The sequence below is a fragment of the Lentzea sp. NPDC036955 genome (assembly GCF_055608005.1).
Map to the genome: position 1 here is coordinate 226065 of NZ_JBVJRC010000001.1, position 221191 is coordinate 447255.

The 221191-nt window shown below is 71.5% G+C and carries 212 protein-coding genes, 1 pseudogene and 1 riboswitch (1 of these 214 running past the window's edge); of the genes and pseudogenes, 95 read left to right on the plus strand and 118 right to left on the minus strand.

All coding sequences use genetic code 11. The annotated features are described in order from the left end of the window. On the minus strand, window positions 1–230 hold the 5' portion of the coding sequence (locus ACZ7CF_RS01090; RefSeq protein ID WP_458433200.1) for a hypothetical protein. Its footprint begins 160 nt before the window's first position; 230 of the gene's 390 nt are visible here — the first part of the coding sequence; its start codon is at window positions 228–230; the stop codon falls past the left edge of the window. Between the two features lie 208 nt (window positions 231–438). On the opposite strand from ACZ7CF_RS01090, the gene ACZ7CF_RS01095 reads away from it, so the two are divergent. After that, the gene (locus tag ACZ7CF_RS01095) at window positions 439–1593 is read left to right on the plus strand and encodes a metallophosphoesterase (RefSeq protein ID WP_360387621.1); all 1155 of its coding nucleotides are present in this window, start codon (window positions 439–441) and stop codon (window positions 1591–1593) included. Here ACZ7CF_RS01095 and ACZ7CF_RS01100 read toward each other — a convergent pair. The 4 genes from ACZ7CF_RS01100 to ACZ7CF_RS01115 form a co-directional block, all read right to left on the minus strand. Then, complete coding sequence (locus ACZ7CF_RS01100; protein ID WP_360387618.1) at window positions 1580–2110, minus strand: histidine phosphatase family protein; 531 nt, start codon at window positions 2108–2110, stop codon at window positions 1580–1582. The two genes, ACZ7CF_RS01095 and ACZ7CF_RS01100, sit on opposite strands and share 14 nt — an antisense overlap. Continuing rightward, window positions 2107–2994, minus strand: a complete 888-nt coding sequence (locus ACZ7CF_RS01105; RefSeq protein WP_470368506.1) for a hypothetical protein — start codon at window positions 2992–2994, stop codon at window positions 2107–2109. The genes ACZ7CF_RS01100 and ACZ7CF_RS01105 overlap by 4 nt, the downstream gene beginning before the upstream one ends. Before the next feature lie 259 nt (window positions 2995–3253). Next, entirely contained in the window at window positions 3254–4423 is a 1170-nt protein-coding gene (locus tag ACZ7CF_RS01110) for a sugar efflux transporter (protein WP_470368507.1), read from the minus strand. Between the two features lie 64 nt (window positions 4424–4487). Next, window positions 4488–5840: a gamma-glutamyltransferase gene (locus tag ACZ7CF_RS01115; RefSeq protein ID WP_470368508.1), complete on the minus strand. Its 1353-nt coding sequence runs from the start codon at window positions 5838–5840 to the stop codon at window positions 4488–4490. A gap of 135 nt (window positions 5841–5975) precedes the next feature. Between ACZ7CF_RS01115 and ACZ7CF_RS01120 the strand changes: the two genes are divergently transcribed. Continuing rightward, window positions 5976–6569, plus strand: coding sequence for a DedA family protein (locus ACZ7CF_RS01120; protein WP_360387598.1), 594 nt, complete (start codon window positions 5976–5978; stop codon window positions 6567–6569). Here the strand turns inward: ACZ7CF_RS01120 and ACZ7CF_RS01125 are convergent. From ACZ7CF_RS01125 to wecB, 7 genes are all read right to left on the minus strand, one after another. After that, a complete protein-coding gene (locus ACZ7CF_RS01125; RefSeq protein ID WP_458433205.1) occupies window positions 6476–7702 on the minus strand; it encodes an MFS transporter in 1227 nt (408 codons plus the stop codon). The two genes, ACZ7CF_RS01120 and ACZ7CF_RS01125, sit on opposite strands and share 94 nt — an antisense overlap. Window positions 7703–7913: 211 nt before the next feature. Next, window positions 7914–9104, minus strand: a complete 1191-nt coding sequence (locus tag ACZ7CF_RS01130; RefSeq protein ID WP_360387592.1) for an MFS transporter — start codon at window positions 9102–9104, stop codon at window positions 7914–7916. A 144-nt stretch (window positions 9105–9248) separates the two neighbouring features. Next, the gene (locus ACZ7CF_RS01135; protein ID WP_470368509.1) at window positions 9249–9983 is read right to left on the minus strand and encodes a carbonic anhydrase family protein; all 735 of its coding nucleotides are present in this window, start codon (window positions 9981–9983) and stop codon (window positions 9249–9251) included. 583 nt (window positions 9984–10566) lie between these two features. Beyond that, entirely contained in the window at window positions 10567–10770 is a 204-nt protein-coding gene (locus ACZ7CF_RS01140) for a hypothetical protein (protein WP_470368510.1), read from the minus strand. Window positions 10771–10860: 90 nt separating this feature from the next. Further along, window positions 10861–12351 (minus strand): hypothetical protein, encoded by a 1491-nt coding sequence (locus ACZ7CF_RS01145; protein WP_470368511.1) that lies wholly within the window; start codon window positions 12349–12351, stop codon window positions 10861–10863. Window positions 12352–12451: 100 nt separating this feature from the next. Further along, on the minus strand, window positions 12452–12772 hold the full coding sequence (locus ACZ7CF_RS01150; RefSeq protein ID WP_360387580.1) for a hypothetical protein: 321 nt from the start codon (window positions 12770–12772) through the stop codon (window positions 12452–12454). Window positions 12773–12930: 158 nt separating this feature from the next. Further along, the gene (wecB, locus tag ACZ7CF_RS01155; RefSeq protein ID WP_458433210.1) at window positions 12931–14061 is read right to left on the minus strand and encodes a non-hydrolyzing UDP-N-acetylglucosamine 2-epimerase; all 1131 of its coding nucleotides are present in this window, start codon (window positions 14059–14061) and stop codon (window positions 12931–12933) included. 158 nt (window positions 14062–14219) lie between these two features. Here wecB and ACZ7CF_RS01160 point away from each other — a divergent pair, with 158 nt between their 5' ends. Genes ACZ7CF_RS01160 through ACZ7CF_RS01205 form a run of 10 tightly spaced genes read left to right on the plus strand, consistent with a single transcriptional unit; the run spans window position 14220 to window position 23999 of the window. Next, window positions 14220–15041 (plus strand): hypothetical protein, encoded by an 822-nt coding sequence (locus ACZ7CF_RS01160; protein WP_360387574.1) that lies wholly within the window; start codon window positions 14220–14222, stop codon window positions 15039–15041. Beyond that, window positions 15038–15976, plus strand: a complete 939-nt coding sequence (locus ACZ7CF_RS01165; RefSeq protein ID WP_470368512.1) for a polysaccharide deacetylase family protein — start codon at window positions 15038–15040, stop codon at window positions 15974–15976. Before ACZ7CF_RS01160 ends, ACZ7CF_RS01165 begins: the two co-directional genes overlap by 4 nt. Continuing rightward, window positions 15970–17136, plus strand: a complete 1167-nt coding sequence (locus ACZ7CF_RS01170; protein WP_470368513.1) for an O-antigen ligase family protein — start codon at window positions 15970–15972, stop codon at window positions 17134–17136. Before ACZ7CF_RS01165 ends, ACZ7CF_RS01170 begins: the two co-directional genes overlap by 7 nt. After that, window positions 17118–18164, plus strand: coding sequence for a glycosyltransferase (locus ACZ7CF_RS01175; RefSeq protein WP_458433216.1), 1047 nt, complete (start codon window positions 17118–17120; stop codon window positions 18162–18164). The genes ACZ7CF_RS01170 and ACZ7CF_RS01175 overlap by 19 nt, the downstream gene beginning before the upstream one ends. Beyond that, the gene (locus ACZ7CF_RS01180; RefSeq protein ID WP_470368514.1) at window positions 18161–19021 is read left to right on the plus strand and encodes a hypothetical protein; all 861 of its coding nucleotides are present in this window, start codon (window positions 18161–18163) and stop codon (window positions 19019–19021) included. Before ACZ7CF_RS01175 ends, ACZ7CF_RS01180 begins: the two co-directional genes overlap by 4 nt. Beyond that, window positions 19021–19191 carry a hypothetical protein gene (locus ACZ7CF_RS01185; protein ID WP_360387559.1) on the plus strand — a complete coding sequence of 57 codons (171 nt, stop codon included), beginning with the start codon at window positions 19021–19023 and terminating at the stop codon, window positions 19189–19191. Before ACZ7CF_RS01180 ends, ACZ7CF_RS01185 begins: the two co-directional genes overlap by 1 nt. Continuing rightward, complete coding sequence (locus tag ACZ7CF_RS01190; RefSeq protein ID WP_470368515.1) at window positions 19188–20435, plus strand: glycosyltransferase family 87 protein; 1248 nt, start codon at window positions 19188–19190, stop codon at window positions 20433–20435. The genes ACZ7CF_RS01185 and ACZ7CF_RS01190 overlap by 4 nt, the downstream gene beginning before the upstream one ends. Continuing rightward, entirely contained in the window at window positions 20384–21838 is a 1455-nt protein-coding gene (locus ACZ7CF_RS01195) for an oligosaccharide flippase family protein (protein ID WP_470368516.1), read from the plus strand. Before ACZ7CF_RS01190 ends, ACZ7CF_RS01195 begins: the two co-directional genes overlap by 52 nt. Beyond that, the gene (locus tag ACZ7CF_RS01200; RefSeq protein WP_360387550.1) at window positions 21835–22905 is read left to right on the plus strand and encodes a glycosyltransferase; all 1071 of its coding nucleotides are present in this window, start codon (window positions 21835–21837) and stop codon (window positions 22903–22905) included. Before ACZ7CF_RS01195 ends, ACZ7CF_RS01200 begins: the two co-directional genes overlap by 4 nt. Then, the gene (locus tag ACZ7CF_RS01205) at window positions 22902–23999 is read left to right on the plus strand and encodes a glycosyltransferase family 4 protein (protein ID WP_360387547.1); all 1098 of its coding nucleotides are present in this window, start codon (window positions 22902–22904) and stop codon (window positions 23997–23999) included. The genes ACZ7CF_RS01200 and ACZ7CF_RS01205 overlap by 4 nt, the downstream gene beginning before the upstream one ends. On the opposite strand, the gene ACZ7CF_RS01210 is transcribed toward ACZ7CF_RS01205, so the two are convergent. Both ACZ7CF_RS01210 and ACZ7CF_RS01215 read right to left on the minus strand, forming a co-directional pair. Continuing rightward, window positions 23980–25194 (minus strand): putative glycoside hydrolase family 15 protein, encoded by a 1215-nt coding sequence (locus ACZ7CF_RS01210; protein WP_360387545.1) that lies wholly within the window; start codon window positions 25192–25194, stop codon window positions 23980–23982. The genes ACZ7CF_RS01205 and ACZ7CF_RS01210 overlap by 20 nt on opposite strands. After that, a complete protein-coding gene (locus ACZ7CF_RS01215) occupies window positions 25194–26648 on the minus strand; it encodes a sugar transferase (RefSeq protein WP_470368517.1) in 1455 nt (484 codons plus the stop codon). The genes ACZ7CF_RS01210 and ACZ7CF_RS01215 overlap by 1 nt, the downstream gene beginning before the upstream one ends. A 237-nt stretch (window positions 26649–26885) precedes the next feature. Between ACZ7CF_RS01215 and ACZ7CF_RS01220 the strand changes: the two genes are divergently transcribed. The 5 genes from ACZ7CF_RS01220 to ACZ7CF_RS01240 all read left to right on the plus strand — a co-directional run bounded on the left by ACZ7CF_RS01220 (window position 26886) and on the right by ACZ7CF_RS01240 (window position 32884). Then, on the plus strand, window positions 26886–27761 hold the full coding sequence (locus ACZ7CF_RS01220) for a glycosyltransferase (RefSeq protein WP_360387539.1): 876 nt from the start codon (window positions 26886–26888) through the stop codon (window positions 27759–27761). Continuing rightward, a complete protein-coding gene (locus tag ACZ7CF_RS01225) occupies window positions 27761–29104 on the plus strand; it encodes an FAD-dependent oxidoreductase (RefSeq protein WP_470368518.1) in 1344 nt (447 codons plus the stop codon). The genes ACZ7CF_RS01220 and ACZ7CF_RS01225 overlap by 1 nt, the downstream gene beginning before the upstream one ends. Beyond that, entirely contained in the window at window positions 29080–30033 is a 954-nt protein-coding gene (locus tag ACZ7CF_RS01230; RefSeq protein WP_470368519.1) for a lysyl oxidase family protein, read from the plus strand. Before ACZ7CF_RS01225 ends, ACZ7CF_RS01230 begins: the two co-directional genes overlap by 25 nt. A gap of 484 nt (window positions 30034–30517) precedes the next feature. Next, window positions 30518–31495, plus strand: coding sequence for a tryptophan dimethylallyltransferase family protein (locus tag ACZ7CF_RS01235; protein ID WP_470368881.1), 978 nt, complete (start codon window positions 30518–30520; stop codon window positions 31493–31495). 30 nt (window positions 31496–31525) lie between these two features. Continuing rightward, window positions 31526–32884: a tryptophanase gene (locus ACZ7CF_RS01240; RefSeq protein ID WP_360387528.1), complete on the plus strand. Its 1359-nt coding sequence runs from the start codon at window positions 31526–31528 to the stop codon at window positions 32882–32884. A gap of 54 nt (window positions 32885–32938) precedes the next feature. Here ACZ7CF_RS01240 and ACZ7CF_RS01245 read toward each other — a convergent pair whose 3' ends face one another. The 5 genes from ACZ7CF_RS01245 to ACZ7CF_RS01265 all read right to left on the minus strand — a co-directional run bounded on the left by ACZ7CF_RS01245 (window position 32939) and on the right by ACZ7CF_RS01265 (window position 37844). Next, the gene (locus ACZ7CF_RS01245) at window positions 32939–33532 is read right to left on the minus strand and encodes a GTP-binding protein (RefSeq protein WP_360387526.1); all 594 of its coding nucleotides are present in this window, start codon (window positions 33530–33532) and stop codon (window positions 32939–32941) included. After that, window positions 33513–33887, minus strand: coding sequence for a DUF742 domain-containing protein (locus ACZ7CF_RS01250; protein WP_360387523.1), 375 nt, complete (start codon window positions 33885–33887; stop codon window positions 33513–33515). The genes ACZ7CF_RS01245 and ACZ7CF_RS01250 overlap by 20 nt, the downstream gene beginning before the upstream one ends. Beyond that, window positions 33884–34309 carry a roadblock/LC7 domain-containing protein gene (locus ACZ7CF_RS01255; RefSeq protein ID WP_360387520.1) on the minus strand — a complete coding sequence of 142 codons (426 nt, stop codon included), beginning with the start codon at window positions 34307–34309 and terminating at the stop codon, window positions 33884–33886. The genes ACZ7CF_RS01250 and ACZ7CF_RS01255 overlap by 4 nt, the downstream gene beginning before the upstream one ends. Window positions 34310–34347: 38 nt before the next feature. After that, a complete protein-coding gene (locus ACZ7CF_RS01260) occupies window positions 34348–36657 on the minus strand; it encodes a sensor histidine kinase (protein WP_360388365.1) in 2310 nt (769 codons plus the stop codon). A gap of 650 nt (window positions 36658–37307) precedes the next feature. Then, a complete protein-coding gene (locus ACZ7CF_RS01265; RefSeq protein WP_470368520.1) occupies window positions 37308–37844 on the minus strand; it encodes a class I SAM-dependent DNA methyltransferase in 537 nt (178 codons plus the stop codon). Window positions 37845–37910: 66 nt separating this feature from the next. Between ACZ7CF_RS01265 and ACZ7CF_RS01270 the strand changes: the two genes are divergently transcribed. Together ACZ7CF_RS01270 and ACZ7CF_RS01275 are read left to right on the plus strand one after the other, a co-directional pair. Beyond that, complete coding sequence (locus ACZ7CF_RS01270; RefSeq protein WP_360387514.1) at window positions 37911–39086, plus strand: SGNH/GDSL hydrolase family protein; 1176 nt, start codon at window positions 37911–37913, stop codon at window positions 39084–39086. A gap of 64 nt (window positions 39087–39150) precedes the next feature. Further along, window positions 39151–41220 (plus strand): hypothetical protein, encoded by a 2070-nt coding sequence (locus ACZ7CF_RS01275; RefSeq protein ID WP_470368521.1) that lies wholly within the window; start codon window positions 39151–39153, stop codon window positions 41218–41220. 50 nt (window positions 41221–41270) lie between these two features. Here ACZ7CF_RS01275 and ACZ7CF_RS01280 read toward each other — a convergent pair whose 3' ends face one another. From ACZ7CF_RS01280 to ACZ7CF_RS01300, 5 genes are all read right to left on the minus strand, one after another. Beyond that, window positions 41271–42197, minus strand: a complete 927-nt coding sequence (locus ACZ7CF_RS01280; protein WP_470368522.1) for a LamG-like jellyroll fold domain-containing protein — start codon at window positions 42195–42197, stop codon at window positions 41271–41273. Further along, on the minus strand, window positions 42197–44251 hold the full coding sequence (locus tag ACZ7CF_RS01285; RefSeq protein WP_470368523.1) for a PQQ-dependent sugar dehydrogenase: 2055 nt from the start codon (window positions 44249–44251) through the stop codon (window positions 42197–42199). The genes ACZ7CF_RS01280 and ACZ7CF_RS01285 overlap by 1 nt, the downstream gene beginning before the upstream one ends. Window positions 44252–44370: 119 nt before the next feature. Continuing rightward, complete coding sequence (locus tag ACZ7CF_RS01290; RefSeq protein ID WP_470368524.1) at window positions 44371–45162, minus strand: ABC transporter ATP-binding protein; 792 nt, start codon at window positions 45160–45162, stop codon at window positions 44371–44373. After that, window positions 45159–46160, minus strand: a complete 1002-nt coding sequence (locus ACZ7CF_RS01295) for an ABC transporter substrate-binding protein (RefSeq protein WP_458433229.1) — start codon at window positions 46158–46160, stop codon at window positions 45159–45161. Before ACZ7CF_RS01295 ends, ACZ7CF_RS01290 begins: the two co-directional genes overlap by 4 nt. A 3-nt stretch (window positions 46161–46163) precedes the next feature. Further along, entirely contained in the window at window positions 46164–46985 is an 822-nt protein-coding gene (locus tag ACZ7CF_RS01300; RefSeq protein ID WP_470368525.1) for an ABC transporter permease, read from the minus strand. A 462-nt stretch (window positions 46986–47447) separates the two neighbouring features. Here ACZ7CF_RS01300 and ACZ7CF_RS01305 point away from each other — a divergent pair, with 462 nt between their 5' ends. Genes ACZ7CF_RS01305 through ACZ7CF_RS01315 form a run of 3 tightly spaced genes read left to right on the plus strand, consistent with a single transcriptional unit; the run spans window position 47448 to window position 52811 of the window. Further along, window positions 47448–48560: an alpha/beta hydrolase family protein gene (locus tag ACZ7CF_RS01305; RefSeq protein ID WP_470368526.1), complete on the plus strand. Its 1113-nt coding sequence runs from the start codon at window positions 47448–47450 to the stop codon at window positions 48558–48560. A gap of 23 nt (window positions 48561–48583) precedes the next feature. After that, entirely contained in the window at window positions 48584–52096 is a 3513-nt protein-coding gene (locus ACZ7CF_RS01310) for a BTAD domain-containing putative transcriptional regulator (protein WP_470368527.1), read from the plus strand. Window positions 52097–52130: 34 nt separating this feature from the next. After that, window positions 52131–52811, plus strand: a complete 681-nt coding sequence (locus tag ACZ7CF_RS01315; RefSeq protein ID WP_360387491.1) for a GntR family transcriptional regulator — start codon at window positions 52131–52133, stop codon at window positions 52809–52811. A 6-nt stretch (window positions 52812–52817) separates the two neighbouring features. On the opposite strand, the gene ACZ7CF_RS01320 is transcribed toward ACZ7CF_RS01315, so the two are convergent. Then, window positions 52818–53219, minus strand: coding sequence for an ATP-binding protein (locus tag ACZ7CF_RS01320; protein WP_360387488.1), 402 nt, complete (start codon window positions 53217–53219; stop codon window positions 52818–52820). A gap of 82 nt (window positions 53220–53301) precedes the next feature. Continuing rightward, on the minus strand, window positions 53302–53712 hold the full coding sequence (locus ACZ7CF_RS01325; RefSeq protein WP_470368528.1) for an ATP-binding protein: 411 nt from the start codon (window positions 53710–53712) through the stop codon (window positions 53302–53304). A gap of 116 nt (window positions 53713–53828) precedes the next feature. Between ACZ7CF_RS01325 and ACZ7CF_RS01330 the strand changes: the two genes are divergently transcribed. After that, window positions 53829–54377: a copper resistance CopC family protein gene (locus ACZ7CF_RS01330; protein WP_360387482.1), complete on the plus strand. Its 549-nt coding sequence runs from the start codon at window positions 53829–53831 to the stop codon at window positions 54375–54377. On the opposite strand, the gene ACZ7CF_RS01335 is transcribed toward ACZ7CF_RS01330, so the two are convergent. The 3 genes from ACZ7CF_RS01335 to ACZ7CF_RS01345 all read right to left on the minus strand — a co-directional run bounded on the left by ACZ7CF_RS01335 (window position 54285) and on the right by ACZ7CF_RS01345 (window position 56408). Then, entirely contained in the window at window positions 54285–55502 is a 1218-nt protein-coding gene (locus tag ACZ7CF_RS01335; RefSeq protein WP_470368529.1) for an RNA polymerase sigma factor, read from the minus strand. The two genes, ACZ7CF_RS01330 and ACZ7CF_RS01335, sit on opposite strands and share 93 nt — an antisense overlap. Beyond that, on the minus strand, window positions 55499–55849 hold the full coding sequence (locus ACZ7CF_RS01340; protein ID WP_470368530.1) for a YciI family protein: 351 nt from the start codon (window positions 55847–55849) through the stop codon (window positions 55499–55501). Before ACZ7CF_RS01340 ends, ACZ7CF_RS01335 begins: the two co-directional genes overlap by 4 nt. Before the next feature lie 91 nt (window positions 55850–55940). Continuing rightward, window positions 55941–56408 carry a redoxin domain-containing protein gene (locus ACZ7CF_RS01345; protein WP_360387474.1) on the minus strand — a complete coding sequence of 156 codons (468 nt, stop codon included), beginning with the start codon at window positions 56406–56408 and terminating at the stop codon, window positions 55941–55943. Between the two features lie 162 nt (window positions 56409–56570). Between ACZ7CF_RS01345 and ACZ7CF_RS01350 the strand changes: the two genes are divergently transcribed. Next, window positions 56571–57206 carry a DedA family protein gene (locus tag ACZ7CF_RS01350; RefSeq protein WP_360387471.1) on the plus strand — a complete coding sequence of 212 codons (636 nt, stop codon included), beginning with the start codon at window positions 56571–56573 and terminating at the stop codon, window positions 57204–57206. Between the two features lie 18 nt (window positions 57207–57224). On the opposite strand, the gene ACZ7CF_RS01355 is transcribed toward ACZ7CF_RS01350, so the two are convergent. Beyond that, on the minus strand, window positions 57225–57974 hold the full coding sequence (locus ACZ7CF_RS01355) for a hypothetical protein (RefSeq protein ID WP_360387468.1): 750 nt from the start codon (window positions 57972–57974) through the stop codon (window positions 57225–57227). A 208-nt stretch (window positions 57975–58182) separates the two neighbouring features. Here ACZ7CF_RS01355 and ACZ7CF_RS01360 point away from each other — a divergent pair, with 208 nt between their 5' ends. Then, window positions 58183–58494 (plus strand): hypothetical protein, encoded by a 312-nt coding sequence (locus ACZ7CF_RS01360; RefSeq protein WP_360387465.1) that lies wholly within the window; start codon window positions 58183–58185, stop codon window positions 58492–58494. A gap of 16 nt (window positions 58495–58510) precedes the next feature. Here the strand turns inward: ACZ7CF_RS01360 and ACZ7CF_RS01365 are convergent, their stop codons facing one another. The 4 genes from ACZ7CF_RS01365 to ACZ7CF_RS01380 all read right to left on the minus strand — a co-directional run bounded on the left by ACZ7CF_RS01365 (window position 58511) and on the right by ACZ7CF_RS01380 (window position 62380). Next, window positions 58511–58774, minus strand: a complete 264-nt coding sequence (locus tag ACZ7CF_RS01365) for a hypothetical protein (protein WP_458433238.1) — start codon at window positions 58772–58774, stop codon at window positions 58511–58513. Window positions 58775–58926: 152 nt separating this feature from the next. Beyond that, the gene (locus ACZ7CF_RS01370; protein WP_360387461.1) at window positions 58927–61182 is read right to left on the minus strand and encodes an ATP-binding protein; all 2256 of its coding nucleotides are present in this window, start codon (window positions 61180–61182) and stop codon (window positions 58927–58929) included. A 512-nt stretch (window positions 61183–61694) separates the two neighbouring features. Beyond that, entirely contained in the window at window positions 61695–62060 is a 366-nt protein-coding gene (locus ACZ7CF_RS01375; RefSeq protein ID WP_470368531.1) for a hypothetical protein, read from the minus strand. Between the two features lie 35 nt (window positions 62061–62095). Further along, window positions 62096–62380: a hypothetical protein gene (locus ACZ7CF_RS01380; protein WP_458433244.1), complete on the minus strand. Its 285-nt coding sequence runs from the start codon at window positions 62378–62380 to the stop codon at window positions 62096–62098. Window positions 62381–62634: 254 nt separating this feature from the next. Here ACZ7CF_RS01380 and ACZ7CF_RS01385 point away from each other — a divergent pair, with 254 nt between their 5' ends. After that, on the plus strand, window positions 62635–63150 hold the full coding sequence (locus ACZ7CF_RS01385) for a lytic polysaccharide monooxygenase auxiliary activity family 9 protein (protein WP_360387458.1): 516 nt from the start codon (window positions 62635–62637) through the stop codon (window positions 63148–63150). Here the strand turns inward: ACZ7CF_RS01385 and ACZ7CF_RS01390 are convergent. The 4 genes from ACZ7CF_RS01390 to ACZ7CF_RS01405 are packed head-to-tail and all read right to left on the minus strand — an operon-like array spanning window position 63137 to window position 66666. Then, the gene (locus ACZ7CF_RS01390) at window positions 63137–63559 is read right to left on the minus strand and encodes a DnaJ family domain-containing protein (protein WP_470368532.1); all 423 of its coding nucleotides are present in this window, start codon (window positions 63557–63559) and stop codon (window positions 63137–63139) included. The genes ACZ7CF_RS01385 and ACZ7CF_RS01390 overlap by 14 nt on opposite strands. Beyond that, a complete protein-coding gene (gene pip / locus ACZ7CF_RS01395) occupies window positions 63556–64476 on the minus strand; it encodes a prolyl aminopeptidase (RefSeq protein WP_458433250.1) in 921 nt (306 codons plus the stop codon). Before pip ends, ACZ7CF_RS01390 begins: the two co-directional genes overlap by 4 nt. 2 nt (window positions 64477–64478) lie before the next feature. After that, on the minus strand, window positions 64479–65669 hold the full coding sequence (locus ACZ7CF_RS01400) for an MFS transporter (protein WP_360387452.1): 1191 nt from the start codon (window positions 65667–65669) through the stop codon (window positions 64479–64481). A 4-nt stretch (window positions 65670–65673) separates the two neighbouring features. After that, the gene (locus ACZ7CF_RS01405) at window positions 65674–66666 is read right to left on the minus strand and encodes an ABC transporter substrate-binding protein (protein ID WP_470368533.1); all 993 of its coding nucleotides are present in this window, start codon (window positions 66664–66666) and stop codon (window positions 65674–65676) included. 141 nt (window positions 66667–66807) lie between these two features. Between ACZ7CF_RS01405 and ACZ7CF_RS01410 the strand changes: the two genes are divergently transcribed. The 4 genes from ACZ7CF_RS01410 (at window position 66808) to ACZ7CF_RS01425 (ending at window position 70059) form a co-directional block, all read left to right on the plus strand. Next, window positions 66808–67074: a hypothetical protein gene (locus tag ACZ7CF_RS01410; protein WP_458433252.1), complete on the plus strand. Its 267-nt coding sequence runs from the start codon at window positions 66808–66810 to the stop codon at window positions 67072–67074. A 63-nt stretch (window positions 67075–67137) separates the two neighbouring features. Continuing rightward, on the plus strand, window positions 67138–68118 hold the full coding sequence (locus ACZ7CF_RS01415; protein WP_470368534.1) for a C40 family peptidase: 981 nt from the start codon (window positions 67138–67140) through the stop codon (window positions 68116–68118). A gap of 263 nt (window positions 68119–68381) precedes the next feature. Continuing rightward, complete coding sequence (locus ACZ7CF_RS01420) at window positions 68382–69323, plus strand: C40 family peptidase (protein WP_458433254.1); 942 nt, start codon at window positions 68382–68384, stop codon at window positions 69321–69323. A gap of 169 nt (window positions 69324–69492) precedes the next feature. Then, a complete protein-coding gene (locus tag ACZ7CF_RS01425; RefSeq protein WP_360387442.1) occupies window positions 69493–70059 on the plus strand; it encodes a LysM peptidoglycan-binding domain-containing protein in 567 nt (188 codons plus the stop codon). A gap of 67 nt (window positions 70060–70126) precedes the next feature. On the opposite strand, the gene ACZ7CF_RS01430 is transcribed toward ACZ7CF_RS01425, so the two are convergent. Further along, a complete protein-coding gene (locus ACZ7CF_RS01430) occupies window positions 70127–70441 on the minus strand; it encodes an iron-sulfur cluster biosynthesis protein (protein WP_360387439.1) in 315 nt (104 codons plus the stop codon). A 508-nt stretch (window positions 70442–70949) separates the two neighbouring features. Then, complete coding sequence (locus ACZ7CF_RS01435) at window positions 70950–71594, minus strand: hypothetical protein (protein ID WP_360387436.1); 645 nt, start codon at window positions 71592–71594, stop codon at window positions 70950–70952. A 143-nt stretch (window positions 71595–71737) separates the two neighbouring features. Between ACZ7CF_RS01435 and ACZ7CF_RS01440 the strand changes: the two genes are divergently transcribed. The 4 genes from ACZ7CF_RS01440 to ACZ7CF_RS01455 are packed head-to-tail and all read left to right on the plus strand — an operon-like array spanning window position 71738 to window position 75718. Next, window positions 71738–72439 carry a VIT1/CCC1 transporter family protein gene (locus ACZ7CF_RS01440; protein WP_360387433.1) on the plus strand — a complete coding sequence of 234 codons (702 nt, stop codon included), beginning with the start codon at window positions 71738–71740 and terminating at the stop codon, window positions 72437–72439. A 24-nt stretch (window positions 72440–72463) separates the two neighbouring features. Continuing rightward, a complete protein-coding gene (locus ACZ7CF_RS01445) occupies window positions 72464–72688 on the plus strand; it encodes a hypothetical protein (protein WP_360387430.1) in 225 nt (74 codons plus the stop codon). A 7-nt stretch (window positions 72689–72695) separates the two neighbouring features. Next, the gene (locus ACZ7CF_RS01450) at window positions 72696–73373 is read left to right on the plus strand and encodes an HAD family hydrolase (RefSeq protein ID WP_360387428.1); all 678 of its coding nucleotides are present in this window, start codon (window positions 72696–72698) and stop codon (window positions 73371–73373) included. Then, window positions 73370–75718 (plus strand): glycoside hydrolase family 65 protein, encoded by a 2349-nt coding sequence (locus tag ACZ7CF_RS01455; RefSeq protein ID WP_470368535.1) that lies wholly within the window; start codon window positions 73370–73372, stop codon window positions 75716–75718. The genes ACZ7CF_RS01450 and ACZ7CF_RS01455 overlap by 4 nt, the downstream gene beginning before the upstream one ends. On the opposite strand, the gene ACZ7CF_RS01460 is transcribed toward ACZ7CF_RS01455, so the two are convergent. The 3 genes from ACZ7CF_RS01460 to ACZ7CF_RS01470 form a co-directional block, all read right to left on the minus strand. Then, window positions 75715–76050, minus strand: a complete 336-nt coding sequence (locus ACZ7CF_RS01460) for a nuclear transport factor 2 family protein (RefSeq protein WP_470368536.1) — start codon at window positions 76048–76050, stop codon at window positions 75715–75717. The genes ACZ7CF_RS01455 and ACZ7CF_RS01460 overlap by 4 nt on opposite strands. Before the next feature lies 1 nt (window position 76051). Continuing rightward, window positions 76052–76753 carry an SDR family NAD(P)-dependent oxidoreductase gene (locus ACZ7CF_RS01465; RefSeq protein ID WP_470368537.1) on the minus strand — a complete coding sequence of 234 codons (702 nt, stop codon included), beginning with the start codon at window positions 76751–76753 and terminating at the stop codon, window positions 76052–76054. A gap of 141 nt (window positions 76754–76894) precedes the next feature. Continuing rightward, window positions 76895–77869, minus strand: coding sequence for an alcohol dehydrogenase catalytic domain-containing protein (locus tag ACZ7CF_RS01470; protein WP_470368538.1), 975 nt, complete (start codon window positions 77867–77869; stop codon window positions 76895–76897). Between the two features lie 82 nt (window positions 77870–77951). Between ACZ7CF_RS01470 and ACZ7CF_RS01475 the strand changes: the two genes are divergently transcribed. The 4 genes from ACZ7CF_RS01475 (at window position 77952) to ACZ7CF_RS01490 (ending at window position 82283) form a co-directional block, all read left to right on the plus strand. Beyond that, window positions 77952–79118, plus strand: a complete 1167-nt coding sequence (locus tag ACZ7CF_RS01475) for a beta-1,3-glucanase family protein (RefSeq protein ID WP_470368539.1) — start codon at window positions 77952–77954, stop codon at window positions 79116–79118. A gap of 82 nt (window positions 79119–79200) precedes the next feature. Continuing rightward, entirely contained in the window at window positions 79201–79872 is a 672-nt protein-coding gene (locus ACZ7CF_RS01480; protein ID WP_458433266.1) for a response regulator transcription factor, read from the plus strand. After that, window positions 79869–81197, plus strand: a complete 1329-nt coding sequence (locus ACZ7CF_RS01485; RefSeq protein ID WP_470368540.1) for a HAMP domain-containing sensor histidine kinase — start codon at window positions 79869–79871, stop codon at window positions 81195–81197. Before ACZ7CF_RS01480 ends, ACZ7CF_RS01485 begins: the two co-directional genes overlap by 4 nt. 45 nt (window positions 81198–81242) lie before the next feature. Further along, on the plus strand, window positions 81243–82283 hold the full coding sequence (locus ACZ7CF_RS01490; protein WP_470368541.1) for an NAD-dependent epimerase/dehydratase family protein: 1041 nt from the start codon (window positions 81243–81245) through the stop codon (window positions 82281–82283). Here ACZ7CF_RS01490 and ACZ7CF_RS01495 read toward each other — a convergent pair. Beyond that, window positions 82270–83436, minus strand: a complete 1167-nt coding sequence (locus ACZ7CF_RS01495; RefSeq protein ID WP_360387405.1) for a hypothetical protein — start codon at window positions 83434–83436, stop codon at window positions 82270–82272. The genes ACZ7CF_RS01490 and ACZ7CF_RS01495 overlap by 14 nt on opposite strands. Before the next feature lie 123 nt (window positions 83437–83559). Between ACZ7CF_RS01495 and ACZ7CF_RS01500 the strand changes: the two genes are divergently transcribed. Genes ACZ7CF_RS01500 through ACZ7CF_RS01515 form a run of 4 tightly spaced genes read left to right on the plus strand, consistent with a single transcriptional unit; the run spans window position 83560 to window position 86490 of the window. Then, entirely contained in the window at window positions 83560–84198 is a 639-nt protein-coding gene (locus ACZ7CF_RS01500; RefSeq protein WP_360387402.1) for a glycosyltransferase family 2 protein, read from the plus strand. Then, complete coding sequence (locus ACZ7CF_RS01505) at window positions 84195–84854, plus strand: TIGR04282 family arsenosugar biosynthesis glycosyltransferase (protein ID WP_470368542.1); 660 nt, start codon at window positions 84195–84197, stop codon at window positions 84852–84854. The genes ACZ7CF_RS01500 and ACZ7CF_RS01505 overlap by 4 nt, the downstream gene beginning before the upstream one ends. Next, window positions 84851–85450, plus strand: a complete 600-nt coding sequence (locus tag ACZ7CF_RS01510) for a methyltransferase (protein ID WP_470368543.1) — start codon at window positions 84851–84853, stop codon at window positions 85448–85450. The genes ACZ7CF_RS01505 and ACZ7CF_RS01510 overlap by 4 nt, the downstream gene beginning before the upstream one ends. Beyond that, complete coding sequence (locus ACZ7CF_RS01515; protein ID WP_470368544.1) at window positions 85447–86490, plus strand: molybdopterin-dependent oxidoreductase; 1044 nt, start codon at window positions 85447–85449, stop codon at window positions 86488–86490. The genes ACZ7CF_RS01510 and ACZ7CF_RS01515 overlap by 4 nt, the downstream gene beginning before the upstream one ends. 326 nt (window positions 86491–86816) lie before the next feature. Here ACZ7CF_RS01515 and ACZ7CF_RS01520 read toward each other — a convergent pair whose 3' ends face one another. Together ACZ7CF_RS01520 and ACZ7CF_RS01525 are read right to left on the minus strand one after the other, a co-directional pair. Continuing rightward, window positions 86817–87632 (minus strand): ABC transporter permease, encoded by an 816-nt coding sequence (locus tag ACZ7CF_RS01520; RefSeq protein WP_470368545.1) that lies wholly within the window; start codon window positions 87630–87632, stop codon window positions 86817–86819. After that, window positions 87632–88492, minus strand: coding sequence for an ABC transporter ATP-binding protein (locus ACZ7CF_RS01525; RefSeq protein ID WP_470368546.1), 861 nt, complete (start codon window positions 88490–88492; stop codon window positions 87632–87634). The genes ACZ7CF_RS01520 and ACZ7CF_RS01525 overlap by 1 nt, the downstream gene beginning before the upstream one ends. Window positions 88493–88591: 99 nt before the next feature. On the opposite strand from ACZ7CF_RS01525, the gene ACZ7CF_RS01530 reads away from it, so the two are divergent. Both ACZ7CF_RS01530 and ACZ7CF_RS01535 read left to right on the plus strand, forming a co-directional pair. Beyond that, on the plus strand, window positions 88592–89644 hold the full coding sequence (locus ACZ7CF_RS01530; RefSeq protein ID WP_360387384.1) for a sensor histidine kinase: 1053 nt from the start codon (window positions 88592–88594) through the stop codon (window positions 89642–89644). Further along, a complete protein-coding gene (locus tag ACZ7CF_RS01535) occupies window positions 89641–90285 on the plus strand; it encodes a response regulator (RefSeq protein ID WP_470368547.1) in 645 nt (214 codons plus the stop codon). Before ACZ7CF_RS01530 ends, ACZ7CF_RS01535 begins: the two co-directional genes overlap by 4 nt. Before the next feature lie 100 nt (window positions 90286–90385). Here ACZ7CF_RS01535 and ACZ7CF_RS01540 read toward each other — a convergent pair whose 3' ends face one another. Together ACZ7CF_RS01540 and ACZ7CF_RS01545 are read right to left on the minus strand one after the other, a co-directional pair. Next, window positions 90386–90832: an Lrp/AsnC family transcriptional regulator gene (locus tag ACZ7CF_RS01540; RefSeq protein WP_360387378.1), complete on the minus strand. Its 447-nt coding sequence runs from the start codon at window positions 90830–90832 to the stop codon at window positions 90386–90388. After that, window positions 90829–91950, minus strand: coding sequence for a M24 family metallopeptidase (locus ACZ7CF_RS01545; protein ID WP_360387375.1), 1122 nt, complete (start codon window positions 91948–91950; stop codon window positions 90829–90831). The genes ACZ7CF_RS01540 and ACZ7CF_RS01545 overlap by 4 nt, the downstream gene beginning before the upstream one ends. A 28-nt stretch (window positions 91951–91978) precedes the next feature. Here ACZ7CF_RS01545 and ACZ7CF_RS01550 point away from each other — a divergent pair, with 28 nt between their 5' ends. Next, window positions 91979–92923: a 5'-3' exonuclease gene (locus tag ACZ7CF_RS01550; protein ID WP_470368548.1), complete on the plus strand. Its 945-nt coding sequence runs from the start codon at window positions 91979–91981 to the stop codon at window positions 92921–92923. On the opposite strand, the gene ACZ7CF_RS01555 is transcribed toward ACZ7CF_RS01550, so the two are convergent. The 13 genes from ACZ7CF_RS01555 to pafA form a co-directional block, all read right to left on the minus strand. Next, a complete protein-coding gene (locus ACZ7CF_RS01555) occupies window positions 92920–94089 on the minus strand; it encodes a GNAT family N-acetyltransferase (RefSeq protein ID WP_470368549.1) in 1170 nt (389 codons plus the stop codon). The genes ACZ7CF_RS01550 and ACZ7CF_RS01555 overlap by 4 nt on opposite strands. A gap of 132 nt (window positions 94090–94221) precedes the next feature. Next, window positions 94222–94908: a DUF4333 domain-containing protein gene (locus ACZ7CF_RS01560; RefSeq protein ID WP_360387366.1), complete on the minus strand. Its 687-nt coding sequence runs from the start codon at window positions 94906–94908 to the stop codon at window positions 94222–94224. Between the two features lie 96 nt (window positions 94909–95004). After that, a complete protein-coding gene (locus ACZ7CF_RS01565; protein WP_360387363.1) occupies window positions 95005–97752 on the minus strand; it encodes a DEAD/DEAH box helicase in 2748 nt (915 codons plus the stop codon). Between the two features lie 195 nt (window positions 97753–97947). Beyond that, entirely contained in the window at window positions 97948–99792 is a 1845-nt protein-coding gene (gene htpG / locus ACZ7CF_RS01570; protein ID WP_360387360.1) for a molecular chaperone HtpG, read from the minus strand. 45 nt (window positions 99793–99837) lie between these two features. Then, a complete protein-coding gene (locus ACZ7CF_RS01575; RefSeq protein ID WP_470368550.1) occupies window positions 99838–100698 on the minus strand; it encodes a diacylglycerol/lipid kinase family protein in 861 nt (286 codons plus the stop codon). Continuing rightward, the gene (gene tatC, locus ACZ7CF_RS01580) at window positions 100695–101618 is read right to left on the minus strand and encodes a twin-arginine translocase subunit TatC (protein ID WP_360388362.1); all 924 of its coding nucleotides are present in this window, start codon (window positions 101616–101618) and stop codon (window positions 100695–100697) included. The genes ACZ7CF_RS01575 and tatC overlap by 4 nt, the downstream gene beginning before the upstream one ends. A 114-nt stretch (window positions 101619–101732) precedes the next feature. After that, a complete protein-coding gene (tatA, locus tag ACZ7CF_RS01585) occupies window positions 101733–102059 on the minus strand; it encodes a Sec-independent protein translocase subunit TatA (protein WP_360387355.1) in 327 nt (108 codons plus the stop codon). Then, window positions 102052–102324 carry a bacteriophage holin gene (locus ACZ7CF_RS01590; RefSeq protein WP_360387352.1) on the minus strand — a complete coding sequence of 91 codons (273 nt, stop codon included), beginning with the start codon at window positions 102322–102324 and terminating at the stop codon, window positions 102052–102054. Before ACZ7CF_RS01590 ends, tatA begins: the two co-directional genes overlap by 8 nt. 18 nt (window positions 102325–102342) lie before the next feature. Further along, the gene (locus ACZ7CF_RS01595; protein WP_360387349.1) at window positions 102343–103314 is read right to left on the minus strand and encodes a helix-turn-helix transcriptional regulator; all 972 of its coding nucleotides are present in this window, start codon (window positions 103312–103314) and stop codon (window positions 102343–102345) included. Then, window positions 103311–104276, minus strand: coding sequence for a helix-turn-helix transcriptional regulator (locus tag ACZ7CF_RS01600; protein WP_360387347.1), 966 nt, complete (start codon window positions 104274–104276; stop codon window positions 103311–103313). The genes ACZ7CF_RS01595 and ACZ7CF_RS01600 overlap by 4 nt, the downstream gene beginning before the upstream one ends. A 90-nt stretch (window positions 104277–104366) precedes the next feature. Continuing rightward, a complete protein-coding gene (locus tag ACZ7CF_RS01605) occupies window positions 104367–105212 on the minus strand; it encodes an alpha/beta fold hydrolase (protein WP_458433282.1) in 846 nt (281 codons plus the stop codon). Window positions 105213–105247: 35 nt separating this feature from the next. Then, window positions 105248–106252 carry a YCF48-related protein gene (locus tag ACZ7CF_RS01610; protein WP_470368551.1) on the minus strand — a complete coding sequence of 335 codons (1005 nt, stop codon included), beginning with the start codon at window positions 106250–106252 and terminating at the stop codon, window positions 105248–105250. Window positions 106253–106284: 32 nt separating this feature from the next. Continuing rightward, a complete protein-coding gene (gene pafA / locus ACZ7CF_RS01615) occupies window positions 106285–107643 on the minus strand; it encodes a Pup--protein ligase (protein ID WP_089955448.1) in 1359 nt (452 codons plus the stop codon). Between the two features lie 116 nt (window positions 107644–107759). On the opposite strand from pafA, the gene ACZ7CF_RS01620 reads away from it, so the two are divergent. The 4 genes from ACZ7CF_RS01620 to ACZ7CF_RS01635 are packed head-to-tail and all read left to right on the plus strand — an operon-like array spanning window position 107760 to window position 112956. Next, window positions 107760–109124, plus strand: a complete 1365-nt coding sequence (locus ACZ7CF_RS01620) for a phosphatase PAP2 family protein (RefSeq protein WP_470368882.1) — start codon at window positions 107760–107762, stop codon at window positions 109122–109124. 40 nt (window positions 109125–109164) lie between these two features. Further along, entirely contained in the window at window positions 109165–109920 is a 756-nt protein-coding gene (locus ACZ7CF_RS01625) for an IclR family transcriptional regulator (RefSeq protein WP_360387339.1), read from the plus strand. A gap of 53 nt (window positions 109921–109973) precedes the next feature. Next, a complete protein-coding gene (gene glpK, locus ACZ7CF_RS01630) occupies window positions 109974–111443 on the plus strand; it encodes a glycerol kinase GlpK (protein WP_458433284.1) in 1470 nt (489 codons plus the stop codon). Continuing rightward, on the plus strand, window positions 111436–112956 hold the full coding sequence (locus ACZ7CF_RS01635; protein WP_470368552.1) for a glycerol-3-phosphate dehydrogenase/oxidase: 1521 nt from the start codon (window positions 111436–111438) through the stop codon (window positions 112954–112956). Before glpK ends, ACZ7CF_RS01635 begins: the two co-directional genes overlap by 8 nt. A gap of 56 nt (window positions 112957–113012) precedes the next feature. Here ACZ7CF_RS01635 and ACZ7CF_RS01640 read toward each other — a convergent pair whose 3' ends face one another. Continuing rightward, complete coding sequence (locus ACZ7CF_RS01640) at window positions 113013–113555, minus strand: GNAT family N-acetyltransferase (RefSeq protein ID WP_470368553.1); 543 nt, start codon at window positions 113553–113555, stop codon at window positions 113013–113015. Window positions 113556–113692: 137 nt separating this feature from the next. Between ACZ7CF_RS01640 and ACZ7CF_RS01645 the strand changes: the two genes are divergently transcribed. Together ACZ7CF_RS01645 and ACZ7CF_RS01650 are read left to right on the plus strand one after the other, a co-directional pair. Beyond that, window positions 113693–114238: a PadR family transcriptional regulator gene (locus ACZ7CF_RS01645; RefSeq protein WP_470368554.1), complete on the plus strand. Its 546-nt coding sequence runs from the start codon at window positions 113693–113695 to the stop codon at window positions 114236–114238. Next, window positions 114235–114393 carry a hypothetical protein gene (locus tag ACZ7CF_RS01650; RefSeq protein WP_470368555.1) on the plus strand — a complete coding sequence of 53 codons (159 nt, stop codon included), beginning with the start codon at window positions 114235–114237 and terminating at the stop codon, window positions 114391–114393. Before ACZ7CF_RS01645 ends, ACZ7CF_RS01650 begins: the two co-directional genes overlap by 4 nt. Window positions 114394–114615: 222 nt before the next feature. Here ACZ7CF_RS01650 and prcA read toward each other — a convergent pair whose 3' ends face one another. The 5 genes from prcA to ACZ7CF_RS01675 form a co-directional block, all read right to left on the minus strand. Beyond that, entirely contained in the window at window positions 114616–115383 is a 768-nt protein-coding gene (gene prcA / locus ACZ7CF_RS01655; RefSeq protein WP_360387324.1) for a proteasome subunit alpha, read from the minus strand. A gap of 34 nt (window positions 115384–115417) precedes the next feature. Next, complete coding sequence (gene prcB / locus ACZ7CF_RS01660; RefSeq protein ID WP_470368556.1) at window positions 115418–116266, minus strand: proteasome subunit beta; 849 nt, start codon at window positions 116264–116266, stop codon at window positions 115418–115420. Between the two features lie 48 nt (window positions 116267–116314). Next, a complete protein-coding gene (locus tag ACZ7CF_RS01665) occupies window positions 116315–116509 on the minus strand; it encodes a ubiquitin-like protein Pup (protein WP_360387319.1) in 195 nt (64 codons plus the stop codon). Window positions 116510–116588: 79 nt separating this feature from the next. Further along, window positions 116589–118082, minus strand: coding sequence for a depupylase/deamidase Dop (gene dop / locus ACZ7CF_RS01670; protein WP_360387317.1), 1494 nt, complete (start codon window positions 118080–118082; stop codon window positions 116589–116591). A 73-nt stretch (window positions 118083–118155) separates the two neighbouring features. Next, window positions 118156–120561 (minus strand): FtsX-like permease family protein, encoded by a 2406-nt coding sequence (locus ACZ7CF_RS01675; RefSeq protein ID WP_470368557.1) that lies wholly within the window; start codon window positions 120559–120561, stop codon window positions 118156–118158. A 107-nt stretch (window positions 120562–120668) separates the two neighbouring features. Between ACZ7CF_RS01675 and ACZ7CF_RS01680 the strand changes: the two genes are divergently transcribed. Beyond that, window positions 120669–121175: an NUDIX hydrolase gene (locus tag ACZ7CF_RS01680; RefSeq protein WP_360387311.1), complete on the plus strand. Its 507-nt coding sequence runs from the start codon at window positions 120669–120671 to the stop codon at window positions 121173–121175. Here ACZ7CF_RS01680 and ACZ7CF_RS01685 read toward each other — a convergent pair. The 4 genes and pseudogenes from ACZ7CF_RS01685 to ACZ7CF_RS01700 all read right to left on the minus strand — a co-directional run. After that, window positions 121155–122033, minus strand: a complete 879-nt coding sequence (locus ACZ7CF_RS01685; RefSeq protein ID WP_360387309.1) for an aldo/keto reductase — start codon at window positions 122031–122033, stop codon at window positions 121155–121157. The two genes, ACZ7CF_RS01680 and ACZ7CF_RS01685, sit on opposite strands and share 21 nt — an antisense overlap. A 94-nt stretch (window positions 122034–122127) precedes the next feature. Then, window positions 122128–123171: a glycoside hydrolase family 5 protein gene (locus ACZ7CF_RS01690; protein WP_360387307.1), complete on the minus strand. Its 1044-nt coding sequence runs from the start codon at window positions 123169–123171 to the stop codon at window positions 122128–122130. A 93-nt stretch (window positions 123172–123264) separates the two neighbouring features. Then, the gene (locus ACZ7CF_RS01695; protein WP_470368558.1) at window positions 123265–124020 is read right to left on the minus strand and encodes an ABC transporter permease; all 756 of its coding nucleotides are present in this window, start codon (window positions 124018–124020) and stop codon (window positions 123265–123267) included. A 53-nt stretch (window positions 124021–124073) separates the two neighbouring features. Beyond that, a pseudogene (locus tag ACZ7CF_RS01700) lies at window positions 124074–124718 on the minus strand (ABC transporter ATP-binding protein); the annotation flags it as partial. 114 nt (window positions 124719–124832) lie between these two features. On the opposite strand from ACZ7CF_RS01700, the gene ACZ7CF_RS01705 reads away from it, so the two are divergent. Beyond that, on the plus strand, window positions 124833–125900 hold the full coding sequence (locus ACZ7CF_RS01705) for a sensor histidine kinase (RefSeq protein WP_470368883.1): 1068 nt from the start codon (window positions 124833–124835) through the stop codon (window positions 125898–125900). Then, window positions 125897–126526, plus strand: a complete 630-nt coding sequence (locus tag ACZ7CF_RS01710; protein ID WP_360387302.1) for a response regulator transcription factor — start codon at window positions 125897–125899, stop codon at window positions 126524–126526. The genes ACZ7CF_RS01705 and ACZ7CF_RS01710 overlap by 4 nt, the downstream gene beginning before the upstream one ends. Window positions 126527–126705: 179 nt before the next feature. On the opposite strand, the gene arc is transcribed toward ACZ7CF_RS01710, so the two are convergent. Beyond that, window positions 126706–128502 carry a proteasome ATPase gene (arc, locus tag ACZ7CF_RS01715; RefSeq protein ID WP_360387299.1) on the minus strand — a complete coding sequence of 599 codons (1797 nt, stop codon included), beginning with the start codon at window positions 128500–128502 and terminating at the stop codon, window positions 126706–126708. A 612-nt stretch (window positions 128503–129114) separates the two neighbouring features. Between arc and ACZ7CF_RS01720 the strand changes: the two genes are divergently transcribed. After that, window positions 129115–129387, plus strand: coding sequence for a hypothetical protein (locus ACZ7CF_RS01720; RefSeq protein ID WP_470368559.1), 273 nt, complete (start codon window positions 129115–129117; stop codon window positions 129385–129387). Window positions 129388–129445: 58 nt separating this feature from the next. Continuing rightward, complete coding sequence (locus tag ACZ7CF_RS01725; protein ID WP_470368560.1) at window positions 129446–130291, plus strand: Rv0361 family membrane protein; 846 nt, start codon at window positions 129446–129448, stop codon at window positions 130289–130291. A 54-nt stretch (window positions 130292–130345) separates the two neighbouring features. Here ACZ7CF_RS01725 and ACZ7CF_RS01730 read toward each other — a convergent pair whose 3' ends face one another. After that, entirely contained in the window at window positions 130346–131173 is an 828-nt protein-coding gene (locus ACZ7CF_RS01730; protein ID WP_360387292.1) for a tRNA (adenine-N1)-methyltransferase, read from the minus strand. A gap of 12 nt (window positions 131174–131185) precedes the next feature. Beyond that, window positions 131186–132304 carry a site-2 protease family protein gene (locus ACZ7CF_RS01735; RefSeq protein WP_360387289.1) on the minus strand — a complete coding sequence of 373 codons (1119 nt, stop codon included), beginning with the start codon at window positions 132302–132304 and terminating at the stop codon, window positions 131186–131188. A gap of 106 nt (window positions 132305–132410) precedes the next feature. Between ACZ7CF_RS01735 and ACZ7CF_RS01740 the strand changes: the two genes are divergently transcribed. The 3 genes from ACZ7CF_RS01740 to ACZ7CF_RS01750 all read left to right on the plus strand — a co-directional run bounded on the left by ACZ7CF_RS01740 (window position 132411) and on the right by ACZ7CF_RS01750 (window position 134907). Next, window positions 132411–133256 carry a RecB family exonuclease gene (locus ACZ7CF_RS01740; protein ID WP_360387286.1) on the plus strand — a complete coding sequence of 282 codons (846 nt, stop codon included), beginning with the start codon at window positions 132411–132413 and terminating at the stop codon, window positions 133254–133256. Further along, entirely contained in the window at window positions 133256–134017 is a 762-nt protein-coding gene (locus ACZ7CF_RS01745; RefSeq protein ID WP_470368561.1) for a thioesterase family protein, read from the plus strand. Before ACZ7CF_RS01740 ends, ACZ7CF_RS01745 begins: the two co-directional genes overlap by 1 nt. A 260-nt stretch (window positions 134018–134277) precedes the next feature. Then, window positions 134278–134907, plus strand: coding sequence for a phosphoribosyltransferase (locus tag ACZ7CF_RS01750; RefSeq protein WP_470368562.1), 630 nt, complete (start codon window positions 134278–134280; stop codon window positions 134905–134907). Here the strand turns inward: ACZ7CF_RS01750 and ACZ7CF_RS01755 are convergent. From ACZ7CF_RS01755 to ACZ7CF_RS01765, 3 genes are read right to left on the minus strand one after another with little or no spacing between them, the layout of a single operon-like run. Beyond that, window positions 134863–135156, minus strand: coding sequence for an antibiotic biosynthesis monooxygenase family protein (locus ACZ7CF_RS01755; RefSeq protein WP_360387281.1), 294 nt, complete (start codon window positions 135154–135156; stop codon window positions 134863–134865). The genes ACZ7CF_RS01750 and ACZ7CF_RS01755 overlap by 45 nt on opposite strands. Continuing rightward, window positions 135153–136013 (minus strand): ATP phosphoribosyltransferase, encoded by an 861-nt coding sequence (hisG, locus tag ACZ7CF_RS01760; protein ID WP_360387278.1) that lies wholly within the window; start codon window positions 136011–136013, stop codon window positions 135153–135155. Before hisG ends, ACZ7CF_RS01755 begins: the two co-directional genes overlap by 4 nt. Before the next feature lie 14 nt (window positions 136014–136027). Further along, window positions 136028–136291 carry a phosphoribosyl-ATP diphosphatase gene (locus tag ACZ7CF_RS01765; RefSeq protein ID WP_065920430.1) on the minus strand — a complete coding sequence of 88 codons (264 nt, stop codon included), beginning with the start codon at window positions 136289–136291 and terminating at the stop codon, window positions 136028–136030. A gap of 106 nt (window positions 136292–136397) precedes the next feature. Here ACZ7CF_RS01765 and ACZ7CF_RS01770 point away from each other — a divergent pair, with 106 nt between their 5' ends. From ACZ7CF_RS01770 to ACZ7CF_RS01780, 3 genes are all read left to right on the plus strand, one after another. Continuing rightward, complete coding sequence (locus tag ACZ7CF_RS01770) at window positions 136398–137048, plus strand: (2Fe-2S)-binding protein (RefSeq protein ID WP_360387276.1); 651 nt, start codon at window positions 136398–136400, stop codon at window positions 137046–137048. A gap of 48 nt (window positions 137049–137096) precedes the next feature. Then, window positions 137097–137271, plus strand: a riboswitch (cobalamin riboswitch). A 32-nt stretch (window positions 137272–137303) separates the two neighbouring features. Next, window positions 137304–137492, plus strand: coding sequence for a CbtB domain-containing protein (locus ACZ7CF_RS01775; protein WP_089955709.1), 189 nt, complete (start codon window positions 137304–137306; stop codon window positions 137490–137492). Window positions 137493–137508: 16 nt separating this feature from the next. Then, complete coding sequence (locus ACZ7CF_RS01780) at window positions 137509–138258, plus strand: CbtA family protein (RefSeq protein ID WP_470368563.1); 750 nt, start codon at window positions 137509–137511, stop codon at window positions 138256–138258. Window positions 138259–138294: 36 nt separating this feature from the next. Here the strand turns inward: ACZ7CF_RS01780 and ACZ7CF_RS01785 are convergent, their stop codons facing one another. Together ACZ7CF_RS01785 and ACZ7CF_RS01790 are read right to left on the minus strand one after the other, a co-directional pair. Beyond that, complete coding sequence (locus ACZ7CF_RS01785; protein ID WP_458433298.1) at window positions 138295–139008, minus strand: GntR family transcriptional regulator; 714 nt, start codon at window positions 139006–139008, stop codon at window positions 138295–138297. Between the two features lie 30 nt (window positions 139009–139038). Further along, window positions 139039–139572: a GntR family transcriptional regulator gene (locus ACZ7CF_RS01790; protein WP_470368564.1), complete on the minus strand. Its 534-nt coding sequence runs from the start codon at window positions 139570–139572 to the stop codon at window positions 139039–139041. Window positions 139573–139672: 100 nt separating this feature from the next. Here ACZ7CF_RS01790 and ACZ7CF_RS01795 point away from each other — a divergent pair, with 100 nt between their 5' ends. Beyond that, the gene (locus ACZ7CF_RS01795) at window positions 139673–140278 is read left to right on the plus strand and encodes a hypothetical protein (protein ID WP_470368565.1); all 606 of its coding nucleotides are present in this window, start codon (window positions 139673–139675) and stop codon (window positions 140276–140278) included. Here the strand turns inward: ACZ7CF_RS01795 and ACZ7CF_RS01800 are convergent. Together ACZ7CF_RS01800 and metH are read right to left on the minus strand one after the other, a co-directional pair. Then, the gene (locus ACZ7CF_RS01800) at window positions 140271–140936 is read right to left on the minus strand and encodes an HAD family hydrolase (RefSeq protein ID WP_470368566.1); all 666 of its coding nucleotides are present in this window, start codon (window positions 140934–140936) and stop codon (window positions 140271–140273) included. The two genes, ACZ7CF_RS01795 and ACZ7CF_RS01800, sit on opposite strands and share 8 nt — an antisense overlap. Further along, window positions 140929–144468 carry a methionine synthase gene (gene metH / locus ACZ7CF_RS01805; RefSeq protein WP_470368567.1) on the minus strand — a complete coding sequence of 1180 codons (3540 nt, stop codon included), beginning with the start codon at window positions 144466–144468 and terminating at the stop codon, window positions 140929–140931. Before metH ends, ACZ7CF_RS01800 begins: the two co-directional genes overlap by 8 nt. A 114-nt stretch (window positions 144469–144582) precedes the next feature. Here metH and ACZ7CF_RS01810 point away from each other — a divergent pair, with 114 nt between their 5' ends. Further along, window positions 144583–145416 carry a PAC2 family protein gene (locus ACZ7CF_RS01810; protein ID WP_458434437.1) on the plus strand — a complete coding sequence of 278 codons (834 nt, stop codon included), beginning with the start codon at window positions 144583–144585 and terminating at the stop codon, window positions 145414–145416. A 139-nt stretch (window positions 145417–145555) separates the two neighbouring features. Then, entirely contained in the window at window positions 145556–146716 is a 1161-nt protein-coding gene (locus tag ACZ7CF_RS01815; protein ID WP_470368568.1) for an MFS transporter, read from the plus strand. Here ACZ7CF_RS01815 and ACZ7CF_RS01820 read toward each other — a convergent pair. After that, window positions 146646–148229 (minus strand): ABC transporter permease, encoded by a 1584-nt coding sequence (locus tag ACZ7CF_RS01820; protein ID WP_470368569.1) that lies wholly within the window; start codon window positions 148227–148229, stop codon window positions 146646–146648. The two genes, ACZ7CF_RS01815 and ACZ7CF_RS01820, sit on opposite strands and share 71 nt — an antisense overlap. Beyond that, window positions 148226–149113, minus strand: coding sequence for an ABC transporter ATP-binding protein (locus ACZ7CF_RS01825; protein ID WP_360387258.1), 888 nt, complete (start codon window positions 149111–149113; stop codon window positions 148226–148228). The genes ACZ7CF_RS01820 and ACZ7CF_RS01825 overlap by 4 nt, the downstream gene beginning before the upstream one ends. A gap of 83 nt (window positions 149114–149196) precedes the next feature. Between ACZ7CF_RS01825 and ACZ7CF_RS01830 the strand changes: the two genes are divergently transcribed. Further along, complete coding sequence (locus ACZ7CF_RS01830) at window positions 149197–149694, plus strand: GbsR/MarR family transcriptional regulator (protein WP_470368570.1); 498 nt, start codon at window positions 149197–149199, stop codon at window positions 149692–149694. Between the two features lie 57 nt (window positions 149695–149751). Here ACZ7CF_RS01830 and ACZ7CF_RS01835 read toward each other — a convergent pair whose 3' ends face one another. Continuing rightward, on the minus strand, window positions 149752–150852 hold the full coding sequence (locus tag ACZ7CF_RS01835; RefSeq protein ID WP_470368571.1) for a S1 family peptidase: 1101 nt from the start codon (window positions 150850–150852) through the stop codon (window positions 149752–149754). Window positions 150853–151265: 413 nt separating this feature from the next. On the opposite strand from ACZ7CF_RS01835, the gene ACZ7CF_RS01840 reads away from it, so the two are divergent. The 3 genes from ACZ7CF_RS01840 to ACZ7CF_RS01850 all read left to right on the plus strand — a co-directional run bounded on the left by ACZ7CF_RS01840 (window position 151266) and on the right by ACZ7CF_RS01850 (window position 155356). Further along, the gene (locus tag ACZ7CF_RS01840) at window positions 151266–153062 is read left to right on the plus strand and encodes a S8 family peptidase (protein ID WP_458433306.1); all 1797 of its coding nucleotides are present in this window, start codon (window positions 151266–151268) and stop codon (window positions 153060–153062) included. A 602-nt stretch (window positions 153063–153664) separates the two neighbouring features. Continuing rightward, window positions 153665–153805 (plus strand): hypothetical protein, encoded by a 141-nt coding sequence (locus tag ACZ7CF_RS01845; protein WP_360387246.1) that lies wholly within the window; start codon window positions 153665–153667, stop codon window positions 153803–153805. Next, complete coding sequence (locus ACZ7CF_RS01850; RefSeq protein ID WP_470368572.1) at window positions 153806–155356, plus strand: helix-turn-helix domain-containing protein; 1551 nt, start codon at window positions 153806–153808, stop codon at window positions 155354–155356. An 87-nt stretch (window positions 155357–155443) separates the two neighbouring features. Here the strand turns inward: ACZ7CF_RS01850 and mshC are convergent, their stop codons facing one another. After that, window positions 155444–156682, minus strand: a complete 1239-nt coding sequence (gene mshC / locus ACZ7CF_RS01855; RefSeq protein WP_470368573.1) for a cysteine--1-D-myo-inosityl 2-amino-2-deoxy-alpha-D-glucopyranoside ligase — start codon at window positions 156680–156682, stop codon at window positions 155444–155446. Window positions 156683–156845: 163 nt separating this feature from the next. Between mshC and ACZ7CF_RS01860 the strand changes: the two genes are divergently transcribed. The 4 genes from ACZ7CF_RS01860 to ctaD are packed head-to-tail and all read left to right on the plus strand — an operon-like array spanning window position 156846 to window position 164723. Continuing rightward, the gene (locus ACZ7CF_RS01860; protein ID WP_360387239.1) at window positions 156846–157628 is read left to right on the plus strand and encodes a slipin family protein; all 783 of its coding nucleotides are present in this window, start codon (window positions 156846–156848) and stop codon (window positions 157626–157628) included. A gap of 58 nt (window positions 157629–157686) precedes the next feature. After that, complete coding sequence (locus tag ACZ7CF_RS01865; RefSeq protein ID WP_470368574.1) at window positions 157687–161601, plus strand: AAA family ATPase; 3915 nt, start codon at window positions 157687–157689, stop codon at window positions 161599–161601. Beyond that, window positions 161598–162923: an esterase/lipase family protein gene (locus ACZ7CF_RS01870; protein WP_470368575.1), complete on the plus strand. Its 1326-nt coding sequence runs from the start codon at window positions 161598–161600 to the stop codon at window positions 162921–162923. The genes ACZ7CF_RS01865 and ACZ7CF_RS01870 overlap by 4 nt, the downstream gene beginning before the upstream one ends. 36 nt (window positions 162924–162959) lie before the next feature. Further along, window positions 162960–164723, plus strand: a complete 1764-nt coding sequence (gene ctaD / locus ACZ7CF_RS01875; RefSeq protein ID WP_470368576.1) for an aa3-type cytochrome oxidase subunit I — start codon at window positions 162960–162962, stop codon at window positions 164721–164723. Here ctaD and ACZ7CF_RS01880 read toward each other — a convergent pair whose 3' ends face one another. After that, window positions 164724–165536 (minus strand): SCO6745 family protein, encoded by an 813-nt coding sequence (locus ACZ7CF_RS01880; RefSeq protein ID WP_458433310.1) that lies wholly within the window; start codon window positions 165534–165536, stop codon window positions 164724–164726. Between the two features lie 340 nt (window positions 165537–165876). On the opposite strand from ACZ7CF_RS01880, the gene ACZ7CF_RS01885 reads away from it, so the two are divergent. Further along, complete coding sequence (locus ACZ7CF_RS01885) at window positions 165877–166413, plus strand: DUF4240 domain-containing protein (protein WP_470368577.1); 537 nt, start codon at window positions 165877–165879, stop codon at window positions 166411–166413. Window positions 166414–166849: 436 nt separating this feature from the next. On the opposite strand, the gene ACZ7CF_RS01890 is transcribed toward ACZ7CF_RS01885, so the two are convergent. Then, window positions 166850–168775, minus strand: a complete 1926-nt coding sequence (locus tag ACZ7CF_RS01890) for a vWA domain-containing protein (protein WP_470368578.1) — start codon at window positions 168773–168775, stop codon at window positions 166850–166852. After that, window positions 168772–170163: a sigma 54-interacting transcriptional regulator gene (locus ACZ7CF_RS01895; protein ID WP_458433313.1), complete on the minus strand. Its 1392-nt coding sequence runs from the start codon at window positions 170161–170163 to the stop codon at window positions 168772–168774. Before ACZ7CF_RS01895 ends, ACZ7CF_RS01890 begins: the two co-directional genes overlap by 4 nt. A gap of 320 nt (window positions 170164–170483) precedes the next feature. Here ACZ7CF_RS01895 and ACZ7CF_RS01900 point away from each other — a divergent pair, with 320 nt between their 5' ends. The 4 genes from ACZ7CF_RS01900 to ACZ7CF_RS01915 are packed head-to-tail and all read left to right on the plus strand — an operon-like array spanning window position 170484 to window position 173284. Continuing rightward, window positions 170484–170975 carry a YcxB family protein gene (locus ACZ7CF_RS01900; protein WP_360387219.1) on the plus strand — a complete coding sequence of 164 codons (492 nt, stop codon included), beginning with the start codon at window positions 170484–170486 and terminating at the stop codon, window positions 170973–170975. A 58-nt stretch (window positions 170976–171033) separates the two neighbouring features. After that, on the plus strand, window positions 171034–171831 hold the full coding sequence (locus ACZ7CF_RS01905) for a hypothetical protein (RefSeq protein ID WP_360387216.1): 798 nt from the start codon (window positions 171034–171036) through the stop codon (window positions 171829–171831). A gap of 52 nt (window positions 171832–171883) precedes the next feature. Next, window positions 171884–172903, plus strand: a complete 1020-nt coding sequence (locus ACZ7CF_RS01910; protein ID WP_470368579.1) for a GlxA family transcriptional regulator — start codon at window positions 171884–171886, stop codon at window positions 172901–172903. Window positions 172904–172921: 18 nt separating this feature from the next. After that, a complete protein-coding gene (locus ACZ7CF_RS01915) occupies window positions 172922–173284 on the plus strand; it encodes a hypothetical protein (RefSeq protein WP_458433316.1) in 363 nt (120 codons plus the stop codon). Window positions 173285–173329: 45 nt separating this feature from the next. Here the strand turns inward: ACZ7CF_RS01915 and ACZ7CF_RS01920 are convergent, their stop codons facing one another. From ACZ7CF_RS01920 to ACZ7CF_RS01930, 3 genes are read right to left on the minus strand one after another with little or no spacing between them, the layout of a single operon-like run. Beyond that, on the minus strand, window positions 173330–174358 hold the full coding sequence (locus ACZ7CF_RS01920; protein WP_470368580.1) for a ferrochelatase: 1029 nt from the start codon (window positions 174356–174358) through the stop codon (window positions 173330–173332). A gap of 52 nt (window positions 174359–174410) precedes the next feature. Further along, entirely contained in the window at window positions 174411–175178 is a 768-nt protein-coding gene (fabI, locus tag ACZ7CF_RS01925; protein ID WP_360387204.1) for an enoyl-ACP reductase FabI, read from the minus strand. A 40-nt stretch (window positions 175179–175218) separates the two neighbouring features. Continuing rightward, entirely contained in the window at window positions 175219–175923 is a 705-nt protein-coding gene (locus ACZ7CF_RS01930; RefSeq protein ID WP_360387201.1) for a beta-ketoacyl-ACP reductase, read from the minus strand. Between the two features lie 120 nt (window positions 175924–176043). Between ACZ7CF_RS01930 and ACZ7CF_RS01935 the strand changes: the two genes are divergently transcribed. The 5 genes from ACZ7CF_RS01935 to ACZ7CF_RS01955 are packed head-to-tail and all read left to right on the plus strand — an operon-like array spanning window position 176044 to window position 182042. Then, window positions 176044–178638, plus strand: a complete 2595-nt coding sequence (locus tag ACZ7CF_RS01935; RefSeq protein WP_470368581.1) for an FAD-binding and (Fe-S)-binding domain-containing protein — start codon at window positions 176044–176046, stop codon at window positions 178636–178638. A gap of 49 nt (window positions 178639–178687) precedes the next feature. Then, window positions 178688–179347, plus strand: a complete 660-nt coding sequence (locus ACZ7CF_RS01940) for a response regulator transcription factor (protein ID WP_360387195.1) — start codon at window positions 178688–178690, stop codon at window positions 179345–179347. After that, complete coding sequence (locus ACZ7CF_RS01945) at window positions 179348–180652, plus strand: sensor histidine kinase (protein ID WP_470368582.1); 1305 nt, start codon at window positions 179348–179350, stop codon at window positions 180650–180652. Beyond that, window positions 180649–181512, plus strand: coding sequence for a TAXI family TRAP transporter solute-binding subunit (locus ACZ7CF_RS01950; protein WP_360387191.1), 864 nt, complete (start codon window positions 180649–180651; stop codon window positions 181510–181512). The genes ACZ7CF_RS01945 and ACZ7CF_RS01950 overlap by 4 nt, the downstream gene beginning before the upstream one ends. Then, entirely contained in the window at window positions 181509–182042 is a 534-nt protein-coding gene (locus ACZ7CF_RS01955; RefSeq protein ID WP_470368583.1) for a dihydrofolate reductase family protein, read from the plus strand. The genes ACZ7CF_RS01950 and ACZ7CF_RS01955 overlap by 4 nt, the downstream gene beginning before the upstream one ends. On the opposite strand, the gene ACZ7CF_RS01960 is transcribed toward ACZ7CF_RS01955, so the two are convergent. The 5 genes from ACZ7CF_RS01960 to ACZ7CF_RS01980 form a co-directional block, all read right to left on the minus strand. Further along, window positions 182039–183004 (minus strand): VWA domain-containing protein, encoded by a 966-nt coding sequence (locus ACZ7CF_RS01960; protein WP_360387186.1) that lies wholly within the window; start codon window positions 183002–183004, stop codon window positions 182039–182041. The genes ACZ7CF_RS01955 and ACZ7CF_RS01960 overlap by 4 nt on opposite strands. After that, entirely contained in the window at window positions 183001–183882 is an 882-nt protein-coding gene (locus ACZ7CF_RS01965) for a DUF58 domain-containing protein (RefSeq protein WP_470368884.1), read from the minus strand. Before ACZ7CF_RS01965 ends, ACZ7CF_RS01960 begins: the two co-directional genes overlap by 4 nt. Before the next feature lie 62 nt (window positions 183883–183944). Then, window positions 183945–185009 carry an AAA family ATPase gene (locus ACZ7CF_RS01970; RefSeq protein ID WP_458433319.1) on the minus strand — a complete coding sequence of 355 codons (1065 nt, stop codon included), beginning with the start codon at window positions 185007–185009 and terminating at the stop codon, window positions 183945–183947. Window positions 185010–185055: 46 nt separating this feature from the next. Beyond that, the gene (gene mobA / locus ACZ7CF_RS01975; RefSeq protein WP_470368584.1) at window positions 185056–185586 is read right to left on the minus strand and encodes a molybdenum cofactor guanylyltransferase; all 531 of its coding nucleotides are present in this window, start codon (window positions 185584–185586) and stop codon (window positions 185056–185058) included. After that, window positions 185583–186245, minus strand: coding sequence for a TetR/AcrR family transcriptional regulator (locus ACZ7CF_RS01980; protein WP_470368585.1), 663 nt, complete (start codon window positions 186243–186245; stop codon window positions 185583–185585). The genes mobA and ACZ7CF_RS01980 overlap by 4 nt, the downstream gene beginning before the upstream one ends. Before the next feature lie 157 nt (window positions 186246–186402). Here ACZ7CF_RS01980 and ACZ7CF_RS01985 point away from each other — a divergent pair, with 157 nt between their 5' ends. From ACZ7CF_RS01985 to ACZ7CF_RS02000, 4 genes are all read left to right on the plus strand, one after another. Next, the gene (locus ACZ7CF_RS01985; RefSeq protein ID WP_360387176.1) at window positions 186403–186744 is read left to right on the plus strand and encodes a DUF2203 domain-containing protein; all 342 of its coding nucleotides are present in this window, start codon (window positions 186403–186405) and stop codon (window positions 186742–186744) included. A gap of 109 nt (window positions 186745–186853) precedes the next feature. Further along, window positions 186854–187402, plus strand: coding sequence for a cysteine hydrolase family protein (locus tag ACZ7CF_RS01990; RefSeq protein ID WP_458433321.1), 549 nt, complete (start codon window positions 186854–186856; stop codon window positions 187400–187402). Further along, window positions 187399–188301 (plus strand): GlxA family transcriptional regulator, encoded by a 903-nt coding sequence (locus ACZ7CF_RS01995; protein WP_458433322.1) that lies wholly within the window; start codon window positions 187399–187401, stop codon window positions 188299–188301. The genes ACZ7CF_RS01990 and ACZ7CF_RS01995 overlap by 4 nt, the downstream gene beginning before the upstream one ends. Window positions 188302–188364: 63 nt before the next feature. Beyond that, window positions 188365–188922 (plus strand): isochorismatase family protein, encoded by a 558-nt coding sequence (locus ACZ7CF_RS02000; protein WP_470368586.1) that lies wholly within the window; start codon window positions 188365–188367, stop codon window positions 188920–188922. On the opposite strand, the gene ACZ7CF_RS02005 is transcribed toward ACZ7CF_RS02000, so the two are convergent. The 5 genes from ACZ7CF_RS02005 to ACZ7CF_RS02025 form a co-directional block, all read right to left on the minus strand. After that, window positions 188909–189298, minus strand: coding sequence for a hypothetical protein (locus ACZ7CF_RS02005; RefSeq protein WP_360387166.1), 390 nt, complete (start codon window positions 189296–189298; stop codon window positions 188909–188911). The genes ACZ7CF_RS02000 and ACZ7CF_RS02005 overlap by 14 nt on opposite strands. Further along, window positions 189295–189939 carry a Rossmann-fold NAD(P)-binding domain-containing protein gene (locus ACZ7CF_RS02010; protein WP_470368587.1) on the minus strand — a complete coding sequence of 215 codons (645 nt, stop codon included), beginning with the start codon at window positions 189937–189939 and terminating at the stop codon, window positions 189295–189297. The genes ACZ7CF_RS02005 and ACZ7CF_RS02010 overlap by 4 nt, the downstream gene beginning before the upstream one ends. Before the next feature lie 44 nt (window positions 189940–189983). Beyond that, entirely contained in the window at window positions 189984–191294 is a 1311-nt protein-coding gene (locus ACZ7CF_RS02015) for an NlpC/P60 family protein (protein WP_360387161.1), read from the minus strand. 135 nt (window positions 191295–191429) lie between these two features. Next, window positions 191430–192944: a class I adenylate-forming enzyme family protein gene (locus ACZ7CF_RS02020; RefSeq protein ID WP_470368588.1), complete on the minus strand. Its 1515-nt coding sequence runs from the start codon at window positions 192942–192944 to the stop codon at window positions 191430–191432. 10 nt (window positions 192945–192954) lie between these two features. Next, window positions 192955–193764: an SIR2 family NAD-dependent protein deacylase gene (locus ACZ7CF_RS02025; protein WP_470368589.1), complete on the minus strand. Its 810-nt coding sequence runs from the start codon at window positions 193762–193764 to the stop codon at window positions 192955–192957. A 17-nt stretch (window positions 193765–193781) separates the two neighbouring features. On the opposite strand from ACZ7CF_RS02025, the gene ACZ7CF_RS02030 reads away from it, so the two are divergent. The 3 genes from ACZ7CF_RS02030 to ACZ7CF_RS02040 all read left to right on the plus strand — a co-directional run bounded on the left by ACZ7CF_RS02030 (window position 193782) and on the right by ACZ7CF_RS02040 (window position 197123). Beyond that, window positions 193782–194246, plus strand: coding sequence for a hypothetical protein (locus ACZ7CF_RS02030; RefSeq protein ID WP_360387154.1), 465 nt, complete (start codon window positions 193782–193784; stop codon window positions 194244–194246). Further along, window positions 194230–195738, plus strand: a complete 1509-nt coding sequence (locus ACZ7CF_RS02035; protein WP_458433329.1) for a flagellar basal body protein FliL — start codon at window positions 194230–194232, stop codon at window positions 195736–195738. The genes ACZ7CF_RS02030 and ACZ7CF_RS02035 overlap by 17 nt, the downstream gene beginning before the upstream one ends. 83 nt (window positions 195739–195821) lie before the next feature. Then, window positions 195822–197123 (plus strand): FAD-dependent monooxygenase, encoded by a 1302-nt coding sequence (locus ACZ7CF_RS02040; protein WP_458433330.1) that lies wholly within the window; start codon window positions 195822–195824, stop codon window positions 197121–197123. On the opposite strand, the gene ACZ7CF_RS02045 is transcribed toward ACZ7CF_RS02040, so the two are convergent. The 3 genes from ACZ7CF_RS02045 to ACZ7CF_RS02055 are packed head-to-tail and all read right to left on the minus strand — an operon-like array spanning window position 197043 to window position 201096. Next, window positions 197043–199760 carry a BTAD domain-containing putative transcriptional regulator gene (locus tag ACZ7CF_RS02045; protein WP_470368590.1) on the minus strand — a complete coding sequence of 906 codons (2718 nt, stop codon included), beginning with the start codon at window positions 199758–199760 and terminating at the stop codon, window positions 197043–197045. The two genes, ACZ7CF_RS02040 and ACZ7CF_RS02045, sit on opposite strands and share 81 nt — an antisense overlap. Next, window positions 199757–200389 (minus strand): hypothetical protein, encoded by a 633-nt coding sequence (locus tag ACZ7CF_RS02050; protein WP_470368591.1) that lies wholly within the window; start codon window positions 200387–200389, stop codon window positions 199757–199759. Before ACZ7CF_RS02050 ends, ACZ7CF_RS02045 begins: the two co-directional genes overlap by 4 nt. Next, window positions 200386–201096 (minus strand): ATP-binding cassette domain-containing protein, encoded by a 711-nt coding sequence (locus ACZ7CF_RS02055; RefSeq protein WP_470368592.1) that lies wholly within the window; start codon window positions 201094–201096, stop codon window positions 200386–200388. Before ACZ7CF_RS02055 ends, ACZ7CF_RS02050 begins: the two co-directional genes overlap by 4 nt. Before the next feature lie 192 nt (window positions 201097–201288). On the opposite strand from ACZ7CF_RS02055, the gene acnA reads away from it, so the two are divergent. From acnA to ACZ7CF_RS02070, 3 genes are all read left to right on the plus strand, one after another. Further along, complete coding sequence (acnA, locus tag ACZ7CF_RS02060; RefSeq protein WP_360387138.1) at window positions 201289–204099, plus strand: aconitate hydratase AcnA; 2811 nt, start codon at window positions 201289–201291, stop codon at window positions 204097–204099. A gap of 200 nt (window positions 204100–204299) precedes the next feature. Continuing rightward, window positions 204300–206417: an AIPR family protein gene (locus ACZ7CF_RS02065; RefSeq protein WP_470368593.1), complete on the plus strand. Its 2118-nt coding sequence runs from the start codon at window positions 204300–204302 to the stop codon at window positions 206415–206417. Window positions 206418–206473: 56 nt separating this feature from the next. Next, the gene (locus ACZ7CF_RS02070) at window positions 206474–206899 is read left to right on the plus strand and encodes a DUF1761 domain-containing protein (RefSeq protein WP_360387135.1); all 426 of its coding nucleotides are present in this window, start codon (window positions 206474–206476) and stop codon (window positions 206897–206899) included. Here ACZ7CF_RS02070 and ACZ7CF_RS02075 read toward each other — a convergent pair. The 12 genes from ACZ7CF_RS02075 to ACZ7CF_RS02130 form a co-directional block, all read right to left on the minus strand. Beyond that, entirely contained in the window at window positions 206896–207540 is a 645-nt protein-coding gene (locus tag ACZ7CF_RS02075; protein ID WP_360387133.1) for a dihydrofolate reductase family protein, read from the minus strand. The genes ACZ7CF_RS02070 and ACZ7CF_RS02075 overlap by 4 nt on opposite strands. A gap of 71 nt (window positions 207541–207611) precedes the next feature. Beyond that, the gene (locus ACZ7CF_RS02080) at window positions 207612–208049 is read right to left on the minus strand and encodes a PH domain-containing protein (RefSeq protein ID WP_458433334.1); all 438 of its coding nucleotides are present in this window, start codon (window positions 208047–208049) and stop codon (window positions 207612–207614) included. Beyond that, on the minus strand, window positions 208046–208543 hold the full coding sequence (gene ribH, locus ACZ7CF_RS02085) for a 6,7-dimethyl-8-ribityllumazine synthase (protein ID WP_360387128.1): 498 nt from the start codon (window positions 208541–208543) through the stop codon (window positions 208046–208048). The genes ACZ7CF_RS02080 and ribH overlap by 4 nt, the downstream gene beginning before the upstream one ends. Continuing rightward, window positions 208540–209802, minus strand: coding sequence for a bifunctional 3,4-dihydroxy-2-butanone-4-phosphate synthase/GTP cyclohydrolase II (locus ACZ7CF_RS02090; RefSeq protein ID WP_360387125.1), 1263 nt, complete (start codon window positions 209800–209802; stop codon window positions 208540–208542). The genes ribH and ACZ7CF_RS02090 overlap by 4 nt, the downstream gene beginning before the upstream one ends. After that, window positions 209799–210419, minus strand: a complete 621-nt coding sequence (locus tag ACZ7CF_RS02095; protein WP_360387122.1) for a riboflavin synthase — start codon at window positions 210417–210419, stop codon at window positions 209799–209801. The genes ACZ7CF_RS02090 and ACZ7CF_RS02095 overlap by 4 nt, the downstream gene beginning before the upstream one ends. 8 nt (window positions 210420–210427) lie before the next feature. After that, entirely contained in the window at window positions 210428–211411 is a 984-nt protein-coding gene (gene ribD / locus ACZ7CF_RS02100) for a bifunctional diaminohydroxyphosphoribosylaminopyrimidine deaminase/5-amino-6-(5-phosphoribosylamino)uracil reductase RibD (protein ID WP_470368885.1), read from the minus strand. Window positions 211412–211425: 14 nt separating this feature from the next. Then, complete coding sequence (rpe, locus tag ACZ7CF_RS02105; RefSeq protein ID WP_360388346.1) at window positions 211426–212076, minus strand: ribulose-phosphate 3-epimerase; 651 nt, start codon at window positions 212074–212076, stop codon at window positions 211426–211428. A 26-nt stretch (window positions 212077–212102) separates the two neighbouring features. Next, entirely contained in the window at window positions 212103–212603 is a 501-nt protein-coding gene (locus tag ACZ7CF_RS02110; RefSeq protein ID WP_360387119.1) for a flavoprotein, read from the minus strand. A gap of 255 nt (window positions 212604–212858) precedes the next feature. Further along, entirely contained in the window at window positions 212859–214295 is a 1437-nt protein-coding gene (locus ACZ7CF_RS02115) for an RsmB/NOP family class I SAM-dependent RNA methyltransferase (RefSeq protein WP_360387116.1), read from the minus strand. Window positions 214296–214629: 334 nt separating this feature from the next. Continuing rightward, window positions 214630–215556, minus strand: a complete 927-nt coding sequence (gene fmt / locus ACZ7CF_RS02120; protein WP_470368594.1) for a methionyl-tRNA formyltransferase — start codon at window positions 215554–215556, stop codon at window positions 214630–214632. Window positions 215557–215558: 2 nt separating this feature from the next. After that, window positions 215559–216107, minus strand: a complete 549-nt coding sequence (gene def, locus ACZ7CF_RS02125; protein WP_360387111.1) for a peptide deformylase — start codon at window positions 216105–216107, stop codon at window positions 215559–215561. A 47-nt stretch (window positions 216108–216154) separates the two neighbouring features. Beyond that, a complete protein-coding gene (locus ACZ7CF_RS02130; RefSeq protein ID WP_360387109.1) occupies window positions 216155–216313 on the minus strand; it encodes a hypothetical protein in 159 nt (52 codons plus the stop codon). A gap of 220 nt (window positions 216314–216533) precedes the next feature. Between ACZ7CF_RS02130 and ACZ7CF_RS02135 the strand changes: the two genes are divergently transcribed. After that, window positions 216534–217052, plus strand: coding sequence for a DinB family protein (locus ACZ7CF_RS02135; RefSeq protein ID WP_470368595.1), 519 nt, complete (start codon window positions 216534–216536; stop codon window positions 217050–217052). 33 nt (window positions 217053–217085) lie between these two features. On the opposite strand, the gene ggt is transcribed toward ACZ7CF_RS02135, so the two are convergent. Then, window positions 217086–218864, minus strand: coding sequence for a gamma-glutamyltransferase (ggt, locus tag ACZ7CF_RS02140; protein WP_360387104.1), 1779 nt, complete (start codon window positions 218862–218864; stop codon window positions 217086–217088). Window positions 218865–218950: 86 nt separating this feature from the next. On the opposite strand from ggt, the gene ACZ7CF_RS02145 reads away from it, so the two are divergent. Next, window positions 218951–219397: a hypothetical protein gene (locus ACZ7CF_RS02145; protein WP_360387101.1), complete on the plus strand. Its 447-nt coding sequence runs from the start codon at window positions 218951–218953 to the stop codon at window positions 219395–219397. 34 nt (window positions 219398–219431) lie between these two features. Here the strand turns inward: ACZ7CF_RS02145 and ACZ7CF_RS02150 are convergent. Beyond that, window positions 219432–221191 (minus strand): primosomal protein N' (locus tag ACZ7CF_RS02150; RefSeq protein ID WP_470368596.1); only part of this gene is annotated, 1760 nt, incomplete at its 5' end.

Below are 221191 nucleotides of genomic sequence, written 5' to 3' on the forward strand. Positions count from 1 at the left end.
CGCAGCGCCTCGAGGACGACCGGCTCGACCTCCTCGTCGGTGCCGGCGGGCACGGACGGGCGGGCGGCGCCCATGACGAGGCGCAGGTCGGGCGACAGGTGCGACAGGGCGCGCAGGCCGGCGAACCGCTCCTCCAGGACGGGGCCGGGGTCGGCGTGGGAGACCAGCAGCATCGCGCCGTACACGGCGGTGCGCAGCGTGCGGCTCTCCTCGTCGGTGAAGAAGATCATGGCGTCCACTCCATGTCTTGTGATCAGGCGGTTTCGGCGGTACTGGTACGAAGACTCGCCACCGCGCCGGTGGTTGCTCCCCGCGGCGAAACTGCGACGTGGCTCATCGGGCAGTTCTGCTCAGCGCGAAACCTTCCGTCGCGCGGCGTACAAATGACACCTCCGGGCGTTGACATGAGTTGTCAGCCCAACCCCTGGAGGATCAGCGATGACGACCACCGTGGCCCGCCCCCGCATCACGGTACGGCGGGTGGTGTTCACGCTCGTCCTCCTCAGCGTCACGACGCTGCTGTTCTGGGTGCCGTTCGAGGGCCTGTTCGCGGCGTCGGCGCAGTGGCCGGGGCCGGTGCGGCCGATCGCGGCCGTCGTGTTCGCCGCGGCGGCGATCAGCATGATCGTGCTGTTCACCCGCAGGAACTCCGACCGCGCCGCGCGGATCTCGCACTTCCTGCTGGGGTTCGTGTGGATCGCGTTCGTCTGGACGCTGCTCACCGACGTGGTGCGGCTGGTGCTGGCGCTGGCCGGTGTGGAGAACCCGTTCCGCGCGCGGTTCATCGCCGTGCTGCTGGCGGTGCTCATCGTCGCCGTGACGGCGTACGGCGTGCACGAGGCCATGCGGGTGCCGCGGGTCAAGCGCCAGGACGTGACGATCCCCCGCCTCGACCCGGCGTTCGACGGGCTGACCGTCGCCGTCGTCACCGACACCCACTACGGCGCGATCAACCGCGCGAAGTGGTCGCGGGGCATGGTCGACGCGGTCAACGAGCTGAACGCCGACGTGGCCGTGCACGTCGGTGACATCGCCGACGGCACCGCCGAGCAGCGCCTGGAGCAGGCGACGCCGCTGGGTGACGTCACGGCGGCGCACCGGTTCTACATCACCGGCAACCACGAGTACTACTCCAACGCCCAGGGCTGGATCGACCTCATGACCCGGCTGGGCTGGAAGGCGCTGCACAACGAGCACGTGGTGCTCGAACGCGGCGGTGCCCGCCTGGTGTTCGCGGGCATCGACGACATCACCGCCGACCACTCCGGCGAGCCCGGCCACGCCGCCGACCTCGCGCTCGCGTTGCGCGGCACCGAGGCCGGCGACCCGGTGGTGCTGCTCGCCCACCAGCCCTCCGAGATCCGCAAGGCCGTCGAGGCCGGCGTGGACCTGCAGCTGTCCGGTCACACCCACGGCGGGCAGATCTGGCCCTTCCACCACCTGGTGCGGTTGCAGCAGCCGGTGGTGGCGGGCCTGAGCCGGCACAGCGACCGCACGCAGCTCTACACCAGCCGCGGTGCCGGTTTCTGGGGCCCGCCGATGCGGGTGTTCGCACCGAGCGAGATCACCCTGCTGACGCTCAGGGCCGCATGAGGTGCCCGGTGTCGTTGAACCTGACCAGCCGCGGTGACCGGCCGGCCGTGTAGCGGATGACGGTGAGGGCGGCGTTGTCGTTGTCCAGCGTCAGCCACTGCTCGGGTGCGGCGTCGAGCGCGTCGCGGACGAGCCAGCTGATCAGGAACGCGTGCGTCACCACCAGCACCGGGCCGTCACCCGGCCGGGCGAAGCGGGTCTCGGCCTCGTGCGCGAGCGCGGGCCCGCGGGTGCGCTCGGACTCGGGGAACCGGTCGAAGAACTCGTCGTGGTCGGGGACGAAGTGCGGCACGAAGTCGTCGGCGGCCGCCTCGGCCCGGCAGGGCACCCCCAGCACCTCGGCGATGATCGACGCGGTTTCGGCTGCCCGCGGCAGTGGACCGTGGTGCACGGCGGCGAACCCGGTGCCCCGCAACCGTTCCGCGAGCAGCTCGGACTGCCTGCGCCCGTGCGCGGTGAGCCGCGTCTCGTCCTTCGTCGCCTCGCCGTGCCGGACCAGGTGGAGATCTCTCGTCACGACGTGCAGTGTGCCTTGACGGCACTTGCGGCGTGATGGGCGTATGTCGGTCCGCGGCGGTTCCAGTCCTGACCTCGGTTGAGGAGCTGCACCGTCAGGGTTCCGCTGCTCCGGAACCTGCCGGCGGCGACCCACTGCCCGCGCCGGTCGACCTGCTTGATCGCGAACGACGCGACCGGCGCGCCCCCGACCCCGTTGCGGTCGTACACGAAGTACACGGTCGGGTTACCGCCGACGGCGGTCAGGTCCCCGCCGGGCACGTGCACCGACACCTCGCACGTGCCGGCGGCGGCGAACGTCCACATCGCGTAGGACGACGAGTCGTCCCGCCGCGCGTCACCCGACATCGGCACCGACACGAACGCCGACCCGCACCTGCCGTCGCCGTGTTCGACCCAGCCCCGCCGCCCGTCCCGGTAGGACCCGACGCTGCGGTAGCCCCCGCACCCCGGCCCCGACGTCACCGTCTTGGCACCGCTGGGCGCGCGCTCGACGGGAGGCGGCGGCGGAGCGGGCGGCGGCGTGGTCGTGGTCGGCACCAGCCCGAGCGCCGAGGAAGCGAACATCGGGTCCGTGCTCGCCGAGGACTCCACCGGCAGGTCCTCCGCGGGCGTGATCGCGCCGGGCAGGTAGCTGTGCGTGGGCATCGCCTCGGTCGGCGCACCGGGCTCGCTCAGCCCCACGACCGCGATGCCGGCCACGACCAGCCCGGCGGCGGCGACGGCGATCACGACGAGCCGCCGCTTCACCGGCGGCTTCTCCTCCGGCGCGGGCGCGGTCTCCTCCGCGAGGGCCCGACGTCCCTGTCCCCTTGCGCGGACAGCGGCGATCAACGCGGGATCGAGCATCACGTCGGTCGGGTCGTCGGGGTAGTCGGTCGGCACGCAGCGCAGTGTGCCAGCCGCACAACACCACCCGAACGCGTGGTTGTTTCACGAACGGGTCATTCGCGTTCAATCCACCGCACGCAGTAGCAGCCGCTCGCCGGTTCGGTCGACACGGTGTGCCGGGCTCTTGGTCCGCGGGCCGTCCCACGTGCGGTCATCGGGTCCGCGAATCGCCGGGAAACGGTGGCGGGGCGGGAGTCCGGTCACGATCTGGACACACCTGCGGATCGCGCCGATACCACCGTGTTTCGGGTGGCTACTTCCTCATCCGCCCAGCCACCAGCAGCAACACCAGCCCGAGCACGCACATCCCGAGCGTGAACGCGTACACCGACCGGAACCCGATCCCCTGCGCCACCCCGAGCAGCGGCCCCGCGATCATGGTGCCCACGATCTGCGTGTTGCTGAACATCGTCGTGGTGTGACCGGGCCGGCCGGGGTCGAGGCTCTGGAAGTACGTGATCCCCACGCCCATGATCAGCGAGATGACCGTGGCGTGCAGCAGCTGCGCGGCCATCACCTGCCAGACGGAGTCGGCGACGAGCATGACTCCGTGGTAGCCCAACGAGATCGCGGCGCCGATGACGACCATCATGTGCAGCGACTTGCGGTTGGCCAGTGCGCCGAACCAGAGCATCATCGGGATCTCCAGCGCCGCGCACAGGCCCATCACCAGGCCCGCGTCGCCCGCGGTGCCCTCCAGGTTCGTGGTGACGAACAACGGCAGGCCGCTCACCGCCAGCGCGACGGAGCCCTGCAGGAACGTGAACGCCACCGAGACCACCGAGATGCGGCCGCGCGACGGGCCGGCGGGTGCCTCGTCCTCGACCACCTCCCGCGGGGTCTCGGCGGGGACGGGCAGGAACCAGGCGATCACGGCCACGCCGAGCTGCAGCGCGGCGGTCGAGGCGAACAGGCCGAACCAGCCGACCTTCGACACGAGCAGCGCGGCCACCGGCGGACCGGCCACCCAGGCGACCGACAGCAGGGTGCGCAGGACGCTGACGACCATCGACGGGCCCTGCGAGACCGCGCGGCCATAGGCGAACAGCTGTGGCAGCAGGGAGGAGGTGATCGCGATGAACAGCACCGAGGTGCCGAGCAGGAACCAGTAGTCGCGCGACACGGCGAACAGGCCGTAGCCGACCGCGCCCGCGACACCGCCCGCCACGAGCATGAACCGGCGCTGCACGCGGCCGTCGGACAGCCTGCCCATGACCGTGCTGGCGACCACCGACGCGATCGGTGAGGCCAGCAGGAAGAAGCCGAGCTGGAAGGGCGTGACCCCGATCTCGGAGGTCAGGAACAGCGAGCCGAACGGCAGCGCGAACGCCATCGACACACCGGTGACGACGCTGATCACCGCGAGCTGGAAGAAGGAACGGGACAGGAGCGGCGAGGGGGTTTTCTCGCTGATTGCCGTCACGAACGGATACTGCCTCCTGGCCGGTGAATCAGGAAACCAAATATCCCATTGTGCGGGCAACATCTCACACGACGACGACCGCGCCGTCGCGACGGTGATCTCCACCACCCCTGAGCAGGCCGGATCCGGTGCGCTGCACGACCTGGCAGCCGCCGAAGAACATGTTCGGCGCGCGGAAGAACGTCATCGGCAGTTCACTTTCCGGTCGAATTCCCGGTTCCACGTGGAGGTGGTCGCCGCTCAGGTGCAGGCGGGGTGCGTCGACCGCTTCCTGCGCGGGCATCCCGCGGTCCAGGACGTTCACGAGCACCTGCAGGATCGCACCGCTGATGCGGCTGGACCCGGCACTGCCGAGCACCAGTTCCACACCGTCGCGGCCGGTCACGACGGTCGGCGACATCATCGACGGCAGCCGGTCGCCGGGTGCGTGGCTGAAGAAGCCGTCGGGCGAGAGCTCCTCCTCGCCCATCATGTTGTTGAGGTGCACGCCGGCGATCGCGATGCCGGAGCCGGCGCCGTTCGTGGTCGTGACCGAGCACGCGGTGCCGTCGGCGTCCAGCACCGAGATGTGCGTGGTCGAGCCGAGCCGGTTGAGGGGCACCTTCGGCGTGGCCATCGCGCGGATCAGGTCGGCCTGCGACGGGTTGTCCGGCACCGTCTCCAGCATCTGCGCGAGCAACGCACCACCCGCGGCGGGCGGTGGGTTCGTGTGGACGTCACGGCCGCGGTGCCGCGCGTGCAACGGCTCGCGCTCGATGACCTCGTACGCCGCGAGGTCCGCCCTCGTGAGGTCACCACCCGAGGAGCCGATGCGGTCGGCGATCGTGGCCGCGATGTCGCCGGTGTAGAACGGCTCGGCACCGTCCTGTCCCAGGCGCAGCAGGGACTCGGCGAGCTCGGGCTGCACGAGCAGCTCGCCTTCGGACAGCGCGGTGAGCCCCGCGCTGCGGGCCAGCGGCAACAGGATCGAGGTGACGTAGGCCTGGTAGCGGTTCACGCGGTGGCCCTCCCGCGCGTGCTTCGCCGCCGTGGCCACGAGTTCGCTCAACGGCGCCGTGCCGTACCGGGCGGCGGCGGCCGCACCGGCGGGCATCCCGAACGCGGCGACCGACGACGGGCCGACGTGGAACTCCTGCTGGGCGTCGCCGAACCGGACCACGATCGGGTCGAGCGGCGCCCGCTCCGCCGCGGCTCCGCGACCGGGTGCCTGGGCGGAGAAGTCCAGCAGCACAGGGGATTTCCCGGCCGACGCGATCATCATGTACCCGGCCGCGCCCAGGCCCGTGAGCAGCGGCTCGGTCACGCACGACGTGAGCATCGCCGCGACGGCCGCGTCGACGGCGTTCCCACCGGCGCGCAGCAGCGCCGCGCCCGCCTCTGCGGTGAGCGGGTGACCCGCCGCGATCGCTCCACGCACCGTTGTCGACCTCCACTGAAGAGACCGTCAACGGTAGCCCCGGTGACGATCGCCGAGCCACCCGGCCCGGCAGGGCGGCTCACCGGATCGGTCGACGGGGTTGAAAGGCGGAGCAAAACGGGTAAATCGACAACCATGGACTGGATCACGAAGCTGATGGAGGCACTGGGCTCTCCCGGCGCGGGCCTCGCGGTCGCGCTGGAGAACGTCTTCCCGCCCGTGCCCAGCGAGGTGATCCTGCCGCTGGCCGGGTTCACCGCGGGGCAGGGCAAGATCTCGCTGGTCGCCGCGATCCTGTGGACCACGGCCGGCTCGGTCGTCGGTGCGCTCGTCCTCTACGGCCTGGGCGCGTGGCTCGGGCTGGAGCGGCTGCGCAAGGCGGCCGACAAGATCCCGTTCGTCACCGCGTCCGATGTGGACAAGTCCGACGCGTGGTTCGACAAGCACGGCAACAAGGCCGTGTTCCTCGGGCGCATGGTGCCGGTGGTGCGGAGCCTGGTCTCCATCCCCGCCGGGGTGTCCGGGATGCCGATCGTGAAGTTCACGGTCTACACGGCGGCGGGCAGCCTGCTGTGGAACACCGCCCTGATCCTCGCCGGGTACGCGCTGGGCGAGAACTACCAGCTCGTCGACCGCTACCTGGGGTGGGTGTCCACGGTGGTCATCGCGGCGCTGGTCATCGCCATCGTGTGGTTCGTGGTCTCGCGGTCCAAGGCCCGCCGCTCGTAGAGCACCGACGCGACCGCGACCGCGAGGCCCGCCAGCGACAGCCCGACGCCGACCCACGCGGTGGACACGTAGCCCCAGCCCGCCGCGATGGCCAGGCCGCCGAGCCACGCGCCCGCGCCGTTCGCGACGTTGAGCGACGAGTGGTTGGACGACGAGGCCAGCACCGGCGCGTCCGGTGAGGCGTCCATCAGGCGGATCTGCAGGGCAGCGGCCAAGACCTGGATCACGAACCCGAGCAGGAACAGCAGCCCGAACAGGAACACCGGCATCGTCGCGGTGAAGCCGAACAGCACGAGGATCACGCAGACCGCGACCAGACCGCCGAACACCGACCCCATCGCCGAGCGGTCCACGAACCGGCCGCCGAAGGTCGCGCCCAGGGTCATGCCCAGCCCGAACACCGCGAGCATCCACGGCACCACGCCCGCGGGCAGACCCGCGACCTCGGTGGTCAGCGGCGCGACGTAGGAGTAGACGGCGAACATGCCGCCGAAGCCGATCATGCCGGTGAAGATCGCGAACCACACCGTCGGCCGGCGGAACGCCCTGACCTCGCCCTTCATCGACGCGTCCGCGTCCAGCGGCACCCGCGGCACCCACGCGGCGATCGCGAGCGCCGTCACCACGCCGATCACCGAGACCGACAGGTACGCGGTGCGCCAGCCGATCTGCTGGCCCGCCGCGGTGGCGAGCGGGACACCGACCAGGTTCGCCACGGTCAGCCCGACCATCACCCGTGCCACCGCCGTGCCGCGGCGTTCCGGTGCCACGAGCGTCGCGGCGACGACCGCCGCGATGCCGAAGAACGCGCCGTGCGGCAGTCCCGCGACGAAGCGGGAGAGCAGCAGCATGGTCTTGTCCTGCGCGACGACGGACAGGCCGTTGCCCAGCGCCACGGCGAGCATCAGGCCGATCAGCATGCCCTTGCGCGGCAGTTTGGCGCCGAGCACCGCGATCAGCGGCGCGCCGACCACGACACCGGCCGCGTACAGGCTGATGGCGTGCCCGGCCTCGTAGTCGGGGATGTCGAACGTGGCGGCGATCTGGGGCAGCAGCCCCATGGTCGCGAACTCGGTGGTGCCGATGCCGAACCCGCCGAGCGCGAGCGCGGTCATGGCGCGGGTGGTGTTCACATTCGCTCCTGATCAGGTGTCCGGTCGGCGCTGACGCAGGACGAATTAGTTAGCAGCAGGAACCATCCTACGGTTCTTCTGACGCGCTTCAGAAGCCTCGGGCCGGTGCCTCTGCTCACACGCGGCCCGCCTGCGGCGCGCAACCGAACGCGTCTGCCCGGTGTCCCTGTCCGCAGGGGAGATCACACCCGGGGGAAGACGAGATGAAGGCTCATTCGTGGCTGGACGCCGCGCCGGCGCCGACCAGCGACCGCCCGTTCACGGTGCGGCGCTCCAGCGCCATCGAGGTGACGGCGACCGCGAGACCGGCGACGGCGAGCAGCGCGCCGATCCAGTTCGGGGCGGTGTAGCCGAGCCCGCGTTCGATCGCGAGACCGCCGAGCCACGCACCACCGGCGTTGCCCAGGTTGAAGGCGGCGATGTTGGCCGCCGACGCGAGCGCGGGCGCGCCCCCGGCGGTCTGCATCACCCGCATCTGCAACGGCGGCACGGTGGCGAACCCGGCGGCACCGAACAGCACGATGGTGACCGCGGCGGCCCACTGCGAGTGCGCGGTGAACACGAACGCCGTCAGCACAGCGGCCAGCGCGACCAGGATGACCACCAGGCTCTTCAGCACCGACCGGTCCGCAGCCCGGCCGCCCAGCAGGTTGCCCGCGAACAGGCCGACGCCGAACAGCACCAGCAGCCACGTCACGGCACCGGAGGAGAACCCGGCCACCGACGTCATCATCGGCGCGATGTAGGTGAACGACGCGAACACCCCCGCGAACCCGAGCGCGGTCATCAGCAGCGCCAGCCAGACCTGCGGGTTGCGGAACACGGCCAGCTCACCGCGCAGGTCACCCGCCCGCGCCTGCTGCCGGGGCACCAGGAACGCGATCCCGAGCAGCCCGACCACGCCCAGCGCGGTGACCGCCCAGAACGTCGAGCGCCAGCCCAGCTCCTGCCCCAGCGCGGTGCCCAGCGGCACCCCCAGCACGTTCGCGACGGTCAGACCGGTGAACATCAACGCGATGGCGCTCGCCCTTCGGTGCGGTGCGACGAGGTCGGCGGCCACCACCGAGCCGACGCCGAAGAACGCGCCGTGCGCCAGCGCCGCCACCACCCGGCCGCTCATCAGCGCGCCGTAGCTCCCGGCCACCGCGGACAGCAGGTTGCCCGCGATGAACAGGACCATCAGCCCCAGCAGCATCTTCTTGCGCGGCAACCGGCCGCCCAGCACGGTCAGCAGCGGGGCACCGACCACCACGCCGAGCGCGTAGCCGGAGATCAGCAGGCCCGCGGAGGGGATGGAGACGCCCAGGTCACCCGCCACCTCGGGCAGCAGCCCCATGATGACGAACTCGGTGGTGCCGATGGCGAAGGCGCTGATCGCGAGCGCGAGCAGAGCGACAGGCATGTCACACAGTCCTTGAAGTCGTAGGTTGTCCGCGTCAGCAATAGTTGCACACGCGGGCAATTGCAGGCGACTTCTGAACCGGTGAAGCCCATCACGCGACGAGGCCGGCCCCCTGCGCGGGGACCGGCCTCGTCAGCGGTGGGTTCAGATGCGCGGCACCTCGTTGAGCGTCCGGCCGTTCAGCGGCTGCACGGGACGGGCGTCACCCGCTGGGAACAACGCCTGGAACCGGGCGATCGACGCGGCCGACACGGTCTGCTCGGCCGTGAGGTACCACTCGACGCCCTCGGTGAACGGCGCCGTGGTGAGCGAACCGGTGTAGTGCAGCGTGTGGTGGCTCGCGGGGAGCAACCGGTTGAGGTCGATCGGTGAGATGTCCACCGGCTCACCGCACTCCGGCGACAACGCCGACAGGACGGTGTCGACGGCCGAGCGTCCACCGGCCCGCAGCGGGACGCCGACGACGAGCAGCCTGCCCTCGGCGCTGCGGTGCACCAGGTGCATCTCCAGCGGGTAGCGCCGGCCGGAGAACTGGTGCTCCGACGGCGTGTGGAAGTGGAACTGCACGAGGTCGTACCTCGTACCGGCGACGGTGACGTGACCGGCACCCGGCTCGACCCCCGCCTCCTCGGTCTCCTCGTGGTCGCGGACCGCACAGCCGTCCGCCTTGTCCGCGTCCTTGCGGACGTACTTCAACTCCAGCGCGGAGTGCCCGTAGGTCACGTCGAGCTTGGGCGCGTGCGGGTCGAGCCGGATCGCGCCGGGCGTGACGTTGACGGGACTCTGCCTCGGTGTCCCCGACTCGGCCGGGCCCGCCGCGAAGAACGACGTGGCGAGCACCAGCGACAGGAGAGCCGGAAGGGACCGTTTCAGGTTCATCGCGCCACAATTCACCCGATCGAGTGAAATGAGGAAGTGGAGTGTGTTCGCGCTCTCATTGAGACGTCTTTCGTTTTGGCACAAAAATCGGACTTAACCCCCAATACGGGAGCACAACCGCAGGTGAACCGCTTCAGAAAGGCGCGCGGCAAACAATACAAAAGTCGGAATTCAAGAACTTCGGAGTTCCCGTTTACGGACGCCCGTTTCGTTCCGATCGGGAGCAATTACCCAATGGTCACTATCGCCTACGACCGAACCAACGTCGACCGACTTTCTTTCAGTCAGCACTGAATCACTGAGCACATCGCTGTGGAGCGAGGCGACCGGCTGGTCCCACCAGTACGCGCGCCGGGTCAGGGTGCGCTCTCGCGGGTGGCCGAGGCGTGCAGCGCGGGCACCACGTGCCGCAGCCGGTGCGGCGTGGCCGCACGCCATCAGTCCATCACCGGAACTCGTGCACCACTTCGATCTCGCCGACGATGTGCTCGTTGAACTCGGCCAGCTCCTCCGCGGGCACCCACAGCTCCAGGATCGTGCGCCCACCGGCCTGCTGCACCGGGTACCGCCGCAGGAAGCCGGTCTAGACGTGAAACCGGGTCACGTACCCGACCCCGCTGTGCGGCACGTTCCACTCGCGGGCGATCTTGACCGCGTACTCCTCGTTCAGCACGGGGTAGAAGATCGGCTGGTCGGGCAGGCGCGGCGGCCAGGCGCGCCAGCCGGACTCCCGGACGAGCTCCAGCTCCTCGGGTCCGGTCGGCCGCCACAGCGCAGTCGTGTTCACACCGGTGGACACCACCCACGGCGGCACCGCGCCTCATCGGGTTCTCGGCAGGCGGACAGGTGTCCGCATCGTGCTCACCCCCACCGGGCACTACCCGCCGGCGCGGCAGTCGCCTGCCGGCCCCACCCGCAACCACCACGCGGCCAAGGCGCGCGCCTGTGCGGGAACACGGGTGTCGGCGTGCATCTCGCGGAGCAGGCACCGGTGCGCGTCCGTGCCGATGCTGTACACGAGACCGCGCAGGATGTCGTCGTCGAGCGGGGACGGCCGGTTCCGGAACAGCGCCGTCTGCGTCGCGACGATCGCCCGCCACACACCCTCGTCGAGCCGACCGGGGCTGTGCGTGGAAGCCCATGCGGCGGCATGCCTGTTGCGGGCCGAGAGCGCGGGGTCGAGCAGCAGGGCGCGCACCAGGACGCGGTGGGTCGGCGCGCCCAGCTTGTTGAGCAGTCCCAAGCCCCGTTCGACCAGCAGCTCGTCGCGCAGGTCCCCTGCGGCGAGCCAGTCGGTGACCGCAGTGGCGAGCGGTTCCCGATAGGGCGTCGCGGTGATCAACGCGGTGGCGTAGAGCCGTGCGTCGGGGTTCTGGCGGAACAGGGCCTCACCGACGAGCTCGGCCAGCACCTCGTCCACGCCGGGCTCCGCGGCCGCCGACCGGGCCTGGGCGGTGAGCGCGAGGTGGGCGCTGACCCGGTTGTCCACCACGGGCTCGGGGGTGTCGCGCAGTCGCAGCACGTGGCCGAGCTCCACGGCCATCGGGGTGACCAGCGGGTGGTCGTGCCCCTCGGCCAGCAGTGCGGTGGCCAGGTGCCGGAGCTCTGCGGTCTCGGTCACCATGAAGTGCCCGCGCCGCACTTTGGCCACGGCCGCGAGCAACGCGCCGTGCAACGCCCGGACGCCGTCCGGGTCGCGCAGCTGGGCGAGCACGTACCGGCTCGCGCTCGGAAGAACGCTGTTGTCCAGCAACGAGATCGGCTCGATGCACACCGGCGTCGCCCGGTCGTCCGCCATGCCGGTGCAGATGTCGAGGGCGTGCGGTGCGCTCGCCCGGTGTTCGAGCAGTCGGCTCATGGCCTCCTGGCGGACGAGCCACTCCGTCTGCTCCTCGATCACCAGTTCTCCCAGCAGGTTCTCGGCGATCGCGGCCCACAGGCGTGGCGGGTGCAGCAGCAGGTCCGGCCGGGCGGCGACCGCGCGGGTCAGGTCCCGCCAGTCCGTTCCCGCCATCGCGCCGGGGACGCACGCCCGGTCGAGGAGCTCGTGCAGTGCCGCGTCCGGCAGGTCACCACCTTCGGTGGTCGGCTGCTCGTCGTTCAGGAACCGGCGCGCTGCCTCGTTCGCCACGGTGAGCATCCGACCGGGAACCTGCAGAAGAGCTTCGTACCGGTGCAGGACCGTGCCGTCGGCAAAGGACTCGCCCTTCTCCCACCGGGTGATCTGCGACGGCGACAGCGCGCTTTTCCCGTCGGCGCGGAAAGCCCTGGCGAAGCTCCTCGCGGATCGGAACTCGTCCCGGCGGCCGAGAATTCTATTCGTCCGCAGGAGCCACGCCTGTCTTCGTCGCGTGCGCCTACCGATCATTTCCGCAGTGTTGCACGGAAAATGCGTTCCACTCGGGGGAATCCGCCGGAAGACGCCGTGCCACCGGCCGGATCGCACCGGTGGCACGGCAGCGGCGAGATCAGCAGTGGCCCACCGACGGCTGGTGTGACACCACGCCCGAGCTCAGGTAGCCGACGTTCGCGCAGTAGGTCGCCTTGAACCACCGGTTGGACCCGAAACCGTTGGGACCACCGTCGATCCAGCAGTTGATGTCCACCCACTGGTCGTGGATCGTGACGATGAGTGCCGCGCCCAGGTTGGGGTCTTTGCGCAGGTTGCCCTCGTCGACGTACCCGCGCGCGGCGAGCGCCCCCGCGTCCGGGGTCGCCGACGCGACGCCCGCCGTGCCGCCGAGCAGTGCCGTCACCAGCAACGCCGAACCCAGCAGTTTTCCGATCATGTGTCCTCCCTCGTCCGGGCTTTGTCCGCCCGAGAACAAGTTATGAGGACCGCACGCCGGGAATGCCGACCGTTGCACGACAATTTCACCGTGCAACAGCAGCACTGGACAAAATCAAGTCACAAAAGGCAAATAGAGGACAGATTCAAGACGTCACCTCAGCCGCGCATGCCCGCCGCCACCGGCTCGCCGAGCTCGTGTCCCAGCATCTCCTGCACCGCCACCGCGATCCGCTCCGACGGCGACCCGGTCCCGTACGGTGACGGGATCTCCCGCAGCGCCGCCCGGTGGGCCGGCACGTCGTCGAGCCACCGCAGCACCGACGTGCCGATGCGCGGACCCGGCGGCACGAGCGTGCCGAACGTGCCCTCGATCTCCGGGCGCTCGGTGCTGCGCCGCACCACGACCACGGGTCGCTTGAGGACGCTGACCTCCTCCTGGATGCCGCCCGAGTCCGACACGACGACCGCGGCGCCCTGGGCGAGGGCGAGGAACGCGCGGTACGGCTGCGGTTCCACGACGCGCAGCGCGGGCAGCAGGCCGTCGAGGCCGAACGCGCCGATGCGCTGCGCGGTGCGCGGGTGCAGGGGCAGGACGACCGGCAGCGGCAGGCGGCCCAGCTCGCGCAGGACGGTCTCCAGGTTCGCGGCGTCGTCGACGTTCTCCGGGCGGTGGACCGTGGCCAGGACGTACCGGTCGCGCGTCACACCGGCGGTGGCCAGCGCGGTGCGCTCCTCCTCCGGTGACGGGAGTGCGTGGGCGAGGGCCTCGACGACGGTGTTGCCGGTGACGACGACCCGGCTGTCGGCCACGCCCTCGGCCAGCAGGTTGTGGCGGTTCAACGGGGTCGGGGCGCAGCACAGGTCGGAGAGGTGGTCGATGAGCACCCGGTTGTGCTCCTCGGGCATCGCGCGGTCGTAGCTGCGCAGGCCCGCCTCGACGTGCACCAGCGGCACGTCGCAGGCGTTGGCGGCCAACGCACCCGCCAGCGCGGAGGTCGTGTCGCCCTGCACCACCACGGCCGCGGGGCGCTGGCCGGCGAGCACCTCGTCGACGGCGGAGACCGCGCGGCCCAGCTGGTCACCGCGGCGCAGGCCGCCGAGGCACAGCTCGTGGAAGGCGCCCGGCTCCGGCACGTCCCGCCGGATCTGGGAGTACATCGAGCGGTCGTAGTGCTGACCGGTGTAGATCATGGTGCACGCGCTGCCGAGGTGGTCGACCAGTGGTGCCAGTTTGATCAGCTCTGGCCTGGTGCCGCACACGATCGTCACGGTGTTCGTTTCCCGCACGGCGGCAAAGTACTTCATCGATCTTGAAGAACTCGCCTCGTTCACCCGAAAGCGTTGCTTGGCGTATCGCTCGAAAGTGTTGCGGCACAGGGGTGTCTATTGTCGGCCCCCGTTCAGTGGCGTAACGCGTCTTCGCCGAAACCAACGGAGAGTCCTTCGTGTCCGGTCATCTGGCCCTTGCGGTGTCGACTGTGCTGTACGGGCTGGGGATAGTCGCCCAGACCGTCGCGGCGCGCAGGGCGGACCAGCGCGAGGGCACCGGCGTCGGGCTGCTCGCGCGGCTCGCCTCCGACCGCCTGTACCTGCTGGGGTTCACCGGTCAGGTGGGCGGTTTCCTGTTCGCGTTCCTGGCCCGCGCGGAGCTGCCGCTGTACCTGGTGCAGGCCGGGTCGTCGTGCGCGGTGGGGCTCGCGACGGTGATCGGCGTGCTGGCGCTGCGGTGGCGCATCAGGGCCGTGGAGGTCGCGGTGCTGGTGGTCATGGCGTGCGGCCTGCTGCTGCTCACGGGTGCGGCGGCGCCGTCGACGGCCCGCGAGCTCCCCCTGCTGCCCAGCGTCGTCGTGCTCGGGCTGCTCACGGTGGTGGTGCTGCCGCTGGCCCGCACGTGGAAGGCCGCGACGCCGGTGCTGGCCGGGCTCGCATTCGCCGTGGTGGCGGTGGCGGCGCGGACCGTGGCCGGCAAGCCGGTGCTCGACGTGGTGCTGCACCCGTTGACGTGGGTGATGGTGCTGGCGGCGTTCGTGGGGCAGGCGTGCCTGGCGACGGCGTTGCAGCGCGGCTCGGCCACGTCCGCGGTGGCCTCGATGGACGCCACGACCGTGGTGCTCGGCTCCGTCGCCGGGCTCGCGCTCATGGGCGACCGGATCGCGCCGGGCCGGGAGTGGTGGGTCGGGCTCGGCGTGCTGCTGGTCGTCAGCGGTGTGCTGGTGCTCGGGTCCGCGGCCCGCCCGGCGCCCGCGCTGGTCGGAGCCGAGCGGTGAAGCCCGTCGCCAGCGTGTCGCTGGACCTCGACAACCTCTGGGCGTACCTCAAGACCCACGGCGACCCGCGCTGGGAGCAGCGGCCCAGCTTCCTGCCCTCCGCGGTGCCCCGGCTGCTGGGCGTCTTCGGCGAGCAGCGCCTGACCACCACCGTGTTCGTGGTCGGTGCGGACGCGGAACGCGAGGACGGCGCCGCGGCGGTCGCGGCGATCACGGCGGCGGGACACGAGGTCGCGAACCACTCCTTCCGGCACGAACCCTGGCTGCACCGCTACTCCCCCACCGAGCTGGAGGCCGAGGTCGTGCGCGCGGAGGACGCGATCACGGCCGCCGGGGCACCGCGCCCGGTCGGCTTCCGCGGCCCCGGCTACAGCGTCACGCCGCAGCTGCTCGACCTGCTCGCCCGCCGCGGCTACCACTACGACGCGAGCGTGCTGCCCACGTGGATCGGGCCGCTGGCGCGGGCGTACCACAACCGCACGGCGGGCTCGACCGACGGCGGCGCCGACCTGTTCGGCGGCTTCGGCCGGGTCAGGGCGCCGAACAAGGCCTACCGGTGGCGCGACGGGCTCGTCGAGCTGCCGGTGACGACGATGCCGTTGCTGCGCGTGCCGATCCACGGCGCGTACCTGTTGCAGCTGCACCAGCTCTCGCCACGCCTGGCGCGCGGTTACTTCCGCACCGCGCTGCGGTTGTGCCGTGCCCGCGGTGTGTCCCCGTCGTTGCTGCTGCACCCGACCGACGTGCTGACCGCCGCCGAGGCGCCGGGCATGGAGTTCTTCCCCGGCATGGCGGTGCCCGGCAGCGAGAAGGTCGCCCTGCTCGACTGGGTGCTGGCGTTGCTGCGCGAGCACTTCGACGTGGTCGGCACGGGTGAGCACGTCGCGCGCGTCGCGGCGACCGGGCTGCGGGAACGTGACCCGGTCGCATGCTGACCGTGCTGCTGCGGGTCCTGGCGTGCGGGACGGTGGCGCTCGCGCCGGTGGAGGGCTACCTGCTGCGGGTGCACGACCAGTCGGCCAAGGTGGTGCCCGCCGCGCTGATCGGCGTCTGGCTGGTCTCGCTGGTGCGCGACCGGCGGCTGCCCGCACCGCACCCGCTGCACCTGCTGCTCGCGTTGCTGGCGGTGGTGCTGCTGGCGACGTCGGCGGTGCACGCGGCGGAGCCGTTCACGTTCGAGTACCTGGTGCGGTGGGCGCCTTTCCTGGTGGTCGCGGTGGTGCTCGCGGACGTCGCGGCGCGCGCGGTGCCGGTCAGGGAGCTGCTCGCCGCGGTCGTGGCCGGTGCGGTGGTGGCGGCGGCCGGCGGGCTGCTCAGCGTCGTGGGCGGCGAACTGCGGGCGACCGGGCCGCTGGAGGACCCCAACGACCTCGCTTTCTTCCTCGTGGCGGCGCTGCCGTTGCTGGTGGCGCTGCCGGCGGGGGGCCGGTTCCGGTTCGTGCCGCTCGTGCTGGGCGCGGTGCTCGCGGCCGGTGCGCTGGCGACGTTCTCCCGCGGTGGCGGCATCGCACTGGCCTGCGCGCTGGCATGGCTGGTGCTGCGGCGGGTGCTGCCGGTGCGCGCGGTCGTGGTCACCGCTGCCGTGACCGGCCTGGCGGCGCTGGTGTTCGCGCAGGTGGCGCACGCCGAGCTGGACCGGGCGTTGCAGGAGAAGAGCCACATCGCGGGCACGAACGCCGACACGCGGGTGCTGCGCTGGCAGGCGGCGGCGCGGATGCTCGCCGACGAGCCGGTGCTCGGCGTCGGACCCGGCGGGTTCCGCCAGCACTACACGGCCGCGTCGCACAACGCGGAGATCGACGAGCAGACACCGGTGGCGCACAACCTCTTCCTCGAAGTGGCGGCCGAGCTGGGCCTGCCGGGGTTCGCGTTGCTCATCGCGGTGATCGCCGCCGGGTTCGTCGCGGCGGAACGCGCGGTACGGCTCGGCGCGGACCGGCGGCAGGTCGTGGCGGTGCAGGCGGCGCTGATCGCGGTGCTGGTCGCGTCGGTCTTCCTGTCCGAGCAGTACTACCTGCCGCTGTGGTCGCTGGTGGCGATCGCGGTGGCACTGCACCAACGGGCTCGGGAGGGTCGATGCGCGTTCTCCACGTGATCAGCGAGATGGGCGCGGGCGGCGCGGAGGCGCTCGTGGCCGGGATGGCGGCGGCCGGACCGGACGTCGGCTGGGAGTCGGCGGTCGCGACCGCGGGCGGGTTCCGGGTGGCGGCGCTGCGCGACGCCGGTGTGCCGGTGTTCGACGTGCCACTGGCACGCCGGTCGGCCCTGGGCGTGGTGCGGGCGGCGTGGGCGGTCTCGGCGGCGGTGCGGCGGTTCCGGCCGGAGGTCGTGCTGGCGCACAACGTGTCCGCGAGCCTGGTGGCCCGGCTCGGTGCGCCGCGGACGCCGGTGGTGACGGTGTTCCACGGCGTGGCCGAGGCGGACGTCGCCGGTGCCGTGCGGGTGCTGCGGCGGGTGTCGGACCGGGTCGTCGCGGTGGCGGCGGCGTCGGCGGACCGGTTGCGCGCGGCCGGACTCGCCTCCGAGGTGGTCCCGAACGCGGTGTTCCCGTCGGCACCGGTCCACGACCGCGCCACCGTGCGTGCCGCGCTGGGCACCGCGCCGGACGTGCCGGTCGCCCTGTGCCCGGCCCGGCTGGAGCCGCAGAAGCGCCACGACGTGCTGCTCGACGCGTGGGCGTCGGTGGGCGGCGCGGCGGAGCTGTGGCTGGCCGGTGACGGCAGCCTGCGCGCCGAGCTGGAGGAGCACGCGGAGCGCGTCGGCGGCCGGGTGCGGTTCCTCGGCACCCGCACCGACGTGCGCGACCTGCTCGAAGCCGCCGACGTCACCGTGCTGACCAGCGACTGGGAGGGCATGCCGATCGCGCTGCTCGAGTCGCTGGCCGCGGGCCGGCCGGTGGTGGCGTCCGATGTGGACGGTGTGCGGGAGGTGCTGTCCGGCGGTGGCGGGGTCCTGGTGCCACGCCGCAGCCCGGCCGCGACCGCGAAGGCGCTGCGCGACCTGCTGCACTCCCCCCTCGCCCGCGAGGTCGCCACCGCGCGCGACGGGTCCGGTGACGCGCACGCGTTGATGAAGTCCTACGACGAGCTGCTTCGCACCGTGCTGGAGGCACGAAGAAGATGAGGGTTCCCCGAGCTGTTGTTGAAGGCGTGCTGGCCGCGGTCGTGGTCGGCGCACTCGTGTTCCTCGCCGTCGCCCTGCGCGACGGCGAGAGCGAGGGCAGGCTCGCCCTGCTCGCCACACCGTCCACTCCGGACAGCGCGCAGTTCGGCGAGGTCACCTCCCTGGCCACCCCCGCCGTCGTCCAGCTGGTCCGCAGCCCCTCCGTGCTGGACGCCGCGGCGCGCACGGCCGGTCTGCCCGCCGACCGCCTGGCCGGCGCGATCGCCGTCGAGCTGGTGCCCGCCTCCGGCGTCGTCCGCGTCTCGGTGCGCGCGGCGTCCCCGGAGCAGGCGGCGAAGGCGGTGTCGGCGGTCGCGCAGGCCGTGGTCGACGCGGACCTGCTGGCCCCCGCCGCCCGCTTCCGGCTGGTGGACCCGCGTCCGGAGACGACGGCGGTCACCCCGGACCTGCGGCTGGCCACGGGCCTGGCGCTGGTCGCCGCGGTGGTCGCGGGTGCCGCCGCGGCCGCGGTGCGGCGGTTGCGCGGAACCGGGAGCGTGGTGCGGCAGGTGCTCAGCACCGCCGGCGTGCGGCACCCGGTGGTGGTCGCGCACGACGGCGAGGCTGGTTTGACCGAACGTCTGACGGCGCTGTGCGTGGCGGCCGCACGGCCGGTGCGGGTGGTGCCGGTGGGCCCTGACCTGACCGCGCGCGCCGAGGAGCTGGCGCGGGCGTTGCCGGACAAGGCCTCCGAGCCCGCCGACGGCACGGCGGTGATCGCGGTGGCGGCGAACGACCGGATGCGCCGCGACGACCTCGCGACGGCGCTGGCGGTGCTGCCGGCGTCGGCCGTGGTGGTGGCGGTGGTGCTGGCGTGATGACGGTTCTGCGTCCGGGCCGCGCACCGGCCGTTCCGGCAGCCGGTGGTCGCGGCGCGGACCCGACGAAGCTGCCCGTGCACGCACCGGAGAACCCGGACGAGCCTCCCGGTCCCGGTGCGCGAGCGGGCCGGTTCGACACCCCTTCCACCACGGCGGTGCCCCAGTGATCACCACCACCAACCGGTCCGGCCTCGCCAGGACCGTCCTCGTCGCCCTGGTCGCACTGGCCGGCACAGCGAGCGCCGTCCGCGCACTCAGGCCCGCCTGGGAGGTCCCGCTCCCCACCGAGGCGAACCTGCCCGAAGAGCGCATGCAGGACTTCCGCGACGCGCTCTACTTCCCGATCCGGGAGTTCCTCGCCGGCGGCAACCCGTACGACCCGGCGGTGATGTTCGCGCACTGGCCGGTGCGGCAGAACTTCAACCTCTACCAGCCGTACCACCTGGTGCTGCACCTGCCGTTCGCGTTGCCGGACTACCGGGTCGGCGCGGTGGCGTTCGCGCTGGCGTGCCTGGTGCTGCTGGTCGGCCTCGCCGTCATGGCCGCCGGTCACGCCAGGCTCCCGCTGGTCGCGGGCACCGCGGTGGTCGCCACGCTGCTGGTCACGAGCCAGGTCGGCAAGGCGCAGATGTACGTCGGGCAGGTCAACCCGCTGATCGCCGTCGGCGCGGCCGGGGTGTTGCTGCTGCGCCGCTCCCACCCGTGCTGGGCCGCGGCGGCGCTCGCGCTGGCCTGGTTGAAGCCGCAGTTCGGGTTGCCGCTGGCACTGCTGGTGTTCGTGCGCGGGGACAGGAGGGTCGCGCTCACCGGTACCGCGGTCGCCGCCGCCGCCAGCCTTCCGGTCGCCACGCTCCTCGTGCTGCGGGACGGGCTCGGCGGGTTCCTCGACATCATCCAGCGCAACCTCGCGTGGGCCGGCAGCACCGGGTACGGCGCCGTCGACTCCGTGACGGCGCAACGGATCGACCTGCCGGCGGTGTTCTTCCGCACCACGGGCTGGCTGCCGCCGGCGGCGGAGCTGGTCGCGCTCTGCGGGGTCCTCGCCGTCACGGCGGTGCTGGCGCGCAGGCTCGACCGGCGCGCGGACGGGGGCGCGGCAGCGGACGTGCTGACGTGCCTGGGGACCGTCGTCGCACTGGTGCACCAGCCCGGTGACGTGCTCATCGCGGTTCCCGCGCTCGTCGCGCTCGCGGTCGTGTGCCGGCGGCGCAGGCAGGAGGCGCACTGGCGGTGGGCAGGGGCGGCGGCGCTGCTGCTCGCCGTGCCGTTCGCGCACCTGCACTTCGTCGACACCGCGGTCAAGGCCGCGCTCGGGGCACGGGCCGCCGTCACGCTCGACGGGGTCGCCGTGGTGGCCGCGTGGCTGGTGCTCGCGGTGTTCGCGGTCAGGCACACCCGGCGCGCGGCATGACCGACGTGGCGGTGCGGGGCTCGCTGTGGCTCTTCGCGGTCAACCTGGTGAGCAAGAGCAGCCAGGTCGTCGTCACGCTGGCGCTGGCGCTGTTCTTCAGCGAGGCGGAGCTGGGTGCGGTCGCGCTGGTCGTGTCGGTCGTCAACGTCGGTCAGGTGGTCCAGTCGATGGGCGTCTACGACATCATCAGCCGCACCGGACGCGACCCGCTCCTGACCGCGGGCACGGTGCTGACGATGAGCGTCGCGGCCGGGGCCGTCCTCGCCGTCACCGTCGTCGCCGCGGCCGACCCGATCGCCCGCACGCTCGGCGCTCCGGAGGCGGCCGGGATGCTGCGGCTCGCGGCGCTCACGCTGCCGTTCACGGCGGCGGGCGGTGTGCAGATGGCGTTGATGCACCGCGACCTCGACTTCCGCCGTCGCATGCTGCCGGACGCCGGGAGCATGCTGCTGGGTGCCGCGGTGACGGTCGCGCTGGCGGCACGGGGCACCGGGCCGAGCGCGTTCGTCCTCGGCCTGCTGTGCACCGCCGTCGCGCAACCCGTCCTCGCGGCCGTCGCCGGTGCCCGCATCCGGCCGGTCTGGGACGGCGCGGCGGCACGGGAGGCCGCGGCCTGGCTGGCGGTCGTGGGGCCCGGCGCGCTGATCGCCGTGCTGCTCGTCAACGTCGACTACCTCGCGATCGGGCACGTGCTCGGCCAGGAGGCGGTCGGCGGGTATTCGCTCGCGTTCCGGATCGCCTGGGTGCCCTACATCGTGGTCGCGGTCGTGCTCGGCGGGGTGCTGTTCCCGATCTGCGCCGCGAAGGTCCGGAGTGGACGGTCCGGTGAGCTGCCGGAGGAGCTGCACCGGTTCACGACGGCGACGCTGGTGGTCACCGGTGGCCTCTACGTCGTGGTCGCCCTGAGCGCCGACGCGATCACGCTGCTCGGTGCGCAGTGGACGGACGCCGCCGCGATCCTCGTCCTGCTCTGCGGCTACGGCCTCGGCCTCGGCCTGCTGCACGTCTGGTACCAGGTGGTCAGGGCCGCCGGGCACGCCCGCCAGTACCTCGCCCTCGAAGCCGCCCACCTCGTCACGCTGGTGACCGCGCTGGTCTTCACCACCCCGCACGGCCCGCAGGCCGTCGCCGTCACCCAGGTCGCCACGGTGTGGCTGCTGGTCCCCGCGACGTGGCTGGTGCTGCACCGCAACGGCCTCGCGGCCCCGCTCCCCCGGCTGGCCCGCACGGCCGCCGCGGCCGTCGCCGGCGCGCTCGTGAGCTTCGCGCTCAGCACCGTCCTGCCGGCCCCGGCGAGCGTCGCGGGCCTCGCCGCCACCGCCACCGCGCTGCTCGCCGGCTACTGCGCGGTGGTGCTGCCGTTGACCCGCACCGTCCTCATCGGACTCAAGGAGCGCACGTGAAGGTCGTCCACGTGACGCAGCCGGTCGAGGCCGGGGTCGCCGCCGTGGTGCTGGAGCTCGCCCGCGCCCAGCGCGACCGCGGCTGGGACGTCGGGATCGCCTGTCCCCCAGCCGGTTGGCTGGCCGACCAGGCCCACGCACACGGCATCCCGGTCCACTCGTGGCAGGCGACGCGACTGCCGGGTCCCGGTACCGCGCGGGAGCTGGTGTCCCTGCGCCGCACGCTCGACCGGCTCCGGCCGGACGCCGTCCACCTGCACAGCTCCAAGGCCGGGCTGGCCAGGCTGGTGCTGCGCGGCCGCGTCCCCACGCTGTTCCAGCCGCACCTGTGGTCCTTCCAGGTCGCCGGCGGGCTGCTGCGCACCGCGTGCCGCCGCTGGGAGGGGCTGGCGTCGCGCTGGACGGACCTCCTCGTCTGCGTCAGCGACGACGAGCTCGCCGCCGGTCGTGCCGCCGGGGTCACCGCACCGGCCGAGGTCGTGTGCAACGGCGTCGACACGCGGCGGCTGCACCCGCGCCACCACGACCACGACGTCCCGACCGCCGTGTGCGTCGGGCGCATCGCCCACCAGAAGGGGCAGGACCTGCTGCTGCGGGCCTGGCCGGAGGTGCTGCGGTCCGTTCCGGACGCCCGGTTGCTGCTCGTCGGCGACGGCCCGATGGCCGCCGGTCTGCGGGCCGCGCACCACCACCCGTCGGTGCACTGGCACGGCCACCGCGCCGTGGTCGCCGACTTCTACACCGAGGCCGACGTCGTCGTACTGCCCTCCCGTGCCGAGGGCATGGCCCTGGTACCGCTGGAGGCCATGGCCTGCGGGCGTTCCGTCGTCGCGTTCGACGTCGAGGGTGTGCGGCAGAGCCTCGGTGACGCCGGGGAGGTCGTGCCCGCCGGGGACGTGGACGCACTGGCGCACGCGATCGCCCTGCGCCTCACCGACCGCGAGCTCGCCGCCGCGGAGGGGAAACGCGGCCGGGTCCGCGCCGAGAACCTGTTCGACCGCGAGCGCATGACCGACCGGATCGTGACGCTCACCGAGAAGCTGCTGTCCGGGAGAGGACGAGGATGACACGGATCGCCTACCTGCTCACACAGGACAGCGGTGGCCCGGTGGACGTGACGGTCCGGCTGGCCGCCGCGCTCGCCGGGTCCGGTGACGCGGAGGTCAGGGTGTTCGGACCGCGACCGCGGCGCGGCGCCGAGCTGGTCGACCCGCACTTCGAGGAGATCCTGGTCCCCAGCAAGGGGGACGTGCGCGCCGCACGGCAGGCGCGCGCCGCGATCAAGGCGTGGCGGCCGGACGTGGTGCACGCGCAGGACCGGCGGTCCGGGCTGGTGAGCGCGGGCCTCGCGACGGCGGGCACCAAGATCGTGCACACCTACCACGGGGTGCCCGACGACGTGGACGAGTCGTGGTTCCGGTGCGTGCGGGGCTCGACGCCGCCGTCGCACTACACCCGCGCCGTGCTCGCCGGTGACGCCGCGGTCGCGCGGGTCGTGCACCGGACGGTGGTGCCGGCCAGGGAGATGGGCCGGTTCCTGCGCGAACGCCTGTACGTGCCCCCGCACCGCATGACCCACATCGACAACTGCGTCGACGTCGGTGAGGCGCACCCGCCGACGGCACCGGTGCGCAGGCTGATCTTCGTGGGGCTGCTGGTGGAGCGCAAGGGGCTGCTGACCCTGCTCGACGCGCTGGAGACCACCATGCCCGCCGACGCCACGCTCACGGTCGTCGGCGACGGTCCACAACGGACCCAGGCGGAGGGCCGGGTGACCCGGCGGGGGTTGCAGGACCGGGTGCGGTTCCTCGGTTTCCGCACGGACGTCCCCGACCTGCTGCGCGAGCACGACGCGCTGGTGCTGCCGTCCACGATGGAGCAGCAGCCGCTCGTCGTCGCCGAGGCGATGGCCGCGGGCAAGCCGGTGGTGGCCACGGACACCGGTGGTGTGGCGGACATGCTGGGCATCCCCGCCGTCGAGTGCCCGCGTCCCGGTGACGTGACCGCGTTGCAGCAGCGGCTCACCGAGCTGTTCGCCGACCCGGAGCCCGGCCGCACCGGCCAGGCCCTGGCCGCCAGGGCGCGCGAGCGGTTCACCGCCGAGGTGTGCGCCCGCCGCCACCTGGAGCTCTACCGCGGGCTCACCGCTTCTGCGCGTTGACGTAGACCGCCGCGTCCGCCGGAGGCAGGTCGATCTCCGGCGGCACCGGCTCGCCCCGCAGCGTCGCGAGGCCCTGCGGCGGGGTCATCCGCACCGCGGCCTTGGTCGGGTTCACCGCCACCCAGCCGTTGCTGAACCGGCGGGTCCACGCCCCGCTGGGCAACCGGTTCGCCGCTTCGACCGCCTCCCCCAGCCGCGCGTCCTGGTAGATCGACCAGTACGGGCTCTTGTAGCTGGGATCGGCCTGCGTCCAGCACGTGTGCGGGCTCGCGAGCAACGCGGCCGAGGCGTACCCGACGCGTTCCTCCTGGTCCGACTTCGTGTGCGTGATCAGCAGCAGCCACGACTCGCCGAGCGCGGCCTGGGCGCGCTGTTCCTTGAACTGGTTGCCCTTGAACGTGATCAGCTCGCCGGCGCCGTTGTCGCCGCGCAGGCCGAAGTTCTCCTCCATCGCACCGGCGTACCGGGAGTGCGCCGACCAGCGGCCGGGCGTCAGCTGCGACTCCGAGACGTTGGGCACCAGCATCTTCCCCGACTTCTCCAGCGCGGTGCCGGCGAGGTCGAGCAGACCGTCCAGGCCCTCGCGCAGCAACCGGTCAGTGGCCGCGGTGTCGGCCGTGCCCGCGATCACCGCGGGCGAGTAGTACCGCAGCGAGCTGAAGTCGTTGTCGGCCAGCACGCCGTCCCAGCCCTCGCGGGTCACCTCGGCGACGACCGCGTTCACCCAGGCCTGCTGGTACTCCCTGTTCCACACCGCCATCTGCCAGTGCTTGGGGTACCCGGCCCACTCGATGCGCTTGCCCGCCGTGTCGACCGCGAACCACGCGGGGTGCTGCTGCTGGGCGGCGTAGTACCCGATGCCGGTGGGCAGGTACTTGGAGTCGCGGTCGCCCTCCACCGCGCCGGGGTAGTTGCGGGTGCTGGCGAAGTCCTTGTAGACCAGCACCTTGATCTTCGGGTTGAGGTCGTGGAGGCGGCGCATGGCCGAGGTCTCCCACGCGTTGAGCACCACGACGTCGTAGTGCTTGGCCGCCTCGCGGATCTCCCAGGCGGCCGGCGAGTCGCCGATGCCGTACCACCAGGCGCACGGCGCGACCGGTTTCGGCGGCGGGCCGGTCGTGATCGGGTCGCTCGCCGCAGTCACCGAACAGGCCGTCGAGAACAGCACCAGCACAAGTGCGGTGAATCGGCGCATCAGCGATTTTTCCGGCAACACAACTCACCCGCCGTCATCAGTAGAATCCTCAGGTCGAGCCACAGCGACCAATTCGCGATGTAGTAGTTGTCGTATCGAGACCTGTCGGCGATCGAGGTGTCACCCCTCAACCCGTGAACCTGGGCAAGACCGGTGAGACCGGTCGGGACGCGGTGGCGCGCCCAATATAGCTCGTGAATGGCGGAGAACTCGCGAACGAAACCGGGACGCTCCGGGCGCGGCCCCACGACGCACATGTCGCCGCGCAGGACGTTCCACAGCTGGGGCAGCTCGTCGAGCGAGGTGCGGCGCAGGAACCGGCCGACCGGCCCGACCCGGGAGTCGCCCTCGACGGACCAGCGGACCTGGGAGTCGTCCTCACCGGACTGGCGGACGCTGCGGATCTTGTAGAGGACGAACGTCCGGTCGTCCATCCCCACCCTGACCTGCCGGAAGAACAGCGGGCGACCGCTTTCGACCAGCACGGCCAGCGCGCACAGGCCGATCACCGGGGACAGCACGACGAGCGCCACCGCGGCCAGCACGAGGTCGAGGACGCGCTTGACCCACCAGGTCGGGCGCCTGGTCGGGGACGTGCCCAGCCGCATCAGCGGGTAGCTGCGCAGCCGCTCGATGCCGGGGCCGTCGGGGTGCAGCTCGTACATCCGCGGCACCACGAGCGTGGAGCAGCCCAGCCGGTGGGCGGTGATGGCGGCCTCGACCAGGCGGGACTCGCGGGTGTGCGAGAACGCGAGCACGACCGTGCCCGCCCGCAGCCGCACGACGGCCTCCGCGAGGTCGCCGTCGATCACCTCCAGCGGCGGTCGCTGCTGGTCGGGGTCGGGACCCGCGTCGGCGAACGCGACCGGGCGCAGGCCGAACTGGGGGTGCTCCAGCATGGTCCTGGCGAGGTTCACGCCGACCGAGCCCGCGCCGACGATGATCGTGCGGTCGCAGCGGTCGAACCGCCGCCGGCACCACCGGCCGAACGCGAACACGCACCACCGCACCGGCTCGATGACCAGCGCGTACGTCATCATCGCCCACTGCGCGGCGCTGACGTCGGCCGCCGGTGCGGCCCCGAGCAGACCGGCGCAGGTGAGCAGCGCGAAGGCCAGCGCCGTGCTCGCGGCGGAGCGGGGCAGGTCCTGCAGCCACGACAGCCACAGCCGCCTGCGGTAGAGCCGCCAGCCCGCCCTGATGCCCAGCACGGTCGCCGCGATGGCGGCGGTCCAGCGCCAGTCGACGCCGCGGTGCACGCACACCGCCGCCAGTGCCGTGCTGTCGGCCAGCACGAGCAGCACGGCCACCGCGTTCACCCGGCTGAGCAGGTCCCGCGAGCGGCGGCGGGGCGTTGCGGCCCGCCCCAGGGGCGGCCTTCCGCGGTCAGCCGGCCGGACCTCGTCCGCCTGCGGTGGTGCGGCGGGAACGGCCACCGCCGAGAGTCGCCTCATGGAAGATCATCCGATCGATGGAGAGTGGACGGCACAGCGACACGAAAGAGTTAACGAGGGGCTTAAGTTCAGCTCTTCGGGTATCAAATTTCCCTCTTCGGTGTGCTGAGCGAATGCAATTGGTGAGCTTTCGGCGTACTACTGCCCTGGTCTACGCCAGGGGCGTCTCAAAAGCTTTAGCACGTCGTGTCAATAATTCATGGCACCAACCGCGAGCCACCGAAGTGGGGGCATTGAGTGAAAGTCGGCGAAAACGGCGTCCGGCAATCGGCCGGGCACGCGACGACGACCGTGCAGGTCGTGCAGCAGCCCGTCCGGCAGTCCGTGCAGACGGCCCAAGCCGCGCAGAACGACGCCCGGCCGTGCGGCGACGTGCACGTCGTGCTCCCCGCCTACAACGAGGCGGTCGCACTCCCGGCGCTGCTGCGGCGCATCGCCGGCGTCGAGCTGTCCGACCGGATCACGGTGTGGGTGGTCGACGACGGTTCCTCCGACGGCACCGGCGACTGCGTGGCGGGCGTCCGCGGCCTGGACGTCCGGCTGGTGCGCCACCCGGTGAACCTCGGCCTCGGCCAGGCCGTCCAGTCCGGGCTGCGTGCGGTGCTCGACGCGGCCGCGGCGGACGACGTCCTGGTCGTGATGGACGCCGACGACACGCACGACCCGCGACTGATCTCCCCGCTGCTCGGGGAGATCGCGGCCGGCGCGGACGTGGTGATCTGCTCGCGCTTCGTCGACGGCGGCGACGACTCGACCGCACCGCGCTTCCGCCGGTTCCTGTCCCGCGGCGCGCGCGTCGTGTTCGGCCGGGTGCTGCACTTCGACGGCATCCAGGACTTCACCAGCGGCTTCCGCGCCTACCGGGTGAGCCTGCTGCGCCGGGCCGCCGCGCACTGGGGCGAGCGGCTGGTCGAGGAACGCGGGTTCGCCTGCATGGTCGAGCTGCTGCTGAAGCTGCGCCACTGCGGGCCGGTGGTCAGCGAGATCCCGTTCCGGCTGCGCTACGACCGCAAGCCCGGCGCCAGCAAGCTCCGGCTCGGCCGGACGCTGACCCAGTACCTGTTGCTGCTCACGCGTGACCGCCTCGCGCCCGTGCCGTACCGGAAGCTCTGATGGCGACGCCAGTGCGCAACGTCGTCGTGATCGGCGGAGGCATCTGCGGCCTCGCCACCGCACACCGGCTCGTGCGGGCCGGCCTGCCGGTGACGGTGCTCGAGAGCAGCGACCAGCTCGGCGGGCTCGGCACGTTCTTCCCGTCGCGGGGCCGGTGGGTGGAACGCTTCTACCACTGCGTGATGCCGACCGACGACGCGTTGCTCGGCCTGTTGGACGACGTGGGCCTGCGCGAGAGCATCGGCTGGCGGCGCACCACCATGGGCATGGTCGTCGAGGGCGCGCACCACCCGTTCAACTCCGCGCTGGACCTGCTGCGGTTCCGGGCGCTGAGCCTGCCGGACCGGGTGCGCTTCGGCGTGGTCTCGCTGCTGCTGCGGCGGTTGGGCAAGGGCAAGGACCTCGACCGCCTGCGCACCGAGGACTGGCTGCGGGGGCTGTACGGCGACGCCGTGTGGAGCACGCTGCTCGCCCCGCTGTTCGGCGCCAAGTTCGGTTCGGCGTTCGGCGACGTGCCCGCGCTGTACCTGTGGCAGCGCCTGGGCCGGGAGAGCAACGACTCGGTGCGCGGCTACCCGGCCGGTGGCTACAAGGTCTTGGTCGACGCGCTGCGCCGGTCCATTGAGGACGGTGGCGGTGTCGTGCGCACCTCGGCTCCCGCGGCCCGCGTGGAGACCAGGGGCGAGCGGGTGGTCGTGACGCTGGCCGACGGCGAGTCGCTGGTGGCGGACCACGCGGTCTCCACGGTCCCGCTGCCCGCGTTGCGCGGTATCGCCGACGAGGAGCTGGCCCGGCGGCTGCCCGACGTGCGGTTGCGCTACCAGGGCGTCGTGAACACGTTGTTCTTCCTGCGCAAGCCGTTGTCGGGGCACTACTGGGCGCCGGTGCTGCGCTCGGGCACCGACTTCGACGGCGTGATCGAGATGTCCGCGCTGGCGGGCACCGAACCCTACGACGGCCGCCACCTCGTGTACGTCATGCGCTACACCGACCGCGACTCCGCGCTGTACCGCGAGGACGAGACCGCGATCGCGCGGCGGTGGACGGAGCAGCTGCTGGCCCTGCACCCCGGCCTGTCGCCGGCGGACGTCGACGAGGTGCGCACGTTCAAGGCGCCGTTCGTGGAACCGGTGTACCCGCTGGGCTACCTGACCGACCGGCCGGCCGTCGAGGTGCCCGGCACCCGGCTGCTGCTCGCCACGACCGCCCACGTCTACCCGAACGTCACCAGCTGGAACTCGAGCGTCGAGCTCGCGAACTCGGTGACCGACCGCCTCCTGCGCGCCGCCAGGAGGCCCACGCCCCAGGAGATCGACGCATGGTCAGCAGAATCGGCGCGGTGATCACCGCTCTCACGGTCACCGCAGCCACCCTCGTTTCCTCCCAGCAGGTCCACGCCGACTCCGCGCCGCTGCTGCCCGACCTGCGGCAGGCGCCGATCGGGTGCCCCGGCGGGTTCGCCGGCAACCCGGACACGTGCCGCGACTGGGACGTGTGCCTGGTCGAGGACGCCTCGAAGCCGCGCGGCAAGTGCGCTCGCGAGGGCGGCCGGATCGAGGCGGTGCGCCTGCGGTTCACCACGTCCATCGACAACGTCGGCGACGGTCCCCTGCTGCTGCACGCGCACCGCGACAGCACCGACGTGCCGACGATGAAGGTGCGCCAGTCGATCCAGTCCGGTGTGGATGGTTCGATCGCGCGCACGTACGCCGAGGCGCGGCGCGAGACCACCTCGAGCGCCTACTACGAACCGGCCGAGTCGCACCAGCACTGGCACCTGCTCAACTTCGAGTACTTCCAGCTGCGCAGGCCCGACGGCGGCGTGGTCGTGACCGACCGCAAGAACGGGTTCTGCATCGGCGACCGCTACGACGTCGTGGACGACCTGCCGCGGCGCCCGCTCGACCCGGCCACGCCGGAGGGCCAGCTGGCGGCCCGGCTCAACGGGCACATGTGCGAGCACCACAACCCGGCCGCGCAGGACGTCCTGTTCGGGATCTCCGTCGGCTCCGGCGACGACTACAAGCACCGGGTCGACTTCCAGTGGCTCGACCTCACGCACGTGCCGTCGGGTGTCTACGACGTGGTCAACGCCGCGAACTCCGACCGGGCGTTGCTGGAGAAGGACTACAGCAACAACACGTCGTCGATCGCGATCTCGCTGCAGTGGCCGCGCGGCGCGGTGCAGCCGCCCGCGACGATCACGTTCGCGCCGTCGGTGAAGCTGCTGCGCAGCTGTCCCGGCCGGGAGCGGTGCGCCGAGTCGAGGTAGTACCGGTTCGAATACCGAAACGGGGTGTCCGCGGTCGCGGGCACCCCGTTTCGCGTTTCTCGCGCGCTTTACCACACAACCAGTTAGCAGCACAAACTACTCACTCTGCGAAACCGCGTTCACCACTAGCACATCGGCACTCCGAACACAATTCGCCAGTTCGCGCAACCGAACACTGTTCGAGAACTGCATTCGCGCTCACGTCAATAGTCCGAGCAGTGCAATTTTGATCACAGTGGAGAGTGCCACACGCAACCCCGTTGGACCTTGACCTGGCCATGTGGTGAGTTGAGAGAATTCACTTCGCATTCCACCCCGACCGGACTGTGCCCTGACCTGATTCCCCAGCCGATCAGGAGACCCTGTCTTGAGCACGGCAGACTTCACCCTGCGCGATTTCGCCGTTGGGCAACTGCAGAGCCTGTTGCGCGCTGTCGGATTAGCGGATTCGGCGCGCAGTTCGACGGCGTTGCTGGGTGACGCATTGGGACCCGGCGCACTGCGCCCGTTGTCCGCTGTTCCGTCGTGGCCGTCATCGGTCGCCGACGACCACACACCTGTTGAATTCTCGGTCGCTTTGGCCAGGAACGAACCACCCGCGGTGCGGATGATCGTGGAGTCGCTCGCCGAACAGCCGGACAGCCGGGCCAACCTGACCGCGGCGCTGGCCGTGCTCGACCAGCTCGCCGCCCGGTACGACCTCGACCTGCGCCAGCTCGACCAGGTCCGCGACCTCTTCCTGCCGGAGGACCCGCAGGGCGCCTTCTCGTTCTGGTACTCGCTGATCGTCGGGGCCCACGCGGCACCGGCGATCAAGGTCTACCTCAACCCCGACGTGCGCGGCCCCGGACGCGGCACCGAGCTCGTCAGCGCGGCGCTGGACCGGCTCGGCCTCGGCCCTGCCTTCCCCGCCGTCGCCCGGCACGCCCTGCACCGTGAGGGCCTGGACCGGTTCTCGTTCTTCGCCCTCGACCTGATGGACGACCACCGCGCGCGGGTGAAGACCTACGTCTCGCACGACTCCGCCGAGATCGCCGACGTCACGCACGCGGCGGCCGCGGTGCCCGGGGTGGACCTGGGGCTGCTGGCGGACGTCTGCGCGATCGCCGGTGCCGGCACCGGCCCGTTCACCCGGCGCCCGCTGATGTCGGCCTACAACTTCCTCGCCGGCGACACCGAACGGCCGGGCGGCTACTCGGTCTACATCCCGGTGCGCGACTACGTGCAGGACGACCTGGAGGCGTGCGAGCGGGTCCTCGCGATCATGACCAGGTGCGGCCTCGACCCGACGCCGTTCGTGCTGGCGCTGACGAGCATCGTGCGCAGGCCGCTGGGCGACGGTGTCGGTCTCATCGCCCACGTCTCGCTGCGCCTGGGCCGGCCGCGCCCCGGCGTCACGGTCTACCTGTCCTCCGAGGCGTACGACGTGACCCCTCCCCGAACCACAGCCATGTCGTCGTAGTGCCGCAGTACGAGGAAAGAAGGCAGTGTCGTGGAGCCGTACCGCATCAAGGTCGTCGAGCCCATCCCCATCACCACCCGCGACTACCGCGAGCGCCGCTACGCCGAGGCGGGGTACAACCAGTTCAACCTCACCGCCGACGACGTCACGATCGACCTGCTGAGCGACTCCGGCACCGGTGCGCTCTCGGCCGAGCAGCAGGCCGCGGGCATGCGCGGTGACGAGACCTACGCGGGCGCCCGGTCGTTCTTCCGGTTCCGCGAGGTGGCCGAGGAGCTGACCGGCTTCCCGCACATCTACCCGGTGCACCAGGGCCGTGCCGCCGAGCGGATCCTGTTCTCCGCGCTGCTCAAGCCCGGCCAGCTCTCCGTGGGCAACACCCACTTCGACACCACCCGCGCGAACGTGGAGCTCGTCGGCGGCGTGGTGCGCGACCTGCCCTGCCCGGCGGCGGCCGACCTCGACAGCGACGCGCCGTTCAAGGGCGACATCGACCTCGTCGCGCTGGAGGCGGTGCTGTCCGGGCCGGAGGACGTCGGCCTGGTGCTGATGACGATCACCAACAACGGCGGCGGCGGGCAGCCGGTGTCGATGGCGAACCTGGAGGCCGTCAGCGCGCTGTGCCGCCGGTTCGGGGTGCCGTTCTTCCTCGACGCGGCCCGGTTCGCCGAGAACGCGTGGCTGGTGACGCAGCGGGAGGAGAAGTACCGCGACCACAGCCCGCGCGACGTCGCGAAGCTCGCGTTCCGGCTCGCCGACGGGTGCGTGGTGAGCCTGAAGAAGGACGGCATCGTCCACATCGGAGGGATGCTCGCCCTCACCGACCCCGACCTGGCCGAGCAGTGCGAGCTGCTGCTGATCGCCACCGAGGGTTTCCGCACCTACGGCGGGCTTTCCGGTCGTGACCTGGACATGTGCGCGCAGGGCCTGATGGAGGTCACGCACCCGGCGTACCTCAAGGAGCGGGCTGAGGCCACCGCGTACCTGGCCGAGTGCGCGCGCCAGGCCGGTGTGGAGAGCGTGCGTCCCGCCGGTGTGCACGCGGTGTACCTCAACGCGGGCCGGTTGCTGCCGCACATCCCATCGCACCGGTTCACCGGTCACGCGCTGGCCTCGGAGCTGTACCTGGCGGGCGGTGTGCGGTGCGCCGAGCTGGGGTCGCTGTACCTCGGTGAGATCGACGAGTCCGGTGAGCTGCTGACGCCGGCGCCGTTCGAGCTGGTGCGCCTCGCGATCCCGCGCCGCGTCTACACCCGCAGCCACCTGGAGTACGTCGCCGAGACGCTCGCCGGCATCGCCAAGGACCCCGAGTCGGTGCCCGGCTACCGCCTCACCGAGGCACCCGCCGTCCTGCGCCCGTTCCGCGCCCGCCTCGCCCAGGTCCGCTGACGCGAGAAGGCCCCTCGGGTCACCACCGAGGGGCCTTCCGGTCCTGCGCGAAGATCAGGCGGGCACGCCGATGCGGCTCATCGCGTGCTCGATCACCCGCACCAGCACCGCCTTCGACGACTCGCGGTCACGGGCGTCGCACAGCACCAACGGCACCGCGTCACCGACGTCGAGGGCGTGGCGCACCTCGGCCTCGGTGTAGGAGTAGCTGCCGTCGAAGCAGTTCACCGCGACCACGAACGGGATCTGGCGGCGTTCGAAGAAGTCGATCGCCGCGAACCCGGTCTCCAGCCTGCGGGTGTCGACCAGCACCACGGCACCGATCGCACCGGAGGCCAGCTCGTCCCACATGAACCAGAACCGGTCCTGGCCCGGTGTGCCGAACAGGTACAGCACCAGCTCGGTGTTGATCGTGATGCGGCCGAAGTCCAGCGCGACCGTCGTCGTGTTCTTGCCCTCGACGCCGACGATGTCGTCGATCTCCTCACCCGCGGCGGTGAGGAGCTCCTCGGTGCGCAGCGGGGTGATCTCGCTGACCGACCCGACCAGCGTGGTCTTGCCCGCGCCGAACCCGCCGGCGACGACGATCTTGACGGCGACGGGGACGGCGAGGTCGTCGTCGCGCTGGTCAGATTGCACGGACACCATCCAGCACCTTCTGCAGTAGGTTCATGTCCATCGCGGTCGCCATCCGCGACGGGTCGCGGGTGATGACGTCTCCGCGCTGGATCAGGTCGCTCAGCAGCACCTTCACCACGACCAGCGGTGCGTGCAGGTACGCGGCGACCTCCGCGACGGACAACGGCTTGCGGCACAGCTTCATGATCTCGGTGTGCTCCACCGAGAGCGAGGCGGGGTCGTTCGAGGTGCGGATCGACCGCACCTGGGTCGTGAGGTGCAGATCGCCCCACACCGGCCGGGTGCGGCCGCTGACCAGCGCGTAGGGCCGGACGAGCGGGCCGGCCGCCTCGTCGTACCACCAGTCTCCCGAGTGGACGGTCATGACAACCCGAGTGCGCTGGGCAACGGGGTGCGCGGCGCGGTGGACAGGTAGCCGCCCACGCGCTTCACGAGCATGTTCATCTCGTAGGCGATCATGCCCATGTCCGCGTCCTCGTCACCGACGACGGCGAGGCAGGCGCCCTGCCCGGCCGCGGTGACGAACAGGTACGCGCGCTCCATCTCCACGATGGTCTGGCGCACCTGGCCGCCGCCGAAGTGCCGGCCGGTGCCGCGGGCGAGCGACTGGAACGCCGACGCCATGGCGGAGAGGTGGTCTGAGTCGTCCTTCGACAGCTCGGGCGAACGGGCCAGCAGCAGACCGTCAGCGGAGAGCACCACCGCGTGCCGAGCACCGACCACTCTGCTCACGAGGTCGTCCAGCAGCCAGTTGAGCTTGGCCTGCCCGCCGGTCATCTCTTCCATGGGAAATCGCCTTTCGCTTTCCGGAGTCCCAGTGCGCATCACGGTTCGAGGTCGTGGGGGTCCGCGGTCCTGGCGTCACGAGCGCCGCGCTGGAACGCGGACAGGCCGTCACGGGCGCGTTCGGCCCGTTCCTCGGCGTCGAACTCGGTGAAGTCGGGATCGGGACGCAGGTCGTCGGTCGCCAGCTGGGGCACGAGGTGCTGCTGCCGCTGCCGGCGCGGCAGCTGCGGCCGTTCGTCCTGGCGCACTTCGCCACCTCCCGCGGCGGTGTCGGTGTCGGTGGGCCAGCTCTCCGGCCGGGTGTGCGCGCGGGACAGCTCGGTGCCGTCGGTGCCGGTGACCGGCACGTGGCCCTTGGTCGAGGCGCCCGCCCAGAACTGGTCCAGCTCGGACCCCGACTCCGCCGGCGGGCGTGCCTGCGACGGCACGTGGGTCTCAGGGCGCACCTGCTGCACCTGCTGGCGGTAGGAGGGCCGGGGAAGCTGCGGCACGTCCGTGGTGTCGGCCGCGCCCGCGTCGCCCGCGAGCAGCTCGGCCGGGATGAGCACCAGCGCGATCGTGCCGCCGGAGGAGCACTCGCGCAGCTCGACCCGGATGCCGCGGCGCGCGGCGAGGCGTGCGACGACGAACAGGCCCAGGCGCGACTCACCACGCAGGCGCATCGCCTCGAAGTCGGGCGGCGCGGCCAGCATCTGGTTGTGCAGCTCGCGGTCCTCGGCCTTGATGCCCAGGCCCTGGTCCTCGATCTCCACGACGATGCCCTGCGGCACCTCGCTGGTGTGCACCTCGACCTGCGAGCGCGGCGGGGAGAACGAGGTGGCGTTGTCGACGAGCTCGGCGATCAGGTGGATCGTGTCGGCGACGGCGGCACCGGTGAGCGCCACCTCGGGCACCGGGTTCACCTTGACCCGCGCGTACTGCTCGGTCTCCGCGACGGCGGCGCGCACCACGTCGAGCATGCGCACGGGCTTGCGCCACTGCCGGCCCGGCTGCTCGCCGGTGAGGATGATCAGGTTCTCCGCGTTGCGGCGCGCGCGGGTGGCGAGGTGGTCGAGCTGGAAGAACGCGTCGAGCTGCTCGGGGTTCTCCTCCTCGTGCTGCAGCCGGTCCAGGATCTTCAGCTGGCGGTGCACCAGGCCCTGGTTGCGGCGCGCGATGTCGAGGAAGACCCGGTTGACGCCCTCACGGGTCTGGCTCTCCTTGACCGCCGCGGCGACGGCGGTGTACTGCGCGGCGTTGAACGCGTCGGCCACCTGGCCGATCTCGTCGTTGCCGTAGTCGAGCGAGGGGACCTCGGCGGCGACGTCGACGTGCTTGCCCTCGCGCAGCCGCTCGACGATGTCGGGCAGGCGCTCGTGGGCGAGCTTGAGCGAGTCGCTCTTCAGGCTGGTCAGGCGCACGATCAACGCCTTGTTGACCAGCCGGTTGGAGATGCGGACGGCGACGAAGATGCCGGCGATGACCGCGAGCAGGGCGACGAGACTGCCGATGAGGACGGTGTTGAACTTGTTCTCGCCGTTCTCCAGCGCGACGTTCACGGCGCCGTTGGACTGCTCCTGCACCATCGTGGTGAGCTCGGTGGACACGGCGCGGCTGGCGGTCTCCCAGTCGGAGGCCCCGACGGAGTTGCCGATGGGCCGTTCCGCGTTCTGCAGCAGGCGGTTCTCCAGCGCGCCCAGCTGCTGCCAGGACGGGCTGGTGATCACGCGCTGGTAGTGGTCGCGCACCTCCTTCAGCGCGTTGGGCTCGATCGCGTTGAGCGACGAGCGGTACGCGCCGACGAGGTAGACGAACTCGCGGTGGTCCTCGGGCGTGAACCGGCCGGCGGTGAGCGCACCGGCGGCGACGGACCCGGCGCGCGACATCGAGTCGGCGGCCTGGAAGTACTGCACGGCGGCCAGGGCGCTCTGCACCGTGGGCGCGTCGGGGACGATGCGGGCCTGCGTGTTGTAGAGCGAGGCGCCCGCGTCGAGCACGCTGTTGTAGAAGCGGTAGACCTCGGCCTTGGACGCGGTGCCCGCCTCGATCACGGCCCGCTGCTGCGGCAGCTGGTCCAGCAGCCCGTTGAGCCTGCCGATGCTGTCCACGACCTCCTGCGGCGCCTGGGCGGCGAGATCGGTGAACGCGGTCTTCATCGTGCTGAGGTCGGAGTCGGTTTCCAGCCACTGCTTCTGCAGTGCGGAACTACCCGAACCCGGCCGGCTCAGGTTCGTCATGCTGAGCTCGCGTTCCTTCTGCAGGGACGCGAACGACTGCACCGCCGGAATCGACGCGTCCCGCACACCCGAGGCGACCAGCCGCAGGTAGAGACCGTCGAACACGGTGTACGACGAGAACAGCACCCACATCACCAGAAGCACGATGCTGGGAACAACGACAACACCGGTGAGCCGGGACCGAATTGTCTTGTAATTTGTGTCAGGCACGTTCTTCAGCTTCACAACGCTCCACGACCACCTGAATTGGCGACGGAAAGATAGCACCGCGAGAACAGCACGACCAACCGTAGATGATCATGCATTGCGGTTGCCGAGCAGGGTACTCAGTCAACCGGCCACGGCGACACCCAGGTCCACGTGCGCATCTCAGCATACGGAGCAGCGCAAGGCTGGTCCGTCAGGAGCACGCCAAACACCGTTCGAGCAGAGAGAACGACACGAATTGCCGCGCCGCTTGACAGCGGGTTGACCGATTTGGATTCGCTGACAATGTGAACCGAATCACATGAACGAGCCTTCGGTTGTTTCGGAAATTCACAGCGCACATCTCGACGGCCGCACCGGTTTGTGCTAACCGAAGAACGCACCGCGGCCCGTTCGGGCAGCCCGCTGTCCGGTTGCACCGGGAAACCCGCGCGCACCAGCACCGGGACGCGCGCACACCGAGCAGGCACCGCTCGGCCTCGTCCCCAGGCAGCCGCGCGAGCACCGCGTCGTACAGCTCGGGCAGCACCGGCTCGGCAGCCGCGACCACTTCGCGCCCGAAGTCCCTCCGGCCCTCACCCGGCCCGGCGGTGGACCGAGACCGCGTAGTCGCCGCCGCGGAACTCGGCGCGGTCCCACGTCGCGTAGCGCTCGGCCAACTCCAGGCCCGCGTCCGCGCAGTGCCGGTCGTACTCGTCGGCCGAGTACCTGCGGTCGAGGCCGAACCCCGCGACGAGGACGGTGCCGACGTGCCGCGCGACCCCCGCGACCAGGGCGCCCTGCGTGCCGGGCGGGGTGAACAGCGGCACGTTGCCCGCCATCACCACCACGTCGAAGACCCGGCCGAGGTCCAGTGCGGCCAGATCGGACTCGACCCAGTCGATCTCCGGGGCCTTGGCGCGCGCCGTGGCCAGCATGGACGCGTCCACATCGGCACCGACGACCTCGATGCCGTGCCGGGCCAGCTCTATCCCGACCCGCCCGGTGCCGCACCCGGCGTCCAGCACGGACGTGGGCCCGTACGCCCGCACGAAGGTCGCTTCGCCGTGCACGTCCACTCCCGACGCGGCGAGCTCGTCGAACCTGGCCTGGTACTCCGCTCCGTTCCACACGGACCCGAGCCTAACCCTCGGATCGGCGGATACCGCGCGTGTGGGAGCGCTGCCAAGGTCGAGTGCATGACGCGCTTTCTGCTGGCAGTGGCGTTGGTCGTGGCCGCGGCCTCTCCCGCGCAGGCTGCTCCCGCCCGGTGGTTCGGGACCTGGGCCGCCGCACCGTCCTCCGCGGTCCCCGGCACGGAGAACGGCTACGCGAACCACTCGTTCCGCAACATCGTCCACGTGAGCGCGGGCGGTCGTGAGATCCGCGTGCGGCTGTCCAACGCCTACGGCCGCACACCGGTGCTGTTCGGGCAGGTCACCGTGGCGCTGGCGGCCGGACCGGACACCCCGTCCGCGCTGCCCGGCACCATGCGCACCCTCACGTGGGGCGGTGCGGCGTCCATCACCGCCCCGCCCGGTGCCGACGTGGTGAGCGACGGCGTGGCGCTGACCGTGCCCGCCGACTCCGACCTGCTGGTCTCGGTCTTCACGCCGGCGGCGGGCGGCCCGGTCACCCACCACCAGCTCACGATGCAGAACTCGTACCTGACCCGCGAGGGCAACCACACCGCCGCCGAGTCGGGCGCCGCCTACCGCGAGCGCACGACCGCCTGGCACTACGTCTCTGGCGTCGACGTGCGCTCGTCCACGTTGCGCGGCAGCGTGGTCGCACTGGGCGACTCCATCACCGACGGCGCGAACTCCACCTGGGGCGCCAACCTGCGCTGGCCCGACCAGCTCGCCGACCGCGTCAACACCCGCTACGGCATCGTGAACGCGGGCATCAGCGGCAACCGCCTGCTCCTCGACGGCGGCTCGGCCGGACCGAACGCCCTGGCCCGGCTGAACCGCGACGTGCTGACCCAGTCCGGCGTCCGCACGGTGATCGTGTTCGAGGGCATCAACGACATCCAGCAGACCCCGCACGAGACGAACCCGGAGAAGATCATCGCGGCCCTGCGGCAGATCGCCGCCCGCGCCCACGACCGCGGCCTGCGCGTGGTGGGCGCGACGATCACGCCGTTCAAGGGCTGGTACAGCTACACCCCCGAGCTCGAACAGGTGCGGCAGGCGGTCAACGCCCACATCCGCGGCAGCGCCGAGTTCGACGCGGTGGTGGACTTCGACGCGGTGGTCCGCGACCCGGCCGACCCGCAGCGGATCAGGCCGGAGTACGACCAGGGCGACCACCTGCACCCCGGTGACAAGGGGTTCGAGGCGATGGCACGGGCGGTGCGGGTGGCGGCGCTCTGAGCCACACGGCCCAGGGCGTGCTGATCTTCGACTGCTCGCGCACGGGGGTGGCTAAGCTCGCGGTGTGATCACTCCAGGGGGCCGTGAGCTGTGGGTGGACCTGAACGAGGTCGTCGCCCGTGACCACGGCGACGAGCGCACGGCGGCGTTGGAGGAGGTCGTGCGGCGCGCGGACGCCGCGGACGCACCGCGCGTGACCTTCTTGGCGCGCAGGGAGTTGGCGGCCGCGCACCAGACGGACGGGCGCTGGGACCTCGTGTACCCGTTGCTGGAGGAGTGCCTGCAGGAGCACGAGCACCGGCCGTGGCGGTTCGAGCGCGACGACGAGGCCGAGCTGCTGGAGTGGTACGCGTGGCTGGTCGAGGCCATGGTGGACTTCCCCGAGCGGGCGCTGTCGGAGATCCACGCGAGCGCGGCGGACCTGGAGCACCGGTTCCGGCAGCGGGACCTGCCGCTGGGCGACGTCTACCGGGCGCACCACGGGATCGCGGTGCACGTCGGCGACCTGGCGTGGGCGCGGGAGGCGTTCGCGCGGCAGGTCGCGGCGACCGCACCGGAGGACCCGTGGCTCGACGCCCACCGGATCGACCACCTGCTGGCGCTGGGTGACGAGGAGCAGGCGCTGCGGCTGGCTGAGCCGTTCCTGCGCGAGCCAGGGGTGTCCGACGAGCTGACGACGCGGGTGCGGCACCTGGTGCTGTTACCGCTGGCCCGTGCGGGCCGGTGGGAGGACGCGGCGCTCACGTTCCGGCGGCTCACGCGCGGGATGTCCGGCGAGTACTCGCGGTTGGAGGACCACGGCGGGATGGCGCAGTTCTGCGCGCTCACCGGCAACCTGAGCGAGGGCACGATCTGGCTCGGACCGGTGGAGGAGCTGGGCGAGCGCAAACGCCCACTGGCCACAATGGAGTACGCCGCCTCCGCCACCCTGCTCACCCGCCAGCTCGGCTGGATGGACACCGAACGCCGCCTGCGCGCGCTCGCGCAGGACCTGGCCGCGCGGTTCGACCGCCGCAACGCCACCACGGCGTGCGGCGACCGCGTCCGGCGCAAGCTCGAAGCAGAGCAGCTCGTCGACTTCCTGCCGCTGTACCCCACCAGCCGCCCGCCGCTCCCCGCGCCACCGCCGCGGCTGAGCGACGCCGAGCTGCTGCGCCGCTCCGAGCTGCACGACCTGCGCTGCGAACCCGACGAGGCGCGCGTGTGCCTGTCCCTGGTGGGCGACGACCTGCCGGAACCGCTGCGCGCCCAGCGCGACGAGCTCACCGCGAAGTTCTTCCAGAGCCCCGAGACCGGCACGGTCCTGCGCCGGGCCGCCCGCACGTACGAGGAGCACGGCGACCACCGGCGCGCGGAGCTCACCCGCTGCTGGATCGGCCTGTGGGTCGTGCACGAGGGCGACGTCGAGGGCGGGGTCGCCGCGGTGAGGGACGCCGTCGAGCGGCTCCACGAGGTGGGCGACGGCCAGGCGTGGGGCGAGTACTGGCTCGCGTACGTGCTGGCGGGCCAGAACGAGCACGAACAGGCGCTGGCCGCCGTCGAGCGGGGCAAGCGCCACGCCCACGACCCGCTCGCCCTGGGCACGCTGCAGGCCCTCGAAGCACAGCTCACCGGCCAGCCGCCGGTGGAGGCCTACGAGACGTTCGTGCGCAACGACGTGCCGGAGAAGGCCCTGGAGGCGCTGTACCTGCTGCCGGAGGACATCACGCGCACGGCACCGGAGCACCCCCGCGTCGCCGGCCACCTGAGCTACCTGCGGGCGCTGCGCACGATCAACGCCGGCATGCCGGAGCTCGCCGTCGACGACCTCAACGAGGCCGTGGGACAGGCCCAGCGCCGCAACAACGCCACCGTCGAGCAGTGGTTCCACCTGACGCACGCGAACTACGCCGCACGCCGCTACGAGGACGCCGTCGACGCCGGGCTCAAGGCCGTGGCGTGGCTCGACCACCTCAAGACCGAGGACACGAGCTGGGAGCAGGCCGCCGACGAGACCCGGTTCCTGGTCGCACAGTGCTACCAGCTGCTCGGCGACCAGCCGGCCGCGGTCCGGGAGTACCGCGTGCTCGCGGCCGGTGACGGGCCGATGGCGGCGGCCGCGTTCGTGGCGGCCACCGCCCTGCTGGAGGCTTAAGGCCTGGGTCGAGGTCCGTGTTCGCGACAGCCGGGCGCTCGACACAGGCCCTAGCGCGCCATCCGGCGGTGCTGCAGGGCCACCTCCCCCGGTCGCGCGGCCCGGTCCAGGAACATCAGGCCGTCCATCCGGCAGGTGCAGGCGTTGCCCTCGCGGTCGTTCTGCGGGTAGCTGCCGCCGACCTTGAGGCCGCGCGGGTCGGTGGCCGACGCGACGTCCGGTTCGGGTTCGCCCTCCAGCCGCCACGGGTCGCCGGCCGTCACGTACCGACCGGCCAGCGGCTTCCCGTTGCGGTACAACGCCATCTCGCCGGTGTCGAAGTCGAACGTCGCCGCCAGGAACACCCATTCGCCCACGGGCAGCAGCTCCCGCCAGTCCGCCGACGCCGCGAACGTCTGCGAGGCACCGCCGTCGAGCCGGCGGGCCAGTGCGACCAGCTTCAGGGAGCCGTCCACGCTGATGAGCTCCAGCAACGCGCGCACCGCGTGGCCGTTCGAGTCACCGGACAGCACACCGGCGAGACCGATGGCGTCGTAGAGGTCGTCCGGGTCGGGGGTGTTCGAGTTCGGGGCCGGGTTCTGGCCCGTCATCTTCACCCAGCCCAGGATCGACGCCTCGCGGGCGCCGTTGAACGCCCGCAGCGACGGCACGCCGGACGCGCTGTAGAAGCCTGCCTTCCAGTCGTCGTTGCCGGCGGTCGCGGGGTTGACCTGCTTGAGCTGCACCGAGGTGCGCGAGCCGCGGTACGCCCCGTCGCGCACCCGCATGTCCGCGCCGCCGTTGACCAGCGACAGCGCGGTGCCCGAACGACCGCGGTCCTGTTCCAGGGCCGCGTTCCCAGGTACCGGGTGCTCGAAGTCGTAGTGCGCCACCAGGTTCGACGCGAGCGCGGGCAGCACGGACGGCGCAGCGGACGAGGCGGGTGCGGCGAGACCGGCCGCGAACACCGCCGCCACCACCAGGGTGAGCAGCCGCATCACCGCACCCCCTGCCCGCGCACCAGGAGGTCGCGCAGCCGGCCGACGTTGTCGAAGGAGCCGAACCCGACCCGGCCGGACGTGAACGTCCGGTCCACAGCGGTCATCAGCGGGTACCGCGACCCGTCCAGGTACACCGCGATCTCCCCCGAGCCGGCGCAGTGCCGGACGCGGACGCGGTGCCACGCCGTGTCGGTGACCGCCGGGGCCGCTCCGACCGAACGCACGGCGTCCCACTGGTGGTCCAGGCGCACCCGGTCGGCGTTGTTCACCACGAAGATCCCGTTGTGCGGGTAGGTCCTGTTGTCCGACGACAGGTGTGCGTAGTAGAACTCCGTGTCCGAGCGGTACCCGAACACGATGATCACGTCCCGGTTCGGCTCCGCCACCGGCGTGTCCAGCCGCACGGAGGCGTCGACCTGCACCGAGCCGAACTCCGGTCCCCTGCTCAGCACCGCGTACTCGAACGGCCGCCGCGGACCGGGTCGCGCCGTGCCGGCCTGCGCCAGCACGACCTCGCGGCCGGGGAACTGCCACAGCGACGGCGTCACCGGTGCCCACGAGTGCTCCGAGGTGGCGCCGGCGACGAGGTCGTGGCCGGTGGAGCAGGCGGCGAACGTGCGCGCGCCGGTCACCTTCCAGACCTTGCCGTTCGCCTTGGCCAGCACGTACAGCTCACCGGCCGCGTCCTGCCCGAACCGCAGGTCGACGCGGGGGTCACCGGCCAGCGCCTGCAACGTGGTCCGCTGCCCGCCGGAGTACACCGCCAGCTCGCGCGACTCGGCGAACGGCCGCCCTGCGCTCAACGCGCGTTCGTCGGCGGTGAACAGCAGGCCCTTCACGCCTTCGCCGTAGACGTACTTGCCGCGCAACGAGGGGATCTTCGCGCCGCGGTAGACGAACCCGCCCATCAACGCGTTGCCGCTGTCCGCGCACGGGCGCGTGGTGGAGGACCGGTTGTGGTCGAACCCGGTGACCGGGTAGGTGTAGCCGAACCGCGCGTCGTCAGCGGGCAGCGGGAACACGCCGCACGACGGGTCGCCGCGGCGGAACACCCACTGCGCCTCGCGTTCGCTCCAGCCGAGGTTCGCGCCCTTGCGGACCTCGTAGACGGCGTCGACGGCTTTTTCGCCGATGTGGCCCATGAACATCTTGTGCGTGCCGCCCGCGTCCCAGCTGAAGCGGTACGGGTCGCGCATGCCGTAGGCGTAGATCTCGCCCAGCGCGCCCGCCTTGCCCACGAACGGGTTCGAGCGCGGGATGCCGTAACGGCCGTTCGCGCCGTCGGTGCCGGCGGGGTCGATGCGCAGGATCTTGCCCTGCGGCAGCGAGAGGTCCTGCGGCACCGTCGTGGTGAAACCGATCCCGCCGTCACCGGAGGCCAGGTAGAGCAACCCGAAGTCCTCGTCCCGCGGGCGTGCGGTCGGGTTGAAGCCGATCTCCTGGAAGCCGTGGATGAACGAGGCGTAGCCGACCCGCAGGACCTCGCGGCGGGTGCCGGAGAAGACGTCGGCGCTCGGGTCCACCGCGGTCCACTCGGTGACCACGCCGTGCACCTGCGTCTCGCCGGAGGACGGCAGGTCGGGCTTCTTGCCGGTGAGCGCGGACCCGGTCTCGGTGTGCACGGTGAAGAACCTGCCGGTGCGCCGGAAGTCCGGGTGGAACGCGGCGAACCCGAACCCGCTGCCCAGGCCGCGGTGGTTGTGGAAGTCGGGTCCGACCGCGGCGGCCAGGTCCAGGTAGGCGTGCCGGGTGCCGCCGTCGAGCAGGTACAGCGTGCCGTTCATGTCCGGCACGAACAACCGGCCGGACCCGTCCGGCACCTCGCCGAGGTAGTTGATCCGGTTGTAGCGCTGCAACCGCGAGTCCGTCGGCGGCGGCACCGGTTGCGACGCGGGCAGCCGCGCGACCTCGGTGAGCTCCAGGCCGATCCCGGACTGGCCGGGCGTCGGCAGCGGGTCGGCGATCGGGGCGTCCTGGGCGGACGCGGTCGGGACGAGGAGCGATGACAGCAGGATCATCGGTGCGGCCAGCCGGAACAAGCGTCGGTACATCCCCACCACCCTGTGGGCCAGGCCGTGCCAGCACGGCGCGGAAAGCGCTTTCCAAGCAGTGCCTCCGGAATGTACCCAGCTAATAATGCCGGTACAACCCTCCTTCGGACCGGCTCGGTTCAGTCGTGTCCCGTCACAGCTTCCAGCAGCTCCCGGATGTGCGCTGTCGCCGATGCGAACTCCGGCCGGGCCATCGTGGCCGCGTAGTCCCGTTCGGCGGGCAGGCCGACCTCGACCACCTCCCGCACCAGCGCGGGCCGCCGCGTCAGCACGACCACCCGGTTCGCCAGGTACACCGCCTCGGCGATCGAGTGCGTCACCAGCAGCACCGTCGTGCCGGTCTCGCGCCACACCCGGTGCAGCTCCACGTTCATCTGCTCGCGGGTCAACGCGTCCAGCGCACCGAACGGTTCGTCCATCAGCAGCACGCGCGGCTGGTGCAGCAGAGCGCGGCACAACGCCACGCGCTGCTGCATGCCGCCGGACAGCTCGTGCGGGAGGGCGTTCTCGAAGCCGGTGAGACCGGTCATCTCGATCAGCTCGTCGGCCCGGCGACCGGCCTCCGCCGAACCCATGCCGCGCATCTCGGCCTGCAACAGGATGTTCCTGCGCGCGGACCGCCACTCCAGCAGCGCGGCCCGCTGGAACACGAACCCGATGTCGTGCCGGGGCCCGCGCACCTCCTCCCCCAGCAGCCGCACCGAGCCGGACGACGGCCGCAGCAGCCCCGAGACGAGCTTCAGCAGCGTCGACTTGCCGCAGCCGGATGGGCCGGCGATGGACACGAACTCGCCCGGTGCCACGTCGAGCGAGACCTGGTCGACCGCGGTGGTCTCCGCGCGCTTCGAGCGGAAGCGCACGGACACGGCGTTGATCGCGACGGCGCTCGTGGCGTTCAAGGTGGTGCTCATCCCTTCGGTGCCACGCTTTCCTCCCAGTACGCCGAGGGTTCCGACGCCTTGCCGATGATGCCGGTCTGCTGGAAGGTGTCGATGGTCTTCTTCCAGTCCTCCGCGGTGTTGACGCCCGGAGCCTTGCCCTTCGTGGCGTCGGTGTGCAGCAACGTCAGCGTGGTCTTGAACTGCTCCAGCACGACCGTCGGCGACGGCAGCTGCTCGGCGGCGCCCTTCATCGAGTCGGCGGCGGCCTGCGGGTCCTTCTCCGCAGCGGTCCACGCCTCCTGGGTGGCCTGGACCATCCTGCGCACCAGGTCGGAATCCTTGGCCAGCACCGACTTCGACGTGATCAGGCCGTTGCTGAAGTAGTTCAGGCCGAAGTCGGAGAACCGCAGGTAGGACACGTCCTTGCCGGCCTTCTCCCTGATCGTCGGACCCTGGTCGGAGGCGAACCCGAGCAGCACGTCGGTGCGGCCGGAGATGACCGCGGCCATCTTGCCAGCGGGGTCGATGTTCTGGATGGAGACGTCGGACTCCTGCAGGCCGTTCCGCTGGAGGAACGCGGGGAACGTCTTGGTCAGCGCGTCACCGGCGGTCGTCGCGACGGACCTGCCCCTGAGGTCGGCCGGCCCGCTGATGTTCTTCTCCGTGAAGAACTGCACCGAGGCGGGCGTGGTCTGCAGGTACACGCCGATGCTCCTGGCCGGCACGCCGTTCTCGACGGCGGTGGCGAGCGCCGAGGTGTCCGCCCAGCCGAAGTCGGTCTGCCCGGCGCCGGTGGCCTGCACGGTCTTGCCGGATCCCTGGCCCGCCTGGATCTTCAGCTTGATGCCGTGCTTCTCGAAGATCCCCTGCTGGAGCCCGTAGTAGAACGGCGCGTGCTCGCCGTAGGGGTACCAGTTGAGGGTCAGCGTGACCTCCTCCGCGCCACCACCGGCGGCGGAGTCGCCGCCACCGCCGCAGCCGGCCACCAGCAGCACCGCGGGAAGTAGGCCTGCGAGCACTTTCCTCATCGGTCAGCCTTTCGCGAGAAGGGTTGTGGTGACGGTGGAACCGCGCCGGCTGGCGTGCCACGGCAGCACCAGCCTCTCGGCGAGGTCGAGCAGGGCGAACAGCAGCACGCCGACGACCGACATCACGATCAGCCCCGCGAAGAGCATCGGGGTGTCCATGTTGCCGTTGGCCTGCAGGATCACGTAGCCGAGACCCTCGTTGGCGCCGACGAACTCGCCGACCACCGCGCCGGTGACGGCGAGCGTGATCGCGACCTTCAGCCCGGCGAACAGGTGCGGCAGCGCCGCCGGGAAGCGGATCTTCGCGAACGTCTTGAGCGGCCCGCCGCCCATGGTCGCGGCGAGCTCCAGCATCTCGGTGTCGACGGACTTCAGGCCGGTGACCATCGAGATCACCACCGGGAAGAACGCCATCAGCACGGCCACGACCACCTTGGGCCCGAAGCCGAAACCGAGCCACACCACGAACAGCGGCGCGATCGCGATCTTCGGGATGACCTGCGCGAACAGCAGCACCGGGTAGACCGTGTTCTCGACGGTCCGCGAGTACACCATCGCCACGGCGACCAGCACGCCGACGACCGCGGCGATGACGAAGCCGGCGAGCGTCTCCCAGGTCGTGGTCAGCGTGTGCGGCCACAGGTAGGACCACCTGTCGACCAGCACCTCGGCCGTTCTGCCCGGTGAGGGCACGAGGTAGGGCTCGACCAGTTCCGCGGCGGTGACGAGCTGCCAGAGGAGCACGAAGGCCGCGATGAGCGCGACCGGGCGCCAGGACCGCTCGACCACCCCACCCCGCCTGCGGTCCGCCGAAACCGTGTCCACGAGGCCTCCTAGGTCGGAAAGCGCTTTCCAGTACGCTATGGCCGGTTCGCGGACCGGTCAAGGTGGAGGTTCGACGAAGCTGAGCAACCCGCTGGCCGGACACGGCAGCCGGTCTGGGCGCCGAACGAGCCGGTGGTGCGCGCATCGGCGGCCGGCGTCCTGGCGCAGCAGGCCGGTCTCCCTGTCGTAGCGCGGACACCACACCGGAGACGGTCCATCACGGCGATCCGTTCGCGGTGCAGCTTCTTGAGGAACGTCCTGGCTTCCAGCCGCAGTCGTGCGTCCAAGTTGGACAACGGTTCGTCCGTCAGCAGCACCTCGGCCGACGCCGCCACCGCCCGTGCCGGTGCGGCCCGTTGCCGCCGGCCGCCGGAGCACGGCGGCCACGAGGTCCCGACAGGTGTCTCAGCGCCCTCTCAGCGGGCGGCTGCAAGGCTGCCGCTCGAAGGGGGTAGATCAACTGTGCAACTGCTGCTCGCGGCCGTCCTGGCCGCATCGACCCTGGTGACACCGCAGGTCACCGGCCCGTTCCCGGTGGGCGTGTTCGACGCCCACCTCACCGACACCCGCGCTGATCCGTGGCACCCGGACCAGCGCAGGGAGCTCATGGTCACGGTCACCTACCCGGCCCGCGCGAAGGGCGAGCGGGCGCCGTTCCTGTCCCCCGCCGTCGCCGCGGCGGCCGACCCGGTGCTCTCCAGCCCCGGCTACCTCGACGTCCCGGCGGGCACGGTCGACTGGGCCGGCACGCTGCGGCAGGCCAGGACGCGGGCGCCCGCGCTCCCCGGCCGGTTCCCGGTGGTGCTGTTCTCGCCGGGACTGCAGTCGCCGCGCGAGTTCTACGCGGGTGCCGCGGAGGACCTGGCCAGCCGCGGGTACGTCGTCGTCACGGTCTCGCACACGCACGAGTCGCTGGTCGTCGAGTTCCCGGACGGCCGCCTGGTGCCGAGCGAGGTCGGTGACGCCCGGCCGGAGACCATGAGGAAGGCGATCGACGCACGGGTCGCGGACATGCGGTTCGTGCTCAGCCGGCTGCCCGGCCTGCACCGGGGCGCGGACCTCGGCCGGGTCGGGATCGCCGGGCACTCCTACGGCGGCTACACGGCCGGCGAGACGATGGTGCGCGACCGCAGGTTCGACGCGGGCATCAACATCGACGGCGCCATGGAGCACAGCGGGTCGGGCCCGTACGCGCCGGGCGAGATCGTCACGAGGGGCGTCGACCGGCCGTTCCTGCTCTTCGGCGGTGACCTGCGCGAGCGCGAGCTCTCGCACGTCGACACGAGCCTGACCCGGTCGTGGGCGGACTTCTGGCCGAACCAGCGCGGCTGGAAGCGGGACGTGCACCTCGACGACGGCGCGCACCTCGGGTTCAGCGACCTGCAGTGGGCGGTTCCGCAGGTCGGGGCGGTCACGGCGGAGCGCAGGGCCGACCTGATCGGCACGATCGATCCCCGGGACTCGCTGAAGGCGCAGCGCGACCACGTGGCCGCGTTCTTCGACCTGCACCTGAAACACCGCGCCACCACGCTGTTCGACCGCGTGCGCCACCTGGGAGTCCGCCTCGTGGGCTGACGGCGGCGGTATGGTCTGGTCCAATGGCTGTCGAGTTCGCCGTCCTCGGACCACTGCTGGTCCGCGTCGACGGCAGGGAGCTTCCGCTGGGTGGGTTCACCCGCCGGGCGGTGCTCGGCTTCCTGCTGCTCAACGTCGGCCGGGTCGTGTCGGTCAGCGAGCTGACCGGGGCGCTGTGGCCGGACGACCCCCCGCCGACGGCGCGCGGGATCGTGCTGAACGCCGTGTCGGCGTTGCGCAAGGCGGGCCTGGACCTCGTCACCCGCAAGCCCGGCTACCTGCTGCGCGCGGAACCGGACCGCGTCGACCTGCACCGGTTCCGCGCCCTGCTGGGCGGCGCCGCCACCGCCGCGACACCGGAACGCGCTGCGACGCTGCTGCGCGACGCGCTGGCGTTGTGGCGCGGGCCGGTGCTCGCCGACCTGGTGGCGGACGGCGTCACCTGGCCCGCGCTGGTGGAGATCGCCCAGTTGCGCGAGGTCGCGGTGGAGGACCGGATCGACGCGGAGATCGCGTGCGGGCGGCACCGCGAGGTGGTCGCGGAGCTGGAGGCGCTGGTGCGCGACCACCCGCTGCGGGAACGGGTGCACGGCCTGCTGATGCTGGCCCTTTACCGCTCCGGCCGCCAGGCCGACGCGCTCGCCGTGTTCCGCCGGGCCCGCGACCGGTTCGCCGCGGAGCTCGGCATCGACCCGGGACCGGACCTGGTGGCGCTGGAGCAGGCGGTCCTCACGCAGGACCCGGCGCTCGCGCTGATCCCGGCCCCGGCGCCGGTCGTGCTGGAGCGCAAGAAGGTCAGCGTCCTGGTGACCCGGTTGGAGCTCGGCACCGACGAGGCGGCCGATGAACAGCTGGAGGTCCGCGGCGCCGACGTCCGCGACCTGGTCGAGGCCCTCGGCGGGGTCGTGGTGACGACGCTCGGGTCGACCCTCTGTGCCACCTTCGGCGCACCCGCCGGGAGTGAGGACGACGCGGCACGGGCGGTGCGCGCGGCGTTCGAGGTCGTCGGACGCCACCCCGCGGCCGCTGCCGTGTGCACCGGTCCCGCGCTGGTGACGTCGGGCGACCGGCTGGAGGTCAGCGGCACGTTGCTCGACGCGGGGCTCCGGCTGGTCGCCCTGGCCGCGGCGGGCGAGGTGCGGACCTGTCCCGCCACCGACCGGGCGCTCACCCCCGCGGGCGACGACGCGCCGTTCGTCGGGCGGTCGGCCGAGCTCGCGCGGTTGTGCGAGGCGTTCGACGAGGTGACGCGGACCCGGCGGCCCCGGCTCGTGACGCTGGTCGGCGAACCCGGTGCGGGCAAGTCGCGGCTGGTGCGCGAGTTCACGGCGGGGCGCCCCGCGCTGACCGGCCGCACGCCGCCGGTCAGCCACAACGACCCGCTGGCACCGCTCGCGGAGGTCGTGCGCGCCCACGCCGGCGTCTACGACACCGACTCGGGGGCGGCGGTCACCGCGAAGATCAGGGCGATCAGCTCCGAACCGTGGCTCGTCGCGCAACTGTCGGCGTTGCTCGGTGTCGGCCCGCAGGGCAGCGATGTGCTGATGGCGTGGCGCAGGCTGGTCGAACAGCTCGCGGCCGACCCGCTCGTGGTGGTCGTGGAGGACGCGCACCGGGCCGACGACCTGCTGCTGGACTTCCTGCACGGCCTGGCCGACACCGCCGACGACGTGCCGCTGCTGGTGCTCGTGACGGCCCGGCCGGAGCTGCTGGCCCGCCGCCCGTCCTGGGGCGGCGTCACGACGCTGGCCCCACTGTCCGAAGAGGACACCACGCTGCTGCTGAAGGTGCTGATGACCCGGCACGACGTGACGGCGGACCTGGACGAGCTGCTGCACCGCTCGGCGGGCAACCCGCTGTTCGCCGGGGAGTACGTGCGGATGCTGCGCGACGGCGCCGGGGACGCGTTGCCGGACACGGTGCAGACGGTGATCGGCGCGCGGCTGGACTCGTTGCCGCCGTTGGAGAAGGTCGTGCTGCAGGACGCGGCGGTGCTCGGTGCGACGGTGTGGCCGGGCGCTGTCGCCGCGGTCGCCGAACGCGCTGTAGAGGAGGTCACGCGGTCGCTGGAGGTGTTGCGGCAGCGGGATTTCCTGCACCGGCTGCCGGTCAGCAACGTCGTGGGCGAGGCCGAGTACGCGTTCAGCCACGTGCTGGTGCGCGACGTCGCCTACGACCGGGTGCCGCGCGGGTCCAAGGCGATGAAGCACTACCGCGCCGCGGAGTGGGTGCGCGCACTGCCGCTGGAGCACGTTCCGCTGCTGGCGCACCACTTCCAGGAGGCGGTGTGGCTGGCCGAGGCCTCCGGGCGGCCGTGCGACATCCTCGGCCGGCACGCGCGGGAGGCGTTGACCGAGACCGGTCGCAAGGCGGCGGCGCTCGCGGCCCGCGCCACGGCGACGCGGTGCTTCGAGGCCGCGCTCGCCGTCTGCCCGCCGGGCCACGGCGACCGCGCGGAACTGCTGACGTTGCTGGGAACCAGCCTGTCCGGGGACGGCGCCGGCACGGCGGAGCTCGCCGAGGCGGTCGAGCTGCACGTGGCCGCCGGCGACCTCGCCGGTGCCGCGGACGCGTCCAGGGCGGCGTGGCAGGCGTGCTGGAACCGCGGCGAGCACCGCGAGGCCGTGCGGCACCTGGACCGGGCGCTGGAGCTCCTGGCCGCGGCTGAGCCCGGTGAACGGGTGTGCGCCGTGCTGGCCCAGGCCGCGCACGCGCTCACGCTGGTGGGCCGCACCGACGAGGCGATCACCGCGGCACGGACGGCGTTGACCGGGGCCACCGGCACCGAGCGCGCCATCGCGTGGGAGACGCTGGGGTTGTCGCGGGTGAAGAAGGGGGACGCGGCGGGGATCGACGACATGCGCCAGGCCGTGGCCGAACGGCAGGCGGCCGGTGTCTCCGCGAGCCTGTGCCTGTTCACCATGGGCACCGCGTACGCGATGCTCGGCGATGCGCGCGCACGACGTGCCGTGCGCGCGGAGGCACGGGCGGCGGCGTTGCGCCACGGCGACCGGCACACCCTGGCCTGGCTGGAGTCGTCGCGGTACGTCGAGCTGTTCTGGGACGGCGACCACGAGGCGGCGCTCGCGAACCTCGGCGAGTCGATCGCGGCCGGGCCGACCGAGCCGTTCTACCACGCGATCCGCGCGCGAATCCGGTTGCTGACCGGCGACCTGCCCGGTGCCCGCGCCGACGCCGCCCACGCGCTCGACCTGGCCCGCCGCAAGAACCACCCCGGCGAGCTGCAGCACCCGCTCGTGCTGGCCGCACGGCTCGCGCTGCTCGACGGCCGGCCCGCCGGCGAGTGGGTGGACGAGCTGCTCACCGTGCTGCCCGGCCACCAGATCACCGGGCCCATCGGCGCCGGTCTGCCGCTCGTGCTGGCCGCCACCGGGCACGGGCCGGAAAGCCTCGCCGGAGTCTCGTGGTCGCGGTGGCGGGACGCGGCGGAGGCGTTCCTGCGCGGCGACCGGGCCGCGGCGGTGCGCGAGTACGAGCGGATCGGCTCGGTGCCCGACGTCCGCGAACTGCGATGAGCCGCTGGTTATCGCACGGAAATAGCGTCCGGGTGTGCCCTTCACGCCGCGCTACTACCAGGCCAAGACCCAGCTGGTCGACCTGCTCGCCGAGCTGCCGGACGGCACACCGTTCCCGCCGGAGCGCGAGCTGGCGGAGCTCTACGGCATGTCGCGCACCACGATCCGCAAGGCGCTGGACGAACTGGTGCTGGAGGGCCGGCTCATCCGCAGGGCCGGCCGGCAGGGCACGGAGGTGGCGCCGCGCAGGCCGTTGCACCGGGTGAGCCTCGACGCGCTGGTCAACGACCTGGCGGCGCGCGAGTCGGTGGCGGTGCGCACGATCGGCGCGCAGGACGTGGTCAACGTCGAGGCGGTGCTGGTGCGCGGGGACGAGCCGATCGGGGTGCGGTCGACGTTCCTGCGCGCCTCCCAGTACCCCGGTCTCGCCGAGCGCTACGACCACGAGGTGCCGCTGCGGCGGTTCCTCGCCGACCACTACCGCGTCCGGTTCGGCGACCTGCACCCGTGGTGCACGACCGCTCTCGCGACCCCGCGCGTCGCCGGTCTGCTCGGCGTGCGGCCGGCGACACCGCTGCTGTCGGTCGCGTGGATGGCGCACGACGTCCACGGCCGCGCCGTCGAACGGTCCTGGGTGGTGCTGCGCAGCGACCGGGCGCACCTGACGATGCACCTGCCGCGCACCGACCACGTGGTGCGCAGGTCGACGGCGTGACCCTCGTCAGCGCACGGTCGTGATGTCCGCCCACACCGTCTTGAACTCGGGGAACCGGTTGTGCCCCCACACCTGCGCCAGCCCGTTGACCAGCAACAAACCGCGTTGTCGCCGCCCGAGGAACCCCATCCGCCCCAGCTGCGGGAAGCGGCCGGGCGTGCCGTCCTCGACCTCCACTCGCACGACCTCGCGCTCGGGCAGGGACATGACCCGGACCCGGCGCGGTGGCGCTGCGTGGTGGTAGGCGTTGCTGACGAGCTCGGTGGCCACGACCATCACGTCGACCACCACGTTCTCATGCATCCCCAGAAGGAGGCGACGGACCTGCGCGCGCACGTCGGCGAGCGGCATCATCCCCTCCGGCAGGACGAGGTCCACGTGCTCGCTGGACCGTCCGATGACACCCATCAGCCTCTCCCCGCGCCCTGTTGCTTCAAGGCAGCGGGATCCGTACCCAAAGGCGCGACGATCGAAACCCACCGAACCGAACTCACTTCTCTTCCCTCGGGAGGTCGGCCCACACGACGGTGCCGCCGTGCGCCCTGTCCACACCCCACCGGTCGGACAACCGGGCCACCAGCACCAGGCCGTAGCCCCGCTGCGGCCGGCTGACCTTCCGCAACGGCGGCCGGGCCTGCGCGTCGTGGGTGATCTCGACCCGGATCTTGCCCGCTGAGAGGACGACCCGCAGGAACGACGGCTCGGAGGTGTACCGGTAGGCGTTGCTCACCAGCTCGTTCACGACCAGCAGCACGTCACCGACGCAGTTCTGGTCCTCGCCCATGAGCTCCAGCCGCACCCAGCGCCGAACGGTCGCGAGCGAGGGCCGCTGCCTGCCCAGCGGCAGGTGCGACACGTCGTCCGCTCGTGCTGCCTGGTCGTGCGCCAAACCGCTCCCCAAGGGTCACGTTGATCAGTTCTGCGCGGGTTACCCAAGTGCATCGGCGACCAAACCAGTGACTTGCACCCGATCTTCGAGGGTGCCGCCGGGACCGTTCCCACCACTACTCTGCGCACGTGATCCGTTACCTCATCGCGTTCGTGCTGGTCCTGCTCGCCGCGACGGGCACCGCCGGACCCGCGTCGGCCCACGCCGAACTCAAGAGCAGCACCCCGGCGGCGGGCGCCACGCTCGACGCCGCGCCCAAGCAGGTGGAGCTCGTCTTCAGCGACACCGTGAGCCTGCCGGAGGGCGACGCGGTCGTCATCACCGGACCGGACGGCGCAACGTGGCCGGTCACGCGGGCGGCCGCGGTCGGCAGCACCATCACCGCGACGGTCGACCCGGCCGCGGCGAAGTCCGGGGCGCACACCCTCACGTGGGCGGCGCAGGCCGACGACGGCGACGTCGTCCGGGGCACGGTCGCGTTCACGTTGAACGTCGTCGCGGTCACGACCTCGGCACCGGTCACGACCACCACGTCGGCCGCGGCGGCGTCGACCGCTCCCCCGGCGGCCTCGGCCGAGCAGGGCTCAGACGGGCTGCCCGCCTGGGTGTGGGTCGTGCTCGGGCTGGTCGTGGTGGTCGGCGCGCTCCTGCTGGTCCGCCGCCGCAAGCAGGCGTGAGCGCAGGAGGTCGCGTTCGGCCGGGTGCACGGCCAGGTCGAGCGCGGCCTCCAGCGCGGGACGCGGGTCGGCGCCCAGGCGGCCGAGCAGGTCCGCGCGCACCGCGTGGAACAGGTGGTACCGCTCCAGCCCCAGCTCGTCGACCAGCCGCAGCCCTTCCGCCAGGCCGGCGACCTCGGCGACCGCCACCGCGCGGTTCAGCGCCACCACCGGGCTCGGTGCGAGTGCCATCAGCTGGTCGTAGAGGGCCACGACCTGGGTCCAGTCGGTCGGCGGGTCGCTGTGCACGGCGTTGATGGCGGCCTGGACCTGGTACGGGCCCGGCCGGTTCCAGCGCAGGCACCGGCGCACGAGGTCCTGCCCCTCGTTGACCATGTCCGCGTCCCAGCGGGACCGGTCCTGGTCGGCCAGCAGCACCAGCCTGCCGTCCGCCAGCCTGGCCGCGCGCCGTGACCGGACCAGCAGCATCAACGCGAGCAGGCCCTGCGCCTCCGGCTCGTCCGGCATCAGCGAAGCCAGCACCCGGCAGAGCCGGACCGCCTCGTCGGCCAGCGCGCCCTCGCCGAGGTACCCCTCGGTGAAGACGAGGTAGAGGACGGCGAGCACGGCCGCGAGCCGTTCGGGCAGGTCGGCGTCGCGCGGCACCCGGTAGGGGATGCGGGCGGCGCGGATCTTGCCCTTCGCACGCACGATCCGCTGCGCCATCGTGGTTTCCGGCACCAGGAACGCCCTGGCGATCTCACCGGTCGACAACCCGCCGAGCAGCTTCAGCGTCAGCGCCACCCGCGCCGGCAGGGCGAGCGACGGGTGGCAGCAGGTGAAGATCAGCCGCAACCGGTCGTCGGGCACGGCACCCACGTCCTCCACCTCCGGTTCGCGCGGCACCAGCGCCGACTGCTTCTCCCGGCCCTTGGCCTCGCGGCGCAGCCGGTCGACGGCGCGGTTGCGGGCCGTGGTGATGATCCAGCCGGCCGGTGCGGGCGGCACGCCGTCGACCGGCCAGCGCGCGGCGGCCGTCGCGAAGGCGTCCTGCACCGCCTCCTCAGCGAGGTCGAGGTCGCCGAGGAACCGGGTCAGGACGGACACGGCGCGGCCGTACTCCGCGCGGAAGACCTCCTCGATCATCCGGACGCGACGGGCCGCACCTCGACCGCCAGCGGGCTCAGCACGGTGGCGAGCCGGCGCCCCCACTCCAGCGCCTCGTCCAGGTCGGCGGCCCTGATGACGGTGAACCCGCCGATGTGCTCCCTGCCCTCGGCGAACGGCCCGTCGGTCAGCAGCACGTCACCGTCCTTCGCCCGCAGCACGGTCGCGGTCGTCGGCGGGTGCAGGCCGGCGGCGAACACCCACGCCCCGCGCGCCCGCATCTCCTCGTTGAGCGCGCCGAGGTCCCGCATGATCGGCTGGAGCACCTCGGGCGGCGGGACCTCACCGTCGGGCTGGTAGATGCTGAGCAGGTACTGCTGCGTCATGGTGGACTCCTCTCGCCCTCCACACCAACGCGGGCGGCCCGATTCGACAGGGTGAGCCCATGATCCCCGCTCGACGCCCCGGACGGGGTGGTCACGGCGTGAGGGCCGCGACGCGCTCGTCGAGCTGCTCCTCGGTGGGCGCGCCGATGAGGAGCTCGACGGACCCGTCACCGCGGACGAACGCGAAGGTGGGCTGCGCGGTCACCCCGAACCGCTTCCACACCGCCCCGTCGAGGTCGGCGAGGTGCGGGAACCCGTCGAGCCGGTGGCCGGACACGAACTCCTTCATCGCGTCGAGCCGGTCCTCGGCCGCGACACCGACGAACTGCACCTCGTGGTGCTTGCCCGCGACCTTCGCGACGGTCGGCGCCTCGGCGTTGCAGGACGGGCACCACGGCGTCCAGAACCACAGCACCGCGGGGTTCCCGACGAGCTTGTCGCCGCGGAACTCGGCGCCCTCCAGCGTCGTGGCCGTGAACTGGAACTTCTCCGGCGCGGGCGGCGGCTGCGCGCAGCCCGCGAGCACCAGCACCGCGAGCAGGACCCCAAGGACGCGCACGGTCCTCACCTCCTGCCTGGGCCTACGGCCTCGCACCTCCTGCGGTTCAGCGGCAGGCCGCACGGAAAGCGGCGAATGTTGAAACGGACGAACAGCTCAGATGCCGATTGCGGCGATGTCGCGGAGGCAGCCCCGTTCCGGCACCGGGGATAGAGTTGCGAGGTGCCGGTCGAACAGTGGCTCGAAGCCATCCCTCCTCTGCTCGTGTACGCCATCGTGGGCCTCGTGATCGGCTTCGAGTCGCTCGGCATCCCGCTCCCCGGCGAGATCGTGCTGGTCACCGCGTCCCTGCTGGCCTCGCAGCACGACGAGCTGAGCCCCCTGTGGATCGGCGTGTGGGCGAGCGCGGGCGCCATCATCGGCGACAACTTCGGCTACCTCATCGGCCGTCGCGGCGGTCCGCGCCTGTTCGCGTGGATGGGCCGCAAGTTCCCCAAGCACTTCGGCGAGGCACAGCTCACCCACGCCCGCCGCGTGTTCCACAAACGCGGTGCCTGGGCGGTGTTCTTCGGTCGTTTCGTGGCACTGCTGCGCATTCTCGCCGGCCCGCTGGCCGGTTCCATGCACATGCCCTACGGGAAGTTCCTCGTCGCCAACGCCCTCGGCGGCGTCGTCTGGGCCGGCGGCACCACGGCGGCCGTGTACTACCTCGGCGTGGTGGCCGAGAAGTGGCTGAAGGGCTTCTCGTACGCGGGCCTGGCCATTGCCGTGGTGGCCGGCGTGGTGGGCACCGTCGTGATCAAGCGCCGCCTGGCCCGTGCCGCGGAGGAGCCCGCGGAAGAGGTCACCTCCGCCTGAGCCGTCCCCGGACGGCGCTCACCCGGTCTCCGCGTCCGGTTCGACCACGGTGCCCTCCAGGACCTCCGTTCCGTCCTCCCCCTCCGGCCACGCCTCGGGCGCCGGTCCGAAGGCCCGCCGCGCGGCTCGCACGGCCAGTGCGGCGACGGCGGCGTTGGCACCGCCGCCGATCACCGCGCCGATGCCGAACGGTGCCGCCCGGCCGAGCACGATGATCCCCTGCTTCGTGCCGTACTTGGTGACGAAGTTCTTGCCCAGCACCTTGTTGATCCGCAGCAGCGTCGCCGCCGGCACCTTGCCGACGAGCTGGCGCGCCCAGTGCTGACCGGTGCGCTCGGCGACCTTGCCGATCGTCTTCGACCCGGACTCGCCGAGCAGGACCCCCAGCACGAGCGTCCGGCGCCGTTCGACCTCCTCGACGCGCACCCCGTGCACCTCCGCGACGGAGAGCACGAACAGGGCGCTCAGCTCCAGCGACGAGAACGCCTCCCCCGCCGACAGCGCGATCGCGACCCCGGTCCCCACGGCGGGAGCGGCGGCGGCACCCCCGACCGCGGCACCGGTTCCGGCGAGGGCGCTGACGTACATCCGTTCCAGGGTGCGGACCACCTCCGCCGGGGTGGCCTCCGGGTTTCGCTGGCGGGCCCTGGCGATGTTCTTGCGCACCAGCGGTGCCTGCAGGCCGATGGCCTTGTCGAGCAGGCCGAGCACCGGGTTGCCCCGCTCGCCGGGGTCGGGAACCGGTCCTTCCGGGACGTCAGCGGACACGCCGAACTCCTTCACCTCGTCACGTTCGCGGGCAGTCTCACACCGGCGCGGCCGGAACCGGTGCGGCACTGGAGGGCGACCTGCGGGTTCCCGGGAAACTGTCCAGAACCGGCGTCGAACAGGACACGGGCCGGGGTCTCGGCCGGGTTCGCCGGCCGATCCGCACGAACCTGGCGGAGCATCAGCTCGCCGACCTGCAGCCCGCCAGGTGGACCTGGACATCCATCCCTGCCGTTGTCCGGACCTGGTTGGCGGTTTCGGCGCTCTGGGACGGCGGAGCGGCATCGTGGGTGTCGAGGTCGTCGAGCTGTTGTCGGACGCGGTCGGCGTCAGCGTGACGGCCTTGGTCCCGGTACAGCTCCAGTGCCTCCCGCCACACCGTGCGGGCCTGCCCCTACCGGCCGAGGACGGCGTGGGGCTGGCCCACGTGGTCGAGGGTGTTCGCGACCTCGCAGGCGTCGCCGAGGCGGCGGCGCAGGGTGAGGGCGTGGTGGATCTTGGTCGACGGGCCGCCGCGTGACCGGCCGATAGCATGATCATCTGGTTCGGTCTGCCCGCCACACGACCCGCTCGCCCCCTGTGCGCGCAGGCGTGCGGCGGCGGGCACCGGCCGTGTGCTGATGGGCGCGCACGATGCTGGAGCCGACCGAGACCTCCCGGTCCAGCTCGTCGACCGCCTCCGCGATCACCCGCACCTTCGACACCGGCATCGTCAGGATGCCGTTGCGCGAGCACCGCCAGAACCGGTTGCACACCGTCTTCCACGGCCCGTACCGCTCCGGCAGATCACGCCACGACACAAGGTCAAAGCACGTCAGAGCAACCAGCTTTGAGGACGGGCCCCGGCACCCGTCTTCCCAGGGACTCCGTTTCGAGGGACCAGGATGTGCGCGCCAGGTGACGAACCGATCGGCGGCCTCCGCCGCGCTGCGGTGTGAGCCGCGCGTCGAGGTCACTCGGGCAGGAGCGCCAACTCCGCTTCGACGCGTTCTCGCATCGACTGGTTGACCGGTCCGTCCAACCGGGCGTGGGCGAACGTCAAGCACCTGCGTGCGCGGTCGACGTCGCCCACGTTGCGCCACGCGACGCCCTCGCTGAGCGCCAGTTCTGCCTCACTCCGGTAGCGGGCCTGGTCGATGCCCGGCTGTGACCGCGCCGCGCGGTAGGACTCCGCCGCCTCTTCCCAGCGGTTCAGCCCGGCGAAGGAGTCACCCGTCAGCGCGAGCAGGTGCGCTTCCATCTTCGACACGAGGCCGTGGTTCGTCTGATCACTGCGATCCCTCGTTTCGACGAGCAACGCGCTGTGCAGCTCCAGAGCCTCCTGGAACTCACCCGCCGCCAGAAGCGACGTGCCGAACGACAGCGTCGCCCACAGGCGCTCCTCGAAGAAACCGAGGTCCTTCGACACCAGGTAGGCCTGTCTGCTGTGTTCGACGGCTTCGGCCGGCCGCCCCAGCGCTGCCGAGGTGAGCCCCAGTGCTGAATGCGACGCCAGGACCATCCTCCGGTGGTCGATCTCCCGGGAGAGAGCCAGTGCTTCGTGGAGCACGTTGAGCGCGCGGTCGCTTTCACCGGCGGACGCGTGCAGCGTCCAGCCCATCAGTGCGAGCATCTCGGCTTCTTTGACGCGGTCCCGGAGCGCTTGCGCCGCCTGGAGTCCGCACTCGAAGATCTTGTTCCAGCCGTACCCGTACTCCCGGCCGGGCATGTAGGTGTGCAACGACCAGACGAAGTCGTACACCTGTTCGTGCCAGCCCAGCTGCACGGCTTCCCTGCACACTTCGGACCACGTCGTGACGTTCTCCTCCAGCCAGTCCTCCGCCTCCCGCTGCGACCGGAACGGACAGTCTTCCGAGATCTCCCGCACGGTCGGGAGGAAGAGCCGGCCGGCGGCGGTGCCCAGGCTGAGGACATGGGCGTACAGCTCGTCGCGGAGCCGGTCTCGCTCCTCCTCCGGTTCCTCGTCGAGCCAGCACTCGTACGCGAACAGCCGGACCAGGTCGTGGAACTGAAGTCGAACGGGATCGCCGATGACGTTGATCAGCGACATCTCGACCAGCGAGTCCAGCACCGCGCCGATCTCGTCCGCCGGTGTGCCGGTCGCGACCGCGGCGAGGTCGTCGTCGAAGTGAGCGCCGGGAATGATGGCGAGACGCCGGAAAGCGGAGCGCTCACCTTCTCCCAGCCACTGGAGCGACGTCGCGAAAGCCGCCCGCACGTGCAGATCGCCCACCGACAACGAGTTCAGCCTCTTCCGCTGGTCCCGCATCTGTCCGACCAGGTAGGCGATCGACGAGAACCGCCGGGTGGCCAGTCGGTTGCCCACGATCCGCACGGCCAGCGGCAGGTTCCCGCAGAGGGAGACGAGCTCATCCGCTGCCTCCGGTTCGGATCGGACCACGTCATCGCCCACGATCGACGCGAGCAGGTCCACCGCGTTCGCCGTGGTCAGCATGTCGATCGGCAGCCGGTGCGCCGACTCCAGGCCCGCCAGGGCACGACGGCAGGTCACGATGGTCAAACTGTGCTCGCCGCTGGCCAGCAACGGCTTGACCTGAGCTTCGTCCATCGCGTTGTCCAGGATCAGCAGCACGCTTCGATCCCGCAACAAGGTGTGGAAGAGCGAGCTGCGTTCGCCTTGCGTCGGGGGTATGCGGCCCGGCGGCACCCCCAGCGACGTCAGCACGCGTTCAAGAGCGACGCTGGAGCTCATCGGCTGGTTGCCGACGCCACGCAGGTCCAGGGCAAGGGTGCCGTCCGAGAACCGGGACATCAGGTAGTCCGCGGCCGCGACCGCCAACGTGGTCTTGCCCACGCCCGGCGGGCCGGCGATCACCACGACGCCGCCCGCATCGGCCATCGTGGACAGGCTGCGGAGCTCGTCCTCTCTGCCCACCACGTTCGGCGTGACGGGCAACGCGTACAGCATCGCCCTGTTCTCCCCGTGCGCGGAGCGACGGCGCTTCTGCGTCGCCAGCACCACGAAGGACACCCGCTCGTCACCGGTCAGTCCGAGGGCGTCCGCCAGCAGTTCGGTCGAACGCTCCTGCGCGGCGGCCGCCCTTCCGTGCTCCAGGTCCCTCAGTGCCCGAACGCTCATGCCCGAAGCCAGGGCCAGCGCCGCTTGCGACAGTCCGGCTGCCGTCCGGTGGCGCAGGAGCGTCTGACCGAAGGTGGATTTCGACTGCGGACCGTGCGGTTCGCTCATGCGTGACAGTGCACCCCCGACCTCCGCCGGTGGCAAGCGTGCTCGCCGTGGAGCGACCACTTCGTTGCCGAGGCGGCGGGTGAGCGTTGAATCGATCAACGCCCACCCGTCGGATCACGCCGTGTTCCACCGGCCCACCCGGATCCGGGCTCCACGCGGCTTCTGGAGCCGCTTCCCGCACGTGCTCGGGCAGGGTGGTGTGGGCGGTGTCCCTGGCGTAGCGGCGGATCAGGTCGTGCATGGCGTAGCGGCCGCCCGGCCGCCGTTGCAGCAGCGAGGCGTTCTCCAGCCCGTTCGGTGAGCCAGCGCAGGGACCAGGACAGCACGGTGGGCCCGGCGGTGCGCGCGGTGATCGACAACGCCAGCGGGTGGCCCCGCACAGCCCGATCAGCTCGTCCACCGCCTCGGGTTCGGCGACGACGCGGTCGGCGCCCGGGCGGGCGGCCAGCAGGGCGCGGGCCTCCTCGTGGGCAGGGCACCGAGGGGCAGGTGGCGGGCACCGTGCCGGTCGATCAGCGAGGCCAGCTTCTGGCGGCCGGTGACCAGCACGGTGCAGGTCGGCGAGCCGGGCAACAGGGGGTGACCTGGTCTCTGGTGGCGGCGTTGTCCAGCACGGTGAGCATCCGCCGCCTGGCCACCAGACTGCGGTAGAGCGCGGCTTGGGCGTGGAGGTCGGTGGGGATGCGGTTCGGGTCGACGTCCAGGGCGTCGAGGAACCCGCGCACCGCCACCGCCGGCTGCATCGGCTCGCCGGCGGGGCTGAAGCCGTGCAGGTCGACGAACAGCTGCCCGTCGGGAAACCGCTCCAGGTGCCGATATGCCCACGCCAGCGCGAGCCAGGTCTTGCCGATGCCCCCGGCCCCGCCGATCGCCGACACCACCAACACCTCTGCCGAGGGGGCCAGGGCCGCGGTCAGTTGGTCAAGCTCGGCGGCGCGTCCGACGAACCCCGAGGGAACGGCGGGCAACTGCCGCGGCATCGGCTGCCCCGGAACAGCAGGGTGAGGTGGTGGACGCCGCCGGTAACCGTGTGGGCCTGCCCTGCGCTCGAAACCGAGGTCGCGACCACCGTGTTCCGCACCTCGACGACGGGTGGCTGCTCACCCGGCGGGCCTGCCTCGCCGATGTCGTCTTCGTGTTGGTCCCGGACCGTCATGCCCCACCCCGGCACCACCACCTGGAAGACCCACGACGCCATTGGACGATCATCCCGTCCGGTCTGGGATACCGGGACGGCACCACCCCTCGAACGCACCCGGCATGTACTTCCCAACTCCGCCACCACCTCCGCTGACCAGGTCCGAACACCGCCGTCTTCGCCCGGACAGGACAGTTCGCCAGCCGATCCGCAGGCACACCTTGTGGCTCCTTCGTCACTCGCGGTATGGTCTAGACCTTCACCGCCGCCGCGATGTAACGCACAACCCGCAACATCAAGGCAAAGGAAGTCACATGAAAATTCGACGCAGGGTCGCGGCCGCTGTGGCCGGTGTGGTCGCTGCACCGTTGCTCGTCGTGGCTCTCCCCACCGGCACGGCGTTCGCGCACGGGTACGTGTCCTCGCCCGCCAGCCGTCAGGCCCAGTGCGCCAGTGGCGTGGTCTCCTGCGGCAACATCAAGTACGAGCCGCAGTCGGTCGAGGGCCCGAAGGGGCTGCAGAGCTGCCACGCCAACCTGCCGCAGTTCGCCGAGCTGAGCAACGACAGCAAGGGCTGGAAGGTGCACCAGACCGGTCGTTCGGTGACGTTCAACTGGACGTTCACCGCGCGGCACCGCACGCGGGACTACGACTACTTCGTGGACGGTCGCAAGGTGGCCACGTTCAGCGGCAACAACCAGCAGCCGCCGGCGAGCGTGCAGCACACGGTGAACGTGGGGTCGGCGGGCCGGCACAAGGTCCTCGCGGTGTGGAACATCGGCGACACCGCGATGGCGTTCTACTCCTGCATCGACATCAACGCGAGCTGAGCCAGTCGGTACGTGAGGTCCCCTTCCGCTCACGTACCAGCTTTTCGACGTTGAACGGCATCAGGTTCAAAGGCGGACCGGACAACGGTTTGCGCAGTGCGTCGAGGATGCGCGCGTTGATCGCTTCGATGATCGCGCGCGCGTCCTCGTCGGTGGGAGCCGTGAGCGCGCGTTCCTTCGCGCTCTCGGCTTCCTTGCGCAGCACCAGGGAGGGCGGCAGGCCCGCTGCCCCCTCCTCCTCGCGCACCTTCCGCTTGATCCACCAGTCCTCGTCGAGCGGTTCTCCCGCGCCGGGCAGCGGTTTGCCGGCGCTGGGCAGGCCGTCGAACTCGCCGCGCTCCTGGGCCTCGCGGATCTGGCGGTCGATCCACGACTCGAAGTCCATGCCGTGCGGTTTCCGTTGCGTCATGGGGAGAACCTCCTCGCTGCGGCCTCGATGGCGGCGACGAACGCGGGACTGCCCTTGTGGCCGCTGTCGTCCACGACGGTCAGCGTCGCATCCGGCCACGCCTTCGCCAACCGCCAGGCCGTGTCGGGTGGGCAGCTCAGGTCGCGGCGGCCGTGGATGATCTCACCGGGGATGCCGGCGAGCCGGTGCGCGTCGCCCACCAAGTCGCCGACGAAGCCGTGGTTGGCGTAGTAGTGCGCGCAGATCCGCACCAGCGCGAGCATCTCGTCGGAGGGGCGGCCGGTCCAGCTGCCCTGCTTGCCGAAGTTCTCCAGCGACAGCACGGTGTCCTCCCACCGCGACCACTCGATCGCCGCCCGTTCCCGCACCGCGCGGTCGGGGTGCTCCATCAGGTCCGCGTAGGCGCGCACGACGTCCGGCGGATCGCCCGCGTGCGCGCTGAAGCGGGCCCACGCCTCCGGGAAGAACCGGGACGCGCCCCGGTACAGCCAGTCCAGCTCGCGCTGCGAGGACAGGCTGACCGCCACGAGGATCAGCTCGCTGACCCGGTCCGGGTGGCGCTGCGCGTACGCGACGGCCAGCGTCACACCCCAGGAACCGCCGAACACCAGCCACTTCTCGATGCCGAGGTGCTCGCGCAGCCGTTCGACGTCGGCGATCAGGTGGTCGGTGGTGTTGACGCTCAGGTCCGTCGCCGGATCGCTCGCGTTCGGCGTGCTGCGGCCGCAACCGCGCTGGTCGAACAGGACCGTCTTGTAGTTGCCCGCGCTCAACACCTTGCGCGCGCCGACCGAGCAGCCCGACCCCGGTCCGCCGTGCAGGTACACGGCGGGTTTGGCGTCCGGCTCGCCGACGACCTCCCAGTAGAGCCGGTTGCCGTCGCCGACGTCGAGCAGGCCGTGGTCGAGGAGGTCCATGATCACGAGGCTACCGAGCCGTGCCGGCGCAGGGCGACCGCGACCCAGACCGCCACGAGCACGCCCGCGCCACCGGCCACGACGAACGTCAGCCGGGGTCCGGCCGCGTCGAGCAGCAGGCCGCCGCCGACGTACGACAGCGCCGCGGCGACGCCGATCCCGCCGTAGAAGTTGCCGAACACCCGGCCCGTCCGGTCGGCGGGCACCAGCCGTTGCAGCAGCGTGCTGTGCGCGACGTCCATGCCCGCGATGCCCAGCCCGCGCACCGCCTGCAGCGCGAACGCCGACGCGACGCCCCACGCCAGACCGGTGAGCAGGTTGCCCGCGCTGCTCAGCACGAACCCGGTGACGAGCAGCGCGACCATGCCCAGCCGCGCGGACCCCTTGGCGAGCAACGCGTACCCGGCGAGCAAGCCGGCGCCGACCGCGGCCAGCACCACGCTCGCCGCGCTGTCGGAGCTCCCGAAGACGTCCTTGGTGAGCTGGATGACCGCCACGTCGTCGATCGCGGTGCACGCCACGACTCCGCAGAAGCCCAGGAACACGATCCGCACCGTGCGGTTGTGCCAGATCTCGCGCAGCCCGGCACGGGCGTCGCCCAGGACCGTCTCCCCCGGTTCCGCCGGCACCACCAGCCGCGGCAGCCGCAGCAGCAACACCGCGGCCAGTGCGAAGGAGGCGGCGTCCACGAGCAGCACACCGCGGGTGTCGAGGAACGTCAGCAGCACGGCGGCGAGCAGCGGCCCGAGCACGTCCGCGCTGTTGGTGCCGAAGCCCAGCGCGGTGTTCGCGGGCCCGAGGTCCTCCTCCGCGACCAGGCTCGGCACCGCCGCCCGCGACGCCGGCAGGAAGACCTGCCCCAGCAGCGCCCGCAGCCCGACGAGCGCGAGCAGGACCGGCAACGGCGGCAGGGTGAACGCGATGACCGCCAGCAGCACGCACTGCGCGGCCTCGCAGCCGACCATGACCGTGCGCCGGTCGAAGCGGTCGCTCACGAGGCCGGTGAACGGGCTGAGCAACGACGGCGCGAAGTCCCCGACGAGCAGCAGGGCGGCGACCGCCAGCGCCTGCCCCAGCGCCGACTGGACGTGCAGCATCAGCGTGACCAGGCTCAGCGCGTCCCCGACAACGGAAACGACCCGTGCGGTGGTGAGCACGCGCAACGGGCCGTTGTCCTTCAAAAGCGTCAGCACATGGTCATCGTGCCAAGGCCGCGTCCAACTGGTCAGCCAATTTGTTCATGATCCCGGCGTAGGAGGTGCAGCTCAGCGGGGCGACCGCGTTCCACTCCACGAACCGGCCGGCCTGCACGGCGGGCAGTGCCTGGAAGACCGGGTGGCCCTCCTTCATCTTCTCCGGGTCGAGCACGTGCTGGCGGGTGTCCCACATGATCACGTGTTCCTTGTACGTGCCGACGTTCTCCCACGACAGCGACTGGAAGTAGCCGCCGCCCTCGGCGTCGGGCGTGGCCGGCGTGAGCAGCGGCAGGCCGAGCTCCTTCGCGTACCAGTCGAGATCGGGGTTGCGGGCCGGCACCGCGACGTAGAAGAGCTTCGGGTCGGCGCCGACCACCTGGATCTTCTGGTTCGCGGCCGTCATCTTGGCGCCGATGGCCTTCAACCGCTCGGCGGCCTTGGTGAACGCCTGCTCGTCGGCCTTCACCTTGGCCGAGTCGACGTCGGCGCCGAGGGACTGGGCCAGGTCGCGGAAGCGCTTGATGCCGTCCGGCAGCTGGATCTTCGACTGGCCGATGCCGACGGTCGGGGCGATCTTCGCGACCTTCTCCTCGAACTCGGCCGTGAGGTGCCAGAGCCCGCTGACCTCGGGGTAGTAGCCGGCGACGACGAGGTCGGCGTTCAGCGCGGCGAACTTCTCGATGTCGATCTCGCCGTAGCCGGGGCCGGTGATGTCGGTGACCTGGCTCGGGTCGATGCTGCCCGCCTCGGGGTCAGTGGTGCCGTCCGCGCGCTTGAGCGGGCCGAACGTGCCGACCACGTTGACACCGTAGTCCTTCAGCGCGCCCGCGGCGGACACCTGTGCGACCACGCGCTCCGGCCGCTTCTCGGCGGTGACCTCCTTGCCCCGGTCGTCCTTGAACGACCACTGGCCCTGCTGCTGCTCCGCGGGGGTGGTCCCACCACACCCGGCCACCAGTCCGAGCAAGAGCACCGCGGCGACTGTCCTGCGCACCTGTCCACCTCCTGAGTTTAGGCTTGCCTAACCTATCAAGCGCCCATGGAACCCGCGCAGGGGTGCCTGATCGGGTGGTGTTGGCGCCGAACCCGGCGCGTGGTGCCGGATCGGAGGGCGAGCACCTCTAGGTTGCGCGTCGTGTCCAAATACTCACGTATCGCAACCTCTGTTCTCGCGGCCGCCGGTGCCGCACTCGCCGCCGCGTCCCCCGCACTGGCCGACCCCGGTTCGATGTTCGGCCCGGACGTGCAGGTGCCCGAGAACCCCTGGAACCACAGCGCCGTGGCCGTGTGCGCGACGGACGTCCTGACCGCACCCGTGTTCGGCAGCTCGGTCGGAGAGGTGCTGAACCACTGCGGCAACGGCGCGGTCGTCGCCGAGATGCTGGATCACGCCCAGGGCTGAACCCGGTCGGCCCACCGGCCGTACGCCTCCTCAGAAGTTGTTCCCGACTCCTGAGGAGGCCGCGTGTCCGGCCGACGTGCTGCAAGGACCGCGAGGACGGCCGCTCTCGCCGCGGTGGTGGCCGCGACGGTGGTGTCGACGCCCTCCGCGCACGCCCAACCGGCCGCCGACGCGCTGAAGGCCTACACGGAGCTGACCCACCACGCCGAGGAGCTCACCCAGGACCACCTCAAGGCGCAGGTCGACCTGGCGGCGGCGAACACGCGGCTCGGCACCGCCACCGAGACCGAGAAGCAGGCGCTGGCCGCGTCCGAACAGTTCCGCGGGCAGGTGGACCTGCTGACCGAGGCGTCGTTCCAGGGAGCGCGGTTCAGCGACATCTCCGCGCTGCTGACCAGCACGTCCCAGCAGGACTTCCTGGAGCGCATGCAGGCCCTCAACATTCTCGCCGCGGAGAACAACGAGGCGGTGGCCCGGCTCGACGCCACGCTGACGGCGGCCGCGAAGGCCAGGGCCGGCGCGGCCTCGGCGGCCGAGGCGGCGACCGAGCTCGTCGCGGACGTGGCGGCCCGCAAGACCGCGATGGACCAGCAGGTGGCGACCGCGCGGGCCAAGTACCAGTCGCTGTCGAGGCCGCAGCAGGCGACGCTGGCCGCCAAGGGCGACACCTCGGCGGTGCCGGTGCCCGCGGGTGCGGCCGGCACGGCGCTGAACTTCGCGCTGGCGCAGCGCGGCGAGCCGTACGTGTTCGGCGCCAACGGCCCCGACCAGTGGGACTGCTCCTCGCTGGTGCAGGCCGCCTACCGGGCCGCGAACGTCTCGATCCCGCGGGTCACCTACGACCAGGCGAAGGTGGGCCGCGCGGTGACGCGGGCGACCATCGCGCCGGGCGACCTCATCATCTACTACGCAGGTCAGTCGCACGTGGCGATGGCCGTGGACAGCGTCCGCGCGGTGCACGCGTCCACGGAGGGCGTTCCGGTCAAAATCGCCGACATCGACTCGATCGGTCCCATTTCGGTGATTCGCCGCGTCGTCGGGTGACGCGTCTCTCCACCCCGCGATAAGCCGACGTAGACGACTGTGAGAGCGTGCGTTCGCCGAACTGGTGAGGATCCGGTGGTAGACGAACACAAGGTCATTCCGTAACCTGTCCGAGACCTTCGGCCCAGCAGTTAACCCACTCGGGGCACACGCCAAGGTTGCCGCCTCACGCGCAGTAGTTCTCAGCGTGGCGGCTGCCAGGAAAAAGGAGGACCCGCGACGTGGTGTCGCAACCCTCACGCCGTACCGTGCGTGGAGCGATCGTGGCGGCTGCTGTCGTCGCCGCCGCACTGCCCACGGCCCCGGCCACCGCACAACCGACGGCTGCTGACGCGCTCAAGAAGTACAACGAGCTCAACGAGCAGGCGTCGCAGATCAACCAGGACCAGCTCAAGGCCCAGGACGACCTGAAGGCCAAGCAGGGCGAGCTGGACAAGGCGAAGAACGACCTCGTCGTCGCCAAGCAGGCGGAGGAGACCCTCCGCGGCCAGGTCGACCTGCTCACAGAGGCCTCGTTCGGCGGAGCCCGCTTCAACCAGCTCTCCGCGCTGCTCGTGAGCAACTCGCAGCAGGACTTCCTCAACCGCATGACGGCCATCAACATCCTGGCCACGGACAACGCGGAAGCCCTCAAGAAGCTCACCGACGCCGTCGAGGCCGCGGACGCCGCCACCAGGACGGCCAACGAGGCCACCGAGGCGTCGAAGAAGCTGCTCGCGGACATCGAGCAGAAGAAGGCCGCGCTCGCGAAGCAGATCGAGGAAGTGCGTGCTCAGTACAACCAGCTGAACACCGCGACCCAGAACGCCCTGAAAAGCAAGGGCGACATGTCGAACATCCTGGTCCCGGCCGGCACCGCCGGCAAGGCCCTGGAGTTCGCCCTCGCCCAGCGCGGTGAGCCCTACGTCTACGGCTCCAACGGCCCGGACTCGTGGGACTGCTCCTCGCTGATCCAGAAGGCCTACGCCTACGCGGGCGTGTCCATCGGCCGCACCAGCTACGCCCAGGCGGCAGCGGGTCGCCCGGTCTCGCGCAGCGAGGTCAAGGCGGGCGACATCATCGTCTACTACTCCAGCCAGTCCCACGTGGCCATGGCGATCGACAACGTGCGCGCCGTGCACGCGTCGACGGAGGGCCAGCCGGTGAAGATCGCCGACATCAACTCGATCGGCCCGGTCACCGGGATGCGCCGCATCGAGGGCTGACCAGGTTCTCCGCAACGCCCCCGTCCCGCTGCCCCGGGACGGGGGCGTTGTGCGTCCATCACCGCATCGGGTGCAGGAGCCGCGCTGACCCTGCGGTCCCGGCCGCACCGCACTACGGTCCGGGTGGCCGCCCGGACCCGGCGGCCTTCGCGTGCGAAGTGGAGCGTCGATGAACACTCTGGAAGCCGGCCAGGAGCTCACCACCGGCCAGCAGCTCACCACTGCCAACGGCTACTCCCTGACCCTCCAGTCCGACGGCAACCTGGTGCTGACGGAGAACAACGGCACCGTCTGGGCCAGCGGCACCAACGGCAGGGGCGCCGTGCGCGCCGCGCTGCAGGACGACGGCAACTTCGTGCTCTACAACGGTGACAACAACCCGGTGTGGGCCACCGACACCGCCGGCAACACCGGCTCGCGCCTCGTGCTGCAGGACGACCGCAACCTCGTCGTGGTCGGCGGCGACGGCAGCGCCAAGTGGGCCAGCGGCACGAACACCGACACGCCGCAGTCCACCCCGGCCGCCGCAGAGCCCGCCCCCGCCGCACCGGCCCCGGCCGAACAGGCCCCGCCGGCACCGGAGGTGCTCACCTACACCGTGCAGCCCGGCGACTCGCTGTGGGCGATCGCCGAGAGCTGGTACCGCGACGGCAACCGCTACACCGACGTCGCGGCCGCCAACGGCATCGAGAACCCCGACCTGATCCACCCCGGCCAGGTCCTGCGCATGCCCTGAGCTCTCGCGCACACGCGAACGGGCCGGTCCTCTCCTCGGAGGACCGGCCCGTTCGCGCACGTGGCGTCTACACGGAGGCGACCCCGTCCTCGGGCGCCTGGCGGGCGATCGCGAAGGCCGGATTGCCCTCCTCGTCCTGCCGCACGTCGAGGACCTTGTCGTCCAGGAACTCCGCGGCGGCCGGCTCCATGATGACCTTGGCACCCGCGTCGGCGGTCACCACCTGGTCACCGTCCACCGGCTCGCTGAGGGAGAGCTCGAGCGCCGCCTGGCTGTCCTGCTCGGTGGCGAGAGCGAACCTCAGGCCGACGTCGTCGTTGGTGGTGGACTGTGAAGTCAGCTCGTTGATGACTTCCGCAGCCACCGGCGTCACTTCGAGCATGTCGGCCCCTTTGTCTGGAAACAACGAACGCGCCCCGTGTTCCCGGTGAGCACCTGCCTCAACCATCGGATGCCGATGGATTTGGAAAACGCGCAGGTAGAAGGCCCGAGATCGGTGGCGGGGCCAGGGCGGACGGGGCGAACGGGCGGATCGCCGGGCTCGGCGGGGCAATCGAGCGGATCAACCGCCAGGGTCCGGTGGACGGGCTCCAGCGCGGACCGGTCGCAGCGGACAGCGCGGCCACCCGCGTCCAGCGCCCGCAGCACGGCACCCGCGCCCAACGCTCCCCACGCGCCCAGCGCCCGCAGCACGGCACCCGCGCCCAACGCTCCCCACGCGCCCAGCGCCCGCAGCACGGCACACTCCCCACGCGCCCAGCGTCCGAGCACGGCACCTGTGCCCGGAACGCGCCGCCGCGTCCCAGCACGTCGCCCGCAACCCGAACCCCGGCACGCCCACGCCCGCTCCCACCGCCCGCACCGGGCAGCCCAAGAGCCGAAACAGGCCCCTAAGCCACCCGGTGCGTCGCGGGACGAGCCGTCTCCTGCCGCACGTGGCCGCAGGCGGAGCAGACCCGCGGCACCGGCACGAGCTCGGCGACCAGCCGCCACGAGTCGGCGAAGCTCGGTGCCTGCACGCCCGGCACCAGGAGGCTGTCCAGCGACTCCTGGCGGCGGCGGCCCTTCTCGCGGCTGCGTTCCACGGGGTCGCGGCGGTGGGCCAGGGCGCGGGAGGCTGCGCGGGCGCGTTCGCCTTCCGTGCCCAGTTCGCGGGCGCGGCGCGGGGTGTTGAGCAGGGCGTTGCGGCGGTTCACGCGGAACCACTCGCCCAGCGTCATGCCCGGTAACGGCGGGCGGGCCAGGGTGCCGTCCGCCGTCCACGAGCGCAGGCGGGCGCGCAGGAACTCGTGCGCCACCTGCGAGCGGGAGCGGGGGCGGCCCTGGCGGGTGCCGTCGGGGTGCGTGTCGATCGCGGCGAGCACGGCGTCGACGGACCAGCCGGCGGCGAACCAGGGTTCGAGGGTGCGGCGGACCCAGTGGCGGTTCGCGTCGGGCCAGGAGGCGCGCACGCACAGCGACTCGACGGCGGTGGCCACGTCGGCGTCGGTGGCGGGGACCACGCGGCCGGGCCAGCGGCTGGGTTCGATCTGCATCTGGACTGACCTCCTGGAAGCACCGTGACGAACATCTGTTCGACAGTGTGCCACCGGGGTCTGACAAAAAACGACGTCCAACCGGTTGACCTGGGCAAACACCGGTCGACGCACGCCTGAACAGTGCACGATAGCCTGCGGAAATGACGCATCACGAGCCCCACGACGACGTCAGCGGCAACCGGATGAACTGGCTGCGCGCCGGGGTCCTGGGCGCGAACGACGGCATCGTCTCCACCGCCAGCCTGGTCGTGGGCGTCGCGGGCGCCACCGCGGACAGGACCCAGATCCTCGTCGCGGGCCTCGCCGGGCTGTTCGCGGGCGCGATGTCGATGGCCAGCGGCGAGTACGTCAGCGTCAGCAGCCAGCGCGACGCCGAACGCGCGCTGATCGCGCAGGAGAAGCGCGAGCTGCGGGACACGCCCGACGAGGAGCTGAAGGAGCTCGCGGGCATCTACCGGGACAAGGGCCTCGACGCCGAGACCGCCCGGCAGGTCGCCGAGCAGCTCACCGAGCACGACGCGCTGGCCGCGCACGCCGACGTCGAGCTCAAGATCGACCCCGACAACCTCACCAACCCGTGGGCCGCCGCCATCGCCAGCTTCGTGAGCTTCACCATCGGCGCGCTGCTCCCCCTCATCGCCATCGCCACCACCTCACCGTCGCTGCGCGTGCCTGTGACGGTCATCGCCGCGATAGCCACCCTCGCGCTGACCGGCTACGTCAGCGCGCGCCTGAGCAACGCGCCGAAGCAGCGCGCTGTCCTGCGCAACGTCGTGGGAGGCCTGATCGCCATGGGCATCACCTACGCGGTCGGGGCGCTCGTGGGCCAAAGCATCGGATAGACCGAATGCGGGTACAGGTGCGCCATGAGTGAAGACAGGGGTAGCTACGCACCCGCCGACACCGACGACTTCGAGGCCCTCGACGAGGACAACCTCCAGAAGGACCCGCTGGAGGAGGGCATGGACCCGCCCGAGGGCTGGGCGGGGGCCGACCGGTACGGGACGACCGAGTACGAGCAGGCCCACCCCCGGCCGCTCGACGAACGCCTTCAAGAGGAACGGCGCGAGAACGACGAGACGGGTGCATGATCACAACATGAGCCTCGGCATCCCGGACCGGATCACGGCGTTGCTGTTCGACCTCGACGGTGTGCTCACGAGCACCGCGGTCCTGCACCGCAAGGCGTGGCGGCAGACCTTCGAGGACATGGGTCAGCCGTTCAGCGAGCAGGACTACCTCTCCTACGTGGACGGCAAGCCGCGCTACGACGGCGTCAGGAGCTTCCTGGCCTCGCGCGGGCTCACGCCGCCGGAGGAGGAGGTCCGCCGCATCGGTGACCGCAAGAACGACCTGGTGAACCACATCATCGACGAGGAGGGCATCACGCCCTACCCCGGTTCGGTGCGCTACCTGCAGAAGGCGCGCGAGGCCGGGATGCCGATCGGGGTGGTCACGTCCTCGGCGAACGCCATGCGCGTGCTGCGCTCGGGCAACCTGCTGGACTACGTCGACGCGCTGGTGGACGGAAACGTCATCGCGGCGGACAACCTGCGCGGCAAACCGGAACCCGACTCCTTCGTCGAGGGCGCGAAGAGGTTGAAGACGGCACCGGAGCACGCCGCCGTCTTCGAGGACGCGCTCGCCGGTGTCGCGGCCGGGCGCAAGGGCGGGTTCGGGTTCGTCGTCGGCGTCGACCGCGGCAACCAGCGCGACGCCCTGCGCGAACACGGTGCCGACCAGGTGGTCGACGAGCTCGACGAGCTGCTGTCATGAGCTACGTGATCGAACCGTGGCAGTTGCGCTGGCAGGGCCTCGCGGTCGACCAGCTGCACCGGACCGAGTCGACGTTCGCCCTGGCCAACGGGCACATCGGCTTCCGCGGCACCCTCGACGAGGGTGAGCCGCGCGGTCTGCCGGGCACCTACCTCAACGGCTTCTACGAGGAGCACCCGCTGCCCTACGGCGAGGGCGGCTACGGCTACCCGGAGGCGGGCCAGACGGTCGTCAACGTCACCGACGGCAAGATCATCCGGTTGCTGGTCGAGGACGAGCCGCTGGACATGCGCTACGGCACCGCGCTGGAGCACGAGCGGACGCTGGACTTCCGCTCCGGCACGCTGCGCCGCCGCACGGTGTGGGAGTCCCCGACCGGCCGGAGGGTGGTGGTGCGCAGCGAGCGGCTGGTGTCGTTCACGCAACGCGCGGTCGCCGCCATCCGCTACGAGGTCGAGCCGGTGGACGACGTGCAGCTCGTGGTCCAGTCCGACCTGCTGGTCAACGAACCCATCGAGAAGCGCACCAACGACCCCCGCGTCGCGGCCGCGCTGAACGCACCGCTGGTCGCGGACTTCGTCACGGCCGAGAAGGCCAGGGCGGTGCTCTGCCACCACACCAGGGAGTCCGGGCTGCGGATGGCCGCGGCGATGGACCACGAGGTCGACGCGGGCGGTGTGGACCCGCGCACGGACATCCGCGCCGAGGACGACCTGGCCCGGTTCACCGTCGCGGTCGACGTGGCCGGGGGCAGCAGCCTCAAGCTCACCAAGTACCTCGGCTACGGCTGGTCGGCACAGCGGTCGACGCCCTCGCTGCGGGCGCAGGTCGAGGCCGCGCTCGCCGGTGCGCTGCAGACCGGCTGGACCGGGCTGCTGGCCGAGCAGAGGGCGTTCCTGGACGACTTCTGGGAGGTCGCCGACATCGAGCTCGACGGTGACGACGAGCTGCAGCAGGCGATCCGGTTCTCGCTGTTCCACATCCTGCAGGCCGGTGCCCGCGGGGAGACCCGCGCGATCCCGGGCAAGGGGCTGACCGGTCCCGGCTACGACGGGCACGCGTTCTGGGACACCGAGACGTTCGTGCTGCCGGTGCTCACCTACACCGTCCCGGACGCGGCCCGCGACGCCCTGCGGTGGCGGCACTCCACGCTGGACAAGGCCCGCGACCGCGCGAAGGTGCTGGGGCTCGGAGGTGCCGCGTTCCCGTGGCGGTCCATCAACGGTGCGGAGTGCAGCGCGTACTGGCCGGCGGGCACGGCGGCGTTCCACGTCTCCGGCGACGTCGCCTACGCCACCCAGCAGTACCTCAACGCGACGAACGACGAGGACTTCGACCGGGACGAGGCCGTCGAGATCCTCACCGAGACCGCGCGGCTGTGGACCTCGCTCGGCCACCACGACCCGCACGACGGGTTCCGCATCGACGGCGTCACCGGGCCGGACGAGTACTCGGCGATCGTGGACAACAACGTCTACACGAACCTGATCGCCCAGCAGAACCTGCGTGCCGCCGCCGACGCCGCCGAACGGCACCCGGACCGGGCGGGGGCGAGCGAGGAGGAGATCGCCGAGTGGCGCAGGGCCGCGGACAAGATGGCGCTGCCCTACGACGAGATGCTCCAGGTCCACCCGCAGGCGGACAACTTCACCAAGCACGCCGAGTGGGACTTCGAGGGCACGCCGCAGGAGAAGTACCCGCTGCTGCTGCACTACCCGTACTTCGACCTGTACCGCAAGCAGGTGGTGAAGCAGGCGGACCTCGTGCTGGCGATGCACCTGCGCGGTGACGCGTTCACCGCGGAGGAGAAGGCCCGCAACTTCGCCTACTACGAGGCGCGGACCGTGCGGGACTCATCGCTGTCGGCCGGGACGCAGGCGGTGATCGCGGCCGAGGTCGGGCACCTGGACCTGGCGTTCGACTACCTGGTCGAGGCCGCGTTCACCGACCTGCACGACCTGCACGACAACGTCCACAACGGACTGCACATGGCCTCGCTGGCCGGTGCGTGGCTGGCGCTGGTGGCCGGGTTCGGCGGCATGCGCGACCACGGCGGCGAGCTGACGTTCGCGCCGCGGATGCCCGCCGCGCTGCGCCGGTTCTCGTTCCGGATGTCGTTCCGGGGCACCAGGATCGGGGTCGAGGTGACCGAGACGGAGGCGACCTACCGGATCGTCGACGGCACCGAGCTGACGACGAGGCACCACGGGGAGCGGATCACGATCACCGAGGGCAACCCGGTGACGATGCCGCTCCCGCCGGCGCCGGAGCTGGAACGGCCGAAGGGCCCGTACGGCCGGGAGCCGCGCAGGGCGGCTCCCGGACAGCCGGGCACGGAGCGCTAGGGCAGTGGGGAGACCTGGTAGTGCGTGATCAGGTCTCCCCGCACCAGCACGCTCAGGTTCACCGCGACCGCCGGCCGGTCGGCGAACGAGAAGTCGACCGCGAGATAGCCGAGCGTCAGGTTCTCCGCCAGTTCTCGCGTTTCGAGGACCTCGTACTCGGCTTTCAGGCCGATCGGCTGGGAGTCGTAGTAGGCGGCGACCGCCGCACGTCCCACCCCGTAGGGCTTGAGGCCCTGGAAGATCGCGTCCTCGGTGAACAGCTCCGCCACGCGCTGCGGTTCGTGCGCGTCCACGGCGGCCTTCCACCGGTCCATGACGTCGATGAGGGCCATGTCAGTGCCCCGCGCTCTGGCCGCCGTCGACGTGCAGGACCTCGCCGGTGACGAACCCGGCCTGTTCGAGGAACAGCACCGCGTCGACCACCTCGTCGACCTCGCCGATCCGCTTGACCGGGTGCAGCGAGGCCAGCGCCTCGTGGGTCTCCGGGGCGTGCATCGGCGTGCGGATGATGCCGAGCGCGACCGTGTTGAAGCGGATGTCGCGGGTGGCGTACTCGACCGCGAGCGACCTGGTGACGGCGTTGATGCCACCCTTGGTCAGCGACGCGAGTGCCGACGGCACGGCGGAAAGAGCGTGGTCGACCAGGGCGGTCGACACGTTCAGGACGTGCCCGCCGGTGGCTTCCATCGCGCTCACCGCGCTGCGCGTGATGTCGAAGAACCCGCGCAGGTTCGTGCCGAGCACGGTCTCGTAGTCCTCGTCGGTGTACTCGGTGAACGGCTTGGCGACGAAGACGCCCGCGTTGTTCACCAGGGTGTCGACGCGGCCGAACCGCGCCAGCGCCTCCCCGATGACCCGCGCGCCCTCCCCGGGTACCGCGAGGTCGGCGCGCACGGCCAGCACCTCGGGGTCGTCGGAGGCCTCGACGGACCGCGACACCGCGACCACCGAGTAGCCGAGCTTGCGATAAGCGGGCACCAACGCCGCACCGATTCCCTGCGACGCGCCCGTGATCACTGCGACCTTGCCGGTCATGTCCTCGCCCTTTCGCAGCGTGAGTGGAACTGACCAGCACAACAGCGGTTCCCGGCGGGCAATTTCGGCTTGGTGCGACCTGTTCCCTCCTGCTTGGGAGGCTCAGCCTACGAGCGTTCCGCGACGGTGGCGGAGTTGTTCTCAGTCCAGCTCCAGCACCACCTTGACGTCGCCGGGGCGTGACTCGAAGGCCTCCGCGCAGGACTCCAGCGGCACCCGCCTGGTGATCATCGCCGAGAGCCAGGCGTCGTCCGCCCGGTCGAGCACCGCGGAGGCCTCGCGGTAGTGCCGGACGTTCGAGTTGACCGTCCCGAACATGATCCCGTTGCGCAGCACCAGGTCCCGGTTCGCCTGACCGAGGTCGACCGGTACCACCTCGGTCGAGGGCACCCCGGTCAGGCACACCAGCCGCCGTCCGAGCAGCTGCGCCACCAGCTGCGGCGCACCGGTCGCCTCGATCACGACCTCGTGGTCGGGCAGCGTCCGGTGGTAGGTGGCGCCCAGCGACTCGACGAGGTCCGGCTTCGGGCCGTCCGAGGCGACGTCGAACACGTGCACGTCCAGCCCGCGCTGCACGCCGATCATGGCCGCCAGCAGCCCGATCGGACCGGCACCGGTGACCAGCACGCTGTCGAAGTCGAAGAACGCGAACCGCTCCAGCCGCTCCCACGCCTTGACCACCACCGACGCGGGTTCGAGCAGCACACCGGCCCGTGAGCTGACACCGACGGCGTACTGCGCCGGCACCGTCCACAAAGTAGCGCCGTAGCCGTCGATGCCGGTGATCCCGCGCTCGGTGTACCGGCCGTTGAGGCACATGTCGAACTCCCCGCGCGCACAGGGCGCGCACGGCACCGGGTCCGGCCTGCGCACCACGCCCACGACCAGCGAGCCGGGCGCGAAGCCGGGACCGCTGATCACCCTGCCCAGCGACTCGTGCCCGATCACCAGTTCGCCACCGGTGCCGAACTCGCCGCGGACGATCTCGCGGTCGGTCCCGCAGATCCCGATCGCCAGACCCTCGACCAGCAGCTCGTCCGGTCCCGGCACCGGGTCGGGGAGTTCGGTCAGCGACAGGGAGCCGGCTCGTGCGGGATCTACCGTGAGTGCGCGCATGAGATCCATTCTTGACATGTCGACCCGATCGCGCTGACCATGGGAGCGCTCTCACGCAACCCTGTCTGTGAGGAGATAGTCGATGCGCAAGCTCCTGCTGCTGGCGACATCGGCCCTGGTCGGGCTGACAACGTTGTCTGCACCTGCTCAAGCCGCTCCACCGAGCCTGCTCCCGCTCACCGTCCAGAACACCTCCGGTCGCGGCGACGCCGTGCACCTGTACGTGTTCGGCGAGATGGGCGGCCGGCTCGGGTACGTGAACGCGAACGGCCAGTTCACGGCCTGGTCCGGCGGGAGCATCCCGCCCTCGCCCGCGCCGGACGTCTCGATCCCCGGCCCCGCCAACGGGACCAGCAAGACCCTGCAGATCCCGCTCAACCTCGCCGGCGGCCGGCTCTACATGTCCTTCCGCGACAAGCTCAAGTTCTCGCTGGTGCCGGGCGGTCTCGTGCAGCCGGCGCCGTGGGCGGCGGGTGACCCGAACCGCGACATCCTGTTCGACTGGAGCGAGTTCACCTACAACGGCGGCGGGCTGTGGCTCAACAGCTCGCAGGTGGACATGTTCAGCGTCCCGCACGCGGTCGAGGCGACCTCGCAGGCCGGCGCGACCAAGCGCACCGGCGTGCTGGTCAGCGGCGGCCGCAACCGGATCTTCGACCAGCACCAGCAGATGGGCGGTGACTGGTCGCGGTTGGTCCACACGCGGTCGGACGGCACCCGGCTGCGCGTGCTGAACCCGAGCAAGGGCCTCGACGCGGGCCTGTTCTCCAGCTCCTACTACGCGGGCTACGTCAGCAGCGCCTGGTCGACGTACCAGAACACGCCGCTGACCGTGGTGCCGTACCGGAACGAGCCGAACCGGAAGTTCACCGGCCGCACCAGCGGCGGGGTCCTGCGGTTCACGAACACCGCCGGCCAGCAGGTGGCGTCGTTCGAGCAGCCCTCGACGCGGGACGTCCTCAACTGCGACGGCCGGCTCGCCGCGCCCAACAACGACGTCGGCGCGATCTCCCGGTCGCTGTGCGCCGCGCTCAACCGCTCGACGCTCGGGTACCTGCACACCCAGCCGACCTACGACGCCGCCGAGTTCTACACCCGCGCGACGGCCAACCACTTCTCGAAGATCGTGCACCGGAACATGGTCGACGGGAAGGCCTACGGGTTCGCCTTCGACGACGTCGGCGCGTTCGAGTCGCTCGTTCACGAACCGAACCCGCGATCGGCCAAAATCACCCTGACAGCATTTTAAACCAAAGCTTTCTTGCTTTTGATCGACTTTCACTCCACTGTGTGAGGCGCCGTCGCCGCGGCTCTCACACAGTGGAGTCGTCGTGTGCGTACGGGTCCTGCTGGTCGAAGACGACGAGCGAATCCGCCAGGCGTTGCGCCTTGCGCTGGGAGACGAGGGATTCACCGTCGACGAGGCGTGTTCCGGCGAGGTGGCGTTGCGGCGCCTGGAATCCGAGTCGTTCGACGTGGTGCTGGTCGACCTGACCCTGCCCGGGGTGGACGGGCTGGAGGTCGTGCGCACCCTCCGCGGGCGCGGTGACCTGCCGATAATCGTCGTCACCGCGCGGACGGACGCCTGCGACGTGGTCGCCGGACTGGAGGCGGGCGCCGACGACTACGTGACGAAACCGTTGATGGGCGGCGTTCTCGCGGCCCGCATCCGCGCGTTGTTGCGGCGCCGCGGACCGGGGCGCGACACAGTTCGGGTGGGCGATCTGGAAATCCGTCCGCAGGAAGGTCTCGTGCACCGGGCGGGGGAACGCGTTCACCTCACGAGAACGGAATTCCGGCTGCTGCTGGAACTCGCTGGTGCGGCCGGCCGAATCGTCACCAGGGAACAGCTGCTGCACCGGGTGTGGGGATATGACTACTTCGGCGACACCCGCTTGCTCGACGTGCACATAAGGCGGTTGCGGCGCAAGGTCGAGGCGAACCCGGACGACCCGGCCCTGGTGCTCACGGTGCGCGGCGCCGGGTACCGGATCCGTTCGTGAGGCTCACGCTGCGGTGGCGGGTGGCGCTGGCGTTCGGCTTCGGGCTGCTCGCGGTCACGAGCGTGCTCGCGTTCGCCACCTGGAACCTCGCCTGCGGCTACATGATGCGCCAGCGCGAGGCCTCCGCGACCCGCCAGGCCGAGGTGAACGTGCGGCTGGTCGAGCGGTCGCTGGCCTCCCCCGGCCTCGACGAGCTGCTGACCGGGCTCACCACCGGCCCCGACTCGACGATCCTGGTGATCACGCCGGGCGGTCTGGTGACCGCGGGCCGGCCGGTCGACCCCGGCCTGCTGCCGGTCGGGCTGGTGCGGCACCCGCCCGGTGGCGGGCGGATCACCGTGGACGGCCAGCCGATGCTCGCCGTGGTCCGCCCGGTCGCGGGCAACGCCGTGTACGTGGAGCTGTTCGGGCTGGAGCAGCTCGACCGCGCGTCCCGGTTCCTCAGCGCGGTGCTGATCGGCGGCACGGTCGCCTCGGCGCTGCTGGGGGCGGCGCTGGGGTCGTGGGCGTCGAAGCGGGCGCTCCGGCCGCTGGCGGAGCTCAGTTCGGCCGCGGCGCGGATCGCCGGTGGCGACCTCGGTGCCCGGTTGCCGGTGCAGGACGACCCGGACCTCGCGGCGCTGGCGGCGAAGTTCAACTCGACGGCGCACGCGCTGGAGCAGCGGGCGTTGCGGGACGCCCGGTTCGCCTCCGACGTGTCGCACGAGCTGCGGTCGCCGCTCACGACGATGGTGAACGCCGGTGCGGTGCTGCGACGGCGGCGCGAGCACCTGCCGGGCACGGCCGGGACGGCGCTGGAGCTGCTGACCTCGGAGGTGGACCGGTTCGCCCGGATGGTGGTGGACCTGCTGGAGATCTCGCGGGCCGACCAGACCGACGACCCGCGGCACGAGGAGATCGCGCTCGACGCGCTGGTGCGCAACGTGGCCGCGACGCGGGCCCCGGTGCCGGTGGAGCTCGAACCGGCGGTCGTGCTGGGTGACCGGCGGCGGCTCGACCGGGTGCTGACCAACCTGCTGGACAACGCGGACCGGCACGCGGGCGGAGCGGTGCTGGTGTCGGTGCGGCGGCACGGCGGGCACGTCCGGCTGGCCGTGGAGGACGAGGGGCCCGGTGTGCCGGAGCCGTTGCGGGAGCAGGTGTTCGAACGGTTCGCGCGGGGTGTGATGGCGGGCAGCAGGGGTGACGACACCGGCAGCGGACTGGGGCTCGCGCTGGTCCGCGAGCACGTGCACCGGCTGGGCGGGCGGGTGTGGGTGGAGGACCGCGTGCCGGTAGGTGCGCGGTTCGTGGTGGAGCTGGTCTTACGGAGTTCTGACGGCTGACCGTTCGGGGCCGCCCGGACCCCTTGGCGGCCCTACCGTCGACACATGCGAGTACTGATCACCGGCGGGGCGGGGTTCATCGGGTCGCACGTGGCCGACGAGCTCACCTCCCAGGGCCACGACTGCGTCCTGCTGGACGCCCTGCTGCCCGAAGCGCACGGAGCCGCACCGGTGCTGGACCACGAGCTGGTCGTCGGCGACGTCGCCGACCCGGACGTGCTGCGACCACTGCTGTCCACAGTGGACGCGGTCTGCCACCAGGCCGCGATGGTCGGGCACGGGGTCGACCCGTTCGACGCGCCCTCCTACGCCCGGCACAACGACCTGGGCACGGCGGTGCTGCTGGCCGAGATGCACCGGGCCGGGGTGTCGCGGCTGGTGCTGGCGTCGTCGATGGTCGTCTACGGCGAGGGCCGGTACCGCTGCCTGACGCACGGTGTGGTGCGCGGGGAGCGGTCGCCCGCCGACCTCGCCGCCGGCCGGTACGAGCCGAGGTGCGCCTGCGGTGACTTCCTGGTGCCCGAACTGGTGCCGGAGGACGCGCCGCTGGACCCGCGCAGCACGTACGCGGCGACCAAGCTGGCCCAGGAGCACCTGGCGGCGGCGTGGGCGCGGCAGACCGGCGGCAGCGTGTGGGCGTTGCGCTACCACAACGTCTACGGCCCGCGGATGCCGCGCGACACCCCCTACGCCGGGGTGGCGTCGATCTTCCGGTCCGCGCTGCAGAACGGCCGCGCGCCGCGGGTGATGGAGGACGGCCGGCAGCGCAGGGACTTCGTGCACGTGACCGACGTGGCACGGGCGAACGTGCTGGCGCTCTCGTCGGCACGGCCGGGGTTCGAGGCCGTGAACGTCTGCTCGGGCACCATGCACACGATCGGCGACCTGGCGTTCGCGCTGGCCGACGCGTGCGACGGACCCGCCCCGCAGATCGTCGGTGGTGCCCGGCCCGGCGACGTGCGGCACGTCGTCGCCTCACCCGCGAAGGCGGCCGACGTGCTGGGGTTCGAGGCGTCCGTGCGGTTCGAGGACGGGGTGCGGGCGTTCGCTGCGGACCCGTTGCGGGCGGCGGTCACCAGTTCGTGAGCACGAGGTGGTTCACCGCGAGGGCCGTCAACGCCTGCGCGGTGAGCCACCTCCTGCGGTGGTCCAGCCTGGCCGCGCCGACCATGAGCCAGACGGCGAACGGCAGCCAGATGCGTTCGGTCTCGGCCTTGCTCAGCCCGGACAGGTCGGCGGCCAGGACCGCGATGCCGGCGGCGACGACCCACCTGTCCCTGCGCAGCCCCTGGATGCCGGCGGGGCCGAGCACGAGTGCGAGCGCGGCCAGGTTCGCCCAGACCCAGTACCAGTACGGCCGGACGTCGCCGATGCCCTGGTAGTAGCGGAGCTTGACGAGCTCGTAGCCGTCGAGCCACCAGAACCCGGCGAGCGCGAACGCCGCCACGACCGCGAGTGCGCCCGCGACCGCCCAGCCGATCCTGCGCCCTGCCGCCACGATCGCCAGCGGGGCGAGCAGCACCAGGCCGTAGGACAGGAACACGCACCAGCCGAGCACGACCCCGCCGAGCAGCGGCCACCGGGTGAGCAGGTAGAGGCCGACCGCGGCGACGCCCATGAACATGCCGTCCGCGGACGCGCCGACCCACACCGCACCGGGGAACAGCACGAGGTACGGCAGCACCGCGGTGTCGCCGAGGGCCTTGGGGATCGCGACGACGGCGAGCGAGCCGACGAGGACGCAGAAGAGGGAGGCGGCCGCTCCCCCGCCGAGCCCGATGCGGTCCAGCGCGACGAACGTGAGCAGCGCGCCCGGTGGGTGGCCGGAGACGTGCGTGGTCCACGAGTCGGGCTGGAAGTCGGGGATGCGGTGGGCGAACTCGCGCACCATCGCCGGGACGTCCGTGATCTGGGGAACCTCGTGCAGGTACTCGTCCTCGGTGGTGAGCCGGGTGGTGAAGTGGTCCCAGCCGTCGACCATGGCCAGCGAGAGGGTGAACGCCACCGACGTCGCGTAGGCGATCGGGAGGGCGTGCCGGTGCCGGGCCAGCTCGGGTCCCTTCGCCACCACGAGGAAGGCGAGGAGGACCGCGGCGGGCGTGCCGGGTCCGACGTGGGGCCGCCAGTCGCCGAAGAGCGGCGCGGCGGAGGCGAAGAGCAGACCGGGGTGGTTCAGGTTGACCAGCAGTCCGGTGACGACGGCGGCGACGACGAGCAACCCGGCGACGAGGAGGCGCACCGCTCCCAACCTAGGGGGTCCCGGGCGGTGTCCGCCAAGGGCGCAAGACAACCGTAAGAACTCTTCCGCGCGTCACAATTCCGTAAGCACCACAACACTTTCCGCCGGTCCAGGATGGACCGCATGGATGTCGTCCTGCCCTGCCTCGACGAGGCCGCCGCACTGCCCGCCGTGCTGAGCTCCCTGCCTCCCGGACACCGCGCGATCGTCGTGGACAACGGCTCCGGTGACGGGTCTCCCGCCGTGGCCCGCGAGCTCGGCGCCCTGGTCGTGCACGAGCCCCGCCGCGGTTACGGGGCCGCCGTGCACACCGGGCTGCTGGCCGCCACCTCCGACCTCGTCGCGTTCGCCGACTGCGACGGCTCGCTGGACCTCGCCGAACTGCCGGCGATGGCCGCCCTGCTGCCGTCCTGCGATCTCGTCGTCGGCCGCCGGGTGCCGGTGTCGGCGGGCGTGTGGCCGTGGCACGCCCGCGCCGGCAACGCCGTGATCGCCTCCCTGCTGCGCCGCCGCGGCCTCGCCGTGCACGACATCGCACCCCTGCGGGTGGTCAGGCGGGAAGCGTTGCTGGCGCTGGACGTGCGGGACCGCGCGTTCGGCTACCCGCTGGAGCTCCTGGTCCGCGCGGCCGCCGCCGGGTGGCGGGTGCGCGAGGTCGACGTCGCCTACCGGCCGCGGGCCGCGGGGACGCGGTCGAAGGTGTCCGGCTCGGTGCGCGGCACGCTGCGGGCGGCGCGGGACATGGCGGGGGTGCTGCGATGAGGTTCTGCCTGCTGGTCATGGCGAAGTCCCCGGTGCCCGGCCAGGTCAAGACGCGCCTGTGCCCGCCGCTGACGCCCGAGCAGGCCGCGGAGGTGGCGGCGGCGGCGTTGCTCGACACGATCGACGCGGCCCTGGCGACTCCCGGCGCGGTGCCGGTGGTGGCGCTGGCCGGGGTGGTGCGGCGGGAGGACGTGCGGGACGCCCTGGGCGGGTGCGTGGTGGTCCCGCAACGCGGCCGGAGCTTCAACGAGAGGTTGGTGAACGCGCACGCGGACGTCGCGCGGTTCGGGCTGCCGGTGCTGCAGGTCGGCATGGACACACCGCAGGTGACGCCGTCGTTGCTGGCGTCCGCGGCGGAGTTCGACGAGGCGGCGCTCGGATTCGCGCTCGACGGCGGCTGGTGGGCGCTGGGGTTGCGGGACCCGCTGCGGGCCTCGGTCCTGCTGGACGTGCCGATGTCGCGGGACGACACCGGGGCGCGGACGCTGGAAGCGTTGCGGGGGATGAAGGTCGACGCGCTGCCGCCGTTGTCCGATGTGGACACCGTGGCGGACGCGCTGACGGTGGCGGCGCAGGTGCCGGGGTCGCGGTTCGCGCGGGTCCTGGGGCGTCTCGGCGCGGCGTCGGCCTCGCGCGGCGCGGTGGTGGCGCGATGATGTTCGACCAGGCCCTCGACGGCCACCCCGGCTGGCTCGACCTGCCCGGCACCGCCCCGCGCCCGCTGCCGGTCGCCCGCTGGCACGCCGACGCGGACGACGGCGACGACGCCCTGCTCGACGCGTGCACCGGGCCCACCCTCGACGTCGGCTGCGGCCCCGGCCGGCTCGTCGCGGCACTGCTCGCGCGCAACGTCCAGGCGCTCGGCGTCGACGTGTCGCCCGTGGCCGTCCGGCGCACCACCGACCGCGGCGGTCTCGCCCTGCGGCGCGACGTGTTCGACCTGCTGCCCGGCGAGGGCCGCTGGCAGCACGTGCTGCTCGCCGACGGCAACATCGGCATCGGCGGCGACCCGGCCGCGCTCCTGCGGCGGGTCCGGCAGTTGCTGCGGACCGGCGGAACCGTCGTCGCCGAGGTCGAGACGCCCGGTTCCGGCCTCGCGCAGGGGCAGGCGCGGGTGCGGGCCGGCGGCGAGCTCGGCCCGTGGTTCCCGTGGGCGTGGAGCGACGCCGACTCGGTGCCCGCGGACGGGTTCTTCCGGTTGTGGCACCGGGAACGGGCCGGCCGCTGGTTCGCCTGCTGGGAGCGGCTGTGAGGACCCCCGCCTTCCGGTCGCCCGCGCACCACACCGGTGTCACCAGCCGCGTCGGCACGTGGCTGGGCATCACGTTCGGCCTGTGCTTCGTCACCGGTCTGCTCAGCCACGGCGTGCAGCACGACTGGCCGTGGCCGACCCGGCCGGTCGACCTCTACCGGGTCACGCAGGGCGTGCACGTGCTGTCCGGCGTGGCCTCGATCCCGTTGCTGCTGGCCAAGCTGTGGTCGGTGTACCCGAAGCTGTTCGAGCGGCCGCTGGTCGCATCCGTGCCGCACGCGCTGGAGCGCGGCTCGATCCTCGTGCTGGTCGCGGCGTCGTTCTTCGAGGTCGTCACCGGGTTGTTCAACGCGGCGCAGAACTACCCGTGGTCGTTCTACTTCCCGGCCGCCCACTACGCGGTGGCGTGGATCGTGATCGGCTCGCTGCTCGTGCACATCGCGGTGAAGATTCCTCTCATCCGGCGTTCGCTCGAACCCGCTTCCGAGCACAGGACTGTCCTGTCCCGCCGGGCTTTCCTGCGCACGACCGCGCTCACCACCGGTGTCGCCGTGGTCGCGACAGCGGGTGTCACGGTGCCGTGGCTGCGCAAGGTCTCCGTGCTGGCTTGGCGTTCCGACGGCACGCTGCCGGTGAACCGGACCGCGCGGGCCGCGAACATCGTGGTGCCACCGGACTGGAAGCTCGAAGTCGGTGACCGCGCCTACTCGCTCGCCGAGCTGCGGGCCATGCCGCAGACCACCGTCGAGCTGCCCATCGCGTGCGTGGAGGGCTGGAGCCAGACCGCGACCTGGACCGGTGTCCGGGTGCGCGACCTGATCAGCGGCGGTGACGTCCGCGTCGAGTCGCTGGAGGAAGACGGGCTCTACCGGGCGACGACGCTGCCGGAGGCGTTCGCGCGGGACCCGCTGACCCTCCTCGCGTTGCGGCTCGACGGCGAGGAGCTCAGCCCCGACCACGGGTTCCCGTGCCGGCTCATCGCGCCCAACCGGCCGGGCGTGCTGCAGACCAAGTGGGTCACGTCCCTGGAGGTCCGGTGAGGACCGCGCTCGCCCTCGCCGGCATCGGACTCGGCGCGTGGGGTGCGTGGCTGCTGCTCCCCCAGGTCACCGCGGAGCTGCTCGCGTGGCTCGGCGGCGGTGTCGTGCTGCACGACCTCGTGATCGCCCCGCTGGTCGGTGCGTCCGGTCTCGTCGTCAAGCGCGCGTCGGTCGGCATCGGCCTGACGGTCTCCGGTGTGGTGCTGCTGATCGCGGTCCCGGTGCTGTGGCGGGAGCACAGCGGGCCGGTGAACCCGGGGCTGCACGACCGCGACTACCCCCTCGGAGTCGCGGTCGTGCTGGGCCTGGTCTGGGCGGCGGTGGCGCTACACGAGGTCGCGGCGCACCTTCAGCAGCGTCGCCGTGCCCGCGAAGAACACGACGTAGCCGGCGGGGAGCAGCGCGGCGGTGGGTCCGCCCAGGTCGGTCAGCACGCCGGGGGCACCGGTGCCGCCGACCGCACCGGCCAGGTTGCCGGCCGAGCCGCCGGGCAGGACCTCGGTCAGGTCACCGACCGGGCCGAGCAGCGACCCGACGCCGCGCAGCAGGTTCTCGACGACGATCGCCCACATCAGCCCGAGCCCGACGGCCAGCGCGGGTCCCCTGGTGAGCACGCCGAGGAACACGCCGAAGGCCGTCCACATCGCGGCGATCAGCAGTGACGCGCCCAGCGCCTCCAGGGCACCGGTGCCCGGCAGGTTCCAGTCCCAGCCCTCCAGCGACGCCACGGTGACGGCCGCGCCGAGGTCGACGACGAACGTCAGCGCCACCAGGACGACCACGACGATCCCCAGCGCGCCCAGGGTGCCCGCCATCGCGGACACCCGGCGCGGACCGGCGGTCAGCGTGGTCTTCCAGGTGCCCCAGCCGTACCCGGAGCCGACCGCGAGCGCCGCCAGCACCAGGATGATCGCGCCGCCGAACATCGGCAGGCCGCGCACGACGGCGGCACCGACGTTCTCCGGCTGCATCGCGCTGACCAGCTGCTGCTGGGTGAGGTCGCGGGTGGTGGAGCCGCCGTTGAGGGCGAGGTAGTTGAACACGTAGCCGAACGTCAGCGTCAGCACCAGCCAGAGGCCGACCAGCACCCACGTCGCCGGCCACTTCCACAGCCGCAGCAGCTCCGCCTTCACGCTGCCCATCACGCCGCTCCCGTCATCTCGAAGAAGACCTCTTCCAACGTCCGGCGCAGCGGCCGGACCTCCTGCACGTCCACGTCGGCGTGCACGAGCGCGCGCACCAGCGCCCCGGCGTCCGGCTCCCGCACGTGCAGCACGTCGCCGCGCAGCTCGCTGCCCTCGATGAGCACGTGCGCCTTCTCGATCGGGTCGGCCTTGACCAGCAGCACGCTGTCGCCGCGCAGCTGCTCGACCGTGCTCTCGGCGACGAGCTTGCCGTTCGCGATCACGCCGACCCGGTCGCAGATCTCCTCGACCTCGCCGAGCAGGTGGCTCGACAGCAGCACGGTCTGGCCCTGCGCGGACAGCGCGCGCACCAGGTCGCGCATGTCGGCCATGCCCGCCGGGTCCAGGCCGTTGGTGGGCTCGTCGAGGACCAGCAGTTCCGGCCGGCCGAGCAGGGCCGCGGCGACGCCGAGCCGTTGTTTCATGCCCAGCGAGTAGCGGCGGAACTTCTCGTTCGCGGCCGTGGTGAGGTCGACCTGGTCGAGTGCGGCCTCGACGTCGGCCCGGCTGGCTCCCCGGCGGGCCGCGTGCACCCGCAGGTTGTCGCGGCCGGACAGGTACGGGTAGAAACCCGGCCCCTCGATCAGCGACCCCACCTTCAGCAACGCCTCCGGGTCGCCCGGTGCCCGCCCGAGCACGGTCGCGGTGCCGCTCGTCGGCCGCACCAGGCCCAGCAGCATGCGGATCGTGGTCGTCTTGCCCGCGCCGTTGGGGCCGAGGAACCCGTAGACCTCGCCCCGCCGCACGGACAGACCGACCTCGTCCACCACGGCGCGGTCGCCGTAGCGCTTCGTCAGCTTCTCCGTCGTCACGATCATGCGGCCAAGCCTGTGCCTGGCAGAGACTCCGGTCGTCCGCTCCGGAGCGGCAGGAAGATACGCACATCTGCGTACGTCCCCGGTCGTATCGTCGGCGGCATGCGCATCAAGTGGCAGGACATCGCGCTGACCGCGGCACTGGTGTTCTTCGGACTGGGCGGCACGCGGTTCGCCGCGCGGTGGCAGACCGGCTCGTTCGAGGTGGACGTCCTCGCGTACGTGCTGATCACCGTCGCGGCCGCCGGTCTGCTGCTCCGCTCGACCCGTCCGCTGTGGACGGTGGGGATCACGACCGCGGCCATCACGGCGTACCTGGCGATGGGGTACCCGTTCGGGCCGGTGCTGGTGAGCGGGGTCGCCGCGATGTACGCGGTGGCGGTGTACGCGCGGATCGAGCTCGCCGCCGCGAGCGTCCTGGTGTACGCGCTGGCGATCCTGCCGTGGTGGAACGACTCGGTGACGTCGTGGATCACCTGGTCGGCGGGCTGGATCCTGCTGCCCGCCGCGGCCGGTGTGCTGATGCGGCTGCGCCGGCGGTCCGCTGTGGACGTTCGCGAGCGGGCCGTGATCTCGGAACGGCTGCGCCTGGCCCAGGAGGTGCACGACGTCGTGGGCCACGGCCTGTCGGTGATCGCGATGCAGGCCGGGGTGGCGCTGTACGTGCTGGACAGGGACCCGGTGAAGGCCCGCGCGTCGCTGGAGGCGATCCGCGCCACCTCGAAGGAGGCGCTGGAGGGCCTGCGGTCCGAACTGGACACCCTGCGCGGCTCGGCACCGTTGCGGCCCACCACCTCGCTGGCCGACCTGCCGGCGCTCGCGTCCCGGATGCGCGAGGCGGGCCTGGAGGTGTCGGTGGAGGCCGACGGGGTCGCCGTGCCCGGCACCTACGAGCTGGCCGCGTACCGGATCGTGCAGGAGTCGCTGACGAACGTGCTGCGGCACGCCTCCCCCGGCGTCACGGCCGCGGTGAAGGTGTACGAGGCGCGCGGTGTGCTCGTGGTCGAGGTGAGCGACACCGGCACGCCGGGACCGGTCGAGGAGGGCCACGGCATCACCGGAATGCGGTCGCGGGCCGAGGCGCTGGGTGGCACGCTGGAGATCCGCACGACGCACGGCTTCACGGTCGTCGCACGGATACCGTTGCCCGCATGATTCGCGTGGTGGTGGCCGACGACCAGGCCTTGGTGCGGATGGGGTTGCGGACGCTCATCGAGACCGAGGACGGCGTCCAGCTCGTCGGCGAGGCCGCGGACGGCCGCGAGGCGCTGGGGCTGATCCGGTCGCTCAAGCCGGACGTGGTGTTCCTCGACATCCGCATGCCGCTGATGGACGGCCTGGAGGTGCTGCGCCGTGTCTCCTCCGACCCCGCACTGGCCGAGGTCAAGATCGTCATGCTCACGACGTTCGACCTCGACGAGTACGTGTTCGAGGCGCTGCGCACCGGCGCGTCCGGGTTCCTCGTGAAGGACTCCGACCCCGCCGACCTGCTGCGCGCCGTGCACGTGGTCGCCGACGGCGGCTCGCTGCTGTCCCCGTCGGTCACGCGCAGGGTGATCGACCGGTTCGCCTCGGGCGCGAGCGCGCGACCCGTGCCGCACCTGGACAAGCTGACCGACCGCGAACGCGAGATCATGCGGCACGTCGCGTCCGGGGCGTCCAACGACGAGATCGCGGCTGTGCTGGTGATCTCCCCCGCAACGGTGCGCACGCACGTGTCGCGGGCGATGGTGAAGCTGGGGGCCCGTGACCGGGCCCAGCTCGTCGTGTTCGCCGTGCAGTCCGGCCTGACTTGAGCAGATTTCCAGCTGTTGTGCCTGTGACGCCCCAAGTCCCCGCCCCCTGCTTTGCCGGCGTCTGCAAGGAGGGGGCGGGCAAGGCTTCCGGCCCAAGTGCTCAGACGGCCGGTGGGCGGTCCTCGTACGGAGTGGACAGCACGACCGTCGTGCGGGTCGACACGTTCGCCGACTCGCGGATCTTCTGCAGCAGCTCCTCCAGCGCCACCGGCGAGGCCACCCGGACGCGCAGGACGTACGAGGCGTCCCCCGCGACCGAGTAGCAGGCCTCGATCTCCGGCAGGTGCTCCAGCCGCCTCGGGTAGTCGTCCGGCTCGGAGGGGTTGATCGGGAAGAGCGAGATGAACGCGGACATCGGCAACCCGACCTCCGCGCCGTCCAGCCGGGCCGCGTAGCCCTTCACGATGCCGCGCTGCTCCAGCCGCTTCACCCGCTGGTGCACCGCCGACACGCTCAGGCCGACGCGTTCGGCCAGGTCGGTGAAGCTGCAACGGCCGTCGGCCGCGAGCTCCTTCAGGATCGCTCTGTCGATCTGCTCGAGGGTCAAAGCACCACCAGCTCGTGAGGTCGGTTGTTGAAGGACTCCACGCCGTCCTCCGTCGCGACGACGATGTCCTCGATGCGGGCACCCCAGCGGCCGGGCAGGTAGATGCCGGGCTCGACGCTGAAGGCCATGCCCGCTTCGAGCGGCAGCGCGTTGCCGCTGACGATGTAGGGCTCCTCGTGCACGTCCAGGCCGATGCCGTGGCCGGTGCGGTGCACGAAGTACTCGCCGAAGCCCGCGTCGGTGATGACCTGGCGGGCCACGTCGTCGATCTGCTCGCAGGTCACACCCGGCTTGACCGCCTCGACGGCGGCCTTCTGCGCGGCCTGGAGGACGGCGTAGGTGTCCCACACGTCGTCGTGCTTCGGCTCACCCATGACGTACGTGCGGGTGGAGTCGGAGTTGTAGCCCTCGGCGACCGGGCCGCCGATGTCGATGACCACGACCTCGCCCGCTTCAATCACGCGGTCGGAGTCGCGGTGGTGCGGTGACGCGCCGTTCGGGCCGGAGCCGACGATCACGAAGTCCGCGACCGTGTGGCCCTCCTCCACGATGGCGGCGGCGATGTCCTTGGCCACCTCGCGCTCGGTGCGGCCGACGCGCAGGAACTCGCCCATGCGCGCATGCACCCGGTCGATCGCCTGACCGGCCTTGCGCAGCGCGGCGACCTCGCTCGCGTCCTTGCGCATGCGCAGCTCGCGGATGATCGGGCCGGCCAGCGACTGGGGCCCGCCGATGGCGTTGCCGAGCTTGATGGTGTGCAGGGCGGGCATCATGTCCGCCACGGCCGTGCGGTTGCCCTTGACCGCGGCCTTGACCAGCGCGTACGGGTCCTCGCCGTCGACCCAGGTGACGACCTCGACGCCGAGCTCGTCGGTCGGGATGCCCGCGTAGCCGGGCTGCTCCAGCTTCGGCACCACGAGCGTGGGCGTGCCGTCGACCGGCAGCGCGAGGCACGTGAGCCGCTCGAACGAGTCGCCACCGGCACCGATCAGGTACCGCAGGTCCGAGCCGGGCGAGATGAGGAGGGCGTCCACGCCCGCCTGCCGCGCGGCGGCGGAAGCGCGGTCGAGCCGCGCACGCAGCGCGGACACGTCGATGGGCCCGGTGATCGTTGCCATGGGCCGAAGCCTAGTAGCTTGTCGGGTTGTGAGCTCTCCCCTGGTGCTGCTCGACTCCGCGAGCCTCTACTTCCGGTCGTTCTACGCGCTGCCGGACTCGATGACCGCGCCCGACGGCACGCCGGTGAACGCCGTGCGCGGCTTCGTCGACACGATCGCCCGTGTCATCACCGACCGCGGCGCCGCCCGCCTGGTCGCGTGCCTGGACGCCGACTGGCGCCCGGAGTTCCGGGTGAAGGCGCTGCCCTCCTACAAGGCCCACCGCGTCGCTTCCGATGCCGGCGACGGGTCCGAGGAGGTGCCGGACATCCTCACGCCGCAGATCCCGATCATCCTCGACGTGCTGGACGCGGCCGGCATCTGCACCGGCGAGGCCACTGGCTACGAGGCCGACGACGTGATCGGCGCCCTCGCGCACCACGAGAAGAAGTCACCCGTCGAGGTCGTCACGGGCGACCGCGACATGTTCCAGGTCGTGCGTTCCGAACCGACGCCCGTGCACGTGCTGTACGTGGGCCGCGGCTGGAACAAGGTCGAGGTTCTCGGCCCCGAGGAGCTGGCCGCCAAGTACTCGCTGCCGGTCGAGAACGCCGGCTCCGCCTACGCCGACATGGCCGTGCTGCGCGGCGACCCCTCCGACGGCCTGCCGGGCGTGGCGGGCATCGGCGAGAAGACCGCGGCGAAGCTCATCACCGAGTTCGGCTCGCTCGACGCCGTCCTGAAGGCCGTGGCCGACCCGATGGACCGCAAGCTCACCACCAAGGCCCGCAACGCCCTGATCGCCGCCGAGGAGTACCTGGCGGCGGCACCGGTGGTCGTGCGCACGGCCCTGGACGCACCGGTGGTGCTGGACCGGTCCGACGAGGTGCCGCGGGTGCCCGCCGACCCCGAGCGGTTGCGGGAGCTGACGCAGCGCTGGGGCCTCGGCTCGTCGGTGCCGCGCCTGGTGAACGCGATGGAGCGGCGCGCCTAGAAGAACGTGCCGCAGTACGGGGCCCGCGCGACGGCGAACAGCGCGTCGGCCTCGGCCAGCTTCGTCCCGGTGAGCCAGCCCGTCGCGGCGAGCTGCGAGAACGTCGTGTCCCCGAAGTAGCACGCCCCCAGCAGGTCGACCGGCACCGTGACGTCCGCGGCCACGTCGACCCGCTCCACGCCGTCGGGCGTCACCCGGTAGCGGCCGTCGTTGGCGGGCAGCAGCCTGTCCCGCACCTCGACGACCACCGGGTCGGCGTGGCCGTACGTGCGGACGGCGAGCATGCGCGGCACGTCGGTCAGCCGCAGCCAGACCTCGTCGAACACGTCCTTGGTCCGCACCACGCGCGGGTCCTCGAACAGCCACGTCACCGGCTCGTCGAGCGGCACCTCGCACTCGATGTGGTCGACCAGGTCCAGCCGTGCCGCGTAGCGCCACAGGTCGCGCCACGCCGCGGGGGTGGCCGCCACGAAGTCGTGGATGGACAGCCGGTGCTTGAACTCCTCCTCCGTCTTCACGACGTAGGTCAGGAAACCGTCGTCACCGCCGGGTCCGGTGTGGACGACGGTGACCGAGTTCTCCGCGTCGCCCTTGCGGTCGCGGGCACGGGCCCACCAGCCGGTCCAGCGGCCGATCTGGCCGGGGCGGGTGAGGCCGAGGGTGGCGTGCAGCTCGGGCAGCAGCTCGTCGGCGGTGTCCTGGTCGAGCATCCGCACGCGACCGGTCGGCGTGCCGGGGACGACGGCTTTCCGCGCGTCGATCTCGACGAGGCGGACGCGACCGGCCAGGCCGTAGCCGAAGCGGCCGTAGATGCGTCCCTCGGAGGCGCGCAGGGTGGCGACGGGGTCGGGCAGCGTGGCGAGTTGTTCGCGCATCAACGCCGTCAGCACGCCACGGCGCGTGTGGTCGGCACGCACGCCCACGCGTGACACGGCGGCATGCGGGACCACGGCGCCGCCGGGCACCACGAGAGAGGAGCCGAACGACTGCGTGGTGCAGACCATCTCGTCACCGTCGAACGCGGCGAGCACGCGACCGGGCTCGTAGGACGCCTTGATGACCTCCCACTGCTCGTCGGTGGGCGGGCCCCAGTGCATGGCGCGGCGGAACACGCCGCTGTGGGTGCGGAACTGCGCTTCGTCGGTGAGCACACGGATCTCGGTCACGACCGCGATCGTGACCCAGCACGACCGCGGACGCACCTCAGTTTCCGCACCGGCCGCCGTGAACGCGGACCAACGCGAAGAAGACCTTCCCCCGGCAACGCCGTGGGAAGGTCTTCCGGAAACTTCCGCAGGTCAGCCGGTGGGCTGGCCGACCTCGTACTCGCCGTCCTCGGTCTTGACGACGATCTTGACCTTCTTGTCCTTGCCGCCGACCTGCACCTTGCACTCGAACGAGGTGTTGGGCTTGACCTCGTTCTCACCCGAGCAGGTCGCGCTGCCGACGTCGGAGATCTTGTACTCGTCCTTGAGGATCTGGACGATGCCGTTCTGCACCGAGGTGTTGTCGAAGACCTTCTTCTTGAAGAACGCCGGCGACACGAACCCGGTGAACAGCACACCGCCGACGATCAGCACGACGACGACCGCCGCGACCCAGATGGCCGCGCTGGACTTCTTCTTCTGCTGCACCGGCGGGCCGTAACCCGGCTGCTGGCCGTACGGGTTGGGCTGCTGACCGTACTGCTGCGCCTGCTGGCCGTACGGGTCCTGCGCCGGGTTGCCGTAGGGGTTCGACTGCGGGGCCCCCTGCGGCACGCCGTACTGCTGCGTCTGCTGCTGCGACGGGTCGAACCCGGGGTACGGCTGCTGCGGCTGGCCCTGCTGGGGCTGCTGCGGCTGGCCGTACGGGTTCTGAGCCGGGAAGCCGCCGGACGGGGTGCCGGGAGGGAAACCGCCACCGTAGGGCTGCTGCGGCTGCTGCGGCTGGCCCCAGGGCTGCTGCGGATCGTTCCCTCCGGACGGTCCGTACGGGCTGCTCATCTGTCGACCTCCGTGTGTACGACGTTGCGGCGCGATCCAACCACACCGTTGTGGTCAGTCTTCACTCCGACTCGCAAAACCTTTGTCAGGCGAACGTCACATCATCGCCACGACACCGCGCCGCAGCGCGTCGACCGCCTTCGAGGCGGCCGCCCCGACCGGGTCGCCCTTGCCGGACACGTCGCGGATCTGGTCGAGCAGGTCGATGACCTGCCGGCACCAGCGCACGAAGTCACCGGCGCCGAGCTCGTTGCCGCCCGCCTCCGCGGCGCTCAGCACCTTCTCCAGCGACTCGCCGCGCGCCCACCGGTACACCGGCCACGCGAAGCCGGGGTCCGGCTGGCGGGTGATGCGTTCGAGCTTGAGGCGGCGCTCGTCGTCCTCGATCTCCGCCCACAGCCGCACGGTCTTGAGCATCGCGTCCGCGACCGGGCCCTGCGGCAGCCGGGCCTCGACCGGACCGTCCCGCCGCGCCTCGTAGACCAGCGACGACACCACCGCCGCCAGCTCCTCTGGCTTGAGACCCTTCCACAGACCGTGGCGCAGGCACTCGGCGGCCAGCAGGTCCGACTCGCTGTAGAGCCTGGTCAGGCGCTTGCCGGCGGCCGTGACCTCGTCGACCTCGCTGAGGTAGCCGCGCTCGCGCAGCAACGCCCTGATCCGGTCGAACTGGCGGGCCAGCGAGTGCGTGGTCGCCGCGACCTTGCGCTCCAGCTGCTCGGTCTCGGCCAGCAGCCGGTGGTAGCGCTCCCCCCACCGGGCGTGGTCCTCGCGCTGGTCGCAGCCGTGGCACGGGTGCGCGCGCAGGGCCCGGCGCAGCGTCGCGAGCTCGGGGTCGTCGTCCGCGGTGGTCTTGCGGCGGCCGCGCGAGGGCACCGTGATGCCCGTGTTGCGGATCGTCGCGGCCAGGTCGCGCCGCGACTTCGGCGACCGCACGTCCACCTGCCTGGGCAGCCTCACGTGCCCCAGCACCTCGACCGGTGCCGGGAAGTCCGCCGACGTGAGCCGGCCCGACCAGCGGTCCTCGGTGACGACCAGCGGCCGCGCCTCGCCCAGCGGCTCGATGCCGGGGTCGATGACGACCGCGAGACCGGACCTGCGCCCCGACGGCACCGCGATCACATCGCCCTTGCGCAACGTCTCCAGCGACTTCGCCGTCTCGATCCGCCGCGCGTTCGTGTTCTGCTTCGCGAGCTGCTTCTCCCGGTCCGCGACCCGCCTGCGCAGCCCCGCGTACTCCGCGAAGTCGCCCAGGTGGCACGTCATGGACTCCGAGTAGCCCGCCAGCGCCTCCTTGTTGCGCTCGATCCGCCGCGCCAGGCCCACCACCGAGCGGTCGGCCTGGAACTGCGCGAACGACTGCTCCAGGATCTCGCGCGCGGCCGAGGCGCCCAGCTGCGACACCAGGTTGACGGCCATGTTGTAGCCGGGCCGGAACGACGAGCGCAGCGGGTACGTGCGCGTGGAGGCGAGCCCGCCGACCGCCTTCGGGTCGATGCCCGGCTGCCACACGACGACCGCGTGGCCCTCGACGTCGATGCCGCGGCGGCCCGCCCGGCCGGTCAGCTGCGTGTACTCGCCCGGCGTGAGGTCGACGTGCGCCTCGCCGTTGTACTTCACCAGCTTCTCGAGCACGACCGTGCGCGCCGGCATGTTGATGCCCAGCGCCAGCGTCTCGGTGGCGAACACGACCTTCACCAGGCCGCGGACGAACAGCTCCTCGACGGTCTCCTTGAACGCGGGCAGCAACCCGGCGTGGTGCGACGCGATGCCCCGCTCCAGCGCCTCCCGCCACTCCCAGAACCCGAGCACCATCAGGTCGGCCTCTGGCAGGTCGCGGGTCTTCTCGTCGATGATCCGGCGGACCTCCTCGGTCTCCTCCGGCGTGTTGAGCCGCAACCCGGCCCGCGCGGTCTGCGCGACCGCCGCGTCACACCCGGCCCGGCTGAACACGAACACGATCGCGGGCAGCAGGCTCGCGTTGTCGAGCCGTTGGATCATGTCGATGCGCGAGGGCGGCTTGAACCCGCTGCCGCGCGCCGGCCTGCCGGGACCACCGCCGCCACCGCGGTTGCGGCCGCGGCTGAACGGCACGTGGTAGCGCGCCAGCTCCTCGGTCTTGCGCAGCACCTGCGAGTTGATCCGCGCGTGCGTCTCGTCGCCCTCGAACAGGTCGAGCATCTGGTTGCCCACCAGCATGTGCTGCCACAGCGGCACCGGCCGGTGCTCGTCGACCACCACCGCCGTGTCGCCGCGCACCTCGACCAGCCACTCGCCGAACTCCTCGGCGTTGCTGACCGTCGCGGACAGGCCGACCACCTGCACGTGCTCCGGCAGGTGCAGGATGACCTCCTCCCACACCGGGCCGCGGAACCGGTCGGCGAGGTAGTGCACCTCGTCCATCACCACGTACGCGAGGCCGTCCAGAGTGGACGAACCCGAGTACAGCATGTTCCGCAGCACCTCCGTGGTCATCACCACGATCGGCGCGCCACCGTTGATGCTCGTGTCGCCCGTCAGCAGGCCGATGTTCTTCGCGCCGTAGCGCGCCGTGAGGTCGGCGAACTTCTGGTTCGACAGCGCCTTGATCGGGGTGGTGTAGAAGCACTTGCGGCCCTCGGTCAGCGCGAGGTGCACCGCGAACTCGCCCACGACGGTCTTGCCGGCACCGGTCGGGGCGCAGACGAGCACTCCGTGACCGTCCTCGAGGGCCTCGCAGGCCTGGCGCTGGAACGGGTCCAGCTCGAAGGAGATGACGGAGCCGAAGTCGGTCAGCTTGGGCCGCTGAGCGTTACGCCGTGACTGGGCGTAGGCCTCGGCCGGGGACCGCGAAGCACGTGACACCCCTCCAGGCTGTCACACACCACCGACAATTGCCGCCGAGATAGATTAACTTCAGCCCTCACTGAACCCATAAACCCCACTCCCTTCGCCAAGCCCACCGCAGTTCTTCCTGTCACGCGGGGGCCCCGCGTTCCCCTGTGGGTAACGCGGGGCCCCCGCGTGCGCCAGGAGAGTACGAAAGCTCCCCGCGTGCACTCAGAACGTGCGCTGGACGCGGTCGGCCACCAGCTTCACGAAGCGAGACGGGTCGGCCAGCTCGCCGCCCTCGGCCAGCAGGGCCAGGCCGTGCAGCAGCTCGGCCGTGTCGGTCAGCGAGTCGCGTTCACCCGCGGCGAACGCCCGGTGCAGGCCCTCGACCAGCGGGTGGGACGGGTTCAGCTCCAGGATCCGCTTGATCTTCGGCAGCTCCTGCCCCATCGCCTTGTACATCTTCTCCAGCGTGGGCGTGATGTCGTGCGCGTCGCCGACCACGCACGCCGGCGAGGTCGTGAGGCGCGAGGAGAGCCGGACCTCCTTGACGCTGTCCTCCAGCAGGCCCTGCAGCCACGTGAGCAGGTCGCCGAACTCCTCGGCCTTGGCCGCGGCCGCCGACTTCTCCTCCTCCGTCTCCAGGTCCACCTGGCCCTTGGCGACGGACTGGAACGGCTTGCCGTCGAAGGAGGGCACCGACTCCGGCCACATCTCGTCGATGCCGTCGGTGAGGATCAGCACCTCGTAGCCCTTGGCGCGCAACGCCTCCATGTGCGGCGAGTGCTCCACGGCGGCGCGGGACTCACCGTTCATGTAGTAGATGTGCTCCTGGCCCTCCTTCATCCGCGACACGTAGTCGGCGAGCGTGGTGGGCGCGTCGGCCGAGTGCGTGGACGCGAACGAGCAGATCTCCAGGATCGCGTCGCGGTTGTCGGCGTCGGCGAGCAGGCCCTCCTTGAGCGCCGCGCCGACCTCGCCCCACAGCTTGGCGTAGTCGTCGGGGCGGTTGCCCTGCAACGCCTTGATCGAGGACAGCACCTTCTTCACGAGCCGGCGGCGCATCAGCTGGATCTGGCGGTCCTGCTGCAGGATCTCCCGCGAGACGTTCAGCGACAGGTCCGCCGCGTCGACGACGCCCTTCACGAACCGCAGGTACTCGGGCATGAGCTCGCGGCAGTCGTCCATGATGAAGACGCGCTTGACGTAGAGCTGCACACCGCGCCTGGCGTCGCGCATGAACAGGTCCATCGGGGCCTGCGCGGGCAGGAACAGCAGCGCCTGGTACTCGAACGTGCCCTCCGCCTGCATGCGGATGGTCTCGAGCGGCGCGTTCCAGTCGTGGCTGATGTGCCGGTAGAACTCGGCGTACTCCTCCTCGGTCACCTCGGAGGCCGGGCGCGCCCACAGCGCCTTGCGGGAGTTGATCTCCTCACCGCCCAGGCGCACCGGCCAGGTGATGAAGTCGGAGTAGCGCTTGACGATCTCGCGGATCTTCGCCGGCTCGGTGTAGTCCGGCAGCTGGTCCTCGTCGTCGGACGGCTTCAGGTGCAACGTGACGGAGGTGCCCTGCGGCGCGTCGTCGACCTCGTCGATCGTGTAAGTGCTCTCGCCGGTCGACTCCCAGCGCACGCCCTTCTCGGCGTGCGGGTGCTTCGTCACCAGCGTGACCTTGTCGGCCACCATGAACGACGAGTAGAAGCCGATGCCGAACTGGCCGATCAGGTCCGAGGCGTTGCCGGACTGCTGTTCCTTGAGCTTGCCCAGGAACTCGGCGGTGCCGGACTTCGCGATCGTGCCGATCAACCGGACGACGTCCTCGCGCGTCATGCCGATGCCGTTGTCGCGCACGGTCAGCGTGCGCTCGGCGGGATCGGACTCGATGACGATGTGCAGGTCGTCGGTGTCGGCGACCATGTCCTTGTCGCGGAAGGACTCCAGCCGGAGCTTGTCCAGCGCGTCCGAGGCGTTCGACACCAGCTCGCGCAGGAACGTGTCCTTGTTCGAGTAGATCGAGTGGATCATCAGCTGCAGCAGCTGGCGAGCCTCGCTCTGGAACTCCAGGGTTTCCATACATCCCTACCGAAAAGATCAAAGCGGACCGAACAGCCCTATAAGTTAGCGACCCACGACGGTGAGCGCGTCAGGAACCGTCCGAACGGAGATGGGCAACGCCTCTTGACGCTCGCCGTCGGCGTACGCGACCCAGCCGTTGCCCCCGGCCAACGAGACCTCACGGGCGTGGAACGTGCGCACCGCCGGATGGTCGGTGTGCCGGCCCGTGCGCAACGTGGGCAGCATCCGCACCAGCATCGAGCGGCTCGCGCGTTCCACGACGGTCACGTCGAACAAGCCGTCGGCGGCGTCGGCGTCGGGGCACACCGGGATGCCGCCGCCGTAGTTCGGCGTGTTGCCCACCGCGACCAGCGTCGCGTCCAGCGAGAACGTCTCGGACTCGGTCGTGACCAGCAGCGGAGCCGACCGCAGTGACGCGAGCTCGGCCAGCACGGCGAGGTCGTAGCGGCGCGGGCCGGCGGGCCAGCGCATCACGTTCGCCCGCTCGTTCACCGCGGAGTCGAAGCCCGCGCACAGGACCGTGGCGAACCACTGGCCGGTGGACAGCCGACCGAGGTCGAGAGTCTTCTTCGTGCCGTGGACGACGTCCTCGACCGACCGGGACCCGATGGCGTTGGCCAGGTCGTTGCCGGTGCCCGCCGGGACGATCCCCAGTGCCGTGGACGTGCCCGCGCACGCCTGGATGCCCAGGTGGGCGGCACCGTCACCGCCCAGCACGACCAGCAGGTCGACGCCGTCGGCGACGGCTTGGCGCGCCAGCGCGAGCGTGCCCCCGGCGTCGTGGGCGACGAGCTGGCGCAGCTCGGAGACGTGCGGTCGCAACGCGGCGGCGGTAGACCCGGCGATCCGGGCCGCCCGCCCCTTGCCCGACGCGGGGCAGACCAGCAGGGCCGCCCGTGTCACGTGGCGTCGTCGTAGTTCACGCGCTTCGCGGGTTCCGAAGCGACCGCCTTCTGCCCGGCGCCCTTGTCGTCGGCGTCGTTGCCGTCGGCGTCGGACGGCGTGTAGTGGAACGGGGCCGCCTCGTTGTCGTCCAGCGCGTCCCAGCCGTCGGCCGCGCGCAGCCTGGCGGCGCGCCGGTCGTGGATCCTGGCGATCTGGATGGCCATCTCGAACAGCAGCGACAACGCGATCGCCAGCGCGATCATGGAGATCGGGTCGGTGCCCGGCGTCGCGATCGCGGCGAACACGAACAGGCCCATGAGCAGGCCGCGCCGCCACTTCGAGAGCGCCTCGTAGGTGATCACGCCCGCCCGGTTCAGCATCACGACCACGAGCGGCAGCTCGAAGCTGACGCCGAAGATGAAGAGCATCGTGATGATGAACGAGATGTACTTCTCACCGGTCAGCGCGGTGATGAAGTTGTCGCCACCGAAGCTGATCAGCACCTGCAGGCCCTGCGGCACGACCCAGTACGCGAGCACCGCGCCCGCCGCGAACAGCACGGCGGCGAACGAGACGAAGGTGCGCGCGAAGTTGCGCTCCTTCGCGTACAGGCCGGGCGTGATGAACGCCCAGAACTGGTAGAGCCAGAACGGGCTGAGCAGCACCGCACCCGCCGCCGCACCGACCTTGAGCCGGATCATGAAGACCTCGAACGGCTCGGTCTGCAGCAGCTTGCAGCCCTCCTCGCCGGGGAACTTGACCCGGTAGGGCTCGAGGTCGGGCTGGCAGTAGGGGCCGGTCATGATCTCGCCCAGCGACGGGACCGGCCCCAGCCGCACGTCGAACCAGATCCAGCCGAAGATGGCACCGATCGCGATGATCAGCATCGCCAGGCCGAGCCGGTGCCTCAGCTCGTACAGGTGATCCTTGAGCGACATGGTGCCGTCGGCGTTGGCTCGACGGCGCTTGGCGCGTTCCCGGCGCTCCGCGAACCACCGGAACGGACTTGCCACCTCGGTGACCGTCCTTACGAAGTCGGAGACCGGGGGAGGTCAGTTGATGTTGTTGGCCTTGTTCTGCGCGGTCTGCTCGATCGGGGGCGCCACCTGCGGCTGCTGCACGACGGGCTGAACGGGCTGAACGGGCTGCTGCACCTGCGGCTGGGCCGGCGGCAGCTGCTGGACGGGCTGCTGCACCACGGGCTGCTGCTGGACCGGCGTGTCGTCCGCGTCCTGGTCGCGCAGGCCCTTGGTCTCCGCCTTGAAGATCTTGGCCGACTTGCCGAGCGAACGGGCCATGTCGGGAAGCTTCTTCGCACCGAACAGCAGAATGATCACCACTGCGATGATGATCAGCTCGGTGGGTCCGAGGTTACCCATTGGTGATCCTCCTGTCTCCCCCGCCACGACGATCGTACGCGGGGTCGTCCCTGGTGGGGACCTGTTCCGTGCGCCGCCGCTCGGCGAGGGCCACCTTCAGCGCTGCTGATCGCGCCTTGAGCAGGCCCACTCCGTCGCCGACCCTGTCCCCCACCAGAGTGCGGGCACTGGCGAATCGACGCAAGGATCGGAGGACCAGCCTGCCGATCACGACGAGCACGATCAGGCCGAGGACGAGCAGCGCCAGGGTCGGTGTGTACGGCACGACCCCACGTTATACGGCTCAGGTGGACAGCAGGTGATCTGCCCGGCGCAATGCCTCCTCTGCCCGCCGGACCACCTCGGCCGCGAGCTCCGGCGGCTGTTCGACGTGCACGTCACCGCCCAGCCCGAGGAGCAGGCGAACCATCCACGACGGGTCGTCGTAGCGCATGAGGACACGCGTGCGGCCGTCGGAGATCTCCGCCGCGTGGTCCACCGGGTAGTACTCCGCCACCCAGTGCGCGTCCGGTTCGAGCAGGAGGACCGCGATCTTCTGGTTGTCCCTCGGCTGGAACAACCCCTCCGATGTGTCGGTGTGCTTGGCGTGCGGCGGTGGCACGCTCGCCTCGTCCAGGACCTCGACCCCGTCGATGCGGTCGAGCCGGAACAACCGCACGCCGAGCGCGGACCGGCACCACGCTTCGAGGTAGCCGCGGCCTTCCAGCAGCAACAGGCGCATCGGATCGACCACACGGTCGCTCATCGCGTCGTGCGACTGCGAGTAGTAACGGATGCGCACGGCCCGTTCGCGCTTCACGGCGTCCTGCACGGCCGCGCGGATCTCGGCGGTCTCCTCGCGCTCGAACGCCGCGAGCCCCACGACCATGCCCGCGGGCTGGGCCTTGCCGACCGCCGACTCGATCTTGGCCAGCGCCCGCTGCACGGCGTCGGTGTCGACGACGCCCGGGGTGTCCGCGAGCGCCCGCAGCGCCACGAGCAGCGACGACGCCTCCGCCGCGGTGAGCCGCAGCGGCCGGTTCATGCCCGCGTCGAAGCTGACGGTGATCGTCTCGCCCTCGAAGCTGAGGTCGATGAGGTCGCCGGGGCCGTAGCCGGGCAGGCCGCACATCCACAGCAGCTCGAGGTCCTTGCGCAGCTGCTTCGGGGTGATCCCGAAGTCGGCGGCGGCCTCCTTGACGGTGATCGCCGGCCGGTTGAGCAGGTACGGCACGAGTGCGAGCAGCCGCGGCAGCCGTTCGTTGGACGCGGTCACCGCGCTCCCTCCAGTGCACCCTGCAGCCGGTCGCGGACGCTCTTGGCGAGCACCTCGGGTTCCAGCACGACGACGTCGGGCCCGAACCCGGCCAGCCACTTGGCCGCCGAGTCGGGGAACTTCAGGTCGATCTCGACGACGTCGCCGCCGTCGCGGTGCTCCACGACCTTCGCGTGCCTGCGCACGCCCTGCGCCCTGCCCTTCGCGACCCAGATCCTGGCCGGCGCCGTCTCGTGCGGGTCGGCCTGGGTGCGGGCGATGAGGCTCATCAGGTCGGTGCCCTCCGGCACGGTGAACGCGCCGGGCCTGCCGACGGTCCTGACCTGCCCGACCACCCGTGACAGGCGGAAGCAGCGGGTGTCGCGGCGTTCGCGGTCCCAGCCGACGAGGTACCACTTGCCACGCCACGCGACCACGCCCCACGGTTCGACCGTGCGCTCCTTCTGCCCGCCCGGCGGTGGCTTGCGGTAGTCGAACGCGACGGCCTGCCCCGCCTGCACCGCCTGCAGCAGCGGCGGGAACGCGGGCTCGTTGGCCCTGACCTTGGGCTCGACGGCCGCGGGCGCGTCCTGGTCGACGTCCACACCGGCCGCGCGCAGCTTGATCAGCGCACCGTGCACGGCACCCGTGAGCTGCGGTGAGTCCCACAGCCGTGCGGCCAGCGCGACGGCGGCGGCCTCGTCGGGTTCGAGGTCGATGTCGCCGAGCTCGTAGTCGCGGCGCGCGATCCGGTAGCCGTCCTCCGCGCCCTCGACGTTCGACTGGCGGCCCACCTCCAGCGGCACGCCCAGGTCCCGCAGCTCGGACTTGTCGCGTTCGAACATGCGGAAGAACGCCTCGTCCGTCGGCGCTTCGTGATAGCCGGGGACGATGGCGCGGATGCGCTCCGCTGTCAGGTACTGGCGGGTCGACAGCAGGCACAGCACCAGGTTGACAAGGCGTTCGGCGCGTGCGATGGCCACGGCAGTAACCCTAACCTCGCGCGTGCTGAAACCTAATCACCACCTGTCGTGAACGGTCCGTTCAGCACACTGCGCGCGTTGACCCGCACGTCACAGCAGTGTGCGCAACTCTCTTACGAGCTCGTCCGGCGCTTCCTCGGCCACGTGGTGCCCGGAGTCGATGGGCCGCACACGGACGTCGTCGGCCCATTCGCTCCAGATGCCCGGCAGGTCGTCGTAGAGGTCGCCCAGGTCGTCCTTGGTCGACCACAGCGCGAGCACCGGGCACGCGATCTTGCGCCCGTTGGCGAGGTCCTCGTCGTCGTGCGCGCGGTCGACCTCCAGCCCGGCCCGGTAGTCGCCGCACATGGCGTGCACGGTGTCGCGGTCGTTGATCGCGCGCTGGTAGTCCGCCCAGTTCTCGACCCCCATGGCCGCGGGCGTGTCCCGGTACCGCCCGCCGTACCAGAGGCCGGGGTCCTGGCTGATCATCGCGGCCGCGATGTCCTGCTGCGCGAGGAAGAACCAGTGGTACCAGGCCTGCGCGAACCGCGCGTCGCACCGCGCCAGGTGCGCCCCGACCGGCAGCCCGTCGAGCACCGCGAGCCGCGTGACCCGTTCGGGGTGGTCGAGCGCGAGCCGGATGGCCGCGGCCGCACCCCGGTCGTGCCCGACGACGGCGAACCGCTCGTGGCCGAGCTCGCGCATGAGCCGCACGAAGTCGCGGGCCATCGCCCGCTTCGAGTAGTCGCCGGGCTTGCTGGACTCGCCGTAGCCGCGCAGGTCCGGGCACACCACGGTGTGGTCGGCCGCGAGCTGCGGCGCGACCCGGTGCCACGTCGTGTGCGTGCGAGGGTGGCCGTGCAGCAGGAGGACCGGCGGCCCTGCACCACCGGTCCTCACCCGCAGCACTGCCTCGCCGACATCGATGCGGCGCAACGAGAATCCCTCGAACACGCGCCCTGGTTACCCCACCGCACCGCAAGCGGAAACTAGTTCCACCCCGCCCGTCCCTTCTCCCCCGCGGCCCAGCAGGCCCCGCCGACGCAGTCGACCGTGTCGAAGCTGCCCGCGTCGGCCACCCGCCAGCTCTTCCCGTCCCCGGACACGTCCGTCCCCGACGGACCGACCGCGACGAGCCCGTTGCCCCGGTAGGCGATCCCGGACCGGTACCCGACCGGAGCCGTCGTCCCGGCCTTCCAGCCGCGTCCGTCGTTGGTGGCGAACGCCGGCGTCGGATCCGTCGGCTTGAGGTAGTCGCCGCCGATCGCCACGCCCCGCCACGGCGTCTTGAACGCCACCGCGAACACCCCGGCCGCCTCCCCCGCCGGCAGCGGCACCTCATCCGCTCGCCACGACCTGCCGCCGTCGCGCGACTCCAGCACCCGTGCCTGCGCACCGCCGCCGGTGGCGATCCAGGCGTGGTTGCCCGCCGTCGTCACGCACTGCCCGGACGCGGCGAACGCGAACTCGCCCGGCAATGCGTCCGGCATGCCCTTGGGGTCGTTGACGTGCCACGACCGGCCGCCGTCCCACGTCCTGAGGACCCGGAACTTCCCGTCCACCGGGTCGCTCAACGCCAGCCCGCGGAACCGGTCGAAGAACGCCATGCAGTCGTAGAACGCCTTGGGGTCGGTGTTGCGGAACTCCTCCTGCCACGTCTTGCCGCCGTCGCTCGTGCGGTAGATCCGCGACGTCTCCCCTTCACCGATCGACAACGCCACCGCGGTGCGCGCGTCGAAGGCCTCGATGTCGCGGAAGTCCAGCGCGGCGGTGCCCGGCGGCGCGACGGACTCCCACGTCCGCCCGCCGTTCGTGGTGCGCAGGACGGTGCCCTTCGACCCGCTGACCCACGCGACCTGGCCGTTCACGGCGGACAGGCCGCGCAGCCGCGCGTCGGTGCCGGTGGGGGTCAGCTCCCAGTAGGGGTCCGGGGCCGCTGCCGCGACCCCGGGCAGGAGCAGAAAAGCAGCGAGTGCCGCCGCGATGATCCTCATGCGACGGCACTCTGCCAGTTCTCACAACGCTGCTAAAGCGACGAGATGAGCCTTTCCACCCGCTCGTCCACCGCGCGGAACGGGTCCTTGCACAGCACGGTCCGCTGCGCCTGGTCGTTCAGCTTCAGGTGCACCCAGTCCACGGTGAAGTCACGTCCGGCGGCCTGCGCCGCGGCGATGAAGTCGCCGCGCAGCTTCGCGCGGGTGGTCTGCGGCGGGGTGTCCTTCGCGGCCTCGATCTCGCCGTCGTCGGTCACGCGTTCGACCTGGCCCTTGCGCTGGAGCAGGTCGAAGACGCCGCGGCCGCGGCGGATGTCGTGGTAGGCGAGGTCGAGCTGGGCGATGCGGGGGTTGGACAGGTCCATGTCGTGCTTGGCCATGTACCGCTCCATCAGGCGGTTCTTGATGGCCCAGTCGATCTCGCGGTCGATCTTGGAGAGGTCCTGCGACTCGACGGCGTCGAGGGTGCGGCCCCACAGTTCGAGGACGCGCTGCGCCATCGGGTCGGGAGAGCGCTTGGCGACGTGTTCGACGGCCTTCTCGTAGTACTCGCGCTGGATGTCGAGCGCGGAGGCCTCCTTGCCGCCGGCCAGGCGGACGGTGCGGCGGCCGGTCAGGTCGTGGGAGATCTCGCGGATGGCGCGGATCGGGTTGTCCAGGGAGAAGTCGCGGAACTGGACGCCCTGCTCGATCATCTCCAGCACCAGGTTGGCGCTGCCGACCTTGAGCAGCGTGGTGACCTCGGACATGTTCGAGTCGCCGACGATGACGTGCAGGCGCCGGTAGCGCTCGGCGTCGGCGTGCGGCTCGTCGCGGGTGTTGATGATCGGGCGGGACCGGGTGGTCGCGGACGACACGCCCTCCCAGATGTGCTCGGCGCGCTGCGAGAGGCAGTACACGGCGCCGCGCGGGGTCTGCAGGACCTTGCCGGCGCCGCAGATCAGCTGGCGGGTGACCAGGAACGGCAGCAGCACGTCCGCGATGCGGGAGAACTCGCCGGCCCGTGCGACCAGGTAGTTCTCGTGGCAGCCGTAGGAGTTGCCCGCCGAGTCGGTGTTGTTCTTGAACAGGAAGATGTCGCCGCCGATGCCCTCGTCGGCGAGCCTGCGCTCGGCGTCGACGAGCAGGTCCTCGAGGATCCGCTCCCCCGCCTTGTCGTGCGTGACGAGCTGGGCCAGGTCGTCGCACTCGGCCGTGGCGTACTCGGGGTGCGAGCCGACGTCGAGGTAGAGCCGGGAGCCGTTGCGCAGGAAGACGTTGGACGAACGCCCCCAGGACACGACCCGGCGGAACAAGTACCGCGCGACCTCGTCCGGGGACAGTCGACGCTGCCCGTGGAAGGTGCAGGTCACCCCGAACTCTGTCTCAATGCCGAAGATCCGCCGCTGCATCCCTCAACAGTAGGCGACGCGCAGGCGGAGGAGGGTGATCCGTTCGGGCGGCACGCCGGTTGCGGTTTAGTGTCAACAGCGTGTGGAAACGGGTCAGCGCTCTCGACAAGAAGCTCATGAGCTCCTCGGCCGGGCTGCCTCCGAGCAGGCTCGACAGGGGTTTGAAGAGGCTTTCCAAAGCCGCGAACCACAGCCTGCTGTGGTTCGTCGTCGCGGGGATCCTGGCCACGGGCAAAGGGCCGCTCCGGCGTGGCGCGTTGCGCGGTCTCGCGGCCATCGCCGGCGCCTCTGCCAGCGCGAACTTGGTCGGGAAGTCACTTTTTCCGCGTCGCAGGCCCGCCGCTGACCTGATCTCGTTCGAACGCCGCCTGGCCAAACGGCCGACGTCGTCGTCCTTTCCTTCCGGGCACTCCGCGTCGGCGGCCGCTTTCGCCACCGCGGTGGCCCTGGAATCGCCCAAAGCAGGCGCGGTGGTGGCTCCGATCGCGGCGGCCGTGGCCTATTCACGCGTCCACACCGGCGTGCATTGGCCGACCGACGTCGTGGCCGGTGCGGCGGTCGGCGTGGGGGCCGCGTACCTGACGCGCCGCTGGTGGCCGCTCGGGATGAACGAGCCCGCGTCGGCCTACGAGCACGCCGACCTGACGTCGTTGCAGGAGGGCGACGGGCTAGTCGTCGTGGTCAACCCGCACTCGGGGGTCGGCCCCGACCCGACGCCGCAGATCACGGAGGAGTGGCCGAAAGCGCGGATCGTGGCGGTCGAGGAGCTCGACGACCTGCCGGGCGCCAAGGCGCTGGGCGTGGCCGGGGGCGACGGGACGGTGGCCGCCGTGGCCGCGGTCGCCGCCGAGCGCGACCTGCCGATGGTGCTCATCCCCTCCGGCACGCTCAACCACTTCGCCCGCGACGTGGGCATCACCGGGCTGCACGACACGGCGCAGGCGGTGGCCGACGGCGTGGGCGTGCGGGTCGACCTGGCGCAGGTCAACGGCCAGTGGTTCGTGAACACGGCCTCGCTGGGTGGCTACCCGGACATGGTGCGGATCCGCGAGAAGACGGAGAGGCGCTGGGGCAAGTGGCCCGCGGCGGGCATGGCGCTGTTCCGCGTGCTGCAACGGGCCAAGCCGCTCGACATCACCATCAACGGCGAGGACCACCTCGTCTGGCTGCTGTTCGTGGGCAACGGCCCGTACCGGCCGAAGGGCTTCGCGCCCACGATGCGCCCGCGGCTGGACGACGGGCTGCTCGACGTCCGCTACGTCCGCGCGGACCGGAAGTACTCGCGGACCAGGTTCTTCCTGGGCGCCCTGCTCGGGGCGTTGGAGCACTCGCGCGTGTACAAGCACTTCGAGGTGGCGTCGTTGACCGTCGAGGTGCACGGCGCGCCCATCTCGATCGCGACGGACGGCGAGGTGCGCGAGCGGGCCAACCACTTCGAGTTCCGCTCACGTCCGGCCGCACTGGGCATCTACCGCCCCTGATGTTCGACATTGTCGAACGCCCGCAGGTAGAGTGGGGTGCGTGCCCGGACCCATCCAGTCCATCCAGCGCGCGGCGGAGGTCCTCAAGCTGCTCGCCCACGGCGGCGCGCACCAGCTGAGCGTCGCCGAGATCTCGCGCGCGCTGGACCTCGCGAAACCGACGGTGCACGGCATCCTGCGGACGTTGCACGAGGTCGGGTTCGTCGAGCAGGAGGTCGAGGGCGGCAAGTACCGCCTGGGGGCCGCGCTGTTCCAGATCGGCACCTCCTACCTCGACGGCAACGAGCTGCGCGCCAAGGCGCTGAACTGGTCGGACACGCTGGCGATGCGAGCGCGTGAGGCGGTGCGCATCGGCGTGCCGCACGGCAGGCACGTGCTGGTCGTGCACCACGTGTTCCGCCCGGACAACAGCCGGCAGGCGCTCGACACCGGTGCGTTGCTGCCGTGGCACGCGACGGCGCTGGGCAAGGCGCTGGTGGCCTTCGGCGAGCGGCCGGAGGGCGAGCTGCAGCGGTTCACCCGGCACACGCTGGACGAGGAGGCGCTGTCCGCGGCCCTGGAGCTGGTCCGCGACCGCGACTGGGCCTACGACCTGCACGAACTGGTCGAGGGCGAGGCGTCGGTGGCGGCCCCGATCCGCGACCGGCGCGGGGTGGTCGTCGGCGCGATCGGCGTGTCGGGACCGGTGGAGCGGCTGTGCGAGTCGCCTGACCAGCCACCCCGCCTGGAGCTCGTGTCCTACGTACGTGAGGCAGCTCGCAGCGTGTCCAGGGAGCTGGGTGGCCTCTCCTGGTAGTACTGTGGAAGCGTTCGACAATGTCGAATGGTTCACACAGAGGAGTGTGCAACGTGGCTCACATCGCGGCGATCGACCAGGGCACGACGTCGTCCCGGTGCATCGTGTTCGACCAGTCCGGCGGGATCGTGTCGGTCGCCCAGCGCGAGCACCGGCAGATCTTCCCCAGGCCGGGCTGGGTGGAGCACGACGCGGCCGAGATCTGGGCGAACGTGCAGGCCGTCGTCCGCGACGCCCTCGCGCAGGCCTCCCTCACGCACTCCGACATCGTCGCCTTCGGCATCACGAACCAGCGCGAGACCACGGTCGTCTGGGACAGGGCGACCGGCGAGCCCGTGCACAACGCCGTCGTCTGGCAGGACACCCGCACGGACGCGCTGGTCAAGCGCCTCGGCGATCACGACCGGTTCCGCGAGCGCTCCGGTCTGCCGCCGGCCACCTACTTCTCCGGGCCGAAGCTGCGCTGGCTGCTCGACAACGTCGACGGCCTGCGCGGGAGGGCCGAGCGGGGCGAGGTCCTGTTCGGCACCATGGACACCTGGCTGATCTGGAACCTGACCGGCCGCCACGTCACCGACGTGACGAACGCGTCGCGCACCATGCTGATGAACCTGGAGACCCTCGACTGGGACCCGGAGCTCGTCGCCGCGATGGACGTCCCGCGCGCGATGCTCCCGGAGATCCGGTCCTCCTCCGAGGTCTACGGCACCTACGAGGGCGTGCCCGTCGCGTCCGCGCTCGGCGACCAGCAGGCGGCGTTGTTCGGCCAGACCTGCTTCGCGCCCGGCGAGGGCAAGTGCACGTACGGCACGGGCGCGTTCCTGCTGCTCAACACCGGTGACGAGCCGGTGCGCAGCCAGAACGGCCTGCTGACCACGGTCGGCTACAAGATCGGCGCCGAACCGGCCGTGTACGCGCTGGAGGGCGCGGTCGCGGTGACCGGCGCGCTGGTGCAGTGGTTCCGCGACAAGGTCGGGCTGATCTCGTCGGCGGCGGAGATCGAGACGCTGGCGCGCACGGTGGACGACAACGGCGGCGCGTACTTCGTGCCCGCGTTCTCCGGGCTGTTCGCGCCGCACTGGCGTTCCGACGCGCGCGGTGTCATCGCCGGGCTGACGGGCTACATCTCGCGCGGGCACCTCGCACGCGCCGTGCTCGAAGCCTCGGCGTGGCAGACCCGCGAGGTCGTGGACGCGATGAACGCCGACTCCGGCGTGGACCTCACGACGTTGCGGGTCGACGGCGGCATGACGGCGAACAACCTGCTCATGCAGTTCCTCTCGGACGTGCTCGACGTGCCGGTGGTGCGCCCGATCGTCGCGGAGACGACGTGCCTGGGCGCGGCGTACGCGGCCGGTCTGGCCGTCGGCTACTGGAACAGCACCGACGAGCTGAGGGCCAACTGGCACAAGGCGGCCGAATGGGAGCCGTCGATGGAACCGGCGGCGCGGGACCGCGGCTACCGGAAGTGGAAGAAGGCGGTCGAGCGGACCGTCGGGTGGATGGACGAGGACGATGACTGACTCAACACAGCGGGCACGCGCCCGCGAAGAGCTGCAGCACGGCAAGTTCGACGTCGTCGTGATCGGCGGCGGCATCCTGGGCATCGCCACGACGTGGGCCGCGGCCCGCTCCGGCCTGCGCGTCGCCCTGGTGGAGAGCGGCGACTTCGCCGGCGCCACCTCGTCGGCTTCCTCCAAGCTCGTGCACGGCGGCCTGCGCTACCTCGCGATGGGCCCGTCGGCCGTGCCGATGGTGCACGAGAACCACAGGGAACGGCGTGCGCTGGGCGACCACCTCGCCCCGCACCTGGTGCGCCCGCTGCCGTTCCTCGTCCCCGTCTACAAGGGCGGCCCGCACAGCCGGTTCGTGCTGGGTGCGGGCGTCACGCTGTACTCCGCGCTGTCGGGCTTCGGCGACGGCATGGGGAAGGTGCTGTCGGCGCGCAGGGCAGCTGAGTGGGTGCCTGACCTGCGCGCCGACGGTCTGCGCGGCGCGGCGATGTACTACGACCACCAGATGAACGACAGCCGCGTGGCGATCACCGCCGCGCGCGCCGCCGCCGAGGCCGGTGCCGTGCTGCTCAACCACATCTCGGTCGTGGGCCTGCGCAAGACCGGCGCGAAGGTCACCGGTGTGGACCTGCGCGACCCGCTCGGTGAGTTCGGGGTGGACGCGAAGGTCGTCGTGAACGCGACCGGCCCGTGGCTCGACGTGCTTCGGCGCATGGAGGACCCCTCCGCCGACCCGTCGATCCGCCTGTCCAAGGGCTCGCACCTGGTGCTGAGGCAGACGTCGGAGTGGAAGGCCGCGCTGACGATCCCGGTCGACGACGTGCGCGTGTCGTTCGCGATCCCGTGGGAGGGCCACCTCCTGCTCGGCACGACCGACGAGGCCTACGAGGGCGACCCGGCGGCGGTCGCGTGCACCGACGCCGACGTCGACCAGATCCTCGGCGAGGCGGGCACCGCGGTCACGGGCCTCGACCGCTCGCGGATCGCGTACACGTTCGCAGGCCTGCGGGTCCTGCCCGGCGGTCCGGGCGACACCTCGCACGCCAAGCGCGAGACCGTGATCACCGCGGGGACCGGCGGCATGATCAGCGTGGCCGGCGGCAAGTGGACGACGTTCCGCAAGATCGGCGCGACGGTCCTGGCCCGCGTGAACTCCGAGCTGGGCCGCACCTTCGACGGCCCGCTGGACGGCGTGGCGCTGCCCGGTTCGGCATCACCGGAGACCGTCGGCTCGGTGCTGAACCACGCGTTCGACGCACTGCCCGACGACGTGGTCCGCCACCTCGCCACGCACTACGGCACGACGTCGCACGAGGTCGTCGCGCTCGGCCTGGAGAACCCGGCCCTGCTGGAGCGCGTGCACCCGGACGGCCCGGACATCTGGGCCCAGGTCGAGCACGCCCGCCGCACCGAGTGGGCCACCGAGGTCGACGACGTGCTGCGCCGCCGCACCACCGTGATGGTCCGCGGGCTCGACTCGCCGGAGGTCCGCACGCGGGTGTCGGAGCTGCTCGCCTCCTGAAGTCGCCGCGTCGCGTTCCACCCGGCCGTTCGAGTGCCGGGTGGAACGCGCCGGCATCACGGCTTGAGCGCGCGCACCACTCTGCGGCAGACGTGGACGCGCTCGAACCGCTGCCGCAGCTCGGCCTCCCGTTCGATCCGGGCGTGCAGGAACGCCCCGACCGGCACCAGGCCGTGCCGCGCGGTCACCACCGTGCCGACCTCGTCCGCCGACGCGTGCACGTGCAGGTACCGGCTCGTCTCGGTGAAACCGTTGCGCGCGAACCACCTCAGCGCGGGTTCGTCCGACCGCGTCCACGCGTCCACCTCGGTGGCACCGCAGCGCACCAGCCGGCGCACCGCCTCGTCGAGCAGCGCGGTCGCGATCCCGCGGCCCCGGTGGTCCGGGTGCACCACGACCAGGTCGATCGTCGCCTCCGCGCCCTGCACCGACACGTCCAGCGCGCCGATGACGACGTTGTCGGAGCACACGACGAGCTCCAGGTCGGCACGTCTGCGCGCCGGCCACACGTCGTCGTAGTAGCTCGTGTCCAGCAGCCCCAGCACACGGCAGCGCAACCACGACGCCTCATCGGCGGGCTCGTAGTCCCGAACGCGCACACCTGGCTTAGTCGCGGGCTTGATAGGCGCCCCCAGCAACCTCACCACCCCAGGATTCCGGATGCGCGACCCGCGCGCACGTGAGTTTCGAGGTCACCGTTTGCCAGGGACATACCCGGTATGCACACTCGGTACGCATGTCGGTGAAACACGGTCTGCTGGCGTTGCTCGAACGCGGGCCCATGTACGGCTACCAGCTCCGGGCGGCGTTCGACTCCGCCACCGGTGGCACGTGGCCCCTGAACATCGGGCAGGTCTACACGACGTTGTCCCGCCTGGAACGCGACGACCTGGTCGCCGCGCTGCCGGAGAACGACGGCCAGCGGCCGTACGAGCTCACCGCACAGGGCCGCGACGAGGTGCGGCGGTGGTTCGGCACGCCGGTGCGGCGGGGTGACCGCCCGCGCGACGAGATGGCGATCAAGCTCGCGCTCGCGATCACCACGCCCGGCGTCGACGTGGCCGCGGTCGTCACGACCCAGCGCACCGCGACCACGCGCACGCTGCAGGAGTACACGCGGCTCAAGACAGGGCCGGGCGAGCTGCCGTGGCTGCTGGTGCTCGACGCGATGATCTTCCAGGCCGAGGCGGAGCTGCGCTGGCTCGACCACTGCGAGGCGAGCCTGCTCCGCTACCGGCCCCGGCCCGTGGCCGAGCCTGCGGACGTCGAGGTGCCACGATGAGCGTCCTCGAACTGCGTGACGTCCACCGCGTCCACGGCAGCGGCGAGGCGGCCGTGAACGCGCTCCAGGGCGTGTCGCTCACCGTCGGGCCCGGCGAGCTGGTCGCCGTGATGAGGCCCTCCGGCTCGGGTTGGCCGGGTTGCTGGTGGAGCTGAGCGAGGCTTCGACCGCCTGACAACGAGGGTGTCGGCGACGCAACGCTCGGCTCCAACCCCCGGTAGCACCGCGACGAGCAACGCACGCACCCCGATCTGGGCGCCGTCGCCACTGCACCGCCAGCAGGCGCCACCGTCAACCGCGCCCGCACACCCCGCCACACAGCGAGAAGGCCCCCGGCGTCACCGCCGGAGGCCTTCCACACCAAGCGAACCGCGGGGCTACTTCGGCTCGTCGTCCGACGAGGGCAGCTCCACGTCCGTCACGTCCTTGCCGTCCTTGGTCGGCGCCGGCATCAGCTGGTCCAGGGCCGGGCCCGCGATGCGGCGGAACGCGCGGCGGGGGCGGGCGCGTTCCAGCACCGCCACCTCCAGCTTGGCCGCGGGGAGGACCTCGGCGGCGCCGTTGCCGGTGGACGAGGAGCCCGCCGACAGGGCCTTCACCGCCACGGGAACGGCTTCGGCCAGCGTCAGGCCGTCGGCGAACGACTCCTTCAACGCCGTGTTGGCGGCGTCGACCGTGCCGCCCATCACGATGTACTGCGGCTCGTCCACGATCGAACCGTCGTAGGTCAACCGGTACAGCGTGTCGGAGTCGGCGGAGTCGCCCACCTCCGCCACGCAGATCTCCACCTCGAAGGGCTTGATCTGCTCGGTGAAGTAGGTGCCGAGGGTCGTCGCGTAGACGTTCGCGAGGGACCGGGACGTCACGTCTCGCGGGTCGTTCTGGTACCCGCGCACGTCAGCGAACCGGATGCCCGCCTGGCGGAGGTTCTCGAACTCGCTGTACCGCCCGACGGCCGCGAAACCGATGCGGTCGTAGATCTCCGAGACCTTGTGCAGCGTGCTGGAGGGGTTCTCCGCGACGAACAGAATGCCGTCCGCGTACTTCAGCACGATGACGCTGCGACCCCTGGCGATGCCCTTGCGGGCGTACTCGGAGCGGTCGCGCATCACCTGCTCTGCCGATGCGTACAGCGGCATCGTCATGGGTGGTGCTCCTGACGTCGAACCTGATGGGGACTCAGCCTGCTGGGCGGGACCGGCGGCCTTCGACGACCGCGTCGGCGATCGTCTGGACCTGCGACTCCGGTACCTCGACGGCACCGTCGACACCGTTGATCGTGACCACGACCGGGTAGAGGCGGCGGACCGGGTCGGGGCCGCCGGTGGCCGAGTCGTCGTCGGCCGCGTCGTAGAGCGCCTCGATGACCACGCGGATAGCGCCGTCGACGTCCGCGTCCGGGTCGTAGAGCTTCTTCAGCGACGACTTCGCGAACAGCGAGCCGGAACCGACCGCCTGGTAGCCCTGCGACTCCTCGTAGCGGCCGCCGGTGACGTCGTAGGACACGATCCGGCCCGCGCGGTCAAGGTCGGTCGACGAGGTGTCGTACCCGGCGAACAGGGGCACCACGGCGAGGCCGGCCATGGCCGCGTCGAGGTTGCCCCTGATCATCGCCGAGAGGCGGTTCGCCTTGCCGTCGAGCGACAGCGGAACGCCTTCGATCTTCTCGTAGTGCCGCAGCTCGACCGTGTACAGCCGCACGATCTCGATCGCGATGCCCGCCGTGCCGGCGATGCCGACGGCGGAGTGGTCGTCGGTGACGAAGACCTTCTTCATGTCGCGCTGGGCGATCACGTTGCCCATCGTCGCGCGCCGGTCACCGGCGATCACGACGCCACCCTTGTAGGTGACGGCGACGATCGTCGTCCCGTGCGGGGCCTGGACGGTCCCCTCCGGGAGCTTCCTGGCGGAAGGCAGCATGTCCGGTGCCTGCGCCCGCAGGAAGTCCGTGAACGACGACGAGCCCGGCGTCAGGTACGCCGAAGGCAGCGCCGCGGCCGGGTAACGCCCGGTCGAGCTGTGGTCCATGTGTTGGTTGTTCTCCCGTCCCCGAGGTGGTCAACAGGCCGCGACGGCCTACTGACCGCCCTTCTGCACGTATGCGCGGACGAAGTCCTCCGCGTTCTCCTCCAGCACGTCGTCGATCTCGTCGAGGATCGCGTCCACGTCCTCGCCGAGCTTCTCGCGACGCTCCTGGCCGGCTCCTGCGGCGTCACCGGCGCCGTCGTCGCCGTCGCCACCGCCCTGGCGCTGCTTCTGTTCCTGGGACATCTCGGCCTCCCACTGACTCGCCTGACAAGAACACTACCCAGCGGCACCGACAAAAACTCTCAGCCACTCGGGTAGACGATCACCCGCGCGTCAGTGCATCGACCAGCTGCTCGGCGGTGTCCGAGGCCTCCAGGAGGGCTCCGACGTGCGCTTTCGTCCCGCGCAGCGGTTCGAGCGTCGGAATCCGCACGAGTGATTCGCGACCGAGGTCGAAGATCACCGAGTCCCACGACGCGGCCGCGACCGAGGTCGGGTAGCGCTCCAGGCACCGGCCGCGGAAGTACGCACGCGTGTCCTCCGGCGGCGTCGTGATGGCCGCGCGCACCTCCTCCTCGCTGACCAGGCGCTTCATCGAGCCGCGCGCGACCAGGCGGTTGTAGAGGCCCTTGTCCAGGCGCACGTCCGAGTACTGCAGGTCGACGAGGTTCAGCCGCGCGGAGCCCCAGGCGAGGCCGTCGCGCTGCCGGTAGCCCTCGAGCAGCCGCAGCTTGGCCACCCAGTCGAGCCGGTCCGCGCACAGCGACGGGTCCTTGGCCAGGTCGTTGAGGACCTCGCCCCAGATCCGCAGGACGTCGCGGTCGCCGGTGCCCTCCTTCTCGACGAACGCCGTCGCGCGCTCGAGGTAGGCGAACTGCAGGTCCAGGCCGGTGACCTTGCGGCCGCCGGTCAGCTCGACCTTCGTCTTGAGCGTCGGGTCGTGGCTGATCTGGTGCACCGCGCGCACCGGGTCGACCAGGCGCAGGTCGTCGAACCGCTGCCCGGCCTCGATCATGTCGAGCACCAGCGAGGTGGTGCCGCACTTGAGGTACGTGGAGTACTCGGCGAGGTTCGCGTCGCCGATGATGACGTGCAGGCGCCGGTACTTGTCCGCGTCGGCGTGCGGCTCGTCGCGGGTGTTGATGATGCCGCGCTTGAGCGTGGTCTCCAGGCCGACCTCGACCTCGATGTAGTCGGCGCGCTGGGAGAGCTGGTAGCCGGCCTCCTCGCCGGCGGCACCGATGCCGACGCGCCCGGACCCGGTCACGACCTGGCGCGACACGAAGAACGGCGTGAGGCCCGCGATGACGGCCGTGAACGGCGTCGAGCGCTGCATCAGGTAGTTCTCGTGCGTGCCGTACGACGCGCCCTTGCCGTCGACGTTGTTCTTGTACAGCTGCAGGCGGGGCTGACCGGGCACGGAGGCGGCCTTGATCGCGGCCTCCTCCATCACCCGCTCTCCCGCCTTGTCCCAGATCACCGCGTCGCGCGCGTTGGTGACCTCGGGCGCGGAGTACTCGGGGTGCGCGTGGTCCACGTAGAGCCGCGCACCGTTGGTGAGGATGACGTTCGCCGCGCCCAGGTCCTCGACGTCGGAGTCGGCCGGGTGGCCGCCCGGCGAGCCCAGGTCGAACCCGCGGGCGTCGCGCAGCGGCGACTCCACCTCGTAGTCCCAGCGCGCGCGCCTGGACCGCGGTATGTCCGCCGCCGCCGCGTACGCGAGCACCACCTGTGTCGAAGTGAGCACCGGGTTCGCGGTCGCGTCTCCCGGCACCGCGATGCCGTACTCGACCTCGGTTCCCATGATCCGCCGCATGCGCAACACCTTATGACCTGATCCCCGACAACAGCGTGAGGGGAGCTTCGCGTTGAAGCTCCCCCCAGCCTATTCACCCGGACGCCAATCCGGCGGCAGGCCGGATCCGCGAAGCGCCCCTGGACGGTCCGAACGCGGCCACGACCGCGAGCACGACGACCGCCAGCGCGCCGATGACCAGCGGCAACACCACGGACGCGGTCGGCAGGACGAAGGGAATCCCGATGGCCAGGATCGCGATCACCGCGTACCCGAACCCGAGCACACCCCCTCCGACGACCCCGACGAGGGCCAGCATGACCGCTTCGGCGATCACCCCGCCCTGCAGTCCGCCGCGAGTGACGCCCAAGGCGCGCCGCAGTGCGAGCTCCTTGCGGCGCTCCTGGACGGAGATCGTGAGCGCGGTGCCGATGCCCGTCACGGCGACCGCCACGGACAGCCCGAGCAGCACCATCATCAGCACCGTGCCGAGGTGCATGTACCGGTCGGCCTCCGCGCGCTCGTCGGCGTCGGTCTGCACGATGACGGTCGGGTGGTCCGGCAGCGCGGCCTGCAGACCCGCCCGGAACTGCGCGGGGTCGGTGCCCGGCCGCAGCGCGACCAGCACCTTCTCCGCCGGTCCCGAGGTCAGGCCGCCGAGGACGGGCGTGTACCCGGTGAGCGTGCCGGGAACGGTCCCGACCACCTCGTAGCGCTTGCCGCCGGACTCGACGAACGGCCGGTCCTCCCAGTGCGGCGGCACGATCGCGGTGCCCGCGGTGAACCGCTCGGCACCGGGCACGTTCTGCGCCTTCAGCCACGCCTTGAACTCCTCCGGGTCGGCGCCGGACCCGTTCTCGGCCTTGTGCAGCACGACGTCGGCGGCCACGCCGTCCTGCGCGGGGATCGCCGGCAGCGGCCGCTCCCCCGCGTCGACCACGGTGGCGTCCGGCCGTTCCTCGTTGGCGAACGAGTAGGTCATCTCCTGCGCGGTGCCCAGCAGGACCAGGAAGAACGTCACCATCGAACTGGCCAGCAGCAACGGCAGCGCCACCGACGCCGACCGCTGCGGCATCCTGCGCACCTCGGCCCCGGCGAGCTTCCACTGCGTCCACCGCGCACCGCCGGCCTTGCCGAACAGCCGCGCGATGAACGGCACCGTGACCGGCCCGAGGATCCAGAACAGGCCCGTCACCGCGGCGATCGCGGAGAACGTGACAGCGAGGGGCGCCGCGGCCGTGCCCTTGGCCGCGATGGCCGCCAGCGCGAGGAACGCGGCACCACCGGTGAACAGAAGACCGAACACGAGCCGAAGCCGGCGCACGGACCGTGTCGGCATCTCGTTGTCGGCGTCGCGCAACGCGGCGAGGGGCGACACGCGGGCGGCGTTGATCGCGGGGCGGACGGCGGCGGCGACCGAGAGCACGGCGGCGACGACGACCCCGAGGACCACGTACCCGATCGACGGCAGCAGCTCCGGGCTGAGCTCGACCGCGCCGAACAGCACGGAGATGCCGGTGACGTCGAACGTCCGCGCGAGCACCCACGCCATCGGCCCGCCCAGCAGCGCACCGCCGATGCCGGCCACCGCACCCGTCAGCAGCGCCTCGACCAGGCTCCTGCGCACCAGTGGCCCGCGCTGGGCGCCGATGCACCGCAGCAACGCCGTCTGCCGCTGGCGTTGCGCGTAGACCGCGCGGAACGTGGCGGCGGCGACGAACACGGCCGTCGCGAGGGCCAGGACGCTGAACGGCAGCAGGATGAACGTCAGGTCGTTGCCGATCTTGTCGGCGTCGGGTTCCGGGTCCCACACGGCGTAGGAGGCTCCGGCGGCGGTCTTGACCGCGTCGCGCGCCCCGCCGATGACCCACACCTGCTTGGTCAACGGCTGCGGGTCGAGCTCGCGCGCGAGGTCGGGACCAGCGACCAGGACGGGCCGCGCGTCGATCCCGCCCTTCTTCAGGACACCGCTGACGGTGACCTGCAGCGGTGTGCCGTCGGCGGCGGCCAGCGAGACCTCGTCACCGGGCTTCAGACCGCGCTCGTAGGCGGTGATCTTGTCGACGGCGACCTCGCCGCCGGCGGCGGGCTGCCTCCCCTCCGCCAGCGGCCAGCGCACCAGGTCCGGTTGCTGGACGTGCACCTCGGCGCGGTGCTGCCCGGCGCGGCCGTTCGCGTCCAGCAGGTCGGCCTGCGCCACCTGCACGGGGACCGCCCTGCCGACGGCGGAGAGCATGGTCAGCAGGGCGTCGTCGAGCTTCGGGCGGTCCGCCTCGGCGACCGGGGTGGCGTCGTAGGGCTGCTGCCTGACCTCGACCACGTGCCCGACCGAGGACGGTGTGCCGGGTGCCCCCTCGTCGACCGACCTGGTGAGCGCGTCGCTCAGCACCAGGGCGGCCAGCAGGCAGGCCACGCCGACGACGAGCGCGACTCCGGGCAGCAGCGCGCGGCCCGGCCGGGCGCGGAACTCGGCGACGCCGAGCCGCAGGGAAGTGGACACGGATCCTCCTCGGTGACAACTGACGGTCACGAAGGTAGGAAGGGGGCCGATCAGCGGGCGTCGGACTGCGGTAGCAAGCTGGCGTACGACCACAGGAGGACACGGGGATGATCACCCTCTACGACGAGGACGCCAACCCGGTCGGGGAGGTCTCCCGCGCGCGGATGCGGGCGGAGAACCTCTGGCACGGCTGCGTCCTGATCTTCGTCCGCTCGCTCGACGGCTCCCGCGTGTACGTGCACCGCCGCACCGACACCAAGGACATCTTCCCCGGCCTGTACGACTGCTCGGCCGGCGGCGTGATCGACGCGGGCGAGGCGCCCGGCCCGGCCGCGGAACGCGAGCTCGCCGAGGAGCTCGGCGTCTCCGGCGTGCCGCTGAAGGAGCTCTTCCGCACCCGGTACGTCGACGACCGGACGCGCTACCACGCGTGGGTGTACGAGGTGAGCACCGACGGGCCGTTCACCCACCAGCCGGAGGAGGTGGCGTCGGGCGGGTGGATGGACCTCGGCGAACTGCGCCGCAGGATCGACGACCCGGACTGGCCGCTGGTGCCCGACGCGCGGGCGATCAGCCGGGAGTGGCTGCGGACGCTAGTGCCAGGGGAGGGCTGAGCGGGTCGCCCAGTACTGCTCGGCCGGTTCGGACAGGTCGGGCAGCACGACCTCCACGGACATGGCCCTGGCGTTGGAGCGCAGCTGCTCGGGGCTCGCCGCGCCGGACAGCACCACGTCCACCCACGGCTGCTGGGCGACTGCGGCCAGCGCCACGGCGTCCGTGCCGATGCCGAGCTCCTTCGCCTGCGCGACAACGGGTCCGGGTGCCTGCACGGCGAGCCGGCCGTTGGCCATGCCCTCCTTGATGACGACCTTGAGCCCGGCGGCGTGCGCTTCGCCCAGAGCGGCCGCCGCCGAGGTCTCCAGCACGTTCCAGGTGGACTGGACGGACGTGAAGATGCCGAGGTCGAGCGCTTTGCGGATGGCCTCGGCCTGGTTCGGTCCCGACGTGGAGAACCCGAGCGGGACACCGGTCGCGACCATCGCCTCCTGCAACGCCCGGTCGTCGAACAACGGGCTGTCGGCGGTCAGCGAGTGCACCTGGTAGAGGTCCACACGCGACAGCAGCGCGCGGGTCTCCTGCCACTGCTGGGAGAAGCGGGCGAGCGAGTGCTCCTTGACCTCGTGCACCTCGGCGTCGGCCCGCCAGTCCGCGGTGTAGGCATAGCCCCACTTGCTGGAGACGGTCACGTCGTCGTGGCCGGGCAGCCACTCGCTCAGGAACTGCTCGGACAGGCCGTAGGAGCGGGCCGCGTCGACCCACCTGATGCCGATCTCGTACGCCGCGTCGAGCACGAGGTGGCACTGCGCTCGCATGGCGTCCACGTCCCGCACCCGCGGCAGAGCGTCCTCACGACCGATGTTGATGTAGGCGGGACGACCGAGGGACGCGAGACCGAGTGCCAGCTGTGCCATGCCGACTACCGTAAAACGACCCCTGTCACGGCGAACGGCGGCCCCTGGGGACCGCCGTTCACCTGACCCGCCGGGGCCGGTCGAGCTCCGCCGATCAGAAGTCGTCGGCCGTGCGGAGGTGGTTGCGCACCCACTTGCCGGAGTCCTTCAGCGGCCCCTCGCCGGAGAAGCCGCTGCCCGAGCACGTGCCGCTCTTGAACACCGCGCCCGTGCGGTGGTCGTCGGAGAAGTTCCAGTTCGTCCAGGAGATCTTGGCCTCCTTCATGAACGCGATGAACTTGTTCGCCATGGTGAAGTCGTTGGGACCGTCACCGGAGGCCTCCTGCGAACCGAACTCGGTGACGAAGACCGGCACCTGGCTCGAGACCGTGCGCAACGCGTTGAGGTACGAGTCGCGGTGGTCCTTCGCGTAGAAGTGGAACGTGTACATCAGGTTCGAGGCGTTGACCTTGTTGCGGCTGACCTCGTTGACGTCGCGGCCGTCGGACAGGCCGAACGTCGACCAGCCGTGCGTGCCCACGAGCACGAGGCTGTCCGGGTCCTCCGCGCGGATCGTCGGGATGACGGCCTCCGCGTAGGACTTCACCCGCGACCACGTGACGCCGTTCGGCTCGTTCGCGATGTCGTAGATGATGTTCGTCTTGTCCTTGTGGCGCTGGGCGATCTCCTTGAAGAACGTCTTGGCGCGCGCGGTGTTGTGGTTCGGGTCGCCCGGCGAGAGCTGGTGCCAGTCGACCAGCGCGTAGAGGCCGCGCTTGGTGGCCTCCTCGATGTAGCCGTGCACCAGGTCGGTGAACTTCCGGGGGTTCGACTCGTAGCCGCCCTCCTGGACGTACATCGAGATGCGGAGGACGTCGGCCTTCCAGTCGTTGGCGAGCGCGTCCAGCGACGCGGTCTTGACGCACTGGGAGTACCACTGGATGCCGTGCGTGCTCATGCCGCGCAACTGGATCTGCTTGCCGTTCTTGTTGCACAGCTTGACGCCGCACACCTTCAGCTGGCCGTTGACCGCCGCGGGCGAGCCCGCGGGCAGCGCGGCGGCGGAAACGTCGGCGGCGGCCGAACTGCCCGCCGTCACACCGGTCAGGGGGAGCACGACTGCCGCGGCGAGCGCCACCACAGACTTCTGCCAAGCCATTCAGCGTCTCCTCTCGGACGGGCGGCGATTAGTTAGGTAAGTTTCCTTACCGATTAAAGGTATAGATGACCTTAAGGCCGCCCCAAGAGTGCGTCAAGCATCTTGTCGCAGAAGAGTCACAGTTCCGGTACCGAGAGTCACCAGTGCGTAAAGCACCAAAACTGCGACGGCGGCCGGCGCACTCAGCGGCGCGTCCTCGGCGGCACCCGCCACCTCCCACACCAGGTACGGCACCATCACCGCCGAGGCGTCGACGTTCCACGGCGGCGGCAGCATCGGCGTGATCGCGGGAATGCCCCAGAGCAGCACGCCGACGACCACGACCGCGACGGCCGTCGACCGCACGGCGAGCCCCAGACCGAGGCCGACCAGCCCCGTGACCAGGATCGACAGCACCGCCGCGCCCGCCCACGGCAGCACGTCGCCGAGGTCCTCCCACGGCGCGATCGGCGGCGGCCGGTCCCCCATGAACAACCGGCTGCTGCCGATGCTCAGCGCGAGCGCCGCGGTGCCGAGGACCACGGCCGCGGTGGCGACGAGGGCGGTCTTGGCGGCCAGCAGGCGCTTCCGGTCCGGCACGGCGGTCAGCGCGGTGAGCCGCGGGTCGGACGTCGCGACCAGGGCGCCGAGCGCGGCGACCAGGAACTGCGCGACCGGCGTGATCACCACGCTGCTGTCGGCGGAGGCGAACTTCGCCTGTTCCACGGCCGGCGAGGCGTCGTAGTCCTGCACGATCAGCCACGACAGCACCGCCCCCGCGGCCAGCACCAGACCGAGCGCGATGACCAGCCCGTGCGACGACCTGACCGTCCGGAGCTTGATCCACTCGGCGGCGAACGCGTTCCTCACAGGCCCCTCCCGGAGGTGAGGTCGAGGTAGGCGTCCTCCAGCGAACCGTTGCGGGTCAACGCCTCCATCGGTGTCTCCGCGACCAGCCGTCCTCGTGCGACGATCACGACGTGGTCGGCGGTCAGCGCCATCTCGCTCATCAGGTGGCTGGAGACGAAGACCGTGCGGCCCTGCTCCGCGAGCGACCGCATGAGCTCGCGGATCCACCGCACGCCCTCGGGGTCGAGGCCGTTGACCGGCTCGTCGAACATCAGGACCTGCGGGTCGCCCAGCAACGCCGCCGCGACGCCGAGCCGTTGCTTCATGCCGAGCGACAGCGCCCGGATCCGCCTGTGCCGCACGCCGCCCAGGCCGACCTGCTCGACCAGCTCCTCCGCGCGGCGGTGGGGAATGCCGTTGCTCGCGGCGATCCAGCGCAGGTGGTCGAGCGCCCTGCGGCCGTGGTGGACCGCGGCCGGGTCGAGCAGCACGCCGACGTGCCGCAGCGGCCGGTCCAGCTCCGCGTACCTCCTGCCGCAGACCAGCGCCTCGCCCCTCGTGGGCCGGTCCAGGCCGACGACCATGCGCATGGCCGTGGACTTGCCGGCGCCGTTCGGGCCGAGGAAGCCCGTCACCAGTCCCGGCCGGACGGTGAACGACAGGTCGTCGACCGCCGTGGTGCCGCCGTATCTCTTCGTCAGGTTCCGCACCTCGATCATGCGGAGAAGAGTCGGCGGTCGCGCGCTCCACCGGATCGGACCGTGCTCCGATCTCCCGAATCGGACCGTGGTCCGAGGCGTGCGGTCCCGCGGGTCGTTACCTTCGGTCCCGTGATGGCGAAGCTGCACCTCTACCTGGTCGACGCGGCGGCCGCGCTGGTGATCTGGGTCCTCGTCGCCTACGCGATCCTCGAACCGCACCAGCACCCGTCGCCGTGGGTCGCGGTACCGGTGGCCGGGCTGGTCGCCGCTCCGGTGGCCGTGCGCCGGTGGTGGCCGGAGCTGTCACTGGCGGTGAGCACCGCGGCGATGGTGTTCTCGGTCATCAGCCGGGTGCTGCCGATCCCGGCGCTCGGCGCGCCGCTGGGCGCGGTCTGCTTTTGCCTCTACACGATGGCGGTCGACCGTGACCGGGTCTGGTCGCTGGGCGCGTTCCTGGTGGCGATCACCGCCACCGCCGTCGTCTCCGGCGGTGAGCCCGAGAACGTCCTGGTCGCGTTCGCCGCCCTGGGCGCGGTGTGGGCCATCGGCTACACCACCCGCCTGCGGCGTTCGATGATCGAGCGGGAGGCGTCCCGGCAGGCCGAGCAGGCACTCGCCGACGAACGCCTGCGCATCGCCCGCGAGCTGCACGACGTGGTGGCGCACAACCTCTCGCTGATCGCCGTGCAGGCCGGCAACGCCGCACACGTGCGTTCACCCGAGCACGCGTACAGCGCGTTGCAGGTCATCTCCGAGACGAGCCGTGCGGCCCTGACCGAGATGCGGGGGCTGCTGGGCGTGCTGCGCTCCGACGCCGACCTGGCGCCCTCCCCCGGCCTCGACGGGCTGGCCGACCTCGCCGACCGCGCCTCGCTCGCCGGGGTGCGCGTCGCGCTGGAGGTGACGGGCGGGACGGTCGTGCCGGAGGGGATCGCGCTGTCGGCGTACCGGATCGTGCAGGAGGCGCTGACCAACGTGGTGAAGCACGCGGCACCCGCGGCGTGCACGGTGCTGGTGCGGATCACGGCGGAGGCCGTGGTGGTCGACGTCACCGACGACGGTCCCGGGGTGCGGGAGCTGGGGACGGGGCACGGGTTGGTCGGGATGAGGGAACGCGTGGCGGTGTACGGCGGGACGTTCAGCGCGGGACAACGCGAGGGTGGCGGGTTCCGGGTCCACGCGGAGCTGCCGATCCGATGACCAGCGTGCTGATCGTCGACGACCAGGCGTTGCTGCGCGCGAGCTTCCGGCTGCTCGTCGACAACGAACCCGGCCTGACCGCGGTGGGCGAGGCCGGCACCGGAGCCGAGGCCGTGGCGCTGGCCGCGTCCCTGCGACCGGACGTGGTACTGATGGACATCCGCATGCCGGAGATGGACGGCATCGAGGCCACGCGGCTGCTGGACGGCCCGCGCGTGCTGGTGCTGACCACGTTCGACCTCGACGAGTACGTGTTCGGCGCCCTGCGCGCCGGTGCCTCGGGTTTCCTGCTGAAGGACACACCACCGGCCGAACTGCTGGCGGCGATCCGCGTGGTTGCCTCCGGCGAGGCGCTGCTGTCGCCGTCTGTCACCCGGCAGCTGATCTCCGAGTTCGTGCGGCGGCCCTCGGCGCCACCGGTGCGCGGGCTGGAGGTGCTGACCGAACGCGAGAAGGAGGTGCTGCGGCTGATCGCGCGCGGGCTGTCGAACGCGGAGATCATGGCCGAGCTGCACGTCAGCACCGGCACGGTGAAGACGCACATCGGAAACCTGCTGGCGAAGCTGCACGCGCGGGACCGCGCGCAGCTGGTGATCGCGGCCTACGAGTCCGGCCTGGCCCGCTGACCTCTGCGATCCCTGCCTGGTTCGACTGGCGGCGAACAGGTTGGTGGTGGTCAACGGCGATTCGATCATGTGTTGGTGGTACTTGCAGATGCCTGAGCAGACAAGCGGGGAGGGGGTACCGGCACGTGGAACCGCCCCGGTCGCGAGGAGCGACCGGGGCGGTTCGGTTCGAAGCGGTGTTACAGGTACGTGCCGGTGTTCGTGGCCGTGTCGATCGCGCGGCCGGCGTCCTGGTTCTTCCCGGTGACGAGCGTGCGGATGTAGACGATCCGCTCGCCCTTCTTGCCCGAGATGCGCGCCCAGTCGTCCGGGTTCGTCGTGTTCGGCAGGTCCTCGTTCTCGGCGAACTCGTCGAGGATGGCGGCCTGCAGGTGCCGGACGGAGAGCCCGGGCTGCTTGGTGTCCAGCAGCGACTTGATCGCCGCCTTCTTCGCCCTGTCGACGATGTTCTGGATCATGGCGCCGGAGTTGAAGTCCCGGAAGTACAGGACCTCCTTGTCACCGTTGGCGTAGGTGACCTCCAGGAACCGGTTGTCCTCTGACTCCTCGTACATGCGCTCCACGGTGTGCTGCACCATGCCCTCGATGCAGGCCTTCGGGTCCCCGCCGAACTCGGCGAGGTCGTCGGCGTGCAGCGGGAGGTTCGGCGTCAGGTACTTGTTGAAGATGTCCTTCGCGCCCTCGGCGTCCGGCCGCTCGATCTTGATCTTCACGTCGAGGCGGCCGGGGCGGAGGATCGCCGGGTCGATCATGTCCTCGCGGTTGGAGGCGCCGATGACGATGACGTTCTCCAGGCCCTCGACGCCGTCGATCTCGGCGAGGAGCTGGGGCACGATCGTCGTCTCGACGTCGGACGACACACCGGAACCGCGGGTGCGGAAGATCGAGTCCATCTCGTCGAAGAACACGATCACCGGGGTGCCGTCGGAGGCCTTCTCCCGAGCCCGCTGGAAGATCAGGCGGATGTGCCGCTCGGTCTCACCGACGAACTTGTTGAGGAGCTCCGGGCCCTTGATGTTGAGGAAGTACGACTTCGCCTGCTTGTCGGTCTCCCCGCGGATCTCGCGCACCTTCTTGGCGAGCGAGTTCGCGACGGCCTTGGCGATGAGCGTCTTGCCGCAGCCGGGAGGGCCGTAGAGCAGCACGCCCTTGGGCGGGCGCAGCTCGTACTCGCGGAACAGGTCGGCGTGCAGGAACGGCAGCTCCACCGCGTCGCGGATCTGCTCGATCTGCCGCGACAGACCGCCGATGTCGCTGTAGTCGATGTCCGGGACCTCTTCGAGCACGAGGTCCTCGACCTCGGCCTTGGGCACCCGCTCGTAGGCGAAGCCCGCCTTCGAGTCGACGAGCAGCGAGTCGCCGGGCTTGAGCGGCGCGTCGAGCAGCGGCTGGGCGAGCCAGACCACCCTCTCCTCGTCCGCGTGCCCCACGACCAGCGCCCGTGCGATCTGGTCCTCCCCGTCCTCGGAGAGCACCTCCCGCAGCGCGCAGACCTCACCCGACCGCTCGAACCCGCCGGCCTCGACGACCGTGAGCGCCTCGTTGAGGCGCACCGACTGGCCGAAGGAGAGCTTCTCCGGCTCGACCGCCGGGGACACGGCGACCCGCATCCGGCGGCCGGACGTGAAGACGTCCACCGTCCCGTCGTCGAACCGCGCCATGAAGACGCCGTACCCGCTGGGCGGTTGCGCCAGCCGGTCGACCTCCTCACGCAGCGCGAGCAGTTGGCTTCGTGCTTCGCGGAGGGTGTCTATGAGCTTCGTGTTTCGCTCGGTCAGTTGGCTGACGCGTTCGGTCGCCTCCGCCAGCCGCTGCTCCAGCAGCCGCGCGTGGCGGGGGGACTCGGTCAGCTTGCGGCGCAACGACGCGATCTCGTCCTCGAGGAACCTGATCTGCGCGTTCAGCTCAGCAGAGTTGTTGCCATGGTTCAGCTCGCCACCCTCATCGGGTTGGCTGCCGGGATGACCGTGCTGCATGTCGGCACCCTCCTCCCGTGTACGTACCGATTACGGTACCGGCGATCACCGACAAAATGGGGTACTCACAACATCATCTTCGCTCGTGTGACGCAACGGTCCCGCCTCCAACAGAGGTCAACTGCTCCATCCCGGTGCCCGGTTCGCCCGGCTTCCCACTACCGTGCGTCCCGAAAACCAGCACCGGCCTTTCGTGTCGCGACACGCCCGCCGACCTGCGAGAAGTCCGACGGGGGGATGATCGGGACACCGACTCGGCTGCCCCATCCCCACGATGCGCGACCACCCTCAGACATTCGCAGGCACGCTTGGTACGGTTCACAGTTCGGCGACGAGCACGAACGTGTCGCGATCCCACCAGGTGGACCACGACGTGCCCCGTTCGGCGGTCACGCACCGCTACCCACCTCGTTCCCGTTCGTCGGAGGACCCCGCTCGAGCAGGGCTCCGGTGCGTTCAGCGGGCCTGCGGCCAACCGGGTGGTCTTGCCGGCGCAACCGGCGCACCACCCGACAGCGCAGTGCATCGCACTCGATTCCCGCCGGAGTGCCGCAATCGTTATCAGCCAGGACCTCCGCGTCACCCCATCGCAACAGCGGGTGGCAGGGCTCCATGACGGCGGACCGGTTCGCCGACGTGGCCTGTCCCGGCTTCCTCAAGGAGGGCGAGGGCGCGAGGCAACCCGCTCAGACCGCGCCCGGTGTGACCGTCGGCGAGGTGGCCGTGTCGGGTGAGACGGGTACCTTCGACCTGCGCATGGACGACCTGGTGAACGCCGAGGGTGAGAAGGGCTTCATCCTGTACGGCATGACGCTGCAGAAGAAGGACTCCGGCTGGCTCGTGTGCGGCGGATCCGCGGTGGAGGAAAGCCGCTCCACCGGCTGACGCGTCGAACCCAGTTCTCCACCTCAGCACCACATCATCCAGTTCGGGGGAGTTTCCGATGACCTACCCGCCGCAGCAGCCCGGTCCGCACGGGCAGCAGCCGCAGCCCGGTGGTCCGTACGGGCAGCAGCCGCCGCAGCAGCCGGGTTACGGCCAGCAGCCGCAGCCCGGATACGGCCAGCCCCAGCCCGGCTACGGCCAGCAGCCCCCTCAGCCGGGCTACGGCGCGCCGCAGCCCGGTTACGGCCAGCCGCAGCAGGACCCGTTCGGCCCGCCCAGCGGCGGTTTCCAGCAGAGCCCCTACGGCCAGCAGCCCGGCCCGTACGGGCAGCAGCCGCAGCCCGGTTTCGGCGGCCCCGGCTACGGCGGCCCGCCGCCCAAGAAGAGCAAGACCGGCCTGATCATCGGCGTGGTCGCCGCGGTCGTCGTCGTGCTCGGCGGTGGCATCACGGCCGCCGTCCTGCTCTCCGGCAACGACTCGGACAACAACGCCAGCAGCACGTCCGACCCCGGCAGCAGCGACGGCAAGTCCGGTGACGACGACGCCGACGTCAAGAAGGTCGCCGAGGAGTACATCGCCGCGGCCAGCACCCGCAACGAGAGCAAGGCCAAGTCCTTGACCTGCAAGGCGGTGCTCGACGAGGCGGCGGCGCTGGAGAAGAACCTCACCGAGGAGCAGAAGAAGCTCGCGGAGGAGCTCAAGAAGCTGCCGGTGCCCAAGCTCACCTACAAGGGCGCCGACGTGTCCGGCGACACCGCGAAGGTGAAGATCAACAGCGTCTCGTCGTACAGCGGTCAGACGCAGGACCTGGACATCGACTACACGTTCAAGAAGGAGTCTGGCAAGTGGAAGTACTGCCAGCTCGTCAAGGACCTGAAGCTCCCCACGGCGCCGACCAAGTGACATCGTGAGCAAGAGGGGGTTCCTCCGGCCGGAGGGACCCCCTTTCCGCTGTTCTCAGCCCTTGCTGGGACGGCGCTGCGGCTTCGGCGCGGTCACGCCCTCCGCGAGCCGGCGGGTGGTCAGCAGGAACGCGGTGTGCGCGATCATCCGGTGCTCGGGGCGCACGGCGAGGCCCACGACGTGCCACGGCCGCACGAGCGTCTCCCACGCGTGCGGCTCGGTCCAGCACGTCATCTCGCGCAGCGCCTCGGTGATCACGGACAGCTGCGTCGTCGTCGCCACGTAGACGACCAGGACACCGCCCGGGATGAGGTTCTTCGCGATCGTGGGCAGGACCTCCCACGGCGACAGCATGTCGAGGATGACCCGGTCGACCTCACCCTCGTGGTTCTTCACGTCGTCAACGGTGATCGACCAGTTGCCGGGCCGTTCGCCGAAGAACGTCTCCACGTTGCGGATGGCGTGGACCGCGTGGTCGTCGCGCACCTCGTAGGACTGAACGCTGCCCTTCTCCCCCACCGCGCGCAGCAGCGAGCACGACAGCGCACCGGAACCCGCGCCCGCCTCCAGCACGCGCGCGCCCGGGAAGATGTCGCCGTACATGCAGATCTGCGCGGCGTCCTTCGGGTAGATGACCTGCGCCCCGCGCGGCATCGACAGCACGTAGTCCGGCAGCAGCGGGCGCAGCGCCAGGAAGTTCGTGCCGCCCACGGACTGCACGACCGACCCCTCCGGCTGCCCGATGAGCAGGTCGTGCGGGATGGCGCCGCGGTGGGTGTGGTACTCCTTGCCGGGTTCGAGGACGACCGTGTAGTGCCGCCCCTTGGGGTCGGTCAGCTGAACCCGGTCACCCGGCTGGAACGGTCCACTTGCGCTAATCACCGCGCAATGGTGTCAAACGCCCTTCTCAATGGCCGCACGCAGGTCCTCCCTGCGCAGCACACCGGCCGGACGGCCCTCCAGGTCGACGACGAGGAACTGCCACGCGGCGGTGCCCTGGACGCGTTCCACGATCTCCTCGCCGGGTTCGTCGGCCAGCAGCACCGTCTCCGGCAGGATCGGCTCCGCAGCCTGCTCCGCGGGGGCGAACGGGCTCGCGGCGGCCAGCTTGCGCGCGGCTTCCGCGTCGAGCAGCCCGGCCGCGACGCCGTCGGCCCGCACCAGCACCACGCCCCGTCCTGCGCTGGTGCTCAGCGCGTCCGCCACCGGGCTCTCGGCCGGCAGCTGCAGCACCGGCAGGATCAGGTCGTCGAGGGTGACGCCGGCGGGCCAGGTGCGGCGCCGTTCGCCGGCGAGCTCGCTGCGTGCGCCGGCGACGACGACCCACGCCGTGAGCGCGCACACTCCGAAGCGCAGCCACCGGTCCTCCGCGCCTTCCGCGATGCCGTAGACCGCCCACAGGACGAGCGCGAACGCCACGACGAAACCGCCGACGACGGCGACCCGCGTGCCCGTCGCGCGCTGACCGGTCACGGCCCACACGCCCGCCCGCACGATCCGGCCGCCGTCGAGCGGGAGCCCCGGCAGGAGGTTGAACACGGCCACCGCGACGTTGGCGGCGGCGATCTGGGCCACCAGCAGCCAGATGACGTTGCTGGGCTCCATGACGAACGCGCCGATGCCGAAGAGCACGGCCAGCACGACAGACACGGCCGGGCCCGCCCCCGCGACAATGCCCTCGTGACCGGGTTTGCCGGGGCTGCGCATGATCTCCGACAACCCGCCCAGCAGGTACAGCCGCAGCCTCCTGACGGGCAGGCCCAGTCGCAGTGCCGCGACGCAGTGGCCCAGCTCGTGTGCGAGCACGCTGAGGCCGAGGAAGATCGCGAAGAGCGTGGCGAGCAGCAGCCCGACCGCCGGGGGCGTGCCGGGGGCGAGGTCGTCCACGAGCGGCGCGTAGAACGCCACCACGATCGCCGAGCCGACCCACCACGACGGCGCGAGCAGCACCGGGATGCCCGCCACCCGGAACAGCAGCAGGCCGCCCTCCTTCTCGCTGATCCGCGCGGCCACGGGTGCACTGTAGAGGCAGCGGTGTGATCTCGCGGTGTACCGCGCCGGGGGGCGGCTGACCAGGGGGTGCCCGGAATTGTCAGACCCCTGTCCTAGGGTCAGGACCATGAGCACCACGTTGCGCAGGCCCGCGTTGTCGCCGTCGCGGGCAGGGGACTTCAAGCAGTGCCCGCTGCTCTACCGCTTCCGCGCGGTCGACCGCCTGCCGGAGCGGCCGACCAAGGCGCAGGTGCGCGGCACGGTCGTGCACGCGGTGCTGGAGGACCTGTTCGCACTGCCCGCCGCCGAGCGGGTGCCCGACCGCGCGCGGTCGATGATCGCGCCGGCGTGGGACCGGGTGAAGGCCGAGCGGCCCGAGTTCGCCACGCTCTTCGAGGTCCCCGGTGGTGAGGAGGAGGTGGAGTGGCTGGCGTCGGCCACGAAGCTGCTGGACGGCTACTTCGGCCTGGAGGACCCGCGCCGCCTGGAGCCGGAGTCGCGCGAGCTGCTGGTCGAGTCCGAGCTGCCCTCCGGCGTGCTGCTGCGCGGGTACATCGACCGGGTGGACGTGGCGCCGACGGGCGAGATCCGGGTGGTGGACTACAAGACCGGCGCAGCGCCGCGCGAGATCGGCGAGGCCAAGGCGTTGTTCCAGATGAAGTTCTACGCCCTGGTGCTGTGGCGGCTGCGCGGTGTGGTCCCCCGCCAGCTGCGCCTGATGTACCTCGCCGACCGCCAGGCCCTGGCCTACACGCCGGACGAGTCGGAGCTGGCCCGCTTCGAACGCACGCTGGAAGCCATCTGGCAGGCCATCATGCGCGCCGCGCCGACCGGCGACTTCCGCCCGTCGCCGAGCCGCCTGTGCGACTACTGCGACCACAAGGCCTTCTGCCCCGCGTTCGACGGCACCCCGCCGCCCTACCCCGGCTGGCCGGAGCCCGACGACACCGAACCCCTCCAGGACCGCGACTGATGCCCGCCTTCTACCTCCCGCTGGACGAGCACACCTACCGCTCGACCCCGCACACCGTCGGCCCGTGGGGCCCGGACAGCCAGCACCTCGGCCCGCCCTCCGCACTGCTCGTGCGGTCCCTGTCGGACACCGACCGGCTGCTGGCCCGCGTGACGTTCGAGGTCCTCGGCCCGGTCCCGGTGGCCGACCTCACCGTCACCACGGCGGTCGAGCGGCCCGGCCGCTCCGTGGAGCTGGCCTCCGCCACCCTGTCCCACAACGGCCGCGCGGCCCTCGTCGCCCGCGCCTGGCGCATCTCGACCTCCGACACCACCCCGGTGGCCGGCGGTTCCGGCGTCCCGCTGCCCCCGCCGTCGGCAGCGGTGCCGATGGAGGTCCCCGAGCACTGGGGCGGCGGCTACCTCTCCGCCGTCGAGTGGCTCTCCCTGTCCGGCGGCATCTTCACCCCCGGCGACGCCCTGGTGTGGGCCCGCCCCCTGGTCGACGTGGTCGAGGGCTCCCCCATCACCCCGCTGGAACGGCTGTTCGCCGTCGTCGACTCCTCCAGCGGTGTCTCGTCCCGCGTGGACATCCGCAAGTGGTACGCCATCAACACCGACCTGACCGTGCACCTGCACCGCCGTCCCGTCGGCGAGTGGGTCGGCCTGGACGCGCGCACCACGATCGGGCCGGACGGCGTCGGGGTGGCGACGAGCACCGTGCACGACGTGGAAGGGCCGGTGGGGGCGACGGCGCAGGCCCTGTTCGTGCGCGAACGCTGACTCGGCACGCAGTCTGCTGTGGACATCCCGAGGGCGTTGCTCTCGATACCCAGCGTGCGGATCTGCGTCTCGCTGGTGAGGGCCGGCACGAGCGCGACCAGGACGAGTGCGGCCGCCTTTCCCAGGTGGCGCAGACCAGAAGGCGCTCAGAAGTCGTCCCAACACACCGCGCCGTTGCACCAGGTGAAGTAGCTGCCAGCGGCTTTACGCCGTTCGTGCGTGCCGCGGGAACGGGGACGGGGCGTAGCGTCGGCGGGACTGTGAAGAGGTTCGCGAACCGGCGGGAGGCGGGCCGCGCCCTGGCCGCGCAGCTTGCGGAGCACACCTGGCACGACCCGCTCGTGCTGGGGCTGCCGCGCGGCGGTGTGCCGGTGGCGGCGGAGGTCGCGGACGTCCTCGGGGCCGAGCTGGACGTGGTGGTGGCGCGCAAGATCGGCGCGCCGGGGCACCCCGAGTACGGGGTCGGCGCGGTCGCGGTGGACAGCGCGCCGATCTACGACGCCGCGGTGCTCAGAGCGCTCGGGCTCACCGAGGAGCAGCTGGCCGCGGGCTGCGACCGCGAACGGGCCGAGGCCGCGCGCAGGACCGCGCTGTACCGGCGGGACCGGCCGCCGCTCGTGGTCGAGGGGCGGGACGTGGTCGTGGTCGACGACGGGCTGGCCACCGGTGTCACCGCGCGGGCCGCCCTGCACTGGCTGGAGCGACGAGGGCCGAACCGCCTGGTGCTGGCCGTGCCGGTCGCCGCGAGGCAGTCGGTGCGCACGTTCAGCACGCCCGTGGTGGCGGTGCTCCTGCCGCGGCACCTCGGTGCGGTGAGCCGGTGGTACGACCGCTTCGAGCAGACCTCAGACGCCGAGGTCCTCGAAGTGCTGGACCACCGGGAACGGTGAGTAGAACCGGTGCAGCAGCTCCGACCACCGGGCGTAGGACGGGCCCTGGCGGAACCCGACCGTGTGCGCCTCGACCGACTCCCACTGCACCAGCAGCAGGTACCGGTTCGGGTCCTCCAGGCACCGCGACAGCCGCAGGCCGAGGAAGCCCGGCGAGGCGGAGATCAGCTCCCGCGCCTCGCCGAAGACCTCCTCGAACTCCGCCGCACGTCCGGGCAGGACGTCCAGCACGGCGTGCTCCAGGATCACAGGCGGCAGAACCGGATGTCCGAGGCCAGGATCGCCTTGGCGCCGATCGCGGCCAGCTCGTCCATGACCCGGTTCGCGTCGCGGCGGCGGACCATCGCCCGCACCGCGACCCAGTTCTCGTCGGCCAGCGGCGCGACCGTCGGCGACTCCAGGCCCGGCGTGAGGCTGATCGCCTCGTCCAGCAGCGTGCGCGGGCAGTCGTAGTCCAGCATCAGGTACTGCTGGGCGAACACGACGCCCTGCAGGCGGGCCTGCAGCTGCTTCTTGGCCGGCGAGAGCTCCGAGCCCGCGCGGTGCACGAGGACCGCCTCCGACTCGCAGATCGGCTCGCCGAACGCCACCAGGTCGTGCTGGCGCAGCGTGCGGCCGGAGCCCACGACGTCGGCGATCAGGTCGGCCACGCCGAGCTGGATGGAGATCTCGACCGCGCCGTCGAGGCGGATCACCGTGGCGTTGATGCCGCGGCGCTTGAGGTCGCGGCCGACCAGCTTCGGGTAGGCGGTGGCGAGCCGCTTGCCCTCCAGGTCCTCGACCGTCCAGTCGGTGCCCCGCGGGCCCGCGTAGCGGAAGGTGGACCCGCCGAAGCCCAGTGCCAGCAGCTCCTCGACGGAGGAGCCGTTGTCATCGGCGCCCGAGTCGGCGGCCAGGTCGCGGCCGGTGATGCCCAGGTCGAGGTCACCGGACGCCACGTAGATCGCGATGTCCTTGGGACGCAAGAAGAAGAACTCGACCTCGTTGTTCGGGTCGAGCACGGTCAGGTCGCGCGGCTCGTGCCGCTGCCGGTAACCGGCCTCGGTCAGCATCGCGGAGGCGCGTTCGGCGAGCGCGCCCTTGTTCGGGACTGCTACGCGCAGCATCGGTCAGCTCTCCGTCAGAGGTACTTGTAGACGTCGTCGAGGGTCAGGCCGCGGCCCAGCATGATCACCTGGAGGCGGTACAGCAGCTGCGAGATCTCTTCCGCGAGCTTCTCGTCGGACTCGTACTCGGCGGCGATCCAGACCTCGCCCGCTTCCTCCAGGACCTTCTTGCCCTGCGCATGGACGCCGGCCTCAAGCGCAGCCACGGTGCCGGAACCCTCCGGCTTGGTGCGGGCTCGTTCGGTCAGTTCGGCGAACAGCGAGTCGAAGGTCTTCACGGGGGCACATCCTCCCACCTCCGGACGGGTGGTCCACACCGCGGTCACCTCTGTTCCAGCCCGTGGACGTGATCTGTCCTGCATGGACACCCAGTAGCGTGAATCTGTGTCGGAGTTCGCCGAAGTCCTCGCAGCGCTGCGCCAGGTGCGCGGCATCAACCCGTTCTTCGCGCTGGACGTGGGCCGTCCGGACGACTCGTGGCTGCCGGGGACGGCACTGCTCGAAGGCCCCGCCCTCAGGGAGACCATCGACGCGATCGCGGCCCGCTACAACGCCGCCGAGCCCCGCGTCGCCGCCAGCCTGTTCTTCCTCAGCTACACCGCGCGGCTGCTCAGCCCGCTCACCGCGACGGACCTGCCGATCGACGTGCGCCCGGAGAACCTGTGGTGGCAGCACCACCGCCGCAACGGCCTGAGCGTCCGCATCGACACCCCGCGGCTCGGCCCGCGCCCGGCGGAGGCGCTCGCACCGGTCGTGGAGGCGGTCCACGCGGTCGTGCCCGTGGCACGCGGTCTGCTGTGGGGCAACGCGATGTCGAACATCGCGGGCGCGCTGAAAATGGTGGTGCGAGCGGGTGCGCTGAGTGCGGAGGAAGCGGAGGAACGCGGCAACCGGCTCATGGCAGCGCCACCGTTCGAAGGTGCCGGGGAATTCGTCACCCTGCCCGGCGAGGTCGCGTTCCTGCGCCGGTCGTGCTGCCTTTACTACCGCGTTGCCGCAGGTGGGAAGTGCGGGGACTGCCCTCTTGTGAAGTGATGAAGACGACAACTCTTATGGCCGGTTGTGCGTGAACCGCCGTTCACCTTACGGTGCACGCGCCGCAGTGACGGGAAGCCGGTGGAAATCCGGCGCGGTCCTCGCCACTGTGACCGGGAAGCGATCCCCGCCGAGCACGTCACTGGTCCCGCGAGGGGCTGGGAAGACGCGGGGGCAGCGTTGATCCGGGAGTCAGGAGACCGGCTGCGGCGCCGTAAGGAGTTTCACCTTCCACGAGGTATGGAGGAGCCCGTCATGACGAGCCCCGCAGCAAGCCTGTCCGCCGTCCGCGTGCCCAAGTGGGCCTTCGCCGTCTCACTGCTCGGCCTGATCGTCACCTACCTGGTCCTGCAGGAGAACGGCCTCGCTCTCGGTGCGAGCTCGGAGCTGCTGCACGAGTTCTTCCACGACGGCCGCCACGCCCTCGGCGTTCCCTGCCACTGATCCGCTGATCACGCAGATGACGACCACGTACAGGTCGATCGCACTGCGCGGACTCGCGGCCGGCGCCATCGCCGGTACCGCCTCCGCGCTCGTGCAGCTCCTGGTCACCGAGATCCCCATCCGCGCCGCACTGGCCGTCGAGGAGGCCCGCGCCCCCGCCGGTGACGGCCACTCCCACTCGCACGGCGAGGAGGGGCTGGTCAGCCGCGGCGTCCAGATCGCGGGCGGCATGCTCGGCGTGGTGATCGTCGGCATCGCCGTCGGCCTGGTGTTCGCCACGGCCTACGCGCTGTCGAAGCGCTGGTTCGCCGACCGCACGCCGTTCACCCGCAGCACCGCGTTCGGAGTCGCCGTGTTCGGTGCGGTGGCGCTGCTGCCGTGGCTGAAGTACCCGGCGAACCCGCCCGCGGTGGGCGACCCGGACACGGTGAACTACCGCACCGCGCTGTACCTGGGCGTGGTGGTGGCCGGTCTGGCGATCGTCTGGGGAGCGAGCTGGCTCGCCTCGGCACTGGCCGCGCAGCCGCACCCGGTCCGCGTGACCGCGGTGCTGCTCGCGGTCGTGGCGGCGGTGGCGGTGGTGCTGGTGGCGTTCCCCGCGCCGCCGGACACGATCCCGGCGGACATGCCGGTGGCCGTGCTGTGGCAGTTCCGCCTCAGCTCACTCGCCCAGCTGGCCACGCTCCACGTCGGTCTCGGCGTGGTGTTCGGCCTGCTGGTCGATCCGGCGACACGCCGGGCGAAGGCACCCGTCGCGGTTTCCTGATGGTCCGGGGCGGTCGTCGCGGCGACCGCCCCGGGTCTACAGGGCCTGGTGGTAGCGCAGCTCGTAGCGGTGCGAACTCTTGATCAGCACAGACGCCTCCACCGGGCGATCGTGGTCGCTGTAGACGACCCGCAGCTGCCGGATGACCGGCGTCCCGCCGGGCAGGTCGAGCGCCTCGGCTTCCGCAACGGTCGGTGGGCGCGCTGAGATCCGGTCGACGAACGACCGCTGGACGAAGCCGAGGTCAGCGAGCGCCCGAGGTGCACCGCCGCGGATCTTCGCAGGTCTGGCCAGGGCGGTGTCACCGGCGATGTCCACCGGGTAGTACGACGCTGACAGCTCCACCGGCTGGTCCTGGTGGCTGAGGATCCGGGTGCGGACGACCGCCGGCACTCCGGGGCCGAGGCCCAAGCCCTCGGCCACGTCGGCCGGAGGGACGACCGTGTCGACGGCGAGCAGCTCGTAGCGGAACCGGCCTGCCCCGGGCTCGATGTAGGCAGCGGCGTCGACCACCAGCGGTTCCCGGTCGCGGACGTACACGCCCTTGCCGGCGCGGCTGTCGAGAAGACCCTCGTCCTTCAACGCCTTCAGCGCGTGCTGGATGGTCGCGTTGGCCGCACCGTGCTGTGCGACGAGCTGTGCGGTCGACGGCAGCTGCGCACCCGGCGGCAGCTCTCCGCGCATGATGAGGTCGCGCAGCTCCGCCGCGATCTGCTCGTGCCGGGGCCGGACGTCACGTGCGCGGGGCAATGCCTGCTCCTCGGAACTTCGTCTGGACGGTCATGGCGTCAGCTCATAACGCAGCCGCCGCCCATCGGACACCATCGTCATCACGGTGGCCTCGACGGGCCGATCCTCCTCGGTCAGCAGCGAACGCGCGAGCAGCAGAACGCAAGACGGGCCCTCGAGTCGCAACGCGGTCCGCTCGTCCACTGTGGCCAGACGAGCGCTGACGTCCTCGCGCACCCGCTTCGGGGGATGACCGAGCCCGGCGAGGAAGGCCACCGCGCCACCGGGGATCTTGCGCGGCTCGGCGAGGCGGGTGCCGCGAGCGATGACCACGGGGTAGTGCGAGTCGACGAGTTCGACCGGCTGGCCGTCGAACAACATCAGGCGCCGCCTGACCACCACCGGATCACCTCGTTCCAGGTCGAGCATGGCGGCGACCGCGGCGGTGGCGGGCACTTCCTCGACGCCCAGCAGCTTTTGGGTCCCCTCACCGCCGTGCACCTGCGCCTCGGCAGCCCAAGCGTCACCGGGTTGACCGCTCACGTACGGCATCGAGACGCTCGTCCACGAGCGCACGGTCGTCATCACTCACGCTCCTCGGCTGGGTCCTGCGCGTACCGCTGTCATAGACCCTAGTCATAGGATCAGCTAGGTACATTTCGGATATTGCAGTAAGGTTGCCCGGATGATCAACGCCCCTTACATCACCGCTTGGAGCGCAGAGCAGGATCTGCCCTACGAGTTGGTGGTGCGTCCAGGCCACGGCATCGGCTACGCGGACGAAGTCCTGACTGATCGGGACACCCGCGGTGTGTTGTGGCTCCGCAGCCCGATTCGCCACGAGGTGGGACGCCCTGAGTTCGGCCGGGTGCACCCGCTCAGGCAGCGACGAGCCATGCGGCGGTTGCTGTGCCAGGTCTGCGCGGGACCAGCGGACCGCACGGACGACGGCGTGCTGTGGCTGTTGCGCGACTACCGCAACGACTGGCCGCACTGGCCGGAGGGCATGGGGTGCAACGAGCCGCCCGTGTGCCGATCGTGCGTCACGCTCTCCCTGCGGCTTTGCCCGGCACTGCGACGCGGCGCTGTCGCAGTCCGATCAACCGAGTTCCCCGTCGTCGGGGTGAGAGGTGTGCTGCACCGGCCCGGCGCGCGTGGTCCTGCGGTGGTGCAGGATGCAACTCGGTACTTCGACGACCCGGACATCCCCTGGATGGTGGCCTCCGCCCTGGTGCGTCAGCTCAGCAACTGCGTTCTGGTGCCGTTCGACGATCTTGGCCTGATCACCTGACCTGCAGCGCCTTCAGCACTTCGAGGTCGACGCCGACGAGGGAGTCGCGGAACACCCGCCGCTCCCCCGCCGGCACCTCGACGTCACACGGCACGACCAGCACGGTGCACCCGGCCGCCACCGCAGAGGCGACACCGGTCGGCGAGTCCTCGACCGCCACGCACCCGGCCGCGTCCACGCCGAGCAACCGCGCCGCCTTCAGGTACGGCTCCGGCAGCGGCTTGTTCAGACCGTCCACCTCGTCGCCGCACACCGTCACGTCGAACAGGTCGCGGCCGATGGTGTCGAGCGCGACCTCGGTCAGCGACCGTTCGGTGGAGGTCACCAGCGCCATCGGCACGCCGGACGACCGCACCGCGCGCAGCGCCTCGGCAGCGCCCGGACGCCACGGCAGACCGGTGCGGAAGACCTCCTCGGTGCGGCGGGAGATCCACGCGGCGCCGTCGGCCATGTCGGCGTCGGTCGGTTCGATGCCGACGTCGGCGAACAGCAGGCGCATCGTCGTGGGGACGTTGCTGCCGACCATGCGTTCGCGGGTCTCCACCGACAGGACCCCGCCGAGCTTCTCGGCGTACTCGTAGAGCGGGATGTCCCACAGCTTCTCGGAGTCCAGCAGCGTGCCGTCCATGTCCCACAGGACAGCTTGCGGGTCAGACATTGAAGTACTTCGCCTCCGGGTGGTGCGCCACGAAGGCGTCGGTGGACTGTTCCGGGTGGAGCTGGAGTTCCTCGGACAGCGTGACGCCGATGCGGGCCGGGTCGAGCAGGTCGACGACGCGCCGGCGGTCTTCCATCTCGGGGCAGGCGCCGTAGCCGAACGAGTACCGCGCGCCGCGGTAGCCGAGCTTGAAGTACTCCTCGACGGCGGCGGGGTCTTCCTGGGCCACTGACCCGCCCGCCGGCCACACGAGCTCCTCGCGCACGCGCTTGTGCCAGTACTCGGCCAGCGCTTCGGTGAGCTGGACCCCCAGTCCGTGGACCTCCAGGTACTCACGATACGCGTTCTTGCCGAACAGCTCGTTGGCGTAGTCGGCGATCGGCTGGCCCATCGTCACGAGGTGGAACGCGATGACGTCGACCTCACCCGACGAGCGGGCGCGCCAGAAGTCGGCCAGGCAGAGGCGCCGATCCCTCTTCTGGCGCGGAAAGCGGAACCGGAAGCGCTCCGGCGCGTCCGGGGAGGGCTCGGTCAGGATGACCAGGTCGTTGCCCTCGGACACGCACGGGAAGTAGCCGTAGACGACCGCGGCGTGGGCAAGAACACCTTCTGTCGCAAGGCGTTCCATCCAGTACCGCAGCCGTGGCCTGCCCTCGGTCTCGACGAGCTCCTCGTAGGTCGGGCCGCCGCCGCGCGTGCCCTTGAGGCCCCACTGGCCCATGAACGTCGCGCGCTCGTCCAGCAGCGCGCTGTAGTCCGCGACGGGAATGCCCTTCACCACGCGGCTGCCCCAGAACGGCGGCACCGGCACCGGGTTGTCGGTGGCCACGTCGGAACGACCGGTTCCCGCTTCTTCCTCTCCTGGCGCGGCTTTGCGGGCCGCGGCGATGCGCAGCGCACGTTCGCGGCGGGCCTTGCGCTCGGCGGCCTTCGCCTGGGCCTCCGGGTCGACCAGAGGGGTCTCTCCGCGTTTCGCCGCCATGATCGCGTCCATCAGGCGCAGGCCCTCGAACGCGTCGCGGGCGTAGCGGACGTCGCCCAGGTACATCTCGGTCAGGTCGTTCTCGACGTAGGCCCGGGTCAGGGCGGCGCCGCCGAGCAGCACCGGCCAGCGGGCCGCGACGCCCCTGGAGTTCATCTCCTCCAGGTTCTCCTTCATGACCACGGTCGACTTGACCAGCAGGCCGGACATGCCGATCGCGTCCGCGCGGTGCTGCTGCGCGGCCTCCAGGATGGCGTTGATCGGTTGCTTGATGCCGATGTTCACGACCTCGTAGCCGTTGTTGGACAGGATGATGTCGACGAGGTTCTTGCCGATGTCGTGCACGTCGCCCTTGACCGTGGCGAGCACGATGCGGCCCTTGCCGCCGTCGTCGGACCGTTCCATGTGCGGTTCGAGGTGCGCGACGGCGGTCTTCATGACCTCGGCGGACTGCAGCACGAACGGCAGCTGCATCTGGCCGGAGCCGAACAGCTCGCCGACGGTTTTCATGCCCGCCAGCAGCGTGTCGTTGATGATCTGCAACGCCGGGCGTTCGTCCAGTGCGAGGTCCAGGTCCGCTTCCAGGCCGTTGCGCTCGCCGTCGACGATCCGGCGTTCCAGCCGTTCGAACAACGGCAGCGCGGCCAGCTCCTCGGCGCGCGACGCGGAGTTCGACTTGGTGGTGACGCCCTCGAACAGCTCCATCAGCTTCTGCAGCGGGTCGTAGCCCTCGCGGCGGCGGTCGTGGACCAGGTCCAGCGCCACCGCGCGCTGCTCGTCGGGGATGCGCGCCATCGGCACGATCTTCGACGCGTGCACGATCGCCGTGTCGAGGCCCGCCTGCACGCACTCGTGCAGGAACACCGAGTTCAGCACCTGGCGCGCGGCCGGGTTGAGTCCGAAGGAGACGTTCGACAGGCCCAGCGTCGTCTGCACGTCCGGGTAGCGGCGCTTGAGCTCGCGGATCGCCTCGATCGTCTCGACCGCGTCGCGGCGGACCTCCTCCTGGCCGGTGGAGATCGGGAACGTCAGGCAGTCGACGATGATGTCGGAGCGGCGCAGGCCCCAGTTCGTCGTCAGGTCCTCGATCAACCGGGTGGCGACGCGGACCTTCCAGTCCCTGGTGCGCGCCTGGCCCTCCTCGTCGATGCACAGCGCCACGACCGCGGCACCGTGCTCGGACACCAGCCGCATGATCTTCTGGAACCGCGAGTCGGGCCCGTCGCCGTCCTCGTAGTTCACCGAGTTCACCGCGCACCGGCCGCCCAGGCACTCCAGGCCCGCTCGCAGCACGTCCGGCTCGGTGGAGTCGAGCACGACCGGCAACGTCGACGCGGTGGCCAGGCGGGACGCGAGCGCCCGCATGTCCGCCTCGCCGTCGCGGCCGACGTAGTCGACGCACAGGTCGATGAGGTGCGCGCCCTCGCGGGTCTGGTCCCGCGCGATCTCGATGCAGTCGTCCCACTTCTGGGCGAGCATCGCCTCCCGGAACGCCTTGGAGCCGTTGGCGTTCGTGCGCTCGCCGATCATCAGCACCGAGGCGTCCTGCTTGAACGGGACGGACTGGTACAGGGAGGACACCCCGGGCTCGGGACGCGGCCGGCGCGCGGGCGGGCCGAGGTCACGCACGGCGGCGGCGACCTGGCGCAGGTGCTCCGCGGTCGTGCCGCAGCAGCCGCCCACGAGCCGGGTGCCGAACTCGGTGACGAACCCGGCCAGCGCACGGGCCAGCTCCTCCGGGGAGAGCGGGTAGACGGCGCCGTTCGGGCCGAGCTCGGGCAGGCCGGCGTTCGGCATCACCGACAGCGGGATGCGGGCGTGCTTGGCCAGCGTGCGCAGGTGCTCGCTCATCTCGGCGGGGCCGGTCGCGCAGTTGAGGCCGATCAGGTCGATGCCGAGCGGTTCCAGCGCGGTCAGCGCGGCACCGATCTCCGAGCCCAGCAGCATCGTGCCGGTCGTCTCGACGGTGACCTGGGCGATGATCGGGACCGTGCGGCCCTCCGCGGTCATCGCGCGCTTGGCGCCGACGACCGACGCCTTCGTCTGCAGCAGGTCCTGCGAGGTCTCGACGATGATCGCGTCCACGCCGCCGGCGAGCAGGCCGCGGCACTGCTCCACGTAGGCGTCGCGCAGCGTGGCGTACGGGGCGTGGCCCAGCGTCGGCAGCTTGGTGCCGGGGCCGACCGAGCCGAGCACGAACCGCGGCCGGTCGGGGGTGCTGAACTCGTCGGCCACCTCGCGGGCCAGTGCCGCGCCGCGTTCGGACAGGTGGTGGATCCGGTCGGCGATGTCGTACTCGGCCAGGTTCGCGAGGTTCGCCCCGAACGTGTTGGTCTCGACGGCGTCCACGCCGACCTCGAGATAACCGCGGTGGACGGCCTTCACGACGTCCGGCCGGGTGACGTTCAAGATCTCGTTGCAGCCCTCGAGACCGGCAAAGTCGTCGAGCGAGAGGTCGGCGGCCTGGAGCATCGTGCCCATGGCGCCATCGGCGACCACAACCCGGTTCACCAGCGCTTCGAGGAACGGTGAGGATCCACGATCAGGCATGGGCCAAGCCTACGATGACTTGGCTGGGGGAGGCCGTAGTCTGGCGCCGTGAACGATCCGTCCCAGGACTCCCCGACCCCCGCGAACCCGCGCGAACCGCTCACGAGCCCGATCATGGTCTGCGCTTTCGAGGGGTGGAACGACGCCGGCGATGCCGCGAGCACCGCCGTCGAGCACCTGCAACTCACCTGGGACGCCACCCCGCTCGCCGAGATCGACCCGGACGACTACTACGACTTCCAGGTGACGCGGCCCACGGTCCGCATGGTGGACGGTGTCACCCGAAGGGTCGACTGGCCGACGACGCGGCTCTCGGTGTGCCGGCCGCCCGGCTCCTCCGTCGACGTGGTCCTCGTGCACGGCATCGAGCCGAACATGAGGTGGCGCAAGTTCGCGGACGAGCTCCTCGGCCACATCGAGGTGCTCGGGGTGACGACCGTGGTGACGCTCGGCGCCCTGCTCATGGACACGCCGCACACCCGCCCCGTCCCGGTCACCGGAACCGCCTACGACGCGGACGCCGCCGAGAAGTTCGGCCTGGAGCACTCGAAGTACGAGGGCCCGACCGGCATCGTCGGCGTGTTCCAGGACGCGTGCGTGCGGGCCGGCATCCCGGCCATCTCGTTCTGGGCCGCCGTGCCGCACTACGTGTCGCAGCCGCCCTCCCCCAAGGCCACGCTCGCGCTGCTGCACCGGGTGGAGGAGGTCCTCGACATCGAGGTCCCGCTCGGCGCGCTGCCCGAACAGGCGGAGGAGTGGGAGCGGACCGTCTCCGAGATGGCCGACGAGGACGAGGACGTGCGCAACTACGTGCGTGCGCTGGAGGAGCGCGGCGACGCGGCCATGCAGATCACCGAGGCCTCCGGTGACGACATCGCGGCCGAGTTCGAGCGCTACCTGCGCCGTCGTGGCCGCGGTCCCGGCTGGCCGTCGACCGGTCCGCGCTGACCTTCCGGGCGTCTGCAAGTACCACCAACAGGGTGGTTGGTGGTACTTGCAGACGCCCTCAGCCGGGACGGCGGGGAAAGTTAGCACCCGGCAAGCATCTGTGCCGCCGGCCCGATTAGGGTGAACGGCGGAGGTGTCCGTGGGACGGTTGGCACGCGCCGGGTTGTACGCGGGCGCACTGATCGGGCCGTTCGGCGGCGCCGTCACCACGTCGGTCCTGCCCGAGATCGGCGGCAGCTTCGGCCGCTCGCCGGGTGCGGCGGCCTCGACGCTCACCTACTACCTCGTGCCGTTCGCGGTGCTGATGCTGGTGTCCGGCACGCTCGCGCAGCGCTGGGGACCGCAGCGCACGGTCCGGATCGCGTACGTCGCCTACGCCGTCACGTCCCTGCTGGCCGCGAGCGCGTGGACGTTCGAGGTGCTGCTGGCCTCGCGGGCGTTGCAGGGTGCGGCGAACTCGTTCACCACGCCGGTGCTGCTGGCCGTGATCGCCGCCTCGACCCCCAAGGGGAAGCTCGGGCGCGCACTGGGGCTGTTCGGGTCGATGCAGGCGGCCGGGCAGACGTCGGCGCCGCTGGTGGGCGGGCTCAGCGCGGAGGTCGACTGGCGGCTGGCGTTCGTGGTGATCGCGGTCGTGGCGGCCGGGCTCGCGGTGCTGGGGGTGCCGCAGACCGACGCCGAACCGGAGCGGGACGCGAGCCTGCGCAGCGCGTTCGTGCCGAGCACGCTGCGGCCGGCGCTGATCGCGTTCATCGGCTGGGGTTGTCTGGGCGGGCTGTCGTTCCTCGTGGCGTTCCGGCTGGACGACGTGTTCGGGCTCGGCGCCGGTGAACGCGGGTTGTTGCTCACCGGGTTCGGCGTCGTCGGGTTCCTGACCGCCCGGCACATCGGCAGGGCGATCGACCGGTTCGGCGCGACCACCACCGTCGTCGTCGGCGCGACGCTCGGCGGTGGTCTCGTCGCCGCGGTCGGCACGGCCCCGCTGGCGGCGCTCGTGGTGGTCGCGTGGGCGCTGACCGGTGCGGCGGCGCAGGGCGTGCTGGTCAGCATCAACGCGCTGGTGCTGCAGAGCGACAACGCCAACAGGGGCGGCAGCGTCAGCGTCGTGCAGTCGCTGCGCTTCATGGGTGCCGCCGCGGCCCCGCTGGCGTTCGTCCCGCTCTACCAGGCCCACCCGCTCGCGGGCTTCCTCGTGCCCGCCGCGCTGCTGGTCGTCGTGCCCGCGGTCGTCACGTGGTCAGGTCGCGGCGCCGGAAGCCGGCGAAGCCCGCGGCCAGGAGCACCACCGCGACCGCGGTGAGCCACCCGAGCGGCTCGAAGGTGATGTCCGGGTACTTCGGGACGTGGGTGAACGGCGCGAGGTCGATCACCCACTGGTCGAGCCGCAGGGCCGGGCCGAGCAGCGTGAGCACCAGCGACACCGACACCACCGCCCAGCTCACGCCGGTGAGCTGCGGGAACACCCCGAACAGCGCCAGCGCCACGCCCGCGACCACCCAGGCCGCCGGGAGCTGGACCAGCGCGGTGCCGACCATGCGCGGCAGCACACCGCCCAGGTCGTCGGTCTGCACTCCGTAGACCAGGCCAAGCCCCAGGCCCGCCGCCACCAGCACGACCGCGCCGCCCACCAGGGCGAACACCGCGTGCGAGGCGACCCAGCCCGAGCGCGACACCGGGGTGGCGAGCAGTGGCTCCGCCCGGAGCGAGGTCTCCTCCGACCGCAGCCGCAGCACCGCCTGGACCAGGTAGATCGACGTGATCAGGCCCAGCAGCTGCGTGACGGTCGCGAAGAACGCGTCCACCATCGCGTCGGCACCGCCGATCTGCTGCACGACCTGCCCGAGCGCGGGGTTGTCCTGCACCATCTGCCCGACCGCCTGCGCGACGCTGCCGTAGATCACGCCCACGCCGGACAACGCGATCGACCAGCCGATCAGCGAGCCCCTCTGCAGCCGCCAGGCCAGGCCGAACGGGCTGCCGATCGTGCCGTGCGCCGGGCCGGGCCGCGCGGCCAGCAGGCCGAGCCCGACGTCGCGGCGGGTCACGACGTAGCTCGACAGGCCCACGAGCAGGACGAACGCCGCCAGCGGGAGCAGCAGCACCCAGAACCGGTCGTCGCCGAACGACCGCACGTGCTCGGTCCAGCCGATCGGCGAGAGCCAGGTCAGCCACTGCGGGCCCGACTCCCCCGCGGCGTCGCCGGCCGCGCGGAACAGGTAGGTGACGCCGAGGAAGCCGCCCGCGACCGCGTTCGACACGCGCGAGTTCTCCGACAGCTGGGCGGTCAGGGCGCTGACGCCGGTGAACACGAGGCCCACCGAAGCCGTCGACAGGCCGAACGCGAACGAGCCGGCCGCGTCGAGGTCCTTGCCGATCAGCGCGAGCGCTTGCAGGAGCCCGATCAGCAGGCTCGTGCCGCCCGCGACGACCACCGCGGCGGCCAGGGGCGCGTGCCGGCCGACGACCGTGGCGGCGATGAGCTCCGTGCGGCCTGCCTCTTCTTCTGCGCGCGTGTGGCGGGTGACGACCAGCATGGCCATGATCGCGACGAACAGGCCGGAGAACACGCCCCAGCGCCACACCACCAGGCCGCCCAGCGACGACCAGTCGTGCAACGGGCCGAGCATCGCGAGGAACGCGGAGTTGGCGTTCGCGGTGGCGCCGAGCAGCGCCCGCGACTCCTGCGAGGAGTACAGCTCCTCCAGCGCGGTGGTCGTCGAGTAGGTGACGCCGACCAGGAACAGCACCCAGACCGGCAGCAGCACCCGGTCGCAGCGCAACGCCAGCCGCACGAGCTGCCAGGTGCCGATCATTTGGCGTCCTCGTAGTGGCGCAGGAACAGCTCCTCCAGCGTGGGCGGCTGCGAGGTCAGGGTGCGCACGCCGGTGGACACCAGCTGCTTGAGGGCGAGGTCGAGCTTGTCCGAGTCGACCTCGAACCTCACCCGGTTGCCCTCGGCGACCAGGTCGTGCACGCCGTCGAGGTGCGCCAGGCCGTCGGGCGGGCCGGCGAGCTCCGCGGAGATCGAGGTGCGGGTCAGGTGCCGCAGGTCGGCGAGCGTGCCGGTCTCGACGACGTGCCCGTTGCGGATGATGCTCACCCGGTCGCACAGCGCCTCGACCTCGGCGAGGATGTGGCTCGACAGCAGCACGGTGCGGCCGCGCGCGCGTTCGTCGTTGATGCAGTCCTGGAAGACGGCCTCCATCAGCGGGTCGAGGCCCGAGGTCGGCTCGTCCAGGATCAGCAGCTCCACGTCGCTCGACAGCGCGGCGACCAGCGCGACCTTCTGCCGGTTGCCCTTGGAGTAGGTGCGGCCCTTCTTGCGCGGGTCCAGCTCGAAGCGCTCCAGCAGCTCGGCGCGGCGGGCGGGGTTCAGCCCGCCGCGCAGGCGTCCGAGCAGGTCGATGACCTCGCCGCCGGTCAGGTTGGGCCAGAGGTTCACGTCGCCGGGGACGTAGGCGAGGCGGCGGTGCAGGGACGCGGTGTCCTTCCACGGGTCGCCGCCGAGCAGCCGCGCGGTGCCGGAGTCGGCCCGCAGCAGGCCGAGGAGGATCCGGATCGTCGTCGACTTGCCGGAACCGTTGGGTCCCAGGAAGCCGTGCACCTCACCGGTCCGGACGTCCAGGTTCAGATCGTCCAGTGCACGCGTCGGGCCGAAGGTCTTCACCAGGCCCGACACGGATATCGCAGATGTCATGGCCGGTAAGCTACGCTTGTTTCACAACTTCGTGAAGTCCGTAAATTTTGCCCGATCGGCTGACGGAAGGGGATGATGCCGCGGTGACCAGGGTGACCCAGCGTGACCAGCAGGCGGTGAGCCAGTTCGTCGAACGGTTCGGCGCGATCCTGTCGGACACGGGCATGGCCCGCATGCCCGCACGGATACTCGCGGCGTTGCTCACGACCGACTCCGGCAAGCTCACCTCGGCCGAGATCGCCGACCTGCTGCAGATCAGCCCGGCGGCGGTGTCGGGCGCGGTGCGCTACCTGACCCAGGTCCGGATCGTGAGCCGCGAACGGGAGCCCGGCTCGCGCCGGGACGTGTACCGGATGCGCGACGACGTCTGGTACGAGGCGACGTTCCGCAAGGACCAGATGCTCGGGATGATCGACGAGGTGCTGTCGGAGGGCGTCACGGCGCTGGGCACGCACACCGACGCCGGGGCGCGGCTGGACGAGACCCGCGAGTTCTTCCGGTTCTGCCACGGCGAGCTCGGGTCGATGATCGAGCGCTGGAAGGCGCACCGCGAGAAGTGGATCGCCGACCGCGAGTCGTGAACGCGGAACGCCCGCGGGGACAGGGACCCGCGGGCGTTCTCAGCCATGCGCCGGACGTCAGCCCGTGACCAGCGTCAGGTTGTACGCCGAGAGGATCTCGTTGACCGGCTGGAAGTAGGTCGTGCCGCCACTGGTGCAGTTGCCGGAGCCACCCGAGGTGACGCCCTGCGCCTGCGTGCCGCTGACCCACGAGCCACCCGAGTCACCGGGCTCCGCGCACACGTCGGTGCGCGTGAGGCCGCTGACCGAGCCCTCCTGGTAGTTCACCGTCTGGTTCTTGGCCGAGACCGTGCCGCAGTGCCAGCCCGTGGTGGAGCCGGAACGGCAGATCGACGCGCCGACCGCGGCCTCGGTGCTGCCGGAGACGACGACGTCGGCGCCGCCGTAGTGGTTCACCTTGGCCGTAGGCGTCCAGGACGAGTTGGCCTTGACCCACCCGTAGTCGTTGCCCGGGAAGGACGAACCTTCGAACGCGCCGAGCGCGGTGCGGTCGGCACCGGCCACGGAGTCACCGGACGAGCCGCAGTGACCGGCGGTGACGAACCCGCCCTGCACCGCGAAGCCCACCGAGCAGCGGCCGGCGTTGTTGATGTAGTACGCGTCACCGCCGCGGATGTCCTTGAGCAACCGCGGTGCCTCGTCGGTCTCGACGACCTTCGCGAGCGCGCCCGCCTTGGCCGCGAACGCCTGTGCGGCCTGCGCCTGGCCGCGCTTCGCGGTGACCGTGACGACGTTGGCCCTCGCGTCGACGAACCAGCCGGTGACCTCGGCCGGGGCCTTCTCCGCGTCCAGCTTCGCCTTGGCCGAGTCGAGGTCGCCGGCCGAGTTGGCCACCGTCCTCGGTTCGGCACCGAGCCGGCGCAGCCGCTGCGACTTGGCCTCGTCGGTCACGCCCACGACGAGCTTGCCGGTGGCCGCGTCGAACCACGCGCCACCGAAGTCGTCACCGGCGAGACCCCGTGCGACGTGCTGCAGGACCGCGGCCGCGCTCTCCTGGCGCAGCCGATCCGCCGCCTGCCCAGCGGTGAGGCCGAGGTCGCGCTGCATCGCGGCCAAGAGGTCCGCCGACGGTTCCGGCGCGGCAACAGCGGCAGGGGATGCCGTCGCCGCGAAGGCACCCGCCAGGACGGCGACCGCCGCGAAGGCAATGCGCTTCATAGGCACTTCTCCTCATCTTTCGATCTCGTGCAGGGCCGGGAGTAACACCGGACCGGGCAGCGGCGATGAGGGGGATGGCTGTGCTGCAACACAGCTCGCACGACACCGGATGCATGGCGTCCCCAGGCGGCGAACTGCCCGATCAGTTCGTTCCTCCGTCCGGGTGACGCTATGTCGTGCTGCCTACCGGCCGGTAGGGCCGATCGACGGGTTGGACTTCGGCGGTCGAGTTGGTATAGGGAATTCAAATGCGCTCTCTCGGTCTATTTCCGTGACTGCGGGTGAGCGATTCGTCCGTTGACATGCACACGCAAAAACGTCAACAGTTGCGTCGTACCGGTCTATCCCTCTGACCTGCGGGTTTGGTCTAGCGTGCAGGACACCCTGTTCCCTGCACGAGGGAGAACCCTGCAATGCGAAGAGTCTTGGGTGCGGGACTCGCCGCCGCCGCTGCCGCATGTCTGGCCGCCGCCGTGGTTCCCACCGCTTCAGCTCAGGAAATCACCGGCACGATTCTCGGCGCCGACCGCGCCGACGTCGTCCAGGACAGCTACATCGTCTCGCTGAAGGCCGGCACGGCGTCGAGGGCCGCCGCTCCGGACCTGGCCGGTCGCTACGGCGGCAAGGTGCGCGACGTCTGGCAGCACGCGCTCAACGGCTTCTCGGTGAACATGACCGCGAAGCAGGCGGCACGCCTGGCAGCCGACCCGCGCGTCGCCTACGTCCAGCAGGACGCCCAGGTGCACATGCTCGACGTCCAGCAGAACCCGCCGTCATGGGGTCTGGACCGCGTCGACCAGCGCGACCTGCCGCTGAGCAACAGCTACCAGTACGACACCACCGCGTCGAACGTGACGGCGTACGTCATCGACACCGGTGTCCGCACCACCCACGCCACGTTCGGCGGCCGTGCCACCTGGGGCACCAACACCTCCGGTGACGGCAACAACAGCGACTGCAACGGCCACGGCACGCACGTCGCCGGCACCATCGCGGGCTCGCAGTACGGCCTCGCGAAGGCCGCCAAGGTCGTCGCCGTGAAGGTGCTCAACTGCCAGGGCTCCGGCACCACCGCCGGTGTCGTCAGCGGCATCGACTGGGTGACGGCGAACGCGGTGAAGCCCGCGGTCGCGAACATGTCGCTCGGCGGCGGCGCCGACTCCACCCTGGACGCGGCCGTGCGCCGTTCCATCGCTTCCGGCGTGACCTACGCGATCGCGTCCGGCAACTCGAACACCGACGCCTGCAGCACCTCGCCCGCCCGCGTCACCGAGGCGATCACGGTCAACGCGTCGACCAACACCGACGCGCGCGCCTCGTTCTCGAACTACGGCTCCTGCACGGACATCTACGCGCCGGGCCAGAACATCGTGTCGTCGTGGAACACCAACGACACCGCCACGAACAACATCTCCGGCACCTCGATGGCCACCCCGCACGTCGCGGGCGCGGTGGCCCTGTGGCTCGCCACGCACCCGACCGACTCCCCCGCCGCCGTCTGGGCGGGCCTGGACGCGGCCTCGACCCCCAACAAGATCACCAACGTCGGCGCCAACACCCCGAACAAGCTGCTCTACACGCTGTGGGGCGGCGGCCAGCCCGGCAACCCGGCGGTGACCAACCCCGGTGCGCAGACCTCCACGGTCGGCACCCCGGTGTCGCTGCAGCTCTCGGCCTCCGGCGGCACCCCGCCGTACACCTGGTCCGTGACCGGTCTCCCGGCCGGCCTGTCGGCGTCCTCCTCCGGCGCCATCTCCGGCACGCCGACCACCGCGGGCACCTCCTCGGTCACCGCGACCGTGACCGACTCGACCGGCAAGACCGGCTCGGCCACCTTCTCCTGGACCGTCAACGCCGTGGGCGGCAGCTGTGACGCCCGCACCAACTCCACCCCGGCCGCGATCCCGGACCTCGGCACGGTGACCAGCACCATCGTGGTCTCCGGCTGCGCGGGCAACGCCTCGGCCGGCTCGACCGTCAAGGTCGCCATCACCCACACCTACAAGGGCGACCTGGTCGTCGACCTGGTGGCGCCGGACGGCACCGTCGTGAACCTGCACAACCGCAGCGGCGGCTCGGCCGACAACATCAACGAGACCTACACCAAGGACCTGTCCGGTGAGGCCGCCAACGGCACCTGGACGCTGCGCGTGCGTGACGCGGCGTTCCTGGACACGGGCACGTTGACCAGCTGGACGCTCGACGTCTGAGCCTCGGCTGTGCGTTGAGGACCGCCTCCGGCATCCGTGCCGGGGGCGGTTCCTCGTTGCTGTGCCTTGCGCGAAGTCGGACGCTTCCGTGAAAGATGTGGGGTGCCCGTTCTCCGGGCACCCCACATCGCGTTGACGGCTCCCACAAGCGGCAGCAAGGGGGCTGTCGACCGAACTCGTCTGGACCGCAGCGAGACTCGGTGCCTTCGCCCGCGAAGGTGACCCCATCTTGACACCGCGCGACGCGCGAAGCGCAGTCGAGATCGTGGCCAAATCCGCGTCAAATCCTGGTCAGTCCGCCCACAGCTCGACCAGCGGGCTGATCAGTGCACATGGCGACGATCTGAGCGGTGGGCCCGGCCGGTGGGTCCAGAGCCGAAGAACACCGGGTCCCCGTGGGCTCCGCACCGAACATCGCCGCGCATCTTCGGTGAACAGCCCGAATGCCTTGCCGCGCGCTTCGGGCCAGCGGTACCAATCGAGCGGCATCCGGGAGACGGCAGCTCCCGGACGCCAGTTACGCCGATTCGTCCGGACCGCAACCCGAGAGAGTTGATTCGGTGATTCCCATCATCTGCGCGGTACCCCCGCCATTGCAGTCAGTGCTGCTCCGCGTCCGTCCCCCGGAGGTGCGGGACGCCGAGGCGGAAACGCGCCTCGTGCTCTCCCTGGCCCTCCTCGTCGCCATCACGGCCACGACCGCGATCTTCATCGAGAGGTCGTCGAAGGGCCGGGTGAGGTGAGTGGGCCAGAAGCGGCTGAAGCCGATCCGCGACGAGCACAGCCCGGCCGGCGTGGTGGCCGGGTTCCTGCGCGGCCTCTACACCGGCAACGCCGACCTGACGCTGACCCGGCTCGCGGCGGACACCGGCTACTCGCAGGCGTCGTTGTCCGAAGCCCTCAGCGGGAAGGTCATGCCCTCGCTCGATCTGGTCATCGCCTTCGTCGAGGGGTGCGGGCGGGACGACGCCGTGGTCGAGGCGGGGCACGTGTGGCGCCGGGAGAAGGCGCGCAGCCAGGGATCGACCCGGCCGCCGCGCCCGGAACGCGCCGACTCGTGGGAGAGCCTGCACGACGAGGTGGTGCTGCTGGCGCACGAGTCCGGCGTGTTCAGGGCCAAGGCGCTGTGCGACGCGGCAGCGGCGGCCGGGCACCCGATGACGCACACGTCCGCTCATCGCTGGCTGACGACGGCACGTCCACTCAGGCTGGACAGCCTGGACACGATCCTCAACGCCTGCAAGGTGCCGATGCGGCAGCGGGAACCGTGGGTGCGTGCGCACGACCGTGCCGCGGACAACGCGGGTGCGGTCCGGGCGTCCTTCCAGGGGACGGCCTGTCTTCCGGCCGGCTCGCTCAGCCACGAGGCGCTGGCCGAGGAGTTGCGGAGGATGCGGCGCGGGGCCGGTGTGCACGCACCCGACTTGAAGGACGCGGTCGGCCCGGTGCTGCGCGAGCTCTGCGACCTCACCGACTTCGACGGTGCGGAAGTGGTGCGCCGCAAGGTCGGCGAGTGGGTCCACTCAGTGGCGGGTGGGCTACCGGCCGACGTCCGCGTCACCGTCCTCACCGCCCTCGGTCTCAACCCGGACGCCCCGCACCGGGTGTTCCGGGAACGGGTCGAGTGGCTCGCGGCGCAGCAGGACCGCAGCCCCGGGACGTCCCGACGCAGGATCGACGAGGCGCTGACCCGGATGGCCGAGGCCGCGGTCGCGGCGCCCCGGCCGGCGCTGATGACCTCCCGCGAGCACGCCTGGCACGTGCGCGCGTTCGAGGCCGTGCTCAGCCTGGACGGCACCACTCCGCGCTGCACCGAGAGCAGGACGATCGTGGCCGACCGCGACGGGCTGGACCGGATCACCTGGTCGCTCACGCTGCCGCGCAACGGTGACGACAGCCCCGGGGAGCTGGACGTGACGGTGCTGCACGGGGCACAGCTGTTGTCGAAGGAGCGGCCGTCGCCGCGGCGGTTCGTGCTGGGGCTCGGTCTGCCCCGCCGGCTGCGGTCCGGCGAGGTGCACGACTTCGTGTTGCAGGTCAGCGTGCCGAACGGCCGGCTGAGCCCCAGGTACGTGTTCTGGCCGGAGCGGAGGTGCGAGCGCTTCCGGCTCGTATCGCGGTTCGGCAGCCGGAAGCCCGCGGCCGTGTGGCGGGTCGACCACGTGTTCCACCGGGACGCCGACGAGATCGAGACCGGGCGGGACTACGTCTCCGTGGACGACGGCGGCGAGGTGCGGGCCGCTTTCGCCGAGCTGCAGGCGGGCCACGGTTACGGCATCAGGTGGGCCTGGTGAGGTGAGGGAAGACCGCACCGGACCACGGCCGTGCGGAACGAGCCGGTCATCGCCCCTGGAGCCCAGGGCCGTGACCGGCTCGTCCGGCTAGAGCTCCACGCCCAGCAACGCATCCACGGCGGTGCGGATCTGCGACGGTCCGTGTGAGTCCGACCCGCCAACGGACAGCGCCTCGTCGGCCCACGCGTCGATGGCGGCCAACGCGCGCGGGGTGTCGAGGTCGTTGCCCAGGTGGTCGCGCAACCGGGTCACGGTGTCCACAGCGGACGGACCGGAGGACAGCGACACCGCGCTGCGCCACTTGTCGACACGGGCCAGGGCCTCGTCGAGCAGTGCGGAGGTCCACGGGCGGTCGGCGCGGTAGTGGCCGGCGAGCAGGGCCAGCCGGATCGCGTTCGGGTCGACCTTCTCCGCGCGCAGCTTGGAGACGAAGACCAGGTTGCCGCGGGACTTCGACATCTTCTCGCCGTCGAGGCCGATCATGCCCGCGTGCACGTAGTGGCGGGCGAACGGGTGCTCGCCGGTCTGGGCCTCCGCGTGCGCGGCCGAGTACTCGTGGTGCGGGTAGATCAGGTCGGAACCGCCGCCCTGCACGTCGATGCCCATGCCGAGGCGGTTGTGGGCGATGGCGCTGCACTCGATGTGCCAGCCGGGGCGGCCCTCGCCCAGCTCGGACGGCCAGGAGGGCTCGCCCTCGCGCTTCATCCGCCACAGCAGGGCGTCGAGGGGGTGCTTCTTGCCGGGGCGGTCCGGGTCGCCGCCGCGTTCGGCGAACAGCGCCCGCATCGTGTCCTCGGAGTAGTTCGACTCGTAGCCGAACCGGCCGGTGGCGTTGTGCTCGAAGTAGATGTCCGGGTACTCGTCGTCGTCCACGCGGTAGGCGTGGCCGTCGGCCACCAGCTTCGCGACGACCTCGACGATCTCCGGGATGGCTTCGACGATGCCGACGTAGTCCTGCGGCGGCAGGACGCGCAGGGCCTCCATGTCCTCGCGGAACAGGGCCGTCTCGCGCATGGCCAGGACGACCCAGTCGTCCTTGTCGCGCAGCGCGCGCTCCAGCAACGGGTCGTCGACGTCGGTGACGTTCTGGACGTAGTGCACGTTGTGGCCGTTGTCGAGCCAGATCCGGTGCACGAGGTCGAACGCCAGGTAGGTGGCGGCGTGGCCGAGGTGCGTCGCGTCGTACGGCGTGATGCCGCAGACGTACAACCTGGCGGTGTCTCCTGGCGCCGTCGGGCGCACTTCGCCCGTAGCCGTGTCGTACAGCCGCAGCGGGCGGGGGTCCCCCGGAACCCGCGGCACAGGAATGGATGACCAGGTTTGCATGCTTCCGACACTAACGCGTGCCGACGGGTGGAGTGCACTTTCCGGGTGTTGGGACGAGCACCCCGAACGGACCAGCACGGCCGGTCCGCCGCGACCGTGACCTGCGCGTAGGGGCGTACCGTGGGAGATCGGGGAATTCGCCGATGAGTGGAGGCGGGGTCTCATGGTCATCTTCGAAGTCCTCGGCGGACTCGTCACGCTCGGCGCCATCGGCCTCGCCATGAGCGCGCGCGTGATCAAGCAGTTCGAGCAGGGGCTCGTGTTCCGGTTCGGCCGGCTCCGGGAGGGCGTGCGCGGGCCGGGGCTGACGATGCTGGTGCCGGGCGTGGACCAGCTGCGCAAGGTCAACATGCAGATCGTCACGCTGCCCGTGCCCGCTCAGGACGGCATCACCCGCGACAACGTGACCGTGCGCGTGGACGCCGTCGTCTACTTCAAGGTGCAGGACCCGGCCAAGGCCGTCATCAACGTCGAGGACTACCGGTTCGCGATGCTGCAGGTCGCGCAGACGTCGCTGCGGTCGATCATCGGCAAGAGCGAGCTCGACGACCTGCTGTCCAACCGGGAGAACCTCAACCAGGGCCTGGAGCTGATGATCGACACGCCCGCGCTGTCGTGGGGCATCGACATCGACCGGGTCGAGATCAAGGACGTGGCGCTGCCGGAGAGCATGAAGCGCTCGATGTCGCGGCAGGCGGAGGCCGAACGCGAACGGCGGGCCCGCGTCATCACCGCGGACGGCGAGCTGCAGGCGTCGAAGAAGCTGTCCGAGGCCGCCGGCCGCATGCAGGAGACACCGGCGGCGCTCCAGCTGCGCCTGCTGCAGACCATCGTCGAGGTGGCCGCGGAGAAGAACTCCACGCTCGTGCTGCCGTTCCCCGTGGAGCTGCTGCGGTTCCTGGAGAAGAACACCGGCGAACCGCTCCCCCGCCGTTCGCCCGAGTGAGTTAACGGCGTAACGCCGCTGTCCCGCGAACGACGTCCGGGCAGGGGGTACGACCGACATGCGGGAGAAGGCCAGGGGCAGGTTCGTCGGCATCGGTGTCAGCTCCTACGAGCTGTTGCAGCCGTTGCAGCACGCCGTGAGCGACGTGCTGGAGCTGCGCGCGCTCCTGAAGGGCTACGAGGGCGAGCCGCTGGCGGACCCGACCGAGGCCGAGGTCCGCGCGCACATGCAGGCGGTGCGGCGCACCCCGCAGGACGGTGGCGCCCTGGTGGCGTTGTTCAGCGGCCACGCGGTGCCGGTCGCGGGCAAGCTCAGGCTGCTGGCCCGCGACAACGACGGCGGCGCCGACGGCATCGCGGTCGAGGACTTCGTGCTGTGGTGTGCGGCGTCGGGCGCGCACCAGGTGCTGGTGGTCGTCGACGCCTGCTACTCGGGCACCCAGCTGGACGAGGCGCTCGGCACGATCGCGGACATGCAGGAGCAGCTGCTCACCGGGCAGATGCACTGGGCGGGCGTGCTGGTGTCGTGCTCCGGCGTGGAGACGGCCCGCGACGGGCTGTTCGGCGGCCGGCTGCGCAGGCTGCTGCGCGGGGGCCCGAGCGCGGACTCCGACGTGTGGCGGTGGAGCGACCGCACGTCGCTCGTGGACGGCGGCACGGTGGGCACGGCGCTGCTGAACGCGTGGGACAGCGACGTGCAACGGCCGCGGTTCGTGCAGTACGGCTCGGCGCAGCCGATGCTGCCCAACCCCCTCTACGCGCCGAACACCGTGGTCAAGCACCTGCTGCTGGCCGCGCGCGGCGGTGACTCGGCCGACCACCGGTCGTGGTTCGCCGGCCGCACCGCCGAGGTCGACCGGGTCGTCGGCTGGGTCCGGTCGGGCGTGCCGGGGCTGCGGGTGGTCACCGGGTCGCCCGGCAGCGGCAAGTCGGCGGTCGTGGGCCGGGTCGTGAGCCTGTCCAACGCCGCCGAACGCGACCTGCTGCTCTCCGGCGGGCCGCCGTTCCGGCACGCCGACCCCGGTCAGGACTCGATCGACGCCGCCGTGCACGCCCGCGCGATGGACGCGGACCGGGTCGCCGACCTGCTCAGCCGCCAGCTGGTCGCCGCGGGCCTGGTCCCGGCGCCCGAGGGACCGCGGCGCGGTGCCGCCGAGCTGGTGGGCGTGGTCAGCGCGCTCCCGGAGCCGCCGGTGCTCGTCGTCGACGGCCTGGACGAGGCGCGCGGCGAGTCGTTCTCGATCGCCACGTCGCTGCTGACCAAGCTCGCGCAGCACGCCGTCGTGGTGGTGTCGACGCGGCAGGCGCACCGGGTCGTGGGCGGCGCGCCGCTGCTGACCGAGCTGTCACCGGTGGAGGTGCTGGACCTCGACGACGCCGGCAGCGCCGCGGACGTCCGCGAGTACGTGCTGGCCCGGCTCGGTCCCACCGCTCCGCAGTCCACCGTGGACGAGCTGGCGCGGCTCCCGTTCCTGACCGCGTGGATGATCACCGACCAGCTGCTGTCCGACGGCGGCGCTGACCTCAGGCTGTCGCTGGTCGCCGCGTTCGACCGCGAGCTCGCGAAGGTCCCCGCCGCACGGCCGCTGCTGACGGCGCTGACGTGGAGCTACGGTGCCGGGTTCCCCGAGGAGGAGTGGCGCGCGGTCGCGGAGGCGTTGTCGGGCGAGCGGTTCGGCCGCGACGACATCACCGCGGTGCTCACCGAGCTGGGCCGCCACATCGTGCAGGACGGCGAGGAGGGCACGGCCGTCTTCAAGCTCACGCACCAGACGTTCGCCGACCACCTGCGGCCGCAGTTCACCCCCGGCCACGACCGGGTGTTCGCGCCGGGGGCGGAGAAGGTGGCGTGCGCGCTGATCCGGTTGTACCGGCAGCGGCTGGAGGCGGGCGTGCCGCCGGACGTGCCCGGCTACCTGTGGAAGTACGCGTGGCGGCACTGCGGGCACGCCGGCAACGAGGCGTTGAGCGCACTGCGCGAGCTGGCGACTGCGAACCGGATGCTGTTGCCGGACATCGCACTCGCGGCGACGGCGGCGGCGAACGAGCTGGCGCACTGGGGCCGCGGCGACGAGGCGGTCGAACCGCTGGAGGAGGCCGCGGCGCACTTCCGCGCGCTCGTGCCGGCGGCGCGGATGTACCTGGCAGACCTGGCGTTCGTGCTGAACCGGCTCGGCACCCGGTTCCGCGAGGCCGGCCGGCTGCAACAGGCCGTGGCGCCCGCCGAGGAGGCCGTGGTGCGCTACCGGGAGCTGGTCGCGGCGACCCCGACCACCGCGGAGACCCTGACGCACAAACGCCTCGCGCAGCGCATCGCGAAGACGACACCCCATCCCGGCGAGAACCAGACGTACGCGGCGCACCTCAGCGGTGCGCTGGTCGACCTGAGCGAGGTCTACGCGATGCTCGGGCGCCGCCACGAGGCGCTGTCGACCGCGCGCGACGCCGTGGCGGCGGTGGACGCGGACGCCCCGCTGGCGCGCGCGATGGTGTGCCTCGCGGCGCGGTGCAGCGACACCGGGCGGCGCTACGAGGCGATGCAGCGCTCCCGGCAGGCCGTCGAGCTGTACTGCGCGCTGGCGCAGACGAACCCGCTGCACCTGGCGGACCTGGTGACCGCGCTGGTGGAGCTGAGCCGCGACTACCTGTCGCTGGGCCGGCTGTCCGACGCCGACCGCACCACCCAGCAGGCGGCGGACATCAACGGCACGCTCGGCCGGCACGCGGCGTTCGAACCGCAGCTCGCCGACGCCGCGCTCGCGTTGAGCGTCGCCCACAGCATGGTCGGCCGCACCGAGGAGGCGCTGAGCTCGGCCCGCAAGGCCGCGGACCTCGCCGACGGGCTGCGCGTGCACGGCCAGGCCCTGCACAACCTGATGCGCCGCCAGCGCGACGCCGAGAAACCGCGCGAGGCGCTGGTGACCGGGCTGCGGACGGTCGAGGTGTGCCTGCTGCCCGAGCACGAGCACCGGCTGTCGACGCTCGCGGCGGCGCTGTTCACGCTCGACGTGGTCTGCGCGCGGCTGGGCCGGCCGGAGATCGTCGAGGAGGCCTGGGAACGGGTCGTGGCGCGGTTCACCGGACCGCACCTGGCGACGTTGCTGGTGCTGCGCGCGGCAGCCACCACGGCGGGCGACCCGGCTGCGGCGACGTGGCTGTGCCAGGCGCTCACGCACGTCGGCCAGTCCCGGCAGGCGCTGCACGACGTGCACGACATCGCTCGCCGCCACCACGACTCCGCCCGTGCCTGCGGGCAGCCGTGGCTGTGGGACGCGGCACCGGACTGGCTGACGGTGGACCGCGAGCTGCTCGCGACCGCCCGCCGGTGGGTGTTCGCGCGGTCGTACGCCGAGGAGCGCGCGGTCCTGCTGGCGCACCCCGAGCTGCTGTCGCCCGGCGCGGACGTTGCCGTCACCGAGGCGCTGTACGGCACCAGCCTGATCGAGGCGCAGGTCATCCAGTCGCGGCGGAGGACCGCGCAGGCGCAGGGCGTGGCACCGGCGTACCGGCCGTGGCTGCTCGCGAGCCTCGCCGACGAGTTCACCGACGCCGGCCCTGCCCGCCGCCGCGAGCTGCTCGCGACCCGGCGCGACGAGCTGCTCGACAAGGAGGTCCTGCGCACCGTGCGGGACAACCGGCCTGCGCACGCGTTGCTGCTGCTGGCGAGTGAGGACACCGAGGTGCTCGACCCCGTGCTGACCGCGCTGGAGGACCCGGCGCGGGTGGCGGAGGTCCTGCGCGGGCTGGCCGCGAGTGCGTCCCCGCAGGCGCTCACCCAGGCCGTCGTCGCGCTGGGGCCGCACCCGCTGGCCGCGCTCTACCGGGTGGTCGCGCGGGCCAGGGCCGGTGACGACCGGCTCGCGCTGCCGTCCCCGGACCGGCGCCTGGCGTGGATCCACGAGCTGACCTACCTGGTGCCCGCCGACCCGGCCCTGCTCACCCTCATCCGCAAGCTCGCCGAGGAGTCATCATGAGCGATCTCGTCGTCGTCCTGCCCGGCATCCTCGGCAGCACCCTGCGGGACGAGGACGGCATGGTCTGGGAGGTCTCCGGCAGGGCCGCGTTGCGCGCCGTGCTGTCGCTCGGCCGCAGCCTGCGGCGGCTGACGCTGCCGGAGGGGATCGGCGACGAGCACCCCGGCGACGGCGTGGAGCCGGTCGCGCTGATGGCCGACCTGCACGTCGTCCCCGGCATCTGGACGCCGTTGAAGGGCTACGACCGGCTCACGCGGCGCCTCGGCTCGCTCGGTCACACAGTCGAGAAGGGCACCCTGCTGCTCTTCGCCTACGACTGGCGGCTGTCGAACCGGTACAACGGCGCGCTGCTCGCCCGGCGCGTGGACGAGGCGCTGGACCGGCTCGGACCGGACGCGAAGGTCACCTTCGTGTGCCACTCGATGGGCGGGCTCGTCGCGCGGTGGTGCGTCGAGCAGTGCGGCATGGCCGAGCGGACCGCGAAGCTGATCACCATCGGCACGCCCTACCGCGGCGCGGCGATGGCACTGGAACAGCTGGTCAACGGCGTGCGCAAGGGTCTCGGGCCGCTGGCGGCCGACCTGACCGGGTTCGCGCGGTCGTTGCCGTCGCTGCACCAGCTGCTGCCCGAGTACGCGTGCATCGAGTCGCCGGACGGCCTGCTCAAGACCACCGAACTCACGTTGCCCGAGGTCGACACCAAGATGGTCGCGGACGCGATGGCGTTCCACGGCGCGTTGACCGACTCGTTCGCCGACAAGACGTACGCGATCCTCGGTGGCAAACAGCCCACGGCCACGACGGTGAAGATCGCCGACGGCAAGGTGACCTGCCTTCGGACCTATGAGGGCGAGGAGCTCTACGGCGACGCGACCGTGCCGATGGTCGGGGCCGCGCGCAAGGGGCTGGCGTTGTCGTCGAACACGCTGCACCGGGTGACCGAGCAGCACACGTCGTTGCAGGACAACGCGGCCGTGCTGGACATGGTGGAGTCGTTCCTGACCTCGAAGACGATCGTCCCCAGGAACGTGGTGGCCACCGAACCGCAGGTCAGCGTGCCAGACCTGGCATTGGTCGGCGAGGACCTGGAGGTCACCGTCGAGCTGCGCGACACGCCGGCCAGGGCGGTGAAGGTGGCGCTGCTGGACGAGAACGGCAAACAGGTCGAAGCACGCGTTCCGGCGATCTCCGAGACCATGACCGCGAAATTCGGTGAATTGGCCCCCGGCGCCTACTACGTGCAGGTCAGCGGCACCGCGGTGGGTGCTCCGGTGGTGCCGGTGACCTCGGCGGTGCTCGTCGCGGATTGCCGGGACGTCTGACCGGGAGGACGATTGTCCGGTCACGGAGGAGGCGCGATGACCACGATCAAGCCAACACCGGTAGTGCCCCATCCGGGTGCCGCGCGCGCCCGGCCGAAGGGGTCCTACTTCCTGTCGCTCTTCCGGACCACCGATCCCAAGCAGATCGGGATCATGTACCTGACCACGTCGTTCGTGTTCTTCCTGATCGGCGGCCTGATGGCGCTGCTGATGCGCGCCGAGCTGGGCCGGCCGGGACTGCAGTTCCTGTCGAACGAGCAGTACAACCAGCTGTTCACCATGCACGGCACGATCATGCTGCTGCTGTACGCGACGCCGATCCTGTTCGGGTTCGCGAACTTCATCCTGCCGCTGCAGATCGGCTCGCCGGACGTCGCGTTCCCGCGCCTGAACGCCTTCTCGTACTGGCTGTACCTGTTCGGCGGCATCATCGTGGTGCTCGGGTTCGTCACGCCCGGTGGCGCGGCGGACTTCGGCTGGTTCGCCTACACGCCGCTGTCCTCGGCCGTGCACTCGCCGGGCGTCGGCGCGGACATGTGGATCATGGGTCTGGCGGTGTCCGGCCTGGGCACGATCCTCGGCGCGGTCAACATGACCACGACCGTGGTGTGCCTGCGGGCGCCGGGCATGACGATGTTCCGGATGCCGATCTTCACCTGGAACATCCTGGTGACGTCCGTGCTGATCCTGCTGGCGTTCCCGATCCTCACCGCGGCGCTGATGGGCCTGGCCGCCGACCGCCACCTCGGCGCGCACGTGTTCGACCCGGCCAACGGCGGCGTCATCCTGTGGCAGCACCTGTTCTGGTTCTTCGGCCACCCCGAGGTCTACATCGTCGCGCTGCCGTTCTTCGGGATCGTGACCGAGATCTTCCCGGTGTTCAGCCGCAAACCGCTGTTCGGCTACAAGGGCCTGGTGTTCGCGACGCTGGCCATCGCGATGCTGTCCGTGGCCGTGTGGGCGCACCACATGTACGCCACCGGTGCGGTGCTGCTGCCGTTCTTCGCGCTGATGACGTTCCTCATCGCGGTGCCGACCGGCATCAAGTTCTTCAACTGGGCGGGCACGATGTGGAAGGGGCAGCTGACGTTCGAGTCGCCGATGCTGTTCGGCATCGGGTTCCTCATCACGTTCCTGTTCGGCGGGCTGACCGGCGTGCTGCTGGCCTCACCGCCGATCGACTTCCACGTGTCCGACACGTACTTCGTGGTGGCGCACTTCCACTACGTGCTGTTCGGCACCATCGTGTTCGCCACCTACGCGGGCATCTACTTCTGGTTCCCGAAGATGACCGGGCGGATGCTCAACGAGTCGCTGGGCAAGCTGCACTTCTGGACGACGTTCCTCGGCTTCCACGGCACGTTCCTGGTGCAGCACTGGCTGGGCAACGAGGGCATGCCGCGCCGGTACGCCGACTACCTGCCGTCCGACGGTTTCACGTTCCTCAACACGTTCTCGACCATCAGCTCGTTCGTGCTCGGCGCGTCCGTGCTGCCGTTCGTGTGGAACGTCTTCCGCTCCTACCGCTACGGCGACCCGGCCCCGCAGGACGACCCGTGGGGCTACGGCAACTCGCTGGAGTGGGCCACGACCTCACCGCCGCCGCGGCACAACTTCACGGAGCTGCCGCGCATCCGTTCGGAGCGGCCCGCGTTCGAGCTGCACTACCCGCACATGGTCGAGCGGATGCGGGAGGAGGCGCACTTCTCGCTGACCCACCCGGGAAAGCACCGGGTGGGCCAGGACGAGGTGACCGAGAAGACGCTCGCCTCCACCCACCGCGAGGACGAGACCGGCTGATCAGCGCCGGCCGGGCAGCAGACCGGCCTCCAGGACGGCCTTGCCCAGCGGTGCGCCGAGCTCGACGTACCGCTGCCGTTCCGCGTCACCGAGCACGTCGTAGGCGGGCGCGTTCATGCGGTCGGTGTTGTCCTCGACGCGCTGGCGCAGCTCACGCCCCGCGTCGGTGAGCGCCTGCTCGGCCGTGACGAGCCCGCGCTCCCGCAGGACCTCCGCGGTCTGCGCCCACTGCTCCTGCGACCAGCCGCGGGTCTTGCGCAACGCCTCCCCCGACACCTCCCCCGACGCCGCGTGCAGCACCAGCGCCTCCAGACCCGTGAGCCCCTCCTGCAGCAGCGCCGCGAGGTGTCCGTCACCGCGGAACTCGCGCAACAACGTCTGCGCGTGCCACAGCTGCAACAACGTGTCCTCCGGCCACGGCAGGCTCGCGTGCGCCGCGAACAACGTGCGCCCGAACGGCATCTCCGCCGACCGCTCGGCAGCCCGCCGGGCCAGCGCGGTGATCTCCGTGAGGTCCTCCGGCAGCACCGGCCGCAACGCCTCCTCCACGGCCTCCGTGCGCAGCTCGATCATCCGCGCCGGCGTGACCTTCTCCCACACCGCCGGGACGCAGGCCCGCACGAGCTCGGGGTTGAAGTTGTAGAAGGTGGCGATCACGACCTCGGCCGGCACGGGCCCGAGCGCCGCGGCCCGCGACGCGAAGTACCCGCCGGGCCGGTCGAGCCCGGCCTCGGTGTACCGCCGGGCCGCCTGGGGGGCGAAGTAGATCATCGCGTGCACGGCTTCGAGCGAGCGCCAGAGGTTCCTGATCATCCTCTCAACCTAGCCGCACGACGTGGAATTCCGGCGGGTGAGTTCGCGCTCACCGGGCGGGGGTGGACGTGGCCCAGTGGGGGCTGGGCCGGTCGGGGCGGGGCCGGTCGAGGCGGGGCCGGTCGAGGCGGGGCCGGTCGAGGCGGGGCCGCTCCGCTGGCCCGCTCGGCTGGCCCGCTCGGCTGGCCCGCTCGGCTGGCCCGCTCGGCTGGCCCGCTCGGCTGGGCCGGTCGGCTGGCCAGCGGCCGCCTAGCGGTGCCCAGTCGGCAGCGCACCGGCAACCCGGCAGCTGCCCTGCGGCCGTCCGAAATTGTCAGACCCCTCTGCCAAGCTCAGCGACGTGGACCTCAAGACCTTCTGGCAGCTGATCGCCGACGCCCGCGCCGACGTGCCCGACCCGTCCGACTGCTGCGCCGTGGTCGCCGCCGCCAAGACCCGCCTGGCCGCACTCCCGCCCGCCGAGATCGTGTCGGCGCAGCAGGCGCTGTGGGACGTGATGGCCTTGTCGTACCGGAACCCCCTGTGGGCCGCGGCCTACGTGATCAACGGCGGCTGTTCCGACGACGGCTTCGACTACTTCCGCGGCTGGCTGCTCACCCAGGGCGAGGACGTCTACCACGCCGCCGCCACCTCCCCGGAGACCTTGGCCGACCTGCCCGCCGTGGTCACGGCCGCCGGGTCGGGCGACGAGTTCGAGTGCGAGGGCGCCCTGAGCATCGCCTGGGACGCCCACCTCACCGCCACCGGCATGCGCCTGCCGCAGGACGCGTTCACGATCCGCTACCCGGAGCTCGACCCCGCCTGGTCGTTCGACTTCGACGACGAGGCCGAGATCGCCCACCGCCTACCCCGCCTGGCGGCCCTCTACGGCTACTGACGACTGCTGAGCTCGCTGCGGGGTGCAGCGCCGACGATCAGGCGCCCGCGCGGACACCACGAGGTGCACGACCTCGGCGCGCGCAGGCTCGGCGCGCGGGCTCGGCCCGCGCGGGCATGGCGGCCGACTGGCCGGGACGGACAGGCTCGAACCCGGTCGGCTGGCCTCAGCACCCCGGCTGGGCAGTCCGCGAAGCGCGACCGGTTCGGCTTCGACGGCCCGCCACGGCACCAACCCGGCCCACCACGGCACCACCCCGGCTCGGCGGCTCGGCGACTCAGCGGCCCGCCGCGTACCACGGCTTCGAGCAGCCCGCCGCAGCGTGCCGCGCACGGCGTCGGTCTCGGCGGACACAGCAGTGCCGCCGAGGCTCAGGTGGACTGCGTCCTGCCGCCGATGCCGCACGCGATCACGTGCAGCATCGACGGCGGACCGTTCAGCGGCGGCGGCGGGAGGTCAGGTAGTCGCTGACCACCGCGGCGCCCAGGCCGTCCTCGTCGGCGGACACCACGCGGCCGCCGCCGCGGCGGGCCACGATGTCCACGAAGGCGGCCAAGCGGGGGTCGTCGCCCAGTTTGAAGACCGAGATCGTGGCGCCCAGGCGGGCCAGGGAGTCGACCTCGTTCAGGGTCTTCGTGAGGGTGCGGGGCAGGGGCGGGTAGTTGAACTCCGCGTCGCCCTCGGGTTCGAGGTGGGCGGTGGGTTCGCCGTCGGTCACCACCAGGACCACCGGCTGGGCGTCGGGGTGGCGGCGGACGTGGCGGCCCGCGAGCAGCAGGGCGTGGTGCAGGTTGGTGCCCTGTTCCCACACGCCTTCCAGCGCCGTGAGCTGGCCGATGTCGACGGCCTCCGCGTAGCGGCCGAACGTGACGAGCTGCAGGGCGTCCGTGCGGAAGCGGGTCTGGATCAGGTGGTGCAGGGCCAGTGCCGTGCGCTTCATCGGCACCCAGCGGCCGTCCTGCACCATCGACCAGGACGTGTCCACGCACAACGCGACCGCGGCACGGGAGCGGTGCTCGGTCTCAGCGACCTCCAGGTCCACCACGTCCAGCTTCATGGAGCCGGAGCGCAGCACGGAGTTGCGCAGCGTGCGCGGCACGTCCCACGGTTCGGTGTCGCCGAACTGCCACGGGCGGGTCGAGCCGATCAGCTCGCCCGCGGCGCCGGCGGACACCGTCTCGCGGGAGCCCTGGGAGGAGCGCAGCTGGTCGACGACGCCGCGCAGGGCGGTCTCGCCGAGGCGGCGCAGCGCCTTCGGGGTGAGCCGCAGGGAGCCGTCCGGGGCGCGTTCGAGGATGTTCTGCTGACGCAGGGCCTTCTCCAGCTCGGCGAGCCGGCGGGCGTCGACGGAGGCCTCGGGGCCCAGCTGGCGTTCCAGCGCCTCCAGGTCGATGTCCTCCAGGCGGGCGCCGGGGTAGGACTGGGCCAGCTGCTCGGCCAGCGCGTCCAGCTCGGCCAGGTCCGCCATCGCCTGCGCGCCCTCGCCGAGGCCGAGCGGGTCCTGGCCGCGGAACCGGGCGGAGGACGTCCAGTCCTCACCGGGGCGCAGGCGTTGCAGCAGCGAGTCCAGGGTGGACAGTTGCGAGCCGATGCCGCCGAAGGCCTGCTGGGACAACGCGGACAGCTCGGCGCGCTGCTCGTCGGTCATCGAGTTCATCATGCGCTGCGCGGCGGCGGACCGGGCGGCCAGCGCGTCGACCAGCTCGTCGACGGTGCGCGGGTTCTCCGGGAAGAAGTCGCCGTGCTTGCGCATGAACTCGTCGAACAGCCGTGGCGTGTCCGGTGAGCTCGCGGCGTGCGCGGTCAGCAGCTCGTTCAGGTCGCGCAACATGCGCTGGATGCGGCGCACGTCCTCGGAGTCGACGTTGGACAGCGCCTCCTTCATGCCGCGGAAGCGCTGGTCCAGCAGCTCGCGGCCGAGCAGGTCGCGGATCTGCTCGAACGCCTCGCGCGCCTCCTGGGAGCGCCAGTCGTAGTTCGACAGCTCCTGCACGGCCGCGGCGGTGCCCTGCGGCAGCGCGTCGAGCTGGGCCTCGCGGAACCGGGCGTCGTCGGACGGGTCGGGGAACAACGCCCGCCGCTCCGCCTCCAGCGCCTCGTCCAGCAGCCGCCGGACCTCCTGCAGCGTGCCGTCCAGCCGGTGCCGGCGCTGGATCGACGACCGCCGCTGCCACAGCCGCGACGTCATGTCGTCCAGGCCGCGGGTGCCGTCGACGCCGCGCCGCAGCAGCTCGCGCAGGGCGGCGTTGGGCGAGGCGCCCTCCATGATCTCGCGGCCGAGCTCGTCCACGGCCGCGCGCAGGTCCACGGGCGGCGCCAGCGGGTCCGCGCCGCCGCCCCAGCGTCCGTAGCGGTACCTCATCCGTACACCGAACGGTCGTCGTCGGAGGACGTGTCCTTGGACAGGTGCCGCGTCAGGTAGAGCGACTCGAGCGCCAGCTCCACGGCCGAGGCGATGCGGCCGGGCGGGTCCTTCGGGCCGGCGCCCAGCCGGGCGGCCACCTCGTGCAGCACCGGCAGCTCGGGCAGCGCCGCCAGCAGGTCGCCGGCATGCACGCGGTCGCCGGTGGCCACCGGGTGCCCGTCGGACACGGCCTCGGCCAGCGTCCGCAGGTTCAGCCCGGCCAGCCGGGCCCGCGCGGTGTCGGCGATCGAGCGGCGCAGCAGGTGGACCAGGACCTCGTCCTCCCGGCCCTCCTCCCCCGCCTCGAACTCCAGCTTGCCGCGCAGCACGTCCGGCACCGACTCCAGGTCGATCGGCCGGGCGATGGCCGGGGTCTCGCCGATCAGCGCGGACCGGCGCAGCGCGGAGGCCGCCACGGTCTCCGCCGCCGCGATGGCGAACCGCGCCGACACGCCGGAGCGCTGGTCGATCGACGACGACTCGCGCAGGTGCCGCACGAACCGGGCGATGATCTCCAGCAGGTGGTCGCCCACCTCGGCGACCAGCTCAGCCTCCTGGCGGACCATGTCGACCTCGGCGTCGACCTCCAGCGGGTAGTGCGTGCGCACCTCGGCGCCGAAGCGGTCCTTCAGCGGCGTGATGATGCGGCCGCGGTTGGTGTAGTCCTCCGGGTTCGCGGTGGCCACGAGCAGCACGTCCAGCGGCAGCCGCAGCGTGTAGCCGCGGACCTGGATGTCGCGCTCCTCCATGACGTTCAGCAGCGCGACCTGGATGCGTTCGGCCAGGTCGGGCAGCTCGTTGATGGCGATGATGCCGCGGTGGGCGCGCGGCAGCAGGCCGTAGTGGATCGTCTCCGGGTCGCCGAGCGACCGGCCCTCGGCCACCTTCACCGGGTCGACGTCGCCGACCAGGTCACCGACCGAGGTGTCCGGCGTGGCGAGCTTCTCCGCGTACCGCTCGTCGCGGTGCCGCCACACCACCGGCAGGTCGTCACCGAGCTCGGCGGCCCGGCGGCGCGACTCCGGCGTGATCGGGTCGAGCGGGTGCTCGCCCAGCTCGGAGCCCTCGATCACGGGCGTCCACTCGTCCAGCAGCGACACGATCGTGCGCAGCAGGCGGGTCTTGCCCTGGCCGCGCTCGCCGAGCAGGACGACGTCGTGCCCGGCGAGCAGCGCCCGCTCCAGCTGCGGGAGCACCGTGCGGTCGAACCCGACGATGCCGGGCCACGGGTTGCGCCCCTCGCGCAGGGCGGCGAGCAGGTTCTCGCGGATCTCGGTCTTGACGCCGCGCGGCCGGTGCCCGGCGGCGCGCAGCTCGCCCGCCGTGCGGGCCTGGTTCTGGGTCACCCCGATGACGCTACGCAGCCCCACCGACAATTTCGACGTGGAGCGACTCCAGCCCCCTGCCGCACCGCCGCCTCCACGGCGTTGCGGGGGATGCGCGCCGGCGCCGGGTCGTGCGCCAGGGCTCCGTTGGAGCACAAGGAACCGCGCTGAACACCCATCCCTCGTCCGGCTTCGGCAGGACCACCGGCTCGGCCCCGTGACCGGGGTGCGGTAAGCCCTGGGCGAACGCGACGGCCCGCAGCACGGTCCTGCGCGCGACTCCGCTGTTTTCCGAATCCTCCGGGTCCACGGCGCCGTCGTGCAGGAGAATGCGGGGCGCTATGAGCAACTGTGTCGATTTCAAGTGGGCCCCGTCCCCCGCCGACTGGCGGGCGAGCCTGCGCACGATGGTGCCGATGTTCCGGTGGGCGCCGTGGTTCGCGGTCGCGCTCGGCGGCTTCTCGCTGGTCCTGCTGTTCTTCTACGACGGGCTGGTGCCGGCCGCGGTCTTCGGCCTGGTGTGCGCGCTGGTGATCGGGTTCATGGAGCCGGTCGCGGTGTGGTGGCGGTTCTCGTCGGACGAGATGATCAGCAGGACCGTGGTGGGCAGCGCCGACGACCAGTCGTTCCGGATGGCCGTGGGCACCGCCGTGCGCGAGGAGCTCGACTGGGCGGAGCTGCCCGGCTGGACCGAGACGCGGCAGGGGTTCGTGCTGGAGACGCTCGACGAGGGGTCGGCGTCGCTGTCGGTGCCGCACCGGGCGTTCGCGTCCACGCAGGACGCCCAGTCGTTCCGCGACCTGCTCGAACAGCACATCGGACCCGCGAACTAGCCGAACCCGATCCGAGACCGGCTGCAGCGGACGGCGCCGGGCCACGTAATCTCGTCGCGTGTCCTGTGCAAGTGCCACGCTGGTCGTGTGGACGTCGGGATGGCTGCACGGTCTGGCCGCCGCCGACGACGTCCTCGACGCCCTGCACACGTGGGCCGAGCAGCACGAGGTGGTGGCCGACGACGACGGCACCGCCACGGCGCTCGACCTCCCCGGTCCCGACGAGGCCCCCGTGGGCCCCGCCCTGCTGCTGGCCTCCCTGCGGCGCGCGGGTGCGACCTCGGCGCGGCTCGTGCTGCCGGTGCCCGGTGACGTGCGCGGCCTGGGCGGCAAGGGGCCCCTCGCGATGTGCGCGCTGCGTTCCGGTGAGGCGCTCGTGATCCCGTCCGTGCACGTCGGGCTGGTGCCGAAGATCGTCGCGGACGGCGTGATGCGCTGGACGGTGTTCGACCTGCCCTCCTCCACGGGCCTGGAGCACATCCCGATCGGCGAGGCCGAGCAGGGGCTGGGCACGGCGCTGCGCGAGGCGACGGCGGCGCTGGCCGCGCTGGACGTCGCGAAGCACCGGCCGAACGTGCGCGAGGAGATCGCGGACCTGTCCGCCGCGAACTCCGCGCTGCCGTGGCCGGACGCGATGCCGCCGCGCTCGTTGCGGGTGCTGCAACGGGCCGCCGAAGTCGACGCGATCGTGTCGGTGGCCCGCTCGGACTCACCCGGTGGCGCGGTGTCGGCGTCGGCGATGACCGCGCGGACCGAGGCGTTGCGGCCGGTGTCCGAAGCGGTGCGGCGCGCGCGGTGCGCTGCCGTGGACGAAGCGGTGCGCGTGCTGGCCGACTCGGGCGCCGGGCGGCACTGACCCCGTTCTCCGTGTCTGCCCCCGCCACCGGTGCGAGGATGCGACGGGGGCGATGCGGGTGAACGCAGCACGACGAGTCGTGATCATCGCGTACAACGACGCGCAGATCCTCGACGTGGCGTGCCCGAGCGGCACGTTCGAGATCGCGAACGGCCACGGGGCCGCGCCGCCGTACCGGATCGAGCTGGCCACGGTGACGGGGCGGGACGTGCGCAGCTCGTCGGGGATCGCGCTGACCGGCGCACGGCGGCTGGCCTCGGTGACCGGGCGGATCGACACGATGCTGGTCGTCGGCGGGCACGGGACCCGCGACGCGATGGCCGACGACGGGATGCTGACGCAGGTGCGGCGCCTCGCACGGCACAGCCGGCGGGTCGCGTCGGTGTGCACCGGCGCGTTCGTGCTGGCCGCGGCCGGGCTGCTGGACGGCAGGAAGGTGACCACGCACTGGGCGTACGGCGACATCCTGGTCGAGCACTTCCCGCAGGTCACGGTGGACCTGGCACCGCTCTACGTCCAGGACGGCAACGTCTACACCTCCGCCGGGGTCACCAGCGCGCTGGACCTGACGCTCGCGCTGGTCGAGGACGACAACGGCCCCACCGTCGCCCGCCGGGTCGCCCGCGAACTGGTGACCTACCTCCAGCGCCCGGCCGACCAGGCGCAGCTCAGCATGTTCCTCGCCGCGCCCCCGCCGGGCGACCGGCTGGTGCGCGACCTGCTCGGGCACATCGCCGCGCACCCCGGGGAGGACCTGAGCCCGGCCGCGCTCGCGGCACGGGCCCAGATCAGCACACGGCACCTCACCAGGCTGTTCGCCACCCACGTCGGCACCACCCCCGCCCGCGCCGTGCGGGCCGCCCGCACCGAGGCCGCCGCCCACCTGGTGCGGGGCAGCGACCTGTCGCTGGCCGCGGTCGCGCGCCGGTGCGGGTTCGGGTCGGCGGAGGTGCTGCGGCAGGCGTTCCTCGACCACTACGGGATGACCGGGGACAGGATTCGCAGGATCGCGGACATGCCCGGCCCGCTCGACCGTGGTTCTCCCCAGACTCCTGAGCACGGAACCACGTGAGATCGAGGGGGAAACACCATGCTCGACAGGAAAGCGGCGGCCGTGCTCGGGATGGCGCTGATCAGCCTGCTGGGAACGACGGTGGCGAGCGTCCCGGCGTCGGCGGCGCCGTGCCGCAAACCGGTGAGCTCCGTGTCGGTGCACGGCCGCACGATCCACCTGTGGGTGTGCGACAACGGCTGGCACGGTCAGATCACCGGTGGGGCCACGGGTGACCCGGTCTGGCTGGACAGCGCCCGCAACACGGTGACGGGCTACCGGACCATCCCGTCCGGCGCCACGTCGGTGAACACCGGCACGGTCGGGCAGTACGGCGGACCGTGGCGGGCCTGCGGGCGCGCGTTCAACCGCCCGGAGATCGTCTGCACCGCACGCAACTGAACCGGGTCTCCGGCCGGTCCGAGGAGGGCCGGCCGGAGACCGGCACTACTGGGCCTTGACGGGCCTTTTTGCCGACTCGCAGCACAACGGCGCGCACGGGGCACCGTTCACCGTGCAGCCGGCTGAGGTGAACGACGACAGCTTGCGCACGGGAGCACCGGAGGTGTGCTCGGCCACCAGCTCCACGACGAGCTCGGCGAAGCGAGGGTCGGCGTTCGGGGTCGCCGCGCGGGCGAACTCCACGCCGAGCTCGGCGGCGCGGTCACGGGCCTCGGTGTCGAGGTCCCACACCACTTCGAGGTGGTCGGACACGAACCCGATCGGGCACACCACGACGCCGGTGACGCCCTTGGCGTGCAACGCGTCGATGTGGTCGACGATGTCGGGCTCCAGCCACGGGATCTGCGGCGGGCCGGACCGCGACTGCCACACCACGTCGTACTCGGTGACGCCCAGCTCGGCCGCGACCAGCCGGGACGCCTCGACGACCTGGCGGGAGTAGCGGTAACCGCCCTCGGACGGCGGACCGGCGGCCTTGTCGGCGGACACCGGCACCGAGTGCGCGGTGAAGACGAGCCGGTACGGGCCGGTCAGCGACTCGGCGGCCGCGCGGACGCCGTCGGCGAAGGCGGAGATGAAGAGCGGGTGGTCGAAGAACTGGCGCAGCTTCACCAGTTCGGGGCCGTCCGGCACGGCCGCCAGTGCCCGCACGATGTCCTCGTCGTACTGGCGGCACGCGGAGTAGCCGCCGTACGCGCTCGTCGGGAACACCAGCGCCCGCTGGACGCCGTCGGCCTTCATCTGCGCGACGGTGTCCTCGACCATCGGGTGCCAGTTGCGGTTGCCGAAGTAGATCGGCAGCTCGAAACCGGTGGCGCGCACGGCGTCGATCGCGTCGAGGTTCAGGCGGTTGATCGGTGACACGCCGCCGAAGTGCTGGTAGTGGGCCTCGACCTCGTCCAGCCGCTCCGGCGGCACGCCACGTCCGCGCACCACGTTCTCCAGGAAGGGACGGACGTCCTCAGGACCTTCCGGTCCGCCGAAGGAAAGCCAGAGCAGCGCATCGAAACTCACCGCTCCATCCAATCAGACGCCCGAACCCCCCACACGACGAGCAGCTGTGACGTCAGAGGCCGAGGAAGTGCACGCCGCCGTCGACGAACACCATCGAGCCAGTGGTGGCCGGGAACCAGTCGGACAGCAGGCCGCAGACCGACTTCGCGACGGGCGTCGGGTCGTCGACGTCCCACGACAGCGGCGCCTTCTCGCCCCACATCTTCTCCAGCTCGCCGAAGCCCGGGATGGACTTGGCGGCCATGGTGCGGACCGGGCCGGCGGAGATCAGGTTCACGCGGATGCCGTCCGGGCCGAGGTCGCGCGCCATGTAGCGGTTGATCGACTCGAACGCCGCCTTCGCCGCGCCCATCCAGTTGTAGGCGGGCCACGCCTGGCGGGCGTCGAAGTCGAGGCCGACGACCGACGAGCCGTGCGACAGCATCGGGCGCACGGCCTGCACCAGCGCCTTGTAGGAGTACGCCGAGACGTGCATCGCGACGGAGACGTCCTCCCACGGCGCGTCCATGAACGGCGCGCCGAGGCAGCTCTGCGGGGCGAACCCGATGGCGTGCACGACGCCGTCGAGGCCGTCGACGTGCTCACCGACGCGCTCGGCCAGCGTGTCGAGGTGCTCCTGGTTCTGCACGTCCAGCTCCACGACGGGCGCGGGCTTGGGCAGGCGCTGGGCGATGCGCTGCACGAGGCTCATCCGGCCGAACCCGGTCAGCACGACCTCGGCGCCCTGCTCCTGGGCGACGCGTGCGACGTGGAAGGCGATCGACGCGTCGGTGATCACACCGGTGATCAGCAGTCGCTTGCCTTCGAGCAGTCCGGTCACTTGATCCAACCCTTTCGCAGAAAGAAGAGAACGAAGAACGTCAGTGGCCCATGCCGAGGCCGCCGTCGACCGGCAGCACGGCACCGTTGATGTAGCCGGACTCGTTCGCGGCGAGGAACGTCACCGCGCGGGCGATCTCGTCGACGGCGCCGTAGCGACCGGCCGGGATCTGCTTGAGCGCCGCCTCGCGCACCGCCTCGGGCAGCTCGGCGGTCATGTCGGTGGTGATGAAGCCGGGGGCGATGACGTTCGCGGTGATGTTGCGCGAACCGAGCTCCAGCGCGATCGAGCGCGCCATGCCCACCATGCCCGCCTTGGACGCGGCGTAGTTGACCTGGCCCGCGCCGCCGGTGAGGCCCACGACCGACGAGATGAAGACGATGCGGCCGAACTTCTTGCGCAGCATGCCGCGCGAGGCGCGCTGGGCGAAGCGGAACGCGCCGGTGAGGTTGGCGTCGACGACGCTGGTGAACTGCTCCTCGCTCATGCGCAGCAACAGCGTGTCCTGGGTGATGCCGGCGTTGCAGACGAGCACCTCGACCGGACCGTGGGCGGCCTCGACCTCGGAGAACGCCGCGTCGATCTCCTCGGCGTTGGTCACGTCGCACTTCACGCCGAGCAGACCCTCGGGTGCGCCGGAGCCGCGGTGCGTGACGGCGACCTTGTCGCCCTGCGCCGCGAACGCCTGCGCGATGGCGAGGCCGATGCCGCGATTGCCCCCGGTGACCAGAACGGACCGACTCACTAGCTCTCCCTGCAATCGCCGCTGGTTGACCGGCTGAGGTTATCGGCTACCCGCAGGTAGCCCGGCATCGGCGGTTGAACCTCACACCACGGCGGGGCCGATCGGGGGCATGATCAGGTGATGCGGGCCTTCCTCGACCAACTGCGCCGCCACGTCGAGGGCGACGTGCTCGACGACCCGGCGAGCCGCGCCCTGTACTCGGCCGACGCGTCGAACTACCGCCACGTGCCGCGGGTGGTGGTCCGTCCGCGGACGACGGACGCCGTGGTCGCGGCCGTCGGGATCGCCGCGGAGCACTGCGTCCCGATCACCAGCCGCGGCGCGGGGACCTCGGTCGCGGGCAACGCCTGCGGAACCGGCCTGGTGATCGACTTCAGCCGCTACCTGAACGCCTTCGAGATCTCCGGCGACCGGGCGTTCGCGCAGCCGGGCGCGGTGCTCGACAAGATCAACGCGAGCGCCGGCGACCACCTGTTCGGCCCCGACCCGTCCACGCACTCGCGCTGCACGATCGGCGGGATGATCGGCAACAACGCCTGCGGCGCGCATTCGGTGAAGTGGGGCAAGACCAGCGAGAACGTCCTGGACCTCGACGTGCTGACCGTCGACGGCCGCCGGTTCCGCAGCACGGACCCGCCCGCGCTCGCGCTGCCGTCGCACGACCCGGCGTGGTTCCCGCGGCTCAGCCGCCGGGTCAGCGGGTACGCGCTGGACGCGCCGACGCTCACCGGCCAGCTCGTCGGCACGGAGGGCACCTGCGTGGTGCTGCTCGGTGCGGAACTCAAGCTGGTCCGCCGCCCGGAGCGCCGGGTCCTCGTCGTGCTCGGCTTCGCGGACACCTACGAGGCCGCCGACCAGGTCACGCAGATCGAGGACGCGCTCGCGGTCGAGGGCCTGAACGAGGCACTGGTGAACAGCGTCCGCACCCGCCCCGACCTGCCGGAAGGCCGCAGCTGGCTGTTCGTCGAGGTCGAGGACCACCCCGAACGGGTCGCCGCGCTCACGAGGAGCTCGATGGTCGTCCACGACCCGGCGCACCAGCGGGCGCTGTGGCGCATCCGCGAGGACGGCGCCGGTCTCGCCACCCGCATGGCCGACGGCAGCGAGGCCTGGTCGGGCTGGGAGGACTCGGCCGTCCCGCCGGAACGCCTCGGCGCCTACCTGCGCGACCTCGACGCGTTGCTGACCGGGTACGGGCGGCGCGGCACCACCTACGGCCACTACGGCGAGGGCTGCATCCACGTCCGCATCGACTTCGACCTGGCCCGCGGCTACCGCGAGTTCCTCCAGGACGCCGCGGACCTGGTCGTGAGCCACGGCGGCAGCCTGTCCGGCGAGCACGGCGACGGCCAGGCCCGCTCCGAGCTGCTCTCCCGCATGTACCCGCCGGCGGCGATCCGGGCGTTCCAGGAGTTCAAGCACGCCTTCGACCCCGGCAACCTGCTCAACCCCGGCCGGATCGTGGAGCCGCTGAAGCTCGACGACGACCTGCGCGTCCTCGTCGCTCCCCCGCGCATCCCGACGCGCGCGGAGTTCGCGAGCGACACCCGCCGCTGCGTCGGCGTGGGCAAGTGCCTGAACACCAAGGGCGGCGTGATGTGCCCGAGCTACCGCGTCACCAAGGAGGAGAAGCACTCCACGCGCGGCCGCGCGCACCTGCTGTTCGAGATGCTCAACGGTGACGTGGTCAAGGGCGGCTGGCGGTCGCCGGAGGTGGCCGAGGCGCTGGACCTCTGCCTGGGCTGCAAGGGCTGCAAGCGCGACTGCCCGGTCGACGTCGACATGGCGAGCTACAAGGCGGAGTTCCTGCACGAGCACTACAGGGGCCGCCCGCGCCCGCGGTCGCACTACGCGATGGGCTGGTTGCCGACGTGGCTGCGGTACGGGCTGGTCAACCGGTTCACGGCGCGGTTCGGCCGGTTCGCGGGCCTCACCCCGGAACGCGAGCTGCCCACGCCCACCACTCCCCTGCTGCGCAGGCTGCGCCCGCTCGGCGAGGGCGAGCCGGCGCTGCTGTTCCCCGACACGTTCACGAACTTCTTCGAGCCGGACATCGGCATCGACGCCGCGAACGTGCTGGCGCACCTGGGGAACCGGGTCGAGCTGCCGCCCTCGACCGTCTGCTGTGGACTGACCTGGCACTCGACCGGCCAGCTGCCGAAGGCCCGCAGGGTCGTCGAACGCACGGCACGCGCGCTGCACCCGTGGACGAGCCGCGGCGTCCCGGTGATCGGCCTGGAACCGAGCTGCACGGCGTTCCTCAAGGCCGAAGCCCCGAAGCTGTCGGACACCGAGGAGGTGCGCGCGCTCGCCGACGCCACCCGCACGTTCGCCGAGCACGTCGCACCGGCGCTGCCCGACCTGCCCGGCGACCGCGAGGCGGTCGTGCAGACCCACTGCCACCAGTACGCGGAGCTGGGTTTCGGACCGGACCGCACGGCGATGGAGAAGGCCGGGCTGCGACCGCGGGTCGTGGAGGGCTGCTGCGGACTGGCCGGCAACTTCGGCTTCGAGCAGGGCCACTACGACGTGTCGATCGCCTGCGCCGAACAGGACCTGCTGCCCGCGCTGCGCGCGAACGAGGACGCGCTGGTGCTCGCGGACGGCTTCAGCTGCCGCACCCAGATCCGGCACACGACCGACCGCGAGCCGGTCCACCTGGCCACCGCGCTCGCGACCCGGCTGGGGCTCCGAGCGCTTCTCCACGGTCACTGAAAAGCATCGACATGCCCGCGAAACGGCCATCCCGGGCGATACTGCTCCCATGCGGGTGCTGTTGGTCGAGGACGACGACGGTGTCGCCGACGCCCTGGTGGAGGCACTGCGGGCGAACGGCCACCGGCCTGCCCGCGTGCGCAGGGGGTCCGACGCGCTGATCGCGCACCGCGACGCGGACGTGGTGCTGCTCGACCTCGGCCTGCCCGATCAGGACGGCCTGGAGGTGCTGCGCAAGCTCCGCAGGATCGACCCGGTGCCGGTGCTGGTGCTGACCGCGCGCGGGGACGAGCGGACCGTGGTGCGCGGGTTGCGGCTGGGCGCGGACGACTACCTGGTCAAGCCGGTGCGGCTGGCCGAGCTGCTGGCCCGCATCGACGCGGTGGCGCGGCGCAGTGCGGCGCGGTCGCAGGAGCAGGGCGACCTGGTGCGGGTGTCCGATGTGGAGATCGACCTGCAGAGCCGCCAGGTCGTGGTCGGCGGGCGGGAGATCTCGTTGACCACCAAGGAGTTCGACGTGCTGGCGGTGCTCGCGCGGCGGCCGGGCACGGCGGTGAGCCGCCAGCAGCTGATGGACGAGGTGTGGGGCAACGCGTTCGTGGCGGTGTCGCGGACGCTGGACGTGCACCTCACGCAGCTGCGCGCCAAGCTCGACCGGCCGGGGCTGCTGCACACCATCCGCGGTTTCGGCTACCGGCTCGGTGAGTAGATGCGGCAACGGCTGCTGGTGGTGCTGCTGCTGTTCTCGCTGTCGGCGGTGACCGCGTTCGCCGTGCCGCTGCTGATGAGCACGGCCAGCGAGCGCACCCAGCGGTTCGTGATCGGCCGGACCGCCGACCTGGACCGGTTCGCGACCCTGCCGAACGACCTGGTGGTCGCGGAGGCGTTGCGCTACACCGAGGTCTACGGCGAGGAGGTCGTGGTCGTCGACGCCGCCGGGCGGCCGCTCGTCGAGTCCGGCATGGCGGTGGCCGACGTGTCCAGCCAGATCGACGCCGCGTTGCGCAACCAGCCGGCCGCGCCGGTGCGGACGGTGCTGCCCTGGAACGGCGGTGACGTGCTGTTCGCGCGACCGGTCGGCACCGGCACGAAGGTGGCGGGCGCGGTGGTGGTGCGCGCGTCCACCAGGGTGGCCGCGGCGGATGTCGCGCAGCGGTGGGCGCTGGTGCTCGCGGGGGCGTTGCTGGCGGCCTGCGCGTGCGTGTTGCTGGCGCTGGTCGTGGCGCGGTGGCTGTTGCGGCCGTTGAAGGAGCTCGACCGGGGTGTGCGGGCGGTCGCGGAGGGGCAGCGGCGCGCGCACGTCGCCGACACCGCGGGCCCGGCCGAGCTGCGGGCGTTGTCGGAGTCGTTCAACCGGATGTCCGACGCGGTGGCCGAGGCCGCCGACCAGCAGCGCCGGCTCATCGCGGACGCCTCGCACCAGCTGCGCAACCCGATGGCGGCGCTGCGGCTGCGGGTGGACATGCTGCCGGACAACGGTTCCCTGCTCACCGAGGTCGAGCGGCTGGAGTCGTTGCTGGACGGCCTGCTCGCGCTCGCGTCGGCCGAGAGCACCGCCACCGAACGGGCGGCGGGCGGGGTCGAGCCCGAGCTGGCCGACCTGCGGGCCGTGGCGCACGACCGGGTCGACGCGTGGCGGCCGGCGGCCGGGGCGGCGGGTGTGACGATCACCGTGGACGACCGCGCGCCGGGCCTGGTGCGGTGTGCCGTCTCGGACCTGGCGCAGGTGCTGGACGTGCTGCTGGACAACGCCATCAGGTACGGCGGCACCGAGGTGGCCGTGGTGTGCGACCGCGCGACTCTCACCGTGCGCGACAACGGTCCCGGTCTGTCCGAGGAGGACATCGAGCACGCGACCGAGCGGTTCTGGCGTGGTGGCGGCCCGCAGCGCGGCACCGGCCTCGGCCTGGCCATCGCCGAGCGCATCGTGACCGCCCACGGCGGGGAGCTGCGGCTGCACACCGACGGTGGCCTGGTCGCGACCGTGGAGCTGCCGAAGGAGCCGCTGCTGTGAAGCGCCGGACCCTCCTGCTGGGCGCGCTGGCCCTCACCGCGTGCGGGACGAGTGAGCCCAGCGGCACCATCCGCGTCGCGGGCGGCGAGCCCGGCGGGTTCTACAACGACTTCGCCGCCCTGCTGTCCCGCCTCGCCACCGGCTCGCTGACGATCACGCCGATCGAGACCGGCGGCAGCGCCGACAACCTGCGGCACCTGCGCGAGGGCACCGCCGACCTCGCGCTGACCCTGAGCGACAGCGCCCACCTGGAGCCCGGCCTGGTCGCGGTGGGCCGCGTCTACGAGAACTACCTCCAGCTCGTCGTGCTCGCCGACTCGCCGTACCGCAGCGCGGCCGACCTCGCCGGCCGGCCCGTGTCGCTGGGCGCCGCCGGGTCCGGCGCGGCGCTGCAGGGCGAACGGCTCGCGCTGGGCGTGCGGGAGGAGCACTACCCGCTGCGCAACGCCGTGGACGCGCTGAAGGCGGGCGAGATCGCGGCGCTGCTGTGGTCGGGCGGCGTGCCGACGCCGGAGCTCGACCGGGCGGAGGGGATCAGGCTGCTGCCGCTCGACGGGTTCCTGCCCCGGCTGCGGCAGAACCACGGCAAGGTCTACGAACGCGTGGACGTGCGCACCGGCGTCTACGACTCCCCCGTCGACATCCCGACGATCGGCACGCCGAACCTGCTGGTGTGCCGGCCCGACCTCGGCGCCGACCTCGCGGGGGCGGTGGTGCGGCTGCTGGTCGCGAACGCGGCGCGGCTGGTGCCGCAGCAGGCGCTCGGCACCCAGTACCTCGACGTGCGCAGTCTCATCGACACGGGCACGGTGCCGCTGCACGCCGGTGCCGCGGCGGAGTACCGGAGGATTCACGGATGATCATCACGATGGCGTCGGTCTCGCTGGACGGCTTCATGGAGGGACCCGGCCACGACATCAGCTGGCACCGGGTCGACGAGGAGCTGCACGGGCACTTCAACACCGAGCTGGCACGGATGAGCCGGTTCATCGACGGCCGCCGCAACCACGAGACGATGCTCGCGACGTGGCCGCACACCGGCGAGCACCCCGAGTGGCCGCCGTCGATGCACGAGTTCGGCCGGATCTGGCGGGAGATGCCCAAGATCGTGTACTCGCGGACGCTCGACACCACCGCGTGGAACACCGTGGTGCGGCGGGAGGTCGACCCGGACGAGATCAGGGCGCTGCCCGGGGACAGCATGGTCGGCGGCGCGCAGCTCGTGGGGTCGTTCTTCGAGCACGACCTGGTCGACGAGGTCCGCCTGTACGTCAACCCGGTCGCGCTCGGCGCGGGCACGCCGTTCTTCACACGGCCGAAGGCCCTGGCGCTCAAGAGCACCAGGGCCTTCGGGAACGGTGTGGTGGAGCTGGTCTACGGCCGGGGCTAGGGCAGTCTCTGGCCCAGCAGCAACGCCGCGGCGGCCGCGACCATCGCCGTCAGCGTGCCGAGCACCAGCCACGGCTTGGACGCGTCCGCCTGCTTCTTCTCGTAGCCGATCTGCTCGCCGAGCGTGTCGTACACCCGGCGCAGCTCCTCGGCGGAGGCGGCCTTGAAGAACTCGCCGCCGGAGATCTTCGCGATCTCCTTCATCGAGTCGTCGTCGACCGGCACGGCCTGCTGGCGGCCCTCGATGTCGACCACGCCGTCCTCGGTGCCGAACGAGATCGTGGAGATCGGGATACCGGCCTTCTTCGCGTCATCCGCCGCGTCGAACGCCTTGCGGGTGCCGACCGTCTCCTTGCCGTCCGTCATCAGCACGATGCGGGCCGGAGGGGGCCCCTCGGCGCCGCCGACGACCTTGCCGAACGAGTCGATGGACGCCATCGCGGCGACCAGCGCGTCACCGGTCGCGGTCGACTGGGCGAGCTTGAGCCCGTCGATCGACTGCGACACGGCCGCGCGGTCGGTGGTGGGCGCGACCAGCACCGTCGCCGAGCCCGCGAACGAGATCAGGCCCAGGTTGATGCCCGGCGTGAGGCCTTCGGCGAACGACTTGGCCGCCACCTGCGCGGCCTCCAGCCGGGACGGCTTCACGTCGGTGGCCTTCATCGACAGCGACACGTCGACCACGAGCATCACGGTCGCCCGGTTGCGCGGGACCCGCTGCTCCGACGTCGGCCCGGCCAGCGCGACGGTCAGCAGCGCGAGCGCCGCCAGCAGGAACGCCGCCGGGACGTGCCGCGACCAGCGTTCCCGCTTGGGCGCGACCTTCTCCAGCAGCTCCAGGTTCGTGAACCGCAGCACGCGCTTGCGGCGCATGCGCTGGGCGAGCACGTACCCGGCCGCGAGCACACCGACGGCGACGAGCAGCAGGAACCACCACGGGGCGACGAAGTTCGAAAAGCTCATGCGACACCCCCAGACCAACGGCGCTTGCGCGCCACCACGAAGCGGACCGTGTCCGCGATCCAGTCGGAGTCGGTCCGCAGCACCAGGTGCCCGGCGCCCGCGCGGCGCAGCCCGGCGGCGACCTCGGCCCGGTGCTCGGCAGCCGCGGCGTTGAACTCCTTGCGCAGCAACGCCGACGCGGTCACCTCGCGCTGCCGGCCGGTCTCCGGGTCGGACAGCACGATGGTGCCGACCTCGGGCAGGTCGACGTCGCGCGGGTCGACGACCTCGATGGCCACCAGCTCGTGCCGTGCCGACAGCGCGCGCAGCGGCCGTTGCCACTCCATGCCGCCGAGGAAGTCGGAGATCACCACGATCAGCCCGCGCCGGCGCGGCGGACGGCGCAGCTGCTCCAGCAACGCCGCCAGGTCGCCGCGGGTGCCCTCGCTCGCGCGCGGCGTCTCGGCGATCTTGCGGATCATGCCGCGGGCGTGCGCCAGGCCACCGCGCGCCGGGATGCGCACGTTCTCCGCACCCGTCGAGATCGCGGCGCCGATCCGGTTGCCGCCACCGCGGGTCAGGTGCGCGACGGCGGCGGTCGCGGCGATCGCCAGATCGCGCTTCTCGCAGGCCGCGGTGCCGAAGTCGAGCGACGGCGACAGGTCGACCGCCACCCACGTCTCCAGCTCGCGGTCGGCGACCGTCTCGCGGATGTGCGGCACGGTGGTGCGGGCGGTGACCGCCCAGTCCATCCGGCGCACGTCGTCACCGGGCTGGTAGGTCCGCGCCTCGCCCGGCTCGGTGCCCGGCCCCGGCACGAGACCGAGGTGGTTGCCCTGCAGCAGGCCGTCCAGGCGGCGCCGCACGTCGAGCTCCAGCATGCGCAGCGCGGCCTCCATGCGGCCGCCGTGCAGGACCGGGGGCGCCCACGAGGGGCGCTCGGCGGTGGCCTTGTCCTTGCTCACGGCCTACCAGCCGGAACCGGCTGCTGCGGACGCGCGGACACCTGCGGCAGCGGCACGATCTGCAGCACGCGGGTGATGATGTGGTCGATCGGCACGCCGTCGGCCAGCGCGTCGTAGGACAGCACGAGGCGGTGGCGCAGCACGTCCGGCACGACGTCCACGACGTCCTGCGGCAGCACGTAGTCACGGCCGCGCACGAGCGCGAGGCCACGGGCGGCGGCGATGATGCCCAGCGACGCACGCGGCGAGGCACCGTAGGCGACCCAGCCGGCGACGTCGGTCAGGCCGTGCTCGGCCGGTGCGCGAGTCGCGATCACCAGGCGCACCACGTAGTCGACCAGTGCGTGGTGGACGAAGACGCGCGACGCCACGCCCTGCAGGCGCACCAGCTCCTCCGGCGAGAGGACCTGGTTCGGCGTGGGCGCCTCGACACCCATGCGGTAGACGATCTCGCGCTCTTCCTCGGCCGTGGGGTACTCGACCTGGATCTTGAACAGGAACCGGTCGCGCTGCGCCTCCGGCAGCGGGTACACGCCCTCGTTCTCGATCGGGTTCTGCGTCGCCAGCACCAGGAACGGGTTCGGCATCGGGAAGGTCTTGCCGCCGATGGACACGTGCCGCTCGGCCATGACCTCCAGCATCGCCGACTGCACCTTGGCCGGCGCGCGGTTGATCTCGTCGGCCAGCACGAAGTTGGCAACCACGGGGCCGAGCTCGACGTCGAACGCCTCGCTGGACTGGCGGTAGATGCGGGTGCCGAGGATGTCGGCGGGCACCAGGTCGGGCGTGAACTGCACGCGGCTGAACGAGCCGCCGACCACGCGCGCGAACGTCTCGACGGCGAGCGTCTTCGCGACACCCGGCACACCTTCGAGCAGCAGGTGGCCCTTGGCCAGCAGACCCACGAGCATCCGCTCGACGAGCCGGTCCTGGCCGACGATGACCCGCTTCACCTCGAACACGGTGCGTTCGAGCAGCTGGGCGTCACGAGCCGGGGTGACGGGCGCCGGTGCGTTCGGCGTTGCCTCGGCGGCGGGCTCGGTCACGGTGCGGGCCTCCATGTGGAACAGGGTTTTCCGATCGTGAGCAGTCTTGCTCACGGGCTGTTCATTGGGTGTGAAGGGTGTCCAGGTCATCGGGTGTGTCGACGTCACGCGCCTCACCGGGCAAAGCGGACACTTCCACCGGCGCGAGCTTGCGCAACGTTCGGCGCAGCGGCTGGTCGCGCGGGTCCTCCGGCAGGACTTCGCGCAGCTCGGCGGCGTTCCAGAAGCCGATCAGCCACTGCACGCGGTCGTCGGCGAGCACGGCGTTGCCGCCCGCCGCGCGCAGCCTGGCGATCGTGCCGGCGGTGAGGCCGGGCTGGTCGACGGCGAGCACGGCGACCCACTCCTCGGTCACGTGCGCGAGACCGGCGGCGAGCCCGGCCAGCGGCCCTCCGCCGGGTGGGTCCTCCCGGGCCCAGACGACGCCGGGCCGGTCTTTCTCCGGCCCCACAACGACGACCCGCGCCGCGTCGTCCACAACGGACAGCACGTGGTCGAGCAGTGTGGCGTCCCGGTAGGACAGCGCGGCCTTGTCGACGCCGCCGAGCCGTTCGCCCGTGCCGCCGGTGAGGACGATCGCCGCGTACGTCACGCGCGCCTCGCGATGTGCGCGGCGACGCCGTCCAGGAACAACCGCAGGCCGAAGTCGAAGTCGGCCCCGATGTCGTCGCCGTGGGCCACGTCGAACGCGCCGGCCTCGATGACCTCGGTGAGCGCGGGCATGGCGCGCGGGTCGACTACCGCGCGCAGCGCCTGCCCGTACTGGTCGGGGTTGCTCTGGAAGCCCTGGGACGGCGTGGTGGTCAGCCGCGCCTCGCCCTGCACGAACGTCGACAGGCCCATCACGACGCCGACCTTCTCCCCCGGCTCCAGCGGTGTGCCCCCGAGGGCGGTGAGCGCGCTGTCGAGCCAGGCGAGGTTCCCCGGGCCGACCGGCGGGCCGCTGATCGGAATCCGCAGGAACCACGGGCGCCTGCGGATCGCCCGGAGCAGCGCCCGTGCCCAGACGCCGAGCCTGTCGCGCCACTCGCCGTCGGGCAGCGGCGGCGGGTCCTCCATCGCCGCGTCCCACATCAGCGCGAGCAGCTCGTCCTTGCTCTTCACGTGGCGGTAGAGCGCCATCGTCGCGTTGCCCATCTCCTGCGCGACGCGCGCCATGGACACGGCGGCCAGCCCTTCGGCGTCCGCGACCGCGATGGCGGCTCGCGTGATGTCGGCGGCGTCGATGGTCGGCTTCCGCCCCCTCTTCATGCCCCTAGTCAAACAGATGCGTACGCCATACGCTCATTCAGGTTTTGCCGCACAGCGGCCGCGGTGTCGCGAACGGCTCGCGCCGAGGCCGACCCGCTTCACGGTGAGGTCACCCGGTCGCCACGTCACCCCCGCCACTGTGCCAGCCTTGGCACCCGTGGAACTGTTCACGCTCGACGAGGCCCGTGCCGAGCTCACCCGCCTGCTGCCGGTGCTCGACGAGATCGTCCGGCTGCGCGCCGACGCGGCCGAGCTCGCGTCCGGCACCACGTCCCTGGGCGGTCTGCCGGAGTTCAAGGCGGCGCAGGCCCGGCTCGACGAGCTGATGGAGTCCGTGCAGCAGACCGGCGCCGAACTGAAGGGCTTCGCGCCGCTGCTGGTCGACTTCCCCTCGCAGCTCGACGGCGTGCCGGTGCTGCTGTGCTGGCTGGAGGGCGACCGGACGCTCGACTGGTACCACCGCGCCGACCTCGGGTTCGCCGGCCGCCGCCGACTCTGACCCCTGCTGGCCAGGGCATCTGCACGGGGGCTGCGTGGTGACCGGATCGGTCCGCAGTGCGGCCGGGTCGTGCCTGGTTCGGCCGTGGCGGTCCGACGAGGCTGGTGGCATGAAGCGCGCATTGATCGTCATCGACGTCCAGGAGTCGTTCCGCCGGCGTCCCAGCTGGGCCGAGGTGTCCAACCCCGGCGTCGTGGGCCAGGTGAACCGGCTGGTCGACCTCGCCCGCGACTCCGGCGACCTGGTGGTGTGGGTGCTGCACTCCGAACCGGGCAGCGGTGACGTGTTCGACCCGGCGCTGGGGCACGTGCGGCTGATGGACGGGCTGAAGCCGCTCGACGACGAGCCGCTGCTGACCAAGACCTCGCACAACGCGTTCACCACGACCAACCTGCAGCAGACGCTGACCGCGCGGGGTGTGCGGGAGCTGCTGGTCAGCGGCATCCGCACCGAGCAGTGCTGCGAGACGACCACGCGGGTCGGCTCGGACCTCGGGTTCGACATGACGTTCGTGACGGACGCGACCGCGACCACGCCGTTGCCGCACTGGCGCACCGGGGCGGTGCTCGGCGTGCAGGAGGTCATCGAGCGCACCGAGTACGTCCTGGCGGGCCGGTTCGCGCGGATCTCGGACGTCGCTACGCTGACCGGATCGTGACCAGAGTCGTCTTCCTGCTCGTACCGGGAGTGCACCTGCTCGACCTCGCGGGGCCGGCGCAGGTGTTCTCCAGCGCGGCCGACTTCGGTGCCGGCTACGCACTGTCGTACGTCGGCGACTCGGTGTCGGTGCCGAGCCACCAGGGCGTGCCGCTGGGGGCGTCGACCGAGCTGCCCTCGCTGGGGGCGGACGACCTCCTGGTCGTGCCGGGATGGCGGTCGTCGACGTTGGTGGGCACCGGAGCGTTGAGTGCGCGCGCTCTGGCGTGGGTGCGCGCGCACCACGACAGCGGCGGCATGGTGGCGAGTGTGTGTGCCGGAGCCGATGCGCTCGGCCGTGCCGGACTGCTCGACGGCCGTCGTTGCACCACCCACCACGAACTGCAGGACGAGCTCGAACGCCGCTACCCCGCCGCACGGGTCGTGCGCGACGTTCTGTACGTGGAGGACAGTCGGGTCGTGACGTCGGCCGGCATCGCGAGCGGCATCGACCTCGCGCTGCACCTTGTCGCCGTGCGCAACGGTCCTTCCGTGGCCGCCGCCGTCGCACGCACGATGGTGGTTTACGCGCGCAGGAACGGCGACGACCACCAGGCGAGCGTGCTGCTGCGGTACCGATCCCACGTCAACGAGACCGTGCACCGCATCCAGGACGTCATCGAGACGCGTCTCGCCGATCGCCTTTCGTTGGCAGAACTGGCATTGCTGGCCGGATGCAGCGAACGGACGGTCACGCGCCTGTTCGGCCGCGCGACCGGTATGACCCCGTTGAAGTATCAACAGGCGTTGCGCGTCGAACGCGCCGAACACCTCATCGGCAAGGGCGCCACCGTGGAGGTCGCCGCGCGTTCGGTCGGCTTCGAGGACGCCCGGATGTTGCGCCGCCTGCGTTCGCGCTGAGCCGCACGCGTGCGCCCCGCCGAGGGTCGACAACCCCGACCCACCTGGGCATAGTCTGCCGCCGTGACCACTCTCGCGAACCGCCCCAACACCGCGTTGCTCGTGATCGACGTGCAGAACGGCGTCGTGAACCACGCCCACGACCGCGACACGGTGGTGGGCAACGTGGCCACCCTCGTGGACAAGGCCCGCGCGGCCGGCATCGACGTGGTCTGGGTGCAGCACAGCAACCCCGAGCACATGCCGAAGGGCTCCGACGGCTGGCGGTTCGTCGCCGAGCTGGAGGTCGCCGACGGCGAACCGGTGGTGCACAAGGCCTACGCCGACTCGTTCGAGGCGACCGACCTCGAAGAGGTGTTGGCGGCCAAGGGGATCGGCCACGTGTTCGTGTCCGGCGCGCAGACCGACGAGTGCATCCGCTCCACCCTGCACGGCGCCCTGGTCCGCGGCTACGACGCCACCCTCGTGAGCGACGCCCACACCACCGAGGACCTGTCCGAGTGGGGCGCACCCACACCGGACCTGGTCATCGCGCACACGAACCTCTACTGGGCCAACCACACCGCGCCGGGCCGCACCGCGGGCACGGTGACGACCGAGGACGCGTTCACGTCGGCGTGAGCAGGTGGGAGCTCGGGCTGTAGTCGATCTTCCAGTCCTCGTACACGCCGCACTGGCCGCACGCGAGGCACCGCAGCCCGACGCTCACCCACCGCACCTCACCGTCCGCCCGGCACGCCGCCCCGAGCACGACGGCGAACTCCTCGCCACCGCACGGACACGCGCACTCCTGCGCCTCGTCGTCCTCCCAGTACTCCGCCGAGTCGGCCAGGAACGCCGCCGTGCCGCAGCCCAGGCACGTCCGCCGCACCGCGCACTCCTCGGTCAGCTGCACGCCGAACGCCCGGCCGCCGCACGCGCCGCACACCGACTCGACCACGTGCGTGACCTCGTACCCGCCCGCACGGAAGTCCCGGACGTACTCGTCGAGGGTCATGCCGCGAGCCGGTTGATCTCGTCGCTGCGCAGCACCCGCGTGGCCGGCCGCACGCCCTTCGCGAGCGCCACCAGCGCGCGCCCCAGCTGCTCGGTCGACGTCACGTGCTTCGGCGCGACCCTGGCCAGCACCGGGAACAACCACGAGGACCACGAGTAGACGTACCGGTAGATTCGCGTGCGCGAGGTGATCCCGTGGCGCGGCTGGATGAACCCCGGCCGCACCACGAACACCGGCCGGTCCAGCGCCAGCAGCTCGTTCTCGGTCCGACCCTTCACCCGTGCCCACATCGTCTTGCTGCCGGCGTCCGCGCCTTCACCCGACACGTACACATACGTGCCACCAACAACACGGGCCGCCTCAAGCGCGTAGTCGTGCGTCACGGGCGTGTACTCCGCTTCGCTCAACCCGGCCGACGTCACACCCACGCAGTAGAAGCACGCGTCGGCGCCGGCCAGTTCGCCGGCGATCGGCGTGAGGTCGGCGAAGTCCGCGTGCACGACGTGCCGCAGCTTCGGTGACGTCACGTCCAACGGCGAGCGCCCGACCGTGACGACCTCACGCACTTCGGGGTCGAGGAGGCACTCCCGCAGCGCTCCCCGCCCCACCATCCCGGAACTACCGAACACCACGACCTTCACGCCGACAACCTAGCCCGGCGCCTGCCCAGAGGAGCAGGCGGAGATCAGAGCAGCCGGGTCACGTACGGCATGATCCCGCCGTACCGCACCGGCGAGATCCGCACCACCGCACCGGAGTGCGGCGCCTCCACCATCATCCCGCCGCCGAGGTACAACGCCACGTGCGTGCCGCCGCCGGGTCCCCAGAAGATCATGTCGCCAGGAGCCATCTGCGACAGCGGCACCTTGCGGCCGGAGTTGTACTGGTAACCGCTGTAGTGCGGCAGGTACACGCCCGCGCCGGCGAAGGCGTACATCATCAGGCCGGAGCAGTCGAAGCCGATCTTGCGGTAGTCGCCGAAGGAGTCGGCCACGCCGCCGTCACGGACGCCGTAGGTGGGGCCGTAGTGGTTGCCGCCGCCCCACGCGTAGATGACGCCGCGTTGGGCCAGTGCGCGGTTGATGACGGTTTGCACGCGTGAGACCGAGGGTGCGGCAACGGCAGCAGGGCGTGGTGCGGCGGCAGGGGCCGGAGCAGCAACGGCCGCGGCGGCAGCGGCTGCGGCGCGGCGGGCGTTCTCCTCCTCCTCGCGGTGCTTGGCGTCGATCCACTGGTCATACTGGCGGCGCTGGGCTTCGAGGCCGGTGACCTCGCCGCGGGCGGCGAGCAGCTCGCGTTCGACGGCGTCCTTGTCGGACTGCAGCTCGGTGGTCGCGGTGGCCTGGGCCTCGTGCGCGGCCACGGCTTCCTGCTGGGCGGCCTCGGCCACGCGCTTGGCCTCGTCGGCGGCTGCCTGCTTCTCCTCGGCCTTGCGCAGGGCGGCGCGGGCGGCGGAGTCGAGGTTCGCCGCGGTGCCCTGGTCGCGCATGACCTGGTCGAGGGCGTTCAGGGAGGACGAGGAGACCGCTTCGAGCATCTGCGCACGGGCGAGGAGGTCCTCGGGGGACTTGGCGCCGAAGTACGCGGAGATCGAGCCGACCGTGCTGCGCTGCGCGTACGAGGCGGCGACGAACTCGTCGAGGGCGCGGCGCGAGTCCTCGACGGCACGGGAGGCGGCGTCGGCCTGGGTGCGGGCGGAGGTGGCCTCGCGGCGGGCGGCCTCGGCCTCGGAGACGGCGGTCTCCAGGTCGACGCGGGCCTTGTTGGCGAGCTCGCGCTTGTAGGAGACCTGGTCGAGCAGCTCCTGCAGGCGGGCTTCCGCCTGGGTCAGGCGGCCGGTCAGCTCGCCGACCCGTGCCGCCTTCGCATCCGCCTGTGCGCGCGAGGCCGAGATCTCCGCGTCGCTCGGGTTCGGCGGAGGCGGGGGAACAGCGGCGGCCGTCCCCGTGAGGACGGCCGTCATCAGCACCGCGGCGGCGGAGAGTCGCGTCAGCATCCGGACATCACCTCCGACCGAATTAGACCAATCAGTCCCGGGTGGCGCATCTGGAACCGATGCACCGTCAGCCACTCGTGTCACAGTTGACCACGCAAGCGGTCCAATGGGGACGATCGGTTTGTCGGCGTGTCGTCAGTTCACGCCGCGGTCGCGCCCGGTCCAGTACGGTTCGCGGAGCTTGAACTTCTGGATCTTGCCGGTGGCCGTGCGCGGGATCGAGTCGCGGAACTCGACCGAGGTGGGGGCCTTGTAGCCGGCCAGGCGCTCCTTGCAGTGCCGGATCAGCTCGGCCTCGGTGACCTCCGCGGACCGCACGACGAGCGCCTTGATCGTTTCACCCCACCTCTCGTCGGGCACGCCGATCACGGCGACCTCGGCGACGGCCGGGTGGGAGAACAGGCAGTCCTCGACCTCGATCGACGACACGTTCTCGCCGCCGGTGATGATCACGTCCTTCTTGCGGTCGGAGATCGTCAGGTGGCCCTCGTCGTCGAAGTGGCCGCCGTCACCGGTGTGGAACCAGCCGTCCTCGATCGCCGCGGCGGTCGCGTCCGGGTTCTCCCAGTAGCCCTCCATGACCACATTGGACCGTGCGAGCACCTCGCCGGTGTCGGAGATCCGCAGCCGCGCGCCCAGCGCGGGCGCACCCGCCCGTGACTGCTTCTTCGCCTTCTCCTCGCCCTCCGGACCCGGCTGGGCGCGGTTGAACGTGAGCAGCGGCGCCGTCTCGGTCAGGCCGTAGATCTGCAGGAACTCCCAGCCGAGCTCCTCGGTCACCCGCTGGATCGTGCGCGACGGCGGCGGTGCGCCCGCGCAGACGATCCGCACGCGGTCACGGCCGGGGATCTCGCCGTCCCACGACGCCGCGGCGTCCAGCACGGCGTTCCACACGGCCGGTGCGCCGCACATCAGCGTGACGCCGTGGTCGCGGACCCGGCGCAGGATCTCCGCGCCGTCGACCTTGCGCAGCACGACCTGCGGCACGCCCAGGCCGGCCAGCCCGAACGGCATGCCCCAGCCGTTGCAGTGGAACATCGGCAGCACGTGCATGTACACGTCGCCTTCCCACGCACGGGTGTGCATGGCGAACGTGACGGCGTTCAGCCAGATGTTGCGATGGGTCAGCTGCACGCCCTTGGGCCGCGCGGTCGTGCCGGAGGTGTAGTTGATCGTGGCGGTCGCGTCCTCCGAGGGCGCGCTCCACGGCCGTGGCTCCACATCGAACCGCAGCAGCGACTCCGACTCCTCGCCGAGCGTGAACCGGTGCGGCGCGACCACGTCGTCCAGCTCCAGCTCGGGGTCGACGAACAACGCCGACGCGCCGCTGTGCTCGACGATGTACCTGACCTCGTCGGGGTGCAGGCGGAAGTTGACCGGCACGCAGATGCGGCCGCTGCCGGGCACCGCGTGCAGCAGCTCCAGCAGCCGCGCCGAGTTGTGGCTGACGACGGCGACGCGTTCGCCCTCGCCGACGCCCAGCTCGTCGAGCCCCGCCTGCCACGCGCGCACACGGGCCGCCATCCGGGCATACGTCGTCGTCTCGACCGGTCCGGCCGGCTGGTCCGGCTCGTCGACGGTCGCCGTCGTGGCCCCGAACGCGAACGACGCCCGGTCCAGGAAGTCCGTCGTGATCAGCGGTACGCGCATGGTCCCGACCCTACGACCAGGTGCTCGGATCTCCCCAGGACGAGAACCGGCCTCCCCCGGATGGAGGAACGGAGCTGAGGTCGGGCAGCACCTCGCCGACCGGTTCGCGCACGACGGCGGCGGCGAGGGAGTCGTAGGGCGTCGGCTCGTCGTTGCAGATGACGACCCGCGCCCCGGCCTTCGCCGCGAGCGCCACCAGTCCCGCGGCGGGCTGCACGGACAGGGAGGTGCCGGCCACCAGCAGCAGGTCGCAGTCCAGCGCGGCGAGCCGGGCCCTGCGCAGCACCTCGCCGTCGAGCTCCTGCCCGAACGAGACGGTGGCGGACTTGAGGACTCCGCCGCAGCGCACGCACGCCGGTTCGGCCTCGCCGTCGGCGACGCGCTTCAACGCGTCGCGCATCGGGCCGGTGGCGCCGCAGTCGAGGCACACCGTGGCGTGCAGCGTGCCGTGCAGCTCCAGCACCCGGTGCGGGTCGGAGCCGGCTTTCTGGTGCAGGCCGTCGACGTTCTGCGTGACCACGGTGCGCAACCGGCCGGACCGTTCCAGTTCGACCAGCGCGCGGTGCGCGGCGTTCGGTGTGGCCGTCCACACGGGATGGTCGAGCCGCGAGCGCCACGTCCGCCTGCGCACCTCGGCGTCGGCGAGGTAGGAGGAGAGGGTGGCGCCCCGACCGGCGTCCGCGTCACGCGCCCACACCCCGCCGGGATCGCGGAAGTCGGGGATGCCCGAGTCCGTGGAGACCCCGGCACCGGTCAGCACCGTGATCCGGTGGGCGGACGCGACCAGCGCCCGTGCCGCACTGCACGCGTCGGAGGCCATCGGGTCACACTAGTCCCGTGCGCAGCGCTGTGGGAGCCGCGATCGCGGCAGTGGGCTTGGTCACTCAGATCACCGGAACGTTCTTGCCCTGGCTCAAGTCGGGATCGACCACGAGGGACAGTTACCAGGTGCTCTCGCTCCGTGATCTCGCCGGGTTGGACGGGGTGGCGGGCGGCGTCGTGACGGGGGTGTGGGTCGGGCTGACCCCGCTGGCCGTACTGGCGATCGCCCTGCACGTGGTCCGATTTCGTCGAATCGCCGCATGCGCGGCGCTCCTCTTTGGCACGATCGGGGGAACCGTGGCCCTGGTTGCCACGGTCCAAGGGGACAGCAAGGGCGCATTGGTCGGCATCAGCACGACCGGACCCGTCGTCACCCTTGCCGGTGCTGTGCTGACGATCGTGGGGGCGATCACGGTGCTCACCTCGACCAGGCGCAGCGCAGTGATGACCTCAGGAGGGAACCGTGAGCTACCCGGGTAGCGGCGGACAGTGGCAGCCGCAGAACGATCCGTACGGGCAGCAGCACCAGCAGGGTGGTCATCCGCAGACCGGCCCGCAGGGCTACCCGCAACAGCAGCCGCAGCAGGGCGGTTTTCCGCAGACCGGGCCGCAGGGGTTCCCGCAGCAGGGCTACCCGCAGCAGCAGAACTTCCCGCAGCAGGGCTTTCCCCAGCAGGGTTTTCCCCAGCAGGGCTTCGACCAGCAGCCCTACGGCTACGCGCCGATGGGTGGCGAGCCGCCGAAGAAGAAGCGCACCGGCCTGGTGATCACGGCCGTGGTCGCGGTGCTGCTGCTCGTCGGCGGTGGCGTCACGTTCTTCGCGCTGCAGAAGTCGAACCCCGCGGCGAACGCCGGCAAGGACACGCCGGAGGTCGCGGCGAAGAACCTCGTCGAGCAGCTCGGCAGCGGTGACGTCGTCGGCATCATGGCCTCGCTCGCGCCCGCGGAGGCCGCGCTGTCGAAGGACTACCTGGACTCGATGACGAAGGAGATGAAGCGCCTCGAGATCCTCAAGCCCGACGCGGACCCGAACAAGATGTCGGGCGTCGAGTTCAAGAGCGAGAACATCAAGTTCGACGAGGCGGCGGCCGAGAAGGTCAACGACCACCTCACGATCAACAAACTGACCGAGGGCAAGATCACCATCACCTCGGACATCTCCAAGGTCCCGCTGACCGACAAGCTGATGGACGCCATCGGCGACAAGGTCAGCATGACCAAGTCGGAGACCAAGACCTACGACATCTCGGCCGAGGTCAAGAAGCGCGGCAAGCCGATCGGCATCGCGTCGATCAAGGTCGATGACAAGTGGTACCCGAGCGCCTTCTACACGATCGCCAACGCGGTCCTGGAGGAGGAGAAGCTCACCTGGCCGGCCAAGGGCATCGCGGCGCAGGGCGCCGGCTCGCCGGAGGACGCGGCGAAGCAGCTGGTCACCGCGGCGCTGGACGGCGACATGGAGAAGGTCATCGCCACGCTGCCGCCGGACGAGGCCGGTGTGCTGCACGACCTCGGCCCGGTGCTGCTGGACCAGATCGGCAGCGTGGACAAGACCGGCGCCAAGCTGAACGCGCTGGAGACCGACGTGAAGGACGTGGCCGGCGGCAAGCAGGTCACCGTCAAGAAGCTGTCGGTGACGGCGGAGGGCGAGACGCTCACCATCACGCGCGAGGGCGACTGCTACTCGGTCGACGTGCCCAAGCAGGGTGAGCAGAAGCTGTGCGCCGACCAGGTCACGGAGCTGCTGGAGCAGCAGGGCGGCGGCAAGAGCAAGATCCCGGCCGAGGCGGTCGAGGTCATCGGGCGCGTCGCCACGTCGGTCATGAAGACCGGTGTCGGCGTGGTGTCCACCGAGGTCGACGGCAAGTGGTACGTCAGCCCGGTCCGCTCGTACTACGAGGTGCTGCTGACGCTGTTCCGCGGCTTCGAGCCCAAGGACGTCGACGCGCTGATCGCGCTCATGAAGAAGTAGTTCCCGCTGGTCCGCCACGGCCCTGTCACGCGCAACAGCGACGTGACAGGGCCGTGGCAGTTCACGGGCCGAGTGTGGTCGCCATGGACACTCAGGTTCTGATCATCGGCGCCGGCCCGACCGGCCTCACCCTGGCACTCGACCTCGCCCGCCGCGGCGTCGGGTTCCGCATCGTCGACGCCTCCCCCGCACCGTTCGCGGGCTCCCGCGGCAAGGGCCTGCAGCCGCGGTCGATGGAGGTCTTCCACGACCTGGGCGTCATCGAGCCGATCCTCGCCGCCGGTCGGCTGCACATGACCATGCGCGCCTACAACGGCCGCGAGGTGCTGCGCGAGTGGGACGTCCACGAGGGCCGCCACCCGACGGCCGAACGCCCGTACGCGCGCACCATGCTCATCGCCCAATTCCGGGTCGAGCAGGCGCTGCGCGAGGCCCTTCCCCAGGCGGTCGAGTACGGCACGGCGCTGACGTCGTTCACCCAGGACGACTCCGGTGTCACCGCGGTCGTCGGGTCGGAGACCGTGCGGGCCAGGTACCTCGTCGGGTGCGACGGCGGGAAGTCGTTCGTGCGCAAGCAACTCGGCGTGTCGTTCGTCGGCGAGACGCACGAGGACCAGCGGATGCTCGTGGGCGACGTCCGGCTCTCCGGCCTGGACCGCGACCACTGGCACAGCTGGGGCGGGCGCGCGGACAGGTGGCTCGCGCTGTGCCCGTTGCCCGACACCGACCTCTTCCAGTTCCAGGCCACCGGTGACGGCGAGCCGTCGCTGGAGCTGTACCGGCAGATCGTCCGCGAGCGCACCGGCCTGGACGACGTGGTGCTGCACGAGGCGACGTGGATGTCGTTGTACCGCACCAACATCCGCATGGTCGACCGGTTCCGCGTCGGCCGGGTGTTCCTCGCGGGCGACGCGGCGCACGTGCACTCCCCCGCCGGTGCGCAGGGCATGAACACCGGCATCCAGGACGCCTACAACCTGGGCTGGAAGCTCGGGATGGAGACGTTGCTCGACACCTACGAGTCCGAGCGCAAGCCGGTCGCGGAGTGGCTGCTCGGCATGACGACCAGGATCATGACGTCGGGCAACCCGTTCGAGCGCCGCGACGACGAGACGCTGCAGCTGTCGCTGTCGTACCGCACGACCGACGGCGAGGGACTGCAGGCCGGTGACCGGATGCCCGACGGGATGACCGACCAGGGCCGGATCTTCGACCTGCTGCGCGGCCCCGACTTCGTGACGCTGGACTTCCCCGGCGGCCCGGTGCTGGTGCGCCCGGACGGGTACGTCGCCGCGGTCGGGCGGTCAGCGGTCGACGCGTACTTCGGCGCGCACCCGGTCACGCAGCTGCACCACCGCCGGGTCGCTGCTCGGGCCGCCGCGTAGCCGTTCGGCCTCGGTCAGGGCGTCCGCCGCGGAACGGGCGTCGCCCTGGGCCAGCAGCCAGCCCGCGTACGTCTCCAGCACGCTGGCCCGCGCGGGCCCGTCCGCGCTGCCGCTGACCGTGTCGAGCGCCCTCGCGTAGTGCTCACCCGCCTGGTCCAGGTGACCGAGGCGGGTGAGCGCCAGCCCGAGCCCGGCGTGGACGGTGGCGCGGAACTGGACCGCGTGCGCGTCGCCGGTGACGGCCAGTGCCCTCCGGTAGAGCCGCACCGCCTCCTCGAAGTCGCCGCCGAAGAACGCCACCTCGCCGTGCGCCTGCGCGACCCGTCCCCGGTCGAGGTCGTGCACCGGGTGCACCTGCGCGAGGTCCTCCCGCGCACCGGCCAGGTCACCGATCCGCACCTTCAGCCGCGCCGTCTGCACCAGCACCGACATCGGCACCAGCACGCTCTCCGGGTCCCCCAGCTCGGCCGCCACCCGCCGCGCCTCCGACACCGCCTGGAACCCCTCGGCGTGCGCACCGCGGTTGATCAGCACCATGACCAGGCACGACAACCCGAACACGACCGCCCACCGGTCCCCCACGGCGCGGAACAGCCGCAACGCCTCCCGGTAGGCCCGCTCCGCCTCCGGCGCCGCACCCTCGCTGAACTCCCCGGCCACCACACCGCGGACGAGCGCGGAGAACGCCCGCATCCACTCGTCACCGGACCGCTCCAGCCGGTCCGCGAGCGCCGACATCCGCCCGCCCAGCTCCGCCTGCCCCCACACCTGTCCGCTGGTGAGCATCAACGCGCACAGCGCCGTCGGCACGTCCTGCTGCCACAACCGCTCGGCCGCGAGCGCCGCCTCCGGCGTGCCCAGTGCCGCGAGCACCTCCGACAGCGGGTCGCCGGGCACCAGCGGCGCCCACCGCCGGATCTCCTCGAACCGCTTGGTCATCACCAGCCAGTGCCAGGTGCGGGCGGCCACCATCCGCCGCGCCAGCCCCTGGTCGTGCCCGACCGCCCACGCCAGTGCCGCGTCGAGGTTGGCCCGTTCGGCGTCGAACACCTCCAGTGCCTCCAGCTGGCGCGGGCCGCGGAACAGCGGCTCGGTGCGCTCGGCCAGCTCGACGTAGTGGCGCGCGTGGGCGGCCTGGTCGGCCAGGCCCTGCTCCAGCGCGTACTCGCGGACGGTCTCCAGCAGCCGGTAGCGCTCGCCGGAGCGGACGACCAGCGACTTCTCGACGAGGGCGGACAGCAGGTCCTCGGTCGCCCAGAGGTCGCCTTCCGCCGAGCAGACCTCGTGCACCGCCGCGGCCGTCGCCCCGCCCACGAACACCGCGACCCGCGCCAGCAGCTCCCGCTCGTCCGGGTCCAGCAGCTCCCAGCTCCAGTCGACGACCGCCCGCAGCGTCCGGTGCCGCACCGGACCGGTCCGCGTCCCGCGGTCCAGCAGCCGCAGCCGGCTCCCGACGCGTGCCTCCAGCTGCCGGGCCGACAGCGACCGCGCCCGTGCCGCCGCCAGTTCCAGTGCCAGCGGGATTCCTTCCAGCGCAACGCACACACGCCGCACCACGGCCTGGTCCAGCGCCGCTCCGACCCGTGCCGAGAACAGCCGCACGGAGTGGTCGAGGTCCAGCGGTGCCACCGGGTGCACGACCTCGCCGGGGATGCCCAGAGGTTCCCGCGACGTCGCCAGCACCCGCACCCCCGGTGCCTCCGCCAGCAGCCGCGCGCACAGCGAAGCCGCCGCGTCCACCACGTGCTCGCAGTTGTCCAGCACCACCAGCGACGTGCCCAGCCGGTCGAACACGGGCATCGCCAGCGGGTTCGGCCCCAGCGCCGCGTCGAGTGCGGCCAGCGGGTCGGCCGTCGAGTCCAGCTCCACGAACCACGCCGAGGCGCAGGACGAAGCGTGTGCCAGGGCCAGCCGCGTCTTGCCGACCCCGCCGAACCCGGTCAGCGTCACCAGCCGGTTCGCCGCCAGCAGCCCGCCGAGCGCGTCCAGGTCCTCGCCCCGGCCCACGAACGACCCCACCGGTGCCGGCAGGTTGCCGCGCACGCCGCGGTCCCGCAGCACCGCGAGGTGGGCCGCCGCCAGCGCTTCGCCGGGGTCCACGCCCAGCTCCTCCGCCAGCGCGGCGCGGACCCGTTCGTGCACGGCCAGCGCGTCCGAGCGCCGGCCCGCGGCGTGCAGGGCCAGCATCAGCCGCGCCTGCACGTCCTCGCGCAGCGGGTGAGCCGCCGCCAGAGCCTCCAGCCCGGTCAGGTCGTCGCGCAGCAACGCGAGCCGCACCGCCTCGTCGACCGCGAACGGCGCGTCCTCGAACGGGGCACCGCGCCACAGCGCCGCGTCGCGCGTGCGGAGGAACTCCTCGACGTCGGTGTCCGCTTCAAGCCGGTAGCCGCCCGCGTGCGAGGAGATCACGGACGCGCCGACCGCCCGCCGCAGCCGGGACACCAGCGACTGCAACGCGGCGGCGCCGTCGGCCGGTGGCTCGTCCGGCCACAGGTCCGCGATCAGCTGCTCGGCGGTGACCACCCGGCCCGGCTGCATCGCGAGCCGGATCAGCAGCCACCGCAACCGCTTGCCGCGCACCTCCACCGGCCCGTCGCCGCGGACGACGAGCGGTCCCAGCACGTCGACGCGCGTCACGCCCGCCGCACTCCCAGCGCGACCGCGCCCGCCACCAGCACCGCGCCGACCGCTCCCGCCCACAGCACCGACAGCGACACCTGGTTGTGCCCCAGCGCGTCGAGCACCCAGCCGAGCGGCGTGCCGCGGCCCAGCGGGTAGGTCAGGACGACCACGGTGAACACCGCGAGCACCGTCCGGCCGATCGCGTCGAACACCGGCCGCGCGAACATCAGGCCCACGCCGACGCCGAGCAACGCGACCGCCGTGTGCGCGCCGAGTCCCACCAGGAACTCGCCGGCCGTGTACGGGTGCGGGTTCGTGACCACCGGCCACATCGCCGCCAGCACCGCCATCGCCACCGCGAACAGCACGGCCACCACCGCGACCGCGCCGAGCACCCGCGACCAGCCGCCGGCCGACACCACGGTGATCTCGCGCCGCACCACGTCCTCCGACGTAGCCACGACGACCGCCATCCACGCGCAGACGGGGTACAGCAACGCCGACGACCCCGAGTACGCCTCCAGCGGCTGCCCGGCGTCCGAGGAGAACAGCATCCCCATGACGCCGAGGAACACCAGCACCGGCGCCAGGAACCGCTGTCCCCGCAGCACGTCCGCCGCGAGGTACCGCACCAGCGAGGTCATCGCACGCTCCGCACCGAGCACCCGAGCCGCAGCGCCTCCGCCAGCACCGAGTCACTGCGGTCCGGTGCCACGACCACGCGCGCCGACGTCCCGCGCGACAGCACCGACCGCACGCCCTCCAGCGCCTCCAGCGCGTCGAGCCCCACGACCCGGCTCAGCTCGATCGTCACGTGGCCGCCCGCGAGGTCCACCCGCGTCGCGTCCGCGAGGTGCCCCTCGTGGTCGGACACCAGCGCCGTCCGCCCCTGCAGCAACTCCACCAGCTCCGCCGACGCCGCCGGGTCCAGGCCGCTCCACGGCTCGTCGAGCACCAGCACGTCGGAGGCGAGGAACGCCTGCGCGAGCGCCACCTTCTGCGCGTTGCCCTTCGACAGCGCGGACATCGGCGCGGTCAGCGAGCCGACGAACCCCAGCCGCTCCAGCACGTCGTTGGCCGCGGAACGCCGGACCCGTCCCATGTGCGCGAGGTAGGACGAGGCGGACATCCGGACGTCGGACGGGAACCGCTCCGGCACGTACCCGACCGACGCGGGCCGCACGACCCGTCCCGACGTCGGCCGCAGCACCCCCGCCGCGATCTTGAGCAGGGTGGACTTGCCGGTGCCGTTCGCGCCGGTCAGCACCACCAGCTCGGACACCTCCAGCGTGAGGTCGCGCAGCACCCAGGGCCCGCGCCCGTACCGCTGGGAAACCTGATCGAGGAGCACCACGCCAAGATAGCCACAGCCGGCACGGCGGCGTCGCCCTCCGCGCCGCGCGGGTGAGTTAGGACAACCTGGGTTGAAGCGGATTACAGGACAAGCGTACTGTTTGGGGTCGAGGGGCAGTGGTCGACCGGTTGAGGAAGACTCTCCCCGTACCCGAACTGACCACCGCGCTGTCACCAGATGGAGTTGCACGTGACCAACAGCCTGGACAGCTTCGGCGCCCGCGGCACGCTCAACGTCGGCGACGCCTCGTACGAGGTGTTCCGGCTGAGCGCCGTGGAGGGCGCGGAGCGTCTGCCGTTCAGCCTGAAGATCCTGCTGGAGAACCTGCTGCGGACCGAGGACGGCGCGAACATCACCGCCGACCACGTGCGCGCTCTCGCCAACTGGGACCCCACCGCGGAGCCCGACACCGAGATCCAGTTCACGCCCGCGCGCGTCGTGATGCAGGACTTCACCGGCGTCCCCTGCGTCGTCGACCTCGCCACCATGCGCGAGGCCGTCACCCAGCTCGGCGGCGACGCCGAGAAGGTGAACCCGCTCGCGCCCGCCGAGCTCGTGATCGACCACTCGGTCATCGCCGACATCTTCGGCCGTCCGGACGCGTTCGAGCTGAACGTCGACCTGGAGTACGAGCGCAACCGCGAGCGCTACCAGTTCCTGCGCTGGGGCCAGACCGCGTTCGACGAGTTCAAGGTCGTCCCGCCCGGCACCGGCATCGTCCACCAGGTCAACATCGAGCACCTCGCTCGCGTCGTCATGGTCCGGGGCGGCCAGGCGTACCCGGACACGCTGGTCGGCACCGACTCGCACACCACGATGGTCAACGGCATCGGCGTGCTGGGCTGGGGCGTCGGCGGCATCGAGGCCGAGGCCGCGATGCTCGGCCAGCCGGTCTCCATGCTGATCCCGCGGGTCGTGGGCTTCAAGCTCTCCGGTGAGCTGCCCCCCGGCGCCACCGCCACCGACCTCGTGCTCACGATCACCGAGATGCTGCGCAAGCAGGGCGTCGTCGGCAAGTTCGTCGAGTTCTACGGCGAGGGCGTCGGCGCGGTGCCGCTCGCGAACCGCGCCACCATCGGCAACATGTCGCCGGAGTTCGGCTCCACGGTCGGCATCTTCCCGATCGACGGCGAGACCATCGACTACCTGCGCCTGACCGGCCGGTCCGAGGAGCAGATCGCGCTCGTCGAGGCCTACGCCAAGGAGCAGGGCCTCTGGCACGACCCGTCCCGCGAGCCGGTGTTCTCCGAGACGCTGGAGCTCGACCTGGCGACGGTCGTCCCGTCCATCGCCGGCCCGAAGCGCCCGCAGGACCGCATCGAGCTGACCTCCGCCAAGGAGGCGTTCCGCCAGGCACTGGGCGCCTACGTCGCGCACACCGACGGCCAGGAGCTGTCCGGCGTGGACGAGGCCGTCGACGACACGTTCCCGGCCAGCGACCCGATCGCCGTCCACGAGGGCGAGAACGGCTCCGGCACGCCGAAGGTGGTCCACACCGCCGCGGAGGGCGCCACCGGCCGGGTGTCGAACCCGGTCAAGGTCTCCCTCGACGGCAACGAGTTCGAGCTGGACCACGGCGCCGTCGCGATCGCCGCGATCACGTCGTGCACCAACACCTCGAACCCGTCCGTGATGCTCGGTGCGGCCCTGCTCGCGAAGAAGGCCGTCGAGCGCGGCCTCGAGCGCAAGCCGTGGGTCAAGACGACCCTGGCGCCGGGCTCGAAGGTCGTCATGGACTACTACGAGCGCGCCGGCCTCATGCCGTACCTGGAGAAGCTCGGCTTCCACCTGGTCGGCTACGGCTGCACCACCTGCATCGGCAACTCGGGCCCGCTGCAGGACGAGATCTCGGCGGGTGTGCAGGAGGGCGACCTCGCGGTCGTCTCGGTGCTGTCGGGCAACCGCAACTTCGAGGGCCGGATCAACCCGGACATCAAGATGAACTACCTCGCGTCGCCGCCGCTGGTCGTGGCGTACGCGCTGGCCGGTTCGATGGACAAGGACATCACCACCGAGCCGCTGGGCACGGACACCGAGGGCAAGCCGGTGTACCTGTCGGAGATCTGGCCGTCGCCGGCCGAGATCGCCGAGGTCATCTCGACCTCGATCTCCGCGGAGGGCTTCACCAAGGGCTACACCAACGTGTTCTCCGGTGACGAGCGCTGGCAGTCGCTGCCCACGCCGACCGGCAACACGTTCGAGTGGGACGCCGAGTCCACCTACGTGCGCAAGCCCCCGTACTTCGAGGGCATGGAGATGGAGCCGAAGCCGGTCACCGACGTCGCGGGCGCCCGCGTCCTCGCGCTGCTGGGCGACTCGGTCACCACGGACCACATCTCCCCCGCCGGTTCGATCAAGGCCGACTCGCCCGCGGGCAAGTACCTGACCGAGCACGGCGTGGAGCGCAAGGACTTCAACTCCTACGGCTCCCGCCGCGGCAACCACGAGGTGATGATCCGCGGCACGTTCGCGAACATCCGTCTGCGCAACCTCCTGCTCGACGACGTCCAGGGCGGCTTCACCCGCAACTTCCTGGAGGCCGACGCCCCGCAGACCACCATCTACGACGCGTCGGTGGCCTACGCGGAGGCGGGCGTCCCGCTGGTCGTGCTGGCGGGCAAGGAGTACGGCTCCGGTTCGTCGCGCGACTGGGCGGCCAAGGGCACCTCGCTGCTCGGCGTCCGCACCGTCATCGCCGAGTCCTACGAGCGCATCCACCGCTCGAACCTGATCGGCATGGGCGTCCTGCCGCTGCAGTTCCCGGCCGGCGAGACCGCCGCGTCGCTGGGCCTCGACGGCACCGAGACGTTCGACTTCACCGGCATCACGGAGCTGAACAACGGCACCACGCCGTCGACGGTGCACGTGACCGCCACGAAGGCCGACGGCGCGAAGGTGGAGTTCGACGCGGTCGTCCGCATCGACACGCCCGGTGAGGCGGACTACTACCGCAACGGTGGCATCATGCAGTACGTGCTGCGCAAGATGGTCCGCAGCTAGCTACTAAACGACTGAGGGCCGCTCATCGTCCGATGAGCGGCCCTCAGTCGTTATTAGGGCTATACCAATCGTTTGACATCGGCCGCTCGTGAGATGATTCGGCCCTTCGGAGGAGTACGCGCTCAGCTCCAAACCCATCAGGGGGGATCGCATTGTCCATCGGCGCCAACTCAGCTGGCTCAGTCGAGGTGCTGACTCAGGTGCGTCAGGTCGAGAACGGCCTGATCAAGGCCTACATCGAGCCGGGGTATCTCGACATCAGCGATCTCGACGGAAAGCCTGATGAGGAGCGGAGACCGCGGGTGCTGTCGCGCGCCCTCGCTGCGCAAGCCGTGCGGATGGTGACCGGCTTCAGCCCGCAAGAGGCCGCGGCGACCGTGATCGACGGGTTCGCGGATCAGGGAATCGATGCCATAGCGGTCGTAGACGGAGCAGCCCCGCACGTATACGTCGTACAGGCGAAGTGGAGCAAGAACGGGAAAGCAACCTCCGATCGCTCGGCGGTTCAGGAGCTGCTCGACGGTTTGCGTCTCATCGACGACGAGGAGTTCACTGCTTTCAATCCTCGCGGTCGCCAGCTGGCAGAGCTTGCAAAATCCGTCATGTCCACGAGCATGGCTCCGGTGACTCAAGTCGTAGTCCTCATGCGCGCGGATGACGTGACAGAGGGTTTCAAACTCGCCGTAGCCAACGGGGAGCGCGACTTCAACCGTCATGGTGAACTACTCGACCACAGGATCATCTTGTCGGCGGAGGTGTATGAGTCCGTCCGCAACGACATGGCACCTGCACCCGTCGACATCGAAGCTGTGCTGTCGCCTTGGTTCTCCGTGAACGAACCCTACGAGTCATACCAGGGCGTGGTTCTGGCCGAGCAGATCGTGAGCTGGGTGGAGCACGGAACCAACCTCTTCAACCTCAACATCCGCAACCCCCTCGGGCGCACCCAGATCAATAATGAACTCATCACCACCCTCTTGACCGAGCCCGCGCACTTCTGGTATTTCAACAACGGGATCACGATCCTGTGTGAATCCGTGGAGAAACGACACCAGTCCATGCGGACGCCGCAGGCACTACCAGTGACCTTGGTGATGCACAACGCTAGCGTTGTCAACGGAGCCCAGACGGTCCGTTCGGTCGTCGAAGCCGTTCTTCAGGATCCCGATGCCGGATCTGCACAGATCAACGTCCGCATCATTGTGACCGGTAAGTCCAGAGAGTTCGCGACGCGGACCACCCAGACCACCAACAGGCAGAACCGAGTAGAAGCCAGGGACTTCATCACGCTCGATTCGGTACAGGGCTCGATCATGCAGGACATGCGAGCCGAACTCGGCCTTGAGTACGGCGTCCGGCGAGGCGAGTTGGAGCCACATCCTGAGACGGGGTGTTCTGTCGTCGAAGCAGCTTGCGCCTTGGCTTGCTTCCACTCCAACAGCCAATACTCGGCGCGGATCGCAACAACAATGGACGTCCTGTGGGAACGTGGTTCGCAAGGCATCTACGACACGCTGTTCCGACCCCAACCGACCGCCCATCTGATCTGGAACTCCGTCCGAGTACTCCGCCAGGTGCGAAGGTGCCTTCACACCATTCGACCCGAGTTCGTCGGTCGCGCTTCAGCTCTCATCGAACACGGCACCTATCTGGTGACACATCTGGTATTCCGCAAACTGGACACCGACACAATTCAAGAGCCTGACACGGCAAACGACTGGTATGCCAGCACAGAGGCTCAGATCGACGATGTCGTGAGGGACCTCGTTCCCATGATCATCGCGACCATCGACAGACTCTACACCGATAGGTCTCAGATCCGCGCTGTGTGCGCGGACGTCGTCCGCTGTCATGCCGTGACCGATCAGGTTCTGAACGGCGACCGGGCGACGGTGGCGACGGTCGAAACAAGGTACCGCCGCACGAAGAAGAACGGCTCCGGGCGCCGCCCGAACGCCGTTTCAGTGCTCATCGATCGCGGTGTATTGACAGAAGGGGAGATGCTGTACCTGTCGTCGGCATTCCCCGTTGAAACTGAAGCGCTTAAAGCGTGGTTGGAGGAGGATCCCCGCCGTGGACGGGCAACTTGGGTTCCCCACCGCGCCAAGCCGATTCTTTGGGCCGCAGATGGGAAGCAGTACTCGCCGTCTGGCCTGATCGCCTTCATGTGGGCACAGGCCGGTTGGGAGAACAGGCCCGTCTCGAACCAAGGCACTGCCCGGTGGAACGTCGGCACCGGCGAGTCCCTCGCTGATCTCGCTTGGCAAACTCTGCGGAATCTCGAGGACGCCGATGCGCTGGAGACCGGCGACGCGTAACAGGTACCCACTGTCCCGCGATGCCAAGACACCCTGACACCCGCGGGAGACCTCACATGAGCCTGAGCGTGCTCGGCGACCTCAACTGGTTCGCCGTCGTCGTCGCCACCGTCGCGTACTACGGGCTGGGCGCGATCTGGTACGCCGAGTTCGCCTTCGGCAGGGCCTGGCGGCGGTCGCTGGGCTGGGACCTCACCCCGCCCGAGCGCATCGGCTCCAGCGTCTACACGATCCCGCTGGCCACCTGTTTCGCCGCGACGCTGGCGGTCGCGATGGTCGCCGCCGCGTCCGGTACCGACGACGTGCTGGAGGGCTTGCTGCTCGGCCTGGTCGTGGGTGTCGGTGTCGCGTTCCCGGTGATGTTCGTGGGCGGGGTGTTCGACACGACGAAGCCCGCCCCGAAGGCCTCGGTGGCCATCGGGGCGGGCTTCCACGTCATCGGCCTCGGGCTCGTCGGAGCGATCCTGGGCCTGTGGCGTTAGCGGCGCCAGAACAGGTGGTGCACCACACCGCTCGGGCTGGGCACCACGTCCAGGTGGTAGCGGTCGAGCAGCTCGTCGGGCGAGTCCCACAGCCGCAGCCCGTCCCCCAGGCTCACCGGGGACACGGCGACGTGCAGCGTGTCGACGAGACCCGCGTCGAGGAACCGGCGGATGGTCGTGACGCCGCCGCCGAGCCGGACGTCCTTGCCCTGTGCGGCCTCCCGCGCCTGCTCCAGCACCGCCGCCGGGTCACCGCCGACGAAGTGGAACGTGGTGTCCGAGAGCGTGATGGACGGCCGTTCGTGGTGGGTCAGGACGAACACCGGGGTGTGGAACGGCGGCTCGTCGCCCCACCAGCCCTGCCACTCGTGGTCGGTCCACGGTCCGCGCTGGTATCCGAACTTGTTGCGGCCCATGATCTCCGCGCCGATGTTGTTCGTGAAGTCGCGGGTGAGGTAGTCGTCCAGGCCGCGGCTGCCACCGGGCTCGGTGCGGTTGGGCCAGCTCGCCGTGGCGCCGGCCCAGCCGAACAGCTTCCCCGCGTCGGGCAGGCCGAACGGGTTGTCGAAGCTCTGGTGCTCACCGGCGGCGACCCCGTCGCTGGTGACGTTGAAGTTCTGCACTCGCAGCAGCTGTGCCACGTGTTCCTCCGAGTTGTGCCGACGTCGACCGGGTTGACTCGCCGAGCCGGCAGAACTCATCGCCTCGGGCGCTACCGACCGGCCTTGTGCAGCTCGCGCAACGCGCGCACGGACGTGACGGCGTAGTCGCGGTCCACGGCCTGCACGGCCATGATCGAGATGTACTCGTCCTCCGGCAGCTCCAGCCGGGCCCACGCGGCACCGTCGGGGAAGCTGATCGCCAGCACGTCACCCCACGCGAAGCGGTGCGACGTCACGACGTTGCGGATCTCGATGCCGGTGGCGTCGGCCCTGACCCGCGGCCGGGTCAGCAGCAGCACACCGCCGGCGAGCAGGAAGCCGAGCACGATCATGGCGACCTGGTCGGAGGTCCGGAAGATCACGCCGGTCGGGGTGTTGCCCAGCAGCAGACCGACCACGGTGAACACGACCACCAGGCCGACCGCGCACGCCCACGCGACCTTGCGGATCTTCTTCGGGCGCAGCACCACGTCGGTCGCGGTCATCATTCGAAACCCCGCTCGGTCCAGGGCTGGCGCAGGCCGCGCAGCACCAGCGCGGTGTCGATCGCCGCCACGGTCGCCTCGTACCCCTTGTCCTCCACCGAGTCCGGCAGCCCGGCACGGGCCAGCGCCTGCTCCTCGGTGTCCGTCGTCAGCACGCCGTTGCCCACCGGCGTCGACTCGTCGAGCGCGACGCGGGTGAGCCCGTCGGTCACCGAGTCGCACACGTACTCGAAGTGCGGGGTGCCGCCGCGGATGACCACGCCCAGCGCGACCACCGCGTCGTGGTGGCGGGCCAGCTCCTGCACCACGACGGGGAGCTCGATCGCCCCCGCCACGCGCACGACGGTCGTGTCGGCGCAGCCCGCGTCCTCGGCGGCCCTGAGGGCGCGCTCGACGAGCTGGTCGGTGATCTTCGTGTGCCAGCGCGTCGCCGCGATCGCGACGCTCAGGCCCCTGCCGTCGAGCTTCGTCTGCTCAGGACGGCCCTCGCCGCTCATTCCTGGTCCTCCGTAGCGGAAACAACGGCCTCGTACTGCTCCAGCTGGGTCAGTTCGTGGCCCATCCGGTCGCGCTTGGTGCGCAGGTACCGCAGGTTCTCCGGGTTCGGGGAGATCGGCAGCGGCACCCGGTCGAGCACGCGCAGACCGTATCCGGCCTCCAGCCCGACGCGCTTGGCCGGGTTGTTCGTCAGCAGCCGCATGGACTTGATGCCGAGGTCCACGAGGATCTGCGCGCCCGTGCCGTAGTCGCGGGCGTCGGCGGGCAGGCCCTGCGCGAGGTTCGCGTCCACGGTGTCCGCACCCTGGTCCTGCAGCTGGTAGGCCTGCAGCTTGTGCATCAGGCCGATGCCGCGGCCCTCGTGCCCGCGCATGTACAACACGACACCGCGGCCCTGTGCGGCCACGGCCTCCATCGCCGCGTCGAGCTGCGGGCCGCAGTCGCAGCGCAGCGAGCCGAGCACGTCGCCGGTGAGGCACTCGGAGTGCACGCGCACCAGCACGTCCTCGCCGTCACCGATCTCGCCGTAGACGAGCGCGACGTGCTCGATGCCGTCGAGCAGGCTGTCGTAGCCGAAGGCGGTGAACACGCCGTGCGCGGTCGGGATGCGGGCCTCGGCGGCGCGCACGACCTGGGTCTCGACCCGGCGTCGGTACGCGATCAGGTCCGCGATGGTGATGATCGCCAGGTCGTGGTCGGCGGCGAAGACCTCGAGCTCGTCGCGGCGGGCCATGTCGCCCTCGTCCTTCTGCGACACGATCTCGCAGAGCACGCCCGCGGGAGAGAGCCCGGCCAGGCGTGCCAGGTCGACGGCGGCCTCGGTGTGACCGGGACGGCGCAGCACGCCACCGGCCTTGGCGCGCAACGGGACCACGTGGCCGGGCCGGTTGAAGTCGGTGGCCTTCGAGGTCGGGTCGGCGAGCAACCGGATCGTGCGGGCGCGGTCCGCGGCCGAGATGCCGGTGCTGACGCCCTCACGCGCGTCGACCGTGACCGTGTAGGCGGTGCCGCGCGCGTCCTGGTTCGTGTGGAACATCGGCGGCAGGTCGAGGCGTTCGCAGTCCTCCTCGGTCAGCGGCACGCAGATGTAGCCGGAGGTGTAGCGGACCATGAACGCGAGCAGCTCCGGCGTCGCCTTCTCGGCGGCGAAGATCAGGTCGCCCTCGTTCTCGCGATCCTCGTCGTCCACGACGACCACGGGGCGGCCCGCCTTGACGTCGGCGACCGCCCGTTCGATGTCAGCGAAGTCGGTGTTCACTGGGTCTCCTCGCCCGCGATGGCCCGCAGGTGCGGGACGGCCAGTCGTTCAACGTACTTCGCCAGCACGTCGACCTCCAGGTTCACGGTGGAACCCGGCGACCGGTGCCCGAGCGTGGTCAGCTCCAGCGTGGTGGGGATGAGGCTCACCGTGAACTCGTCCTCGGCGACCGTGACGACGGTCAGCGACACGCCGTCGACCGTGATCGAGCCCTTCTCCACGACGTAGCGGGCGAGCTGGGGCGGCAGTCCGATGTGGACGATCTCCCAGTGCTCCGCCTTCTCCCGCGCGAGGATCGTGCCCGTGCCGTCGACGTGGCCCTGCACGATGTGGCCACCGAGGCGCTGGCCGACGGCGGCCGCGCGCTCCAGGTTGACCCGGTCGCCCTCTGCAACCTTCGCGAGGCTGCTGCGCACGAGGGTCTCGCGCATCACGTCGGCGGTGAACGTGCCGTTCTCCACCTCCACGACGGTGAGGCACACGCCGTTCACCGCGATGGAGTCGCCGTGCTTCGCGTCGCTCGTGACGATCGGCCCGGAGACGCGGATCCGCGCCGCGTCTGGCAGGTCCTGAACCGCGACCACGTGGCCGAGTTCCTCGACGATCCCGGTGAACACCGCTCCTCCTAAGTCTGCGGAACCGCGCTGATCCGCAAGTCTGGTCCGCTCATGGTGACGTCTTCCACGGTCAGGCGGACAGCGTCCGTGATGGTCGACACGCCCGCGTCCACCACGGCCGCGGGCCCGCTGCCCAGCAGCGCGGGTGCGACGTAGGCGAGCACGCGGTCGACCCGCCCGGCGCGCAGGAACGCCCCCGCCACCGTCGGACCGCCCTCCAGCAGCACGTCCACCACACCCCTCGCCGCCAGTACGCCCAGCACCTCGTCCGGGTCGTGCGTGCGCAGGTGCAGCGCGGTGTGCCGGAGCGCGGCACCGGCCGGCAGGTCGCTCATGCCCACGACCACCGGCAACGGCTGGTGGGGCAACAACATTCCGTCGGCGTCGCGAGCGGTCAGCGCGGGGTCGTCCGTGCGGACCGTGGTGGTGCCGACGACGATCGCGTCGAGCTTCGCGCGCAGGTCGTGGACCTCCTTGCGGGAGGTCTCGGAGCTGATCCAGCGGCTGGTGCCGTCCTGGGCGGCGATCCGGCCGTCCAGTGATGCCGCGTACTTCCACGTGACGTGCGGACGGCCCGTGCGCGCGTAGTGCAGCCACGCGCGCAGCGGGCCCTTGCTGACCTCGTCGGCGAGAAGGCCGCTCTCGACCGTGACGCCGGCCTCGCGCAGCCGTTCCGCACCGCCCGCGGCCCTCGGGTTCGGGTCGGTGACGGCGTGGACGACGTGCTTGATGCCCGCCTCCAGCAGCGCTTCCGTGCACGGACCGGTGCGGCCGTGGTGTGCGCACGGTTCGAGTGTGACGACTGCGGTGCCACCGCGCGCCCTGGTTCCCGCGTCCTTGAGCGCCATCACCTCGGCGTGCGGTCCCCCGGCGGGTTGCGTGCCGCCGAACCCGACCGCCTTGCCGTGCTCGTCGAGCACGACGCAACCCACGGGCGGGTTGGGGCTGGTGGTGCCCCGCACCCGCTCGCTCTCCGCGACGGCGAGCGCCATCGCGTCCTCCGGCGTCACCGGACGCCGGCTGCCTGGGCGCGCAGTGCCTCGACGGCCTTGCCGGGGTCGGCGGCGTCGTACACGGCGGAACCCGCGACGAAGCAGTCCACACCGGCCTGCGCGGCCTGCTCGATGGTGTCGGCGTTGATGCCGCCGTCGATCTCCACGACCAGCTTCAGGTGGCCGGTGTCGACGAGCCGGCGCGCGGTCCTGACCTTGTCGAGGACCTCCGCCATGAACTTCTGGCCGCCGAAGCCGGGCTCGACCGACATGACCAGCAGCGTGTCGTAGTGCTTGAGCACCTCGACGTAGGACTCCAGCGGGGTGCCCGGCTTGATGCTCAGACCGGCCTTGGCGCCGGCGGCCCTGAGGTTCTTGGCGAGCGCGACCGGGTCGGCGGCGGCCTCGGCGTGGACGGTCACGTTGTGGGCGCCCGCCTCGGCGTACCCGATGGCCCAGCGGTCCGGGTCCTCGATCATCAGGTGGCAGTCGACCGGGATGTCGGTGACCTTCAGCAGCGACTTGACCACGGGCAGGCCCAGGGTCAGGTTCGGCACGAAGTGGTTGTCCATGACGTCGACGTGGATCCAGTCCGACGTGGGCACCGCGGCGAGCTCGTCGGCGAGCCGGGCGAAGTCGGCGGACAGGATGCTGGGGGCGATCATCGGCGTGTGGACCACGAGGGTGGAGTCTAGGTGTCCAGCAGGTCGAGCAACCTGCCGGGCGGCTCGTCTGAGACGACCACGACACCCGCTCGCGTGAGGGTGGTGACGTGCGTCTCCCACATCGGGTGACGGCGCTTGTCGGCGTTGGCCTGCGGCATGACGACGACCTTGCAGCCCTCGACGCCCATGGCCTCGTTCACCGCGGTCAGCGCCTGGTTGTCGCCGATGCCGAGGGCCAGCTTCGCCACCGAGTTCGCGCTGGCGGGGGCGAACACGAACGCGTCGGGCGTGGGGTAGGGCTTGGGCTGGCCGGGCAGCCGCGGGTGCCACCTGACCTCCAGGTCGGTGAGCTCCTGGAGCTTGCCGAGCTCCCCCGCCTCCTCGAACCACGGGACCACCGCCGGGGTGAACGTGATGGCGAGCCGCCAGCCCCGTGCGACCGCCGGTTCGGCGAGCCCGGTGCGGAACCAGGACTCCACACCACCGCAGGCGGAGGCGACCAGACCGAGCAACCCGCGTGTCGTCACGACCGCGATGGTAGGCGAGGCCCGGTCTGCCGGCGGCGGGCCAGCCGGGCCTGTCCCCTCGCCGCTGCAGGTGCGGGCGCCGGGTGTGCGCGGTGGGCAACCGGTTCGGCTCGCCGGCGCGGTTGCACGTGCTGAGGGCCTGCGGCCTGCCGGGGGCTTTCACTCGAACCGGTGAACCTCTGCTCGGTGCGCCCTCATGCCGGTCGACGGGGTCCGGAACTGTCGGACCCCGTCGCTAACGTCGTTCCCGAGCGCTCAGACAGGACGTCGCAGCACCGCGCAGAACATCGCGTCCGTTCCGTGCAGGTGCGGCCAGAGCTGGACGTGCGGCCCGTCCCCGAGATCCGGCATCTCGGGGAAGAGCGTCCGGGTGTCGAGCTGTTCCGCTCCGGTCCGCCGGGCGACGTCCGCCACCACCCCCACGGTCTCCGAGAGATGAGGTGAGCACACGACATAAGCCACGACTCCGCCAGGACGCACCAGCCGCAACGCCTCGGTGAGGAGCTCGCGCTGCAGTTTCGTGAGCTGGCCGACGTCGGCGGGCTGGCGCCGCCACCGCGCCTCCGGGCGCCGGCGCAGGGCACCGAGACCGGTGCAGGGCGCGTCGACGAGCACGCGGTCGAACGCCCCTTCGACGAAGTCGGTCTCGCGGCCGTCGGCCACCTCCACGGTGATCGGCAGGCCTGAGGTGATCTTGCGCACCAGCTCCGCGCGGTGGGGTGCCTTCTCGACGGCGATGAGCTCACCGCCTTCCAGGCCGACCAGTGCCGCGAGCAGCGCTGCCTTCCCTCCCGGGCCGGCACACAGGTCGAGCCACCGGTCGTCGGTGCCTTCCAGCGGCGCACGCGTCAGGGCCAGTGCGCAGAGCTGGCTGCCCTCGTCCTGCACGTTCGCCAGACGCTCGCGAACGGGTTCGAGGTCAGCCGGGTCTCCGGCCCCCGGCTCCAGGTGCACGCCGTAGGGCGAGTAGGGCGCCACGTCGCCGCCGGTGATGGCGGCGAGCTCGTCGGCGCTCACCTCGCCGGGGCGTGCCACCAGGTGCACGGCGGGCCGGGCGTCATCGGCCTCCAGCGCGCGCCGCAGGGAGTCGTCGCGGCTGCCCAGCGCCTCGGCGAAGGCCTGCGCGATCCACCGCGGGTGGGCGTGCGTGAACGCCAGGTTGCCGATCGGGTCGGTGTCCGGGTCGGGTGCGAGCTCGTCGACCCACGCCTGTTCGTCCTGCTCGGCAATCCGGCGCAGCACGGCGTTGACGAAGCCCGCGATGCCGGAGCCCAGCTCGGCGCGGACGAGGTCGACGGTGGACGCCACGGCCGCGTGCGACGGGATGCGCGTGCGCAGCAGCTGGTACGCGCCCAGCCGCAACGCGTCGAGCGCCGACCCGTCCACTTCGGACAGCGGCCGATCTGAGCACGCCTCGATGACGGCGTCGAGCAACCCGCGCGCCCGCGAGGCGCCGTAGGTGAGCTCGGTGGCCAGCGCCGCGTCGCGCCCGGTGATCCGCCGCTCCCGCAGGAGCTGCGGCAGCACCAGGTTCGCGTACGCGTCCCGCTGCCGCACCGCGCGCAACGTCTCCAGCGCCGCCAGCCGCGCCGGGTCCTCCACCGGCGGCCGCGCCGGTCCGGTGCGCCGCCGCGGCGGGTGCGGCCTGCGCGGCCCCGACGGCTTGGACGCTCCTCGCGAGTAGCCGGTCATGCGCTGCGCTCCATCAGTCCGGGCCTCATCACTTCGACTTCCCCTGCTCCGGCACGACCACCGCGCCGGCTTTCCGTGCCGACCCACAACCGACCGGACACACCACCAAACCCAAACCCCGCGGCACTTCCGGGTGCCAACGGGCCCACCCCACCACGACCATCCGCCCCGCGCTCGCTCGCAACGCCGACACGCCGCAGCCCCACGACGGCCGACGACCGCACCCCGGCCGCCTCGACCCGCGCGGCAGAACCACCCGCGGCCTCCGCAGTCCGGTGTCCCGCACCGCACCCGTTCACCACACCGTGTCCGCTCACCACACCGCGCCGCGCGCTCATGCGATGCGCTCCCCGGCCTCGATGCGCACGCCGCGGGCCCAGTCGGTCGCCGCCATGCGCTTCTTGCCCTGCGCCTGCACCTCGCCCAGTGCCACGGCGGTGGTCGCGGTGCCAACGAGCACCCGCTTGCGTTCGACGACGATCTCGCCGGCGGGCAGCGTGACGTCGTCCACGGGCGTGACGGGTCCGAGCTTGAGCCGCTCGCCGCGGAACTCCGCCCACGGGCCGGGTTCGGGTGTGACCGCGCGGGCGAGCCGGTCCAGGGCTGCCGCAGGGGTGGTGAAGTCGAGGCGCGCGTCCTCGACGGTGATCTTCGGGGCGTACGTCACGCCGTCGGCGGGCTGCTCGACGGCGCGCAGGGTGCCGTCCTCGATGCCGTCCACTGTGGACAGCAGCAGGTGGGCGCCGGAGACGGAGAGCCGGCCCAGCAGGTCGCCGGAGGTGTCGCGGGGCTTGACCTTCTCGGTCACCACGCCGAAGACGGGGCCCGCGTCGAGCTCCTTGACGATGCGGAAGGTGGTGGCGCCGGTGATGTCGTCGCCGTTGCGCACGGCGGCCTGCACCGGGGCGGCACCGCGCCAGGCGGGCAGCACGGAGAAGTGGAGGTTGACCCAGCCGAGGCGCGGGACGTCGAGGGTGCGCTGCGGCAGCAGGGCGCCGTAGGCCACGACCGGGCAGAGGTCGGGTTCCAGCGCGCGCAGGCGGTCGAGGAAGTCGGGGTCGCCCGCCTTGGCCGGCGTCAGGACCTCGATGCCGTGCTCGTCGGCGAGGGTGGCGACCGGGGAGCGTTCCAGCCGTCGGCCGCGGCCGACGGGGGCGTCCGGGCGGGTGACGACGGCGACGACGTCGTGGCGGGAGGAGTCGATGAAGGCGCGCAGCGAGGGAAGTGCCACCTCGGGCGTGCCTGCGAACACGAGGCGCATGGTCAGTTGGCCTTGCCGAAGAAGGGGTGCGGGCTCTGCTTCAGGGTGGGGACCGCGCCGTCGAACCACTCGGCCTGGCGGATCTCCCGCATCGCCTGCTTGCGGGTCTCGGCGTCGAGGCGGTCGAGGAACAGCACGCCGTCGAGGTGGTCGGTCTCGTGCTGGATGCAGCGGGCCAGGGTCTCGGTGCCCTCGACCTCGACCGGCTCACCGTGCATGTTCCAGCCCTTGGCCACGACGTGCAGGTGCCGGGTGCAGTTCCACGACATGCCGGGGATGGACAGGCAGCCCTCGTTGCCCTCCTGCAGCTCCTCGCCGACCACTTCCCAGGTGGGGTTGACGAGGTGGCCCGCGAAGCCGTCGCAGTGGTAGGTGAACACGCGCAGTCCCACACCGAGCTGCGGCGCGGCGAGCCCTGCTCCGCCCGCGTTCTGCATCGAGTCCCACAGGTCCTTGACCAGGGTGCGCAGTTCCTTGTCGAAGTCGGTGACCTCGACGGCGGGGGTGCGCAGCACGGGGTCGCCGAACAGACGGATGGGTTGGACGGTCACGCGGTGCTCCTCGTGGTGGACTGGCGGTCAGTCTACGAGGAACGCGGTCAGTGCTCGGCGGCGCTGCCGAGGAAGATCACGCCCACCAGCGCCACCAGGAGGTGGCCGGTGAACCGCAGCGCCGTCAGCACAGGACGGATCAGCGCCCTGAGGTCGAGGTGGGCCGCGATGGCGGTCGGGCGGTGGTGCACGGTGGTCGTCGTCATGGTGTCCACTGTGCCGTTCGCCCAGGTCAGCGGACATCGGCTGGCGGTATCGAGCCTTCCTCAGCCTGCGGTAGGAAGATCGGCGGCGACACTCGGCCGGGAGGTGGACACCTCCAGGTCATGAGGCTGATGCACCAGCGCTGCGAGGGGACGGCCGCGGTGGTCCGGGACGCGGACACCTCGGTTCTCCACCCGGACCCGCTCAGGTGATCATGGCTCCATGACCTGGACGGCACCCGAAGTCGAGATCCCGGCCGAACCCGTGCTCGGCCCCGAGCGAGCGGTGCTGGAGGCGGTCCTGGACCGCCACCGGGCGACGTTCCTGGCCAAGTGCGCGGGCCTCACCGGGGCCGAGCTGGCCACGGCGTCGGCGCCGCCCTCGACGCTCACCCTGCTGGGGCTCATCCGGCACCTGACCGACGTCGAACGCGTCTGGTGCCGGGTCAGGGCCGACGGCCAGGACCTGGGCCCCCGCTACGCCTCGCAGGCCAACCCGGACGCCGCGTTCGACGACCTCGACCCGGAGCGCGCCGAGGCCGAGCACGCCGCGCTCGTCGAGGAGGTGGGGCTGGCCCGCCGGGCGGTCGCCGGCAAGGACCTCGACCACGTCTTCGTCCACGAGCGCCGGGGCGAGATGTCACTGCGCTGGCTGTACCTGCACCTCGTCGAGGAGTACGCGCAGCACAACGGCCACGCCGACCTGCTGCGCGAACGCATCGACGGCAGCACCTCGGAGTAGGTCCCGGGGTGCTGCCGTCGCGGGTGGAGCCGGTCAGCCGACCTTGACCACCCGAGCGGCACCACCGCCGCGGCGGGTCGGTTCGGCGACCGCGCGCCAGCGGCCGTCGGCGGCCCGTTCGACCGCCGTGGCCGCGCCGATCTCGGCGTTCTGGCTGAACCGGTGCCCGATGGCCTGCAGCCCCTGGGCGGGTGCGGCCGCGATGAACGCGGCCTCGGCGGGCGTCACGGCCGCGTTGCGCTGCGAGGCGCGCGGGGCGGCGACGGCGTCGAGCAGGGACAGCTTGCGGTCCAGCCGCGCGGTCAGGACCTGCGTGACCGTGGTGATGATCGTCGAACCACCGGGCGAGCCGACGGCGAGCACGACGCGGCCGTGGTCGAGCACGATGGTCGGCGCCATCGACGACCGCGGGCGCTTGCCGGGGCCGGGCAGGTTCGGGTGCGGCACGCCGGGGGTCGGCGCGACGAACTCGAAGTCGGTGAGCTCGTTGTTCAGCAGGAACCCGCGGCCGGGCACGACGATGCCGCTGCCGCCCTCCGCCTCGATGGTGAGGGTGTAGGCGACGACGTTGCCCCAGCGGTCGGCGACGGTGAGGTGCGTGGTGCGCTCGGCGTCGTCGCGCAGGTCCGCGAGGCCCGCGGTGGCCTCGCACGGGGCGGGGTTGCGCGGGTCGGCGGCGGGCTGCGGTGCGGGCAGCACGGCGTCGGGCTTGATCAGGCACGCGCGCGAGTCGGCGAACCGCTGCGAGAGCAGGCCCTCGGTCGGCACGCGGGAGAACTTCGGGTCGCCGACCCAGCGCAGCCGGTCGGCGAACGCGAGCTTGGTCGACTCGATGAACCGGTGCAGGTACTCGACGTCCGAGGCCTTCGCGAGGTCCGTGGACTCCAGGATGTTCAGCGCCTCACCGACGGTCGTGCCACCGGACGACGGCGCGGCCATGCCGTAGACGTCGAGGCCGCGGTAGCGCGTGTGCGTGGGGTCGCGGCGTTCGACCTGGTAGCGGGTCAGGTCGGAGAGCTCCATGGCGCCGGCGCGGACGGTGCGGGTCGAGCCGGGCACGACCGGCGGCTGGCGCACGGCCTTGACCAGGTCACGGCCGACCGCGCCGCCGTAGAGGGAGGCGAGCTCGGTGCGGGCGAGCTCCCGGTAGGTGTCGGCGAGCTGCGGGTTGCGGAACGTCGACCCGACCGCCGGCGGCTGACCGCCGGGCAGGTAGAGGTCGCGCGTGGAGGTGAAGTCGGCGAACCGCGCCGCGTTGGAGGTGATCTGCTGGTTGAAGGTGCGGTCGACGACGAACCCGCGCCGGGCCAGCGCCTCCGCGGGCGCCATGGCCTCGCGCAGGTTCAGCGTGCCCCACCGGCGCAGCGCCTGCTGCCAGGTCTTGGGCGTCCCCGGCACGCCGACGGACAGGCCGCTGGTCATGGCCTCGGCGAACGGCAGCGGTGCGCCGTTCTCGACGAAGAGCTGGTCGGTGGCGGCACGCGGCGCGGTCTCACGTCCGTCCAAGGTGGACACCCGGCCGGTGCGCGCGTCGTAGTGGACGAAGAAACCACCGCCGCCGATGCCCGCGGAGAACGGGTCGGTCACACCGAGCGCGGCCGCGGTGGCGACGGCGGCGTCCACGGCGTTGCCGCCGCGGCGCAGCACGTCGACGCCGATCTGGGAGGCGTCCGGGTCGACGCTGGACACCGCGCCACCCCACCCCACCTGTTCTGGCACCCGCGGGGCGGGGTCCGCCGGGCCCGCGGCGAGTGCCGGTGCGGGCGCGACCAGCACGACGGAGAGCGATAGTGCGGCAACCGTTCGCAACATGCGCACTCTTCTACTCCGTTCCGGCCGGATGGCAACACCTTTTGAGAAAGGCCTAGGGTGCGGTGGTGTCGATCGACCTTGACCGCTTGCGAACCGATTTCACGACCGCCGACCTGGACGAGGCCGACCGCGAGGAGGCGCTGCGCCTCCTGCTGCGCGACCACCGGCCCCAGGACGCCGACCTGCTGCGCCACCTGCTCGTCCAGGAGACCGCCGCGCACCGCGAGGGCTGGGGCGTGAGCGAGGCCATGGGCCTGGCCGCGCTGCTGCTCGCCGAGTGCGGCCGCGAGGAGGACGTCTGGGCGCTGTGGGAGGCCAAGAACGCCTCCTTCGACACCATGGCGGGCCTGGACGGGTTCCTGCTGTTCCCGGCGGGCATCGCGGGCACGACCGCGCACGTGATCGCGTCCGAGGAGCACCCGGAGCGGCACGACCTGATGGCGTACATGTCCGAGTACCTGCAGTACGAGAAGCTGACCGACGAGGACGTCCGCGAGCACCTCGCCGGCCTGCGCTCCTACCACGAGGGCTGACCGCCGCGGTCCGCCGCGGTCCGCGGCAGACCGGTCAGAGCACCTCGATCGGGTCGAGCTTGATCCGCACCAGCTCCTGCTCCTTGCGGGCCGTCCGCACCGCCTGCGCCTTCGCGAGCACCGAGGCCAGCTCCCGCCCCTCGGCACGCGCGACCCGCACGAGCGCGCGTTCCTTCGTCTCGTCGTCGCCCAGCGGCACCGGTCCGAGCACCTCGCCGCTGGGCGGCAGCCTGAGCTCGTCCAGCAGCGCGTTCACCGCGTCCGGTGTGCCGTCGACCGTCGCCATCCGCACCGCCGGCGGGAAGCCCAGCTCGGCACGGGCGGCCAGCTCGGTCGACGCGTGCCACACCGGGTCCCACCGCACCAGCGCCTGCACCGGCGTCAACGCCGAGTCCGCGATCACCACCACCCGGCCGTTGCCCGGCCGCACCAGTCCCGCGGCCGTCATCCAGCGCCGCAGCGCCTCCTCCGACGCCCGCAGGTCGGCCCGGCCCAGCAACGCCCACCCGTCGAGCAGCAGCACCGCCCCGTAGCCGCCCTCGGCCACCGGCTCGGCCCCCGGCGTGGACACCACCAGCGACGGCCGTGACGGCACCGTGGCGAGCACCTCGTCCGCACCGCTCGTGCGCACCGGGTACCCCGGGAACGCCCGCCCGAGCTCCTCCGCCGTGCGCCTGGCCCCGATCACCTGTCCGCGCAACCGGCGGGACCCGCACGTCGGGCACCGGAACCCGGCCTCCGTCGCCGCGCACCACCGGCAGTAGGCGGGCCTGGGCTGCCCGTCGTGCGTGCCCCCCGGCAACGCCAGCGGCCCCGCGCACTTGCGGCACCGCGCCGGCCCCCGGCACTGCCCGCACGCCAGCGCCGGCACGTACCCCCGGCGCGGCACCTGGATGAGCACCGGCGAGTCGGCCAGCGCGAACCGGGCCGCCTCGAACGCGATGGACGGCAACCGCGCCGTGCGCGCCGCCGGGTCCTTCACGTCCTGCCAGTCGTTGTCGCCGACCGACACCACCCGCGGCGCGATGGCCCGCAACGTCTCCCGCGACGCCACGATCTCGTGCGCCCACCCGGTCTCCACCAGCAGCTGCGCCTCGGCCGTGCGGGCGAACCCGCCGATCAGCAACGCCGCACCGGTCATGTGCGCGCGCTGCACCAGCACGTCCCGCACGTTCGGGTACGGCGCGCGCGGCTCGGTGTGCAGGTCGTCCCCGTCGTCCCACACCACCAGCAACCCGGGGTCGGCCACCGGCGCGAACGCCGTGGCCCGCGTGCCCACCACGACCCGCGCGACCCCCCGCCGCACCGCCAGCCACCGCTTGTACCGCTCCGACGGCCCCAGGTCCGCCGACAGCGTCACCACGCCCTCGATCAGCGCGCTGCACGCCTCGAACACCCGCGCCACGTCCCGGTGGTCCGGCACCACGATCACCACGCCGCGCCCGGTCGACGCCACCGACGCCGCCGCCTCGGCCAGCCGGGCCGGCCAGTCCTCCGACGGCAGCGCCTGCCACACCGCGTGCGCCGGCAGCCCGCTGCGCAACGCTTCCAGGTACTTCGGCCCGCGCGGGTAGCGCGCCCACGCGTCGGCGGGCACCGGCGGCAGCGCGGACCGGACGGGCGCCGGGCGGGGGTGGTCGACTGGCTCGGCGTCGGGCTCGGTGGGCTGGGCGCCGGTGGGTTGGGCGCCGGTGGATTGGGCGCCGGTGGATTGGGCGCCGGTGGATTGGGCGCCGGTGGATTGGGCGCCGGTGGATTGGGCGCCGGTGGATTGGGCGCCGGTGGATTGGGCGG

Bases quoted from the DNA above. Each gene is read 5' to 3' on its own strand.
- ACZ7CF_RS01095 (WP_360387621.1), top strand. From the start codon at position 439: ATGACGACCACCGTGGCCCGCCCCCGCATCACGGTACGGCGGGTGGTG.
- ACZ7CF_RS01120 (WP_360387598.1), top strand. From the start codon at position 5,976: ATGGACTGGATCACGAAGCTGATGGAGGCACTGGGCTCTCCCGGCGCG.
- ACZ7CF_RS01130 (WP_360387592.1), bottom strand. From the start codon at position 9,104: ATGCCTGTCGCTCTGCTCGCGCTCGCGATCAGCGCCTTCGCCATCGGC.
- ACZ7CF_RS01135 (WP_470368509.1), bottom strand. From the start codon at position 9,983: ATGAACCTGAAACGGTCCCTTCCGGCTCTCCTGTCGCTGGTGCTCGCC.
- ACZ7CF_RS01145 (WP_470368511.1), bottom strand. From the start codon at position 12,351: ATGATCGGTAGGCGCACGCGACGAAGACAGGCGTGGCTCCTGCGGACG.
- ACZ7CF_RS01150 (WP_360387580.1), bottom strand. From the start codon at position 12,772: ATGATCGGAAAACTGCTGGGTTCGGCGTTGCTGGTGACGGCACTGCTC.
- ACZ7CF_RS01170 (WP_470368513.1), top strand. From the start codon at position 15,970: ATGCTGACCGTGCTGCTGCGGGTCCTGGCGTGCGGGACGGTGGCGCTC.
- ACZ7CF_RS01175 (WP_458433216.1), top strand. From the start codon at position 17,118: ATGCGCGTTCTCCACGTGATCAGCGAGATGGGCGCGGGCGGCGCGGAG.
- ACZ7CF_RS01180 (WP_470368514.1), top strand. From the start codon at position 18,161: ATGAGGGTTCCCCGAGCTGTTGTTGAAGGCGTGCTGGCCGCGGTCGTG.
- ACZ7CF_RS01185 (WP_360387559.1), top strand. From the start codon at position 19,021: ATGACGGTTCTGCGTCCGGGCCGCGCACCGGCCGTTCCGGCAGCCGGT.
- ACZ7CF_RS01205 (WP_360387547.1), top strand. From the start codon at position 22,902: ATGACACGGATCGCCTACCTGCTCACACAGGACAGCGGTGGCCCGGTG.
- ACZ7CF_RS01210 (WP_360387545.1), bottom strand. From the start codon at position 25,194: ATGCGCCGATTCACCGCACTTGTGCTGGTGCTGTTCTCGACGGCCTGT.
- ACZ7CF_RS01215 (WP_470368517.1), bottom strand. From the start codon at position 26,648: ATGAGGCGACTCTCGGCGGTGGCCGTTCCCGCCGCACCACCGCAGGCG.
- ACZ7CF_RS01225 (WP_470368518.1), top strand. From the start codon at position 27,761: ATGGCGACGCCAGTGCGCAACGTCGTCGTGATCGGCGGAGGCATCTGC.
- ACZ7CF_RS01230 (WP_470368519.1), top strand. From the start codon at position 29,080: ATGGTCAGCAGAATCGGCGCGGTGATCACCGCTCTCACGGTCACCGCA.
- ACZ7CF_RS01245 (WP_360387526.1), bottom strand. From the start codon at position 33,532: ATGGTGTCCGTGCAATCTGACCAGCGCGACGACGACCTCGCCGTCCCC.
- ACZ7CF_RS01250 (WP_360387523.1), bottom strand. From the start codon at position 33,887: ATGACCGTCCACTCGGGAGACTGGTGGTACGACGAGGCGGCCGGCCCG.
- ACZ7CF_RS01255 (WP_360387520.1), bottom strand. From the start codon at position 34,309: ATGGAAGAGATGACCGGCGGGCAGGCCAAGCTCAACTGGCTGCTGGAC.
- ACZ7CF_RS01260 (WP_360388365.1), bottom strand. From the start codon at position 36,657: ATGTGGGTGCTGTTCTCGTCGTACACCGTGTTCGACGGTCTCTACCTG.
- ACZ7CF_RS01270 (WP_360387514.1), top strand. From the start codon at position 37,911: ATGACGCGCTTTCTGCTGGCAGTGGCGTTGGTCGTGGCCGCGGCCTCT.
- ACZ7CF_RS01280 (WP_470368522.1), bottom strand. From the start codon at position 42,197: ATGCGGCTGCTCACCCTGGTGGTGGCGGCGGTGTTCGCGGCCGGTCTC.
- ACZ7CF_RS01285 (WP_470368523.1), bottom strand. From the start codon at position 44,251: ATGTACCGACGCTTGTTCCGGCTGGCCGCACCGATGATCCTGCTGTCA.
- ACZ7CF_RS01290 (WP_470368524.1), bottom strand. From the start codon at position 45,162: ATGAGCACCACCTTGAACGCCACGAGCGCCGTCGCGATCAACGCCGTG.
- ACZ7CF_RS01295 (WP_458433229.1), bottom strand. From the start codon at position 46,160: ATGAGGAAAGTGCTCGCAGGCCTACTTCCCGCGGTGCTGCTGGTGGCC.
- ACZ7CF_RS01310 (WP_470368527.1), top strand. From the start codon at position 48,584: ATGGCTGTCGAGTTCGCCGTCCTCGGACCACTGCTGGTCCGCGTCGAC.
- ACZ7CF_RS01320 (WP_360387488.1), bottom strand. From the start codon at position 53,219: ATGGGTGTCATCGGACGGTCCAGCGAGCACGTGGACCTCGTCCTGCCG.
- ACZ7CF_RS01335 (WP_470368529.1), bottom strand. From the start codon at position 55,502: ATGATCGAGGAGGTCTTCCGCGCGGAGTACGGCCGCGCCGTGTCCGTC.
- ACZ7CF_RS01340 (WP_470368530.1), bottom strand. From the start codon at position 55,849: ATGACGCAGCAGTACCTGCTCAGCATCTACCAGCCCGACGGTGAGGTC.
- ACZ7CF_RS01370 (WP_360387461.1), bottom strand. From the start codon at position 61,182: ATGAGCGAACCGCACGGTCCGCAGTCGAAATCCACCTTCGGTCAGACG.
- ACZ7CF_RS01380 (WP_458433244.1), bottom strand. From the start codon at position 62,380: ATGGCGTCGTGGGTCTTCCAGGTGGTGGTGCCGGGGTGGGGCATGACG.
- ACZ7CF_RS01385 (WP_360387458.1), top strand. From the start codon at position 62,635: ATGAAAATTCGACGCAGGGTCGCGGCCGCTGTGGCCGGTGTGGTCGCT.
- ACZ7CF_RS01390 (WP_470368532.1), bottom strand. From the start codon at position 63,559: ATGACGCAACGGAAACCGCACGGCATGGACTTCGAGTCGTGGATCGAC.
- pip (WP_458433250.1), bottom strand. From the start codon at position 64,476: ATGGACCTCCTCGACCACGGCCTGCTCGACGTCGGCGACGGCAACCGG.
- ACZ7CF_RS01425 (WP_360387442.1), top strand. From the start codon at position 69,493: ATGAACACTCTGGAAGCCGGCCAGGAGCTCACCACCGGCCAGCAGCTC.
- ACZ7CF_RS01430 (WP_360387439.1), bottom strand. From the start codon at position 70,441: ATGCTCGAAGTGACGCCGGTGGCTGCGGAAGTCATCAACGAGCTGACT.
- ACZ7CF_RS01435 (WP_360387436.1), bottom strand. From the start codon at position 71,594: ATGCAGATCGAACCCAGCCGCTGGCCCGGCCGCGTGGTCCCCGCCACC.
- ACZ7CF_RS01440 (WP_360387433.1), top strand. From the start codon at position 71,738: ATGACGCATCACGAGCCCCACGACGACGTCAGCGGCAACCGGATGAAC.
- ACZ7CF_RS01445 (WP_360387430.1), top strand. From the start codon at position 72,464: ATGAGTGAAGACAGGGGTAGCTACGCACCCGCCGACACCGACGACTTC.
- ACZ7CF_RS01450 (WP_360387428.1), top strand. From the start codon at position 72,696: ATGAGCCTCGGCATCCCGGACCGGATCACGGCGTTGCTGTTCGACCTC.
- ACZ7CF_RS01455 (WP_470368535.1), top strand. From the start codon at position 73,370: ATGAGCTACGTGATCGAACCGTGGCAGTTGCGCTGGCAGGGCCTCGCG.
- ACZ7CF_RS01460 (WP_470368536.1), bottom strand. From the start codon at position 76,050: ATGGCCCTCATCGACGTCATGGACCGGTGGAAGGCCGCCGTGGACGCG.
- ACZ7CF_RS01465 (WP_470368537.1), bottom strand. From the start codon at position 76,753: ATGACCGGCAAGGTCGCAGTGATCACGGGCGCGTCGCAGGGAATCGGT.
- ACZ7CF_RS01470 (WP_470368538.1), bottom strand. From the start codon at position 77,869: ATGCGCGCACTCACGGTAGATCCCGCACGAGCCGGCTCCCTGTCGCTG.
- ACZ7CF_RS01475 (WP_470368539.1), top strand. From the start codon at position 77,952: ATGCGCAAGCTCCTGCTGCTGGCGACATCGGCCCTGGTCGGGCTGACA.
- ACZ7CF_RS01490 (WP_470368541.1), top strand. From the start codon at position 81,243: ATGCGAGTACTGATCACCGGCGGGGCGGGGTTCATCGGGTCGCACGTG.
- ACZ7CF_RS01500 (WP_360387402.1), top strand. From the start codon at position 83,560: ATGGATGTCGTCCTGCCCTGCCTCGACGAGGCCGCCGCACTGCCCGCC.
- ACZ7CF_RS01505 (WP_470368542.1), top strand. From the start codon at position 84,195: ATGAGGTTCTGCCTGCTGGTCATGGCGAAGTCCCCGGTGCCCGGCCAG.
- ACZ7CF_RS01510 (WP_470368543.1), top strand. From the start codon at position 84,851: ATGATGTTCGACCAGGCCCTCGACGGCCACCCCGGCTGGCTCGACCTG.
- ACZ7CF_RS01520 (WP_470368545.1), bottom strand. From the start codon at position 87,632: ATGGGCAGCGTGAAGGCGGAGCTGCTGCGGCTGTGGAAGTGGCCGGCG.
- ACZ7CF_RS01525 (WP_470368546.1), bottom strand. From the start codon at position 88,492: ATGATCGTGACGACGGAGAAGCTGACGAAGCGCTACGGCGACCGCGCC.
- ACZ7CF_RS01530 (WP_360387384.1), top strand. From the start codon at position 88,592: ATGCGCATCAAGTGGCAGGACATCGCGCTGACCGCGGCACTGGTGTTC.
- ACZ7CF_RS01535 (WP_470368547.1), top strand. From the start codon at position 89,641: ATGATTCGCGTGGTGGTGGCCGACGACCAGGCCTTGGTGCGGATGGGG.
- ACZ7CF_RS01545 (WP_360387375.1), bottom strand. From the start codon at position 91,950: ATGGCAACGATCACCGGGCCCATCGACGTGTCCGCGCTGCGTGCGCGG.
- ACZ7CF_RS01560 (WP_360387366.1), bottom strand. From the start codon at position 94,908: ATGAGCAGCCCGTACGGACCGTCCGGAGGGAACGATCCGCAGCAGCCC.
- htpG (WP_360387360.1), bottom strand. From the start codon at position 99,792: ATGGAAACCCTGGAGTTCCAGAGCGAGGCTCGCCAGCTGCTGCAGCTG.
- tatC (WP_360388362.1), bottom strand. From the start codon at position 101,618: ATGTCGCTCAAGGATCACCTGTACGAGCTGAGGCACCGGCTCGGCCTG.
- tatA (WP_360387355.1), bottom strand. From the start codon at position 102,059: ATGGGTAACCTCGGACCCACCGAGCTGATCATCATCGCAGTGGTGATC.
- ACZ7CF_RS01610 (WP_470368551.1), bottom strand. From the start codon at position 106,252: ATGAGGATCATCGCGGCGGCACTCGCTGCTTTTCTGCTCCTGCCCGGG.
- pafA (WP_089955448.1), bottom strand. From the start codon at position 107,643: ATGCAGCGGCGGATCTTCGGCATTGAGACAGAGTTCGGGGTGACCTGC.
- ACZ7CF_RS01620 (WP_470368882.1), top strand. From the start codon at position 107,760: ATGAGCTCCTCGGCCGGGCTGCCTCCGAGCAGGCTCGACAGGGGTTTG.
- ACZ7CF_RS01635 (WP_470368552.1), top strand. From the start codon at position 111,436: ATGACTGACTCAACACAGCGGGCACGCGCCCGCGAAGAGCTGCAGCAC.
- ACZ7CF_RS01645 (WP_470368554.1), top strand. From the start codon at position 113,693: ATGTCGGTGAAACACGGTCTGCTGGCGTTGCTCGAACGCGGGCCCATG.
- ACZ7CF_RS01650 (WP_470368555.1), top strand. From the start codon at position 114,235: ATGAGCGTCCTCGAACTGCGTGACGTCCACCGCGTCCACGGCAGCGGC.
- prcA (WP_360387324.1), bottom strand. From the start codon at position 115,383: ATGACGATGCCGCTGTACGCATCGGCAGAGCAGGTGATGCGCGACCGC.
- prcB (WP_470368556.1), bottom strand. From the start codon at position 116,266: ATGGACCACAGCTCGACCGGGCGTTACCCGGCCGCGGCGCTGCCTTCG.
- ACZ7CF_RS01665 (WP_360387319.1), bottom strand. From the start codon at position 116,509: ATGTCCCAGGAACAGAAGCAGCGCCAGGGCGGTGGCGACGGCGACGAC.
- dop (WP_360387317.1), bottom strand. From the start codon at position 118,082: ATGCGGCGGATCATGGGAACCGAGGTCGAGTACGGCATCGCGGTGCCG.
- ACZ7CF_RS01680 (WP_360387311.1), top strand. From the start codon at position 120,669: ATGATCACCCTCTACGACGAGGACGCCAACCCGGTCGGGGAGGTCTCC.
- ACZ7CF_RS01685 (WP_360387309.1), bottom strand. From the start codon at position 122,033: ATGGCACAGCTGGCACTCGGTCTCGCGTCCCTCGGTCGTCCCGCCTAC.
- ACZ7CF_RS01690 (WP_360387307.1), bottom strand. From the start codon at position 123,171: ATGGCTTGGCAGAAGTCTGTGGTGGCGCTCGCCGCGGCAGTCGTGCTC.
- ACZ7CF_RS01705 (WP_470368883.1), top strand. From the start codon at position 124,833: ATGGCGAAGCTGCACCTCTACCTGGTCGACGCGGCGGCCGCGCTGGTG.
- ACZ7CF_RS01710 (WP_360387302.1), top strand. From the start codon at position 125,897: ATGACCAGCGTGCTGATCGTCGACGACCAGGCGTTGCTGCGCGCGAGC.
- arc (WP_360387299.1), bottom strand. From the start codon at position 128,502: ATGCAGCACGGTCATCCCGGCAGCCAACCCGATGAGGGTGGCGAGCTG.
- ACZ7CF_RS01720 (WP_470368559.1), top strand. From the start codon at position 129,115: ATGACGGCGGACCGGTTCGCCGACGTGGCCTGTCCCGGCTTCCTCAAG.
- ACZ7CF_RS01725 (WP_470368560.1), top strand. From the start codon at position 129,446: ATGACCTACCCGCCGCAGCAGCCCGGTCCGCACGGGCAGCAGCCGCAG.
- ACZ7CF_RS01740 (WP_360387286.1), top strand. From the start codon at position 132,411: ATGAGCACCACGTTGCGCAGGCCCGCGTTGTCGCCGTCGCGGGCAGGG.
- ACZ7CF_RS01745 (WP_470368561.1), top strand. From the start codon at position 133,256: ATGCCCGCCTTCTACCTCCCGCTGGACGAGCACACCTACCGCTCGACC.
- hisG (WP_360387278.1), bottom strand. From the start codon at position 136,013: ATGCTGCGCGTAGCAGTCCCGAACAAGGGCGCGCTCGCCGAACGCGCC.
- ACZ7CF_RS01775 (WP_089955709.1), top strand. From the start codon at position 137,304: ATGACGAGCCCCGCAGCAAGCCTGTCCGCCGTCCGCGTGCCCAAGTGG.
- ACZ7CF_RS01780 (WP_470368563.1), top strand. From the start codon at position 137,509: ATGACGACCACGTACAGGTCGATCGCACTGCGCGGACTCGCGGCCGGC.
- ACZ7CF_RS01790 (WP_470368564.1), bottom strand. From the start codon at position 139,572: ATGACGACCGTGCGCTCGTGGACGAGCGTCTCGATGCCGTACGTGAGC.
- ACZ7CF_RS01795 (WP_470368565.1), top strand. From the start codon at position 139,673: ATGATCAACGCCCCTTACATCACCGCTTGGAGCGCAGAGCAGGATCTG.
- ACZ7CF_RS01800 (WP_470368566.1), bottom strand. From the start codon at position 140,936: ATGTCTGACCCGCAAGCTGTCCTGTGGGACATGGACGGCACGCTGCTG.
- metH (WP_470368567.1), bottom strand. From the start codon at position 144,468: ATGCCTGATCGTGGATCCTCACCGTTCCTCGAAGCGCTGGTGAACCGG.
- ACZ7CF_RS01810 (WP_458434437.1), top strand. From the start codon at position 144,583: ATGGTCTGCGCTTTCGAGGGGTGGAACGACGCCGGCGATGCCGCGAGC.
- ACZ7CF_RS01820 (WP_470368569.1), bottom strand. From the start codon at position 148,229: ATGATCGGCACCTGGCAGCTCGTGCGGCTGGCGTTGCGCTGCGACCGG.
- ACZ7CF_RS01825 (WP_360387258.1), bottom strand. From the start codon at position 149,113: ATGACATCTGCGATATCCGTGTCGGGCCTGGTGAAGACCTTCGGCCCG.
- ACZ7CF_RS01835 (WP_470368571.1), bottom strand. From the start codon at position 150,852: ATGAAGCGCATTGCCTTCGCGGCGGTCGCCGTCCTGGCGGGTGCCTTC.
- ACZ7CF_RS01840 (WP_458433306.1), top strand. From the start codon at position 151,266: ATGCGAAGAGTCTTGGGTGCGGGACTCGCCGCCGCCGCTGCCGCATGT.
- mshC (WP_470368573.1), bottom strand. From the start codon at position 156,682: ATGCAAACCTGGTCATCCATTCCTGTGCCGCGGGTTCCGGGGGACCCC.
- ACZ7CF_RS01860 (WP_360387239.1), top strand. From the start codon at position 156,846: ATGGTCATCTTCGAAGTCCTCGGCGGACTCGTCACGCTCGGCGCCATC.
- ACZ7CF_RS01865 (WP_470368574.1), top strand. From the start codon at position 157,687: ATGCGGGAGAAGGCCAGGGGCAGGTTCGTCGGCATCGGTGTCAGCTCC.
- ACZ7CF_RS01870 (WP_470368575.1), top strand. From the start codon at position 161,598: ATGAGCGATCTCGTCGTCGTCCTGCCCGGCATCCTCGGCAGCACCCTG.
- ctaD (WP_470368576.1), top strand. From the start codon at position 162,960: ATGACCACGATCAAGCCAACACCGGTAGTGCCCCATCCGGGTGCCGCG.
- ACZ7CF_RS01880 (WP_458433310.1), bottom strand. From the start codon at position 165,536: ATGATCAGGAACCTCTGGCGCTCGCTCGAAGCCGTGCACGCGATGATC.
- ACZ7CF_RS01890 (WP_470368578.1), bottom strand. From the start codon at position 168,775: ATGAGGTACCGCTACGGACGCTGGGGCGGCGGCGCGGACCCGCTGGCG.
- ACZ7CF_RS01900 (WP_360387219.1), top strand. From the start codon at position 170,484: ATGAGCAACTGTGTCGATTTCAAGTGGGCCCCGTCCCCCGCCGACTGG.
- ACZ7CF_RS01910 (WP_470368579.1), top strand. From the start codon at position 171,884: ATGCGGGTGAACGCAGCACGACGAGTCGTGATCATCGCGTACAACGAC.
- ACZ7CF_RS01915 (WP_458433316.1), top strand. From the start codon at position 172,922: ATGCTCGACAGGAAAGCGGCGGCCGTGCTCGGGATGGCGCTGATCAGC.
- ACZ7CF_RS01935 (WP_470368581.1), top strand. From the start codon at position 176,044: ATGCGGGCCTTCCTCGACCAACTGCGCCGCCACGTCGAGGGCGACGTG.
- ACZ7CF_RS01940 (WP_360387195.1), top strand. From the start codon at position 178,688: ATGCGGGTGCTGTTGGTCGAGGACGACGACGGTGTCGCCGACGCCCTG.
- ACZ7CF_RS01945 (WP_470368582.1), top strand. From the start codon at position 179,348: ATGCGGCAACGGCTGCTGGTGGTGCTGCTGCTGTTCTCGCTGTCGGCG.
- ACZ7CF_RS01955 (WP_470368583.1), top strand. From the start codon at position 181,509: ATGATCATCACGATGGCGTCGGTCTCGCTGGACGGCTTCATGGAGGGA.
- ACZ7CF_RS01960 (WP_360387186.1), bottom strand. From the start codon at position 183,004: ATGAGCTTTTCGAACTTCGTCGCCCCGTGGTGGTTCCTGCTGCTCGTC.
- ACZ7CF_RS01965 (WP_470368884.1), bottom strand. From the start codon at position 183,882: ATGGAGGCCGCGCTGCGCATGCTGGAGCTCGACGTGCGGCGCCGCCTG.
- ACZ7CF_RS01970 (WP_458433319.1), bottom strand. From the start codon at position 185,009: ATGGAGGCCCGCACCGTGACCGAGCCCGCCGCCGAGGCAACGCCGAAC.
- ACZ7CF_RS01980 (WP_470368585.1), bottom strand. From the start codon at position 186,245: ATGAAGAGGGGGCGGAAGCCGACCATCGACGCCGCCGACATCACGCGA.
- ACZ7CF_RS01990 (WP_458433321.1), top strand. From the start codon at position 186,854: ATGAAGCGCGCATTGATCGTCATCGACGTCCAGGAGTCGTTCCGCCGG.
- ACZ7CF_RS02005 (WP_360387166.1), bottom strand. From the start codon at position 189,298: ATGACCCTCGACGAGTACGTCCGGGACTTCCGTGCGGGCGGGTACGAG.
- ACZ7CF_RS02015 (WP_360387161.1), bottom strand. From the start codon at position 191,294: ATGCTGACGCGACTCTCCGCCGCCGCGGTGCTGATGACGGCCGTCCTC.
- ACZ7CF_RS02020 (WP_470368588.1), bottom strand. From the start codon at position 192,944: ATGCGCGTACCGCTGATCACGACGGACTTCCTGGACCGGGCGTCGTTC.
- ACZ7CF_RS02025 (WP_470368589.1), bottom strand. From the start codon at position 193,764: ATGGCCTCCGACGCGTGCAGTGCGGCACGGGCGCTGGTCGCGTCCGCC.
- ACZ7CF_RS02040 (WP_458433330.1), top strand. From the start codon at position 195,822: ATGGACACTCAGGTTCTGATCATCGGCGCCGGCCCGACCGGCCTCACC.
- ACZ7CF_RS02050 (WP_470368591.1), bottom strand. From the start codon at position 200,389: ATGACCTCGCTGGTGCGGTACCTCGCGGCGGACGTGCTGCGGGGACAG.
- ACZ7CF_RS02070 (WP_360387135.1), top strand. From the start codon at position 206,474: ATGAGCCTGAGCGTGCTCGGCGACCTCAACTGGTTCGCCGTCGTCGTC.
- ACZ7CF_RS02080 (WP_458433334.1), bottom strand. From the start codon at position 208,049: ATGATGACCGCGACCGACGTGGTGCTGCGCCCGAAGAAGATCCGCAAG.
- ribH (WP_360387128.1), bottom strand. From the start codon at position 208,543: ATGAGCGGCGAGGGCCGTCCTGAGCAGACGAAGCTCGACGGCAGGGGC.
- ribD (WP_470368885.1), bottom strand. From the start codon at position 211,411: ATGGCGCTCGCCGTCGCGGAGAGCGAGCGGGTGCGGGGCACCACCAGC.
- rpe (WP_360388346.1), bottom strand. From the start codon at position 212,076: ATGATCGCCCCCAGCATCCTGTCCGCCGACTTCGCCCGGCTCGCCGAC.
- ACZ7CF_RS02115 (WP_360387116.1), bottom strand. From the start codon at position 214,295: ATGACCGGCTACTCGCGAGGAGCGTCCAAGCCGTCGGGGCCGCGCAGG.
- fmt (WP_470368594.1), bottom strand. From the start codon at position 215,556: ATGCGCCTCGTGTTCGCAGGCACGCCCGAGGTGGCACTTCCCTCGCTG.
- ACZ7CF_RS02130 (WP_360387109.1), bottom strand. From the start codon at position 216,313: ATGACGACGACCACCGTGCACCACCGCCCGACCGCCATCGCGGCCCAC.
- ACZ7CF_RS02135 (WP_470368595.1), top strand. From the start codon at position 216,534: ATGACCTGGACGGCACCCGAAGTCGAGATCCCGGCCGAACCCGTGCTC.
- ggt (WP_360387104.1), bottom strand. From the start codon at position 218,864: ATGTTGCGAACGGTTGCCGCACTATCGCTCTCCGTCGTGCTGGTCGCG.